Source organism: Streptomyces sp. KL2, assembly GCF_046529545.1.
In the GTDB taxonomy this organism is placed as follows: Bacteria; Actinomycetota; Actinomycetes; order Streptomycetales; family Streptomycetaceae; genus Streptomyces; species Streptomyces radiopugnans.
The window spans coordinates 3277645-3503402 of the sequence record NZ_CP127170.1; the positions used below are offsets into that span (position 1 = coordinate 3277645).

Annotated in this window: 208 protein-coding genes, 1 tRNA gene, 1 pseudogene and 2 riboswitches (2 of these 212 only partly in view); of the genes and pseudogenes, 116 read left to right on the forward strand and 94 right to left on the reverse strand. The window is 73.6% G+C overall.

What is annotated here, in order from left to right:
- The 11 genes from QPK52_RS14880 to QPK52_RS14930 form a co-directional block, all read left to right on the forward strand.
- Positions 1 to 728: the 3' portion of an MFS transporter gene (locus QPK52_RS14880; protein ID WP_410537966.1), read on the forward strand. The gene continues 895 nt to the left of window position 1, outside the view; only the last 728 of its 1623 coding nucleotides appear in the window; the start codon falls outside the window, past its left edge; it ends in the stop codon at positions 726 to 728.
- Between the two features lie 16 nt (positions 729 to 744).
- A complete protein-coding gene (locus QPK52_RS14885) occupies positions 745 to 1677 on the forward strand; it encodes an SCO6745 family protein (protein WP_410537967.1) in 933 nt (310 codons plus the stop codon).
- Complete coding sequence (locus tag QPK52_RS14890; RefSeq protein ID WP_410537968.1) at positions 1674 to 2957, forward strand: activator-dependent family glycosyltransferase; 1284 nt, start codon at positions 1674 to 1676, stop codon at positions 2955 to 2957. Before QPK52_RS14885 ends, QPK52_RS14890 begins: the two co-directional genes overlap by 4 nt.
- A 151-nt stretch (positions 2958 to 3108) precedes the next feature.
- Entirely contained in the window at positions 3109 to 3699 is a 591-nt protein-coding gene (locus QPK52_RS14895) for an NADPH-dependent FMN reductase (RefSeq protein WP_410537969.1), read from the forward strand.
- Between the two features lie 101 nt (positions 3700 to 3800).
- Complete coding sequence (locus QPK52_RS14900; RefSeq protein ID WP_410537970.1) at positions 3801 to 4952, forward strand: DegT/DnrJ/EryC1/StrS family aminotransferase; 1152 nt, start codon at positions 3801 to 3803, stop codon at positions 4950 to 4952.
- 3 nt (positions 4953 to 4955) lie between these two features.
- Positions 4956 to 5558, forward strand: coding sequence for a dTDP-4-dehydrorhamnose 3,5-epimerase family protein (locus QPK52_RS14905; protein WP_410537971.1), 603 nt, complete (start codon positions 4956 to 4958; stop codon positions 5556 to 5558).
- 308 nt (positions 5559 to 5866) lie between these two features.
- Positions 5867 to 6922 carry a glucose-1-phosphate thymidylyltransferase gene (locus tag QPK52_RS14910; RefSeq protein WP_410537972.1) on the forward strand — a complete coding sequence of 352 codons (1056 nt, stop codon included), beginning with the start codon at positions 5867 to 5869 and terminating at the stop codon, positions 6920 to 6922.
- Complete coding sequence (gene rfbB / locus QPK52_RS14915; RefSeq protein ID WP_410537973.1) at positions 6919 to 7917, forward strand: dTDP-glucose 4,6-dehydratase; 999 nt, start codon at positions 6919 to 6921, stop codon at positions 7915 to 7917. The genes QPK52_RS14910 and rfbB overlap by 4 nt, the downstream gene beginning before the upstream one ends.
- The gene (gene rfbH / locus QPK52_RS14920) at positions 7914 to 9218 is read left to right on the forward strand and encodes a lipopolysaccharide biosynthesis protein RfbH (protein WP_410537974.1); all 1305 of its coding nucleotides are present in this window, start codon (positions 7914 to 7916) and stop codon (positions 9216 to 9218) included. The genes rfbB and rfbH overlap by 4 nt, the downstream gene beginning before the upstream one ends.
- A complete protein-coding gene (locus QPK52_RS14925) occupies positions 9215 to 10627 on the forward strand; it encodes an NDP-hexose 2,3-dehydratase family protein (RefSeq protein ID WP_410537975.1) in 1413 nt (470 codons plus the stop codon). Before rfbH ends, QPK52_RS14925 begins: the two co-directional genes overlap by 4 nt.
- Positions 10624 to 11610, forward strand: coding sequence for a Gfo/Idh/MocA family protein (locus QPK52_RS14930; RefSeq protein WP_410537976.1), 987 nt, complete (start codon positions 10624 to 10626; stop codon positions 11608 to 11610). Before QPK52_RS14925 ends, QPK52_RS14930 begins: the two co-directional genes overlap by 4 nt.
- Positions 11611 to 11844: 234 nt before the next feature.
- Here QPK52_RS14930 and soxR read toward each other — a convergent pair whose 3' ends face one another.
- Positions 11845 to 12297: a redox-sensitive transcriptional activator SoxR gene (gene soxR / locus QPK52_RS14935; RefSeq protein ID WP_410537977.1), complete on the reverse strand. Its 453-nt coding sequence runs from the start codon at positions 12295 to 12297 to the stop codon at positions 11845 to 11847.
- Positions 12298 to 12389: 92 nt separating this feature from the next.
- On the opposite strand from soxR, the gene QPK52_RS14940 reads away from it, so the two are divergent.
- Positions 12390 to 12983, forward strand: a complete 594-nt coding sequence (locus QPK52_RS14940; protein ID WP_410537978.1) for an NADPH-dependent FMN reductase — start codon at positions 12390 to 12392, stop codon at positions 12981 to 12983.
- Positions 12984 to 13115: 132 nt separating this feature from the next.
- Here QPK52_RS14940 and QPK52_RS14945 read toward each other — a convergent pair whose 3' ends face one another.
- The gene (locus QPK52_RS14945) at positions 13116 to 14924 is read right to left on the reverse strand and encodes a bifunctional metallophosphatase/5'-nucleotidase (protein WP_410537979.1); all 1809 of its coding nucleotides are present in this window, start codon (positions 14922 to 14924) and stop codon (positions 13116 to 13118) included.
- Between the two features lie 146 nt (positions 14925 to 15070).
- Between QPK52_RS14945 and mshD the strand changes: the two genes are divergently transcribed.
- Positions 15071 to 16009, forward strand: a complete 939-nt coding sequence (gene mshD, locus QPK52_RS14950) for a mycothiol synthase (protein ID WP_410537980.1) — start codon at positions 15071 to 15073, stop codon at positions 16007 to 16009.
- 52 nt (positions 16010 to 16061) lie between these two features.
- Here the strand turns inward: mshD and QPK52_RS14955 are convergent, their stop codons facing one another.
- The 4 genes from QPK52_RS14955 to QPK52_RS14970 are packed head-to-tail and all read right to left on the reverse strand — an operon-like array spanning position 16062 to position 21510.
- On the reverse strand, positions 16062 to 18926 hold the full coding sequence (locus QPK52_RS14955) for a DUF6493 family protein (RefSeq protein WP_410537981.1): 2865 nt from the start codon (positions 18924 to 18926) through the stop codon (positions 16062 to 16064).
- The gene (locus tag QPK52_RS14960; protein WP_410537982.1) at positions 18923 to 20362 is read right to left on the reverse strand and encodes an SWIM zinc finger family protein; all 1440 of its coding nucleotides are present in this window, start codon (positions 20360 to 20362) and stop codon (positions 18923 to 18925) included. The genes QPK52_RS14955 and QPK52_RS14960 overlap by 4 nt, the downstream gene beginning before the upstream one ends.
- A 57-nt stretch (positions 20363 to 20419) precedes the next feature.
- Positions 20420 to 20626 carry a DUF397 domain-containing protein gene (locus QPK52_RS14965; RefSeq protein WP_410537983.1) on the reverse strand — a complete coding sequence of 69 codons (207 nt, stop codon included), beginning with the start codon at positions 20624 to 20626 and terminating at the stop codon, positions 20420 to 20422.
- A complete protein-coding gene (locus QPK52_RS14970) occupies positions 20623 to 21510 on the reverse strand; it encodes a helix-turn-helix domain-containing protein (protein ID WP_410537984.1) in 888 nt (295 codons plus the stop codon). The genes QPK52_RS14965 and QPK52_RS14970 overlap by 4 nt, the downstream gene beginning before the upstream one ends.
- Before the next feature lie 471 nt (positions 21511 to 21981).
- On the opposite strand from QPK52_RS14970, the gene QPK52_RS14975 reads away from it, so the two are divergent.
- The 4 genes from QPK52_RS14975 to QPK52_RS14990 all read left to right on the forward strand — a co-directional run bounded on the left by QPK52_RS14975 (position 21982) and on the right by QPK52_RS14990 (position 26501).
- Positions 21982 to 24195, forward strand: coding sequence for an RNA degradosome polyphosphate kinase (locus tag QPK52_RS14975; RefSeq protein ID WP_410537985.1), 2214 nt, complete (start codon positions 21982 to 21984; stop codon positions 24193 to 24195).
- Positions 24179 to 25420, forward strand: a complete 1242-nt coding sequence (locus tag QPK52_RS14980) for a CHAD domain-containing protein (RefSeq protein ID WP_410537986.1) — start codon at positions 24179 to 24181, stop codon at positions 25418 to 25420. Before QPK52_RS14975 ends, QPK52_RS14980 begins: the two co-directional genes overlap by 17 nt.
- Positions 25420 to 25923 carry an NUDIX hydrolase gene (locus QPK52_RS14985; protein ID WP_410537987.1) on the forward strand — a complete coding sequence of 168 codons (504 nt, stop codon included), beginning with the start codon at positions 25420 to 25422 and terminating at the stop codon, positions 25921 to 25923. Before QPK52_RS14980 ends, QPK52_RS14985 begins: the two co-directional genes overlap by 1 nt.
- Before the next feature lie 155 nt (positions 25924 to 26078).
- Positions 26079 to 26501 (forward strand): Hsp20/alpha crystallin family protein, encoded by a 423-nt coding sequence (locus QPK52_RS14990; protein ID WP_093658797.1) that lies wholly within the window; start codon positions 26079 to 26081, stop codon positions 26499 to 26501.
- An 18-nt stretch (positions 26502 to 26519) separates the two neighbouring features.
- Here the strand turns inward: QPK52_RS14990 and QPK52_RS14995 are convergent, their stop codons facing one another.
- Positions 26520 to 27344, reverse strand: coding sequence for a class I SAM-dependent methyltransferase (locus tag QPK52_RS14995; RefSeq protein ID WP_410537988.1), 825 nt, complete (start codon positions 27342 to 27344; stop codon positions 26520 to 26522).
- Between the two features lie 227 nt (positions 27345 to 27571).
- Here QPK52_RS14995 and mshA point away from each other — a divergent pair, with 227 nt between their 5' ends.
- The 11 genes from mshA (at position 27572) to QPK52_RS15050 (ending at position 39057) form a co-directional block, all read left to right on the forward strand.
- Positions 27572 to 28891, forward strand: coding sequence for a D-inositol-3-phosphate glycosyltransferase (mshA, locus tag QPK52_RS15000; RefSeq protein WP_410537989.1), 1320 nt, complete (start codon positions 27572 to 27574; stop codon positions 28889 to 28891).
- Positions 28884 to 29405: a YbjN domain-containing protein gene (locus QPK52_RS15005; RefSeq protein WP_410537990.1), complete on the forward strand. Its 522-nt coding sequence runs from the start codon at positions 28884 to 28886 to the stop codon at positions 29403 to 29405. The genes mshA and QPK52_RS15005 overlap by 8 nt, the downstream gene beginning before the upstream one ends.
- 289 nt (positions 29406 to 29694) lie before the next feature.
- Entirely contained in the window at positions 29695 to 30909 is a 1215-nt protein-coding gene (locus QPK52_RS15010; RefSeq protein WP_410537991.1) for a substrate-binding domain-containing protein, read from the forward strand.
- A 5-nt stretch (positions 30910 to 30914) separates the two neighbouring features.
- Complete coding sequence (locus QPK52_RS15015) at positions 30915 to 31676, forward strand: ABC transporter ATP-binding protein (protein WP_410537992.1); 762 nt, start codon at positions 30915 to 30917, stop codon at positions 31674 to 31676.
- A gap of 68 nt (positions 31677 to 31744) precedes the next feature.
- On the forward strand, positions 31745 to 32566 hold the full coding sequence (locus QPK52_RS15020; protein WP_410540338.1) for an ABC transporter ATP-binding protein: 822 nt from the start codon (positions 31745 to 31747) through the stop codon (positions 32564 to 32566).
- A complete protein-coding gene (locus QPK52_RS15025; RefSeq protein ID WP_410537993.1) occupies positions 32563 to 33435 on the forward strand; it encodes a branched-chain amino acid ABC transporter permease in 873 nt (290 codons plus the stop codon). The genes QPK52_RS15020 and QPK52_RS15025 overlap by 4 nt, the downstream gene beginning before the upstream one ends.
- Positions 33432 to 34613: a branched-chain amino acid ABC transporter permease gene (locus tag QPK52_RS15030; RefSeq protein ID WP_410537994.1), complete on the forward strand. Its 1182-nt coding sequence runs from the start codon at positions 33432 to 33434 to the stop codon at positions 34611 to 34613. The genes QPK52_RS15025 and QPK52_RS15030 overlap by 4 nt, the downstream gene beginning before the upstream one ends.
- Complete coding sequence (locus QPK52_RS15035) at positions 34610 to 35578, forward strand: alpha/beta hydrolase (RefSeq protein ID WP_410537995.1); 969 nt, start codon at positions 34610 to 34612, stop codon at positions 35576 to 35578. Before QPK52_RS15030 ends, QPK52_RS15035 begins: the two co-directional genes overlap by 4 nt.
- A 338-nt stretch (positions 35579 to 35916) precedes the next feature.
- Positions 35917 to 36675 (forward strand): phosphoglyceromutase, encoded by a 759-nt coding sequence (locus QPK52_RS15040; protein WP_410537996.1) that lies wholly within the window; start codon positions 35917 to 35919, stop codon positions 36673 to 36675.
- A 164-nt stretch (positions 36676 to 36839) separates the two neighbouring features.
- On the forward strand, positions 36840 to 37130 hold the full coding sequence (locus QPK52_RS15045; protein ID WP_410537997.1) for a hypothetical protein: 291 nt from the start codon (positions 36840 to 36842) through the stop codon (positions 37128 to 37130).
- A 101-nt stretch (positions 37131 to 37231) separates the two neighbouring features.
- Positions 37232 to 37404, reverse strand: a riboswitch (TPP riboswitch).
- A gap of 477 nt (positions 37405 to 37881) precedes the next feature.
- A complete protein-coding gene (locus QPK52_RS15050) occupies positions 37882 to 39057 on the forward strand; it encodes an ABC transporter substrate-binding protein (RefSeq protein WP_410537998.1) in 1176 nt (391 codons plus the stop codon).
- A gap of 537 nt (positions 39058 to 39594) precedes the next feature.
- Here QPK52_RS15050 and phoU read toward each other — a convergent pair.
- Positions 39595 to 40305 (reverse strand): phosphate signaling complex protein PhoU, encoded by a 711-nt coding sequence (phoU, locus tag QPK52_RS15055; RefSeq protein ID WP_410537999.1) that lies wholly within the window; start codon positions 40303 to 40305, stop codon positions 39595 to 39597.
- A gap of 225 nt (positions 40306 to 40530) precedes the next feature.
- Between phoU and QPK52_RS15060 the strand changes: the two genes are divergently transcribed.
- Both QPK52_RS15060 and QPK52_RS15065 read left to right on the forward strand, forming a co-directional pair.
- Positions 40531 to 42051, forward strand: a complete 1521-nt coding sequence (locus QPK52_RS15060; protein ID WP_410538000.1) for a sensor histidine kinase — start codon at positions 40531 to 40533, stop codon at positions 42049 to 42051.
- Positions 42048 to 42728, forward strand: coding sequence for a response regulator transcription factor (locus QPK52_RS15065; RefSeq protein WP_093658825.1), 681 nt, complete (start codon positions 42048 to 42050; stop codon positions 42726 to 42728). The genes QPK52_RS15060 and QPK52_RS15065 overlap by 4 nt, the downstream gene beginning before the upstream one ends.
- Before the next feature lie 203 nt (positions 42729 to 42931).
- Here the strand turns inward: QPK52_RS15065 and QPK52_RS15070 are convergent, their stop codons facing one another.
- Positions 42932 to 43624: a DUF461 domain-containing protein gene (locus QPK52_RS15070; RefSeq protein ID WP_410538001.1), complete on the reverse strand. Its 693-nt coding sequence runs from the start codon at positions 43622 to 43624 to the stop codon at positions 42932 to 42934.
- Positions 43625 to 44223: 599 nt separating this feature from the next.
- Between QPK52_RS15070 and QPK52_RS15075 the strand changes: the two genes are divergently transcribed.
- From QPK52_RS15075 to QPK52_RS15100, 6 genes are all read left to right on the forward strand, one after another.
- Complete coding sequence (locus tag QPK52_RS15075; RefSeq protein WP_093658831.1) at positions 44224 to 44706, forward strand: CarD family transcriptional regulator; 483 nt, start codon at positions 44224 to 44226, stop codon at positions 44704 to 44706.
- A gap of 518 nt (positions 44707 to 45224) precedes the next feature.
- Positions 45225 to 46010, forward strand: a complete 786-nt coding sequence (gene ispD / locus QPK52_RS15080; protein ID WP_410538002.1) for a 2-C-methyl-D-erythritol 4-phosphate cytidylyltransferase — start codon at positions 45225 to 45227, stop codon at positions 46008 to 46010.
- Complete coding sequence (gene ispF, locus QPK52_RS15085; RefSeq protein WP_410538003.1) at positions 46000 to 46503, forward strand: 2-C-methyl-D-erythritol 2,4-cyclodiphosphate synthase; 504 nt, start codon at positions 46000 to 46002, stop codon at positions 46501 to 46503. The genes ispD and ispF overlap by 11 nt, the downstream gene beginning before the upstream one ends.
- Before the next feature lie 97 nt (positions 46504 to 46600).
- Positions 46601 to 48013 carry a cysteine--tRNA ligase gene (cysS, locus tag QPK52_RS15090; RefSeq protein WP_410538004.1) on the forward strand — a complete coding sequence of 471 codons (1413 nt, stop codon included), beginning with the start codon at positions 46601 to 46603 and terminating at the stop codon, positions 48011 to 48013.
- Positions 48014 to 48128: 115 nt separating this feature from the next.
- Positions 48129 to 49082 carry a 23S rRNA (guanosine(2251)-2'-O)-methyltransferase RlmB gene (gene rlmB / locus QPK52_RS15095; RefSeq protein WP_410538005.1) on the forward strand — a complete coding sequence of 318 codons (954 nt, stop codon included), beginning with the start codon at positions 48129 to 48131 and terminating at the stop codon, positions 49080 to 49082.
- A 310-nt stretch (positions 49083 to 49392) separates the two neighbouring features.
- On the forward strand, positions 49393 to 50964 hold the full coding sequence (locus QPK52_RS15100; RefSeq protein ID WP_410538006.1) for a DoxX family protein: 1572 nt from the start codon (positions 49393 to 49395) through the stop codon (positions 50962 to 50964).
- 92 nt (positions 50965 to 51056) lie between these two features.
- On the opposite strand, the gene QPK52_RS15105 is transcribed toward QPK52_RS15100, so the two are convergent.
- From QPK52_RS15105 to QPK52_RS15115, 3 genes are all read right to left on the reverse strand, one after another.
- Positions 51057 to 51800: an NDP-sugar synthase gene (locus QPK52_RS15105; RefSeq protein WP_410538007.1), complete on the reverse strand. Its 744-nt coding sequence runs from the start codon at positions 51798 to 51800 to the stop codon at positions 51057 to 51059.
- Positions 51801 to 52019: 219 nt separating this feature from the next.
- On the reverse strand, positions 52020 to 52430 hold the full coding sequence (locus QPK52_RS15110) for a hypothetical protein (protein ID WP_410538008.1): 411 nt from the start codon (positions 52428 to 52430) through the stop codon (positions 52020 to 52022).
- 324 nt (positions 52431 to 52754) lie between these two features.
- Entirely contained in the window at positions 52755 to 53852 is a 1098-nt protein-coding gene (locus QPK52_RS15115) for an ABC transporter ATP-binding protein (RefSeq protein WP_410538009.1), read from the reverse strand.
- A 225-nt stretch (positions 53853 to 54077) separates the two neighbouring features.
- Here QPK52_RS15115 and QPK52_RS15120 point away from each other — a divergent pair.
- The 8 genes from QPK52_RS15120 (at position 54078) to QPK52_RS15155 (ending at position 60459) form a co-directional block, all read left to right on the forward strand.
- Positions 54078 to 54150, forward strand: a tRNA-Thr gene (locus QPK52_RS15120).
- Between the two features lie 280 nt (positions 54151 to 54430).
- Entirely contained in the window at positions 54431 to 54787 is a 357-nt protein-coding gene (locus tag QPK52_RS15125; protein ID WP_410538010.1) for a hypothetical protein, read from the forward strand.
- Positions 54784 to 55005, forward strand: coding sequence for a hypothetical protein (locus QPK52_RS15130; protein ID WP_410538011.1), 222 nt, complete (start codon positions 54784 to 54786; stop codon positions 55003 to 55005). Before QPK52_RS15125 ends, QPK52_RS15130 begins: the two co-directional genes overlap by 4 nt.
- Before the next feature lie 114 nt (positions 55006 to 55119).
- The gene (locus QPK52_RS15135; RefSeq protein ID WP_410538012.1) at positions 55120 to 55869 is read left to right on the forward strand and encodes a transposase; all 750 of its coding nucleotides are present in this window, start codon (positions 55120 to 55122) and stop codon (positions 55867 to 55869) included.
- Positions 55870 to 56316: 447 nt separating this feature from the next.
- A complete protein-coding gene (locus QPK52_RS15140) occupies positions 56317 to 56616 on the forward strand; it encodes a hypothetical protein (RefSeq protein ID WP_410538013.1) in 300 nt (99 codons plus the stop codon).
- Positions 56617 to 56975: 359 nt separating this feature from the next.
- A complete protein-coding gene (locus QPK52_RS15145) occupies positions 56976 to 57410 on the forward strand; it encodes a DUF5959 family protein (protein WP_410538014.1) in 435 nt (144 codons plus the stop codon).
- A 382-nt stretch (positions 57411 to 57792) separates the two neighbouring features.
- On the forward strand, positions 57793 to 58044 hold the full coding sequence (locus QPK52_RS15150; RefSeq protein ID WP_410538015.1) for a hypothetical protein: 252 nt from the start codon (positions 57793 to 57795) through the stop codon (positions 58042 to 58044).
- A gap of 711 nt (positions 58045 to 58755) precedes the next feature.
- A complete protein-coding gene (locus QPK52_RS15155) occupies positions 58756 to 60459 on the forward strand; it encodes a SpoIIE family protein phosphatase (protein ID WP_410538016.1) in 1704 nt (567 codons plus the stop codon).
- 128 nt (positions 60460 to 60587) lie between these two features.
- Here the strand turns inward: QPK52_RS15155 and QPK52_RS15160 are convergent, their stop codons facing one another.
- Positions 60588 to 61631: a fatty acid desaturase family protein gene (locus tag QPK52_RS15160; RefSeq protein WP_410538018.1), complete on the reverse strand. Its 1044-nt coding sequence runs from the start codon at positions 61629 to 61631 to the stop codon at positions 60588 to 60590.
- Positions 61632 to 62210: 579 nt separating this feature from the next.
- Here QPK52_RS15160 and QPK52_RS15165 point away from each other — a divergent pair.
- Entirely contained in the window at positions 62211 to 62774 is a 564-nt protein-coding gene (locus tag QPK52_RS15165; RefSeq protein WP_410538019.1) for a DUF5994 family protein, read from the forward strand.
- A 5-nt stretch (positions 62775 to 62779) separates the two neighbouring features.
- The gene (locus tag QPK52_RS15170; protein WP_410538020.1) at positions 62780 to 63049 is read left to right on the forward strand and encodes a hypothetical protein; all 270 of its coding nucleotides are present in this window, start codon (positions 62780 to 62782) and stop codon (positions 63047 to 63049) included.
- A gap of 25 nt (positions 63050 to 63074) precedes the next feature.
- Here QPK52_RS15170 and QPK52_RS15175 read toward each other — a convergent pair whose 3' ends face one another.
- The gene (locus tag QPK52_RS15175; protein ID WP_410538021.1) at positions 63075 to 63224 is read right to left on the reverse strand and encodes a hypothetical protein; all 150 of its coding nucleotides are present in this window, start codon (positions 63222 to 63224) and stop codon (positions 63075 to 63077) included.
- Positions 63225 to 63812: 588 nt separating this feature from the next.
- On the opposite strand from QPK52_RS15175, the gene QPK52_RS15180 reads away from it, so the two are divergent.
- Positions 63813 to 64073, forward strand: coding sequence for a DUF6332 family protein (locus QPK52_RS15180; RefSeq protein ID WP_410538022.1), 261 nt, complete (start codon positions 63813 to 63815; stop codon positions 64071 to 64073).
- Between the two features lie 91 nt (positions 64074 to 64164).
- A complete protein-coding gene (locus tag QPK52_RS15185; protein ID WP_410538023.1) occupies positions 64165 to 64392 on the forward strand; it encodes a hypothetical protein in 228 nt (75 codons plus the stop codon).
- Positions 64393 to 64624: 232 nt separating this feature from the next.
- Here QPK52_RS15185 and QPK52_RS15190 read toward each other — a convergent pair whose 3' ends face one another.
- From QPK52_RS15190 to QPK52_RS15200, 3 genes are all read right to left on the reverse strand, one after another.
- Positions 64625 to 65041: a CBS domain-containing protein gene (locus QPK52_RS15190; RefSeq protein WP_410538024.1), complete on the reverse strand. Its 417-nt coding sequence runs from the start codon at positions 65039 to 65041 to the stop codon at positions 64625 to 64627.
- Between the two features lie 108 nt (positions 65042 to 65149).
- Positions 65150 to 65518 (reverse strand): hypothetical protein, encoded by a 369-nt coding sequence (locus QPK52_RS15195; protein ID WP_410538025.1) that lies wholly within the window; start codon positions 65516 to 65518, stop codon positions 65150 to 65152.
- A 92-nt stretch (positions 65519 to 65610) separates the two neighbouring features.
- Positions 65611 to 66387, reverse strand: a complete 777-nt coding sequence (locus tag QPK52_RS15200; protein WP_410538026.1) for an ANTAR domain-containing protein — start codon at positions 66385 to 66387, stop codon at positions 65611 to 65613.
- A 280-nt stretch (positions 66388 to 66667) separates the two neighbouring features.
- Between QPK52_RS15200 and QPK52_RS15205 the strand changes: the two genes are divergently transcribed.
- A complete protein-coding gene (locus QPK52_RS15205) occupies positions 66668 to 67360 on the forward strand; it encodes a hypothetical protein (protein WP_410538027.1) in 693 nt (230 codons plus the stop codon).
- Between the two features lie 52 nt (positions 67361 to 67412).
- Here the strand turns inward: QPK52_RS15205 and QPK52_RS15210 are convergent, their stop codons facing one another.
- Positions 67413 to 68276 (reverse strand): pentapeptide repeat-containing protein, encoded by an 864-nt coding sequence (locus QPK52_RS15210; protein ID WP_410538028.1) that lies wholly within the window; start codon positions 68274 to 68276, stop codon positions 67413 to 67415.
- Positions 68277 to 68303: 27 nt separating this feature from the next.
- Positions 68304 to 68552, reverse strand: coding sequence for a hypothetical protein (locus QPK52_RS15215; protein WP_410538029.1), 249 nt, complete (start codon positions 68550 to 68552; stop codon positions 68304 to 68306).
- Positions 68553 to 68696: 144 nt separating this feature from the next.
- Here QPK52_RS15215 and QPK52_RS15220 point away from each other — a divergent pair, with 144 nt between their 5' ends.
- From QPK52_RS15220 to QPK52_RS15230, 3 genes and pseudogenes are all read left to right on the forward strand, one after another.
- Positions 68697 to 70022: a YncE family protein gene (locus tag QPK52_RS15220; protein ID WP_410538030.1), complete on the forward strand. Its 1326-nt coding sequence runs from the start codon at positions 68697 to 68699 to the stop codon at positions 70020 to 70022.
- A gap of 266 nt (positions 70023 to 70288) precedes the next feature.
- A pseudogene (locus QPK52_RS15225) lies at positions 70289 to 70795 on the forward strand (RICIN domain-containing protein); the annotation flags it as partial.
- 39 nt (positions 70796 to 70834) lie between these two features.
- Positions 70835 to 72622, forward strand: coding sequence for a rhamnogalacturonan lyase (locus QPK52_RS15230; protein ID WP_410540340.1), 1788 nt, complete (start codon positions 70835 to 70837; stop codon positions 72620 to 72622).
- A gap of 273 nt (positions 72623 to 72895) precedes the next feature.
- On the opposite strand, the gene QPK52_RS15235 is transcribed toward QPK52_RS15230, so the two are convergent.
- Positions 72896 to 73903: a zinc-binding dehydrogenase gene (locus QPK52_RS15235; RefSeq protein ID WP_410538031.1), complete on the reverse strand. Its 1008-nt coding sequence runs from the start codon at positions 73901 to 73903 to the stop codon at positions 72896 to 72898.
- 247 nt (positions 73904 to 74150) lie between these two features.
- Between QPK52_RS15235 and QPK52_RS15240 the strand changes: the two genes are divergently transcribed.
- Complete coding sequence (locus tag QPK52_RS15240) at positions 74151 to 75488, forward strand: hypothetical protein (RefSeq protein ID WP_410538032.1); 1338 nt, start codon at positions 74151 to 74153, stop codon at positions 75486 to 75488.
- Between the two features lie 174 nt (positions 75489 to 75662).
- Here the strand turns inward: QPK52_RS15240 and QPK52_RS15245 are convergent, their stop codons facing one another.
- Together QPK52_RS15245 and QPK52_RS15250 are read right to left on the reverse strand one after the other, a co-directional pair.
- On the reverse strand, positions 75663 to 76160 hold the full coding sequence (locus QPK52_RS15245) for a hypothetical protein (RefSeq protein WP_410538033.1): 498 nt from the start codon (positions 76158 to 76160) through the stop codon (positions 75663 to 75665).
- A 414-nt stretch (positions 76161 to 76574) separates the two neighbouring features.
- On the reverse strand, positions 76575 to 77150 hold the full coding sequence (locus tag QPK52_RS15250; RefSeq protein WP_410538034.1) for a TerD family protein: 576 nt from the start codon (positions 77148 to 77150) through the stop codon (positions 76575 to 76577).
- A 189-nt stretch (positions 77151 to 77339) separates the two neighbouring features.
- On the opposite strand from QPK52_RS15250, the gene arfB reads away from it, so the two are divergent.
- Complete coding sequence (arfB, locus tag QPK52_RS15255; protein WP_410538035.1) at positions 77340 to 77777, forward strand: alternative ribosome rescue aminoacyl-tRNA hydrolase ArfB; 438 nt, start codon at positions 77340 to 77342, stop codon at positions 77775 to 77777.
- Positions 77778 to 77806: 29 nt separating this feature from the next.
- Here arfB and QPK52_RS15260 read toward each other — a convergent pair whose 3' ends face one another.
- From QPK52_RS15260 to QPK52_RS15275, 4 genes are all read right to left on the reverse strand, one after another.
- On the reverse strand, positions 77807 to 78991 hold the full coding sequence (locus QPK52_RS15260) for a S8 family serine peptidase (RefSeq protein WP_410538036.1): 1185 nt from the start codon (positions 78989 to 78991) through the stop codon (positions 77807 to 77809).
- Positions 78992 to 79055: 64 nt separating this feature from the next.
- The gene (locus QPK52_RS15265) at positions 79056 to 80372 is read right to left on the reverse strand and encodes a hypothetical protein (RefSeq protein ID WP_410538037.1); all 1317 of its coding nucleotides are present in this window, start codon (positions 80370 to 80372) and stop codon (positions 79056 to 79058) included.
- 14 nt (positions 80373 to 80386) lie between these two features.
- Complete coding sequence (locus QPK52_RS15270; protein WP_410538038.1) at positions 80387 to 80833, reverse strand: hypothetical protein; 447 nt, start codon at positions 80831 to 80833, stop codon at positions 80387 to 80389.
- A 126-nt stretch (positions 80834 to 80959) separates the two neighbouring features.
- The gene (locus QPK52_RS15275) at positions 80960 to 81523 is read right to left on the reverse strand and encodes a flavin reductase family protein (RefSeq protein ID WP_410540341.1); all 564 of its coding nucleotides are present in this window, start codon (positions 81521 to 81523) and stop codon (positions 80960 to 80962) included.
- A gap of 338 nt (positions 81524 to 81861) precedes the next feature.
- Between QPK52_RS15275 and cdgB the strand changes: the two genes are divergently transcribed.
- Positions 81862 to 83574 carry a diguanylate cyclase CdgB gene (gene cdgB / locus QPK52_RS15280; RefSeq protein ID WP_410538039.1) on the forward strand — a complete coding sequence of 571 codons (1713 nt, stop codon included), beginning with the start codon at positions 81862 to 81864 and terminating at the stop codon, positions 83572 to 83574.
- Between the two features lie 127 nt (positions 83575 to 83701).
- Complete coding sequence (locus tag QPK52_RS15285) at positions 83702 to 84679, forward strand: hypothetical protein (RefSeq protein WP_410538040.1); 978 nt, start codon at positions 83702 to 83704, stop codon at positions 84677 to 84679.
- A 39-nt stretch (positions 84680 to 84718) separates the two neighbouring features.
- Here the strand turns inward: QPK52_RS15285 and QPK52_RS15290 are convergent, their stop codons facing one another.
- The 4 genes from QPK52_RS15290 to QPK52_RS15305 form a co-directional block, all read right to left on the reverse strand.
- The gene (locus QPK52_RS15290) at positions 84719 to 85591 is read right to left on the reverse strand and encodes a class II fructose-bisphosphate aldolase (RefSeq protein WP_410538041.1); all 873 of its coding nucleotides are present in this window, start codon (positions 85589 to 85591) and stop codon (positions 84719 to 84721) included.
- A gap of 110 nt (positions 85592 to 85701) precedes the next feature.
- Positions 85702 to 86640 (reverse strand): 1-phosphofructokinase family hexose kinase, encoded by a 939-nt coding sequence (locus QPK52_RS15295; RefSeq protein WP_410538042.1) that lies wholly within the window; start codon positions 86638 to 86640, stop codon positions 85702 to 85704.
- Positions 86641 to 86799: 159 nt separating this feature from the next.
- Positions 86800 to 88080, reverse strand: coding sequence for an N-acetylglucosamine-6-phosphate deacetylase (gene nagA, locus QPK52_RS15300; RefSeq protein ID WP_410538043.1), 1281 nt, complete (start codon positions 88078 to 88080; stop codon positions 86800 to 86802).
- Positions 88077 to 89033, reverse strand: a complete 957-nt coding sequence (locus QPK52_RS15305) for an ROK family protein (RefSeq protein ID WP_410538044.1) — start codon at positions 89031 to 89033, stop codon at positions 88077 to 88079. Before QPK52_RS15305 ends, nagA begins: the two co-directional genes overlap by 4 nt.
- Before the next feature lie 177 nt (positions 89034 to 89210).
- On the opposite strand from QPK52_RS15305, the gene QPK52_RS15310 reads away from it, so the two are divergent.
- The 5 genes from QPK52_RS15310 (at position 89211) to QPK52_RS15330 (ending at position 95770) form a co-directional block, all read left to right on the forward strand.
- Positions 89211 to 90584, forward strand: a complete 1374-nt coding sequence (locus QPK52_RS15310; protein ID WP_410538045.1) for a hypothetical protein — start codon at positions 89211 to 89213, stop codon at positions 90582 to 90584.
- The gene (locus QPK52_RS15315; RefSeq protein ID WP_410538046.1) at positions 90560 to 91702 is read left to right on the forward strand and encodes a hypothetical protein; all 1143 of its coding nucleotides are present in this window, start codon (positions 90560 to 90562) and stop codon (positions 91700 to 91702) included. The genes QPK52_RS15310 and QPK52_RS15315 overlap by 25 nt, the downstream gene beginning before the upstream one ends.
- A gap of 217 nt (positions 91703 to 91919) precedes the next feature.
- A complete protein-coding gene (locus QPK52_RS15320) occupies positions 91920 to 92435 on the forward strand; it encodes a hypothetical protein (RefSeq protein WP_410538047.1) in 516 nt (171 codons plus the stop codon).
- 28 nt (positions 92436 to 92463) lie between these two features.
- Entirely contained in the window at positions 92464 to 94785 is a 2322-nt protein-coding gene (locus QPK52_RS15325; protein WP_410538048.1) for a DUF6571 family protein, read from the forward strand.
- A 52-nt stretch (positions 94786 to 94837) separates the two neighbouring features.
- A complete protein-coding gene (locus QPK52_RS15330) occupies positions 94838 to 95770 on the forward strand; it encodes a hypothetical protein (RefSeq protein WP_410538049.1) in 933 nt (310 codons plus the stop codon).
- Between the two features lie 368 nt (positions 95771 to 96138).
- Here QPK52_RS15330 and QPK52_RS15335 read toward each other — a convergent pair whose 3' ends face one another.
- On the reverse strand, positions 96139 to 97089 hold the full coding sequence (locus tag QPK52_RS15335; protein ID WP_410538050.1) for an SIS domain-containing protein: 951 nt from the start codon (positions 97087 to 97089) through the stop codon (positions 96139 to 96141).
- A gap of 220 nt (positions 97090 to 97309) precedes the next feature.
- Here QPK52_RS15335 and QPK52_RS15340 point away from each other — a divergent pair, with 220 nt between their 5' ends.
- Together QPK52_RS15340 and otsB are read left to right on the forward strand one after the other, a co-directional pair.
- Positions 97310 to 97576 carry a DUF3263 domain-containing protein gene (locus QPK52_RS15340; protein ID WP_093658895.1) on the forward strand — a complete coding sequence of 89 codons (267 nt, stop codon included), beginning with the start codon at positions 97310 to 97312 and terminating at the stop codon, positions 97574 to 97576.
- Positions 97577 to 97697: 121 nt separating this feature from the next.
- Entirely contained in the window at positions 97698 to 98561 is an 864-nt protein-coding gene (gene otsB, locus QPK52_RS15345) for a trehalose-phosphatase (protein ID WP_410538051.1), read from the forward strand.
- A 117-nt stretch (positions 98562 to 98678) separates the two neighbouring features.
- Here the strand turns inward: otsB and QPK52_RS15350 are convergent, their stop codons facing one another.
- Positions 98679 to 100151: a trehalose-6-phosphate synthase gene (locus QPK52_RS15350; RefSeq protein WP_410538052.1), complete on the reverse strand. Its 1473-nt coding sequence runs from the start codon at positions 100149 to 100151 to the stop codon at positions 98679 to 98681.
- 248 nt (positions 100152 to 100399) lie between these two features.
- Positions 100400 to 101359: a glucosyl-3-phosphoglycerate synthase gene (locus tag QPK52_RS15355; RefSeq protein ID WP_410538053.1), complete on the reverse strand. Its 960-nt coding sequence runs from the start codon at positions 101357 to 101359 to the stop codon at positions 100400 to 100402.
- A gap of 465 nt (positions 101360 to 101824) precedes the next feature.
- A riboswitch (SAM riboswitch) is annotated at positions 101825 to 101967 on the forward strand.
- Between the two features lie 18 nt (positions 101968 to 101985).
- Between QPK52_RS15355 and thrC the strand changes: the two genes are divergently transcribed.
- The 5 genes from thrC (at position 101986) to QPK52_RS15380 (ending at position 108057) form a co-directional block, all read left to right on the forward strand.
- Positions 101986 to 103266 carry a threonine synthase gene (thrC, locus tag QPK52_RS15360; RefSeq protein WP_410538054.1) on the forward strand — a complete coding sequence of 427 codons (1281 nt, stop codon included), beginning with the start codon at positions 101986 to 101988 and terminating at the stop codon, positions 103264 to 103266.
- On the forward strand, positions 103263 to 103541 hold the full coding sequence (locus QPK52_RS15365; protein WP_410538055.1) for a MoaD/ThiS family protein: 279 nt from the start codon (positions 103263 to 103265) through the stop codon (positions 103539 to 103541). Before thrC ends, QPK52_RS15365 begins: the two co-directional genes overlap by 4 nt.
- A gap of 539 nt (positions 103542 to 104080) precedes the next feature.
- Positions 104081 to 104284 carry a cold-shock protein gene (locus tag QPK52_RS15370; RefSeq protein WP_004986573.1) on the forward strand — a complete coding sequence of 68 codons (204 nt, stop codon included), beginning with the start codon at positions 104081 to 104083 and terminating at the stop codon, positions 104282 to 104284.
- 398 nt (positions 104285 to 104682) lie between these two features.
- On the forward strand, positions 104683 to 106311 hold the full coding sequence (gene groL / locus QPK52_RS15375) for a chaperonin GroEL (RefSeq protein WP_093658907.1): 1629 nt from the start codon (positions 104683 to 104685) through the stop codon (positions 106309 to 106311).
- Between the two features lie 252 nt (positions 106312 to 106563).
- Positions 106564 to 108057, forward strand: coding sequence for an alanine/glycine:cation symporter family protein (locus QPK52_RS15380; protein ID WP_410538056.1), 1494 nt, complete (start codon positions 106564 to 106566; stop codon positions 108055 to 108057).
- Between the two features lie 245 nt (positions 108058 to 108302).
- Here QPK52_RS15380 and murQ read toward each other — a convergent pair whose 3' ends face one another.
- Entirely contained in the window at positions 108303 to 109349 is a 1047-nt protein-coding gene (gene murQ, locus QPK52_RS15385) for an N-acetylmuramic acid 6-phosphate etherase (protein WP_410538057.1), read from the reverse strand.
- A gap of 141 nt (positions 109350 to 109490) precedes the next feature.
- The gene (locus tag QPK52_RS15390) at positions 109491 to 110426 is read right to left on the reverse strand and encodes a MurR/RpiR family transcriptional regulator (protein ID WP_410540342.1); all 936 of its coding nucleotides are present in this window, start codon (positions 110424 to 110426) and stop codon (positions 109491 to 109493) included.
- 119 nt (positions 110427 to 110545) lie between these two features.
- On the opposite strand from QPK52_RS15390, the gene QPK52_RS15395 reads away from it, so the two are divergent.
- Positions 110546 to 110953, forward strand: coding sequence for a hypothetical protein (locus QPK52_RS15395; protein WP_410538058.1), 408 nt, complete (start codon positions 110546 to 110548; stop codon positions 110951 to 110953).
- Positions 110950 to 111231 carry a DUF4031 domain-containing protein gene (locus QPK52_RS15400; RefSeq protein ID WP_410538059.1) on the forward strand — a complete coding sequence of 94 codons (282 nt, stop codon included), beginning with the start codon at positions 110950 to 110952 and terminating at the stop codon, positions 111229 to 111231. The genes QPK52_RS15395 and QPK52_RS15400 overlap by 4 nt, the downstream gene beginning before the upstream one ends.
- Here QPK52_RS15400 and QPK52_RS15405 read toward each other — a convergent pair.
- The 4 genes from QPK52_RS15405 to QPK52_RS15420 form a co-directional block, all read right to left on the reverse strand.
- On the reverse strand, positions 111218 to 112540 hold the full coding sequence (locus QPK52_RS15405) for a SpoIIE family protein phosphatase (RefSeq protein ID WP_410538060.1): 1323 nt from the start codon (positions 112538 to 112540) through the stop codon (positions 111218 to 111220). The two genes, QPK52_RS15400 and QPK52_RS15405, sit on opposite strands and share 14 nt — an antisense overlap.
- The gene (locus tag QPK52_RS15410) at positions 112537 to 113337 is read right to left on the reverse strand and encodes an alpha/beta fold hydrolase (RefSeq protein WP_410538061.1); all 801 of its coding nucleotides are present in this window, start codon (positions 113335 to 113337) and stop codon (positions 112537 to 112539) included. Before QPK52_RS15410 ends, QPK52_RS15405 begins: the two co-directional genes overlap by 4 nt.
- Before the next feature lie 173 nt (positions 113338 to 113510).
- The gene (locus tag QPK52_RS15415; protein WP_410540343.1) at positions 113511 to 114743 is read right to left on the reverse strand and encodes a Cmx/CmrA family chloramphenicol efflux MFS transporter; all 1233 of its coding nucleotides are present in this window, start codon (positions 114741 to 114743) and stop codon (positions 113511 to 113513) included.
- Between the two features lie 186 nt (positions 114744 to 114929).
- Positions 114930 to 115703 carry a hypothetical protein gene (locus tag QPK52_RS15420; RefSeq protein WP_410538062.1) on the reverse strand — a complete coding sequence of 258 codons (774 nt, stop codon included), beginning with the start codon at positions 115701 to 115703 and terminating at the stop codon, positions 114930 to 114932.
- Positions 115704 to 115761: 58 nt separating this feature from the next.
- On the opposite strand from QPK52_RS15420, the gene QPK52_RS15425 reads away from it, so the two are divergent.
- Entirely contained in the window at positions 115762 to 116463 is a 702-nt protein-coding gene (locus tag QPK52_RS15425; RefSeq protein WP_410538063.1) for a copper homeostasis protein CutC, read from the forward strand.
- 992 nt (positions 116464 to 117455) lie between these two features.
- Here the strand turns inward: QPK52_RS15425 and QPK52_RS15430 are convergent.
- From QPK52_RS15430 to QPK52_RS15460, 7 genes are all read right to left on the reverse strand, one after another.
- A complete protein-coding gene (locus QPK52_RS15430) occupies positions 117456 to 120542 on the reverse strand; it encodes a non-ribosomal peptide synthetase (protein WP_410538065.1) in 3087 nt (1028 codons plus the stop codon).
- A gap of 167 nt (positions 120543 to 120709) precedes the next feature.
- On the reverse strand, positions 120710 to 121456 hold the full coding sequence (locus QPK52_RS15435; RefSeq protein WP_410538066.1) for a sulfotransferase family protein: 747 nt from the start codon (positions 121454 to 121456) through the stop codon (positions 120710 to 120712).
- Positions 121444 to 122427 (reverse strand): aldo/keto reductase, encoded by a 984-nt coding sequence (locus QPK52_RS15440; protein WP_410538067.1) that lies wholly within the window; start codon positions 122425 to 122427, stop codon positions 121444 to 121446. Before QPK52_RS15440 ends, QPK52_RS15435 begins: the two co-directional genes overlap by 13 nt.
- 70 nt (positions 122428 to 122497) lie before the next feature.
- Positions 122498 to 123694 (reverse strand): argininosuccinate synthase domain-containing protein, encoded by a 1197-nt coding sequence (locus QPK52_RS15445; protein ID WP_410538068.1) that lies wholly within the window; start codon positions 123692 to 123694, stop codon positions 122498 to 122500.
- A gap of 213 nt (positions 123695 to 123907) precedes the next feature.
- A complete protein-coding gene (locus QPK52_RS15450) occupies positions 123908 to 124948 on the reverse strand; it encodes a helix-turn-helix transcriptional regulator (protein ID WP_410538069.1) in 1041 nt (346 codons plus the stop codon).
- Positions 124949 to 125073: 125 nt separating this feature from the next.
- Positions 125074 to 125700 (reverse strand): LysE family translocator, encoded by a 627-nt coding sequence (locus QPK52_RS15455; RefSeq protein WP_410538070.1) that lies wholly within the window; start codon positions 125698 to 125700, stop codon positions 125074 to 125076.
- A gap of 184 nt (positions 125701 to 125884) precedes the next feature.
- A complete protein-coding gene (locus QPK52_RS15460) occupies positions 125885 to 126670 on the reverse strand; it encodes an SGNH/GDSL hydrolase family protein (protein WP_410538071.1) in 786 nt (261 codons plus the stop codon).
- Positions 126671 to 126913: 243 nt separating this feature from the next.
- Here QPK52_RS15460 and QPK52_RS15465 point away from each other — a divergent pair, with 243 nt between their 5' ends.
- Positions 126914 to 127744, forward strand: a complete 831-nt coding sequence (locus tag QPK52_RS15465; RefSeq protein ID WP_410538072.1) for a helix-turn-helix domain-containing protein — start codon at positions 126914 to 126916, stop codon at positions 127742 to 127744.
- On the forward strand, positions 127741 to 127959 hold the full coding sequence (locus QPK52_RS15470; RefSeq protein ID WP_410538073.1) for a DUF397 domain-containing protein: 219 nt from the start codon (positions 127741 to 127743) through the stop codon (positions 127957 to 127959). The genes QPK52_RS15465 and QPK52_RS15470 overlap by 4 nt, the downstream gene beginning before the upstream one ends.
- Before the next feature lie 148 nt (positions 127960 to 128107).
- On the opposite strand, the gene QPK52_RS15475 is transcribed toward QPK52_RS15470, so the two are convergent.
- Positions 128108 to 129028: an aldo/keto reductase gene (locus tag QPK52_RS15475; protein WP_410538074.1), complete on the reverse strand. Its 921-nt coding sequence runs from the start codon at positions 129026 to 129028 to the stop codon at positions 128108 to 128110.
- On the reverse strand, positions 129028 to 131181 hold the full coding sequence (locus tag QPK52_RS15480; protein ID WP_410538075.1) for a HelD family protein: 2154 nt from the start codon (positions 131179 to 131181) through the stop codon (positions 129028 to 129030). Before QPK52_RS15480 ends, QPK52_RS15475 begins: the two co-directional genes overlap by 1 nt.
- A gap of 429 nt (positions 131182 to 131610) precedes the next feature.
- Here QPK52_RS15480 and QPK52_RS15485 point away from each other — a divergent pair, with 429 nt between their 5' ends.
- Together QPK52_RS15485 and QPK52_RS15490 are read left to right on the forward strand one after the other, a co-directional pair.
- Complete coding sequence (locus QPK52_RS15485; RefSeq protein WP_410538076.1) at positions 131611 to 131898, forward strand: hypothetical protein; 288 nt, start codon at positions 131611 to 131613, stop codon at positions 131896 to 131898.
- Positions 131899 to 132178: 280 nt separating this feature from the next.
- Complete coding sequence (locus QPK52_RS15490; RefSeq protein WP_410540344.1) at positions 132179 to 133300, forward strand: glycosyltransferase 87 family protein; 1122 nt, start codon at positions 132179 to 132181, stop codon at positions 133298 to 133300.
- A 24-nt stretch (positions 133301 to 133324) separates the two neighbouring features.
- On the opposite strand, the gene pip is transcribed toward QPK52_RS15490, so the two are convergent.
- Both pip and QPK52_RS15500 read right to left on the reverse strand, forming a co-directional pair.
- On the reverse strand, positions 133325 to 134305 hold the full coding sequence (gene pip, locus QPK52_RS15495) for a prolyl aminopeptidase (RefSeq protein ID WP_410538077.1): 981 nt from the start codon (positions 134303 to 134305) through the stop codon (positions 133325 to 133327).
- A 35-nt stretch (positions 134306 to 134340) separates the two neighbouring features.
- Positions 134341 to 136002: a DNA repair helicase XPB gene (locus QPK52_RS15500; RefSeq protein WP_410538078.1), complete on the reverse strand. Its 1662-nt coding sequence runs from the start codon at positions 136000 to 136002 to the stop codon at positions 134341 to 134343.
- A gap of 183 nt (positions 136003 to 136185) precedes the next feature.
- Between QPK52_RS15500 and QPK52_RS15505 the strand changes: the two genes are divergently transcribed.
- Positions 136186 to 136377, forward strand: coding sequence for a hypothetical protein (locus QPK52_RS15505; RefSeq protein ID WP_410538079.1), 192 nt, complete (start codon positions 136186 to 136188; stop codon positions 136375 to 136377).
- Between the two features lie 96 nt (positions 136378 to 136473).
- On the opposite strand, the gene QPK52_RS15510 is transcribed toward QPK52_RS15505, so the two are convergent.
- From QPK52_RS15510 to QPK52_RS15520, 3 genes are read right to left on the reverse strand one after another with little or no spacing between them, the layout of a single operon-like run.
- Positions 136474 to 139095: a hypothetical protein gene (locus tag QPK52_RS15510; protein ID WP_410538080.1), complete on the reverse strand. Its 2622-nt coding sequence runs from the start codon at positions 139093 to 139095 to the stop codon at positions 136474 to 136476.
- Positions 139092 to 139784: an ABC transporter ATP-binding protein gene (locus tag QPK52_RS15515; protein WP_410538081.1), complete on the reverse strand. Its 693-nt coding sequence runs from the start codon at positions 139782 to 139784 to the stop codon at positions 139092 to 139094. Before QPK52_RS15515 ends, QPK52_RS15510 begins: the two co-directional genes overlap by 4 nt.
- Before the next feature lies 1 nt (position 139785).
- On the reverse strand, positions 139786 to 140154 hold the full coding sequence (locus QPK52_RS15520; protein ID WP_410538082.1) for a peptidase inhibitor family I36 protein: 369 nt from the start codon (positions 140152 to 140154) through the stop codon (positions 139786 to 139788).
- A 622-nt stretch (positions 140155 to 140776) separates the two neighbouring features.
- On the opposite strand from QPK52_RS15520, the gene QPK52_RS15525 reads away from it, so the two are divergent.
- Positions 140777 to 141208, forward strand: coding sequence for a response regulator transcription factor (locus tag QPK52_RS15525; protein ID WP_410538083.1), 432 nt, complete (start codon positions 140777 to 140779; stop codon positions 141206 to 141208).
- A gap of 53 nt (positions 141209 to 141261) precedes the next feature.
- On the opposite strand, the gene QPK52_RS15530 is transcribed toward QPK52_RS15525, so the two are convergent.
- On the reverse strand, positions 141262 to 143751 hold the full coding sequence (locus QPK52_RS15530) for a helicase-associated domain-containing protein (protein ID WP_410538084.1): 2490 nt from the start codon (positions 143749 to 143751) through the stop codon (positions 141262 to 141264).
- Between the two features lie 107 nt (positions 143752 to 143858).
- On the opposite strand from QPK52_RS15530, the gene QPK52_RS15535 reads away from it, so the two are divergent.
- Positions 143859 to 144926, forward strand: a complete 1068-nt coding sequence (locus QPK52_RS15535; protein WP_410538086.1) for a hypothetical protein — start codon at positions 143859 to 143861, stop codon at positions 144924 to 144926.
- A 118-nt stretch (positions 144927 to 145044) separates the two neighbouring features.
- On the opposite strand, the gene QPK52_RS15540 is transcribed toward QPK52_RS15535, so the two are convergent.
- The 4 genes from QPK52_RS15540 to QPK52_RS15555 are packed head-to-tail and all read right to left on the reverse strand — an operon-like array spanning position 145045 to position 148971.
- On the reverse strand, positions 145045 to 146025 hold the full coding sequence (locus tag QPK52_RS15540) for an ABC transporter substrate-binding protein (protein ID WP_410538087.1): 981 nt from the start codon (positions 146023 to 146025) through the stop codon (positions 145045 to 145047).
- Complete coding sequence (locus QPK52_RS15545; protein ID WP_410538088.1) at positions 146022 to 146912, reverse strand: ABC transporter ATP-binding protein; 891 nt, start codon at positions 146910 to 146912, stop codon at positions 146022 to 146024. The genes QPK52_RS15540 and QPK52_RS15545 overlap by 4 nt, the downstream gene beginning before the upstream one ends.
- On the reverse strand, positions 146909 to 147997 hold the full coding sequence (locus QPK52_RS15550) for a FecCD family ABC transporter permease (protein WP_410538089.1): 1089 nt from the start codon (positions 147995 to 147997) through the stop codon (positions 146909 to 146911). The genes QPK52_RS15545 and QPK52_RS15550 overlap by 4 nt, the downstream gene beginning before the upstream one ends.
- Positions 147994 to 148971 carry a FecCD family ABC transporter permease gene (locus QPK52_RS15555; RefSeq protein ID WP_410538090.1) on the reverse strand — a complete coding sequence of 326 codons (978 nt, stop codon included), beginning with the start codon at positions 148969 to 148971 and terminating at the stop codon, positions 147994 to 147996. The genes QPK52_RS15550 and QPK52_RS15555 overlap by 4 nt, the downstream gene beginning before the upstream one ends.
- A 230-nt stretch (positions 148972 to 149201) precedes the next feature.
- Between QPK52_RS15555 and QPK52_RS15560 the strand changes: the two genes are divergently transcribed.
- Positions 149202 to 149819, forward strand: coding sequence for an HAD family hydrolase (locus tag QPK52_RS15560; protein WP_410538091.1), 618 nt, complete (start codon positions 149202 to 149204; stop codon positions 149817 to 149819).
- Between the two features lie 59 nt (positions 149820 to 149878).
- Here the strand turns inward: QPK52_RS15560 and QPK52_RS15565 are convergent, their stop codons facing one another.
- Positions 149879 to 150121 carry a hypothetical protein gene (locus QPK52_RS15565; protein WP_093846952.1) on the reverse strand — a complete coding sequence of 81 codons (243 nt, stop codon included), beginning with the start codon at positions 150119 to 150121 and terminating at the stop codon, positions 149879 to 149881.
- Between the two features lie 228 nt (positions 150122 to 150349).
- Between QPK52_RS15565 and QPK52_RS15570 the strand changes: the two genes are divergently transcribed.
- Positions 150350 to 150733, forward strand: coding sequence for a cold-shock protein (locus QPK52_RS15570; protein WP_410538092.1), 384 nt, complete (start codon positions 150350 to 150352; stop codon positions 150731 to 150733).
- 59 nt (positions 150734 to 150792) lie between these two features.
- Here QPK52_RS15570 and QPK52_RS15575 read toward each other — a convergent pair whose 3' ends face one another.
- Genes QPK52_RS15575 through QPK52_RS15590 form a run of 4 tightly spaced genes read right to left on the reverse strand, consistent with a single transcriptional unit; the run spans position 150793 to position 154406 of the window.
- Positions 150793 to 151662 carry a 1,4-dihydroxy-6-naphthoate synthase gene (locus tag QPK52_RS15575; protein ID WP_410538093.1) on the reverse strand — a complete coding sequence of 290 codons (870 nt, stop codon included), beginning with the start codon at positions 151660 to 151662 and terminating at the stop codon, positions 150793 to 150795.
- A complete protein-coding gene (locus tag QPK52_RS15580; RefSeq protein WP_410538094.1) occupies positions 151643 to 152323 on the reverse strand; it encodes a futalosine hydrolase in 681 nt (226 codons plus the stop codon). The genes QPK52_RS15575 and QPK52_RS15580 overlap by 20 nt, the downstream gene beginning before the upstream one ends.
- A gap of 44 nt (positions 152324 to 152367) precedes the next feature.
- Positions 152368 to 152871: a DUF2771 domain-containing protein gene (locus tag QPK52_RS15585; protein ID WP_410538095.1), complete on the reverse strand. Its 504-nt coding sequence runs from the start codon at positions 152869 to 152871 to the stop codon at positions 152368 to 152370.
- Between the two features lie 26 nt (positions 152872 to 152897).
- On the reverse strand, positions 152898 to 154406 hold the full coding sequence (locus QPK52_RS15590; protein WP_410540345.1) for an MFS transporter: 1509 nt from the start codon (positions 154404 to 154406) through the stop codon (positions 152898 to 152900).
- A 265-nt stretch (positions 154407 to 154671) separates the two neighbouring features.
- On the opposite strand from QPK52_RS15590, the gene QPK52_RS15595 reads away from it, so the two are divergent.
- On the forward strand, positions 154672 to 155604 hold the full coding sequence (locus QPK52_RS15595) for a DUF3027 domain-containing protein (protein WP_410540346.1): 933 nt from the start codon (positions 154672 to 154674) through the stop codon (positions 155602 to 155604).
- A 60-nt stretch (positions 155605 to 155664) separates the two neighbouring features.
- Here the strand turns inward: QPK52_RS15595 and pspAB are convergent, their stop codons facing one another.
- Together pspAB and htpX are read right to left on the reverse strand one after the other, a co-directional pair.
- Positions 155665 to 156243 (reverse strand): PspA-associated protein PspAB, encoded by a 579-nt coding sequence (gene pspAB / locus QPK52_RS15600; RefSeq protein ID WP_410538097.1) that lies wholly within the window; start codon positions 156241 to 156243, stop codon positions 155665 to 155667.
- Between the two features lie 25 nt (positions 156244 to 156268).
- The gene (htpX, locus tag QPK52_RS15605) at positions 156269 to 157174 is read right to left on the reverse strand and encodes a zinc metalloprotease HtpX (protein ID WP_410538098.1); all 906 of its coding nucleotides are present in this window, start codon (positions 157172 to 157174) and stop codon (positions 156269 to 156271) included.
- A gap of 302 nt (positions 157175 to 157476) precedes the next feature.
- Between htpX and QPK52_RS15610 the strand changes: the two genes are divergently transcribed.
- The gene (locus QPK52_RS15610; protein ID WP_410538099.1) at positions 157477 to 160671 is read left to right on the forward strand and encodes a sacsin N-terminal ATP-binding-like domain-containing protein; all 3195 of its coding nucleotides are present in this window, start codon (positions 157477 to 157479) and stop codon (positions 160669 to 160671) included.
- A gap of 71 nt (positions 160672 to 160742) precedes the next feature.
- On the opposite strand, the gene QPK52_RS15615 is transcribed toward QPK52_RS15610, so the two are convergent.
- The 5 genes from QPK52_RS15615 to QPK52_RS15635 form a co-directional block, all read right to left on the reverse strand.
- Positions 160743 to 161483: a class I SAM-dependent methyltransferase gene (locus QPK52_RS15615; RefSeq protein ID WP_410540347.1), complete on the reverse strand. Its 741-nt coding sequence runs from the start codon at positions 161481 to 161483 to the stop codon at positions 160743 to 160745.
- Positions 161484 to 161530: 47 nt separating this feature from the next.
- Entirely contained in the window at positions 161531 to 162070 is a 540-nt protein-coding gene (locus QPK52_RS15620; RefSeq protein ID WP_410538100.1) for an NUDIX domain-containing protein, read from the reverse strand.
- 102 nt (positions 162071 to 162172) lie between these two features.
- Positions 162173 to 162985: an alpha/beta fold hydrolase gene (locus QPK52_RS15625; RefSeq protein WP_410538101.1), complete on the reverse strand. Its 813-nt coding sequence runs from the start codon at positions 162983 to 162985 to the stop codon at positions 162173 to 162175.
- A 65-nt stretch (positions 162986 to 163050) separates the two neighbouring features.
- A complete protein-coding gene (locus QPK52_RS15630) occupies positions 163051 to 165534 on the reverse strand; it encodes an HAD-IC family P-type ATPase (protein ID WP_410538102.1) in 2484 nt (827 codons plus the stop codon).
- 108 nt (positions 165535 to 165642) lie between these two features.
- Positions 165643 to 165984, reverse strand: a complete 342-nt coding sequence (locus tag QPK52_RS15635; protein WP_410538103.1) for a DUF2530 domain-containing protein — start codon at positions 165982 to 165984, stop codon at positions 165643 to 165645.
- A gap of 332 nt (positions 165985 to 166316) precedes the next feature.
- Here QPK52_RS15635 and QPK52_RS15640 point away from each other — a divergent pair, with 332 nt between their 5' ends.
- The 4 genes from QPK52_RS15640 (at position 166317) to thpR (ending at position 170768) form a co-directional block, all read left to right on the forward strand.
- Entirely contained in the window at positions 166317 to 167807 is a 1491-nt protein-coding gene (locus QPK52_RS15640; protein ID WP_410538104.1) for an NCS2 family permease, read from the forward strand.
- Positions 167808 to 168122: 315 nt separating this feature from the next.
- Positions 168123 to 168560 carry a MarR family winged helix-turn-helix transcriptional regulator gene (locus QPK52_RS15645; RefSeq protein ID WP_410538105.1) on the forward strand — a complete coding sequence of 146 codons (438 nt, stop codon included), beginning with the start codon at positions 168123 to 168125 and terminating at the stop codon, positions 168558 to 168560.
- Between the two features lie 33 nt (positions 168561 to 168593).
- Complete coding sequence (locus QPK52_RS15650; RefSeq protein ID WP_410538106.1) at positions 168594 to 170171, forward strand: MFS transporter; 1578 nt, start codon at positions 168594 to 168596, stop codon at positions 170169 to 170171.
- A 27-nt stretch (positions 170172 to 170198) separates the two neighbouring features.
- The gene (thpR, locus tag QPK52_RS15655) at positions 170199 to 170768 is read left to right on the forward strand and encodes an RNA 2',3'-cyclic phosphodiesterase (protein WP_410538107.1); all 570 of its coding nucleotides are present in this window, start codon (positions 170199 to 170201) and stop codon (positions 170766 to 170768) included.
- A gap of 204 nt (positions 170769 to 170972) precedes the next feature.
- On the opposite strand, the gene QPK52_RS15660 is transcribed toward thpR, so the two are convergent.
- The 6 genes from QPK52_RS15660 to QPK52_RS15685 all read right to left on the reverse strand — a co-directional run bounded on the left by QPK52_RS15660 (position 170973) and on the right by QPK52_RS15685 (position 176613).
- Positions 170973 to 171959: an aldo/keto reductase gene (locus QPK52_RS15660; RefSeq protein WP_093658978.1), complete on the reverse strand. Its 987-nt coding sequence runs from the start codon at positions 171957 to 171959 to the stop codon at positions 170973 to 170975.
- Between the two features lie 134 nt (positions 171960 to 172093).
- Positions 172094 to 172762: a hypothetical protein gene (locus QPK52_RS15665; RefSeq protein ID WP_410538108.1), complete on the reverse strand. Its 669-nt coding sequence runs from the start codon at positions 172760 to 172762 to the stop codon at positions 172094 to 172096.
- Positions 172763 to 172906: 144 nt separating this feature from the next.
- Positions 172907 to 174247, reverse strand: coding sequence for an APC family permease (locus QPK52_RS15670; RefSeq protein WP_410538109.1), 1341 nt, complete (start codon positions 174245 to 174247; stop codon positions 172907 to 172909).
- Complete coding sequence (locus tag QPK52_RS15675; RefSeq protein WP_410538110.1) at positions 174244 to 174630, reverse strand: hypothetical protein; 387 nt, start codon at positions 174628 to 174630, stop codon at positions 174244 to 174246. Before QPK52_RS15675 ends, QPK52_RS15670 begins: the two co-directional genes overlap by 4 nt.
- Positions 174631 to 174641: 11 nt before the next feature.
- Positions 174642 to 175379, reverse strand: coding sequence for a YqcI/YcgG family protein (locus QPK52_RS15680; protein ID WP_410538111.1), 738 nt, complete (start codon positions 175377 to 175379; stop codon positions 174642 to 174644).
- A 478-nt stretch (positions 175380 to 175857) separates the two neighbouring features.
- Positions 175858 to 176613 (reverse strand): GDSL-type esterase/lipase family protein, encoded by a 756-nt coding sequence (locus tag QPK52_RS15685; protein WP_410538112.1) that lies wholly within the window; start codon positions 176611 to 176613, stop codon positions 175858 to 175860.
- Positions 176614 to 176720: 107 nt separating this feature from the next.
- On the opposite strand from QPK52_RS15685, the gene QPK52_RS15690 reads away from it, so the two are divergent.
- The 4 genes from QPK52_RS15690 to QPK52_RS15705 all read left to right on the forward strand — a co-directional run bounded on the left by QPK52_RS15690 (position 176721) and on the right by QPK52_RS15705 (position 178964).
- On the forward strand, positions 176721 to 176912 hold the full coding sequence (locus QPK52_RS15690; RefSeq protein WP_410538113.1) for a hypothetical protein: 192 nt from the start codon (positions 176721 to 176723) through the stop codon (positions 176910 to 176912).
- Complete coding sequence (locus QPK52_RS15695; RefSeq protein ID WP_410538114.1) at positions 176903 to 177040, forward strand: hypothetical protein; 138 nt, start codon at positions 176903 to 176905, stop codon at positions 177038 to 177040. Before QPK52_RS15690 ends, QPK52_RS15695 begins: the two co-directional genes overlap by 10 nt.
- A gap of 65 nt (positions 177041 to 177105) precedes the next feature.
- Positions 177106 to 178188 (forward strand): hypothetical protein, encoded by a 1083-nt coding sequence (locus QPK52_RS15700; RefSeq protein ID WP_410538115.1) that lies wholly within the window; start codon positions 177106 to 177108, stop codon positions 178186 to 178188.
- A gap of 275 nt (positions 178189 to 178463) precedes the next feature.
- Positions 178464 to 178964: a DUF1772 domain-containing protein gene (locus QPK52_RS15705; RefSeq protein WP_410538116.1), complete on the forward strand. Its 501-nt coding sequence runs from the start codon at positions 178464 to 178466 to the stop codon at positions 178962 to 178964.
- 51 nt (positions 178965 to 179015) lie between these two features.
- On the opposite strand, the gene QPK52_RS15710 is transcribed toward QPK52_RS15705, so the two are convergent.
- On the reverse strand, positions 179016 to 179798 hold the full coding sequence (locus QPK52_RS15710) for a TetR/AcrR family transcriptional regulator (RefSeq protein WP_410538117.1): 783 nt from the start codon (positions 179796 to 179798) through the stop codon (positions 179016 to 179018).
- A gap of 88 nt (positions 179799 to 179886) precedes the next feature.
- Between QPK52_RS15710 and QPK52_RS15715 the strand changes: the two genes are divergently transcribed.
- Both QPK52_RS15715 and QPK52_RS15720 read left to right on the forward strand, forming a co-directional pair.
- Entirely contained in the window at positions 179887 to 180903 is a 1017-nt protein-coding gene (locus QPK52_RS15715; protein WP_410538118.1) for an ATP-binding cassette domain-containing protein, read from the forward strand.
- On the forward strand, positions 180900 to 181775 hold the full coding sequence (locus tag QPK52_RS15720; RefSeq protein ID WP_410538119.1) for an ABC transporter permease: 876 nt from the start codon (positions 180900 to 180902) through the stop codon (positions 181773 to 181775). The genes QPK52_RS15715 and QPK52_RS15720 overlap by 4 nt, the downstream gene beginning before the upstream one ends.
- Before the next feature lie 41 nt (positions 181776 to 181816).
- Here the strand turns inward: QPK52_RS15720 and QPK52_RS15725 are convergent, their stop codons facing one another.
- The 4 genes from QPK52_RS15725 to QPK52_RS15740 form a co-directional block, all read right to left on the reverse strand.
- Positions 181817 to 182209 carry a pyridoxamine 5'-phosphate oxidase family protein gene (locus QPK52_RS15725; protein ID WP_410538120.1) on the reverse strand — a complete coding sequence of 131 codons (393 nt, stop codon included), beginning with the start codon at positions 182207 to 182209 and terminating at the stop codon, positions 181817 to 181819.
- A 252-nt stretch (positions 182210 to 182461) separates the two neighbouring features.
- Positions 182462 to 182959, reverse strand: coding sequence for a 2'-5' RNA ligase family protein (locus QPK52_RS15730; RefSeq protein ID WP_410538121.1), 498 nt, complete (start codon positions 182957 to 182959; stop codon positions 182462 to 182464).
- Complete coding sequence (locus QPK52_RS15735) at positions 182956 to 183534, reverse strand: N-acetyltransferase (protein WP_410538122.1); 579 nt, start codon at positions 183532 to 183534, stop codon at positions 182956 to 182958. The genes QPK52_RS15730 and QPK52_RS15735 overlap by 4 nt, the downstream gene beginning before the upstream one ends.
- On the reverse strand, positions 183531 to 184508 hold the full coding sequence (locus QPK52_RS15740; protein ID WP_410538123.1) for a Tat pathway signal protein: 978 nt from the start codon (positions 184506 to 184508) through the stop codon (positions 183531 to 183533). Before QPK52_RS15740 ends, QPK52_RS15735 begins: the two co-directional genes overlap by 4 nt.
- Before the next feature lie 536 nt (positions 184509 to 185044).
- Here QPK52_RS15740 and QPK52_RS15745 point away from each other — a divergent pair.
- From QPK52_RS15745 to QPK52_RS15775, 7 genes are all read left to right on the forward strand, one after another.
- On the forward strand, positions 185045 to 185392 hold the full coding sequence (locus tag QPK52_RS15745) for a hypothetical protein (RefSeq protein WP_410538124.1): 348 nt from the start codon (positions 185045 to 185047) through the stop codon (positions 185390 to 185392).
- 239 nt (positions 185393 to 185631) lie between these two features.
- The gene (locus QPK52_RS15750) at positions 185632 to 186117 is read left to right on the forward strand and encodes a hypothetical protein (RefSeq protein ID WP_410538125.1); all 486 of its coding nucleotides are present in this window, start codon (positions 185632 to 185634) and stop codon (positions 186115 to 186117) included.
- A gap of 119 nt (positions 186118 to 186236) precedes the next feature.
- The gene (locus QPK52_RS15755; protein ID WP_410538126.1) at positions 186237 to 186686 is read left to right on the forward strand and encodes a roadblock/LC7 domain-containing protein; all 450 of its coding nucleotides are present in this window, start codon (positions 186237 to 186239) and stop codon (positions 186684 to 186686) included.
- A gap of 126 nt (positions 186687 to 186812) precedes the next feature.
- Positions 186813 to 187058, forward strand: coding sequence for a putative ATP-grasp-modified RiPP (tgmA, locus tag QPK52_RS15760; protein ID WP_410538127.1), 246 nt, complete (start codon positions 186813 to 186815; stop codon positions 187056 to 187058).
- Positions 187058 to 188035, forward strand: coding sequence for an ATP-grasp ribosomal peptide maturase (gene tgmB, locus QPK52_RS15765; protein ID WP_410538128.1), 978 nt, complete (start codon positions 187058 to 187060; stop codon positions 188033 to 188035). The genes tgmA and tgmB overlap by 1 nt, the downstream gene beginning before the upstream one ends.
- Positions 188032 to 189135, forward strand: a complete 1104-nt coding sequence (locus tag QPK52_RS15770) for a methyltransferase domain-containing protein (RefSeq protein ID WP_410538129.1) — start codon at positions 188032 to 188034, stop codon at positions 189133 to 189135. The genes tgmB and QPK52_RS15770 overlap by 4 nt, the downstream gene beginning before the upstream one ends.
- A gap of 10 nt (positions 189136 to 189145) precedes the next feature.
- Entirely contained in the window at positions 189146 to 189463 is a 318-nt protein-coding gene (locus QPK52_RS15775) for a MazG-like family protein (protein ID WP_410538130.1), read from the forward strand.
- A gap of 117 nt (positions 189464 to 189580) precedes the next feature.
- On the opposite strand, the gene serC is transcribed toward QPK52_RS15775, so the two are convergent.
- Positions 189581 to 190699, reverse strand: a complete 1119-nt coding sequence (gene serC, locus QPK52_RS15780; protein ID WP_410538131.1) for a phosphoserine transaminase — start codon at positions 190697 to 190699, stop codon at positions 189581 to 189583.
- 169 nt (positions 190700 to 190868) lie between these two features.
- Here serC and QPK52_RS15785 point away from each other — a divergent pair, with 169 nt between their 5' ends.
- On the forward strand, positions 190869 to 193817 hold the full coding sequence (locus QPK52_RS15785) for an FAD-binding and (Fe-S)-binding domain-containing protein (protein WP_410538132.1): 2949 nt from the start codon (positions 190869 to 190871) through the stop codon (positions 193815 to 193817).
- 108 nt (positions 193818 to 193925) lie between these two features.
- Positions 193926 to 195497, forward strand: a complete 1572-nt coding sequence (locus QPK52_RS15790; protein ID WP_410538133.1) for an alpha/beta fold hydrolase — start codon at positions 193926 to 193928, stop codon at positions 195495 to 195497.
- A gap of 216 nt (positions 195498 to 195713) precedes the next feature.
- Here the strand turns inward: QPK52_RS15790 and QPK52_RS15795 are convergent, their stop codons facing one another.
- Positions 195714 to 196814, reverse strand: coding sequence for a citrate synthase 2 (locus QPK52_RS15795; protein ID WP_410538134.1), 1101 nt, complete (start codon positions 196812 to 196814; stop codon positions 195714 to 195716).
- Between the two features lie 438 nt (positions 196815 to 197252).
- Between QPK52_RS15795 and pdxH the strand changes: the two genes are divergently transcribed.
- Positions 197253 to 197906 carry a pyridoxamine 5'-phosphate oxidase gene (pdxH, locus tag QPK52_RS15800; protein ID WP_410540349.1) on the forward strand — a complete coding sequence of 218 codons (654 nt, stop codon included), beginning with the start codon at positions 197253 to 197255 and terminating at the stop codon, positions 197904 to 197906.
- Between the two features lie 434 nt (positions 197907 to 198340).
- Complete coding sequence (locus QPK52_RS15805; protein ID WP_410538135.1) at positions 198341 to 199759, forward strand: PAS domain-containing protein; 1419 nt, start codon at positions 198341 to 198343, stop codon at positions 199757 to 199759.
- 61 nt (positions 199760 to 199820) lie between these two features.
- On the opposite strand, the gene QPK52_RS15810 is transcribed toward QPK52_RS15805, so the two are convergent.
- The gene (locus tag QPK52_RS15810; protein ID WP_410538136.1) at positions 199821 to 200693 is read right to left on the reverse strand and encodes an SIS domain-containing protein; all 873 of its coding nucleotides are present in this window, start codon (positions 200691 to 200693) and stop codon (positions 199821 to 199823) included.
- Between the two features lie 224 nt (positions 200694 to 200917).
- On the opposite strand from QPK52_RS15810, the gene QPK52_RS15815 reads away from it, so the two are divergent.
- Together QPK52_RS15815 and QPK52_RS15820 are read left to right on the forward strand one after the other, a co-directional pair.
- Positions 200918 to 201613 carry a metal-dependent transcriptional regulator gene (locus QPK52_RS15815; protein WP_093659044.1) on the forward strand — a complete coding sequence of 232 codons (696 nt, stop codon included), beginning with the start codon at positions 200918 to 200920 and terminating at the stop codon, positions 201611 to 201613.
- A 471-nt stretch (positions 201614 to 202084) separates the two neighbouring features.
- On the forward strand, positions 202085 to 202954 hold the full coding sequence (locus tag QPK52_RS15820; RefSeq protein ID WP_410538137.1) for an alpha/beta fold hydrolase: 870 nt from the start codon (positions 202085 to 202087) through the stop codon (positions 202952 to 202954).
- Positions 202955 to 203118: 164 nt separating this feature from the next.
- On the opposite strand, the gene QPK52_RS15825 is transcribed toward QPK52_RS15820, so the two are convergent.
- Complete coding sequence (locus tag QPK52_RS15825; RefSeq protein WP_410538138.1) at positions 203119 to 203826, reverse strand: bifunctional DNA primase/polymerase; 708 nt, start codon at positions 203824 to 203826, stop codon at positions 203119 to 203121.
- Positions 203827 to 204181: 355 nt separating this feature from the next.
- On the opposite strand from QPK52_RS15825, the gene QPK52_RS15830 reads away from it, so the two are divergent.
- Both QPK52_RS15830 and QPK52_RS15835 read left to right on the forward strand, forming a co-directional pair.
- Positions 204182 to 205567, forward strand: coding sequence for a transcriptional regulator (locus tag QPK52_RS15830; RefSeq protein WP_410538139.1), 1386 nt, complete (start codon positions 204182 to 204184; stop codon positions 205565 to 205567).
- A gap of 201 nt (positions 205568 to 205768) precedes the next feature.
- Positions 205769 to 207235: a hypothetical protein gene (locus QPK52_RS15835; RefSeq protein ID WP_410538140.1), complete on the forward strand. Its 1467-nt coding sequence runs from the start codon at positions 205769 to 205771 to the stop codon at positions 207233 to 207235.
- Between the two features lie 38 nt (positions 207236 to 207273).
- Here the strand turns inward: QPK52_RS15835 and QPK52_RS15840 are convergent, their stop codons facing one another.
- The gene (locus tag QPK52_RS15840) at positions 207274 to 208620 is read right to left on the reverse strand and encodes an ABC transporter substrate-binding protein (RefSeq protein ID WP_410538141.1); all 1347 of its coding nucleotides are present in this window, start codon (positions 208618 to 208620) and stop codon (positions 207274 to 207276) included.
- A gap of 232 nt (positions 208621 to 208852) precedes the next feature.
- Between QPK52_RS15840 and QPK52_RS15845 the strand changes: the two genes are divergently transcribed.
- Both QPK52_RS15845 and purU read left to right on the forward strand, forming a co-directional pair.
- Positions 208853 to 209290, forward strand: coding sequence for an SCO4402 family protein (locus tag QPK52_RS15845; protein ID WP_410538142.1), 438 nt, complete (start codon positions 208853 to 208855; stop codon positions 209288 to 209290).
- Positions 209291 to 209423: 133 nt separating this feature from the next.
- The gene (gene purU, locus QPK52_RS15850) at positions 209424 to 210308 is read left to right on the forward strand and encodes a formyltetrahydrofolate deformylase (protein WP_410538143.1); all 885 of its coding nucleotides are present in this window, start codon (positions 209424 to 209426) and stop codon (positions 210306 to 210308) included.
- 64 nt (positions 210309 to 210372) lie between these two features.
- Here the strand turns inward: purU and QPK52_RS15855 are convergent, their stop codons facing one another.
- Positions 210373 to 211563 (reverse strand): MDMPI N domain containing protein, encoded by a 1191-nt coding sequence (locus QPK52_RS15855; protein ID WP_410538144.1) that lies wholly within the window; start codon positions 211561 to 211563, stop codon positions 210373 to 210375.
- Positions 211560 to 212156 (reverse strand): RNA polymerase sigma factor, encoded by a 597-nt coding sequence (locus tag QPK52_RS15860; protein ID WP_410538145.1) that lies wholly within the window; start codon positions 212154 to 212156, stop codon positions 211560 to 211562. Before QPK52_RS15860 ends, QPK52_RS15855 begins: the two co-directional genes overlap by 4 nt.
- A 335-nt stretch (positions 212157 to 212491) precedes the next feature.
- Here QPK52_RS15860 and QPK52_RS15865 point away from each other — a divergent pair, with 335 nt between their 5' ends.
- Positions 212492 to 212866 (forward strand): STAS domain-containing protein, encoded by a 375-nt coding sequence (locus QPK52_RS15865; RefSeq protein WP_410538146.1) that lies wholly within the window; start codon positions 212492 to 212494, stop codon positions 212864 to 212866.
- Between the two features lie 546 nt (positions 212867 to 213412).
- Positions 213413 to 213934, forward strand: a complete 522-nt coding sequence (locus QPK52_RS15870; protein WP_410538147.1) for an ATP-binding protein — start codon at positions 213413 to 213415, stop codon at positions 213932 to 213934.
- 67 nt (positions 213935 to 214001) lie between these two features.
- Here QPK52_RS15870 and QPK52_RS15875 read toward each other — a convergent pair whose 3' ends face one another.
- The 3 genes from QPK52_RS15875 to QPK52_RS15885 form a co-directional block, all read right to left on the reverse strand.
- On the reverse strand, positions 214002 to 214187 hold the full coding sequence (locus QPK52_RS15875) for an NUDIX domain-containing protein (RefSeq protein WP_410538149.1): 186 nt from the start codon (positions 214185 to 214187) through the stop codon (positions 214002 to 214004).
- A 32-nt stretch (positions 214188 to 214219) separates the two neighbouring features.
- Positions 214220 to 215362, reverse strand: a complete 1143-nt coding sequence (locus QPK52_RS15880; RefSeq protein WP_410540350.1) for a flavin-containing monooxygenase — start codon at positions 215360 to 215362, stop codon at positions 214220 to 214222.
- 105 nt (positions 215363 to 215467) lie between these two features.
- Positions 215468 to 216010 (reverse strand): GNAT family N-acetyltransferase, encoded by a 543-nt coding sequence (locus tag QPK52_RS15885; RefSeq protein WP_410538150.1) that lies wholly within the window; start codon positions 216008 to 216010, stop codon positions 215468 to 215470.
- A gap of 429 nt (positions 216011 to 216439) precedes the next feature.
- Here QPK52_RS15885 and QPK52_RS15890 point away from each other — a divergent pair, with 429 nt between their 5' ends.
- Both QPK52_RS15890 and QPK52_RS15895 read left to right on the forward strand, forming a co-directional pair.
- Positions 216440 to 217507 (forward strand): LuxR family transcriptional regulator, encoded by a 1068-nt coding sequence (locus QPK52_RS15890; protein WP_410538151.1) that lies wholly within the window; start codon positions 216440 to 216442, stop codon positions 217505 to 217507.
- A gap of 186 nt (positions 217508 to 217693) precedes the next feature.
- Positions 217694 to 218983 carry a S8 family peptidase gene (locus tag QPK52_RS15895; RefSeq protein ID WP_410538152.1) on the forward strand — a complete coding sequence of 430 codons (1290 nt, stop codon included), beginning with the start codon at positions 217694 to 217696 and terminating at the stop codon, positions 218981 to 218983.
- Positions 218984 to 219132: 149 nt separating this feature from the next.
- Here QPK52_RS15895 and QPK52_RS15900 read toward each other — a convergent pair whose 3' ends face one another.
- Positions 219133 to 219780: a TetR family transcriptional regulator gene (locus QPK52_RS15900; protein WP_410538153.1), complete on the reverse strand. Its 648-nt coding sequence runs from the start codon at positions 219778 to 219780 to the stop codon at positions 219133 to 219135.
- A 129-nt stretch (positions 219781 to 219909) separates the two neighbouring features.
- On the opposite strand from QPK52_RS15900, the gene QPK52_RS15905 reads away from it, so the two are divergent.
- The 3 genes from QPK52_RS15905 (at position 219910) to QPK52_RS15915 (ending at position 224179) form a co-directional block, all read left to right on the forward strand.
- Entirely contained in the window at positions 219910 to 220719 is an 810-nt protein-coding gene (locus tag QPK52_RS15905; RefSeq protein ID WP_410538154.1) for a VOC family protein, read from the forward strand.
- A gap of 295 nt (positions 220720 to 221014) precedes the next feature.
- On the forward strand, positions 221015 to 223510 hold the full coding sequence (locus tag QPK52_RS15910) for a PQQ-binding-like beta-propeller repeat protein (protein WP_410538155.1): 2496 nt from the start codon (positions 221015 to 221017) through the stop codon (positions 223508 to 223510).
- A 171-nt stretch (positions 223511 to 223681) separates the two neighbouring features.
- Positions 223682 to 224179 carry a hypothetical protein gene (locus tag QPK52_RS15915; RefSeq protein WP_410538156.1) on the forward strand — a complete coding sequence of 166 codons (498 nt, stop codon included), beginning with the start codon at positions 223682 to 223684 and terminating at the stop codon, positions 224177 to 224179.
- 588 nt (positions 224180 to 224767) lie between these two features.
- Here the strand turns inward: QPK52_RS15915 and QPK52_RS15920 are convergent.
- On the reverse strand, positions 224768 to 224926 hold the full coding sequence (locus tag QPK52_RS15920) for a hypothetical protein (protein WP_206346948.1): 159 nt from the start codon (positions 224924 to 224926) through the stop codon (positions 224768 to 224770).
- Positions 224927 to 225150: 224 nt separating this feature from the next.
- A protein-coding gene (locus QPK52_RS15925) for a BTAD domain-containing putative transcriptional regulator (RefSeq protein WP_410538157.1) crosses the window boundary here: on the reverse strand, positions 225151 to 225758 show its 3' end. The gene runs 2344 nt beyond the window's last position; only the last 608 of its 2952 coding nucleotides appear in the window; its start codon lies beyond the right edge, outside the window; its stop codon occupies positions 225151 to 225153.

Here is a 225758-nt window from a genome sequence, read left to right on the forward strand (position 1 = left end):
GACTCTCCCCGCTGCAGGCCGGGCTGTGGACGCTTCCGTCGACCGCCGCCGGCATCGTCGGGGCGATGCTGGCGCCCGCGGTCGTACGGAAGGTGCGCCCCGCGTACGCCATGGGCGCGGGCCTGCTCCTGGCCGCCCTGGGCTTCGTCGCGATGACCCGGGTGGCCGGGGACTCCGGACTCGCGGTGCTGGTGGCCGGCTTCGTCGTCACGTCCTTCGGGCTCGGCCCGACGATGACCCTGACCACCGACATGATCATCGGCTCCGCGCCGCCGGAGCGGGCCGGCGCGGCCTCGGCGATCTCCGAGACCGGCAGCGAGTTCGGCCTGGCGATGGGGCTGGCCGTCATCGGCAGCGCGGGCACCGCCGTGTACCGGGCCGAGGCGGCCGACGCCGTTCCCGACGGAGTTCCCGCCGGCGCGGCCGAGGTCGCGCGGGACACGCTCGGCGGCGCGGTCGACGTCGCCGGCGAGCTGCCCGCGGGCCTCGCCGCCCGGCTGCTGGACGGGGCGCGGGAGGCGTTCACCAGCGCCCTGCACACGACGGCCGCCCTGAGCTGCGCCGTCACGCTCGCCCTGGTGGTGCTCGTGATGACCCTGCTGCGCCGGACCCCGGCCGGAGGCGGGCCGCAGGAGCACGGCGAGGCTCTGGAGAAGACCCACGACGACAGCGACGACGTCCCCGGGCGGCGCGAGGAGAACGTGCCGGAGAAGCGGGACACGATCTGACGGAGGCACCGCACGGATGACCGCACCGCCCCTGGACGCAGTGCGCCGCTGCCACGGCGTCCTCAACGCACTGCACTCCACCGTCTACTTCACCCCGTACCTGGACAAGGAGCTCGCCGCGTACGGGATCGACGACCCCATGGCCGCCTATCTGGCCGGCCGGGCCGCGCCCCTGGGGCCGGTCGGCGCCGGACCGGTCACCGCGACCTTCTACAGCTTCCACCACGGCCTCGTCGCCCGGCACGTGCCGCGGGTGTGGGACCTCGCCGCGCCGGAGACCGTGTGGGCCGCCCGGCTGCGCGCCGCCGACGCCACGCTGCGCCGGGCGCTCGGGGACCGGCTCGTCGAAGGCCCGGAGGTGGCCGAGGCGGCGGAGCTCGCCCTGCGGGCCGCCGAGGGGTGCCGCAGGCCCGGGCGCCCGCTCTACGCCGCCCACGCGGACCGGCCCGTCCCCGACGAGCCCCACCTCGTCCTCTGGTACGCCGCGACCCTGCTGCGGGAGCACCGCGGCGACGGGCACGTGGCGGCACTGGACGGTGCCGGACTCGACGGGCTGGAGGCCCTGGTCTCCCACAGCGCGAGCGGGGAGGGCATGCCCAAGGAGATCGTGATGACCAAGCGGGGCTGGACCGAGGAGGACTGGGCCGCCGCCGAGGAACGCCTGCGCGGCCGGGGGCTGATGGCCGCCGACGGGACGCTGACCCCCCAGGGGCGCCGGCTGCGCCGGGACCTGGAGGAGACGACGGACCGGATGGACCTGGCCCCGTACGAGCGGCTCGGCGCGCGGGCCACCGGCCGTCTCACGGAGCTGGCCGACGGCCTGGTCGGCGAGGCCGCGAGGTCGGGGGTCTTCCCTCCCGTCCTGCTGGGCTTCTTCACCGGCCGGAACCACACGGGCGACCACTCGGGCGGCGGCACGGGGAACGGCACGGAGGGGACGCCCCGGTGAAGGTGCTGTTCACGATCATGCCGGCCCCGGCGCACCTGTACCCGATCGTGCCGATCGCCTGGGCCCTGCAGTGCGCGGGGCACGAGGTGCGCGTCGCCTCGCACCCCGGCATCGCGGACGCCGTCGTCGCCACCGGTCTCACGGCGGTGCCCCTCGGCCCGGAGGTGGACCTGGCGGCGTCGGTGCGGGCCGCCGCCGACAACCCCGAACTGGAGCGCATCACCCGGGCGCTGGCGCTCGACCCGGCCGACCACAACCTCCGCACCGCGCTGCGGTACTACCTGATGGCCCCGTTCGCGAACTACTACCGCTCCGGGGCGCCCGGGCCGGAGGGGCGTCCGATGGTGGACGCCCTGGTGGACTTCACCCGCGACTGGCGGCCGGACCTGGTGCTGTGGGACCCGCTGTTCTTCCCCGCGCCCGTCGCCGCCCGCGCCTGCGGCGCCGCGCACGCCCGGCTCCTGTGGGGACTGGACCACTTCGGCTGGGCCAGGAGGCGGTTCGTGGAACGGCTGGGCCTGCCGGACACCGAGCCGCACGAGGACCTGATGGCCGCCATGATGCGGCCCACGCTGGAGCGGTTCGGCCAGGACTTCGCGGAGGAGCTGCTGGTCGGCCAGTGGACGGTGGACCCGACACCGCAGCGTCTGCGGCTGCCGGCCGACCTGCGCTACGTACCGGTGCGCTGGGTGCCCTACAACGGGGCCGCGGCCGTTCCGCCGTGGCTGCGCGAGCGGCCGGAGCGGCCCCGGGTGTGCCTGACGCTGGGGGTGAGCGGCAGGAAGTTCTTCGCCGACGACGACGTCCCGGTGGCCGGGCTGCTGGACGCGGTGGCCGGCCTGGACGTCGAACTGGTGGCGACCCTGGACCGGGACCAGCTCGCCGCCTCCCGGGTCGAGGTCCCGGCCAACGTGCGCACGGTCGACTACCTGCCGCTCAACCTGCTGCTGCCCACCTGCTCGGCGATCGTCCACCACGGCGGTGCCGGTACCTTCGTGGCCGCGGCGGCCCACCGGGTTCCGCAGCTCATCGTCCCCAAGGAGGGCGGCGACTTCGTGGACCACGCCCGCTACGCGGAGGAGCTCGGCGCGGGGATCGCCGTGGAGCGCGAGGGGCTGACGGGAGCCGGGCTGGCCAAGCAGATGATGCGGCTGGTCGAGGAGCCCGCCTTCCGGCGGGGCGCCGAGGCACTGTACGCCGACATGCTGGCCGCGCCGGGCCCGGACGGCCTCGTCCCGGTCCTGGAGAAGCTCACCGAGGAGCACCGCAGCCGCGGCTGACCCCGCCCCCGGAGCCGCGGCGCCCGGAAGGCGCGCGGAACCCGGGTCCGCCGGTGCGGCGGCGCGCCGCCGCACCGGCGGACCGTCGTGTCCGGACCCGACACGCCCGAACCGACACCCCACTCCCACACAGCCCACAGGAGGAACAGCCGTGCCGGAGAACCCCATCAAGCTCGCCGTGATCATCGGCAGCGTGCGCGGTGGACGTTTCGGCCCCACGGTGGCGCGCTGGTTCGCCGGCCAGGCGGAGCGGCACGGGGACGTGAGCGTCGACGTCGTCGACCTGCTCGACCACCCGCTGCCCCTGCGGATGCCGCCCTTCGGCGAGGAGCCCGACCCGGAGACCCGGCAGGTGCGGGCGCGGCTGTCGGCCAGGCTCGCCGCCGCCGACGCCTTCGTCGTGGTCACCCCCGAGTACAACCACACCGCCCCGCCCGCCCTGACCAACACCATCGACTGGTTCATGGAGGAGTGGACGGCCAAACCGGTCGGCCTGGTCTCCTACGGGGGCATGGGCGGTGGCCTGCGGGCCGCCGAGCACCTGCGCCAGGTGTTCGCCGAGGTGCACGCCATGACCGTCAGGGAGATGCTCAGCTTCCACAACGCCTGGGACGCCTTCGGAGAGGACGGGACGACGGCCCCGGAGGGCAGCGAAGGCGCCGCCAAGACACTGCTCGACCAGCTCGTTTGGTGGGCGGACGCCCTCCGCGAGGCCCGCGAGAAGGTTCCCTACCGGCGCTGACGCCGGGCCGAGACCGGGCGGTACGGGGTTCGCCCCCGTGCCGCCCGCTGTGTTTCCCGGGTTTCCCGGGCCCCCGGCGGATTTCTTCGTGAGAGGTCAGGATGATCAACGTTTTCCAGCCCAGTCTGGGCGACGAGGAGGCCGCGGCCGTCGCGGAGGTCTTCGCCTCCGGCTGGCTGGGCCACGGGCCGCGCACCAAGGCCTTCGAGGCCGGCTTCGCCGAGCACATCGGGGCCGGGCCGGAGCAGGTCGTGTTCATCAACTCCTGCACCGCCGGGCTGTTCCTGGCCACCGAGCTGCTGGGGCTCGGCCCCGGCGACGACGTGGTCATGCCCTCGGTGAGCTTCGTGGCCGCGGCCAACGCCGTCGCGGCCACCGGGGCCCGGCCGGTGTTCTGCGACGTCGACCCCCGCACCCTCAACCCGACGGCCGCCCACGTCGAGAGCGCGCTGACGCCGCGCACGAAGGCGGTGCTGGTGCTCCACTACGGCGGCCACCCGGGCGACATCGCCGCCATCGCCGCACTGTGCCGCCGCCGCGGCGTCGCCCTGGTCGAGGACGCCGCCTGCGCCGTGGCGTCCACCGCGCACGGCACCGCCTGCGGAACCTTCGGGGACATCGGGGTGTGGAGCTTCGACGCGATGAAGGTGATGGTCACCGGAGACGGCGGGGCCCTCTACGTCCGCGATCCCGAACTCGCCCGCAGGGCCCGCCGCATGGCCTACCACGGGCTGGAGCAGTCCAGCGGCTTCTCCGCCGCCCGGGTCTCCCACCGCTGGTGGGAGCTGGACGTGCGGGAGTTCGGCCGCCGGATCATCGGCAACGACGTCACCGCGGCCATCGGCAGCGTCCAGCTGCGGCGCCTGCCCGGCTTCGTCGCCCGGCGCCGCGAGATCGCCGGGACCTACGACCGGCTGCTCGCCGACGCCGAGGGCGTGCGGCTGCCGCCGCCGCTCCCGGAGGGCCACACCGGCTCGTACTACTTCTACTGGGTGCAGCTCGACCCGGCCGTCCGCGACGGGGTCGCGGCCGACCTGCTGAAGCGCGACATCTACACGACCTTCCGCTACCCGCCGCTGCACAGGGTCCCCGCCTACGGGACCGGTCACGGCGAACTGCCCGGCACCGACGAGGCGTCGGAGGCCACCTTGCTGCTGCCCCTGCACCAGGGGCTCGACGACACGGAGGTGCGGACCGTGGCCGACGAGCTGCGCAAGGCCGTGGAGAGCCGCTCCTCCGGCGGCGGGAGGTGAGCGGTGAGGATCACCGAGACGGCCGTGCCCGGTGTTCACACCGTCATCCCCGACCGGATCCGCGACCGGCGCGGCGACTTCTACGAGGCGATGCGCGCCGGGGAGTTCGAGAAGGCGCTGGGGCACCCGTTCGTGCCCCGGCAGATCAACTACTCGGTGTCGAGGCGCAACACGCTCCGCGGTATCCACGGCGTGACCGTCCCGCCGGGCCAGGCCAAGTACGTCACCTGCGTCCGGGGAGCCCTGCGGGACGTCGCCGTGGACCTGCGCGTGGGCTCGCCCACCTTCGGGCAGCACGTGGTCAACGAGCTGGACGCCGACTCGGGCCGCGCGGTGTACGTGCCCGAGGGCGTGGGCCACGGCTTCCTGGCCCTCACCGACGACACCTGCATCTGCTACGTGCTCTCCTCCGAGCACGTGCCGGGCACCCAGGTGGACATCGACCCCCTCGACCCCGAACTCGCCATACCCTGGGGCTTCACCGAGCGCCCGCTGATGTCCGACAAGGACGCCCGGGCCCCGACCCTGGCCGAGGCCATGGCGGCGGGCCTGCTCGCCACCTGGCGGGAGTCCGCGCACGCGCGCCGGCTCGCCCCGGCCCGCTGACCCGCCCCGGCCCCTCCGGAAAGGCCCCTCCGGAAAGGTCCCTCCGGAACAGCCCTTCCCGAACGGCCCTTCCGGAACGGCCGGGCACCGCGCCGCCCTTCGCCGGGCGGCCACCGGGTCACCGACGTGCTCCGAGTCAGCTCCGTTCGACGGCCGCCGCGCCGCACGGCGCGCGGCGGCCCGTGTCCGGCGACGAGACGCCGGGAATCCGGGTCCGCCGGGCCCACGGCCCCACCGTCCCCCGTCCCACCGGGCCCCCGGTACGACCCGGCGCTCCCACTCCGTACCGCTGTGAGGAGAAGACCGTCATGAAGGCTCTGGTGCTGTCCGGCGGTTCGGGCACCCGCCTGCGCCCGTTCAGCTACTCCATGCCCAAACAACTCATCCCGATCGCCAACAAGCCCGTCCTGGAACACGTCCTGGAGAACGTCCGCGACCTGGGCGTCACCGAGGCCGGTGTGATCGTCGGCGGCTGGGCCCCGCAGATCACCGAGGTGATCGGCGACGGCTCCCGGCTGGGGCTGCGCGTCACCTACATCACGCAGGAGGAGCCGCTGGGCCTGGCGCACTGCGTGCGGCTGGCCCGCCCGTTCCTCGGCGACGACGACTTCGTGATGTACCTGGGCGACAACATGCTGCCCGACGGGGTCGTCCCGGTCGCCGAGGAGTTCGCCGAGCACCGCCCGGACGCCCAGGTGGTGGTGCACAAGGTGCCCGACCCGCGCGCCTTCGGCGTCGTGGAGATGGACGCCGAGGGCCGTGTGACGCGGCTCGTGGAGAAACCGCGGGAGCCGCGCAGCGACCTGGCCCTGGTCGGCGTGTACTTCTTCACCGCGGCCATCCACCGGGCGGTCGAATCCATCGAGCCCAGTGCGCGCGGCGAACTGGAGATCACCGACGCCCTCCAGTGGCTGGTGGCCCGGGGCGCGGAGGTCAGGGCCAGCGAGTACGGCGGTTACTGGAAGGACACCGGCCGGGCCGAGGACGTCCTGGAGTGCAACCGCCGGCTGCTGGAGGAGCTCCGCCCCGGCCTCGCCGGCGAGGTAGACGGCCGCAGCGAGGTCGACGGCCGGGTCGTCGTCGAGGAGGGGGCGCGCGTCGTGCGGTCCCGCATCGAGGGGCCGGCGATCATCGGCACGGGCTCGGTCGTCGAGGACAGCCACGTGGGCCCCGGCACCTCCGTCGGCCGCGGCTGCGTGCTGCGGGACACCCGGATCGCCGACTCCATCGTGCTGGACGGGGCGTCGATCTCCGACGTGCCCGGCCTGTACGGCTCGCTGATCGGCCGCAACGCCACCGTGGGCGCCTCGGCCCGGCACCGGCTGGTGGTCGGCGACCACACCCGGATCGAGGTGGCGGCATGAGGTTCCTGGTGACCGGCGGCGCCGGCTTCATCGGCTCGCACTACGTCCGCACCATGCTGGAGGGCGGCTACCCGGGGTACGAGCGGGTCGGGGTGACCGTCCTGGACAGCCTCGGCTACGCGGGCAACCGGGAGAACCTGCCGGCCTCCCACCCCCGGCTGGAGTTCGTCCGGGGCGACGTCTGCGACCTGCCGCTGCTGCTGGACCTGCTGCCCGGCCACGACGCGGTGGTGCACTTCGCCGCGGAGTCGCACGTGGACCGGTCGCTGGAGTCCGCCGCGGAGTTCGTCCGGACGAACGTCATGGGCACCCAGACCCTGCTGGAGGCCTGTCTGCGCACCGGTGTGGAGCGGGTGGTGCACGTGTCCACCGACGAGGTGTACGGGTCGATCGAGAAGGGCTCGTGGACCGAGGAGTGGCCGCTGGCGCCCAACTCCCCGTACGCGGCGTCCAAGGCGGGCTCGGACCTGGTGGCCCGCGCGTACTGGCGCACCCACGGGCTGGACCTGTCGATCACCCGGTGCTCCAACAACTACGGGCCCCGCCAGCACCCGGAGAAGCTGATCCCGCTGTTCGTCACCAACCTGCTGGAGGGCGAGCCGGTCCCGCTGTACGGGGACGGGCTCAACGTCCGGGAGTGGCTGCACGTGGACGACCACTGCCGGGCCGTCCAGCTGGTGCTGACCCGCGGGCAGGCGGGCGAGGTCTACAACGTCGGCGGGGGCGACGAGCGGACCAACCGGGAGATCACCGGGCGCCTGCTGGAGCTGTGCGGTGCGGACTGGTCGATGGTCCGCCACGTGCCCGACCGAAAGGGCCACGACCTGCGCTACTCGCTGGACGACACCAAGATCCGCGACGAACTCGGCTACGCGCCGCGGATCCCGTTCGACCGGGGCCTGGCCGAGACCGTCGCCTGGTACCGCGACAACCCCGGCTGGTGGAAGCCCGTCAAGCACGGCCGCGCCGACGACGAGAAGGGAAGCGGAAGATGAGCGACCACAAGGCGCTGGTCCTGGACGAGACCCGCAAGTACCACCTGGACCTCCAGGACGGCGGCGGGTTCGTCCCCGGCGTGACCGAGATCTGGCCCTCGGGCGCGGTCCTGGACGCGGACGACCGGGTGGCGCTGGTGGAGGCGGCGCTCGACCTGCGCATCGCCGCCGGGGACCGGTCGCGCAGGTTCGAGTCCCGTTTCGCCCGGCTGCTGGGGCGGCGCAAGGCGCATCTGACCAACTCCGGCTCGTCGGCCAACCTGCTGGCCCTCACCTCGCTGACCTCCCACGTCCTGGGAGACCGGCGGCTGCGGCCGGGCGACGAGGTGATCACGGTGGCGGCGGGTTTCCCCACCACGGTGAACCCGATCGTGCAGAACGGCCTGGTGCCGGTCTTCGTCGACGTGGAGCTGGGCACCTACAACACCACCGCCGAGCGGGTGGCCGCCGCCATCGGCCCGCGCACCCGCGCCGTCATGATCGCGCACGCCCTCGGCAACCCCTTCGAGGTGGCGGAGATCGCGCGACTGGCCGAGGACCACGGCCTGTTCCTGGTCGAGGACAACTGCGACGCGGTGGGCTCCACCTACGACGGGCGGCTCACCGGAACCTTCGGACACCTGACGACCGTGAGCTTCTACCCGGCGCACCACCTGACGATGGGGGAGGGCGGCTGCGTCCTGACCTCGGACCTGAAGCTGGCCCGCGTCGTGGAGTCGCTGCGGGACTGGGGCCGGGACTGCTGGTGCGAGCCGGGGAAGAACAACACCTGCCTGAAGCGGTTCGACTACCGGATGGGGAAGCTGCCCCACGGCTACGACCACAAGTACATCTTCTCCCACGTCGGCTACAACCTGAAGGCCACCGACCTCCAGGCCGCCCTGGGGCTGACCCAGCTCGACAAGCTCGACGGCTTCTGCGCCGCCCGGCGCCGGAACTGGCGCCGGCTGCGGGAGGGGCTGGACGGGCTGCCGCACCTGCTGCTGCCCGAGGCCACCCCGCGCAGCGACCCGAGCTGGTTCGGGTTCGTCATCACCGTCGACCCGGGGGCGCCGTTCAGCCGGGCGGCGCTGACGGACTTCCTGGAGGGCCGGAAGATCGGCACCCGGCGGCTGTTCGCCGGCAACCTCACCCGGCAGCCCGCCTACGTCGACCGGCCGCACCGGATCGTGGGGGAGCTGACCAACAGCGACATCATCACCGAGCAGACCTTCTGGGTGGGCGTCTACCCGGGACTGACCGACGAGATGATCGACTACGTCGTCGCATCGGTGCGGGAGTTCGTCCGGAGGAACGGATGACCATCGGCATCGTCGAGAACACCGCGGTCGCGGCCCCCGCGCTGCGCCCCCGCCGGGACGACCGTCTGGCGGCGCGGCTCGCCCGCTCCGCCGCGGAACGGGCGGAGGGCGCGGGCATGCGCACGGAGGACTTCGCCGCCTGGCTGGAGGAGCGCGGGCGCAGCCACCGCTTCGCGGTGGAGCGGATACCGTTCGCCGAGCTGGACGGCTGGTCCTTCGCCCCGGACACCGGGGACCTGGCGCACCGCAGCGGCCGGTTCTTCAGGGTCGAGGGGATGCGGGCCCATGTGGACGAGGGCCCGTTCCGCCGGTGGGAGCAGCCGGTCATCAGGCAGCCCGAGGTGGGCATCCTGGGCATCCTGGCCAAGGAGTTCGACGGGGTCCTGCACTTCCTGATGCAGGCCAAGATGGAGCCGGGCAACCGCAACCTCCTCCAGCTCTCCCCGACCGTGCAGGCGACCCGGTCCAACTACACCAGGGTGCACCGGGGTTCGAAGGTGAAGTACGTCGAGTACTTCACCCGGCCGGGCGGGAGCCGGGTGCTGGCCGACGCGCTCCAGTCGGAGCACGGCTCGTGGTTCCTGCGCAAGTCCAACCGGAACATGCTCGTGGAGACCGCCGGCGACGTCCCCCGGGATCCGGACTTCTGCTGGCTGACCCTCGGCCAGATCGGTGAACTGCTGCGCCGGGACAACGTCGTCAACATGGACGCCCGGACCGTCCTGGCGTGCGCACCGGTGGCCCATCCGGAGAACGGCGCCCTGCACTCCGACACCGAACTGCTGTCCTGGTTCACCGGGGAGCGCTCCCGCCACGAGGTGCGTGTCGAGCGGGTCCCGCTCGGCCGGGTGGAGGGCTGGAGGCGGGGCGAGTCGTCCATCGAGCACGTGGACGGCCGGTACTTCAAGGTGGTGGCCGTCTCCGTCGAGGCGGACAACCGGGAGGTGCGGGGCTGGACCCAGCCGCTGTTCGAGCCGGTCGGGCGCGGTGTCACCGCCTTCCTGACCCGGCGGTTCGGCGGTGTGCCGCACCTGCTGGCCCACGCCCGGGTCGAGGGCGGCTTCCTGGACACCGTCGAGCTGGGACCCACCGTCCAGTACACCCCCGCCAACTACGCCCGCCTGTCCGGCGCGTACCGGCCGCCCTTCCTGGACCTGGTCCTGGGCGCCCCGCCGGAGCGCGTCCGCTACGAGGCGGTCCACTCCGAGGAGGGCGGCCGCTTCCTCAACGCCGAGTCCCGCTACCTGTTCGTGGAGGCCGACGAGTCGCAGGCGCCCGCCGACCCGCCGCCCGGCTACCGGTGGGTGACCCCCGGCCAGCTCACCTCCCTCGTACGGCACGGGCACTACGTGAACGTGCAGGCCCGCACCCTGCTGGCCTGCCTGACCACCGGGACGGTGGAGCTGTGACGGCCCCCGCGGCGGCACCGGTGCGGGTCGCGGTGCTCGGCTGCGCGGACATCGCCCGCCGCCGGATGCTCCCGGCCCTGGCCGCCTCCCCCCGGACCGAACTGGTCGCCGTGGCCGGCCGGGACCGGCGGCGGGCCGAGGAGACCGCGCGCCCCTACGGCTGCCGCGCGGTCCACGGCTACGACGCCGTGCTGGAGGACGAGGCGGTCGAGGCCGTGTACGTCCCGCTGCCCGCGGCGCTGCACGCCCGGTGGGCCGAGGCCGCGCTGCGGGCGGGCAAGCACGTCCTGGCGGAGAAGCCGCTGACCACCGACCGGCGCCGTACGCGGGAACTGCTGGAACTGGCCCGGGAGCGCGGGCTGGCGCTGGTGGAGAACACCATGTTCGTCCACCATCCGCAGCACGCGGTGGTCCGCAAACTGCTGGCCGACGGGGCCGTCGGCGAACTCCGCTCCCTGCGGGCCGAGTTCGCCGTCCCCCGGAGGCCCGAGGGCGACATCCGGCTCCGCCGGGAGCTGGGCGGCGGCGCACTGTGGGACACCGGTGTCTACCCGGTCCGGGCCGCCCTGTACTTCCTCGGGCCCGAGGCCGCCGTCGCCGGCGCCGTCCTCACCGACGACCCCCGGCACGGCGTGGACGTCTCCGGCGCCGCGCTGCTGCGCACCCCCGACGGGGTCACCGCCCAGCTCGCCTTCGGCCTCGACCACGGCTACCGGTCCGTCTGCGAGCTCGCCGGAACCCGCGGCCGGATCGTCGTCGACCGGGCCTTCACCCCGCCCGCCGACCACGCCCCGGTGATCCGCGTCGAGGGCGCCACGGGGGTGGAGGAGGTCCGGCTCGCCCCCTTCGACCAGGTCGCGGCCGCGGTCGACGCCTTCGCGGCGGCGGCGCGAGCCGGCGCGGTCCCGGACGCCCGGGCGTGCCTGCGCCAGGCCGAACTGCTGGAGGAGATCGCGCGGGCGGGCCGGCCCGCGCGGGACTGACGCCGGGCCGGCCGTACGGGCGCACGCCTGCCCGCGACCGCGCGGACGCCCCGTCGTCTCCCCCGGGGCGTCCGCGCTTCCGCGCGTTCCCGCGCCTCCGCTCCCGCGCCTCCGCTCCCGCGGCTCCGGGCCGGGCGCCCGATGCCGGCCGGAGACCGGCCCGGGCGCCCGGGGACCGTCCCGGGGCGCGTCCCAGGCCGTACGCGGCCCTCCGCCGGTTCCGCCGGCCTCCCGTCAGCCTCCGGTGAGACGGCTGCCGCTGTGGGCGGCGCCGTACGCGTCGTGGGGGTTGGTCAGGGCGCAGCGGTCGAGGGAGAGGCAGCCGCAGCCGATGCAGTCGGTCAGGTCGTCGCGCAGCTCCTCCAGCTGCCTGATGCGGGTGTCGAGGTCCGCGCGCCAGCACTCGGACACGCGCGCCCAGTCCTCCCGGGTGGGCGTGCGGCTGTCCGGCAGCAGTCCCAGCACCGCGCGGATCCTCTCCAGGGAGATGCCCACACGCTGCGAGGCGCGGACGAACGCGACCCGGCGGAGGGTGTCGCGGCTGTAGCGGCGCTGGTTCCCGCTGGTCCGGCGGCTGTGGATGAGCCCGTTGCGCTCGTAGAAGCGCAGGGCCGAGGTGCTGACACCGCTGCGTTCGGCCAGCTGGCCGATGGTGAGCTCTTGGGCCTTCCAGGAAACGGGCGGCATGGATCCCAGACTACTGGACTTGAACCTATGTTCAAGTTGCACTCTGTGTGCCGGAGGGAATCCGCCCTACGAGAGGAACCGAGGAGACGACGATGAGTGAGACCCTGCCGCGCCTCGCCGTGATCATCGGAAGCGTCCGCGAGGGACGCTTCGGGCCCACCGTGGCGAACTGGTTCGCCGGGCAGGCCGAGGAGTTCGGCCGCTTCGAGGTGGACGTGATCGACCTGGCGGAGTGGCCGCTGCCCGTGGTGATGCCGAGCTGGGACGGCGAGCCGTCCGCGGAGACGATCCGCAGCAAGGAGGAGCTGTCCCGCAGGCTGGCCGCGGCCGACGCCTTCGTCGTGGTGACCCCCGAGTACAACCACAGCTTCCCCGCCTCCCTGAAGAACGTGATCGACTGGTTCCGCGAGGAGTGGTTCGCCAAGCCGGTCGGCCTGGTCTCCTACGGGGGCATGGGCGGCGGCCTGCGGTCGGCGGAGCACCTGCGCCAGGTCTTCCCCGAACTGCACGCGATGACCGTCCGCGACTCCCTGAGCTTCCACAACGCCTGGGACGTCTTCGGCGCGGACGGGCAGCCGAAGGACTCGGAGGCCGCCGCATCGGCGGCCAAGGGGATGCTCGACCAGCTCGACTGGTGGGCCGGCGTGCTGCGCGAGGGCCGCAGGCAGCGCCCGTACGGGGCCTGAGCCCGCGGGCGGCGCGCCTCCCGGCGGAAAGGACGCCGCCGACCGGCGCGGGGCCGGTCGGCGGCGTTGTGGGGGAGTTCCGCGGGCCGGGGGAAGGCGGCCCGCGGAGGGAGGGTCATCCGCCGCGGGGGGTCACCGGACGACCGTGATCCGGTCCGCCGCCGGGGCGCCGATCGGCGCGGAGGCGGAGGAGCTGGCGGTCAGGTAGTCCTGGAGGGCCGCCAGGTCGTCACCGCCGACCAGCGGGTCGGTGCCCTGCGCCAGCGTCGGGAAGCCGTCGCCGCCACCCGCCAGGAAGGAGTTGGCCGCGACGCGGTAGGAGGCCGACGGGTCGATCGGCTCGCCGTTCAGCCGCACCGAGTCCGCGACGATCCGGTCCGCGCCGGACCGGGTGAGGTCGAGGGTGTAGGTGAGGCCGGAGGAGATCTGGAGGATCTTCGGGGAGGCCTCGTTGGCGCCGCTGACCTGCTCGCGCAGCACCTGCAGAAGCTGCTCGCCGGTGAGGGTGGTCAGGTTGACGGTGTTGGAGAAGGGCTGGACGGTGAAGCCCTCGGCGTACGTCACCACGCCGTCGCCCTCGGCGCCGGATGCCGCGTACACCAGGTCGGCGCGGATGCCGCCGGGGTTCATCAGGGCCAGGTCGGCCTCGGGGTCCAGCTTGCGGGCGTGGGCGAGCTGGGCGTCGGCGATCAGGTCGCCCAGCGGGGACTCGGGCCTGGTGCGGTCGGCGGTGATGTCCTCGGAGATCCAGCCGATGGGGCGGCCCGCGACGGGCGCGGCCAGCCCCTTCCAGTAGTCGATCAGGGAGGTGAGGTCGGCGGCCTTCTCCTGGTTGCGGTGGACGACGCGGTTGGCGCCCTGGACCGAGGCGCGCACGATGTCGCGGGTGCGGCGGTCGTACTCCATGTTCAGCTCGGTGAACAGCCGGCCGAAGGAGGCGGCGGAGGTGACCAGGCGGTCCTCGCCGCGCGGGTCGGGGATGGAGCAGACGTACGGCTGGTGGGTGTGGCCGGTGATCAGCGCGTCCACGCCCGCGTTCGTCCGCTTCGCGATGTCGACGATCGGGCCGGACAGCCTGCCGCCGTCCTTGCCGCAGTCGGCGTTGTAGGCGCTGGAGGCCGGGGTGCCGCCCTCGTGGACCAGCGCGATGACGGCGTTGACGCCCTTGCGGCGCAGTTCCTCGGTGTACTTGTCGATCGTCTCGGCCTCGTCGAGGAACTTCAGTCCCTTGACGCCCTCGGCCGAGACGATGTCCGGCGTGCCCTCCAGCGTGACGCCGATGAAGCCGACCTTGACGCCCTTCATCTTCTTGACGGTGTAGGGGGCCATCAGCGGCTTGCCGGTCTTCTCGTCGACGACGTTGGCCGCGAGGATCGGGAAGTCGGCGCCGCCGAAGGTGCGGCCCTCGTCGTAGCAGCCGTCCTCGGGGTGGCAGCCGCCCTTCTGGAGGCGCTTGAGCTCGGCGGCGCCCTCGTCGAACTCGTGGTTGCCGACGCCCACGACGTCCATGCCGAGCGCGTTCATCGCCTCGATGGTGGGCTCGTCGTGGAAGAGGCCCGACAGCAGCGGGCTGGCGCCGACGATGTCGCCGGGGGCGACGGTCACCGAGTACGGGTTGCCCTTGCGGGCCTCGCGCAGGGAGGTGGCGAGGTACTCGGCGCCGCCCGCGTCGATCTGCTCGGTGGTGCCGTCGGGGTGCTGGTGGGTCACACGGCCGGAGGAACCTGTCGGGGGCTCCAGGTTGCCGTGGAAGTCGTTGATGGCGAGCACCTGGAGGTCGACGGTGCGGCCGTTGTGCTCGCCGCGGTCGCCGTGCGCACCGGACGGGGCGTTCTGCGCGGCGGCGGGCATGGCGGCGCCGAGGGCGCCGACGGTCAGCAGACCGGCCGCGGCTGCGGTGAGTCTGCGGGAGAGGGGAGACCGCTTGGGCGGAGTGGACATGTTCTGTCCCCTTCTGTTCCCTTGTCGAGGCCGTGGGTCGGCCCGGAGGTGGCCGTTGGTGGCGGAGGCAGCCTAGGTCAACGCGCGTAGCGTGTCATTGTTGCGTTGGTAACCGCCAGGTTTCGATGCTGCGTAGGCTTCTCCTTATGAGCGACGTGGTGGTTGTGGACGAGCTGACGCCCGAGGCCGTGCGGCAGGCCCAGGCGCTGATCGACGAGGCCGCCCGGGTGGACGGCCAGCCGGCCGTCTCCGAGCAGGGCCGCCTCCAACTGCGCGGCGGGCGCCGCGAGGGCGTACGGCACCTGCTGCTCTGGGAACAGGGGGAGCTGGCCGGTTACGGGCAGCTCGAGGACACCGACCCGGTCGAGGCCCCGACCGGTGAGTTCGTCGTCCACCCCGGCCACCGGAACCAGGGCCACGGACTGGCCCTGGGCCGCGCGCTGCTGGAGGCGTCGGGCCGGCGGCTGCGGGTGTGGGCGCACGGCGGCCACCCGGCCGCACGGCACCTGGCCCGGCTGCTCGGCCTCACCCTCTTCCGCGAACTGCGGCAGATGCGGCGCCCGCTGACGGGCCTGGACCTGCCCGAGCCGTCGCTGCCGCCGGGCGTGCGGCTGCGGACCTTCGTCCCCGGCCGGGACGACGCCGCCTGGCTGGCCGCCAACGCCGCCGCCTTCGCCCACCACCCCGAGCAGGGCGGCATGACCCGGCGCGACCTGGACGACCGCAAGGCCGAGCCGTGGTTCGACCCCAACGGCTTCTTCCTCGCCGTGCGCGACGGCGGGCGTGACGGGGACGGCGGGGGCGGCGCGGGCGGCGGTGGGGAACTGCTCGGCTTCCACTGGACGAAGGTCCACAGCGCCGAGCAGCTCGGCGAGGTGTACGTCGTCGGCGTCACCCCGGACGCCCAGGGCGGTGGCCTGGGCAAGGCGCTGACACTGGTGGGCCTGCGCTACCTCGCCCGCGACCGCGGCCTGCCGACCGCGATGCTGTACGTGGACGCCGACAACACCGCGGCCGTGAAGGTCTACGAGGGCCTGGGCTTCCAGATCCACGAGGTGGACCTGATGTACCGCACGGAGGGCTGACCGTCCGTCGGCCGGAGCGGGGGCGCTGAACGGCGGGCGGCCGGGAACGGGATCAGGCCGCCACAGGCGCCCCCACCACGTCCCGCAGCCGGCGGGCCTCCTTCACCAGGCGGCCGCTGCCGCCCCGGGCGGCGGTCTCCGCCACACCGCCGACCGGCCCGCGCGCCCCGCAGGTCCCGGCGCACTCGGTGGCCAGCGCCAGCAGGTCCGGCAGCCCCCGCACCGGCTCCCGCATCGCCAGCATCCCCGGCAGCGCGGCGGCCAGCACCGCGAACACCGTGGCCGGGGCCCCGGCACGCGCCGCCTCCCGCAGCGACTCCAGCAGCCGGTTCGGCTTCACCGTCCCGGCCGCCACCGTCCCGGCCACGTCCCGGCCCAGCCGCGCCGCGTCCAGGTCGCCGCGCGCCGCCAGCACCAGCAGCGCGTCCACGGCCGCCGTACGGTCCTCCGGGTGCCGCGCGCCCAGGGCGTGGGCCAGCCCCAGATGGACGGCCGGCCCGGCCGCGCCCCCTGCCTCGGCCAGCGCGGGCAGCAGCGCCGCGCCGCCGCGCAGCTCCTCGTCGCCGGTGGCGGCGAAGGTGGGCTGCAGGCGCAGGGCGACCAGTTCGCGGTGGACGGGCAGCACGGACGGCCACAGGCGGGCGCCCTGGTTCCAGGACGTCTCGTCCCGCTTGCCGTCGGCGATGTACACGCCCAGCAGCCGCTGGAAGGCGGTGCCGAGCGGGCAGGGCGGGGCCACCGCCCCACTGGAGAGCCGCACCCTGATGACGGGGCTGCCGTAGCCGTGGACCCGGTGCGTGGGCCGTGCGTCGCGGACCGGTTCGGGCAGGGACGGGCCGCCCGCCTCCAGCCAGGCGCGCACCCGCCGCCCGGCCTCGCCGCCCAGCCGCCCGGCGGCGGCCAGGACTTCCGGACCGGCGGCAAAGACGTCCAGACGCAGCAGTGCCTGGTCCAGGTCACAGGGGCCGGGCACGGCGCCCGCCCGCTCGTACTCGGCCAGGCGTGCGACCAGTTCGGCCGGGTCGATCCGCCCGTCGGCGGTGGTGGGAGCGGCCAGGAGGAACGGCGGCGGGTCGTTCAGCACCCGCCAGGCGGCCTCCAGCAGACGGGCCGCGAGGACCTCCCCGAAGGGCGTGAAGTCGCGTCCGCGCGGATACGGCACGGCATGGGCGCCCGATGCCGACGGCGGGAGAGGGGAGTCCTCGCCGCACAGCACCGCCGCCACGTAGTGGATGTGGCCCGGTCCCGGATCGCCCCACCAGCCGTGCCGCCCGTTCCAGGGGTGGTCGCGTATGACCGGCTCCAGCGCCCGCACCAGGCCGTCGCGGTCCCGGTGGGCGTGGCGGACCAGGCCGTCCAGGGCCCGCTCGAAGGCGGCCGCGTCGACACCGGAGGCGGCGGAGGGCCGGAACTGGGCCGCCCGTACGGCGGCCATGACGGCGCCGACCTCCTCGGCCACCTCGGCGGCGGTGGCGAGCGGCGGTGCCATCGGCACCGGCTCGGGGACGGGCGGAAGGACGTCCTCCCAGGGCCCGGCGGCCCCGTCGTCCGGCAGCTCCACCCCAAGCAGTCCGGCGGCGCGGGAACGCAGGGCGGGGCTCAGCGCCTGGGCCGCCGAGGCCAGTTCGGGGCGCACCGCGTCCCCGGCGTGCTTCAGGTGGCGGGCGATCAGGTTCAGCGCCCGTTCCTGGAGGGCGGTGTCCTCGTGTCCGAGGGCGTCGGCGGCGGCGAGCACCACCGCCCCGGCCCGCTCCCGGTCGCGGCGGGCGGCGGCGTCCAGCCAGCTCAACTGGGCGCGCACCAGCTTCTTCTCCGTCCGGAACAGCACCGCCCGCGACGCCTGGGCCAACTGCTCGTCGTCCAGCCGTCCGTCCGCGTCCAGGGCGGCAAGACGCTCCTGGGCGAGGGCCGCGACGGTGGAGTGGGCGTCGGGCAGCAGCCGCAGCAGGGTGGTGGCGCGGGCCGCGTACTCGTCGCCGGTGGGGGCGAGTCCGCCCAGGACGGAGAGGAAGCCGCGCAGCTCGGCCGGGCGTCCGCCGCGCAGCAGCCGGGAGAGGCAGCCGTCGAGCAGGGCGGACCGCTCCAGCCGTCCCTCGGCGGCGAGCGCCGCCAGGGCCTTCGGCCAGGACGGCTCCTCCGCCCCCCGGGCGGCGCCCCAGCTCTCCAGCACCACACCGGCGCCCTCCACCTCGAACAGACGCGGGATGAGGGTGTCGAGGAACGGGTCGTCGCGCAGCCGCTCCGCAAGGGTGCCGCTGCCGCTCGGCGAGAGCCGTCCGTACGGCTCCGGTGCGCCGCCGGCCACGCCGGGCCAGCGGGCGGACCGCTGCGGCCACATCCGCTCCAGCGCCCAGCCCAGGACGAATCCGTCGCCGGTCGGCACGGGGCAGCCGGACAGGGCGACCAACCGCTCCGCCAGGGCGTAGCGGGGCCAGTCCCAGGCGTCTTCGGTGCGGATGCGGTCGGCGACGCGCCGGGCGACGTCACCCAGCCACTGTGCCGGGCGGCCGGCGAGGACGGTCAGGAGGCAGGCGGCGTCGGACGGCTCGGCCACCAGGCCCAGGTCGTCGTGCGCGAGCCACTGGGCGGCAGCGGCGGCCCCCGTGTGGCAGCCCGCGCCCGCGATGACCAGCGCCCGCCTGCGCGGCCGGAAGTCCGGATTCCACTCGTTGCGCAACCGCGCGCGCCAGGCCTTCAGATGGGGGACGCACGAGTGCCGCTGCCCGTCGGACAGGGCGGCGATCAGTTCGGGCAGCCGCTTCGGCTCACCACCCGCCACGGCGAGCAGTACCGCGTACGCGTCCTGGTCCAGCTCCCGTTCGGCCGCCGCCAGCACCTCGCGCTCCCCGTCGGACAGGTGGTTCGTGCGCGCCCGTCCGCGTACCAGCCGGGCCAGGGCACCTCCCGCGCCGCTCACCGGGCACCCGCCGTGGTGGCCGTGGCGGTGGCGGCGGAGGCGGGGGCGGGGGCGGGGGCGTCCGAGTCGTTCCGGGCGTCCAGGGTGATGCGCACGGCCAGGGCGTGGCGGCACGGGCCGCGCCCGCCCCGGTAGCGGGCCCACCAGCGGCAGGTGCAGCTCAGCGCACCGCCGTCGGATCGGACCCGGTGGTCGTGGTCGCCGGTGGTGACGGTGAAGGTGCCGTCCGCCTCCGCGCGTACCGCACCGGCGGCCACCAGCTCGCGGGCGGCGCGCAGCCGGGGGTTGTGCCGCTCGGCGCGCCCGGCGTCGTAGGGCAGTTCGCGGTGGAAGTACGCCGCCTCGGCGGTGTCGTAGCCGATCCGCCCGGCGGTGCCCAGCACGGTCAGGGCGGCGCGCACCCGCTGCGGCGTCAGACCCGACTGCCGGGCCAGCTCCCCGACGTCCACGCGCGGTTCCCAGGCCAGCAGCACCGAGACCAGATCGGCGTCCTCGGCGGCCTCCTCACCGGACAGCGCCTCCAGCACCGCGCCCTCGCCCGAGAAGCCGCGGGCGGGGTCGGGGGAGAGGGTGAGCGTCAGCCGCATCCCCGGCAGCAGCAGCTCCCAGGCGGAGGCCGCCGCGCCGCTCGCGGTCGTCGCGGGCGGCCCGTACAGGCGCAGCCCGGTGGCGTGGCGCAGCACCCGCAGCAGGGCCGAGAGCCGGTCCGGGCCGGGCAGGCAGACGGCGCCGGGCACGGGGCGGGTGGTCGGCCGCAGGGAGCGCCCGGCCTGCACCGCCCAGAGGGCGGACCCCGCACCCGAGCGGGCGCGCGGCAGGGAGCGCAGGAAGCGGACCGCCTCGGCGGCGGTGACCTCCGCGCGCAGGTCGAAGGCGGAGGCGATCACCTGGGTCTCGGCGAAGCCGCGCAGCCAGCGGTCCGGCAGCGGCACCTTCTTCTCCACCACCGGCCCGTCGAAGGTGGTCACCTCCAACTCCTCAGGTCCCACCCGCAGATGGAGGGGATCCGAGGGGCCCACCCGGACCAGTGCCTCACGCAGCGGATTGTTGACGTCCACGTTGGTGGTGCCGTGGCCGATGTCGTCCCCGTCCAGACCCTCGCCGAGGATGTCGAGGCGGGCGTAGACGCCGCAGCAGCCGGAGAACGACTCGAACCGCAGCCGGTCGCCGCTGCCCGTCACCACCGGGTCGAGGGACGCGGCCGCCAGGCGCTGGTGGTAGCGGGCCGAGGCCACGTCGGCGACGGACAGCAGCGCCGCGGCGGCGGCCTCGGGCGCGGTCACGAACCCGGAGAAGAACCGGGGATGCGCGCTCGCCCCGGCCGGTGTCGCCCCGCCGGAGGTCTCCAGCCCCAGCTCGGGCCCGCCCGCGCCGCCGCGCACTGCCGAAGGCCGGAGATAGGTGTACGTGTGCACCGCTGATGCCGTGGTCGTCATGGCACACGAACGTAGAAGCGACCACTGACATTCAGCCCGAGCGGCTGTGGACCCCGGTCAGCGGCCGGCGGCGTACGCCGTGAAGTCGGCCCACGCCTCCGGCGTGAACGTCAGCCGGGCTCCCCGTATGCGCTTGGAGTCGCGGACGTGGACGGTGCCGGGCGCGGCGGCGACCTCGACGCAGTCGGGGCCGTCGTTGGTGCTGTAGCTGCTCTTGGTCCACTTCAGCTCGGAGCCGTCTCCGGTCGAGGGCTTGAGGGTCATGTCATCTCTCCCAGCAGTTTCTCGATGAAGGCCAAAGACTCACTCGGTGTGAGCGCCTGAGCACGGATCATTCCATAGCGCATCTCAAGGATCTGGACCTCTTTGGGATCGGAGATGAAGCGGTTGGTGAGCTGAACTTCGTTCTGTGCGACCGCTGTTCCGTCCCTGAGCTTGAGAACCCGGAGCGATCCGCCGAGCCCGGCGTGCCCTTCGCTCTCCGTGGGCATCACCTGGATCTTGACGTGGCGCAGCCTGCCGACCTTCAGCAAATGTTCGAGTTGGCGCCGCTGCACCATTCTTCCTCCGAGCGGGCGCCGGAGCGTGCTCTCTTCCTGGACAAAGGTCAGCAGAGGAGCGGGGCGTCGGTCGAAGACCTTCTGGCGGGCCAGCCGCGCGGCCACCAGCTGTTCGAGCTCGTCCTCCCCGAAAGGGGGGAGCCGCAGGCCGAACAACGCGCGTGCGTACTCCTCCGTCTGCAGCAGGCCATGTACGACGGTGTTGACGTACGCACCCAGCTCAACGGCCTCGGACTCAAGCTTGGCCAGATCCCGCACCTTCTTCGGGTAGCGGGCCTCCTCCACGTCCTTCTTCATCGCGGCGAGCTTGCCGTCCGCGCCCAGGATCCGGTCCGCCTTGGCCAGGAAGTCCGGATGCGGCAGCCTTCTGGCGCGCTCGACGGCCGAGACCATGCCCAGGCTGTATCCGATGGCGTCGCCCAGTTCCTGCTGCGTCAGACCCGCCCCCTCTCGCCACAGCTTGATCTGGCGGCAGGTGGCCCGGATCGCCGGGCCGTAGTCGTCCTCCCAGTCCTCCTCCCAGGAAGCGCCGTCCGCGCCGTCCGTGGTGTGGTCCGAGCGGTCCCTGCCGCCGTTGTCCGTGCTCATGTGCACCATCCCCTCCGTCACGCCCGTGTCCAACGGGCCCGCCCCCGGCCCGTCACCCCGTACAGGCCGCACAGATCCGGCCCGCGATTCGACGGCGGCCGGTGTCCGGAACACCGCCGGAACGCCGCCACCGGCCACAGTAGTGACGTATCGGTCACTCTGGGTTGTGAAGGTTCGAAAAACGCTCGAACGGGAAATTCCGCCCCACTCCGCCTCCGCCCCGCGACACCCGCCGTACGCCGCCGGAACGCCGCCGCGACGGTTCGCCGGAGCGAATCGTTCCGTTGCCCGGCACCCGCGCGAAGTGCGGGGATCGCCTGACAGCCATGTCGGCTTAACCGGCGATTCAGACTCGCTTGCGAGCATCGCGGAATGCAGCCCGTCGTGCCGAAGGCGTCGGCCCCGGGGCCACGCCCCGGGCCGCAGTTTCCCGACGCGCCGTTGCCTCTGGCGGCGCGGAACAATGGAGGAATGAGCCAGCCTGTCCAGCCCCCCGTCGGTTCCATCGCCGCCTCGCGCCCGCACGCCATGATCGCGCCGGGGCACGCGCTCGAGCCCGACATCGACACCGACTCCGACGCCTACCGGGAGGGCGAGGGCCCCGACGGGGTGGACGGGGAGCTGCCGCAGGGACGTTTCCTCGACCGGGAGCGCAGCTGGCTCGCCTTCAACGAGCGGGTGCTGGAGCTTGCCGAGGACCCCGCCACACCGCTGCTGGAGCGGGCTAACTTCCTGGCCATCTTCGCCAGCAACCTCGACGAGTTCTTCATGGTGCGCGTCGCCGGCCTCAAGCGCCGCATCGCCACCGGGGTGGCCACCCGCTCCGCCTCCGGCCTCCAGCCGCGCGAGGTGCTGGAGCTGATCTGGAACCGCTCGCGCGAGCTCATGGCCCGGCACGCCGCCTGCTTCCAGCAGGACGTCCTGCCCGCCCTGGCCGACGAGGGCATCCACCTGGTGCGCTGGCCGGATCTGACGGAGGAGGAGCAGGCCCGCCTGTTCACCCTCTTCCGGCAGCAGATCTACCCCGTGCTGACCCCGCTGGCGGTGGACCCGGCGCACCCCTTCCCCTACATCTCCGGGCTGTCGCTGAACCTGGCCGTGGTGGTGCGCAACCCGGTCAGCGGGCACAACCACTTCGCGCGGGTGAAGGTGCCCCCGCTGCTGTCCCGCTTCCTGGAGGCATCCCCGCAGCGCTACGTGCCCATCGAGGACGTGATCGCGGCCCACCTGGAGGAGCTGTTCCCCGGGATGGAGGTCCTCGCCCACCACATGTTCCGGGTCACCCGCAACGAGGACCTGGAGGTGGAGGAGGACGACGCCGAGAACCTGCTGATGGCGCTGGAGAAGGAGCTGATGCGGCGCCGCTTCGGCCCGCCGGTGCGCCTGGAGGTCGAGGAGTCCATCGACCCGTACGTGCTGGACCTGCTGGTGCGCGAGCTGAAGGTCACCGAGGCCGAGGTCTACCCGCTGCCCGGCCCGCTGGACCTCACCGGCCTGTTCGGGATCGCCGCGCTGGACAAGCCGGAGCTGAAGTACCGCAAGTTCGTCGCCGGCACCCACCGCGACCTGGCCGAGGTCGAGTCGGCGTCGGCGCCCGACGTCTTCGGGGCGCTGCGCGAGCGCGACGTGCTGCTGCACCACCCCTACGACTCCTTCTCCACCTCCGTGCAGCGGTTCCTGGAGCAGGCCGCCGCCGACCCGGACGTGCTGGCGATCAAGCAGACGCTGTACCGGACCTCCGGCGACTCCCCGATCGTGGACGCGCTGATAGACGCGGCCGAGTCCGGCAAGCAGGTGCTGGTGCTGGTGGAGATCAAGGCCCGCTTCGACGAGCAGGCCAACATCAAGTGGGCGCGGAAGCTGGAGGAGGCCGGCTGCCACGTCGTCTACGGCCTCGTCGGCCTCAAGACGCACTGCAAGCTGTCGCTGGTGGTGCGGCAGGAGGGCGAGACGCTGCGCCGCTACAGCCACGTCGGCACCGGCAACTACCACCCCAAGACCGCCCGCCTCTACGAGGACCTGGGCCTGCTGACGGCCGACCCGCAGGTCGGCGCCGATCTGTCCGACCTGTTCAACCGGCTGTCGGGCTACTCGCGCCGCACCACCTACCGCCGGCTGCTGGTCGCGCCCAGCTCGCTGCGCGACGGGCTGATACAGCGCGTCAACCGCGAGATAGCCCACCACCGGGCCGGGCGTCCGGCGTATGTGCGGATCAAGGTCAACTCGATCGTCGACGAGGCGCTCGTCGACGCCCTCTACCGCGCCTCCCGGGCCGGGGTGCCCGTCGACGTGTGGGTGCGCGGCATCTGCGCGGTACGGCCGGGGGTGGCGGGGCTGTCGGAGAACATCCGGGTGCGCAGCGTGCTGGGGCGCTTCCTGGAGCACTCCCGGGTCTTCGTCTTCGCGGGCGGGGGCGATCCGGAGGTGTGGATCGGCAGCGCCGACATGATGCACCGCAACCTCGACCGGCGCATCGAGGCGCTGGTGCGGGTCACCGACCCCGGCCACCGGGCCGCCCTCAACCGGCTGCTGGAGACCGGCATGGCGGACACCACCGCCTCCTGGCACCTCGGCCCGGACGGCGAGTGGACGCGCCACGCGACCGACGCCGAGGGACGGCCCCTGAGGAACGTCCAGGAAATGCTCATCGACGCCCGGAGGCGCCGACGTGGTCCAGCCACATGACCTGCCCCTCGGTACGGCGGACGGGGGAGAGGAGCCGTATCCGGAGGAGTCCCCGGAGGCCCGCGAGGGTCCCTGCGGGCTCCATCCGGATCTGGGGGAGGCCACGGCGGGCGAGGTGCTGGCCGAGTACCTCCACCGGCAGGCCACCGGTTTCCTGCGCAGCCTGCGGCTGCACGAGGAGAGCGCGGGCAGTGCCGAGTCGGCGGCCGTCGCGGCCGAGGCCGTGCGGACGATGCGCCGCTGCGCCCGCCGCGTCGGCGCGGCACTGCGGGTCTACCGGCCGCTGACCGACACCGTCCGGGCCGACCAGCTCGGCTCCGAGCTGGCCTGGCTGTCGGGCGTGCTGGGGCGGGAGCGGGCGTACGAGACGCGGCTGGACCGGCTGCTGGGGGCGCTGCACCGGCTGTCGTCGGTGCCCGCGGGGGTCGCGGGCACCGACGGTTCCGCGGACGGTTCGACGGACGGCGGGGCGTCCGGCCGGCCCGGCCCGACCGTTCAGCGGGGCGCCGTCCCGCCCGGCGGCGGCCTGGGGATCGGCGCCGCCCGCGCCGGGGCGCTGCTGGAGCGGCAGCTCACTCTCGCCCGGACCCGCGCCCACTCCGCCGCCCTCCGGACGCTCGGCTCGGCCCGCTTCCACGCCGTGGCCGACGCGGTCGCCGTCCTGGCCTCCGAGGCGCCGCTGGCGGGCGAGACCGCCTCCCGCCCGGCCGTACACGTGCTGCCGCCGCTGGCCGAACTGGCCCACCGGCGGGCGGCGGAGGCGGTGGAGGCGCTGCCGCTGACCAGGGCCCGCCAGTCGTACAACGGCGAGGCGTTCGCCCACACCCTCGTCGTGGACGGGGAGCTGGACGCCGCCTGGAACCAGGTGCGGCTGCTGGTGCGGCTGCGCCGTTACGCCCACGAGGTGCTGGGCGCCGACGATCCGGCGCTGACCGCCGCGAGCCGGGCGCTGGACCGGCACCGGGACGCCGCCGAGGCGGCCTCGGCGGCTGCCGCCGCCGCCCGCACCCCGCGTATCGCCCCCGCCACCGCCTACGCGCTCGGGGTGCTCCACGCCGACCAGCGGCACGAGGTGGAGGCGGCGAGGTTCAGCTTCGGGCGGCTGTGGCGCCCGGCGGCCTCCGCCCAGCAGACCCGGCCGCCCGGACCGGACCGGCCGGCGCAGGAGCAGGCGCAGGGGGCGGAGGCGGCCCCGGTGGCCTTCGGAGCGGAGTGGGGCCGCTGATGGGCGGCTCGGGCTCCGGCCGCGCACCCGGATCCGGACCCGGTCCCCGCTCCGGTCCCGGCTCCCGTACGGTCCGCGCCGCGGGCTGCGTGCTGTGGCGCCGTACGCGCTCCGGCGCGGGGGCGGGCGAAGGGGCGTTCGCCGGGAGCGCGGGCATCGAGATCGCGCTCGTCCACCGCCCCAAGTGGGACGACTGGTCGCACCCCAAGGGCAAGCTCAAGCCGGGCGAGGCGGCCCTGCCCGCGGCGGTGCGCGAGGTGCGCGAGGAGACCGGCATGTCCTGCACCCCGGGCGCGGTGCTGCCCACCATGCGCTACGAGACCGGCGGCCGGACCAAGGAGGTCCGCTACTGGGCCGCCGAGGCGACCGGCGGGGCCTTCACGCCCGGCGACGAGGTGGACCGGCTGCTGTGGCTGGCCCCTCGGGAGGCCCGGCGGCAGCTCACCCGGGAGCAGGACCGGCTGCTCGTCGACGCCCTGCTGGCGGCCCTCCACCTCGGCTGAGGAGCGGTCCGGTCTTCCTGAGCATTCCTGAAGCACCTACCCTGACCTGCCTTTTCAATAAACTTGAGTCGGCACTTGTCAATTTTCCTCCCTGGAGTTATATAGGAAGTGAAGGGCATCGCAGGATGGAGTGCCAGGGAAGGAGATGACCCGTGATGCTGATGCGCACCGACCCGTTCCGCGAGCTCGACCGCCTCACCGAGCAGCTCCTGGGCACCACGGCCCGCCCGGTCGGAATGCCGATGGACGCCTACCGCTCCGGTGACGACGTGGTGGTCCACTTCGACCTCCCCGGCGTCGACCCGGAGAGCATCGACCTCGACGTCGAGCGCAACGTCCTGACCGTCCACGCCGAGCGCCGGTGGCTCGGGCCGGAGGACGCCGAGCGGATCGCCGCCGAGCGGCCCACCGGCAAGTTCAGCCGGCAGCTCTTCCTCGGCGACACCCTCGACACCGACCGGATCGACGCCTCGTACGACGCCGGTGTCCTGACGCTGCGCATCCCGGTGGCCGAGCAGGCCAAGCCGCGCAAGATCCAGATCAGCGGCGGCTCCGGCAAGAAGGAGCTGACGAGCTGACCCGGGGGCTCCGTGCCCTCACGTCCCCTTCCTGCCGCCGCCCGGCGCCAGGGCCTCCCACCGCACGGTGACCTCGCCCTGGCGCCAGCGGCGCGGCCCGTCCACGACCGGCCAGCCGGCGGCGACCTCCTTCACCGAACGCATCCAGCGCTGCCGCGCGCCCAGCGCGGCGTACGGGGAGGCCGCCGCCCAGGCCCGGTCCATGTCGAGCAGGAAGGCGTGCACCGGCTCACCCGGCACATTGCGGTGGATGAGCGCCTTGGGCAGCCGTTCGGCCAGGTCGGAGGGGGCGCCCAGGGAGCCGAGCCGGGCCGCGAACGTCACCGTGCGCGGCCCCTCCGGGCCGATCGCCACCCACACGTGCCGCCGTCCGATCTCGTCGCACGTCCCCTCCACCAGCAGCCCGCCGGGCGCCAGACGGGCGCGCAGCCGGTCCCAGACGGGGACGACCTCCCGCTCGTCGTACTGGCGCAGCACGTTCGCGGCCCGGATCAGCATGGGCCGCCGCCCGCCCGGCAGCGGCACCTCGAAACCGCCGCGGGCGAAGACCAGGCCGGGACGCTCGTAGGGGCGGGCCGCCTCGACCCGCGCCGGATCGATCTCGATGCCGACGACGCTCACGTCCGGGCACGCCGCCCGCAGCCGCTCCAGCAGCTCGACGGCCGTCCACGGCGCGGCGCCGTACCCCAGGTCCACGGCGACGGGGCCGTACGGATCAGCGGTGCGGCGCAGCGCGGACCCGTGGACGGCGGCGATCCAGCGGTCCATGCGCCGCAGCCGGTTCGGATTCGTCGTTCCCCGCGTGACGGTCCCCACGGGCCGCTCCGCCCCACGCCTGCCCATGCCGGCAACCCTACGGTCTCCCGCCGCGGCCCCGTCCGCCCGCTCCCGGCCGTCCCCGCCCCGTCCGTCCGCGCGGGTGACCACCGGTGCCCGCGCCGCGCCTGCGCGTCAAGGTTTGGCAAAGCGGACGGGCGGGGGAAGGGAACGGCCCCGGCCGGTGTTGACGCGTTGACGCCCCCGGAGAGCGGACCGCCGCTCGGCGTCCCGTCCCCGAGGAGGCAGCGCAGGTGAGCCCGCACCACACCAGGCTCGGTCGGCGACTGCACCGGTTCACGCGACGGCCCCGCCGCGTGGCCATGCTCAGCGTCCACACCTCGCCACTGCACCAGCCCGGCACCGGCGACGCCGGCGGCATGAACGTCTACATCGTCGAGCTGGCCAGGCAGCTCGCCGCCCAGGGCACCGAGGTCGAGGTCTTCACCCGCGCCACCACCGGCGGGCTCCCGCCCGCCGTCGAACTCGCCCCCGGCGTACTGGTGCGGCACGTGGACGCCGGCCCCTACGAGGGGCTCGCCAAGGAGGACCTGCCCGCCCAGCTGTGCGCCTTCACCCACGGCGTGATGCGCGCCTGGGCCCGCCACCGGCCCGGCCACTACGACCTGGTCCACTCCCACTACTGGCTCTCCGGCCACGTCGGCTGGCTCGCCGCCGAGCGATGGGGCGTCCCCCTGGTGCACGCCATGCACACCATGGCCAAGGTCAAGAACGCCGCCCTCGCCGAGGGCGACACCCCCGAGCCGGCCGCCCGTGTCATCGGCGAGACGCAGATCGTGCGGGCCGCCGACCGGCTCATCGCCAACACCGCCGAGGAGGCGGGCGAGCTCGTCCACCACTACGGCGCCGACCCCGCCCGCACGGCCGTCGTCCACCCCGGCGTCAACCTCGACCGCTTCCGCCCCGCCGACGGCCGCGCCGCCGCCCGCGCCCGCCTGGGCCTGCCGCAGGACGCCTTCATCCCCCTGTTCGCCGGGCGGATACAGCCGCTCAAGGCCCCCGACGTCCTGCTGCGCGCCACCCGCCTGCTGCTGGACGAGGAGCCCTCGCTGCGCGAACGCATCGTCGTCCCCGTCGTCGGCGGACCCAGCGGCAGCGGGCTGGCCAAGCCCGAGCAGCTCCAGAAGCTCGCCGCCCGCCTCGGCATCACCGACGTGGTGCGCTTCCACCCGCCGGTCGGCCAGGAACTCCTGGCCGACTGGTACCGAGCGGCGAGCGTGCTGGTGATGCCCTCCCACAGCGAGTCCTTCGGCCTGGTCGCCGTCGAGGCGCAGGCCTGCGGCACCCCCGTCGTCGCCGCGTCCGTCGGCGGGCTGCCGGTGGCGGTCCGCGACGGGGTCAGCGGCCTCCTCGTCGACGGCCACGAACCGGCCGGCTACGCGCGGGCGCTGCGGCGGCTGATCGACGACCGGGAGCTGGCGGCCCGCATGGGCGAGGCCGCGGCCCGCCACGCGAGCGGATTCGGCTGGGACACCGCCGCCGCCGCCACCGCCGAGGTGTACGCCGAGGCGATGGCCGGACGCCGCCGTCGCCTACGATCGGCGCATGGGTGACAAGCGCGACGACAACGGCGGTGACGCGACCGCGAAGGCCAGGGCCGCGATCGAGCGGGCGCTGCGGGAAGCCGAGCTGAAGTGGGAGAGCCCGTCCGACGGCAACTACGTCGTCACACTGCCGGGCACCCGCAAGCTCTCCACGACCTGCTCCCTGATCGCCGGCAGGCACTCCCTGTCCGTCAACGCCTTCGTCGTCCGCCGCCCGGACGAGAACCACGCCGAGGTCCACCGCTGGCTGCTGGAGCGCAACACCCGCCTGTACGGCCTGGGTTACGCCATCGACAGCCTCGGCGACGTCTACCTCGTGGGGAAGCTGCCGCTGTCGGCCGTCACCCCCGAGGAGGTGGACCGGCTGCTCGGCGTGGTCGTGGAGAACGCCGACGGGGCGTTCAACACCCTGCTGGAGATGGGCTTCGCCACCTCCATCCGCAAGGAGTACGCCTGGCGGACCTCCCGCGGCGAGTCCACGCGCAACCTGGAGGCGTTCGCGCACCTGCTGCGCGACGAGTGAGCGGACGGGCGGCGGACGGGACGACCGGCGGGCACGGCGCGGGACCGCGCGGCGGAACCGGACCGTAGGACCGCACGGCGGAATCACACCGCGGAATCGCGCCGCGGACCGTACCGCGGGAACGGGACGCCCCGGCGCCCATGTGGCGGAAGCCCATGCGCCGGGGCGTTCCTGTGTACGGCGCGGACATTGCCGGTGCACACGGGTGAGGCGACGCTGCCAGGCATCACCACCGTGAGCCGGCCACCCGCCGGTGGCCCGTACAGACCCGCCGAGGAGCCCTCCCGCCATGCGCAGACCCGCCATCACCTCCCTCGCCGCGGCAGCCGTGGCAGCCGCACTCGCCACCTCCTGCTCCAGCCCCGGCGCCACCGCCTCCGGCGGCGGGGGGGCCGAGGAGGTCGAGGTCGCCCTGATCACCTCCACCAGCGGCCCGCTGGCCTCCTACGGCGAGCAGTACCTGAGGGGCTTCGAGGCCGGACTCGACCACGCCACCGGCGGCACCGGGAAGATCGACGGCGTCGAGATCAAGGTGAGCAGGTACGACGACGGCGGCGACCCCGCCAAGGGCGTCTCGCTGGCCAAGAAGAGCGCCGGCCAGGGCGTGCGGATCATCGCCGGCACGGCCGCCTCCGGTGTGGCCACCCAGATCGCGCCGGTCGCCGCCCAGAACAAGGTCCTCTACATCTCCGGCCCCGCCGCCACCGACGCCCTCACCGGCGCGAACAAGTACACCTTCCGCTCCGGGCGCCAGACCTTCCAGGACGTGGCCACCGCCCAGCGGATCCTGGAGGCCCAGGAGGACGGCAAGGCGGGTGAGGACGGCAAGGGGAGGAAGGTCGTCGTCCTCGCCCAGGACAACGCCTTCGGCCAGGCCAACGTCGCCGCCGTGGAGAGTGTGCTCGGCACCGGCGGCACCACCGTGGACTCCGTCCTCGCCCCGCCCAGCGCCACCGACCTCACCCCGACCGCGACCAAGGTCAAGGCCGCCGAGCCCGACATGGTCTTCGTCGCCTGGGCCGGCGACACCGCCCAGTCGATGTGGACCACCCTCGACCAGCAGGGCGTGCTCGACGCCGCCACCGTCGTCACCGGACTCGACAGCCGCGCCAGCTACCCCGTCTTCGGCAGGGCCCGCGACAAGGTCACCCTCCTGGCCCACTACGTCCCCGAGGCCACCGACAGCCCCGAGGCGAAGGCCGTCGGGGAGTACTTCGGGAAGAAGGGCTGGAAGACCGACCTGTTCACGCCCGACGGCTTCAACGCCGCCCAGATGATCGCCCACGCCGTCCGGGAGGCCGGAGCCGACGGCGACGCGGACGCCATGGTCGAGGCACTGGAAGGCCACACCTTCTCCGGCGTCAAGGGCGAGAACACCGTCCGCGCGGGCGACCACGCGCTGCTCCAGCCCATGTTCCAGGCGGAGTTCGACGGTGACGCGCCGAAGGTCGTCCAGACCCTCGACGCCCGGGAAGTCGCCCCCGCCGAGAAGAAGATCGGCTGACGGCTGTGTCACCTGTCCTCGAACTGAGCGGGCTGAGCTGGTCCGTCGGTGCGGCGACCATCGTCGACGGGATCGAACTTGCCGTGGAGGAAGGCGAGTTCGTCGCCGTCATCGGACCCAACGGCGCCGGCAAGACCTCCCTGTTCAACCTCGTCTCCGGCATCACCCGCCCCACCGGCGGCACCGTCCGCCTGGACGGCGCCGACATCACCGGCCTGCCGCCCCACCGCCGCGCCCGCCGCGGACTGGGCCGCACCTTCCAGTCCTCCTCCGTCTTCCCGACCATGACCGTCGCCGGGCACGTCGCGCTGGCCGCCCGCGCGGCCGGCGCGAAGCGGGTCGCGGAGGACGGGGAGGGCGTGCGGGCCGTACTGGAGCGCGTGCGGCTGGCCCGGCGCGCCGGCGACCTCGCCGGGGGGCTGTCCCACGGCGACAAGCGCAAGCTGGAGCTCGCCGTGCTGCTCGCCCCCACCCTCGCGCAAGGGGGCCCCGGCCCCTCCCCGGGCGGCCCCCGTCTGATGCTCCTGGACGAGCCCATGGCGGGCGTCGCCGCCGAGGAGGTCGGCGAGCTGACCGACGTCATCCGCACCCTCCACCGCACCGAGGGGCGCACCGTGCTGATGGTCGAGCACCACATGGACATCCTGCTCGGCCTCGCCGACCGGGTGGCCGTGATGCACCACGGCACCCTGCTGGCCACCGGCACACCCGACGCGGTGATGGCCGACCCGACCGTCCAGGAGGCGTACGTGGGGGAGGAACTGTGAGCACGAACCCCGAAGCGGATCCCGAAGCGAATCCCGGACCGGATCCCGGACCGTCCCCCGTCCTGTCCGTGCGCGGCCTGAGGGTGCGCATCGGCCAGTCCAGCATCCTCCAGGGCGTCGGCTTCGACGTCGCCCCCACCGGCACCACCGCCCTGCTGGGCCGCAACGGCGTCGGCAAGACCACCACCGTCCGCGCCGTACTGGGCCTGCTGCCCGAGGGGGGCGAGGTCACCGGCGGCACCGTCCGCCTGGACGGCGCGGACGTCACCGGGCACCGCACCCACACCGTGGTGCGGCGCGGCATCGGCTACGTGCCCGAGGACCGCGGGGTGTTCGGCTCCCTCACCGTCGCCGAGAACCTCGCCCTCGCCGAACGCGGCTCCGGCCCCCACCACTACGACCTGGTCCACGACCTCTTCCCCGAGCTGAAGGCCCGGCGCGGGCAGCGCGCCGGCACCCTCTCCGGCGGCCAGCAGCAGATGGTCGCCCTCGCCCGCGCCCTGCTCAACGACAACCGCCTGGTCATCGTCGACGAGCCGACCAAGGGGCTCGCGCCCCGCGTCGTCACCGAGGTCGCCGAGGTGCTCCAGCGCGCCGCCGAACGCGTCCCGGTGCTGCTCGTCGAGCAGAACCTGGCCGTCGTACGCCGGCTGGCGCGCGACGCCGTGGTGCTGGACGCGGGCCGCACCGTCCACACCGGCGACGCGGCCGCACTCCTGGCCGACCGCGAGCTCACCACGAGCCTGCTCGGCGTCGGCCGCCACGAGCGGCCCGGGCAGGCCGGAGGGCAACCCGGGGAACAGTCCGGGGAGCGATCCGAGGAGCAGTCCGGGGAGCAGTCCGGGGAACAGGGACAGCGCGAGCACGCGACCAAGGAGACGACCCCATGAGCACGCTGGTCCTGCTCACCCTCACCGGACTGGGCCTGGGCGCCCTGTACTTCCTCATCGCCTCCGGCCTCGCCCTGATCTTCGGCCTGATGGACGTCCTCAACTTCGCCCACGGCGCCTTCCTCACCGTCTCGGCGTACGCGGCCTGGCGCACCGCCGAGACCGTCGGCGGCACGGGCGGGCTGGCACTGGCCGCGCTGGTCGGCACCGCTACCGGCGCACTGCTGGCGATCGTCGTCGAACTCGTCCTCATCCGCCGCCTCTACGGGCGCCCCCGCGAGCAGATCCTGGTCACCGTCGGCCTCTCGCTGGCCATCCCCGCGCTCGTCCAGGCCGTCTGGGGCGCGGACTCCCGGCCCTTCCCCGTCCCCGACGCGCTGTCGGGCACCGTCTCGGTGCTGGGCGCGCAGGTGCCGGTCAGCCGCTTCGTGCTGATCGCGGTGGCCCTCGCGGTACTGGCGGCCGTCACCCTCTTCCTCTCCCGCACCCGCTACGGGCTGATCGTGCGGGCGGGCGTGGAGGACCGGGCGATGGTCACCGCCCTGGGCATCGACGTCACCCGCGCCTTCACCCTCGTCTTCGCCATCGGCGGCGCCCTCGCCGGGCTGGCGGGCGTCCTCGGCGGGCTCTACTTCGGCTCGCTCTCCCCCCACCAGGGCACCTCGCTGCTGGTGTTCGCCTTCGTCGTGGTGGTCATCGGCGGCATGGGCTCCATCCCCGGCGTGGCGCTCTCCGCGCTCGCCGTCGGCCTGGTGCAGCAGTACGCCAACTACTACGTCGACGGCTACGGCGACTTCGCCGTCGTCGTACTGCTCGCGGCCGTCGTCCTGGCCCGCCCCGCTCCCCGACTCGCAGGAGGAGTCGCATGACGACCTCCCCGGCCTCCCCGGCCGCCGCACCGTCCTCGTCCGGCGAGCGACCCGCGCCCGCCACCGGTGGGCCCACCGGACCCGCCGGACCCACCGGACCCGCCGGCCCCGCCGGATCCGCCGCCCGGCCCGCCCGCCGGTGGCGGGGCCTGCTCGCCCCGGCCGCCGTGCTGGCCGCCCTGGCCCTGCTGCCGTACTCCGCCCTGGAGATCCCGGTACTGCTCGACGGCCCGGTCAACTCGCCCGGATCGCTCCAACTGCTGGCCCTGTGCCTGGTGTTCGGCGGACTCGCCCTCGGCTACGACCTGATGTTCGGCCGTACCGGCCTGCTCTCCTTCGGCCACGCCCTCTACGTCGCCGGCGGCGCGTACGGCACCCAGCTCGCCATGACCGAACTGGGCCTGGGCCTCTTCCCCGCCATCGGGCTGGCCCTGGCCGGCGGCACCGCCGCCGCCGTGCTCCTGGGCGCCGTCTCGCTGCGCGGGCTGGCGCTGGGCGGCATCGGCTTCGCCATGGTCACCCTCGCCTTCGCCCAGGCCGGCTCGATCTGGGTGCAGCGCAACCCGGGCGGCCTGACCGGCGGCGAGGAGGGCCTGCCGCTGCACACCGACGGGGTGCCCGCCGCGCTGGTCGGCGTGGAGAACACCGCCAACGTCTACTGGCTGGCCCTGGCCTACCTCGCCCTGACGGCCGCCGTGGTGTGGACGGCCGTGGCCCGGCCGGTCGGCAGGGTCTGGCAGGGCATCCGCGACAACGAGCAGCGGGTCTCCGTCCTCGGCTACGACCCGTTCCGCCACAAGCTCGGCGTCTTCGTCCTGGCCTCCGCCCTCGGCGTGCTGGGCGGCGCACTGCACCTGCTGGTCACGGCGGGCGCCACCCCGCGCTCCAGCACCCCGGAGTTCACCCTCACCCTGCTGGTGATGGTCGTCCTGGGCGGCAGCGGCACCCGCTGGGGCCCGCTGATCGGCGGGGTGCTGTTCACCTTCCTCGACCAGCGGCTCGCGGTGCTGGCGAGTTCGGACCTGGTGCACGGGCTGCCGGGCGCCCTGCGCGCGCCGCTGTCGGAGCCGATGGTGATCCTCGGCACGCTGTTCGTGATCGCGGTGTACGCGGCGCCGGGCGGCATCGCGTCGATACGGCGCTCGCTGACCTGGCGGAAGGGAGAGGAGACCCGATGACGGACCCGACGACGACCGGACGGACCGGACGCACCGAACGAACCGGACGCACCGCCGAGGAGACGGCCGTCCCGGTGCGCGGAGGGGAACTGGCCGTCTCGCAGTGGCCCGGCGCCGGGGAGCCGGTGATCGCCCTGCACGGCATCACCGCCAACGGCCGCTCCTTCGCCCCCCTGGCCGCCGCCCTGGGCGAGGACATCCCGCTGTACGCCCCCGACCTGCGCGGCCGGGCGCGCAGCGCCGCGCTCCCGGGGCCGTACGGGCTCGCCGCCCACACCGAGGACGTCATCGCCCTCCTGGACCACCTGGGCCGGGAGAGGGCGGTGCTGGTGGGCCACTCCATGGGAGCCTTCGTCGCCGCGCTGACGGCGGCCCGCCACCCGGACCGGATCGCGGGCGTGGTGTTGGTGGACGGCGGCGTGGGCTTCCCCGCCCCCGCGGGAACGGACATCGACGAACTGCTGGAGGCCGTGATCGGCCCGGCGATGCGGCGGCTGTCGATGACCTTCCCCGACCGGGAGGCGTACCGCGCGTTCTTCCGCGAGCACCCCGCCCTGGGCCCGCACTGGAACGACGACGTCCAGGCCTACGTCGACCGCGATCTGGTGGGGCGGGCGCCGCGGCTGCGCAGCAGTTGCGTACTGGAGGCGGTACGGGCCGACGGGGCGGACGTCCTGGCCGACCCGGAGACCCTCGCGGCGGTGCGGACCGCCGCCTCGGCCGGGGTGCCCGTCACCCTGCTGTGGGCCGAGCGCGGCATGCTGGACGAGCCGCGGGGGCTGTACGACGAGGACCGCCTCGCCGCGGCCGGCCTCGGCCCGGGACCCGACTCCGGCGTGACCGCGCGGCGCGTGCCCGGGGCCAACCACTACTCCGTCCTGCTCGCCCCCGACGCGACGGCGGCCGTCCGCACGGCGCTGGAGGAGATCCGGGCGAGGACCGCACCCGGGGAGAACCGCGCCTGACCCGCCGCCAAACCGTTTGACGCGACGCCGTCCACCCGGTCCCCCTGATGCGATGGAGGATGCCGAGTCCACAACACCGTCGTCCCCGCCTCCCCGCTCCCCGCCGGGGAGGTGCGTGAGAGCCTCCGGACGCAACCTCCTGGCCGTCGCCCGCCTCCCGCGGCCCGCCGGCCCGTAACGGCCGTCCCCGGAGCACGCGCGTCACGAACACCCGCTCCCGCCCCTCCACCGAATCGACGCGGACCGTCAACCGGCGGCCCCGTGCGCCCCATCGGGCCCGTGTCTCGCCAGTCGGCCGCCCCCGGTCCGCCCGCCGGACGTCGATTAGGCTCGGGCCCATGGCCGACGCACCGTACAAGCTGATCCTCCTCCGCCACGGCGAGAGCGAGTGGAACGCGAAAAACCTGTTCACCGGCTGGGTGGACGTCAATCTGACCGAGAAGGGCGAGAAGGAGGCGGCCCGCGGCGGTGAGCTGCTCAAGGACGCCGGCCTGCTCCCCGACGTCGTGCACACCTCCGTCCAGAAGCGCGCCATCCGTACCGCGCAGCTCGCCCTGGAGGCCGCCGACCGCCTCTGGGTCCCCGTCCGCCGCTCCTGGCGCCTCAACGAGCGGCACTACGGCGCGCTCCAGGGCAAGAACAAGGCGCAGATCCGCGACGAGTTCGGCGAAGAGCAGTTCATGCGGTGGCGCCGCTCCTACGACGTCCCGCCGCCGGTCCTGGAGGACGGCGCCGAGTGGTCGCAGAGCGACGACCCGCGCTACGCGATGATCCCCAGCGAGCTGCGTCCGCGCACCGAGTGCCTCAAGGACGTGGTGATCCGGATGATGCCGTACTGGTACGACTCGATCGTCCCGGACCTGCTCACCGGCCGCACCGTCCTGGTCGCCGCGCACGGCAACAGCCTCCGCGCGCTGGTCAAGCACCTCGACGGCATCTCCGACGACGACATCGCGGGCCTGAACATCCCCACCGGCATCCCGCTCTCCTACGACCTGGACGCCGACTTCCACCCGGTCAACCCGGGCGGCACCTACCTCGACCCGGACGCGGCCAAGGCCGCCATCGAGGCCGTGAAGAACCAGGGCAAGAAGTAGCGGTCCGACCCCGCGACCGAGCCCCTGCCGGCGACTCCGCCGCCGGCAGGGGCTCGTCGCCGTTCCGCGCAGCGGTTCCCGTCCGAAGCCGCCGCACCGCCCTCACCCCCGCCGTCCTGGCGACATCCGCCCGGAAAGCGCAGGAAAGCCGCGACCATCGCCGTATGGCAGAAGGGCGGCTCCCGGAGGGGTGGACGCTCCAGCGGATCCGGGACGTCTCCGGGGGCCGGGAGGCGGTCGCGCTCCACACCGCTCGGAGCGTGACGTGGCGCGGCTCCGCGGGGGCCGGTGCCGACGAGGAGGTGCGGCCCGGCATCGTGCTGGGATTCCACGGCCTGTGCCTGGTGGGACCCGTCGATGACGAGGACTGGTACACGGGTTGCCTGAACGACGACGGCAGTGTCGACTGCCGGAGCGTCTACGGAGACCTCTTCGAGGCCCTGCGAGGGCCGTAGCCCGTGGTACCGGGGGCCGGGCGGTACCCGGAACCGCACAACGCACCGATGCCACGCGGTGATCCTCCACCGTGCGGCATCGATCGGCCCGTCACATGGGTGAACCTACGGGGCGGGCTCCCTGCGCCGGCATTGTCCGGATCAGGTTGTGGAGGTCGCCTTCCGGTGTCGCCACCTTCCGGCCTCTCAGCCCGACCGTCGACGTCGGCCTCAGCGGAAGCCGGAGCTTTCCGCCCAAGTCGGCTACTCCGGTCGAACTCCCTCGCTCGTCCCGTAGGTCCAATTCCACGGTAACTCTCCCGTGATGAATCGGAAGGGGTGGAACGCGGTTTTTTTCGCCTTCTGTCCGTTCGTCGGGGTCGAGGCCGTGGCGGGGCCCGGGCGCGGGGCGGGCTAGAGCCCTTCGCCGGCGCGCCGTCCCGCCGCCCTCCGGGCGGGGGTCCGGGGGATCGGACTCGTTTGCGTATCGGTCCGCTCAACAGGGTGGTCGAGGTGTGGACCGAGCGTTACTTTTCAGCCACCCTGCGGTGGCTTCCAAGGGAGTGCCGCGCTCCGGCTTCCGAATCGGTTCCCGGCGTGGTTCCCGGCGAACGCCGACGCGGGAGCAGTACCGGTTAAGTAAGGGGTGGCACGGATGCGGAGAAGACGGTTCCTGGGCTTGGCTTCGGGGGTGGCCGGATCTGTCGCATTGACGGCGACCGGGTGCGGCGGCGGAGGCGGGGCGTCCCGCACCGGTGACGTCACCCTGACGATGGTCGCGTCGGATCACGGGGACCTGGAGGGCAACGACCTCACCCAGGACTACTGGGACGGGGTGGTCGCCTCGTTCGAGAAGAAGAACCCCGGCATCAAGGTGAACGTCTCCGTCCACGCCTCGGGGAAGGCCGAGCAGAAGGTCGCGGAGATGATCGGGAACGGGCAGGCCCCCGACCTGGCGCAGATCGACTCCTTCGCCGACCACGCGGCCGCAGGGCGGCTCTACCGGGCCGACGACGTCCTGTCCATCCCCGTCCAGGCCGACTTCGTCCCCGCGCTCAGCACGGCGGGCGAGCTGCGCCGCGTGCGGTACGCGATGCCCTTCACCGCCGACATCCAGCTCCTCTTCTACAACCGCGGCCTCTTCGCCGAGGCCGGCCTGGACCCGGAGAAGCCGCCGAGGAGCTGGGAGGAGCTGAAGCAGGCCGCCGTCGCGCTCAAGGCGATCGGCGTGGACGTGCCCTACGGACTGCCGCTCGGCAGCGAGGAGGCGCCCACCGAGGCCATGACCTGGATGCTGGGCAACGGCGGCGGCTACACCGGCGACGGCGGTATGTACGCCATCAACGACCCCGCCAACATCCAGGCCATGGGGTGGCTCCGCGACGAACTCGTCGACCAGGGCCTGACCACGTCCAACCCCGCCGTCACCAACCGCCAGGGGCTGTTCAACCTGTTCACGGACGGGCACGTCGGGATGCTCAACGGAGACCTGTCGCTGACGCGGCAGGCCGACCGCAAGAAGACCGACTACGGGACGGCCCCGCTGCCCGGCCGCGACGGGCTCTCGGACACCACCACCGGGTCGGCGGGCTGGATGCTCGCCTTCCGCCGGGAGGGCAACCAGGAGGCGGTCGCCGCCTTCCTCGACCACGTCTACGACGTGGAGAACCAGTTCGCCTTCGCCGACCGCTACCACACCCTGCCGGTCACGGTGTCCGCCTCGGAGCAGATGCGCGGCGACAAGCGGCACAAGCGGATGCGGCCCTTCCTGGACCGGCTCGGAGCCGCGGAGTTCTTCCCGTCCAACAAGGTCTCCTGGGCGAAGGTCAGCCGGGAGATCGGCCTGTACGTCGGCCAGTCGGTACTGGCCGACGGCGATCCGGCCGCCGTGCTCGGGACCCTCCAGCGCACGGCGGAGAAGGAGGAGGACGCGGCCAGGGAGCTGTGACGGCCGCTCCGCGCGGTGGGGCGACGGTACGGCCCGCGGGGCCCGTACTGCGACGGAGGTGGGCGGGGAGCACGCCGGTAGGTACGCGACGGGGCCCGGCCGGTGGTCCGGCCGGGCCCCGTTCCGGCGTGTGGCGCCGGTGCGGGTGTGCGCGCCGGCAGGCGTTCCGACGGTCAGCAGTTCCCGCCGCACTGGCAGGAGCCGCCGGACTGGCAGCCGCACGAGCACCCCGATCCGCAGCCGCAGGCCCCCGGTACGGGCAGCGAGGGCCTCTCGCCGGAGCGCTCGGCCGTGGTGGGTGGAGTCGGGAAGTCCGCCATGAGTGCCTCCTCCGCGTCTCGCCGGCTGTCACCGGCTCGTCTCGCCACCCATTGACGACCCGCACCGCCGAGCGCGTCAACGGCGCGCGGGGGCACGTACCGCGTGCTCACGGGCCCGGGGCGCATCGGCCCGGGCGGCAGGCGCTCCGCGCCCTTCGCGCGCCCCGGGCCCTGTGCCGCGCCCCCCGGACCCCGCCCCGGGGCCCGCCGTCCGCGGTCACGCGTCCCCGGCCGGAGCCTCCTCGGTGGTGGCCGCGGCGGTCGCGGCGGCGGCCGGGTCGACCTCGTCCGCGTAGTCGCCGGTGACCAGGTAGACGACGCGGCGCGCGACCGAGACCGCGTGGTCGGCGAAGCGCTCGTAGTAGCGGCCCAGCAGGGTGACGTCCACGGCCGTCTCGATGCCGTGCTTCCAGCGGTCGTCCATCAGGTGCTGGAAGAGGGTGCGGTGCAGGAGGTCCATCGCGTCGTCGTCCTGCTCCAGCTGGAGCGCCAGGTCGACGTCCTTGGTGATCAGGATCTCGCCCGTCTTCGCCATCAGGCGCTGCGCGAGCTGGCCCATCTCCAGGATGGTCGCGTGCAGGTCGCGCGGCACCGCCGACTCGGGGTAGCGCAGCCGGGCCACCTTGGCGACGTGCTGGGCCAGGTCGCCGGAGCGCTCCAGGTCGGCGCTCATCCGCAGCGAGGTGACGACGATCCGCAGGTCGGTGGCGACCGGCTGCTGCCGGGCCAGCAGGTTTATGGCCTTGGTCTCCAGGTCCCGCTGGAGGGTGTCCACCTTCTCGTCCGCTGCGATCACGCTCTCGGCGAGATTGAGGTCCGCGTCCAGCATCGCCGTGGTGGCGCGGCCGATCGCGGAGCCGACGAGCCGGGCCATCTCGACCAGGCTGTCGCCGATCGAGTCCAGCTCCTCGTGGTACGCGTCCCGCATGACTTTCCTTCCCCTCGCATGACGTGACCGTGGGGCCCGGGCCTTCCGCGAAGAGCGCGCGGGTCCCCGTTCTCCCCTACGCTCCCACGTTCTGTCCGAAACACGTCCGGTTCCGCCCGACCAAGTGAACCGGCACCGACACCGACGTGAACTCTCGGAGACGTCTGTTCGAGCAGGTGCCCGAACGGCTGGGGCGGTCTTCCGGAGCCCGCATAACCTGGACGCATGGACGTGAACGCGGCGGTCGCCGCAGCGGCAGCGATCGCCGGGGTGTGCACCGGCGTGTTCGCGATGCTCGCGTTCCGCTGGAGCGAACGCGAGCAGACCCGTCCCACGCGCAGCTCGCTGCACACCGAGGCGGTGCTGCCGCCCGGAGTGGACACCGTGCTGTCCGTGCTGCGCTCCTCCGCCGTGGTGCTCGACGAGGCCGACGCCGTCGTCAAGGCCAGCTCGGCCGCGTACGCCCTCGGGCTGGTGCGCGGCGGGAGGCTCACGGTGGAGCCGATGCTCAAGATGGCCCGCGACACCCGACGCGACGGTGAGATCCGCCAGGTCGAGCTGGACCTGCCGCGCCGCGGGACGGGCCGGGGCGAGGCACTGGCGGTCTCCGCGAGAGTGGCGCCCCTGGGCTCCCGGCTGGTGCTGCTGCTGGTCGAGGACCTGACCGAGGCCCGCCGCATAGAGGCGGTGCGGCGCGACTTCGTGGCGAACGTCAGCCACGAGCTGAAGACCCCGGTCGGCGCGCTGTCGCTGCTGTCGGAGGCCGTGATGGACGCCTCCGACGACCCGGAGGCGGTGGAGCGCTTCGCCGGGCGCATGCAGACCGAGGCGACCCGTCTGACCAACCTCGTCCAGGAGCTGATCGACCTCTCCCGGGTGCAGAACGACAACCCGCTGGAGGACTCCGAACCGGTCCGGGTGGACGAGCTGGTGGCCGAGGCCATCGACCGCTGCCGCCAGGCGGCGGGCGCCAAGCAGATCACCATGGCCACCGGCGGCACCGCCGACCTGCACGTGTGGGGCAACCGCGGCCAGCTCGCGGCGGCGCTGGGCAACCTGGTGGAGAACGCCGTGAACTACTCCCCGGCCCGCACCCGGGTGGGCATCGCCGGACGCCGGGTCGCCGCCCCGGGCGGGGACATGATCGAGATCGCGGTGACCGACCAGGGCATCGGCATCTCGGACAAGGACAAGGACCGGATCTTCGAGCGGTTCTACCGCGTCGACCCGGCCCGCTCCCGGGCCACCGGAGGCACCGGCCTGGGGCTGGCCATCGTCAAGCACGTGGCCGCCTCGCACGGCGGGGAGGTCACGGTGTGGAGCGCGGAGGGCCAGGGCTCCACCTTCACCCTGCGCCTGCCGGAGGCCGCCAGCGCGCGCGAGCGCGCCGAAGCCCGGAGGCTGGAGAGGGAGCGGGCCGGCGGCGCGCTGCGCGAGCCGGCGGAATTCGACGACGGCGACCCCGACGACGGCGACGACGTGCACGGAGTCGGTCCCGGCCCGGACCACCCCGCCGCCGTCGGCGACCTGACCGGTTCCGCCGCCGACGCCGGCCCGACCGGCGCCGGCACCCCCGACGACCCCCCGTACGGCGGCCCGTACGGCGTGGGCGACGGCCCCGTGCCCCCGTACGGAGCCTCCCACCGGAACCCCACCACGCCCCGCGGTCTTCCCCGCGGGACCCACCGACCCCCCCACGACTCCACCGATCACCACCCTGATCCCGCCCCGGAGGTCCTCCCGTGACCCGAGTGCTCGTCGTCGAGGACGAGGAATCGTTCAGCGACGCACTGTCGTACATGCTGCGCAAAGAAGGTTTCGAGGTGGCCATCGCGGCCACCGGCCCGGACGGGCTGGAGGAATTCGAGCGCAACGGCGCCGATCTGGTGCTGCTCGACCTGATGCTGCCGGGACTGCCCGGCACCGAGGTGTGCCGCCAGCTCCGCGGCCGCTCGAACGTGCCGGTCATCATGGTGACCGCCAAGGACAGTGAGATCGACAAGGTCGTCGGCCTGGAGATAGGGGCCGACGACTACGTGACCAAGCCCTTCTCCTCCCGCGAGCTGGTGGCCCGGATCCGGGCCGTGCTGCGGCGGCGCGGCGAGCCGGAGGAGGCCGCCCCGCAGGCGCTGGAGGCCGGGCCGGTGCGGATGGACGTGGACCGGCACGTGGTGACGGTCTCCGGCGCCAAGGTCGACCTGCCGCTGAAGGAGTTCGACCTGCTGGAGATGCTGCTGCGCAACGCCGGGCGCGTGCTGACCCGCATGCAGCTCATCGACCGGGTCTGGGGCGCGGACTACGTCGGCGACACCAAGACGCTGGACGTGCACGTCAAGCGGCTGCGCGCCAAGATCGAACCGGACCCGAGCGCGCCCCGCTACCTGGTGACGGTGCGGGGGCTGGGCTACAAGTTCGAGCCGTGACGGGTCCGTCACGGGCCGGTGAAGGGGCCCGTGACCGGCTCACCAGGGGACCCCGCGGGTCCCGCCGCGCCCGGGATCCGGCGCGGCGGCGGCCGACGCGGTGCGACGCGGGTGGGGGCCGCTCCCCGATCAGGAGCGGCCCCCACCCGCGTCCGTGCCCCGGGCGGCCTTCGCGCGCCGGCCGGGGCGGGGCCGGACGGGGGTCACCGTCCCCCGTTGTCCTCGGTGCCGCCGTCCTCCTGGGAGTTGCCGATCTCGCCCTGGGTGTCGTCGTCGCCGCTGTCGTTGGCGCCCTCGTCCTGGCCGTCCGGGTCGTCCTCCTCGGGGGCGCCCGGGGTCTGGGTCGGGGAGGCGTCCGGGTCGGGCAGGCCGGACTCGGTCGGCGCCGGGGCGCCGCTGGGGCCGAAGTCCTTCCAGGTGCCCGCGGCCGGGACCACGGTGGCGCGCAGCTCCACCCGGCCGGTCGAGCTGAGCTCGAAGACCAGCGGCTGGGCGTTGCCGGTCTTGATGCCGGCCTGCTCGGGATCGTTGATGATCGCGGAGGCGTTGCCCTCGCCGCCGAGCGCCAGGGAGCCGCCCGCGGGAACGGTCAGCTCCTGCTCGCCCTCGGCCGGGCTCAGCTCCACGCGCTGCCCGTCCACCGTGATGGACTCCAGCGTCTGGTCCTCGGTGCCGCCGTTGAAGATGCGCGCCGAGACGGAGGCGGGGCCGGAGCCCTCCTCGGAGGTGACGACGTTGACGTTCTGGACCTTGATGTCCTCGACTTCGGCCGAGGCGTTGTCGGGGTTGATGTTCAGGCTCTGCGCGTCCGGCCCGGCCCCGCAGGCGGTCAGGGACGCGATCGAGAGCGCGAGAGAGCTGGCGGCGAGGGCGCCGCGTCGAAGGCTGCTGCTCACGGCGGCGGCAACTCCTTGCGGGATGGATGGGTCTGTCGGCGGGCTCAGAGTACCGACCCCGCGAAACGCCCCCGCACCCGACCCGCCCCACAGCCCTCCGGGTTCCGCATCCGGCGCGGGCGCGAGGGGATCCCGGGCGGAGCGCGGGGAGGCGGGGGAGGTTTCCGCGCGAGGCCGGGGAGACGGGCGGGAGCCGGCGGGGCGCGTTCCGCGGAATATCGACTGCACGTCCGTACGAACGATTACGAGCATTCCGGGGAAGTGGCGGTGAAGGAGGCGGGGAAGTTCGCCGGAAAACACCGCCCGGGGCCGTTCGCCCGTGCGCTGATCAATTCGCTTCCGGCCGTTCGACCGGATCAACGATACCGACAAAACGGACGTACAGGTGTTTCGGTCAAGCTCTGCGGAGCGCTTCCGCGTGCGATTCCCGCCCCGCGCAGACCCCCTCCGACCTGCGGATTCCTGCCCTCCGGGGGGCCGCGCAGCACGATCCGGGCGTTGTTGTCAAGCCCCGAGATATGCCCTGACCTGCGAAAACGCCATTCAGAAGAGGGCGTTCCCGTGTTACCCTGGATAGCCACGGAAGGGGTACCTGTCACATGACGTTCAAGGTTGGCGACACCGTGGTCTATCCCCATCACGGGGCCGCGCTGATCGAGGCTATCGAAACTCGCCAGATCAAAGGCGTGGACAAGACCTACTTGGTTCTGAAGGTCGCCCAGGGCGACCTGGAGGTGCGCGTCCCGGCGGAAAACGCGGAGCTCGTCGGCGTGCGTGACGTGGTCGGCCAGGACGGCCTCGACCGGGTCTTCGAGGTGCTCCGCGCGCCCTACGCCGAGGAGCCGACCAACTGGTCCCGCCGGTACAAGGCGAACCTGGAGAAGCTCGCCTCCGGCGATGTCATCAAGGTCGCCGAGGTCGTGCGCGACCTGTGGCGCCGGGAACGCGAGCGCGGACTCTCCGCCGGTGAGAAGCGGATGCTCGCCAAGGCGCGCCAGATCCTGGTGAGCGAGCTGGCTCTCGCGGAGAACACCAACGAGGACAAGGCCGAGACGCTGCTGGACGAGGTCCTGGCGTCCTGAACCGGACGTCCTGGCGTCCTGAACCGGACGGCACCCGCCCGGCCCGGCGGCTCCGGCGAGCCGGCGGTGACCGGTGCGGCGTACCGGACAAGGACCGCCGCCCGTGTCCGGCCCCTGTGTGTGACGGACGCCCGCCGTCCGCCACCATCCGTCAGCAAGACATGCGGGACGTGAAGGCGACACATGTCGCGGCTCCGGCGGCCACCGGCCGGCGGACGCGAGGAGTGCCGCGGCGCCCCGGTGGCGACATCAGTCGTCGCCGGGCGCTGCGGCATGCCGGGGGAGCGCACACGGGTGTCCGTCGGGTTCTCCGATGCGCGGGGCTGCCGGAATGCGGTTGTACGGGGGCCGTACGGGCCGCCCGCGATACCCGGTGCCGGGCTGCCCGGTGCCGGAAGCGCCGGGCCCGGGCGGCTGCTCGACCGGTCGTCACGGAAGGGTCCGGTCGGGGCCTCGCACCCGGCACGCTGATTGCCATACCCACCTCCGCCGAGGAAACAAACCTGAACGGGCGACCAATGCCAGACGAAACCAGGCACGCAGAAGCGATCGACGGCGCGCCGTCCCCCCGCACCGCGGCGGTCATCCCCGCCGCGGGCCGCGGCGTACGGCTCGGCAGAGGCGCCCCCAAGGCGCTGCGCCCGCTCGGCGGCACCCCGATGCTCGTCCACGCCGTCCGCGCGGTCGCCCGCGCCCGTACGGTCTCGCTCGTGGTCGTCGTGGCACCGCCCGACGGTGCCGCGGCCGTCCGCACGCTCCTGGACGAGCACCCCCTGCCCCAGTCCGCCGGCGACACCGGCGTGATGGTCGTCACCGGCGGAGGCACGCGCCAGGAGTCGGTCGCACGAGGGCTGGCGGCGCTGCCCGGCGACATCGACACCGTCCTCGTCCACGACGCCGCCCGCCCGCTGGTCCCGGTGGAGACGGTGGAGGCCGTGGCCGCCGCCGTACGGGCCGGAGCACCCGCCGTCGTCCCCGCGCTGCCCGTGGCCGACACCGTCAAGCAGATCGCGCCCGGCACGCCGGCCGGGGAGCCCGAGCCGGTCGTGGCCACCCCCGAACGGTCCCTGCTGCGCGCCGTGCAGACCCCCCAGGGCTTCGACCGGACCGTCCTGGCCAAGGCCCACGCGGACGCACCGCGCGAGGGCGAGGGCGCCACCGACGACGCCGGGCTGGTCGAGCGGCTGGGCGTGCCCGTGGTGCTGGTGCCGGGCCACGAGGAGGCCTTCAAGGTCACCCGCCCCCTGGACCTCGTGCTCGCCGAGGCCGTGCTCGCCCGCCGGAGGGTCACCGATGGCTTCTGAGCGCACCTCTTCCCCCGCCCTGCCGCTGGTCGGCATCGGCACGGACGTGCACGCCTTCGAGGAGGGCCGCGAACTGTGGTGCGCCGGCCTGCTGTGGGAGGGGGAGGCGTACGGCCTGGCCGGGCACTCCGACGGCGACGTCGCCGCGCACGCCGCCTGCGACGCCCTCTTCTCGGCGGCCGGACTCGGCGACCTGGGCGCCCACTTCGGCACCGGCCGCCCCGAGTGGTCCGGCGCCGCGGGCACCGTGCTGCTGGCCGAGGCCGCCCGGATCGTCCGTGCCGAGGGCTTCGAGATCGGCAATGTGGCGATCCAGGTGATCGGTGTGCGGCCCAAGATCGGCAAGCGCCGCGCGGAGGCGCAGAAGGCGCTCTCGGAGGCGGCCGGCGCGCCCGTGTCCGTCTCCGGCACCACCACCGACGGCCTGGGCCTGACCGGCCGCGCCGAGGGGCTGGCGGCCGTCGCCACGGCGCTGGTCGTGCGCCGCGCCTGACCCGGGCCCGCCCCGGAGCCCGCCCCGGAGCCCGGTCCGCGACCGGTCCGTGTCCGGCCCGCACCGCCCCCCTTGCGTTTCCGACTACCCTTGACCCGTGACTCTTCGCCTGTACGACACCAGCGCCCGGCAGATCCGTGACTTCACCCCGCTCGCACCGGGCCGCGTCTCGATCTACCTGTGCGGCGCGACCGTGCAGGCCGCCCCGCACATCGGTCACATCCGGTCGGGGCTGAACTTCGACATCATGCGCCGCTGGTTCACCCACCGCGGCTACGACGTGACGTTCGTCCGCAACGTCACGGACATCGACGACAAGATCATCGCCAAGTCCGCGGAGCAGGGCCGCCCCTGGTGGGCGATCGGTTACGCCAACGAGCGCGCCTTCGACGACGCCTACACCGCGCTGGGCTGCCTGCCGCCCACCTACGAGCCGCGCGCCACCGGCCACATCCCCGAGATGGTCCAGATGATGCGCGAACTCATCGACCGCGGCCACGCCTACGCCGCCGACGGCAACGTCTACTTCGACGTGCGCTCCTTCCCCGGCTACCTCTCCCTGTCCAACCAGGACCTGGACGACCTGCGCCAGCCCTCCGGCGAGGGCGAGACCGGCAAGCGCGACCCCCGCGACTTCGCGATGTGGAAGGCCGCCCGGCCCGGCGAACCGAGCTGGGAGACGCCCTGGGGCCCCGGCCGCCCGGGCTGGCACCTGGAGTGCTCGGCGATGGCCCACAAGTACCTGGGCCGCGCCTTCGACATCCACGGCGGCGGCGTCGACCTCGTCTTCCCGCACCACGAGAACGAGATCGCCCAGTCCAGGGCGTACGGCGACGACTTCGCCGCCTACTGGCTGCACAACGCCTGGGTGACGATGAGCGGCGAGAAGATGAGCAAGTCGCTGGGCAACTCGGTGCTGGTCTCGGAGATGGTCCGGCAGTGGCGGCCCATCGTGCTCCGCTACTACCTGGGCACCCCGCACTACCGCTCGACGATCGAGTACAGCGAGGACGCCCTGCGCGACGCCGAGGCGGCCTTCGGCCGCATCGAGGGCTTCGTCCAGCGGGCCGTGGAGCGGGCCGGTTCCGTGGAGCCGGCCGCCGAGGTGCCCGACGAGTTCGCGGCGGCCATGGACGACGACTTCGGCGTCCCGCAGGCGCTCGCCGTCGTCCACACGACCGTCCGGCAGGGCAACGCGGCCCTGGCGGAGGACGACAAGGACGCGGTGTCCGGCGCGCTGGCCGGCGTACGGGCGATGCTGGGCGTGCTCGGCCTCGACCCGCTCGACGCGCACTGGGCGGGCGGCGACTCCGCCGGGCGCGGCGAGGAACTGGCCTCGGTCGTGGACGCCCTGGTCGGGCTCGTGCTGGAGCAGCGTCAGGCGGCGCGCGCCCGCAAGGACTACGCGACCGCCGACGCCATCCGCGACCAGCTCCAGCGCTCCGGCCTGGTCATCGAGGACACCCCGTCCGGGCCGCGCTGGGAACTGGGCTCGCGCGACGCCCGCTGAGCCCGCGCGACCCGGAGCGCGGTCTCGAACCACCCCCGCCCGCCCACCCGTTCCACCGAACTCCACCGGACTCCACCGAGTTCCACCGAGCAGCAAGAAGAGATGAGTGATCCCGATGGCCGGGAACAGCCAGCGCCCGAACCGCCGTACGTCCAACAAGAAGGGCGCGCAGGTCGGCAGTGGCGGCAAGCGGCGCCGCGGCCTCGAGGGCAAGGGCCCCACGCCGCCCGCCGAGATGCGCAAGGGCCACGTCAAGAACCGCATCGCCAGCGCCAAGGCCCGCCAGTCCGCCCGCCGCCCCGCGGCCCGGCGCGGCGGCAAGGGCACCTCCGAACTGGTCGTCGGCCGCAACCCGGTGGTCGAGGCGCTGCGCGAGGGCGTGCCCGCGAGCACGCTGTACGTGCAGCAGTTCATCGACAACGACGAGCGCGTGCGCGAGGCCCTCAAGCTCGCCGCCGACCGCGGCGGCATCCATCTGATGGAGGCCCCGCGCCCCGAACTGGACCGGATGACGAACGGCCTCAACCACCAGGGCCTGGTCCTCCAGATCCCGCCCTACGAGTACGCCCACCCCGAGGACCTGTCCGCGGCCGCCTACGACGACGGCGAGGACCCGCTGATCGTCGCGCTCGACGGCGTCACCGACCCGCGCAACCTGGGCGCGGTGGTCCGCTCCGTCGCCGCCTTCGGCGGCCACGGCGTGGTCGTCCCCGAGCGCCGCGCGGCCGGCATGACCGCGGGCGCCTGGAAGACGTCGGCCGGCACCGCCGCACGCACCCCGGTCGCCCGGGCCACCAACCTCACCCGCGCCCTGGAGGCGTACCAGAAGGAGGGCCTGTTCGTGGTCGGCCTGGCCGCCGACGGCGAGGCCGAGATCCAGGACGTGGCCGCGCTCGACGGCCCGCTGGTGATCGTGGTCGGCAGCGAGGGCAAGGGCCTGTCGAGGCTGGTCGGCGAGACCTGCGACATGCGGGTGCGCATCCCGATGCCGGGCGGCGCCGAGTCCCTCAACGCCGGTGTCGCCGCGGGCGTGGCCCTCTACGAGGTCGCCCGCCGCCGCCGCGCGTGACCCCGCGCCCGCCCGGGCCTTGACGGGCCCCCGACAGATCGGGACCGTCAAGGCAGTGTCCTATGCGTCCGTCACTCGGTTAGATGAGTGTGGACACCAGAACACCCCGCGGTTTCTTCGACGACGAGCCGGTGCTGAGCACGGTCAAGGTGCCCAGCGACCCGGCCGAGGTCGTCGTCAACCACGCCAGCTTCCGGGTGCGGCTCGCCTCGCCGCCGCCCCGCGGCCGCGTGCTGACCGGGGCCGAAGTGCCGCCGGCGGTGCGCGGCGCCGTCCCGGTCCGCCGCCCGGCGGCCGGCGGCGCGCGCCCGTGGTGTGGAGCGGCCGGACGGAGCCCGGCGACGTACGGGCCACCCGGCTGCTCCAGGCGGTACGCCGCGCGAGCGCGGGCGCGGACGGCGTGGGCGGGGACGAGGCGGGCAACGCCACCACACAGGTGCTGCCGCGCGTGGTGCCGCGTCCCGCGCCGGGCCCGGACGGCGGCCCGCGCACCACGGTGCTCCCCGCCCTCGGCGACACCCCCGGCAGCGGCGGTCCCACGATCATCGCCCCCCGCGCACCCCGGCCGCCCGAGCGCCCGCTGCCGGCGGGTGTGCGCCCGGCCGGGGGCGCGTACGGCGCGTCGGACGCACCGGGCGCCCCGCTCCGCCCCTTCGAGCGGTACGAGCCCGGTGAGCCGTACGAGCCCGCCGCCGGTGACCGCGACGGCGGGTACGGCGACGCGTACGACGACGGGCAGGACGGCTACGACGACGGATACGGCGACGGATACGACGGGCCGGACGGATACGAGGAGGAGGAGGACCCGCGCGAGGAGGCCCGCCGTCACGCCCGGCACGGCTTCTACCCCGACCGCCGCATCAACCTCGGCGTCGTACTGCTGCCCCTGCGGATCCTCCTCGGCTTCGTCTCCGTCTACGCCGGGATGGGCAAGCTCTGCGACCCGGTCTACTTCGACGGCGACGAGCGCGGCTCCCTGGTGGCCTGGCTGGGCTCGCTCCAGCCGTGGGCCGTCGCCGCTCCGCTGCGCGACTTCGCGGTCGACCACCCCGTCGGCGCCGGGCTCACCGTGGCCTTCCTCCAGATCGTCATCGGCGTGCTGACCTTCATGGGACTGTGGCAGCGGGCCGCCGCGGGCCTCGGCGCGCTGCTGTCGGCGGCCCTGATCCTGACGGTGAGCTGGCGCACGGTCCCGGTGTACGACGCCCCGGACTTCATCTACCTGGCCGCCTGGAGCCCGCTGGTCATCGCGGGGGCGCCGTACTACTCGCTGGACGCGCGCCTGGCGGGCGAGGCCTGGCGGCGGCTGGGCCCGCGCGTGGAGGTGTGGGAGCTGCGCCGGCGCGTGCTGCGGCGCGGCGCGGCCGTCGCCGCGGTGGTGCTCGGCCTGACGCTGCTGGTCGGCTCGGTGCTGGGCAGCGCGGTGCGCTCGGCGCAACTGGCCACCGTGCCCCGGCCGGGCGAGCCGCTGATCAACAACCAGCCGGGCTCGCCGCTGCCGCAGCAGTCCACCGGCGGTCCGAGCCCGTCCACATCGGGCACGGGAGCGGGGGTGCCGGGGGCGGGCGACGGCTCGTCGCCGAGCCCGTCCACCTCCGGTACCGGGGACGCCACCCCGCGCGCGGGCAGCACCGGCACCGGGGAGCGGCCGGGCACGCCGAGCCAGGGGCAGACGGTGGAGGCGCCGCGGCAGCCCGCCGCCCCGCCCGTGCCCGAGCCGGACGTCCCGACCGGACCCGGCGGCCCGGGCGGCACCGGGGACACCGGCGCCGCGGGCGGCACGGGCGGCGGTGAGGACGACGGCGACGGGGGCGACGGCGGAGCGGGCTCCGGCGACGGCGGTGGCAGCGGCGGCGGCGCGCTGGGCGGCCTGCTGGGCTGAGCGGGACCCTCGCGCGGGCCACGGCCGCGGCCCCGGTGCCGCCCACCGGGGCACACCCGGGCCGGACCGACGGGCCGGACTAACGGGCCGGACTAACGGGAACGGCCGTGGCCCACGAGTTCCCTGGCGGCCTCGCTGAGGTCCTTGGCGGTGTCGATGGCCCGCCAGTACGCGCCCTGCGGGATCGGGAAGCCCGCCAGGGCGCGTTCGCGCGCCAGCCGGGGGAAGGTGGTCCGCTCGTGGTCGCCGCGATCGGGCAGCAGCGCCGTGAAGGGCGCGGAGAAGACGTAGACGCCCGCGTTGATCAGGTACGGCGAGGGCGGGGCCTCGATGAAGTCCAGGACGTGACCGAACTCGTCGGTCTCCACGGCGCCCCAGGGGATGCGCGGACGGGCCAGCGCGAGAGTCGCGGTCGCGTCGCGCTCGGCGTGGAACTCCGCCATCTCCCGCAGCGAGAAACGCGTCCAGATGTCCCCGTTGGTGGCGTACCACGGCTCGTCGGGGCGGGGGAGGGAGGCGGCGGCGTACTTCAGGCCGCCGCCGCGGCCGAGGGGCTCCTTCTCGACGACGGTCGTCACCCGCAGCGGCAGGCCGGCGCCGTCCAGCCACTCCTGGAGCACCTCGGCGAGATGGCCGCAGGAGACCACGGCGTCGGTGACGCCCTCGGCGGCCAGCCAGGCGAGCTGGTGGCCGATGATCGGGGTGCCCGTGCCGGGGATCTCGACCATCGGCTTGGGGCGGTCGTCCGTGTACGGACGCAGCCGCGACCCCTGGCCTCCGGCCAGGATCACGGCCTGGGTGGGATACGTGTGCGCGAGCTGGTCGTCGAGTGTCATGCGGTGACGATATGCGCACCCGGTCCCGGGCTCCTCCGGCATCCGCCCCGTGCGGCCGCGGCCGCGCCCGGGCACGCGGAAGACGCGGGAGGGGCGGGACGGGGGAGAGGGGCGGAGGACTGCGAGGCGCGATGGACGCGGCAGGCGACGCGGCAGGCACCGTGGACGCGGTACGTACGGCGGAGCAGCCCCCTCGCATCCGGGGGCCGCGCCGGTCGGTCAGCGGGCGTCGGCGACGCCCGCTGCGAAGGAGGTGTCGCACACGGGACGGGAGTAGGCGTGGGCGCGCGCGGGTCCGTACTTCTCGACCGCGGCCCGGCCCAGTGCGCGGGCGATGGAGGTGCAGTGCCGCGCCAGCGACGGCCGGCGGGCGATCTCCTTCTGCAGGCCCGTCAGGGCGGTGCCCGGGTCCTTCTGCTGGAGCTCGGCGACGAGCCGGTCGCGCACCACCTCGTGCGGGGCACGGGGGCTGTCGCGGGGGGCCGTCCGCTCCGCGGAGGCGGTCAGCACCTGCGTCCCCGACTGCGGCGCCCAGGGAACGGCAGTGACGGCGAGGGTCCCGGACAGGACCAGGACGACCGGGAGGACGAGGGCGAGAGTTCGGCCGATGCGGCGCGCTGCCTGATTCACTGTGGAGTCTTCCTCGCGAAGGACGGTATCGGGTGTCGGGGAGCCCGTTCCGGGGCGTTTGCGATGGTAGCGAGGAGTGGTGATTTGGCGACATTCCGTCACTCTCGCGAGTGACGGGGAACCCCGTAGTCCCAGGTGCGGCGATGTCCTCGTGTTGACGCGGACCGCGGACCGCGGACCGCGGACCGGGGGCGGCGGGTGACACGGCCCCGCCCCGGGAGCCGCAGGACGACCGGGGGCCCGTACGCCCGCGGTTCGCGGAGGTACGGGCCCCTTGCCGGCCGTTCGTAGGACGGCCGCTCAGCCGTCGACGTGCTCGGCCGTTCAGTCGGTCAGGCGCTCGCCGGTGGAGGTGGAGAACACGTGGGTCTCGCCGGCGCGCGGCACCACGTGGATGACCGCGCCCTTCTCCGGCACCTCGCGGCCTCCGACGCGGACCACCAGGTCCTTCGCCTCGCCGCCGACCTGGGCGGTGCCGTAGACGTAACCGTCGGCGCCCAGCTCCTCGACGACGTTGACGGTGACGGCCAGACCGGCGTCGCTGCCCTCGCCCGCGATGTCCAGGTGCTCGGGGCGGATGCCGACCGTGACGGTCTTGTCGCCCTTGTTGGCGGCCTCGGCGACGGCGTCGCGCTCGACCGGCACGATGCTGTTGCCGAACTTCACGCCGCCGTCGGCGATCGGCACCTCGACCAGGTTCATCGCCGGGGAGCCGATGAAGCCCGCGACGAAGAGGTTGGCCGGCTTGTCGTACATGTGGCGCGGCGAGTCGATCTGCTGCAGCAGACCGTCCTTGAGCACCGCCACCCGGTCGCCCATGGTCATGGCCTCGGTCTGGTCGTGGGTGACGTAGACCGTGGTGATGCCCAGGCGGCGCTGGAGGCCGGCGATCTGGGTGCGGGTCTGGACGCGGAGCTTGGCGTCGAGGTTCGACAGCGGCTCGTCCATGAGGAACACCTGCGGCTCGCGGACGATCGCGCGGCCCATCGCCACACGCTGCCGCTGACCGCCGGAGAGCGCCTTGGGCTTGCGGTCCAGGTACGGCTCCAGGTCCAGGATCTTCGCGGCGTCCTCGACCTTGGCGCGGATCTGGTCCTTCGGCACGCCCGCGATCTTCAGCGCGAAGCCCATGTTCTGGGCGACGGTCATGTGCGGGTAGAGCGCGTAGTTCTGGAACACCATGGCGATGTCCCGGTCCTTCGGCGGAAGGTGGGTGACATCGCGGTCACCGATGCGGATGGCGCCGCCGTTGACGTCCTCCAGGCCCGCGAGCATGCGCAGGGAGGTGGACTTGCCGCAGCCGGAGGGGCCGACGAGGACGAGGAACTCGCCGTCCTCGATCTCGATGTTCAGCTTGTCGACGGCGGGCTTGTCGCTGCCCGGGTAGATCCGGGTGGCGTTGTCATACGTGACCGAGGCCATGGTCGGTTGTCTCCTTCACCGGCAGGAACGTGCCGGACGATCCGAGTAAAGGTCGCGTTCCACATGTGTGAACCTGTGTGAACGTGCGCCGACGGTAACCCGCCGGGGGTTGTCTTGTCAGTACCCTCACGGTCACGAAAGGCTCCGGGCCGGCGCCGGGAAGTAGGTACACTGCACACTGCGTACGCGCCGAGGCCCCGCCGGTCCCGCGGCGCCGCCGCACACGCCGCCTTAGCTCAGCTGGTAGAGCGCCGCTCTTGTAAAGCGAAGGTCGTCGGTTCGAACCCGACAGGCGGCTCACAGCCCGAACAGGGACGAAGCCCCGAGCCAAGACCGGCCCGGGGCTTCTGACATCCACGGGTGACATCAACGAGGGTGGCCGGCTGGCCCGGAGCGTCTTCGCCCGCCATACGGTCCCTCGCTCGTCTCAGAGCGGCGGAAGCCTGTACCGGGCCACCCTGCCTCGGCGCGGTAGGGCACCCCAGCGATAGGCCAGAGCGACGCCGCCGCCGACGGCGATCAGGACAGGACCCAGAACCAGCAGCGGCGGATGACGCCACCACATCAGTCCGACACCCATGACCACCACCCCGAGCGGTTCGCACCACACCCAGGCGGAAGGCGCGGTCAGGGCGTCCCGGAGCCCGAGCCCCAGGAGCAGCAGGACCACGAAGGTGCCCTCCGCCTGGCTCGGCGCCCACGCAGCCGACTCACCGCGACTCGCCCTGCGGTGGTTACGACAACGAGCCGACCACATCAGCGACCAGCTCGACCCACCAGCCGCCCGCACCGTCCTGGCCTGGCTCCACGACCACCAGGCCCACGAACACGCGTTAGCCGTCCTCGCCTCCGGCACGCCCTACACCCACACGGTTTGCGACGACACCGTCCGCTACCTGCTCACCGCCCAACCGACCACAAGGCCGTATCTGTGACCCACGACCGAGCCGCCGACAACGAGCAGCTGTACCGCTACGAGATCACCGCAGCCCTGAACGCCGTCGTCCACGCCTGCCACGTCATCGTCACCGAACACAGCCACCGCGGCTTCTGGACCCCCAAGACCAGCACCGAACCGACCCCCACGCATCAGGACCTCATCGAGGCCGCCCGCCGCGACGTCCTCAACCGTCTCCAGATGGTCATCCACTGAGCTCTTTCAGAGTGGCCACTGATCGGGTGACCGGCCGGCGTTCCGCAACGCACAAGGCTCCTGTGCCGTTGAGAGAGGTGTTCGACGTCTCAACTCATCAGCTCAGGAGCCTCGTTGGTTCCCTATCCTGCCTCACTCGACCTGCCGCACGCCCTGGTCGAGTGGGTCACCATGCTCATCGTCACCCGTGAGGGTGACCGCCGCTGCAAGCTCCGGCCGCATCAGCGTGCTCTCGTCGCCCTGATCTACCTCCGCCGACATGACCCGCTCACACACATCGCTGCCGGCTTCGGCATATCCGTCGGCACCGCCCACGCCTACGTCACCGCCGTCGTCGGCCACCTCGCCCGCCGGGCGCCCGGCCTACTGCGGGTCCTGCGGGAAGCCGATCCCGATCACGTCCTGCTCGACGGAACGCTCGCCGAGTGCGACCGGGTCGGCGACAGCCGGGCCGACTACTCCTCCAAGCACAAGCGGCACGGGGTGAACGTGCAGGTCGTCACGGACCCGGCCGGGGAGATCCTGTGGCTGTCGCCCGCGCTGTCGGGCCGGACCCACGACCTGACCGCGGCCCGCACGCACAGGATCATCCGGATCTGCGAGCGGCAGGGCGTTTTGGTCCTCGCCGATATGGCCTACCTCGGTGCCGGTGACTGGGTCACCACCGCGAAACGCCGCCCGCCGAACGGCGAGCTCACGCCCACCGAGCGGACGGTCAACCGGGCTCTGTCCGCCGCCCGGGCATCCGTCGAACGCGGAGTCGCCCGTCTGAAATCCTGGCGAATCTTCCGACACGCACGCTGCAGCCCCACCCGCCTCATCGCAGTCGCAGCCGCCGTCCTCACCCTGGAGAGGCAACGCTGAAAATGCTCACTGTGCCGAGACGGTCGCCTACACCATCGAGCAGGGCCGCCAGCGCCAGCCCAACCGGCCGACTGAGTAACAACCTTCTCTACTAGTTCAAGTCGGCTCGCTCCGCTCGCCGCGCGCTCCCCGGCTCACCGCCGGGGGCGCCGCTCCTGTCTCCGCCCCGCTCCGCCCCCGGCTCCGCCGGTCGCGCGGCTGACCGAGCACGCCAGGGAGAGAACCACGGTCGTGGCTGGGGGCCGGCGCTCCGAGGCTTTAGGCAGCCACCTTGAGGCGAGCCTCGAAGATCGGGGCCCACATCGGGCTATTGCGGGCAGGCCAGGAGCCAGCCCGATTCGCGGCCAGCGTACGGGCCCCGATCTCTCGCCCCAAGGCAGCTCCCGCCCAAGCCTCTCCACACCGACCACGCGATACGGTGCGCCTCTCTGGTCGAGAGGAGCGGAGATGAGCGACCACGTGTGGCGACTGCGCCGTGGTGAGGAAGAGGTCGGCAAGCTCTCCCTCGAAGGCGTCGACATGTTCTGGCATGACTGTCGATTCGAGGCTTCGAGCGGTTGGCCCGCCCTCAGGCCTCTCTTCGAGGCTTCACACGCTGCTTGGGAGCGGCAGGACACCGATGCCGCCATGGAGGCCGACGAGGCCATCTACGCGTTGGAACTCGAGCTGGTTCCAGAGGACGGAAGCGAGCCCATCACAGACTTTCTGTTGCGCGTCAACGGAGACTCTGCGCGTTTCCGCTACTGATGGCCGGGCCGTTGCTGGGCCGTCCGAGGGCAGCCAACGGCGACCAACGTTGACAACCATCGGCGGGTAAGCCGCAGGTCATAGCGTTGGTCGCTGGAAGGCCTCCAGGTCAGCGAGAGCCCGCGTCACTTCTTCGGCTTCTGATTGCGGGTCGGTCGGAGACCGTGCCCCCTACGTGCCCGATCGCAGGGGGCCACAGGGAGCAATGGGCCATCCCGAACGCATGCCAGGGTTCGCGCAGTTCAGCAAAGTGCCAGGTCAGGGCGGAAGCGCGTACGCGATCTTCCGTCCTAGGTGAGTCAGTGGTGCCACTTAGAGTGCGTAGTGTCCGCACAAGATCGAGCACCCGAGGGTGGGGCATGGAGGAGCACGAGCGGTTCACACTGCTGCGGATCATCGGTAAACACGACGGCAGTGTCGTAGTCCAGTTGAACGACTCGTACGCCCCGGGCATCCCGGATGTGCAGGGACAGCTTCTGGTTCACAACGACTTCGTGTCCGGCATTCACGACACCTTCGTGGAGCCAAGAGACCTGCCCAGTTGGGCGCACGTATTGGACGAGGATGCCGCAGGGCGCAACGCCGTCTGGCGCGAGGCTGCGCGAGTCGCCGAAATAGGCATCCGTTTGGACTGGCGAGAGAACGACCACGATCGAATCACGGTCACCATCGACGACCAGCAAACCACCCGGCTGGCCATCTCCCTTGATGTGGACCGCGGCTGGATCGACGAGCAGCGTGTCTTGCTCGAAAGACTTCGTGCCGTATGGGCGCACCTACTTCCAGCAGACTGAGAAGCTTCGGACAGTACTACCGTCGTCGTCATACGTAGGCGAGTGCCCGGTACAGCAGCGAAGTACTGCAACCCCAGCAACCGATCACGTCCGGTAGTGCCCCTGTAAGGCCCGACGATGACCGGCCTGACCCGCGCTAACCAATCCACATAGAGCTACAGACCAGAAGAACACCGTGGACGAGCGGCCGGCGCAGCCCGGCGTCAGCCGTCTCGGTTTCCGTCTCATTCGCCAGCGTTCGCGCTCGTTCAGCGCGGTGCAGCGGTAGCGGCCGAGGGGCGCCGGCGGACGGGCATAGACGCAGGTGAACGACGGTGGACAACGTCAGTGGGCCACCCACAGGCTTGGAAAGCGTGCGCATGCCCCAGGTAGCGTGTCGGCCGTGCCAGCTCAACTGCTCTGTCCGCGCTGCCAGCAGGACTGGGTGCGCCCGTACCGCTTCAAGTCCGACGGCACTCCTTTCCTCCTCTGTACCGAGTGCGACTCCCTGTGGTGGCCCGACGAAGCAATCGACGAGGCTCAGGCCCACTTCCTCGACGATGTCGTCGCGGCACGCCTCGGAGTCGGCGGGAACCCGTGGAGCAGCCAGGTGTGGGGCGATGTCATCGAACCAGTGCCTGACATCCATCGCTGACATCAACGACAGCGGATGAGAGCGGACCTCCACAATCACCAACAGAAGTCACGGTGGAGCTGAGCACCGAATACATGGCTACGTGATCGAACTTGTAAAGCGAAGGTCGTCGGTTCGAACCCGACAGGCGGCTCTGGGGAGAAACCGCAGGATCACCTCGCGAAAACCGGGTGACATGCGGTTTTGCTGTACCGGAGGCACCTCCGCGAAGCCGGGCTCCTCCTTCGGCGTCTCTTCCGGCCCGGCTTGTGTGAGTGCTGCGTGAGCGGATGGGAGATCACTGGCCGTTCCGCCGCCGGACGGGGCGGCGCCGTTCGGACCGGTGACGACTGTCTCACCGCCGCCCGGCTCGCCGCTCTCCTCTGCCTGACCGGTGCTTGACCGCCCCGGCGCCGGCGGTGCCAGGGACGGGCCGCACTCAGCATCCTCGGCGCCCACGGTCACGTGGACGATGTGGAGAGCGCTGGCCGGCCGGCCCCTCCCGGAGAAGATTGATGAGCCCGCCCCGGCTTCCGCCGTCCGCACCCCGCGCGGAGAAGCCCTGTGCCGCTGCTGCCCTTCGCCGGCGCGGGTCGGCGTAATCCGGCTCCGAGGAATCGCCGCTTCACCCGGTACGGCTTCCCCGCCCCCGGGAACCGTCAACGGTGACGGCCGCCGATCGCCGTCGTCCGGCAGCCGCCGGCGGATCTTCCACCAACCCGAGGAGTCGACGTGTTCCAGGACGCTGCCGGTGGCGAGGGCCGGCGATGGGCGGCGGAGCCGGCGTTCTGGTGGGAGGCGCTCGATCATCTGGGCGCCGGCCTGGCCGTGGTGGCCCCCTCCGGTCTGGTCGTCGAGGTGAACCCCGCCGCCGAGGAGCTGCTGGGCCGCACCGCAGCGGCGATGACGGGGGAGGACCTCCACGGCCTGCTGCACCGCCACCCCGGCGGCACGGCGGGCGCGCACGAGGATTGCCCCCTGTACGCGGCCCTCACCGGCCGCGCCCCGGCCCACGGCGGGGAGGACGGCTTCCTGCGCGGCGACGGGCGTTCGGTCCAGGTCGCCTGGTCCGGCGCTCCCGTCACCAGGGACGGCCGTGCAGCGGGCGCGGCCTTGCTGTTCGCCCGTGCCGCCGCCCGCCCGGAGGCGCCCGAGGACAGGACGTCGCATGTGACAGCGCTGGAGGACCTCACCGACCGGATGGCCCTGGTGGCGGAGATCACCGCGGTCCTGACCCAGACCCTCGACACGGAGGAGGCCCTCAGCCGGCTCGGCCGCTTCTTGGTGTCCCGGCTGGCGGACTGGGCCGCCATCGACCTGTGCGCCGAGGACGAGGTCCGCAGGGTGGCGGTGACCGGCCCCGAAGGCCGTGACGCCGGGCGGGAGGCGTGGCGGGGCGCCCTTCCGGCGGCCGGGCCCTCCCGTTCCCCTCTGGTGCGGGTCCTGCACGGCGGTGAACCCGTGCTGCTGGGCCCCGGGGAGATCGCCGCGCCGCCCGACTCCCCCCTGGCCGCCGCACAGGCCGGCTTCCTCCACGCGCTGGACGCGACCTCCGCCGTCATCGTGCCCCTGGGAGCCGCCCGGCAGGTCATCGGTGCCCTCACCCTCGTCCGTACCGGCGCCGCCCGGCCGTTCGGCGCCGCCGACCTGGCGCTGGCCGCCGACATAGGCCGACGCGTCGGCCTGGCCATCGACAACACCCGCCTCTTCGGCCGTCAGCGCGAGATCGCCGAGGCCATGCAGCGCAACCTGCTCGCCTCCCTGCCCCAGCCCGGCCCGCTGCGCCTGGCCGCCCGCTACCAGCCCGCCCCCGCCGGTTCCCAGGTGGGCGGTGACTGGTACGACGCCTTCCCCCTGCGTGACGGCGCCACTGCGTTGGTCATCGGTGACGTCATCGGCCACGACCTGGCCGCCGCGGCGGGCATGGCCCAACTCCACGGCATGCTGCGCGTCCTGGCCTGGGACCGCACCGGACCGCCCAGCGCCGTCGTCGACCGCCTCGACGACGCCCTGCCCGCCATCACCGACGTCCCCATGGCCACCCTCGTCCTGGCCCGTGTCGAGGGGCCCGAGGAGGGTCCCTGGCGACTGCGGTGGACCAGCGCCGGCCACCCACCGCCCCTGCTGGCCACACCGGACGGGCGCGCCGAGTACCTCGAACAGGGGCAGAGCCTCCTCCTGGGCGCCCGCCTCGGCGACGGCAGGCGCCTCGACGCCACAGCGCCCCTTCCCTCCGGTTCCACCCTCCTGCTCTACACCGACGGCCTGGTCGAGGTCCCCGGCACCGATCTGGACACCGGCCTGGGCCGCCTCCGCCGCCACGCCGCCGCTCTCGCCCGGCGTCCCCTGGACGAGTTCTGCGACCGGATCCTGGCCCGCATGCCCCCCGGCAGCACCGACGACATCGCACTCCTCGCCCTGCGCGTCCCCGGCTGAGCCCCGGTGAGAACGAGACGGCGGACCACTGGCCGACCCGCCAGGACTCCTTCCGGTGAGGGTCCCGTGGGAATTCCCGGACCGAGGCGTGATGGCCTCCGTCGTTCCACCGGTGCCGGTGGCGGTGGCTAGGCGGGGAGGCGGGAGTTCCGGATCGGGGTTCCGGACCGGTGGAGGCCGGCGAGGGCCTGCCGATAGGAGGTGAGCAGGCCGGTCTCCAGGTAGTCCACCCCCAGTTCCTCGCAGTGGCGGCGGACGATGGGCTGTGCCCTGCGCAGGTTGGGGCTGGGCATGCTGGGGAACAGGTGGTGCTCGATCTGGTGGTTCAGCCCGCCCAGCAGGATGTCGACGAACCGGCCGCCGCGCACGTTGCGCGAGGTGAGCACTTGGCGGCGCAGGAAGTCCGGGCGGTCCTCGCCGGTCAGGATCGGCATGCCTTTGTGGTTGGGGGCGAAGACGGAACCGAGGTAGACGCCGAACAGGCCCTGGTGGACGGCGAGGAAGGCGATCGCCATACCGGGCGGCAGTACCAGGAACAGCGCGGTCAGGTAGACCGCGAAGTGCGCGAGCAGCAGCGTTCCTTCCAGTGCGCGGTGCCTCAGGGAGCGGTTCGCCAGTGCCCGCGCGCTCGCCACGTGCAGGTTCAGGCCCTCCAGCGTGAGCAGCGGGAAGAACAGGAAAGCCTGCCAGCGGCCGATCAGACGGGGCAACCCCTTGGCGGCGCGGGCCTGGTCCTGGGACCAGACCAGCAGGTCGGGGGCGATGTCGGGGTCGAGTCCCTCGTGGTTCGGGTTGGCGTGGTGGCGGGTGTGCTTGTCCTGCCACCATCCGTAGCCCATTCCGATGTACGCCCCGGCGATCCGCCCGGCCGTCTCGCTGGGCCCGCGTAGACGGAACACCTGGCGGTGGGCCACGTCGTGGGCGAGCAGGGCGACCTGGCCGAAGGCCAGGGCGAGGAAGGCGGCGACGGCCAGGGTCCACCAGCTGCGGCCGACGAGGACGAAGGCGACCCAGCCGACGGCGTAGAGCGCGGTCACCGATGTGATCCGGACGGCGTAGTAGCCGGGGCGGCGCTCCATGAGGCCGGCGGCGGTGATCTTCTTGGACAGCCGGGCGAATTCGCTGCCGGACGCGTGCGGGGGCGGAGGGTGGGAGGTGGAGTGCGTGGTCATGGAGGTGCGTCCTTCTCATCGGAGTACGGTGACGTGGTCCGGGCCATGGCCGGGCACAGGCGAATACGTGGAGCAGTTCGGTGTCGTGCGTGGTCGTCCTCGCTCCGCTCGGTCGTGGTGCCCGGGTCGGCGGGGCGGAAACCCGGCCGGCCCCGCCAGCCCGCTCCTGGGTGGTGTGGACCACCACCGCGTGCTCCTCGCGGGGCCTTTCCTGGCAGGCTTCGCGATGTGCGGTCGATCACGGAGACCGCACCTGTCCGTCCTTCACCGCACGGGCAGGGGACCCTCGTCCTTTCGTCCTTCACCCCCGTGTCGTTGTCGGAAAGCGGAGAACCGTTCGGGGCGCTTCCACCGAGGGCCGTTCCGCACCACGGCATGTGGGACGGCCCGTTCCCGCAGGCGGCCGGGGCCGGACTCCCCGGGGTGTGTGGGGTCGCGGGCCCGCGGCACGTCATGGGGCGGAGTAGGCTTGAAGAACCGGGAGTACTTCGTGCACATGCCTCCACGCAGGTGTCGTTCCCGGCGAGTGACTACACCGGGCAGTCGGAGAGAAACCGAGCCCGGAGGCGGGTTCGCGCCATGACCATTACCATCGACCCCACGCCGACCGGCGTGCGCGTTCCCTCGCCACCGGCCCGCCTGGCCTTGACCGCGATCCGTGTGCTTCCGGGGCTCCCCGGGGTGGACGGTGTCTGGTGGCCCCGGTCCCGTGATCTCTCCCGTGAGCTCCCCGCCTTGACGGACATGCTGGACGACGGCTGGGGACGTGTCACCCGCGCCACCGTTGACCCGACCGGCTGGCCCGTCGTTCCGCGTGAGGTGCGCGTCACCGGGCGCACGGTGCGCGTCGGGTGGTTCCTGGACGAGCACCACCCGTACGAACTGATCCTGCTCTCCCACGCCGCCGGCCGCTGTGAGCTGCTGGTGGTCCCGCCGGAGACGACAGGCGAGACGGCCGCCTGGCCGATGTCCGTAGCGACCGTGGTGGGAAGTCTCCTCACGGCCGGCGGGCTCATGGCGCGCGAGGAGGGGATCCGCACCGTCGCGGAGCCCCGGATCGGGAGCGGAGGGCGGCCGGTGGGGGCTTTCCTCTCGCCGCGTCCGCGTCTGACCGAGGTCGAACACCGAACGCAGAGGCTGTGAGGATCGTGGAGATCGGCATCACCGTGGCAGTGATCATCGGGGTGATCGTGCTGGGAGCCCTCGTGATCCACCGGCTCAACGCCCAGCGCGATGAACGGATCACAACGTTCCGCTACAGCGACGCCCAGTCCGGGCCCGGTGGCCCTGGCCCGAAGCCGAAGCGGTGGCGTCCGACCGGCGGACCGCCCGGTACTCACATCCGCCGCGAGCACCGTGACGGGCATTCCGGACGACGTCGGCTCGCCCCGGCCAGGCGAACAAAGGGCCGCGACTGAACGCACCACTCGTCAACACGCCGTTTCACCCGGGAAACGGGTTCACCATGGAGCCGGAAGAACCGATGCCCTCGGCCGGGTACGCCGAGGTCCTTATCGTCGCGGCGTCCCCGAGGTCGCCCGCCGCGTCGCGGAGGTCCTGCGCGGTTGCTTCGCCGCCGGACAGCGCAGCCATCCCGCCCACAGTGAAGGCGGCACCGGACTCCACCTCACCGTGGACACCGCTCACCCGGCAGGACCCGTGTCTTCCTGGCCGGTAACCGGCCAGACCTCCGGGAACGACCACGACCAGACCCGCGAGTCCTTAGGCGGAGCCCGCGAATGCCTCCGCTCGGTTCGTCCGCTTCACGGCCCGCACGCCGGTCCTCATGCGGTTAACAGGCAGACCACACGGAGCGGAGTCACCGCCGGCCGGGCTGCCTTCCGGGAGCGGGCGGAGCGAAACGGGCGAGACGGATGCTCGCGGTGAACGGCCGCCCGCAGGGGAGAGGGCACTCCCGGTGGTCCGCACACGGCCGGAGCCCGGAGCGCCACCCATGGCCGAACCCTCCCCGGAGCAGACGGCGACCCCACCGCACCGGTGGACCTCGTCGTTCGGGATCCGCGCCTACGTCGGTGTGGCCCCGCCGCGCCCGCCGCGCACCCGCAGGGAGCGTCCGGGAGACATGGGCGGCCGGGCGCCGTGCCGCGGTCCCGGTTGGTAGGTTCCAGCGCGTCCGGATGCGGGAAGTTCCACATCACGGCCGGAGGGAAGGACGGGACGATGGCACGCGATCAGGCGGAGCGGGACGCGATCACGGTGGAGATCGGCTACGCCGTCGTCTCCGCGGCCCTCCTCGCGGGGGCGGTGTGGCTGGTCCTGGCGAGTCCGGTCCTCCTGTTCGGTGTGGAGGGTTCCGCCGCGAGGGCCGTCACGGGCACCGCCACCGTCCTGGCGGCGGCCGTGCTGCTGTGGCGGATCGTCGGCGTCCTGTGGGGTTTCGACACGCGGCGGCGGAAGAGGCGGACGGACGGGGCCGGGTGAGGGCCTTCGCGTACCGGATGGCCGCGGGCCTCGGCCCGGAACATGACTTCCCGCCCGCCGAAGGGGCAGACGGACACGGGGAGGTGATGCCGTGTCGTCTGAGAAGAGCTGGATGTTCCAGGCCCTCGGCTCCCTGTGCTGGGTCGTGGTGGGCACGATCAACGTCGCGCTGGCCCTCCGCCCGGGCGGCGGTACGGGCCACTGGGCCCTGGCGGCCATCGCCTGCGTCGGTGCGCTGAGCCTGGGGAGCGCGGCCTGGTCGGGGCGGCGGAGGGCCCGCGGTTCCGTGGTGGAGGAGCGGGAGAGGGAGCCCTGCTGAGGTCGTGTGCGAGCGCGGCCGCGGTGCCCGTGGCCGCAGTCCGGTGGTACGGGCCTCCGGGGGCCCGGGCGGGGGCGCTTGCCGCGGTCCGGCCGCCGCAAGCGCGGAGCGGGCCGTCGGGGCCGCCCGTTCCGGAACGCCGACAGGGCGGCGGGGGCGCCGGTCGGGCGTCCCGCCGCCCTCTGCGTATACGTTCCGCACCGCTCTCGCGGTACGCGTCCCGCCGCGGAGGTCAGGCGGCGGAGATGGCCTCCAGGACGTCGCCGACCGCGCGGTCGGGCAGGGCGCGGGCCACATCGGCCAGCGCCACCATCCCCACCAGGTCGTGTCCGTCGATCACCGGAAGCCGGCGGACCTGATGGGTGCTCATGGTGCGCAGGATCTCGTCCGCGTCGTCGTCGGCGCCGATGGTCACGGCCTCGCCCTGGGCCAGGTCGCCCGCCGCCACCTGCGACGGGTCCTTCCCGGCGCCCAGGACCTTGACGACGATGTCCCGGTCGGTCACAACCCCCTTCAGGCGGTTGTCGGTTCCGCAGATCGGGAGCGCGCCGACACCGAACTCGGTCATCTTCCGCGCCGCTTCGAGCACGTTGGCGTCGGCGCTCACGCACTCCGCGCCCTCGGTCATGATCTCGCGTGCCTTCGGCATGGTGGTCCTCCTGTGTGCCGCGATGGCAGTGGCGTCCGGTCCGGGCGAACCGGGGAAGTCGGCGGAGCCGTCATCCCGTGGGCCCTTCTTCAACCAGATAACCCGGAGCTATCGGGTCAAACCGGGATTCAGTGAAGGCGCGGTCCGCGGAGACGGCGGACCGGCGGACGGGGAAGCCGACGGCGACCGCGGCGCGGCCAGGACCAGGACGCCGCCGTCCTCGGGGGTCAGCGCGACGGTGCAGCCGGCCTCGACGAGCAGGCCGACGAGCGCGGCGCGGGCCGGGAGGCCGCCGCGGTGGTCGGCCTCCCGCTGTGCGCGGTCCTCCGAGGGGGCGCAGCACACGACCACCCCGGCCGGTGCCGTGCGTATGGGCGGGCAGCCGTCGGCGGTACGGAACCCCGCCGCGGTGAGCAGGCGCCGGACCCTGTCGGCGAGATCGGCATGACGGGCGTGATGGGTGTGATGGGTGTGCACGCCGACCGGTTACCCCGCCGCGTGTACGGCAAGCGGTCGTCCTCGCCGGAGGCGGGCGCCGGGCGGTGGCCGCCACGGCCGCCGGCGATCCGTCAGGGGGTGTCCGGCAGCAGGGGCCCCGGCGCGTCGGTCTCGGCCAGGCTCACCAGGCCGGCGGCGATGTCGCGGAGTTTGGTGTTGGTGCGCTGGGAGATGGTCACCAGGATCTGGAAGGCGTCCTCGGGGCCGCAGCGCCGCTCGGCCTGGACGATGCCGATGGCCTGGTCGATCGTCGCGCGGCTGCGCATGGCGCGTCTGAGCTGGGACGCCTCCTGCTCCAGCTCCCGGTAGCGCCTGAGGTCGTGCGCGGCCTGTGCCAGATGGCGCTCGTAACCGCGCTGGGCGACGGCGGTGTGGGTACGGGCCGTCGGGGTGTCGGTGCGCCGGTAGGCGCGTTCGATGCGGGCCAGCTCCTCGTGGAAGCCGGTGACGTCCTCGACGTGGTGCAGAAGTCCGGCGACCTCCCCGTCGGGGTCGAGAACGGGGCTGCTGACCGGGCTCCAGTACTTCTCGCGGAAGCCGGTGGGGCTGCCGGAGTGGGGCACGTCGTACTTCAGGACGGGCAGGGACTGGGCCGCCCCGGTCGCCAGGACGCGCCGGAACAGGGCGTCCACGTCGCGCACGCCGCCCCCGTCCGGATCGTTGGGGTTGGCGGGATAGGCGTCGAAGACGTGCCGTCCGACCACCTCGTCCCGCTCGCGGAACGTCGCCTCCTCGCAGGCGCGGTTGACCTCCACGATCACCAGATCGGTGCCGAGCACCAGCAGGGGCGAGGTCGTGGCGCGGAATATGGCCTCGAAGTCGGCGGGGGACGGGGGAGACGGAGCCATATCTCTACTCATGCTCCAAGTCCGGCGTTCGATGCATACGGCCTCCGCGCGCGGAGCCGCCGCCGCGGCCCGCCGGGGCAGGGGCTTCACGGCGGACCGCCGGACGGTCCATGGTGCCGGTGCGGGGAAGGCCGGAACGGTGCGATCCGGAGGGAATGGGGCGGGAACGACACCTTTGGCTGGATCGTGCGGGTTGGGTGGTTGGCATCCGGCCCACTCGGCAACAGACCAGTATCGGGCGGGCTCCCGGAGCCCGGAAGCCTATGTTCAGGAGCGCGCAGTGACACGTCGTACGACCATGACCGCGATCGCCCTCGCGTCGGCCCTCCTCGTGGCGGCCTGCGGCGGGGCGGAGGGGGAGGAGGGAGCGGGAGGCGGCGCGAGTACGGCCGCGACGGCCGACCGGTCCGAGGACGCCGGACGGAGTGCCCCGCCCTCCGGGCCCGCCGGCGCGTCCCCCTCCGCCTCCCCGCCGCCGTCCCCGTCTTTGTCCTCGTCTCCGTCCGGGGGCGGACCGGAGGGCGTGGTGCTGCGCGACACCTCCCGCAAGACGGGGGCCGCCCGGGACGCGGGCGTGAACGACTTCCCGGAACTGCGCGGGGTGCGGGTGGGGATCCACGAAACATACGACCGGGTCGTCTTCGACTTCGACAAGGGCACCCCGCGGTTCGTCGCCGAGTACGTGGACACCCTGCACCAGGACGGCTCCGGCGAGGTCATCCCCCTCAAGGGCGACCAGGATCTGAAGATCTCCTTCCTCCGGGCCGTGCCCGACCCCGGCTTCGACGACGGCGGCAAGAACACCCCCGTCATCCGCGAATTGCGGTTGGTGAGCTACTTCGAGGGCGAGACGCTCTTCGGCGTCGGCGTCGATCCCGAGGGCGAGGGCCGGGCGGGCTTCCGGGTGACCACGGGCAAGAACAAGATCATCCTCGATGTGGCGCACAGGGCGGCGGTGGACTCGGGGAGTTGAGGCGGTCGGGAATCCGGGAGTGGGAGCACGACCCGCGGCGGCCGGCCGGGCGTCACGGGTACGAGCGCAGCGGTGGGAGGTCGGTGCGCAGCGTGAGGCCGGGCAGAGGATTGGCGGGCGACTCCGGGCCGTGGGAGGCGAGGACACCGTGATCCGGTGCGTCGAAGCCTTCGGGCCATCGCGTACGGCCGTTCGCCCGGGCTCCCTCCAGCCGGGCTTCCCGCAGGTCGGCGCCGCTCAGGTCGGCGCCGCGCAGATCGGCCATGCGCAGGTCCGCCCGGCGGAACGAGGCGCGGGACGCGCGGGCCCGGCACAGGTCGGCCTCCCGCAGATCCGCGTCGGTGAGGTCGGCGTCCTCCGGTTCCGTCTCGATCAGCAGTGCTCCGCGCAGGTCCGCGCCGGTGAGGCGGGCGGAACGGAGTACCGAGGCCGTCAGCTCGGCGTACCGCAGTACGGCCCCGGCGAGTGAGGTGCGCGTCAGGTTCACGGAGAACAGGCTCGCCGCCTCCAGGCATGCCCGGTCGAAGATGATCCCCTGGAAGTTCTGCCCGTCGCGGTCGGCGCGCCGCAGGTCGGTGGCGATGAGGTTCAGCCACTCGGGCTCGCGCCCCTCACAGAGCACACCCATGCAGGTCAGCGCGGTCTGGGCGTCCGGGGCGCGGGTCTCCGGCGGCGGCACGGAGTTGATCGGAGCGTCCGGTGCGGGCACTCCGGGTCCGGTGGGCGGCCAGCGCAGACGGGTTCGGAGGAAGGCGGCCATGATGGCGATGACGGCCTCACGCTCCCGGTCGGAGTGGTCCGCGACCCGCAGCAGGGCGTGGAGGCCGCCGATCCGCACGGCGGGCCTGTCGCTGCCGATCTGCTCCACCGCCAGCCCGAACCGGTCGGTGACCTGTCCTTCGCGAGTGGCCTTCAAACCCTCCTGGCCGATGCGCACCTGACGTCAGGTGACATACGCCCCGGCGAAGATGGCCAGTCCGGCGACGGCCTGGAGCAGGGTGGCGCGGACGTCGTTCACGGCGCTCAGCCGGTCCTTCGGCCCGATGCGCCCGCCCGCCAGATCGTGGTCGACCAGGGCTCCCGGCAGGTAGAGCACCGCCAGTGCCACCAGCGCTACCGCCGACAAGGCCGTGCCCGCCGCGGCCGCGGTCCTCCGGCCCTTCCGTTCCCGGTGGCTCCGAAGCTCCCGCATGGCTCCCCCGTGTCCTCGGCAGGCCGATCCTGGTCCGGGCACCGTCCTGCCGGACCACCGTTACCGGACCTCTGGCCAGCGGTCCTCCGGGCCGCTACGTTACCCCCGGTAACTAAACCCGTCCGTCCGAACCGGGAGCGCGCCATGACGCCCACACCGTCACCCCACAGCCCCTCCCCGCGACACCGCCCCTCCCGCCCATCCCGCCGAGCCCGCGGGATCGGCGGATGCGCCGCGGCACTCGTCCTGGCCGCCGCGGCCGCCGTACCCGCCTCCGCCGCGCCCGCCTCCGCCGCGCCCGGCGACGCGGGGGCGGGCGGCGGCCTGAACGAGGTGCTGTTCGTCGGCAACAACTGGGACGGGACCGCCGACGTCATCGAGTCCACCGGCGACTACGCGAAGGTCGGCCGCATCGACGTCATCCCCGACAGGAAGGAGCGGATGAGGGAGATCTACCTCAACCCGATCAGGCTCGCCTTCTTCCTCGGCATCCGCCAGACCGTCGGCGAGGGCCACGACCAGTACGTCGACGACATGTACTCCACCCCGGACGGCTCGGCCGTCGTCGTCTCCCGGCCCAGTTTCGCCGACGTGGTGTCGATCGACGTGGCCACGGGGAAGGTCAACTGGCGCTTCCCGGTGTCGGGTTTCCGCTCCGACCACATGGCGGTCTCGCCCGACGGCCGCCGCGTCGCGGTGTCGGCCTCCACGTCCAACACCGTCCACGTCCTGGACATCGTGACGGGGAAGGAGGTGGGGTCGTTCAGGACGGGCGACAAGCCGCACGAGAACGTCTTCACCGACGGCGGCCGGAACATCTGGAACATGTCCATCGGAGAGGTCAACAACGACCTCGACGCCCCCTGGCTGGACTGGACGAAGGGCGACCGGCGGATCACGGTCGTCGACGCGGCCACCTTCGAGCAGGTGAGGGTCGTCGACATGCGCGAGCGGCTGGACGCCTTCGGCCGCAAGGACCTCTCCGACTCGGTGCGGCCCGTGGCCTTCACCCCCGACGAGTCGAAGCTCTACTTCCAGGTGTCGTTCTTCAACGGCTTCCTGGAGTACGACGTGGCCGCCGACGAGATCACCCGGATCAAGGAGCTGCCCAAGAACCCGGCCACCGACGAGGACCGCACCACCTGGGTCAACGACTCGCGCCACCACGGCATGTCGATGAACCCGCAGGGCACGAAGCTGTGCGTCGCCGGGACGATGGACGACTACGCCACCGTCGTGGACCGCAGGACGCTGGAGGAGGGGCCGCTGGTGACGGTCTCCAAGCCGTACTGGGCGACGGTGAGCGGCGACGGCAGGCACTGCGTGGTCTCCGAGAGCGGATCCGACCAGGTCACCGCGATCGACTTCGCGACCGGCCGGAAGGTGGCCTCCGTGCCCGTCGGCGACCATCCGCAGCGGGTGCGCGTGGGGCACGTCCCGGCCGGGTGGAACGGCCCCTCCGCGGGCTGACACGCGGACCCCGCCCCCCGGCCCGCGCTCGTCCCGCCCGGCGTCCGTCGCCCCGCCCGGTCCGCCCGGGCGGGGCGAACGGGGACGACGGGGCGTTCCGTGCACGACTCTTGCCGTCCCGTCGCGGCCGCCTCTATCGTCTCGGGAGCGCTCCCACACCTTCCGTCGGCGCCCTGGCGCGCACGTCTCCGCCCGGCGCGTCGATGAATCGATTCACCAAGGCTCTTCCCCCACCCGTGGGCGCGCCACCCCTACTAGGAGCCGCCATGCCTGCCCACAGCACATCCGCAAGACCCCGCTCCCGCCTGAGAGGGCTGTACGCCGCCGCGTCGGCCGCGCTGCTGGCCGCCGTCTCGCTCGTCGCCCTGCCCGCGCAGGACGCCGACGCCGCCGAGATCGACACCTCCGCCTACTACCAGCTCGTCTCCCGCCACAGCGGCAAGGCGATCGACGTCTTCGAGCGCTCCACCGACAACGGCGCGTCCGTGGTGCAGTGGACGCCGGGGACGGGTGCCAACCAGCAGTTCCGCTTCGTCCCCTCCGGCGACGGCTGGTACCGGATCGCGGCCCGCCACAGCGGCAAGGTGCTGGACGTGGAGGCCCGCTCCACCGCCGACGGCGCGAACGTCGTCCAGTGGACCGACAACAACTCCGCCAACCAGCAGTTCCGCCTCGCCGACTCCGACGGCGGCCACGTCCGGCTGATCAACCGCCACAGCGGCAAGGCGCTGGACGTGTGGGAGCGGTCCACCGCCGACGGCGCGCGGATCTCCCAGTACACCGACACCGGCGGCCACAACCAGCAGTGGCGCCTGGTGGAGGTGGGCGGCGGGGACGGGGGGAGCGGTGAGCCCCCGGCCGGGAACGCCAAGCAGATGGAGAACCTGAACCGGGGCCTGGTGTCGGTCCGTTCGGGCACGGGCAACCTGGTCTCCTGGCGCCTGCTGGGCACCGAGAGCCGCGACACGGCCTTCAACCTCTACCGGGGCGGGACGAAGGTCAACTCCTCGCCCATCACCGGCTCCACCAACCACCTGGACGCCGGCGCCCCCGCCGACGCCTCCTACACCGTGCGCGCGGTGGTCAACGGCACCGAACAGGCCGCATCCGCGCCCTCGTTGCGCTTCACCGGCGGCGACCACCTGGACGTACCGCTCTCCCGCCCCAGCTCCACCCACACCCCTGTCGAGGCCTCCCCCGGCGACCTGGACGGTGACGGGCAGTACGAACTGGTCGTCAAGTGGGACCCGGACAACGCCAAGGACAACTCCCAGTCCGGCACCACCGGCAACGTCTACATCGACGCCTACCGCCTCAGCGGCCAGCGGCTGTGGCGCATCGACCTGGGCCGCAACATCCGCGCCGGGGCGCACTACACCCAGTTCCAGGTCTACGACTACGACGGCGACGGCCGGGCCGAGGTCGCCATGAAGACCGCCGACGCCACCCGCGACGGACGCGGAACCGTCATCGGGAACGCGAGCGCCGACCACCGCAACTCCAGCGGCTACGTCCTGACCGGCCCCGAGTACCTGACGATGTTCGACGGCCTCACCGGCGCCGCGCTGGACACCGTGAACTACGAGCCCGGCCGCGGCAACGTCTCCTCCTGGGGCGACTCCTACGGCAACCGCGTCGACCGCTTCCTGGCCGGCACCGCCTACCTCGACGGCACCCGGCCCTCCCTGATCATGGCCCGCGGCTACTACACCCGCGCCACCATCGCCGCCTGGGACTTCCGCGGCGGAAAGCTCACCCGGCGCTGGCTGTTCGACTCCAACGCCCCCGGCAACGGCGCGGCCTACGGCCAGGGCAACCACCAGCTCTCCGTCGCCGACGTGGACGCCGACGGCCGCCAGGAGATCGTCTACGGCTCGGCCACGGTCGACGACAACGGCACCCTGATGTACGCCACCGGTTTCGGCCACGGCGACGCCCTGCACGTGGGCGACTTCGTGCCCTCCCGCCCGGGCCTGGAGGTCTTCACCATCCACGAGCCCGGCAACCAGCCCGGCTCCGACCTGCACGACGCCCGCACCGGCCAGGTCATCCACCGCACGCCCACCAGCGGCAGCGAGGGTCCGGGACGCGGCGCGGCCGGCGACATATACGCGGGCAACGCCGGAGCCGAGTTCTGGGGTTCGGGCCCGAACATGGACCGGCTGCGCAACGCCTCCGGCGGCGAGGTGGGCCGCAACCCGTCCTCGGCCAACTTCCTCGCCTGGTGGGACGGCGACCCGGTGCGCGAACTGCTCGACGGCACCCGGATCGACAAGTACGGCACCGGCGGCGAGACCCGCCTGCTGACCGGCAGCGGAGTGGCCTCCAGCAACGGCACGAAGTCCACGCCCGTCCTCTCCGGCGACCTGTTCGGCGACTGGCGCGAGGAGGTGATCTGGCGGCACAGCGACAACTCCGCGCTGCGCATCTACGCCACCACCGCCACGACCGGCCTGAAGCTGCACACGCTGGTCCACGACGCGCAGTACCGGGTGGCGCTGGCCTGGCAGAACACCGCCTACAACCAGCCGCCGCACCCGAGCTTCTTCCTGGGCCAGGGCATGAGCACCCCGCCCCAGCCCAACGTCTACCTCCGCTGACCCCCCACGGGAACGGGCCCGCCCGCGCCGCGTCACGCGGCGCGGGCGGGCCTCGGGGTTTCCGCGGTCCTGCGGCCGGGCGGGCCGCCGCCCGAGCGGTCTCGGCGCGCGGGGTGAGGTCCACGCGCAGGTCCGGGCCCAGCGCCTCGGCGAGCCGGCCGGCACGGGCAGCGTGGGGACCGCGCCCCCCGCCTCGAACCGGGCGGCCGCCGACTGCGTCATCCGGGCCCTGCGTCCCACCTCGCCCCGAGGCAGCCCGAACCGGGCGGCCGGTCAGGGGACGAGGACGACCTTGCCCAGCGTGGCGCGGGTCTCCAGCGCGCGGTGGGCGCGGGCGGCGTGGGCCAGCGGGAAGTGGTGGACGGGCGGGACGAGGACGCCCGCGGCGGCCAGCGCCATGGCCTCCTCCTCCAGCACCCGGATGTTCCCCATGCCGCCGACGCGGTCGAACATCGGCCTGCCCAGCACCGAGAGCGAGGTGACCCCCAGCTCCCGCTGCTCCTCCTCGCTCAGCACGGCCTGTCCCTCGGGCGAGAAGCCGGTCGAGGCGTAGCCGTACGAGAGGTGGGAGCCGCCGGGGGCGAGGAGAGCGGTGGCGCTGCGGCCGAGACCGCCGCCGACGCCTTCGAAGAGGTACGTGACGGGCCGGTCCCCGAACTTCTCCCGGATCCGCTCGGCCCAGTCGCCCCGGGTGTAGTCCACCGCCAGGTCCGCGCCCAGCTCCTCCACCGTCCGTACCTTCTCCGGTCCGCCCGCCGCGCCGACGACGGTGGCGCCCCTGTGCCGGGCGTACTGGACGAGGAGCGAGCCGATGCCCCCGGCGGCGGCCAGGACCAGCACCGTGTCGGCGGGGGAGAGCTCGGCGAAGCGGAGGATGCCCATGGCGGTACGGCCGGTGCCGACCAGGGCGACGGCGTGGTCCTCGCTCAGGCTGCCGGGCAGCGGGTGCAGCCGCTCGGTACCGGCGACGGCCAGCTCGGCGTACCCGCCGGGCGCCATGCCCAGGTGGGCGGCGACGCGGCGGCCCAGCCACGCCGGATCGACGCCCTCGCCCAGCGCGTCCACGGTGCCTGCGACCTCCCGTCCGGGGATGGCCGGCAGTTCGGCGGGTGCGGGCACCGGGCCGAGCCGCAACCCCTCGCGCAGGGCGGTGTCGACCAGGTGCACCCCGGCCGCCGCGACGGCGATCCGCACCTGGCCGGGGCCGGGCCGGGGGTCCGGGACCCGCTCGTAGCGGAGGTTCTCGGCGGGGCCGAAGGCGTGCAGACGTACGGCATGCATGGTCTCTCCCCGTGGTTGTGGCGGGTGGTCACCGCCGATCCGGCGGTGACCACTCTCCGACCTCAAGTGCACTTGAGGTCAAGGCCGTTGGGGAGGGCGCCGCGGCACGCCGGAACAACGCCGGAGCCCGCAACGGGCAACCCCGTACGACGCCCCGGCACAACCTTCGGCGCTCCCCGGCCGTCCAACCGGTGCGCGGGGAACCTCGGCGCACTGCAATGACCGACCACACCCCTGGGGGAAAGCAATGAGACGTGTCTCCGTCGGGCGCCCGGTGCGCCTCGGAGCCTGCGCCGTCGCGGCGGCGGGTCTGCTCGCGGCCGGCCTCGCCTCACCCGCGTCCGCGGACGATCAGCAGAGCGACCAGCTGTGGATCATCGTGCCCTACGAGCAGAAGCTGCCGCCCGGCACGGGCGGCGAGGAACCGGAGCCCCGCTCGTTCGGCGTCTCCCTCCACCACGACAACAGCAACTTCACGGTGACCGACGGCGAGGTCACCGTGGACGTCTCCGAGCTCGCCGGCGTCGCCGAGGTGACCTGGCCGGAGAACTGCGCACCGAGCGGGGCGGGCGCGGTGTGCCACGTGCCCGAGGTGCCCGTGACCGGCAACGACGAGCAGATCCGCCTCACGGTCCGTGCGGCCGACGGCGCGGTGGCCGGTGCACAGGGCAGGATCACCTACGAGGCGACGGCCACCGGCGGTCCCCAGGGCACGCTCACCGCGCCCCGCGAGAGCTTCGAGACCACGGTCACGGTCGCCTCCGGACCCGACCTGGCGATCGCAGGCATCGACCCGATCGAGCGCGCCGAGCCCGGCGACGACAGGACGATCCCCTTCGAGCTGACCAACAACGGCAACGAGAGCGCGCACGGCTTCACGGTGCGGCTGATGGCCTCCTACGGCCTGAAGGAGATGACCGAGTACGACGCGTGCACGTACACGCGGTCGAGCGACGACGAGTACGCGCCGATGACGCACGCGACCTGCTCCTTCGACCGAGTGCTGGCCCCGGGCGAGTCCTTCCGGCTGCCCAGGCCGCTGAAGGTGGAGTTCGCCCGGCACGCGCTGGCGGAGCGGCTCGACATCGACGTCGAGCCGGGCGGCGGCGCCGAGGACCTCGACCACCACGACAACTACGTGGCGCTGGAGCTCGGCGCCGACAACACCGCGGACTTCTCGGTGACCGGCGACGCGGTCTCCGGCGCGGCGGGCGAGACGGTCACGGCCCGGCTGACGTTCGGGAACAGCGGCCCGGCCTGGTTCGGCAACCTCGGTTCCGGTGACCCGGTCGCCGTCGTCCAGCTGAACGTCCCCGAGGGCACCACGGTCACAGGCGTTCCGTCCGGCTGTATCCCGCGCACCCTCTCCGGCGGCTACCACCCGCGGCGTACGGGCGCCCCCCGCTACGACTGCGAGCTGCCGTACTGGGTGCCGGAGAAGGTCGAGCGCTCGTACGTCTTCTCGCTGCGGATCGACACCGTGACGAGCGGCACGACCGGCGCCGTGAGCGTCCGCCCCGGGTTCGGCACGTTCACGTTCGACCCGAACCCCGCGAACAATACGGCGGTCCTGGCCGTCAACTGACCCGGCTCCCGGCTGACGGCGGTGCCCCCGTGCGCGCGGCGCGCGGGGGCACCGCTTCGCGTGCGCGGGAGCACGGGCACCGCCGGGGCGCCGGGTGCCCGCACGGGGCCGGGACCGCCCCACGGCCCCGCCCCGGACGGGCCCGGAACCCGGGCCGCCGGCGGAGGTGAGGGATCAGATCCTGGGGAAGCGTGCCTGGAGGTCCCAGACCACCGGGTTGTCGCCCAGCCCCTCGTGGATGTCGGTGAGGTCGGCGATCAGGTCGTGCAGGAAGTCGCGGGCCTCGCGGCGCAGCTCACCGTGGTTGACGGTCAGCGGCGGTTCGTCGGCGGGCAGCCAGTCCGCGGTGACGTCCACCCAGCCGAAGCGGCGCGCGAAGTGGAGGCTGTCGGCCGACTCCACGAAGTCCAGCTCGGCGTACTGAGGCTTCGCGGCGCGGCTGCCGAGCGGATCGCGGTCGAGGCGCTCGGCGATGTCGCACAGCGCCCAGGCGAAGTCGAGCACCGGCACGGTGCCGCGAGCGGTGGACAGCTCCCGGTCCGTCTCGGTGTCCGCGAGGTAGACGTCGCCGCAGAACAGGTCGTGCCGCAGCGTCCGTACGTCCGCCGAGCGGTAGTCGGTCTGCGGCGGGTCGGGGAAACGGCGGGAGAGGGAGTAGCCGATGTCGAGCACGGAAGCGATGGTGGCACGACGGGACGCGCGTACGCCCGCCGGGCGGGGCTGCTCCTCGTCGCCACCGGGCCGGCATCCCCGGGCTCCCACTCGACGACGAACGATCCCTTGCCGACGACTACGACCGTCCGCACGATGCCCTGCTCGGCCGGCAGCACCGACGTCCTCCCGGTGGCGCCTCGGGCGGTGCCGGACTCCCGCACCGGCCGGTCCGCACCCGGCACCGCCCGGCACCGCCCGGCGCGGTGGGTGGTCGCCGCTCCGCCCCCGCCGGGACGGAGCGGAGGCCGAGCCGCTCTGCGAGGGCGTGACCGCGCTGCACCGCTCCCGCCCCTGCCGCGCGCGGGAGCCGTAGAACGCGGAGGGCGCCCGGCACCGCGTGGGTGCCGGGCGTCCTCGCGAGGCGCCGGACGGTCAGACGTTGACGCCGAAGTCCTTGGCGATGCCGACCAGGCCCGAGGCGTAGCCCTGGCCGACCGCGCGGAACTTCCACTCCGCGCCGTGGCGGTACAGCTCGCCGAAGACCATGGCGGTCTCGGTGGCGGCGTCCTCGCTCAGGTCGTAGCGGGCGATCTCGGAGCCGCCGGCCTGGTTGAGGATGCGGATGTAGGCGTTGCGCACCTGGCCGAAGTTCTGGCTGCGGCTCTCGGCGTCGTAGATGGAGACCGGGAAGACGATCTTGTCGATGTCGGCGGGCAGCGCCGCGAGGTTGACGTTGATCTGCTCGTCGTCGCCCTCGCCCTCACCGGTGCGGTTGTCACCGGTGTGGACGATCGCCTGGTCCGGGGTGGCCTTGTTGTTGAAGAAGACGAAGTGCTGGTCCGAGTAGACCTGGCCGCTCGCGTTGACCGCGATGGCGCTGGCGTCGAGGTCGAAGTCGGTGCCGGTGGTCGTACGGACGTCCCAGCCGAGGCCGACCGTCACGGCGGTCAGGCCGGGGGCCTCCTTGGTGAGCGAGACGTTGCCGCCCTTGGACAGGCTTACAGCCATGGGGATGCCCTTCTGTGGTGTTTCCGTGCTGGCCCTTACTGGTCCATTTCCTACCCCCTCCAACGCCGACGGTGGGGGACCGGGTTCCATGTTTCTTTGCTTTCTTTACCCTCCCCGCCGAGGCGGCGGGGAGGAGGGGAGCCGGAGGGCGGGGAAAACGCCGTGACGGCGGGCCCGGAGGGCGGGATCATGGGAGCCATGTCCGGGCCCTACATCATCCGCGGCTCGGTCTCCCTGCCGGAGGCCGAGCTGACCTGGCGTTTCTCTCGCTCGTCCGGGCCCGGCGGCCAGCACGTCAACACCAGCGACAGCCGGGTCGAGCTCCGCTTCGACCTCGCTCGCACCGAGGCACTGCCCGAGGTGTGGAAGGAACGGGCGCTGGAGCGGCTGGCCGGACGGCTGGTGGACGGAGTCCTGGTCGTACGGGCCGCCGAGCACCGCTCCCAGTGGCGCAACCGCGAGACCGCGGCCGTACGCATGACCGCGCTGCTGGCGGAGGCGACCGCGCCGCCGCCGCGCCCGCGCAAGAAGGGCAAGGTCCCGCGCGGGATCAACGAGCGGCGGCTGCGGAACAAGAAGCACCGCTCCGACGTCAAGCGCGGCCGCTCCGGCCGCGACTGGGGGTAGGCCGAACGGATCGGCCCACCCCTTGCTCCTCAGTACCGGGGCTGTGCCTGTGCCCGTGCCCGGCGCCGGAAGGCGACGGCGGTGACGACCGCGGCGACGGCGACGAGTGCCGCGGCTCCGATGCCGATGGCCGTCCACGGCGGTCCGCCGCCGTCGGTTTCCTCCTGCGCGACCGCCTGCTCGCCGTCCTTGCCGGGCTTGGCGGTGGGCGGTCCCTCGTTCGTGTTCTCGCCCTTGCCGTCCTCGGGGGAGGGGGACCTGGAGGCTTCGAGGGACGCGTAGTACTTGGAGAAGATCGGGCTCACATCCGCCGGCCCGGGGTCGCCGTCACCGTCGACCAGGACCTGCGCGGGTCTGACGATGCCGTGCCCGAGGTACATGCTGGGCTCCTCGCCCCGCTGCGACCGTCCCGTCGTCTCGATCATCACGCGCAGGACCTGGTGGTGCGTCCAGTCGGGGTGCTCGGCCCAGATGAGCGCGGCCGAGGCGGAGGCGATCGCGGACGCCACACTTGTACCGCCGGGATCGCCGGGAGCGGAGAGCACAAGGTGGGGGCCGTAGTTGGAGAAGTCGGCTACCGTCCCTTCCTTGTCCACCGCTCCTACTGGCACGACGCCTGGAAGTACAGCGGGGTAGTCCCGCGTTTCCACCCGACGGCCGTCATTCCCTGAGGCAACGAAGATCAGCTTGCCGCGCTCGTTGGCTTCGTCAATCGCGTCTTGCATCTCGGCAAGGGTCTCATCGTCCAGGTTGGAGACACCCTGCGAGATGTTGATGACCTTGGCATCACTCCGAGCCGCGTATCGGATCGCGTCGATGAGTGTCTTGTCCCAACTGGTGACGAAGTCCGCTTTGGTGTGTGTCCGCACGGGAAGGATTTTCGCTTCGGGAGCGAGACCGCGGAGACTGTTTCCTGCCCCGGAGCCGGCGATCAACGCGGCCATGTTCGTCCCATGGCCGCTTATGTCTTCGTGAGGCTCGGGAGCTTTCGAAGCGAAGCTTTTCCCCGGCAGCAACCTGCCCTCCAAACCACGGATCGGCTTCACCCCGGAGTCGACCACGGCGACCGTCACGCCTTCGCCCTTGCTGACCTTCCACAGCCCTGAGGCGTTCATGGCGTCGAGGTACCACTGCTGGTCCGGCCTGATACTCGCGAAGGCAGGAGGTGCGAGCAGCCCCAGAGGCATGAGCATGGCAGTGAGCAGACCGAACACGGTCAGTACTCGTCTTTGTGGGCGGAGGGCATGGGATCGCATGGGACAGTGCACTTCCTCGGAGTTAGTCGATGACCGGCGGCACCACGTCCCGCCGTCCTGCCCAGGTCTCCTCGTCCTCGGCAAGGTAGTCGGGACGGTCTTGCCCACGCCGTCGGTTCTCCGACGGTGAATTCGTGCCGACCGGCCGCCCCGCCATGCCCGGGGTGGTGTTTCCCCTGACAAGCCCGGTGCCGCCTGGCGTGAAGCTCGCGCCTCTGAAGCCACTTCCCGTACGGGACGCTCCCGCCGGACTACCCGGTGATGGAGTAAAGGGACGCCCGGGAGGCACGCCCCTGCCCGTTGGGGCCCCGCCTCCTGCGGCACCCGGGTAACCGCCCATGGGACGGCCCGCGGGAGCACGGTCACCGGCGACAGTTCCGCGTGGAGTTCCGGCCCCGGGTGCGGGGTTGCCCACGTGTCGTGGTGTACCACCCGTGATGCCGTCCTTTACCGGGCCACGTGGCGAAAGGCCGCCCGCGCCGCCGCCAACCGACGGTCGGCCATTGCCGGGGGCGCGACCCGCCTGCCGAACCGGTCCGGTGGCCGGCATCGGAGCCACCGGCGGAGGAGAGGACGGGCCGGCGGACTGCTGAGGGGGCACAGGCATTGTGGTCTGCGGCCGCTGCTCGGCAACGGGGAGAGGGGCTACGGAGTCGAGTTTCGTGTTCGTAGAACGTTCGAATACGGGAACAGAAGGGTCAGTGACAGGGAAAGAGCGTACTTCCGACCCTTCTCTGGCAGAGATACTCCTGTCGAAAGCGGCACCCGATTCGCGGTAAGTCGCCGACTCCATAGCCCCTCCGCTTGGTGCTGCGGCCGACGTACCCAGGCCGGATTGCCTTTCCTCCCTGGCATCAGGCAGCGGCTTGAAGTCCGGTTCCTCCGCCGCGCGGAGGCTCTCCCCGGTCGTCCTGTAGTACGACGACAGCCGGTTGAGCTGGTTGATCGCCTCCTGGCGCTTGCTCTCCTCGCGCTCCTGGCGGGCCTTGTCCTTCTCCGGGTCGGCGTAGCACATCGTCTCGGGCTCGGGGATGGCGGCCTTGGCCTCGGTCAGGGCCTGGCCCGCGTTCACCATGTGCTGCCCGAGCGTGCGGACGTAGGCGGCGAACCGCATGGACTCCAGGGCGAACTGACGCCCCCACTCACGGAAGGCGTCACCGCCCTCGCCGTCCCACTCCACACGGTCGATGTAGGTGCGCAGTTCGCTGCCGATGCCGTCCATGTCGGAACCGGCCTTGCCGAGGGCCTGTCCGCGCGAGGTGAGCAGACCGGGGTCGGCCTTCGCGACCATCGCGTTGAGCGCGGCGAGTGACTTGCCCTCGAACTCTCCTGTGGCCATTCCTGACCTCCCCCTCAGCTGAAGTCCTTGCCGTCGGACTCGTCGGAGTCCTTGGCGCGGGTGTCCTGCCCCTCACGCTCCCGCCGGCTTGCCGCCCAGTGCTCGTCCACCTGCGTCTGGATGGCCTGGAATCGCTGCCGCTGGTCCGCCTCGACGTTGCCGTAGCCCTTGTCCACGATCTCGGTGGCGATGCCCAGCGCCTCCAACTGCTCGCCGAACAGCCGGGAGAGGGTTTCCAGGCGCGTGTGCACCTTGTCATAGAGGGCTGACAGATCCTCCGCCGCGCTGAAGCCCGTGCCGTACGCGTCCGGGGTGACGGTCTGTTCGCCGATCTGCTTGTGGGACGCCGGGGACTTCCCCAACTCGGCCAGGAGTTCGTCGATACGGCCCTTGAAGGCGGTCAGCGTCTCGGCCCGGTAGTCCAGGCCCTTGCCGCCGCCGAAGTCACGCTCGCCCGTCACGCCGTGCCCCCGTCCCCCGATTAGTCGCCACGCTGTGCCAAGGTCGTGCCGCGTCAGTGTAGTCAGCGCACGGCCCGGCCCGTCGGGGCCTGTGGACGGCGGGCGCGCTTTCCGGCCGGGTGGCAGCTATGCCAGGTGGCGGTAGCGTCCGCGGAAGTACGTCAGGGGCCCGCCCTCCGAGGACGGCAGCGCGGTGGCCAGCACCCGGCCGATCACCAGTGTGTGGTCGCCCGCGCCCACCCGCTGCTCGGTACGGCACTCCACCGTCGCCAGCGCGCCGTCGACCAGGGGTGCGCCGGAGGCCTCGCCGCGGGTGCAGGGCATGTCCTGGAAGAGCAGGCGGTCGCTGACGCGGCCGCGCATGGAGAAGCGGCCCGCGATGTGGCGCTGGCCCTCCGCGAGGAGCGAGGCGGCCCACAGCGGCTGCCGTTCCAGCAGCTCGTCCATCCGGGAGCCCTCGCGCACGCTGACCAGTACCAGCGGCGGTTCCAGGGAGACGGAGAGGAAGGAGGTCGCGGTCATGCCCGCGTCCTCGCCGCGCGGCCCGTCCTCCGGGTCGTGCGCCGTCACCAGTACCACGCCTGCGGCCAGCCGTGCCAGGGCTGCGCGGAATTCCTCCTCGCCCACCCCCTCAGGATGCGGGACACCGGAGGTGCGGCGCGAGGTCGAAGTAGGGGCGTTCCGGGACATCTGCTGCTGCGGTGTCGGGTGCACACCTCGCACGCTAGACGCTGCTCCGGGGGTCCGCATCGGGCCCGGGGACCAGGTCGGACCTAGGTACATGGGCTGAACGATCCGCAGGTCAGAGCCGGAATTTGCGTTCGGTACGGTTGTGGTCCGGGCAGGAGCGCTCCCACGCGGCGCAGTCGCGCGCCCGCACTCGGCTGTGACATGAGTCACACAGGGGGTCAATTGTTGACCCTGTGTACCGGCTGGACAGCTCGCTGTGATTCAGTGGCTTGAAGACAGGAGAAAGTCCAAAACCGGATCATCTGGAGTCACTCACTCGAGTCTCAGGGGGAGGGCGGATGGAAGCCGAGTCGGAGCCGTACGTGCGCCTCACCACCCTGCGCAGGCTCCACCAGTCCATGGCGGACCTCAACACCGCGCGCAGCCTGGCGGACACCCTGCAGACCGTCGCCGACGGCATCGTGAACGGCCTCGACTTCGAGCTGGCCGCGGTCAACCTCGTCAAGCCCGACGGGGACCTCGTGGTGGCGGCCGTCGCAGGCAGCGAGGGTGCGGAGGCGATGATGGCGGGCCGTACGGGCTCGCGGGCGGCCTGGGAGCGGCGGCTGGCGCTGGGGGAGTGCTGGGGCGAGCTGCGCTTCATCCCGTACACCGAGGCGTGGGTCCTGACGGACGACGACGTGCCGCAGTGGCACACCGCCGGGCCGGCGCCGCGGTACCCCGACGAGTGGCACCCCATGGACCTCCTGATGGCGCCGATGTACTCCTCCGACGGAGAACTCCTCGGCGTCATCTCCGTCGACAAGCCGCGCAACGGGCGGCGCCCGGGCGCATGGGGGCGCGAAGCGTTGCAGATGTACGCCTTCCAGGCGGGGATTGCGATAAGCAACGCCCGGCTGCGCGCAAACATGCAGCGCGCGCTGGTCCGCCTGGAGCGCGAGCAGCAGGCGCTGCGGGCGAGCGAGGAGAGCTTCCGGCAGGCGTTCGAGTACGCGCCCAGCGGCATGGCGATCACCGAGCTGGGCGGCGACCAGCACGGACGGCTGGTGCGCACCAACGACGCGCTGTGCCGGCTGCTGGGCCGCCCGGCGGCGGCGCTGCGGCGCTACAGCTTCTCCGACCTCGTCCACCCCGAGGACCTGGCCACCCTGAAGCGCACCTCCGCCGAGGGGGGCCGGGCCGAGCTGCGGCTGGCGCGGCGCGACGGCTCCTACCTGTGGGTCTCCCTGCGCAACTCGGTGGTGGCCGACGCCACCGAGGGCCCGCGCCTCCTGCTCACCCACGTCGAGGACATCGAGGAGCGCAAGCGCCACGAGCTCCAGCTCGCCCACCGCGCCAGCCACGACTCGCTCACCGGCCTGCCCAACAGCGCCGAGCTGCGGGCGCGGCTCAGCGCCCGGCTGTGCGACAAGCCCGTGCCGGTGCCCGACGCCGCGCACATGGGCCCGGGGGGCGCCGGTGGCGCCGTCGGCGGCGGCTTCGGGCCCGAGGGCCTCGTCGGCGGTCCCGGCGGCGGGCTCGGTGGGGGGTTCGGCTTCGACGGCTTCGGTCCGGACGGTTACCGGGACTGCTTCGGGGGAGCCCTCCCGGAACCGGCCGGCGGATACGACCACCACGTCCACACCGTCCCGCCCGTGAGCGACGACCCCTCCGAGAAGGGGCTGGCGGTCCTCTTCTGCGACCTCGACGGCTTCAAGTCGATCAACGACCGCTTCGGCCACCACTGCGGCGACGCCGTGCTGATCGAGGTGGCGAGACGTCTTTCGAGTGGCGTTCGCGACAATGACACCGTCGCCCGGCTGGGTGGTGACGAATTCGTCGTCCTGGCGGACGGGCTGTGCCGCGGTGATGCCGCTGACCTGGCCGTACGGCTGCGCAACGCGATCATTCCGCCCATCCGCGTGGAGGGGCGCGCGGTGCGGGTGGGGGCGAGCTTCGGCATCAGCTGGGCGGGGTGCGGCATGTCCGCCGAGGAGGTCCTGCACTCCGCCGACCAGCGGATGTACGTCGAGAAGCGGTCGCGGTCCAAGGCCCACCGCAGGGCCGGATGAGGCCCGGGCCGGCCCGGTGCCGGGGGTGTGGCGGGGTGGGGGTGCGAGAGGTCACAGGCGCCGCCTTCTTTAACCCGAAAGAGGTAGGCTGCGCCGGGCAGGCACCCGTCATGGAGGAGCGCACGGAATGACCGCCGGTAACAACGGCTCGGGCACGCCGGAGAACGACGACCCGTTCGCCTACCTCTACCGCTCCGAGGGCGGTACGGGCGGCGGCGGGGGCGCCGCGGCGTCGCAGCCCGGAGTGCCTCGCACCTCGTACAACCAGGTCCGCGCCGTGGGCGAGCGCCGCTACGGCGGGCAGCAGGGCCAGCAGCAGGCGCCACCGCGCCAGCACCAGCAGCAGGCGCACCAGTCCAGCGCGCACTACGCGGCCCCCGAGACCGTGCCCGGCGGCCGTGCCGCCGCGCGGCGCGAGGCCGCCGCGGCGGGCCCGGCCGGCCGGGGGCGCGGCCGCAACCACAACGGCCTGCTGGTCGGCGCACTGGCGGTCGTCGCCGCGGTGGTCCTCGGCGTGGGCGCCGCGATCTTCTTCAGCGACGGCGACGATGCGAACGCGGACCAGACCGGCGGTGTCCAGGCCGCCACGGCCGGAGCCGGCGACGGTGGCGGAGACGACGGGGACGGCCAGGACAAGGACGCCGACAAGAACAAGAACAAGGAGAAGGAGCCGGGCGCCCTCCCCTCGGAGGACGCGGCCAGCCTCCAGCTCGGCGGCGGAGCGACCACGGACAAGGCCGTCCAGGGAGCCCAGTCCAGGAGCGGCGCGTACGTCACCGGTCTCGACAAGCCCGGCTCCTCGGCGACCTGGACCTTCGAGGTCCCCGAGGACGGCAAGTACACGCTGTTCGTCGGCTACGGGGTGCCGGGCAAGGACGCGAACTCCACGCTCGCCGTCAACGGCACGCCCCGCAAGGATCCGCTGAACATGAAGAACTTCGCGGGCGCGGGCGAGGGCGAGTGGGAGAAGGGCTGGACGCGCACCTTCGCCTGGGTCGACCTGAACAAGGGCTCCAACACCGTCAGGATCTCCTGCGAGGAGGGCAACCAGTGCGGGTTCGTCCTCGACCGGGTCTGGCTCAAGGAGGGCCACGTCCGCGGCTGACGCCGCCGCGACGAGGGTCGGCGGCGCGGCGCGGGAGCGTCAGCCGCCGACCACCTTCAGGAAGGCCGCCACCGTCTGAGCCATCGCATCCCGCGCTGGGAGCAGGTACCTGCGCGGATCGACGGTCCGCGCGTCCCGCGCGAGGAAGGCGCGGACGGCCCCGGTGAAGGCGGTGTTCAGCGCCGTCCCCACGTTGATCTTCGCCATTCCGGCCGCGACCGCCCGCCGCAGTTCCCCGTCCGGCACCCCGGAGGAGCCGTGCAGCACCAGCGGCACGGGCACGGCCTCGCGCAGCTCGCCGATCAGGGCGTGGTCGAGGACGGCGGTGCGCTCGGTCATGGCGTGGGAGCTGCCGACCGCGACGGCCAGGGCGTCCACCCCGGTGGCGGCCACGTACGCCGCGGCCTCGGCGGGATCGGTCCGCACGCCGGGGGCGTGCGCGTCGAGCGTTCCGCGCCCCTTCCCCGGCTCCCCGTCGCCGGGCTTGCCGCCGACCCGGCCCAGCTCGGCCTCCACCCACATCCCGTGCGCGTGGCCGAAGCGCACGGCCTCCGCCGTGGCCGCCACATTGCGGTCGTAGGGCAGCTTCGAGGCGTCGAACATCACCGAGCCGAACCCGGCCTCCGGCGCGGCGCGCAGCAGCTCGGGGCTCTCCACGTGATCCAGGTGCAGCGCCAGCGGCGCGCCGGAGGCCCGCGCCACGGCCGCCGCGGCGGCGGCGACGGGAGCGAGCCGGCCGCCGTGGAAACGCACGGCGTTCTCGGAGATCTGGAGGATGGCGGGCAAGCCGGCGGCCTCCGCGCCGGCGGCGATCGCCTCGGCGTGCTCCAGGGTGATGACGTTGAACGCGGCGACGCCGCGGCCGGACGCGTGCGCGTCCGCCACGAGTTCCCCGCTGCCGACCAGTGGCATGCCCGCCCTCCTCCGTACCTGTCTTCCGTACCCGTCTTCTCCGTCCGCCGCCGTCCCGCCGCCCGTCCCGCGGTCTCCCGTCGTCGTCCACCGGGCCGCAGGACGGGCCGTCAGACGGCCGCCATCTGCCGGTCGATCCGCACCCCGGGCAGCAGCTCCTCGTACAGCACCCGGTCGAACTCGCCCGCCACCTCGGCCCGTACGGTCGCCGCCGACAGGGCGGCGGCGCGGGCCAGCCGGTCCGGCCAGGGCAGGCCCTCCACGAGTCCGGACAGCAGCGCGGCCACCACCGAGTCCCCCGCCCCCGTCGGGTTGCCCGCCAGCCGCCGGGGCGGCTCGACGCGCCAGACGCCCTCCGGGGTGAGGGCCAGCAGGCCGTCCTCGCCCAGCGAGGCGACCACGGAGTGAGCCCCGCGCCGCTGTGCCAGCCGCGCGGCCCGCAGCGGCTCGGTGGTGCCCGTTATCCCGGCCAGCTCACGGGAGTTGGGCTTGACGACGTCCGGCCGGGCGGCCAGTCCGCGCAGCAGGGGCTCCCCGTCGGTGTCCAGCAGCACGGGCACGCCCGCGGTTCGCGCGGCGCGCACCAGCGTCCCGTACGCCCCCACGGGCACCCCGGGCGGCAGGCTGCCGCACAGGGCCACGGCGGTGGCGTCGTGCAGCAGTCCGCCGTAGACGTCCAGGAATCGCTCCCACTCGGCGGGGGTCACCTGCGGGCCGGGCTCGTTGAGCACGGTGGCGTCGCCGGAAGCCTCGTCCACGACCGTGACGGTGCGGCGGGTGTCCCCGCCGACGGCGACGAACGCGTCCCCGACCGGGCCCTCCTCCGTCACCTCCGACAGCAGCGCCCGCAGCCGGTCGCCGTTCGGGCCGCCGGTGAAGCCGGTCACCAGCGTCTCGTGACCCAGCGCGCCCAGGACCCTCGCCACGTTCAGACCCTTGCCGCCCGGGCGCTCGGCGACCTCCCGGACCCGGTGGGAGGCGCGGGGCTCCAGACGGGGGACGCGGTAGGTGATGTCCAAAGCCGCGTTGAGCGTGACGGTCAGGATCATCCGGTACTCCGCCTCCCACCGGCGAGTGTGAATGTTCGGCATACCCACGGTGGCGCGGGGCCGCCGACCGTGCGAGTGATCATGCCAAAGCGGAGGCGGTCGGCCCAGAGGGCGGAGACACCCGCCTCCGCTCGATGTGGGAACGAGACCGGAACGCAATCAGCCCGTCGCGCCGCCGCGTACAACCCCGGCGGCCCCGGCGGTGTCCGGGAGGGGCGGGGGCACCAGCCACTCGCCCCGGCGCATGACGCCCGCGACCCGGTAGCCGTCGTCCAGCACCACCAGATCGGCGTCCTTGCCGGGCTCGATCGACCCCACCCGGTCGGCGACCCCCAGCAACCGCGCCGGGTTGAGCGCCAGGGCCCGCACCGCGTCCTCGACGCGCAGGCCGTCCACCGTCACCGAGCGCCGCAGCGCCTCGTCCAGGGTGAGCGTGGATCCCGCGATCGAGCCGCCCTCCACCAGCCGGGCGACGCCGTCGGTGACGCGCACCTTCAGCGGGCCGAGCGGGTAGAGGCCGTCGCCCATCCCGGCCGCGCCCATGGCGTCGGTTACGAGGGCGACCCGGCCGGCGCCGGCACGGGCGAAGGCCAGCTCCAGGACGGCGGGGTGCAGATGGACGCCGTCGTTGATCAGCTCGACGGTGACCCGCTCGTCCTCCAGCAGCGCCGCCACCGGGCCGGGGGCGCGGTGCAGCAGCGCGGGCATCGCGTTGAACAGGTGCGTGGCGACCGTCGCGCCCGCCCCGATGGCCTCCAGCACGGCCTCGTACGAGGCGTCGGTGTGGCCGACGGCCGCGATCACCCCGCTGTCGGCCAGCAGCCGCACCGACTCCAGACCGCCGGGCAGCTCCGGTGCGAGCGTCACCATCCGCGCCGCGCCGCGCGCCGCCTTCACCAGTGCGCGCACATCGGCCGGGTCGGGATCGCGCAGCAGGCCGGGGTCGTGGGCGCCGCAGCGGCTGCGGGCGATGAACGGCCCCTCGAAGTGGATGCCCGCCAGGTCGCCCTGCTCCACCAGCTCCGACAGTACGGCCGCCTGCCGGGCGAGTTCGTCCAGACCGCCGGTGACGGTGGAGGCGACCATCGTCGTGGTGCCGTGCGCGCGGTGGGTGGCGATCGCCCGCAGCGCCTCCTCGGCCGAACCCGCGGAGAAGGACGCCCCGCCGCCGCCGTGGACGTGCATGTCGACGAAGCCGGGCACCACCCAGTGGCCGGCCAGGTCGAGCGTGCCCGCCTCCCCGGGGACGTCGGCGGCGATGCGCGAGCCCTCCACCGTCACCCTGCCCTCCTCGGCCACGCCGTCCGGCAGCACCACCCTGGCGCCCGTCAGCACGGTGCGCCGCGCCCCGGCCGGCCGCGTCCTCGCCGGGCGGGCGCTCACCGCCGGTGCTTCCGCCGTCCGCGCCCCCGTAGTCTGCGCCGTCTTCGGACCGGTCATAGGCTCGCAACCTCCGCGGAGAGTAGGTCCCAGGCGAGGAGTCCCGCGCCCAGGCACCCGGCGGCGTCCCCCAGGGCCGCCGGAACGATCGTGGGGACGTGCTGGAAGGTGACCTTGGCGCGTACGGCGTCGCGCAGCGGCGCGAGAAGCGTCTCGCCCGCCTCCGCCAGCCCGCCGCCGACGATCAGCACCCGCGGATCCAGCAGGGTGATCGCGGTGACCAGGCCCTCGGCGAGGGCGTCGACCGCGTCGTGCCAGACGGCCGCGGCCCGCGGGTCGCCGGCCTCCACCGCCCGGGCGGCGCCGGCCGCCGTCGCCTCCGGATCACCGCACGCCTCGGCCCAGGCCCGGCCCACGGCGGCGGCGGAGGCGAACAGCTCCAGGCAGCCGCGCCGCCCGCAGCCGCACTCGGGCCCGCCGGGCCGTACGGTGATGTGGCCGATCTCGCCCGCGCCGCCGTGCGCTCCCGGCTCCACCCGGCCGTCGATCCCGACGGCCCCCGCGATGCCGGTGCCCAGCGCCGTGAACAGGAAGCGGTCCACGCCCGCCCCCGCCCCGATCCGCCCCTCGGCCAGCCCGCCGGTGCGCACGTCGTGCCCGAGGGCGACGGGCACCCCGCCCAGCCGTTCGGTCAGCAGATCACGCAGGGGGAGGTCCCGCCAGCCGAGGTTGGCGGAGTAGACGGCCGTCCCCGTCGCACCGTCGACGATCCCGGGCACGGCGACCCCCGCGGCCACCGGCTCGGCGCCGTACCGCGCGACCCCGGCCTCCCGCAGCTCGGCGGCGAAGGCGAGCACGTTCTCCACCACGGCGTCCGGCCCGCCCTCCCGCCCGGTGGGCCGCCGCGCCTGGTGCAGCAGCGTGCGGCCGGCCCCGACGAGGGCGGCCTTCAGCCCGGTGCCGCCCACGTCGAGGGCGACGACATACGCGGTTTCGTCATGCCGAGGAGTCACGGGGACAGTCTCACCTGTCACCCGCGAAAGGTCTAGTCCACTCCTCGGTCTGTGCCGCACCCGGGGGGCCGGACCCCGAAGCAGATCCGCCGGGCCGGGCACTGCTCGGCAAGCTGTGGAAAACCCGGCCCCCTCCGTCCCCTCTGTTAGCGTCGGGCGAGAACCGGCAGGGGGATCATGGGGAGCCTGTGGAAACGCAGTCGGCTGCGCACCGCCGTTCTGGGGGTGGCAGCCCTCGCCGCCGTGACGGCGGTGGCCGTGTACCCGACGCGGGACGGCGAACATCCGAAGACCAACCGCGCGCAGGTGCGGAAGGCGTGCGCCGGCCTGCTGCCCGCCGCCCACCTCGACCCGTTCCTGCCCCGCGACTCGGCCATGAAGCACGGGCAGTACGGCACGCTCCTCGAACCCGGCCACGAGAGCCGCGCGTTCATCGACTGCCGGCTCGACTGGACCGGGGACGACGGGAAGGGCGACCTCGGCGTCCACATGCGGGCGGAACCGTGGGGACCCGACGACGTACTGCCCTCCGCCGACGATGGCGACGCGCTCCCCTTCCCCTACCGGCTGCCGGACGGCTCCCGGGGCGCCATCACGGCGCATGACATGTACGGCGACATGACACAGGTGGGAGTCATCCTGCAAGTCGGCTGTCCCAAAGGCGACTTCGAACGCTTCCGGCTGGGCACGGACATGAAGGTGTCCGTCGAGCTGCCCGTGCGTCTCCACGACGAGGACGACGACGGGTACACGGATGAACCCGTCGAGGAGGAACTGCGCCTGGCGGCCCGATCGGCTCCGCGCGCCGCCGACCGGGTGCGCGAGCACCAGGCGTGCGGCACCGCCCCGCTCGGCAAGCTGAGCCCGGCCCCGGTTTCCGAACGCGACGACGACGGCGACGACGGCGGGGCCGGGGCGGAGGACGAGCGCGGAGGCAGCCCCTGCGGCAAGGGGACCTGCGCCTGGCTGGACCCCGCCGCCATGGGCTACCCGAAGGGGGAGTGGAGAGTGTCGGGCGGTTCCTCCTTCGGCCCCGCCCGGGGGGAGTGCCGCGCTGCCCTCGACGGGCACCCGGAGGAGAACGAGATCAAGGGCGTGGACGCCGTCAGCGTTTCCGGGGTCGGAGCGCGCGGTTTCTACCAGGGCGATGAGACCGGCCCGAACGAGCACGAAGCCGGTGGACACCACGAGCCCGGGCCGGGTTGGACGGCTGTCCCGGATGGAACGGCCGAACTGCTGCCGGGTGACGCCCGCACCCTGCCCTCCCTGGCGCTGTGGGCCGAGTCGGTGTGCGACGGTGGTCAGACCTTCCACCGAATCTCGATCACGCCCGAACTCGGTTACCACCTGGACTCGGACGGAAAAGTGACGCGGCACGAGGAGGGCGGCCCCGCACTGGGCAGGGCGGCACGCGGGGAGCTGTCGCGGACGGCGCGGGCCGCGCTCGACCGCTACCTCGCCGCCCCCGGCGGCTGGCCACAGCGGGCGCACTGCCGCGGCACCACGGTTCTGGGGGAGGTGGAGGAATGGCGATCCATCGACGACGAGTGATCGCGGCCGGGGTGTTCCTCGGCATGGTGTTCATGCTCCCGACGGGGCACTCCTGGTACGAGGAGAGCCGCGAACAGCGGGCCGGCCGGGAACTGCTGCGCGACGCGTGCGGAGGAGTACTTCCCGAACGAGAGGCGCGGGCGATTCTCGGCGGCGGCCCACTGAAGGGAAGCTCGGATTCCGTACGCGGGGAGGAGGGCCTCGGCCGAAAGGACGAACCGCTGGAGGCCGGCTGCCTCATCGTCCGGAAGAAGCCTGAGAAGGCCTACGGCTTCGAGGATGCCTCGATCGGGGTGTCACTCCACGGCACCCGCGCTCCAGGTGGTGGAGAGGACGGGGAGCGCGAGCGGCCGGACGATCCCTATCCGGCCTTCTACCCGGACGCACCGGTGCCCCTGCCGGGCGGCTGGACCGGCTTCCTCTCAGCACGTGATGCCCCCTACGAGGACCGGGGGACCGCCGCCGTGTTTCTGGACTGTGCCGGAGACCGCCGGGACCTGCTGGTCACCGTCAGTGTGAGAGTGGGAGACACCGGCCTCGGCGACCCCGCCCACCGGATCCGTATAGGACGCCTGGCGACGGCCACGGCGCGCAATGCCGCCCAACAGTGGGGCTGCGAGGCGCGCTTCGGCGAGCGGCCGCGTACGGTGCCGCTGCCCGTCGCCGAGGACGTACCTCTCGGCGAGGCGGACGGGACGTGCGAAGGCGTCCCGGCGCGGGGCCGAACCTTCGCGCGGGCCTGGGAGAGCGACCGGGGCGGCGCCCCGCAGGAGGTGTGCTCCGTCGGCAACAGCGGCGGCACCCCGCTCTACTCGTTGCGGGCCTTCTACGGTCCGTACGCGACGAGTGCCCGCGTGGCCTTGGGGAAGCGGTACAGCTTCGAGAAGACGATTCCAGGACGCACTCCCAGCGGGACGCTGCCCGACGGCGGTCTGTGGGCCACCGCCGCCTGCCCGGCTCCGTTCGCGGGCGAGACGGCCCTCTTCACCATCGAACCCCTGGGCAGGGAACGGGAGAAGTCGACGCGGGGGGAGCAGGCGTACGAGCGGGCGGCGCTGAAGGCCTTCGCCGAGGCCTCGGCCGAGCACCACGGCTGCTCCGCACCGCGGCTCCCCTGACCGCCCCGACCGGAAGTCCCGATCCGAACGCTTCGTTCCGATCGGAGCAGAGCGCATTTGCCGCCATCCAGGCCGAAGTCGGCGGTCGCTATGCTCCGATGCGAAACCCATTGTGATCACATGGATCCGATCCGCGCCCCCGCACGCGCGCGGGGAACGGCACGGTGGACGGGGCGCGGACTCCGACGGCGGACGACGACGAGGGAGCGGGGAGCACGTGTCCACCGAGGACCAGCGGCCCACGAGTACACGGCTGAACGAACTGGCACATCCGGGAGGAGGGGGCGGCCAGGGGCCCGGCGGCGACCTGGCGCACTCGGAGACGCAGAAGAAGAAGGCCGCCGGCTACATCGAGCAGCATCTGGGCCCGGACACCAGGAAGGCGAGCATCCTCGCCGAGGACGAGAGCGAGGCTGCTGCGGGCGGCTCGAACGCCACCGTCTGCACCACCGGGAAGCTGAACGGCTGGGAGGTGGCCAAGGGGCTGTCCCACCGGCTGAACAAGTGGAAGCGGAACTCCAAGCGGCTCCAGGGCCGCCTGGACGCCGAGCTCACCGGACTCCGGCAGACCAACACCCTCTTCGGCAACAACGAAACCGGCACCAAGGCGTCCTTCGACGGTATCTCCCCTCTCCACCGCAGCGCCTTGAGCGACTACGCGCCCGGCGCCGGCACCTCCCCGAACCCGGGCTCGGGCCGCCCGGCGGCGAAGAGCCCGATAGCGGACTTCTGAGAGCAAGAGGGCAAGAGGGGGAAGCGACATGGCAGTCGACTACGAGACGATCATCAGCACCAGCCTGTCGGGCCTCTCCCGGGCGGCGACCGCCTGGGAGGACATGGGCAAGCGGTTCGGGGACCTGCACGACGACTACCGCGACCACGTCAAGGCCGCGGTCGAGGCCGACGGCTGGCGCGGCGAGTCGGCCACGACGTTCAAGAGCCAGGCCCAGGTCACGCTGGAGGAGTACGCGGGTGCGCGCGACGAGGCCAAGGCCGTCGGCGCGCTGCTGAAGGAGGCGTACGGAACGCTCAACTCCCGGCGCGCCAAGGTCATCGAAGCACGCGACCAGGCCGTCGAGGCGGGCATGACCGTCAACCCGTACTCCGGCCGCTGTACCGCGGACCTCGCCAGGATGGACGAGGACAAGGCGGAGATCTACCGCAGAAACCAGCTCGCCCGTCAGGAGCTGGAGGATTCCTGGACGAAGAAGATCGCCGATGCGGTCAAGGACGTCCAGGACGCCGACGAGAACTTCCGCATGGCGCTCATGTCGGACCCGTCCGACGGCGACAAGGGTCTGCTGGACGGCTTCAACGGGGCGCTCAAGAGCGATGCGGGCGAGGCGAACGCCGCGCGCGCCGAGGAGCTGTACGACAAGATCAGGCGGGGCGAGAAGCTCTCCGGCGCGGAGCGGGGAGAACTGGACCTCCTGATGCGGGAGAACAAGTCCGACCAGGAGTTCAGCCGCACCCTCATCACCTCCCTGGGCGGGCCCGACGGCGTCATCCGCACGCACAACGAGCTGACCGACCGCGCGTACTACGAGGAGACGGGCCGGAAGAAGCACTACCTGAGCATGGACCGGCACCTGGCCGACGTCATCGCCACCGCCACCAGGGTCGAGGGCAAGGGCAGGGAGAGGGAGGAGGACCAGAGGTTCTACGACAAGTGGATGCAGGACCTCAGGGAAGCCGGTCTCAAGGAGTACGACGCCGAGATCGTCGACCAGGTCGGCAGCGACCAGAAGATGCGGGGTTACCAGTCGATCGTCACCCTGATGCAGAACGGCAGCGGCTACAGCGAGCGGTTCCTGCACGACCTCGCCGACGACGTCCGCGCCGCCGAGGACCCGAAGCAGAAGGGCGACCCCGATATCTGGGATCTCGACAGGGGGTTCGCAGGCACTGAGAAAGAGGACGGCACCTTCGCACGGGACGGGGTCAGTTGGTTCGCCAACGACCCCTACGACGGTGTCCTCGGCATCATGAGCAAGACCCCCGTCATCGCCACCGCCTACTTCGACCCTGACACCGCCGCCGGAAAGGACCGCCTGCTCTACCTCCAGAAGGAACGCGACTGGGATCTCGTCAACACCTCCGAGTACCGCAAGGTCGAGGTGCCCAGCCCGGACAAGGCCGACGCCGACAGCCACGTCGGCTTCGGCGCGGCCCTGGAGGCCGCCATGACCGGCCAGGTCCCCGGTGAGGACCCCCAGGGGGACCCCATGCGCCACAGTGAGGAACAGGCGCGCCTCCTGGAGCACGTAATCAAGTCGTATGCGGCGGTGGAGGATCCGGACGGGAGCGCCGGAGAGAAATTCGAGAGAGCGGTGATGCATGACAACATCCGCCGCAACATGGCGAATGCACTCGCCTACTACCCGGAGGATGTTCACGAAATATTGGGCATGAGGGTCGACCATGGGGACAGGGACGACGGTTCCGCGCGGGATATTTCGACAGATCCCAATGGTATTGACCTCGATAGAGGGACGGTTAGTCGCTTTATCCGTGATGTTTCAGAGGACGGGAGAGCCTTCCGAACGGTTCATGACTCCCAGATGCAGGTAATCGCTGGAGACATGGAGAAGCTGGACAGGCAAGACTTCGAGAAGGGGACCAATAGGATCCAGCTGGTTTCTCAGGTGAGTGGGCAGGTAATGGGGTCGCTGGATGGAATCCGAGCCGACGTAATCTCCTCTCAGCGAGACGATGAGCTTTCCAGGAATGGCTGGGATAAAGTATACAGCTACCATGTGATAGGGGCTCCGGTTACGGGTGTACCTGTGGTTGGCGACGTATTCCAGCGTCTTGTTGACATTGGCACGGGAAGGGAGCTCGATGAGGTCAATGCGGAGACCGAGGAGAGGTACAGGGAGGAGTTGATAAAGCACTATCAGCAGAATGGTTATCCGAGGCTGGAGAGGGCTCTCGCGGAAAAAGCCTTTGATTTGGGGCTTCCGAAGAGTTACTTGACGGACGAAGAGGAGGGGGTTTTCACGGTGAAGATTACGCCATGGGCTGCGGGTGGATACAATCATGGTATTGGCCAGGTAAAGGGTTCTATGGGGGGAGTTCCGTGATTCGGGACAGGGTGTTCGCGGGTGCAGTGAACCGGGGGTTGGGGTACTCCGCGTGACCGAGGGGCTTGGGAGGAGTGACTGGCGTACGGCTTTGGGGTCGGTCGGGATGGCCGTGGCCCTGGTGGCGGCAGCGATTGTCGGCTGGTGGTTCTGGGGCGGTGCCGACGGATCTGCGGAGCGGGAGGAGCAGAACGCCTTCTGCTGGAGCCTTGTGCCCGGAGGCGATTCGGAGGAGAGGGGATCGACGGCCGAGTGCGGGAACGCGCTGGAGACGGCCATGACGGGCCGGCCTGCGGGAACTCGTCCACCGGAAAAGACGCCTGAGCATGACGTCGAGCGTGTCCGTGTCTTCGAAAAGGTTGTAAAGGCTTACGGAGATCGCCTCCAGGGCGGACCTGGGGCCGTTCCTCAGGAAATTCGCCGGAACATGGCGAACGCCTTCAACTTTTACTCCTCGGATATTCGCTACGTCATCGGCCTGTACGGGGATCTTTCGAGTGACATGCTGGTGACCGAGCCGAACGACGTGGATATCGACAGGCCGGCGGTCGAGGGTTTTGTTCGAGGGGTGGCCGAGGACGGTGAGTCCTTCGGGGAAATCCACAGATTCTACTTGGATCTTGCCAGGGGCGATGTCGTCGAACTTGGTGAAGAGGACTTCCGGAAAGGAACGGTAGGAGCCGAGTTGGCGGCCCTGAGGGTAGGGGAATCAATGGGGTTCTTGGACGCCATAGGGGCTCAGGCGCTTGAGGGGCGAAGTGATGAGGGGGCCCGGAAGGGCTGGCTGGAGGGTTACGGAAGGACGGGTGGAGGAAAGGCTGAGGAAATTTTTTCCGAAAACCGGGACGGCGGGTACTTGGTGAATATTTTCCGGGAGCGCTCAAGTGGTCTGGGTGTCAGGTTCCCCGCATCGGAGAGCAAGGGGACGGGACTGCATCCGAAGATCCTTGAAAAGATCGCAGAAGGGTATGAACGGTGGGCCTGAGCTGCTGCGCGCGGGAGTACATTCTGATTCAAGGTATTTCTTAAGAGGCCGACATCCGGCTTGCTTCCTCTTGTTGTCTTCTTCGACGGTCCGTGCTCCGCGTACCGCCCCGCCCGGCCGGGGCCGGGCGGGGGTTGTCCTGGGCCTGTAGGCGGATGGTCAGGCGGCCGGATGACTTCTCACGGTGTTCGTCCACGTACCCGATGCGTTCGCGGCGCCCCGCCGCGTCAGCCGGTTCCGGGGATTTCCGCACCTACGGTTCCCGGTTTTCCCGGTTGTACGAGGGCTGTACGGGCCGTGCCGTACGGGAGGTACGGACGGGCGGCCGTCCCGGACGGACGGGGGGGAAGGGGGCGCCGGCGGGCGCGTCAGCCCAGGACCACGCTGCGCGTGAGGTTGCGCGGCCGGTCCGGGTCCGCGCCGGAGGACTCCGCCAGGGTGACCGCCAGGCGCTGGGCCCGGATCAGGTCGGCCATCGGGTCCAGCGCCCGCTCGCCCGTTCCCGGGCAGTCCGAGTCCGCCAGCAGCGCTCCGCCCACCCGCGCGATGTCGCCGGAGAGCCCCTCCGGCAGGGAGCCCAGCAGCCAGACGGCGCGGCCCGGGCGGGCGATCGCGATGGGGCCGTGGCGGTACTCCATCGCCGGGTACGCCTCCGTCCAGGCACCGGCCGCCTCGCGCATCTTCAGGGCCGCCTCCAGCGCCAGTCCGTACGTCCAGCCGCGCCCCAGGAAGGTCCACTGCTCGGCGTCCAGCGCGGCCGGGGGCAGCGGCTGGACGACGGCCAGCTCCGCGTCGACCGCCGCCTGCTCGACCGTCTTCACCCCGGCCGGCAGCGCGCCGTGCCGCTCCAGGCCCGCGCGCAGCAGGGCCAGCGCCGTCGTGGCGAAGCGGGTCTGGACGACCGACTCCTCGTCGGCCCAGTCCAGGACGGCGGTGTGGTCGGCGGCCTCCATCACGGGCGTGGCGGGGTCGGCGGTCAGGGCGGTGGTCGGCACGCGGCCCCGCAGGTGGGCCAGGAGGCCGAGCACCTCGGAGGTGGTGCCGGAGCGGGTGATCGCCACCACGCGGTCGTACGCGCGCCCGGCCGGGAACTCCGAGGCCGCGAAGGCGTCCGTCTCGCCCTGCCCGGCGGCCTCGCGCAGCGCCGCGTAGGACTGGGCCATGAACCACGAGGTGCCGCAGCCGGTCACCGCCACCCGCTCGCCCGGGCGCGGCAGCGCCCCGGCGGACCCGGACTCCACCGCCTTCTCCGCCCGTCGCCAGCAGCCGGGCTGGGTGGCGATCTCGGCGGCGGTGCGGGACTGCTCTGCGGCGGACATGCGGGTGCTCCTCGTGACGGGGGCGTGGGTCTGGGTCTGGGTCTGGGTGTGGGTGTGGGTGTGGTGCGGCCGGCGGTGGAATCCGATGGGCGGGTACACGCACGTGGATAGCAGCCCCGGCCTGGGAGAGTGAAGCACCGTTGTCGAAGCGATACGCGATGGGGCGCGGACCGTCCGGCCGCCGGGATGCGGTGTCCGAGCACGGCAGTAGGTTGGAGGGGTGAGCACCGGCAGCGAGCAGCCGAGCGGCGGCAACGGCACCGGCGGCCTGTCCGAGGAGGACGAGGCCGTGCTCGCCGTCGAGCGCCGCGGCTGGCCGAACCCCGGTGCCAAGGAGCGTGCGATACGCGAACGCCTCGGCATGTCCCCCACGCGCTACTACCAGGTGCTCAACGCCCTGCTCGACGACCCGCGCGCCCTGGCCCGCGACCCGGTCACGGTCAACCGGCTCCGCCGCCGGCGCGACGAGCGGCGCGGGCTGCGGTAGGAGCGCGGCACACGTCGGCGGCGGGGCCCGCGTCGGCGGTACGGACCGCGGCAGGTGATACGGCCTCGGCGGGCCGTCGCCGGAGGCGGTGAGGAGACGGCCGGCGGGTATGGTCCCAGGCATGGGCAGCCACTCCTCACACACCTTCCCGGAGCAACTCCCCGTACCGACCACCCCCGCCGGACGCGACGGGCTGGCCGCGCTGCTGGCCGACCCCGGGCGGGCCGTGGTCGCCCTCGACTTCGACGGGACGATCGCCCCGATCGTCCCCGACCCCGACAGCGCCCGCGCCCACCCGGAGGCGGTGCCCGTCCTCAGCCGGCTGGCGCCGCTGCTGCGGGCCGTCGTCATCGTCACCGGGCGCCCGGCCGGGACGGCCGCGCGCTACGGCGGCTTCGCCGGGGCGCCGGGCCTGGAGCGTCTGGTGGTGCTCGGCGCGTACGGCGCGGAGCGCTGGGACGCCGCCACGGGCGAGACCCGCACCCCGCCGCCCCACCCCGGTGTGGAGGCCGTACGCGCCGAACTGCCCGGTCTGCTGGAGAAGGCCGGGGCGCCGCAGGGCGTCCGGACCGAGGACAAGGGCCGCGCGCTGGCCGTCCACACCCGCCGGGCCGCCGATCCGCAGGGCGCCTTCGAGCTGCTGCGCGAACCCCTGGCGGAGCTGGCCGGACGGCACGGACTGGCCGTGGAGCCCGGCCGGCTGGTGCTGGAACTGCGGCCCCCGGGCATGGACAAGGGCATGGCCCTGTCGGAGTTCCTCCGTGAGACGGGTGCCGCCTCGGTCCTCTACGGCGGCGACGACCTGGGCGATCTGGCCGCCTACGACGCGGTGGACCGGCTGCGCGGCGAGGGCGTGCCCGGGGTGCTGCTGTGCAGCGGCAGCGACGAGGTCACCGCACTGGCCGAACGGGCGGACCTGGTCGTGGACGGCCCCGCCGGGGTGGTGGGCCTGCTGGGCGCGCTGGCGGACGCGCTGGGGGCCTGACGGCCCGGTGGCCGGCGGCCTCCGCACGGGGCGGCCGCGCGGAGCGCCGCGTGGGGTGGGTGCGGGCGCGGGCCCGCACCCACCCCACGCGTACGAGGTCCGGTGGGCGGCCGGCGGTCAGTCGCGCAGTGCGTTCAGCTGGTCCAGGAACCACTTCGTGGGCGGCAGGGCCGTGGCCGCCGCGGCCAGGCGCTTGGTGCGCTCGGCGCGCTCGCCCGCGTCCATCGTCAGCGCCCGGTGCAGGGCGTCCGCCGTCGCGCCGATGTCGTAGGGGTTGACGGTGATGGCGTCCTCGGCCAGTTCGGCGAAGGCGCCCGCCTCGCGGGAGAGGACCAGCGCGCAGCCGCCGTCGGAGAGCACCGGGATCTCCTTGGCCACCAGGTTCATGCCGTCCCGGATCGGGTTGACCAGGGCGACGTCGGCCAGCCGGTAGGCCGCCAGGGAGCGGGCGAAGTCGTCCTTGAGGTGCAGCTCGACCGGCGTCCAGTCGCCCTCGCCGTACTCCGCGTTGATCTCGGCGGCGACACGGGCGACCTCGTCGGTGTACTCGCGGTAGACCGCCAGGTCCTGCCGGGAGGGGTAGGCGAAGGCGACGTGCACGACCCGGCCGCGCCACTCGGGGCGGTCCTCCAGCAGTCGCCGGTAGGCGAGCAGGCCGCGGACGATGTTCTTGGACAGCTCGGTGCGGTCCACGCGCACGATCGCCCTGCGCGGCTCTCCGTCGGGCCCGCGGCCGATCTGCCCGCGCAGCAGCGCGATGCGGTCCTCCACGTCCGGCCGCCGGGAGCGTTCGCGCAGGAAGTCGGCGTCGGCGCCCAGGCCGTGGACGCCTATGCGCGTCCGGCGGCCCTCGTGGGTGACGATCATCTCGTCGCCGCCGTCGGTCACGGCGACCTCCGCGCCCAGCAGCTTCACGCAGCAGTCGGTGAAGGCGTTGGCCCAGCGCTGGGTGAGGAAGGCGGCCCGGTCGGCGCCCAGGATGCCGCGCAGCACCTCGGCGGCCACCCCGCCGTCCGGGTCGTCCGGCAGCATCCGGAAGTAGTCCGGCGGCGCCCAGGGGGTGTGCGAGAAGTGGCCGATGCGCAGGTCGGGCCGCCGCTCGCGCAGCATGGCCGGGACGAGGGTGAGGTGGTAGTCCTGCACGAGGACGGCCGCGCCCTCGGCGGCCTCCTGGGCCAGCGCGTCGGCGAACGCCGCGTTGTACGCCTCGTAGGAGCGCCACTGCCGTTCGAAGTCCGCGTCGAAGACGGGCTCCGTCGGGGTCTGGTAGAGCATGTGGTGGACGAACCACAGCACGGAGTTGGCGATGCCGTTGTAGGCGTCCGCGAAGACGTCGGGCGCGATGTCGAGCATCCGCACCTGCTGGCCGCCGGTGTCCGCCGGGTCCAGCTCGCCGCCGGTGCGGCGCACCGCCTCGCGGTCGCCCTCGCCCAGCGCCGCGCAGACCCACACCGCGTCGCCCTTGACGGCCGACAGGCCGGAGACCAGCCCGCCGCCGCCGCGTTTGACGGTCAGCTCGCCCCCTTCGCCGAGCGTGTGGGAGACGGGACCGCGGTTGGAGGCGACGAGTACCTGGTGCCGAGTGACCATGAGCGGAACCTAGCCGCTGTCCGTACCGCTCAAACGTGCGGTTCTCGTCACACGGTGGCCGGACGGGCCGGGACGGGCCCGCCGGAGTGCGCGGGGCGGCACGGGGCGGCACGGGGAGGGCGGGGCGGGAGGGGCGGCGGCGCACGCGGGGGAGCTCCCGCACCGGCCGGTGCGGGAGCGGTTGGAACGGCGCGCGCCGGGCCGGGTACGCACTTCACCGGCACGCGCCGGGCCGGGGTTCCCCCCTCTCAGGCCGCGGTGCGGCGGGCGGTGTACTCGGGGACGGTGCACATCGGCGGGCGCTCCTCGGTGTCCACCGGGTGGGTGTGCGGGACGAACCCGCCCCCGGGCACCCGCTCGAACTGCGTGAGCACCGGGCGTATCAGCGGGCCGCGCGCCTGCCGTACGTGGGCGGTGCGGTGTATCGCCGCGGCCATCCGCCCCAGCGCCAGCCCGTCCTGGTTGCGGTGCCTGCGCACACCGACGTCGACCTGCGCGAGCGCGTCGAGCCCGACGGTGTGCAGCGCGTCCACCAGCAGGCCCAGCTCGACGCCGTAGCCGACGGGGAAGCTGAGCCGCTCCAGCAGGGAGCGGCGTGCCGCGTACTCGCCGCCCAGCGGCTGGACGAAGCCCGCGAGCTGCGGCCAGTACAGGTTGAGCAGGGGGCGGGCGACCAGCTCGGTGACCCGGCCGCCGCCGGCCGGGCTGTCGCCGATGGCGCGGTCGTACATCGCCTTGACCATCGCCAGGTCCGGGTCGGTCAGCAGCGGTCCGACGATGCCCGACACGAACGTGGTGTCGAAGTCCCGCAGGTCCGCGTCGACGAAGCAGACGATCTCGCCGCTGGTGGCCAGCAGCGACCGCCACAGCACCTCGCCCTTTCCCGGCACCGCGGGCAGCCGGGGCAGCACCTCGTCGCGGTGCACCACCTTCGCGCCCGCGGCGGCCGCCACCTCGGAGGTGCGGTCGGTGGAGCCGGAGTCCACCACCACCAGTTCGTCGACCAGCGGTACCTCCTCGGTCATCAGCCCGCGGCGGATCGCGGCGACGATGTCGCCGACCGTCGCCTCCTCGTTCAGCGCCGGAAGCACCACGCTCACGCTGCCCGCCGGTCCGGCCGCCCGCTTGGCGGCCAGCAGCCTGGGCAGCGGGCGCTCGGCAGCGCTCCATGAGCGTCGCTCCAGCCAGTGGTCGACCTCATTCAGCACGTGTGCCTCCCTGTCCTCGGCGGTCCTCGGCGGTCCTCGGCGGTCTGGACACCCCCGGCGGCCCCGGTGTTCCCGGCTGCCCCGCCGTCCCGGCGGCCCCAGGCATTCTGCGGGACCGGGATCGCCCGGGTGTCCGTGCGGGGTGCCGGTGCGTGGTGTCGGTCTCTGCGTCGGTCTCCGCGCCGGTCGCCGTGCCGGTCGGAGTCTGTCGGTCGCGGTCGGACCGTGGTTGCCCGCCACCGGCCGTCCATGCCCGGTGGCGGGCATGTTTCCGGGGCATTCGCCAGGGCCTCGCGTTCCCGGGGCGGCCCGTGCCGCCCCGTGTGCCTCTCGTCTCGCGGTTCGGACGGCCGGCCTTGCGGCCGAGGGCTTCGGTTACAGTCTTGGACGACACGCGGGAGTTCCGCATCTTGGGGCCTCCGGCGTGCACAAACGCACCGGTCAGGCTATTGGCCGGCGCCATAGAGCTCATCCAGAGGGGCAGAGGGAACGGCCCGTTGAAGCCCCGGCAACCCTCCCGCCGGCACTCGTTCACAACAGTCCGAGGCCACGGTGGGGAAGGTGCCAATTCCGGCCTGCGGCGAAAGGCGTCGCGGGGAAGATGAGGAGAAAGGGCCTCGCCGACCATGGCTGTGCAGACTGTTGCAACCCACACCGACCTTTCGCTCGGTCCCGCCGCGGCGCTCTCCTGCCGCGAATGCGGTGAGCGTTTCCCGCTCGGGCCGGTCTTCGCCTGTGAGGCGTGTTTCGGTCCCCTGGAGATCGCGTACGACCTGCCCGAGGGCGACCCGGAGGAGCTGCGCCGGCGGATCGCCGCCGGTCCGGACAGCATCTGGCGCTACGCCCCGCTGCTGCCGGTCCCGGCCGACGTGGCCGGCAAGCCCAATCTGAACCCGGGCTTCACCAGGCTGGTCAAGGCCGACAACCTCGCCCGCGAGCTGGGCGTCACCGGCGGCCTGTACGTCAAGGACGACTCCGGCAACCCCACGCACTCCTTCAAGGACCGGGTGGTGGCCATCGCCGTCGAGGCCGCCCGGGCCTTCGGCTTCACCACCCTGTCGTGCTCCTCCACCGGCAACCTCGCCGGCGCCGTCGGCGCCGCGGCGGCCCGCGCGGGCCTGCGCTCGTGCGTGTTCATCCCCCACGACCTGGAGCAGGGCAAGGTCGTCATGGCCGCGGTCTACGGCGGCGACCTGGTGGGCATCGAGGGCACCTACGACGACGTGAACCGCTTCTGCTCGGAGCTGATCGGGGACCCGATCGGCGAGGGCTGGGGCTTCGTCAACGTCAACCTCCGCCCGTACTACGCGGAGGGCTCCAAGACCCTGGCGTACGAGATCTGCGAGCAGCTCGGGTGGCGGCTGCCGGACCAGCTCGTCATCCCGATCGCCTCCGGCTCGCAGCTCACCAAGATCGACAAGGGGCTGCGCGAGCTGATCGCCCTGGGGCTGGTCGAGGACAGGCCCTACAAGATCTTCGGCGCCCAGGCCGAGGGCTGCTCGCCGGTGGCGCGGGCCTTCAAGGACGGCCACGACGTGGTGCGGCCGGTGAAGCCGGACACCATCGCCAAGTCGCTGGCCATCGGCAACCCGGCCGACGGCCCGTACGTGCTGGACATCGCCCGCCGCACCGGCGGGGCGGTGGAGGACGTGAACGACGGGCAGATCGTCGACGCGATCAAGCTGCTGGCCCGGACCGAGGGCGTCTTCGCGGAGACCGCGGGCGGCGTGACCGTCGGCGTGACGAGGAAGCTGATCGAGGCCGGCGTGCTCGACCCGACCCTGACCACCGTCGTCCTCAACACCGGCGACGGCCTCAAGACCCTGGACGCGGTGGCGCCGACCACCGGACCGTCCGCGATCATCCGTCCCAACCTGGACTCCTTCCGAGAGGCTGGCCTGGCATGAGCGTCACCGTCCGAATCCCGACCATCCTGCGCACCTACACCGGCGGGCAGGCCGAGGTGCCCGCCGAGGGCGCCACGCTCGCCGAGGTCATCGCCGACCTGGAGAAGAACCACCAGGGCATCTCCGCCAGGGTGCTGGACGACTCGGGCAAGCTGCGCCGCTTCGTGAACGTCTACGTCGACGACGACGACGTCCGCTTCGCCGACGGCCTGCAGACGCCGACGCCGGACGGTTCGGGCGTCTCCATCATCCCGGCCGTCGCGGGCGGCTGCTGACCCGGCCGTCCCGACCTGGCCCGCCCCGGCCTGAACCGCTGCGATGCCGGGAGCGGCCCACGGCTCCCGGCGCCGCACGCGGGCGGCCCCGCCCCCCGGTCCGTACGACTCCGTACGAGGGGGGCGGGGCCGCCCGCGCGTCTGCTCCCGGGAGGGGGGCGCATACCGCGGACGGTGAACGGAATTGGTAATTCCGCCCCTCGGAGAGCGGTAGAGTGAGCGTGCCTCCCCCCGAATGCGCACTCAGCGCCCATGAGAACGCGACAACTTGCGTCTGGATTTGCCGGGCGAATTGTCGCGTTGGTCCGCTACGCCCGGCCCAAGTTGCCCTACTTTCCCGCCGTTCATGTGCTTATCGGCAATCCGGCGTGACCGGAATTCTCGTCTGACAGACCTGTTGCGGAGGGCGTCTGCCCAGATACATTCAGCCGCGGTCGACGCGTTCCGGCGCACGCCGCCCCCTCTCGCCGGGGGGTGGCAACTGACCCGGGTCCGCGGAGCGCGGGCCCGCGCAAGGGCCGGCAATAGGGGAGTTAGGAATGGCTCAAGGCACCGTCAAGTGGTTCAACGCGGAGAAGGGATACGGCTTCATCGCGGTCGACGGTGGGGCGGACGTGTTCGTCCACTACAGCGCGATCCAGATGGACGGATACCGCACCCTTGAGGAAGGGCAGCGGGTCGAGTTCGAGATCTCGCAGGGCCAGAAGGGCCCGCAGGCGGACATGGTCCGCGTGACGGCCTGAAGCGCCGGACACACGCACCACGACACACATCGGCAGTCAGACGGCACAGGAGGGCCCGCGTCCCCGCAGGGGGCGCGGGCCCTCCCGTCGTGCGCCCGCGCACCGGCGCGCGCCCGAGGCCCGCCCGTGCCCCCCGCGTCCGTCCCGTACCCGGGAGTACGGGCGCGCGGAACCCCTGACGCGCTTGCACTCGGAGGGGTCGAGTGCTAATCATTGGCGTTAGCACTCTGAAGGTGAGAGTGACAAAGCAAGGACCGGTTCGGTGAGGTCCGCAAGCCCGGTGGAGCAAGGAACCGCCGGGCCGGTGGGCCGTCCGTCGCGGGCGCCAGAGCGGTCCGGAGACATCCCAACCCGCCCCTGGCCTTCGGCATGGGGAACCCCAGGGAGGACCACTTCACATGGCCAAGATCATCGCGTTCGACGAGGAGGCGCGGCGCGGCCTCGAGCGCGGGATGAACCAGCTCGCCGACGCCGTCAAGGTCACGCTCGGCCCCAAGGGCCGCAACGTCGTCCTTGAGAAGAAGTGGGGCGCCCCCACGATCACCAACGATGGTGTCTCCATCGCCAAGGAGATCGAGCTCGAGGACCCGTACGAGAAGATCGGCGCCGAGCTGGTCAAGGAGGTCGCGAAGAAGACCGACGACGTCGCCGGTGACGGTACGACCACCGCGACCGTCCTGGCCCAGGCGCTGGTCCGCGAGGGTCTGCGCAACGTCGCCGCCGGCGCCAACCCGATGGCCCTCAAGCGCGGCATCGAGAAGGCCACCGAGGCCGTCTCCGCCGCCCTGCTGGAGCAGGCCAAGGAGGTGGAGACCAAGGAGCAGATCGCCTCGACCGCCTCCATCTCCGCCGCCGACACCCAGATCGGCGAGCTGATCGCCGAGGCCATGGACAAGGTCGGCAAGGAAGGCGTCATCACCGTCGAGGAGTCGCAGACCTTCGGCCTGGAGCTCGAGCTCACCGAGGGCATGCGCTTCGACAAGGGCTACATCTCCGCCTACTTCGCCACCGACATGGAGCGGATGGAGGCGGTCCTGGAGGACCCCTACATCCTGATCGCCAACTCCAAGATCAGCGCCGTCAAGGACCTGCTCCCGCTGCTGGAGAAGGTCATGCAGGCCGGCAAGCCGCTGCTGATCATCGCCGAGGACGTCGAGGGCGAGGCCCTGTCGACCCTGGTCGTCAACAAGATCCGCGGCACCTTCAAGTCCGTCGCCGTCAAGGCCCCGGGCTTCGGCGACCGCCGCAAGGCCATGCTCGGCGACATCGCCATCCTCACCGGCGGCCAGGTCATCTCCGAGGAGGTCGGCCTCAAGCTGGAGAACGCCGGTCTGGAGCTGCTCGGCCGCGCCCGCAAGGTCGTCATCACCAAGGACGAGACCACCATCGTCGACGGTGCCGGTGACAGCGAGCAGGTCAACGGCCGCGTGAACCAGATCCGCGCCGAGATCGAGAACTCCGACTCCGACTACGACCGCGAGAAGCTCCAGGAGCGTCTGGCGAAGCTGGCCGGCGGCGTGGCCGTCATCAAGGCCGGCGCCGCCACCGAGGTGGAGCTGAAGGAGCGCAAGCACCGCATCGAGGACGCGGTGCGCAACGCCAAGGCGGCCGTCGAGGAGGGCATCGTCGCCGGCGGTGGCGTGGCCCTGCTGCAGGCCTCCGCGGTCTTCGAGAAGCTGGAGCTCGACGGCGACGAGGCCACCGGTGCCGCCGCGGTCAAGGCCGCTCTGGAGGCCCCGCTGAAGCAGATCGCGGTCAACGCCGGCCTCGAGGGCGGCGTCATCGTGGAGAAGGTGCGCAACCTGACCCCGGGCCACGGTCTGAACGCCGCGACCGGTGAGTACGTGGACATGATCGCCGAGGGCATCATCGACCCGGCCAAGGTCACCCGCTCCGCGCTGCAGAACGCCGCCTCCATCGCGGCGCTCTTCCTCACCACCGAGGCCGTCATCGCCGACAAGCCGGAGAAGGCCGCGGCCGGCGCCGACGCCGCCGCAGCCGGCATGGGCGGTGGCATGGACTTCTGATCCGCCCGGCGGATCGGCGGTTCCCCACCGGGCGCGCACCGCGCGCACGGTGACGAGGGCGGCACCCCGAGGGGTGCCGCCCTCTCGCTATGTCCAGGATGTGAGATTTGGCACCGTGTCGTGGCCTGACCAGGAGGCGGCGCACCGGATAGCCTCCCGGGGGCCGCGTATGGGCGACCCCCTCCCGCGGTGCTTCCACTCTGTTTCCAGAGCCGAAACCACCCCACACGACTCCTGGACGGCAACGACGCGATGAGCACGCTCGAAACAGTGATCGTCGAGATAAACGATCACTTCTGGACCTACCTGCTGATCCCCCTGGTGGCTGTGGCGGGTCTGTACTTCACCATCCGCTCCCGGGCCCTGCAGATCCGGCTCCTGCCGGAGATCCTCAGAACGGTCGCGGAGCAGCCCCGCGCCGGGGCCGACGGCAGGAAGCCGGTCTCCCCGTTCGGCGCCTTCACCATCTCCGCCGCCGCCCGGATCGGCACCGGCAACATCGCCGGCGTCGCGGCGGCCATCACCGTCGGAGGGCCCGGCGCGGTCTTCTGGATGTGGGTGATGGCGCTGGTCGGCGGCGCCTCCGCGTTCGTTGAGTCCACCCTCGCCCAGCTCTACAAGGTGCGCGACCGCAGCAGGGGCGGCGAGGGCGCCTACCGCGGCGGTCCCGCGTACTACATGCAGCGCGGCCTGGGCAGGCGCTGGCTCGGCGTGCTGTTCGCCGTGATCATCACCCTGACCTTCGGGCTCGTGTTCACGGCCGTGCAGTCCAACACGATCGCCTCGGTGACCGCCGGATCGCTGGGTGCGGACGGTGACGGAGGCTCCGGCTGGATCGCCCCGGCCGTCGGCGCCGCCCTCGCCGTGCTGCTCGGCCTGGCCGTCTTCGGCGGAGTGCGCAGGATCGCCTCGGTCACCAAGGTGCTCGTCCCCGTGATGGCCGTGGTGTACCTGCTGGTGGGGCTGGCCGTCGTGGTGCTCAACTTCTCCGAGGTGCCGCGCGTCCTCGCCGACATCGTCGGCGGCGCCTTCGGGCTGCGCGAGGTCGCCGGAGGCGGCATCGGCGCGGCGATCCAGCAGGGCGTGCGCCGCGGCATGTTCTCCAACGAGGCCGGCCTGGGCTCCGCCCCGAACGCCGCCGCCGCGGCCGAGACCTCCCACCCGGTCAAGCAGGGCCTGGTGCAGACCCTGGGCGTCTTCTTCGACACCCTGGTGGTCTGCACGATGACCGCCTTCGTCATCCTCTCCGCCAACCCGGAGCTCTCCGGGCGCCAGGGCGCCGACCTCACGCAGTCCGCGCTGCAGGAGACCCTGGGCGGCTGGGCCGGCCATCTGCTGACGCTGGTGGTCTTCCTGCTCGCCTTCAGCTCGATGATCGGCAACTACTACTACGGCGAGTCCAACATCGAGTTCATCACCCGCCGCCGCTCGGTCATGCTCGGCTACCGGGGGCTCGTCCTGGCCGCCGCCTTCCTGGGCGCGCTGGGCTCGCTGAGCGTGGTGTGGAGCCTCGCCGACGTCACCATGGGCGCCATGGCCCTGGTCAACCTGCTGGCGATCCTGCCGCTGTCGGTGATCGCCTTCCGGCTGATGGAGGACTACCTCGCCCAGCGCCGCGCGGGTCTGGACCCCGTCTTCACCCGCGACCGCCTGCCCGGCCTGACCGGGGTGGAGTGCTGGGACCCGGCGCCCGCCGCGCGCGGCGGGGAGAGCGATTCCGTGCGGACGGGGGCGCGGAACGGCTGAGCCGGCCCGCCGTCCGGCGCGGGCGTACGGCGGGACACCCGTACGCCCGCGACGTCGGCCCCCGGCGCGCACCGCCCCTTCGGTGTGCGCCGGGGGCCCTTGCGTGCCCGTGCGCACCTCCCGTCGTACGCGTCCCGTCGTACGCGTCCCGCCGTACGGACGCGGAAGGACGGGCCGGGTGAGGGTGGGCTTCCGCCGGCGGCCGGCCTCCGGCGCCCCGCATGCGCGGGATCGCCGGGCGGCCGTCAGCCGCGTGCCGCCTCCAGGGCCGTGCGCAGCCGGCCGCCGGATTCCCTCAGCAGGCGCTCGGCGGTGGGGCCGTCCACCCCGCCCAGGATGGTGAGGATCGCGTTCTTCACCTCACCGCCGGTGGCCGCGAGGGCCGATTCGATCCGCTCGTCGCTCGCCCCCGTGGCCAGCGAGACGATACGCCGGGAGCGGGCCCGCAGTTTCTCGTTCGAGGCGCGCACGTCGACCATCAGGTTCCCGTACGTCTTGCCCAGCCGGATCATGGTGATGGTCGAGATCATGTTGAGGACCAGCTTCTGGGCCGTGCCCGCCTTGAGCCGGGAGGAGCCGGTGATCAGCTCCGGTCCCACGACGACCTCGATGCCGTGGTCGGCGGCCGCCGCCAGCGGTGAGCCGGAGTTGCAGGACAGCCCGACCGTCAGCGCCCCCAGCCGTCGCGCGTGCTCGACCGCGCCGACGGTGTACGGGGTGCGTCCGGATGCCGACACGCCGACCACCACGTCGCCGGGGCCCACGCCCAGCCCGTCGAGGTCCGCCGCGGCGAGGTCGGCGCGGTCCTCGGCGCCCTCGGCCGCGCTGACCAGCGCTTCGGGGCCGCCCGCGATCACCCCGACGACCTGGGAGGGATCGGTGTCGAAGGTGGGCGGGCACTCGCTGGCGTCCAGTACGCCCAGCCGCCCGGCCGTTCCGGCCCCCGCGTAGACCAGCCGCCCGCCGCGCGCCATCCGCTCGGCGGTGGCGTCGATGGCGGCGGCGATGCGCGGGAGCTGGGAGGCGACGGCGGTGGGGACGGTGGCGTCCTCCCCGTTCATGACCCTGGCGATCTCCAGGGTGGGGAGCCGGTCGATCTCGGACAGGTCGCTGCGGAACGCCTCGGTGGTGAGCGTGTCCAGTTCAGCGCGCAGCCGTCCGTACGCGCCGTCCGGGGCGAGGGGGCCGAGGGGGTCGCGGGAGTCGTCGGATGTGCCGGGATCGCTGGGATCGCTGGGATCGCGGCCGGGGTCACCGGGTCCGTGGCCGGCGGCGGTCGGGAAGGAGGTCATGACGGTGCGGCTCTTTCCGTTCTTCCGGATACCGGGGCCGGCCACCGGTGCCGGCGCCCGGGGATGGGTGTGGGGGGTTGGGCGGTTCTGCTCGGGCGGCCGGGGGCTCGTGCGGTCGCGGTCGCGGGGGTGGGGGGACGGTCAGCGCTGCCGGGGCGAGTGGCGGTGGGCCAGCGCCTCGTAGGAGGCCGACAGCGCGGGGGCGGCGGTCTCGTAGGTGCGCTGTGCCACGCCGATGAACAGGCAGTCCACGACCAGCAGTTGGCTGGTCCGGCTGGACATGGCCGCCGGGCGCAGTTCGCTCTCGCGCGCCGTGGAGGTGGTCAGCACGTGGTCGGCGTACTGCGCGATCTCCCCGTCCGGCCGGCCGGTGACGGCCACGGTGGTGGCGCCGTGGTCGAAGGCGACGCGCAGCGGTTCGATCACGTCCACCGTACGGCCGGAGTGGGTTATCGCCACGGCGACGTCGCCGTGGCGCAGTTGCACGGCGCCGGTGACGGCCAGGTGCGGGTCGGCGTGGGCGTGGGCGACCAGGCCGATGCGCAGCAGCTTCTGCGCCAGGTCCTGGGCGACCAGCGCGGAGGCGCCGGCACCGTAGACGTCGATCCGGCGGGCGGAGGCCATGGCGTGCACGGCCGCCTCGACCTGGCCGGGATCCAGCCCGGCGGCGGTGTCGGCGAGGGTCTGCCGTTCGTCGTGGGCGAGTTTGGCGATGACGTCCTCGATGGGGTCGTCCACGGCGATGTCGGCGGTCACCGACGGGGAGGCGCCGGACGCCTGCTGCGCGGCGAGTCCGGCCAGCGCCAGCCGCAGATCGCGGTAGCCGGGATAACCCAGCAGGCGCGAGGTCCGCACGACGGTGGCCTCGCTGGTGCCGGTGCGCTCGGCGAGGCCGGTGACGGTGAGCTGCGCGCATCCGGCGGGGTCGCCGGCGACGGCCTCGGCGACGCGCTGCATGGAGCGGGTCATCGAGGGGGCCATGGTGCGCACCTTGGCGGCGAGGGCGGCGGGTTCGGGGGGACCGGGGCGGCGGCCCGGCGCGGTGTCGCGGACCGCGCCGGAGAAACTTTCCTTCACGATGTCGTTCACACGGCGGAAGATATTTTCGCCGCGCGGGGCCGTCAAGACGTCCGCCGCCTTCCGCGTTCGCGGTCGGCGGGGCGGTCCTCCCGGTCGTCTGCTCCAATGGAGGGGCTATGACAGAGGAGCACCCCCCTTCCCCCGGTCCCGACCCCCACGACTCCGGTCCCCACGGACTCGAACGCGCCCTCCACACCGGCCGGGCGCTCGTCCTCGCCGACCTCACCGCCTGCGGCATCGCCGAGGCCGAGGTCGTCTCGCTGGTCGAGGAGGCGGTCTCCCACCGCCGCTGGTGGGTCGAGCAGTGGCCCGAGGGCGCCTCCTTCGTCGCGGGCCTGATCGCCCAGGACGTCCAGGACGCCCTGCTGGACCGCCGGGGACGCTGGCCGGGCTGCCCGCTGTGCGGCGGTCCGGAGGAGCACGCCCTCGACGTCGAGCCCGAGCTGGGCCCGGACCCGCACTGGGTGTGCGGCCGGACGGCGACGGCGGTGGCGCCCGTCGGGGGGCTGGGAAGCGCCAGGTGACCGTCTACATCGACCCGCCCGAGTGGCCGGGCCACGGGATGCTGTGGTCGCACCTGGTCAGCGACGTCTCCTACGAGGAGCTGCACGCGTTCGCCGCCGCCGCCGGCTGCCCGCGCCGCGCCTTCGACCGCGACCACTACGACGTGCCCGCCCACCGCTACGAGCGGGCGGTGCGGCTGGGCGCGGTCGAGGTGGGCAGCAAGGAGCTGCTGCGGCGGCTGACGGAGGCGGGCCTGCGGCGGCGCAGGCCACCGCGCCGGGTGGTCACGGCGCCCTGATCGGCTCAGGCCCGCCAGGCCCGTCCGGGTCCCTCCGGGAGGCGGGGACGCCGAGGGCCAGTACGGCGGTGTCGTCGTCCACGCCCTCGCCCAGGTCCTCCAGCAGGGTGCCGACGGCGGCGACGGCGCCCGCGGCGCTCGTCGGGGCCAGTCCGGCGGCGAAGTCGAGCAGGGCCTCCTCCCCGTACCGCTCCTCGTAGCGCTCCCCGTACCGCTTCCCGCGGCGGCCGGTGCGGGCCTCGGTCAGCCCGTCGGTGTACAGCAGCAGGGTGTCGCCGGGGGCCAGGCGCACGGCGGTGGCGGCGAAGTGGGCGTTCGGCAGCACCCCGACCAGCTGGCCTCCGGGGGTGTGCAGGTACTCGGCGGTGCCGTCGGCGCGCAGCAGCAGGGCCGGCGGGTGGCCGCCGCTGGCGAGGACGAGGCCGCAGCCGTGCTCGCCGGGGGTGAGCAGGCCGTGGACGACGGTGCAGAAGCGCGGGTCGGCGCCGTGGTTCTCGTGCTCCAGGACGGTGTTGAGGTTGGCCAGCACCCTGACCGGGTCGGGGTCGGAGGCGCTCGCGGCGCGCAGCGAGTAGCGGGCGAGGGAGGTGACGGCCGCCGCCTCGGCGCCCTTGCCGGACACATCGCCGAGGAACAGCCCCCAGCGTCCGCCGGAGACGGGGAACAGGTCGTAGAAGTCGCCGCCGACCTCGTCGGCCGAGGCGGTGTGGTAGTGCGCGGCCAGCTCCGCACCGGGGATGCCGGGCAGGGCGGGCGGCAGCAGGCTGCGCTGGAGGGTGGTGGCGAGCTGCTGGACGCGTTCGCGTTCGCGCTCGGCCTCCCGGCGGGCGCGCAGCAGCTCGGTCTCGTAGGCGCGGCGGTCGCGGGCCTCGAAGACGGAGGTGCGCACCAGCGGCGGCCGTCCCTCCGAGCCGTCCCGCACCGTGGAGGCGACCATCACCGGGAGGCGGCTGCCGTCGGCCGCCTTCATCTCCAGGGCTATCCCGCCGACGCGGCCCTGCATCCGCAGCAGCGGGGCGAGGTGGGTCTCGTGGTAGATCCTGCCGCCGACGGTGAGCAGGTCGGAGAAGGTGCGGCGGCCGACCAGCTCCTCGCGGCGGTAGCCGAGCCAGCCCAGCAGGGTGGCGTTGACCTTGACGATCCTGCCGTCGGGGAGGGTGGAGAGCTGGCCGCACGGCGTGTTCTCGTACAGGTCCTCCGGGTCGTCCTCCAGCTCCCTGCCGTCCCCCGGCCCCGGTGCGGCTTCCGGCCGGTCCGGCCGGTCCGGCCGGTCCGGTTGATCCGGTCCGGGGTCCGCGCGGGAGGTCACCGCGCCCTCGCGAAGGAGGCGATGGCCTCGGCCGTCGGCCCCGGGTCGCTCAGCTGCGGGCAGTGCCCGTGGGCGTCCAGGGTGACCAGGGTGCTGCCGGCGATCCTGTCCCGGACGAACGCCCCCACCTCGCGCGGGGCCAGGGTGTCGTGCGCGCACTCGACCACCAGCGTCGGCACGTTCACCCCGGCCAGGTCCTCGCGGTTGTCGGACAGGAAGGTGGTGCGGGCGAAGACGCGGGCCATGCGCGGGTCGGTGCGGCAGAAGCTGTTGGTCAGCTCCTCGCCCAGCTCGGGCCGGTCCGGGTTGCCCATGATCACCGGAGCCATCACCGACGACCAGCCCAGGTAGTTGCTCTCCAGCGACTCCAGCAGCTCCTCGATGTCGGCTTCGCTGAAGCCGCCCCGGTACTCGCCGTCGTCGATGTAGGACGGGGAGGGGGTCAGCAGGACCAGCCCGGCGAAGCGCTCCGGCTCGCGCAGCGCCGCCAGCACCCCGATCATGGCGCTGACCGAGTGCCCCACGAACGTCACGTCCCGCAGGTCCAGCCCGCGGCAGATCTCCAGCACGTCCTGCGCGTACCCCTCCAGCGAGGAGTACCGCTCCTCGTTCCAGGCGGAGGGGTCGGAGTCGCCGGAGCCCACGTGGTCGAAGAGCACCACCCGGAACTCCTCGGCCAGGACGGGCGACACCAGGCGCCACATGTTCTGGTCGCAGCCGAACCCGTGCGCCAGCACCACCACCGGCCCGTCCTCCCGGCCGGTGACGGTGACGTTGTTCCTCCGGACGATGTCCATCTCGCATGTCCTCTCACCCGTATCCGTGTCCCCGGACGCCCGGGTGCGCTCGGGTGCGCTCGGAACGCCGGCCGTGGATGGCCTGCGGGTTCACCGGCCACCGAGGTTAATGCCGTATCCCGGGCAGGGCGTACCGGGGCGTTCCGGTGAGAGGGCGCTCACGCCCGGACGGGTCAGCCCGCCGCCTCGGTGACCCGCGCGGACCCGTCGGCGGCCGCGTCCGCGGGCGAGCCGGCCACCACGCGGGAGGCGGCGGTGCGCCGGTGCCACCGCGCGGCGGCCACCGTCGCGCCGACGGCCGCGGCGGCCAGCAGTGCGCTGACCCAGGCGACGCCGGTGTAGCCCCAGCCGGCGGTGATCACCAGCCCGCCGACCCAGGGGCCGACGGTGTTGCCGATGTTGAACGCCGAGGTGGTCGTCGCGCCTGCCAGGGTGGGGGCGGCGCCCGCCACTTCGAACATCCGGGCGTTGATGGCGGGCGCGGTGAAGAACGAGGTCACCCCCAGCCCCAGCGCCAGCCCGACGGCCGCCACCGGGAGGTGCGCGGTGAGCGCCAGCAGCGCCAGCACGGCGGTGGTGGCGGCCAGACCGGCGTACATGGCGCCGAACAGGTGGGCGTCGCCGACCCGGCCGCCGAGCGCGGCGCCGATCAGCGCACCGACCCCGTACAGCGCCAGCACGGTCGGCACCCAGCCCTCGTCCAGGCCGGCGGTGTCGGTGAGCAGCGGGGAGAGGTAGGAGAAGAGGCAGAAGGTGGCGGCGGCGTTGAGCGCGGTGATCACCAGGGCCAGCCACACCTGGCCGCTGCGGTAGATCCGCAGCTCGCGGCGGAGTACGGGCCGGTCCGCGCCGGTGGGCGGCTGGGTGGGCGGCACCAGCGCCAGCACTCCGGCCACCCCGACCGCCGCCAGCAGGGCCACCGCCCAGAACGCGGCCCGCCAGCCGGCGTGCTGCCCCAGGAGCGCCCCGGCCGGTACGCCCAGGACGTTGGCGACGCTCAGCCCGCCGATCATCACCGCCATCGCCTTCGCCTTCGCGCCCGCCGGGGCCAGCGACACGGCCACCGCCGCGCCCACCGCCCAGAACCCGGCGCACGCCAGCGCGCCCACCACCCGCGAGGCGAACAGCACCTCGTACGTCGGTGCGAGGGCGCCGGCCACCTGTCCGGCCCCGAAGACGGCCAGCAGCGCCACCAGCGTGGTGCGGCGGGGCAGCCGCAGCGTCGCACCGGCCAGCACCGGGGCGCCGACCACCATGCCGATGGCGAAGGCGGACACCAGCAGCCCGGCCTGCGGAATGGACACCGACATGTCGCGGGCGATCGGCTGGAGCAGCCCGGCGATCATGAACTCCGAGGTGCCGAGCGCGAACACGGACAGCCCCAGGACGTAGACGGCCAGGGGCATGCGGGGGCGCTCGGTGCGGCGCGGAACGGCCGCGGGCTCGGTGCCGGGAGAGGGCTCGGACGGGGTGCCGGGGGTTTCGCCGGAGGCGGTGCCGGGATCGGGATGGGGCATGTACGGGCCCAACATCACCGGCGGTCCCCCCATTCCTCGCCGCCTCCGTTCACACCTTTGGCGACGGGAAGTCCCTTATGTCCCCGCGCCGCGGGCGTCTTCGCTCCCCGTCTCGCCGCCCGTCGCACCGCCCGCCCCGTCGCCTGCCCCGCCGTTCCCGCCGGCCGACAGCAGCTCCAGTTCCGTGACCAGGTTGCGGCGGGCGGTGTGCTCCCAGTGCTCCCGGCCGTAGCGGGTGCGGAACAGGGCGGGCAGGCCCAGCAGATGGCGCAGGACCTCGGTGCGTCCGGCGCGGAAGGCGTCGTCGGGGACGAAGCCGTACTCCTCGCGGACGGCGGCGGCGTAGGCCGCGTACTCCTGCGGTGATCCGGCCAGCACCGCGAGGTCGGCGTCGCAGAGCACCTCGCCGCCGGTGTCGCCGGGGGCCGGGTCGTGGCCGGCGGTGATGCGGACCAGCCGGGCCACCTCGGCGGCCAGGGCGGGGGAGGCGCCGGCCTCGGCCAGGGCGCGCTCGGCCAGGCGGGCGCTGCGCTCCTCGTTGGTGGAGCGGTCCGGGAGGTGGACGGCGTCGTGGAACCAGGCCGCCAGCGAGACGGCGGCGACCTCCTCGGGGCCGGAGCAGTGGGCGGAGAGCAGGCCGACGCGGTCCAGGACGGCGATCAGGTGGTCGGTGGTGTGGTAGCGGCGGTGGGGCTCGGCCCAGCGCGCGAGGAGGTCGTCGGCGTAGTCGTACGGGGAGGGGGTGCCCGCGGGCAGGTCCGCCTCCGGGCGGCGGACGGCGAGGAGGGTCCGGACCCAGCGCTCGCGCAGTCCGTCGTGGGCCGGATGGCGGTTGTTCGGCGTGACCATGGCGCAATTGTGTGCCCCGTCTTCCCGGCGTGTCCCGCGATATGGCAGGCTCCGCTATATGTCTAGACCAATCCTCGAAGTGATCGCCCTCGACGCCCAGGACGCGATCGCCGCGCAGACCGGCGGGGCCGACCGCCTCGAACTGGTCGGCGACATGGCCTCCGACGGCCTCACCCCCGCCCGCGAGACCTTCGCCGCCGTCCGCGGGGCCACCGATCTGCCGGTGCGCGTGATGCTGCGCGCGGCGGACGGGTTCGCGGCGGGCGGCGAGGCGGCACTGGAGGCGTTGCGCGAGCGGGCGCGCGGCCTGCGCGCGGAGGGTGCGGAGGAATTCGTGCTCGGCTTCCTCGACGACACCGGGCAGCCCGACCTCGCCGCGATCGGCGCCGTCCTCGACGCGGTCCCCGGCTGCCGCTGGACCTTCCACCGCGCCATCGACCGCTGCGCCGACCGCGCCGGGCTGCGCAAACGGCTCGACGGGTACCCGGGCCTGGACGCCTACCTCACCGCCGGCTCGGCGGACGGCGTGGCGGCGGGCCTGGCCGTCCTGTGCGCCGAGGCGGCCCGTACGGCCGCCGGGGAGCCCGGCTACCTCCCGCTCCTGATGGCCGGCGGCGGCCTGGGCCTCGACCACGTCCCCGCCCTGCGCGCGGCGGGCGTGACCGCCTTCCACATCGGCGGCGCGGCCCGCTTCGGCGGCTGGGACACCCCGGTCTCCCCGGACGCGGTGCGCCGGTGGCGCGAGGCGCTGGACGGCTGAACGGGCCGGTTTCCCGCACACGTCCCCGCACACGTCCCCGCACACGCTCCCGGCCGCCCCCGGAGCGGGCGCGCAGGTGTGGCGGTGACCGGGAGCGGTCCACCGCACCGGGGTCACCGCCGCACCGGGATCACCACCGAGGAACGGGGCGCCGGACCGCCGCGGCGGTCCGGCGCACCGCGTCCGGGCCGCGGCCTCCGGGAGCCGCTCGGCCGGGCCGCGGTCGTCGACGGCCGCCCACAGCGCGACGGCGATGAAGAGCGCCTGCAGGGGGACCCTGAACCACAGGGGTGTGGCCGCGCCGCCGTCGAACACGACGCCCTCGACCGCGGCGTAGACGTTGGCCGGGAGCATCAACGAGAAGAGCACTGCCAGACCGAACCCGGTCGCCCGGCGGGTCGCCGCCAGGACGAGACCCGCGGCGCCGAGGAACTCCAGCACACCGGTCAGGTAGACCATGGCGTGGGGCCACGGCACGAACGGCGGGACCATGCTCGCCATGTCCCCGTGACCGGGCATCGGGGCGGTGCCCGAGCGGATGAAATGCGTGGTCGCGGTGACCGTCAGCATGACCGCCAGGCCGTGCGCGGCTGCGACGCGCCATGTCGAGAACCGGGTGACCCCCAGCGCGCCGAGCAGCCGGAAACCCAGCGCCGGGCCGATGAGGAGCATGAGCGTTCCGAGCATGGTCGACCTCCGGGGGGCGAGGAGAGGGTGCGGACGAGCGGGGTGGCGGACAGGACGTCCGCCGTGCCGTGCTTTGCCGCGCCTTGCCGTGCCGTCGTCAGGCCGTTTCGGCGCCTACCCGCACTCTTCCACCGGGCCGCCGCCGGGCGGCCCGGCGAAGGTCCCCGCCGCCGAGGCCGTGGTGCACGGCTTTCAGCGGCTGACCGCCCCCGCCGGCCGGGACGTTCGGCCCTGGCGGGCCCGCACCGTCCGGTCGCGGCGCTCCGTCCGGAGGCCCGTCGCCGGGCCGTTCCCGCCCGGCCGCCTCACTCAGCGGCCGGACCGCTCCCGCCCGGCTGCCCGGCCGCCGCCCGCCCGGTGTCCAGCCACTCGACGTCCAGCGACCGGACCCACCTGTGGCAGTTGCGGCTGAAGTCGGGAGAGGGGACGTCCCGGAAGAGTCCGCCCAGGTCCCCCGGCCCGTCGTCCGGATCGGGAAGCACCATGGCCAGCCGCTGGAGCGAGGGGGAGCTCTGCGCCGCGACCAGTTCGCGGAACTCCCGGTACGTCACGTGCCGCAGGTCGCGCGCCGGGCCGAAGCGCCCCATGAGGTCGTCCAGCCGGGTCGGCTCCCGCTGCACCACGTGGAAGGTCTCGCCCAGGCGGCCCTCGCGCACCGCCGCCGAGATGAACCGGCTGACGTTGTCCACCGGGGTGAAGTCGCCCCGCGCGCCCGTCTCGAAGCGGACGCCGAGTTCCGCGCACGCCGTCAGCACGAACTCGGCCAGACTGCCGCCGTGGCTGAGGACGCCGGTGCGCGAGTGCGGCATCACCTCGCCCATGCGGTACAGGCTCACCGGGAGGCCGTACCGCTGCCGGGCCTCGCGCAGCAGCGCCTCGGCGACCCACTTGCTCCGGCTGTAGCCGTCGCCCGGCACCTCCTCGGCCGCGGGGAAGGCGTTCTCGTCCAGCGCCGAGCCGTCGTGGGGCGCACGGGGCAGGATGCCGAGCGTCGACAGGTGGTGCACGGGGCTGGCCGGCCCGGGGCCGGTGCGGGCGAGCCGGACCACCTCGCGGGTGCCGAGCACGTTCACCGCGCGTAGACGCCGGTAGGGGTAGACGAGGTTCACCTCCGCGCCCGCGTGCACGATCGTGTCCGTCCACTCGGCCAGCTCCCGGAAGCCGGACCCGGACAGCCCGAACCCCTCGGCGCCGAGGTCGCCGCGCACGACCCGGACCCGGTCGTCGCCGCTGCCGACGGGCAGGCCGTAGTGGCGGGCGCGGGCGTCGAGCCGGGCGCGGGCGGCCGCGTCGTCCTCGGCGTTGACCAGGCAGGCGACGGTGGCCGGCGTGGACCGCAGCAGCTCGTCCAGCAGGTGGATGCCGATGAAGCCGGTGCCGCCGGTGAGGAGTATGTGCCGGGGCGGGGCGACGGCCGCGGGCCGCGGGGACGGTACGGCCGCCGGACAGGCCGGTTCCAGAGCGGCGGCGTCGGCCAGCATCTCCCGGTGCACGGCCGCCTCCCCGGCCTCCGGGCCGCCCCGGGCGATCAGACGGACCTGGGCGGCGACAGTCGGCGCCTCGGCGATGTCCCGCACCGACAGGCGCAGGCCGAACAGGTCGCGCAGGCGCAGTACGAGCCGCTGGGCGCTGAGGGAGGTGCCGCCGATCTCGAAGAAGCCGTCCCGCGGACCGGGGGTGACACCCAGGAGTTCGGCCCACAGGGAGCGGACCGTCCGCTCCGGGTCGCCCCCGGGGGCCGGCCCGCCCCCGGCGCCGCCGCTCCCGGGCGCCGCGGCCTGCTCCGCCGTGCTCCGCCCCGCCGCGTCCGGCCCGTCCAGCAGCCGCGCCAGGGCCCGGCGGTCGGCCTTGCCGTTGGGGGACAGGGGCATGCTCTCGATCCGCACGAACCGGTCGGGCACCAGCTCGGCCGGGAGCAGCTTCCCGGCCCGCGCCCTGGTGTCCGCGAGGTCGAGGTCCTCGCGGGCGACGACGGCCGCGACCAGGGTCTGGCCGTCGGCCTCGCCCCGCAGCACGACCCGCACGTCCTGGACCCCCGGCAGCGTCAGCAGTGCCCGCTCGACCTCCGCCGGTTCGATCCGCACCCCGCGCACCTTGAGCTGGTCGTCGCGCCGCCCCACGAAGTACAGGCAGCCGTCGGCCCGGTAGTGGCCGAGGTCGCCGGTGCGGTAGAGGCGGTCGCCGGGGATGTCGGGGAAGGGGTTGGGCACGAACGCCGCCCCGGTCCGCTCCGGGTCGCCGAGGTAGCCCAGTCCCAGGCAGTCGCCGCCGATGAGGATCTCGCCGGTCCCGCCCGTGCCCAGGCGCCGCATCGAGGAGTCCACGACCACCGCCGAGGTGTTGTCGATGGGGCGTCCGACGGGTATCTCGTCGCCGGTGCCGCCACCGCCGGCGCCCGCGGTGACGGTGTGGAAGACACTGCCGATCGACGCCTCGGTGGGACCGTAGGTGTTGGTGATCGCCGTGCCGGGCAGCAGCCCGTGGAACCTGCGGACCGCCTCCACGTTGATCGCCTCGCCTCCCAGCAGGACGTGCCGCAGGGAGCCGGCCGCCCGCACCAGTGCCGGGTCCGAGGCGAGCAGGTCGACGAGCACGGTGAAGATCGACGGCACGAAGTCGGTGATCGTCACCCCGTGGCGGCCGATCTGGTCGACGGTGCGCTCCAGGTCGAGCAGCCCGTCGCGGCGCGGCATGACGACGCTGCCGCCCATGGTCAGCGGCCACAGCAACTGCCACAGCGACGAGTCGAAGACCGACCGGCTGTTCTGGAGCGCCACGTGCCCGGCGCCGAACCTGCGGGTCATGTAGAGGAACCGGTTGAGCAGGCCGCGGTGCACGTTGAGCGTGCACTTGGGCAGGCCCGTGGTGCCCGAGGTGAAGAAGCCGTAGGCGAGGTCGGTGCGGCCGGGGCGCCCGCCGGCGGGGGCGGCGTCGGTGCCTTCCAGCTTCCGGTGGTCGGCCACGAGGGCGCGGGCGCAGCCGGCCGCAGGGGCCGGGGTGCGCGGGGAGACGACGGCGATGTCGGTGCCCAGGCCCCGCAGCAGCGCGCCGATCCGCTCCCGGGGCCAGCCCGGGTCGAAGGGGATGAAGGGGACTCCGGCCTTCATCGCCGCGACCATCGCGAGCGGGAGTTCCATCCCGTCGCTCACCAGCAGGGGGAGCAGCGTCTCCCGGCGCGCGCCGTGGTCCACGAGCATCGCGGCCAGGGAGTTGGCCCTGCGGTCCAGCTCCCGGTAGCTCAGCGTCGTGCCGTCGTAGTACAGCGCGTCGGCGTCGGGGGTGGCACGGGCCTGCTCCTCGATCAGGTGCAGGGTCGTCGCGGTGCCCTGCGGGTACGGCACACGGCGTCCGTTGGGATCGGGCAGCGCGGGCGAGGGCGTGCTGGCTGGCATCGTGGACCCCAATCGAGTGTGGTTCCAGGCGTTTCCAGGCGTTTCCGGGAGGGACTGCTCTGCTGTGCGGGTGTGGGGGGTTTGTGCGGGCCGCCGCGCGACGGGGCGCGCGGCGGCCGCGTGCTGCGTGTCGAGTGCGGCGGGGGCTCGCGGTGGCGCGCGGGCCTTCAGACGGCGGGCAGGACGAGGGAGTGGGAGCGCAGCTCCTCGTAGAAGGGCAGGTGGTGCCGGAGGTAGCCGGCCAGCACCGGGCTGTCGTCGACCGTGACGGCGTGGCGCCGGTCGCTCTGCCGGAAGCCGGAGCTGCGGGCGACGTCCTGGTGCCACCGGCTGGTGCGGCTCCACTCGGAGCGCTCCCCCGACTGCCAGGACAGGGCCCGCTCGTCGTAGGGGATGCCGACGGCCTCGCAGTAGGCGCGGACGGTGTCGCCGGGGCGCTCGACGAGGACGTCGGCGTCGACCACGACGGGATCGCGCCCCGTCTCCCGGCGGACCCGGTCGAATATCTCGTGCTGGTGCTCGAACCCGATCTCCGGGAGCTTCACATCGGGGTTCACCGCGTAGTGCGACTCGATGGCGCGCCGCGGGTCGCGGACGATGAAGGTGTGCGTGACGGCCTCGGCCAGCGGCAGCGCGTCGAAGAGGCGGGCGTGCGGGTACTCGGTGGTGTCCTTGAAGAACACCGGCGTCTTCGCCGACTCCGCCGTGAACCCCCGCAGCACCTCCTCCGGCGTGGTGAGGCGCCGTCCGCCGACCTCGACGTGGTGCCCGGCGGCCAGTTCGGAGAACGGCTCGTGGTACGCGCGGAAGTCGCCGCGCTGCACCATCATCCGGAAGAAGGCCGTCGACATGGCCCGCGGCGGGGACCACAGGGCCAGCACGGCCGGCCGTACGGGGGCGCTCACTGCGACCACTCCGTCGGCTCCCGGTCCCAGCGGTGGGCGCGCAGCTCGCGCATCAGCTCCTCGGGCAGCCGGCGGCCGTCGCTGACCGCGATGTTGGCGGAGACGTGCCCGGGGCGGCGCATGCCGGGGATCACGGTGTGCACGTCGTCGTTCTGCAGGATGAAGCGCAGGGCCAGTTCGGGCAGCGTCATGCCGTCGGGGACGATCTTCTTCAGCGCCTCCGCGCGGTCCACGCTGGCGTGCAGGTTCTCGGGCACGAAGTAGGAGGCCCGCCAGTCGCCCTCGGGCCAGGTGGTGTCCTTCGTCAGCGTCCCGGTCAGGGTGCCCTCGTCGAACGGGACGCGGGCGATGACGCCGATGCCCAGCTCCCGGCAGAGCGGGAAGAGTTCGTCCTCGGGCGCCTGGTCGAAGATGTTGTAGATGACCTGGACGGCGTCGATCAGGCCGGTCCGCAGGACCTCCGTCGCGTTCCAGGGCTCCCAGCGGTTGATGCTGATGCCGATTCCGCCGACCATGCCCGAGGACCGCAGCGCCTCGACGGTGGCCAGCCAGCGCTCGTCCCGCGCCCAGTGGTCCTCCCACACGTGGAACTGCATCAGGTCCACGCGGGGGACGCCGAGGTTGCGCAGGCTCTTCTCGGTGTACTCCATGACGTGGTCGTACGGGAACACGTCGTCGACGTCGGAATCCCGGGTGGAGGGGAACCTCCGGTCCTTGGGAGGGATCTTGGTGAAGGCCTTCAGCCCCTTCTCCGGATTGGCCGCGAGGAGCTTCCCCAGCAGGACCTCGCTGTGTCCGCGGCCGTAGATCCACGCGGTGTCGAACGCGTTGCAGCCGAGGTCCACGGCGAGCTGGAGGGCGGCGAGACTCGTCTCGTCGTCCGCGCCCTGCCAGCCGCCCGGCCCGGCGCCGACCCCCCACATCCCGTAGCCGATCTCCCCGACCCGCCAGCCCAGCCGGCCGAATGTGCGCTGAAGCATGTCTGTTCCCCTGTGAGCGAGTGGAAAGGTGTGAGCGAGTGCGCGGGAAGGCGCGGAAGCCGCCCGCGGGTCATCCGGAGGCGGGCCCGGCGAGGGGCGCCGAGTCCCAGTTGTGGCCGCCTCCGCCGGTGAACCGGCGCTGCCGCAGGACATCGGCGCCCCCGCCGATCTCCTGCAGCGCCCGCCCGACGACGCCGCCCTTGTAGAGGTCGAGCCGGACGGTGGCGTCGGCCGGGCCGGCGATCTCGGCCAGACCGGCCCGCGCCGCCCGGGCGGTACGGCCGTGCGCCGTCCCCTCGTAGACGCATACCGCCAGCTGCCGGGCGAGGAACCGCGCGGTGTCCGCGGCGCCCCGGTCGGTGACCGTCTCGTAGGCGGCGCGCACCGCGTGCGACAGCAGCTCCATGCCCGGCGCCTCGTACACGCCGCGGCACTTGGTGCCGTTGATGCGGTGCTCCACCACGTCGGTCAGGCCCAGCCCGTTCCGCCCGCCGACGGTGTTGGCCAGCTCCAGCAGCTCCTCCGGCGGCAGGCGGCGGCCGTCGAGGGCCACCGGGCGGCCGTGCTCGACGGTGACGGAGACCGTCTCCACCCGGTCCGGCGCCTGCCGGGGCGACACGCCCATCAGCCGTTCCAGACCCGCAGCCGTGGTGCCCAGGTCCTCCAGGCCGGCGTCCTCGTGGGAGGTGCCCGCGAGGTTGCCGTCGACGGAGTGCTCCGCGGTGTTCCCCGGCATGCACACCAGGCCCGCCGAGGCGATGTGGCGGGCCATCGCCTCCCGGTCGGGCAGGGCGGCCAGCACCTCCGGGTCGCGCCAGGGGGCGAAGACCGCGAGGTCCGGCGCGAAGTGCGCGCCGTAGCGCTCGAAGCGGCGCTGGTCGTTGCCGCCGCCGACGCAGCCGTGCGCCAGTACGCCGGCGCCGGCCCGGCGCAGCTCGGGCACCACGCGCTCGACGATGACGGCCCGGGACAGGCCCGTGGTGTTCCAGTAGCCCCCGTCGTAGTGGGCCTGGAAGGCGACGACGTCGAGCGCCGCGTCGGCCATGGTGCGCCGGGCGTCCACCTCGTGCACCGGTATGCCGGCCGCGCGCACCGCGCCGGTGAACTCGCGGAAGTCCTTCTCCGGACACTGGCCGATGTCGAGGACGAACGCCTCCACGTCGTATCCGCCGCCGTGCAGCCAGGAAGCCAGTGCGAGGGAGGAAAGCCCCCCGGAGAGGCAGATTCCGATCTTCCGCCGCTTCAGTTCGGACAGCGAGAGGTCCACCCATCCTCCAGGGGAGATGCGCCTGCGCTCCGGTATTCGCACCGGGCTGTGCGATACGGGGGACATGCTGTCCAACCCGCGCGGGCGGGGGGAAGTGAGCACCGCGGGGCATGATGCTGCAATGCGTAAACCTGAAGGCGTTGTACATGGGCGGAAACCGGGCCAACCCGGAACCGCCCGGCATCCCGCGCCGCGGTTCCGGGGGCACGCCGTTCAGCCGAACCGGGTGCGCCCGTCCGGCCGCTGGGAGTCCAGGAGCCCGGACCGGGCGAGCAGATAGCCCAGTTGGGCCCGGCTGCCGGCCCTGAAGTGGTCGGCGGCCCACTTGATGTGGTTGGCCACGGTGCGGGGGCTCACGCCCAGCCGGCTCCCGATCGCCTTGTCGGTGTGCCCCTCCACCATCAGGCGCAGTATGGCCTGCCGGGTCTGGGAGGTGAACGTGTGCGGCTGCCACCGGTCCGTGCCGCGGAAGACGGGCTCGGCCCGGTCCCACGCGCAGTCGAAGGCGTTCACCAGATAGCGCACGATCGCGGGGTGGCGCACGGACAGGGCCGCCGGCTGGTGCTCCTGCGCGGCGGGTATGAAGGCGACGGCGCCGTCGAAGACGGTGACCTGGTTGAACGCCTCGGCCAGGGTGCGCACCTCGGCGCCGGCCGCGGTGATCTTCTCCGCGTAGGCGAGCGTCGGGCCGTGGGAGCGCACGGTGTGCTGGTACAGCACCCGCTGCCGTACTCCCCTGGAGCACAGGTCCAGCGCCTCCGGCAGGGTGCGGGCCAGCGTCTCCCCACTCAGGCCGCCGCCCGGCTGGGCGGTCATCACATCGCTTCCGCAGGACCGGGCGGCCCGGCGCAGGGCCTGGTCGACGGCCTCCTCGCCGAGCAGCAGGTCCGCGGTGCGGTTGACCTCCCGGCCGATCTGCCGGTACGCCGCCTCCGCGCGGGCCAGCACCGACCGGACCGACCGCAGGGCCTGCTCCTGCTCCAGGATGGCCCGCTCGATCGGGTGCGCGAGCCTGGCGGCGGCGATGTCCGGCGGCACCGGGACCAGCGTCCCGGGGCTCTCCGGCGACCGGCGCAGCAGCCCCAGTTCCAGCAGGCATCCGGGCGCCTGCGCGGCGGGCGCGCTGCCCCGGGCCAGCGCCTGACGGTAGAAGGCGTCGCCCTCGTCGCAGATGTCGGACCCCGGGCGGCCGGCCGCGGTTCCGGGCTCGGTTCCGGTCGTGCTGTCTGCCGTACCGGTCGTGACGGTGCACATGTGGCGCTCTTCCAGCTTCCAGTTCTTCGTCCCCTCTCCGCCCCGTACCGGGCCCGGCGCGTCCGCGGGGCCCGGTACGGGGCGGCGGGGAGCGGCGGGGGGACGGCGGGTCGGAGGGCGGTCGGTCAGGCGATGGCGACCTTGGCCGCGAGGCCGAGGAAGACGACGCCTGCCAGGCGGTTCAGCCAGGTGCCCGAGCCGGGCCGCTTGCGCAGCCGCTCCCCGATCCGGCCGGAGAGCAGCGCGATCACGCAGTCGACCAGCAGCCCGATCACCGTGAATGTCACGCCCAGCACCAGGAGCTGGAGGGCGGGACTTTCGGCGGAGGGCGTGACGAACTGCGGCAGGAAGGCGAGGTAGAAGATAATGATCTTGGGGTTGAGCAGGTTGACGATGGTCGCCCTGCGGAAGACCGTCATCGGCGGCGCGGCCGTGTGCTCCCCGTCGAAGGTGGTCCCGGACGAGTCCCGCAGCGTGTGCCAGGCCAGGTAGAGCAGGTACACGGCCCCGGCGTAGCGGAGCACCTGGTACGCCGTCTCCGACGACTGGACGAGGGTGGCGACCCCCAGCGCGACCGCGAGGGTGTGGCAGGCCATGCCGGCCGACATGCCGAGCGACGCCAGCAGACCCGCCCTGGTGCCCTGGCTGATGCCGTGGGTGAGGATGTAGACCATGTCGGGGCCGGGAGTGACGCAGATGACCAGCACCGCCATGACGAAGACCGTGTACGACGCCAGTCCCAACCCGAACATGTTCCCCCTCCGATCCGGCCGACCGTTCGGAACCTAGACAGCCGGGCCGCTCCGCGCAACAGCTACCGGCCCGTCGGCGCGATCCCGTCCGCCGCCGGCGGGCGGGGGAAAGCGGGAGGAGGGGCCGCCGCGTCCGGCTCCCCGCACCCCGGGCGCGGGGAGCCGGACGCGGGTGCGGACGCGCCTACGAGACGGCCGCCGAGAAGGCCGGCAGGTACCCCTTCTCGTGGCCCTCGGCCGTGGGGTGGATGTTGGTGGAGCTGATCCACGGGTCGCTCGTGCAGATCTCGTGCCCGGCGAAGGCGGGACGGGCGTCCGCGAAGGCGAACCCGGCCGCGGCGGCGCGGCCGGCGATCACCTGGTTGAGCACGTCGGCGCCGTCGTTGATCGCCGTGCGCTTGCCCGAGCCCATGCTCAGGCAGAAGCCGCCCTCCTTGTAGAGGTAGGGGTAGCCCACGACGACGACCTCGGCGTTCGGCGCGCGGTCGCGGATGGTGGCGTACAGGGCGTCCAGTTCGCGGGGAAGCTCGTTGCGGGCGTAGTCGGCGGCCTCGTCCAGTCTCTGCTCGCAGGTCGCCTGCGAGGAGAGCATGCAGGTCAGCATGATGGAGGCGAAGCCGGAGTCGTTGCCGCCGATGCTGATGCTCACCAGCGTCGTGCTCCCGTCCAGATACCGCACCTGGTTGTTCAGCACGTCCGGGATCTTCGCCCCGCCGCAGGCGGCGAAGGTGAAGGACGCGGGTGCGGAGAGCCGCGCCCACCGGGCCGGGTAGGCGTTGCCGCTGCGGGTGCACAGCACGTCGGAGTAGTCTCCGGCGCCGGTGCCGGAGGAGTAGGAGTCGCCGAGGGCCACGTAGTTCTCCGCCGCGTTCTGCGTGGCGTTCCCGGCGGCTGAGGCGGGGGCGGCCGGTACGGCGAACGCCGTCGCCAGGGCCAGCAGGGCCGTGGTGAGGGCACGGGGGATGCGCATGGTTTCCTCCAGGGGCATGCACAGAGGTGGGGGGCGTCACACCATTACCGCCCCGGCCCGCCCCTGGAATCGGTGAAATCGCCGGTCCTGGCACTCGCACGGGTGACGCGGCGAGAGTTCATGTGATCGTGTGACGATTACGGAAAGCCCTCGGCTGTCACTCTGCGTCCCTAAGCTGGCGGGAGTTCGGCCACCGTGACCGACACGGCCGACGCGACCGTTCCGTGACAGGGGGAGCCCGCCATGACCGAGCCCAGGCAACTCGACCCGTACGCCTCGCCCAAGACCTTCTACGGCGCGGAGCTGCGCCGCCTGCGCGAGGCGGCCGGGCTCACCCAGTCCCAGCTCGGCGAGCGCGCCTTCTGCTCGGGCACCTACGTCGGCCAGTTCGAGACGGCGGTGCGCCGCCCGCAGCCGGACACCTCCAGGCTGTTCGACGAGATCCTCGGCAGCGGTGAGCACCTGCAACGCCTGTGCCGGCTGGCCCGGGAGAACAAGTACCCGGACTACTTCGCCGACGCGGCGGAACTGGAGCAGATGGCGACGGAGATCAGCGAGTACGCACCGTTGCTGGTGCCGGGGCTGCTCCAGACCGAGGGCTATGCGCGGGCCATCACACGAGCCGGTCTCCCCCTTGTATCGGACGCGGAGGTGGAGGAGATCGTCCGAGCCCGTATGGGCCGCCAGCACGTTCTGGAGTCAGCCGTTCGGCCTCGGATGTGGGTGGTTGTCCATGAGGCGGTACTCCGGGTTCCCATGGGGGGTTCCACCGTCATGCGGGAACAGTTGTGCCACATCGCTGACCTGATGCGCTCCCACACGGTCTTCGCCCAGGTGCTTCCCTTCGGTTCAGCGGCCGATGCCCCCGTGAACGGAATGCTGTCCGTGATGACCTTCGACGACGCGCCACTGACCGTGTACGTGGAGAACGCCCACACGGGCCAACTCATCGATGAACCGGCGCTGGTGGCGCGCTATCAGAAGTCATACGATCTGGTCAGGGCCGCCGCTTTGCCTCCGAAGGCGTCCCTGGCTCTGATCGAATCGGTGGCCGAGGAGTACACGACGCCATGAGCACCGCACACGACCTGGGCACGGCCGCCTGGCGCAAGTCCTCCTACAGCAATGCCGAAGGCGGAAGCTGCGTCGAGGTGGCCGACGGCTTCCCCGGCGTCGTGCCGGTCCGGGACAGCAAGGTTCCGGACGGGCCCGTGCTGGTCTTCCCGGCCGCCGGGTGGGCGGCGTTCGTGGGCGGGGTCAGGAGCGGTGGCGTCCCCAGCTCGTCCTGAACGGTCGCCGCGTCATCGTCCGCGGGGTTCGAGCAGGTCGACGGTGGAGAGCCCCGTCTCTCCGCTGACGAGCTTCAGCGCGACGTCGGATCGTGCCGTGAGATCCAGGGGCTCAAGTCCCTCTACGCAGGCTGCGTGGACGATGCGGTCAAGCCGACAGGCGTGCCGTCTCGTCGTCCGTCAGCCGCAGCGCGCCCGCCGCGACGTTCTCCGCGAGGTGGTCCGGGTCGCCCGTGCCGGGGATGGCCAGGACGTGCGGGCCCTGCTGAAGCGTCCAGGCCAGCCGCACCTGCGCGGGCGTCGCGCCGTGCGCCCGGGCCACGGCGCGTACGGCCTCGTCCTCGGTCCCGCCTCCGCCCGCGCCCGCCTCGCGCCGCTTCCCGGCGATCGCGAAGAACGGCACGAACGCGATGCCCGACTCCCCGCAGATCCGCAGCAGTTCGCGGTCTCCGGGCTCCGCGGCACCCAGACCGTAGGCGTTCTGCACGCACACCACCGGCGCGATGGCCCGTGCCTCCGCCAGCTGTGCGGCCGTGGCGTTGGAGATGCCCAGGTGGCGCACGAGTCCGGCCTCGCGCAGCCGCGCCAGCGCGCCGAAGTGCTCGGCGATCGAGCCGTCCCTCCGGCTGGGCGGGACGCGCAGGTTGACCACGTCCAGGTGCTCCAGGCCGAGTTGGCGGATGTTCTCCTCGACCTGGCCGCGCAACTGCTCGGGCCGGGCCCACCACCACTCACCCGACGGGTCGCGCCCCGGCCAGACCTTGGTGGCGATGACCAGGTCGTCGGGGTAGGGGGCCAGTGCCCGGTTGATCAGCTCGTTGGCCGAACGGAGGGAGGAGAAGTAGAAGGCCGCGGTGTCGATGTGGTTCACGCCGAACTCGTGGACGGCGCGGCGCAGTACGGCGACCGCCCGGTGGCGGTCGCTGGGCGTGCCGTCGTGGAAGGCGCCGCTTCCCGTCAGCCGCATGGCCCCCAGGCCCATCCGGTTGACCGTAAGGCCGCCCAGCGTCCAGGTGCCCGCGGCGTCCGCGCGGGGGCGCGCCGCCCGGTGTTCCGTCAGGTGTCCCATCAGGCGTCACCCCCGTTGCTCCCGTCGCGCAGCGGCTCGGGCAGGGGAGCCGCGTGGACGACGGTGAGGCCGGAGACCGCTCGGGTGAGGGAGACGTACAGGCGGCGCAGGCCGGTGCGCTCGTCCGGCTCGCCGTCGACGACGGCGGCCGGTTCGTCCAGGACCACGTGGTCGTACTCCAGGCCCTTGGCCAGTATCGCCGGGACGAGGGTGAGGCGGGTGTCGGCGTCCGTCTCCGCCCCCGGGGCGAGGTGGGGGACGCCGGCGGCGTCCAGGGCCGCGGCCAGGGCGGGGACGCGGGCGTCGGCGGCGATCAGGCCGATCGAGCCCTCGCGCTCCAGCGCCTCGCGGCAGGCGTCCACCACCGCGCCGTCCAGCTCCTCCACCGCCGCCGCCCGCACCCGCAGGGAACCTGCCGCGTCGCGGATCGAGGTCGCCTCGGACAGCCCCGGCGCGATGTGCGGCAGCAGCCGGGAGGCGTACGCGATGACCTCGCGCGGCACGCGGAAGCCCCGGGTCAGCTCCTCCACCGCCGCGTCCGGCTTGCCCAGGTGGGACAGGGCCTCGGCCCAGCTCGCGGTCGCCCACGGCGTGGTGCCCTGCGCCAGGTCGCCCAGCACCGTCGCCGAGCCGGTGGTGCAGCGGCGGCCCACCGCCCGGTACTGCATGGGGGAGAGGTCCTGCGCCTCGTCCAGGACGACATGGCCGAGCGAGGGGGTGCGCCGCACCAGGTCGGCGGCCTCGTCGATCAGCACGGCGTCGGCGGCCGACCACTTCGCCGACCGCACCCCGCGCGGCGGCTTCGTCCACAGGATCGCCTTGCGCTCCTCCTCGGTGAGGATCCCCTCGGAGCACTCGGCCAGGAAGCCGTCGTCCGACAGCAGCCGCAGCACCAGCCTCACCGGATCGACCTCCGGCCACACGGCCTTGACCAGGGCCTTCACCGCCGCGTTGCGCGCCACCGCGTCCTGTACCCGGTCGTCGGGGGCCTCGCCGGAGCGCTCCATGCGCGTCAGCACGGCGTGCGCGACGCGCTGCGGCAGGGCCTCGCGGGCGGCGCCGTAGCGGATGCCGCGCTCCAGCAGCTCGCGGACGATCTCCTCCAGCTCGTACGCCGGGACGCGCCAGCGGCGCGAGCCGCGGACGACGACGCACGGCTCGGCCGGCATCGTCACGCCCGAGCGGACCGCGCGGCGCAGCACCTCGGCCATGCGGGCGTCGCCCTTGATCCGGGCGGCCTCCGGGTCGTCCGTGCCGCGCACCTCCACGCCCGTCGCCTCGGTGACCAGGTCCTCCACGGTCGCCTGCCGCACCGCCAGCTCGCCGAGCGCCGGCAGGACCTGCTCGATGTAGCGCAGGAAGGACCGGTTGGGGCCGATGACCAGCGTCCCGGTGCGGGCCAGACGCTCGCGGTGGGCGTAGAGCAGGTACGCCACGCGGTGCAGGCCGACGGCCGTCTTGCCGGTGCCCGGCGCGCCCTGGACGCACACGGTGCCGTCGACGCCGGTACGGACGATCTCGTCCTGCTCGGGCTGGATGGTGGCCACGATGTCGCGCATCGGGCCGACGCGCGGACGCTCGATCTCGCGCTTGAGCAGTGCGCTGGCCTTCTCGGCCTCGTCCGGGTCGGACAGCCGCTCGTCCTCGTACGCGGTCAGCTCGCCGCCGGTGTAGCCGAAGCGGCGGCGCAGGCCGACGCCCTGCGGGTCCTTCTTCGAGGCGCGGTAGAAGGGCTGGGAGACGGGGGCGCGCCAGTCGACGACCATCGGGTCGCCGTCGGCGTCGTGGACGTGGCGGCGGCCGATGTAGTAGCGGGCCGCCTCCGGGGCGCCGCCCTCCGCAGTGCCCTCCTCCGGGGCGGGGGAGGAGCCCGGGGGGCTCGGGAAGTCCGTGTAGTCCAGGCGGCCGAAGAACAGCGGGGTGTCGGCGAGGTCGGCGAGGGCCTCGATCCGGGCGTCGATCTGGCGCTGGAGCACCTCGGCGTTCACCCAGTTGGCGGTGACGTTCCGGATGTCGAGCGACTCGACGTCGTGGCGCATGGCGCGCAGGGCGGTGCGCGAGGCGGCCAGGTGGGCGCGTTCGCGTTCGAGGGGGTCGAGCGTGTCGTGGTCGGGCACGCCGGGGGTGTGCGGGTCGGGAGTGTGCGCGGGCACGTTGCTGGCCTCCTGCGGAAAGCGCGCACGACGGCGGCACGGCGAGCCGCTCGGGCGTGCGGCCGCGCCGCACGCCGGGTGCGGTGGACGACAGGGTCGGAGGGGACCGCGTACGCCGACGGGGCCGGCGGGCCGACGGAAGCCGGCCGGAGCACGGCCGCCGGGGGCGCGGTCCGCCGGCCGGTACCGACCGGCCGGCTCCTCCCCGGCGGCACGGCGGCACGCGGGCATGCGGAACGCATGCCGTGCGGTGCCGTGGCGCGGGAGGCGGGAGACGCGTGATTCTAGCCCCGCTCGTCCCGGCGGGCGAACGGTTTCCCCCGTACGCGGAGAAGGAGGACGGGCCGGGTTGCGGGCGGAGGAAAGCCGTGGTGAGACCTAGGATGGATATGGACCAATAGGGCGAAACGACTGCAAAACCGTGGAGTCATGAACAGCACCCCCATCCCTCCTCAGACATCCGGTGGCCGGGCCTCGGGCGCCACCGCGCTGGCCGCGCTCGACGCACGGAGCGGCGACGGCGGCCACCGCCACCGCCGGCACCTGCTGGGCGACGCCGTCCGGGCGATCTCCGTCTTCGCCGCCGCGGCGTTCGACGTCGCGGTCCTCGGCGACTACGCGGAGGCGCGGGAGGAGGACCGGGAGCAGGGCCCGGAGCACAGACGGGGCCACGGGAGGCGCGAGGACAGAGCGCACGAGCCCGCGACCCGCGCCTGACACCGGCCGGGCACCGGGCCGTCGGTTAGGGTCGCTCAGCGGCGGCGACCGCGGAGGACCGCAGGACGACCGTCGACCGACGGACCGGAACCCAGGAGGTGGCCGAGTGCCGACCGCGCCCACACCCGACACCGGCACCGGCGGCGACCCCGGTACCGGGCGCCCGGCCCGCACCGCGCGTGACGGCCGTACCGGGCGTACCGGCCGTACCGCTGCCCGCGCCCGGATACGCGGCGCGCTCGGTGCGCCCGGCGACCGCCGCACCCGCGCGGCCGCCGCCCTGCTCGCGCTCTCCCTCGCCGCGCTCGCGGCGGTCTGCGCGGCGCAGCCCAGCTTCCTGGTGGACGTGCTCGTCTACCGCGCCGAGGGGCAGGCCGTCGTCGAGGGGCGCGACCTGTACGGCTTCACCGTCACCGAGTGGGACCTGCCCGCCACCTACCCGCCCTTCGCCGCGCTGCTGTTCGTCCCCACCGCCCTGCTGCCCCTGCCCGCCGTCCAGGCCCTCTTCGCGGCCGGCAACGTCGTGCTGCTCGCCCTGCTGGTCCACCTCTCCCTGCGCCTGGCCGGACGGCGGACCTCCCCGGCGCTCCTGATCGCCGCCACGGCGGTCGGCCTGTGGCTGGAGCCGGTCTTCCAGACCATGGTCTTCGGGCAGATCAACCTCGTCCTGGCCTGCCTGGTCCTGTGGGACCTCGGCCGCCCGGACGGCGCCCGCGGCAAGGGCCTGGCCATCGGCGTCGCGGCCGGGATCAAGCTCACTCCCGCGATCTTCGCCGTCCATCTGCTGCTGACCGGCCGCGTCCGGGCCGGACTGACGGCGCTGGCGGGCTTCGCGGGGACGGCGGCGCTCGGCGCGGCCGTCCTGCCGGGCGCGAGCGTGGACTTCTGGACGCGGCGGATGTTCGAGACCGGCCGCGTCGGCAAGGCGTGGATCGTCGACAACCAGTCCCTCCAGGGGGTGATCGCCCGCCTCCTGCACACCACCGAGCCCGGCCTGTGGTGGGCGGCCCCCGCGGCCGTCACCGGCCTGCTGGGGCTGTGGCTGGCCCGCCGCGCCCATCTGCGCGGGCGGGAGAGCTGGGGGGTGCTGGCCGTCGCGGGCACGGCGGTGCTGGTCTCGCCGATCAGCTGGTCCCACCACTGGGTGTGGTGCGTGCCGCTGCTCGCCGTCATGGCGGCCGCCGCGTCGCCGTCCCGCCGGTGGCCGCTGTACGCCGCGGGCGCCGTCGCCGTGCTCTTCACGGCCCGCACGCACTGGCTCGTACCCCACTCCGGCGACCTCGACCTCCACCTGCCCTGGTGGCAGCAGCCCCTCGCCTCCCCGTACGCGCCCCTGGCCCTGGCCCTGGCGGCGTACGCGGCGTGGCGCCTGCGACGGGAGAGCCCCCGGCCCACCGGATGACCCCCGGCGCCGCCGGCAACGCCGTCACCGCGCCGCGAAGCGGTCCAGCGAGTCCAGGACGCGGGTGCGGGTGATCGCGCCGCCGAGGTGGCCCTCGGCGGCGACGACGGTCAGCTCCGCGTCCGGCCAGGCGCGGGACAGCTCCCACGCGGTGTCGAGCGGGCTGCTCAGATCGGCCCGGCCGTGGATCAGCACGCCCGGGATGCCCGCCAGCCGTCCCGCGCCGCGCAGCAGCGCGCCCTCCTCCAGCCACGCACCGTGGGAGAAGTAGTGCGCGCACAGGCGCACCAGGGCCGCCCGGGCGGCCGAGGGCCGGCCGCCGTACGGGCCCGCGGCACCGCTGCCGCCGCCCGTCTCGCCGGACAGGACGGCGTCCTCCCAGGCGCACCAGTCGGCCGCGGCCCGCTCGCGCACCGCCGCGTCGGGGTGCTCCATCAGGCGCGCGTACGCCCCCAGCAGTTCGGGCGTGGCCGCGTCGCGCGGTACGCCGGGCCCGGCTCCGGCGCGGAAGCGTTCCCACTCCTCGGGGAAGAAGCGGGCCACGCCCCGGTAGAGCCAGTCGGTCTCCGAGCGCCGGGTGGTGGTGACGCCCGCGATCACGATGTGCGAGACCCGCTCCGGGTGCCGCTGGGCGTAGGCGAGGATCAGTGTGGAGCCCCACGAGCCGCCGTACAGCAGCCAGCGGTCGATGCCCAGGTGCTCGCGCAGCCGCTCCATGTCGGCGACCAGATGCCAGGTGGTGTTGTGCCGCATGTCGGCGGCCGGGTCGCTCGCGTGCGGGGTGCTGCGGCCGCAGCCGCGCTGGTCGAACAGCACCACCCGGTACCGCCCGGGGTCGAAGAGGCGGCGCGCTCCCTCCCCGCACCCCGAACCCGGCCCGCCGTGGACGACGGCGGCGGGCCTGCCGTCCGGATTGCCGCACACCTCCCAGTACACGCGGTGGCCGTCGCCGACGTCGAGCATGCCGCTCTCGTACGGCTCGGCCGGCGGGTACGGCTCGCGCATCTCCCAGCCCCCTCGTTCCGCGGTGGAACGCGAGGCTAGCCCACCTCGTCCGGCTCCTCGTCGCCCGCCAGCAGCTCGGAGGCGTCCACGATGCGGTAGGCGTAGCCCTGCTCGGCCAGGAAGCGCTGGCGGTGGGCCGCGAAGTCCTGGTCGACGGTGTCGCGGGCGACGACCGAGTAGAAGCGGGCCTCGTGGCCGTCCGCCTTCGGGCGCAGCACGCGGCCCAGGCGCTGGGCCTCCTCCTGGCGGGAGCCGAAGGTGCCCGAGACCTGGATGGCGACGGTGGCCTCGGGCAGGTCGATGGAGAAGTTGGCCACCTTGGAGACCACCAGCACCGACAGCTCGCCCGCCCGGAAGGCGTCGAACAGCTTCTCGCGCTGCGCGTTGCCGGTGTCGCCCTTGATCACGGGCGCGCCCAGGTGCTCGCCCAGTTCGTCGAGCTGGTCGATGTACTGGCCGATGACGAGCGTCTGCTGCCCGGCGTGGCGGCGCACCAGCGCCTCGGTGACGCGCTGCTTGGAGGCGGTGGTGGAGCAGAAGCGGTACTTCTCGTCCGACTCGGCCGTCGCGTACGCCAGCCGCTCGGACTCGGTCAGGTCCACGCGGACCTCCACGCAGTCGGCCGGGGCGATGTAGCCCTGCGCCTCGATCTCCTTCCAGGGCGCGTCGAAGCGCTTGGGGCCGATGAGGGAGAAGACGTCGGACTCGCGGCCGTCCTCGCGCACCAGCGTGGCCGTCAGGCCGATGCGGCGGCGGGCCTGGAGGTCGGCGGTGAACTTGAACACCGGGGCCGGCAGCAGGTGCACCTCGTCGTAGACGATCAGGCCCCAGTCGCGGGAGTCGAACAGCTCCAGGTGCGGGTACACGCCCTTCCGCTTCGTCGTGAGCACCTGGTACGTGGCGATGGTGACGGGGCGGATCTCCTTCTTCGCGCCGCTGTACTCGCCGACCTCGTTCTCCGTCAGCGAGGTGCGCCGCACCAGCTCGCTCTTCCACTGGCGGGCCGAGACGGTGTTGGTCACCAGGATCAGCGTGGTGGCCTTCGCCGTGGCCATCGCGCCCGCGCCCACCAGCGTCTTGCCCGCGCCGCAGGGCAGCACGACGACGCCGGAGCCGCCGTGCCAGAAGTTCTCCACGGCCTGCCTCTGGTAGGGGCGCAGCGCCCAGCCGTCCTCGGTCAGCTCGATCGGGTGCGCCTCGCCGTCCACGTAGCCGGCCAGGTCCTCGGCGGGCCAGCCGAGCTTGAGCAGCGCCTGCTTGATCTGGCCGCGCTCGGAGGGGTGGACGGCGACGGTGTCGGGGTCGATGCGGGCGCCGACCAGCGGCTGGATCCGCTTGGAGCGCAGGATCTCCTCCAGCACCGGCCGGTCGGAGGACTCCAGGACCAGCCCGTGCACGGGGTGCTTGAGCAGCCGCAGCCGGCCGTAGCGGTCCATCGTCTCGGCCACGTCCACCAGCAGCGCGTGCGGCACCGGGTAGCGGGAGTAGGTGACCAGGGCGTCGACGACCTGCTCGGCGTCGTGACCGGCGGCGCGGGCGTTCCACAGACCCAGCGGGGTGAGCCGGTAGGTGTGGATGTGCTCGGGGGCCCGCTCCAGCTCGGCGAAGGGCGCGATGGCGCGGCGGCAGTCGCCGGCCTGCTCGTGGTCGACCTCCAGCAGCAGGGTCTTGTCGCTCTGGACGATCAGGCAGGACACGCGCACCTCCAGCGATCGGATCGTCGTGTGACGGGCGCACACGCCGAATGGAAGAGTCTACTTTTTCCGGGCGCGCAGCGGCGTGCCCGGAGTGCCCGGCGGCCCCGGTGGGGGCCCATCGGCCCTCCTCCGGGGGCCGCCCCGTCCGTGTGGGGGACGGCCCGCGGCGCCTACGCTGCGGTCATGGATGCGATCCGGACCAGGCGGACACGGCGTGCGGAGGGCTGCGGTATGGACGGCTATGTGAAGTGGGCGGGCAGGGTGGCGGCGACCGCCGGGGCGGTCGCCGCGCTCGCCGGGGCCTGGGCGGCGATCGCCGGGGCGGTGGCGGCCACCAACGGCGCGAAGGCGGCGCGGAGGGCCGCGCGGCGGTGAACGCGGTGGCGGGTCACGCCCGGCCCGCCGTTTCCGCCGGGCCGTCCGGGGCCCCGCGTCCGCCGCGCACGGCGGCGGTGTCACCGAACGTCCGGTTCAGCCGGGCCTCGCCTCGGTGACGCGGAGTCTGTGGGCGGAGTGGAGGGCGGCGAGGAGGGCGGCGAGGTAGAGCGCCGCGGCGAGTACGCCCAGCTGCCACCAGGGGACGCTGAGGGCGAAGCCGGAGACCTGCGCGGCGAGGACCACGCTCGGCACCACGGCGATCACCAGACCGAGCAGGGTGCTCACGGCGATGAGGACGCCGTGCTGGCAGAGCAGGACGTGCCGTGCCCACCGCGGAGGGATGCCGATGGCGACCAGCCGGGCCATGTAGCGGCGCAGGACGCGGGTCTGGCTGCGGGTGGCGGCCAGGACGGCGGCCAGCGCCAGGACGACCAGCCCCGCCGCGGTGGCCAGGAGCGCGGCCGGAGGGACGGGATCGTCCGGTTTCACATGGATCAGGACGGCGCCCGCGTCCATCCCGGCGTCGATGACGCCCTGCTGCAGGGCGTGGGCTCTGTCGGCGGAGACGCCGGTGACCATGACCGGTCCATGCGGCTGGAGCGGGAGGCTCAGAGCCTGTGCGGTCGAGCGCAGCATGATGCCGTCGGAGCCGTCCCGCCACCCGGCCGGAGCGGGGGCGACCACGGTCGTGGGCAGCTCGGCGGTGCGGTGCAGGACCGTGTCCCCCTCGCGGACGACCAGGCGGGTGCGTCCGCTCGTGCTGTCGGAGGCGTCGGACCACACCAGCAGGCCGCCGTGGCGCAGCACGGTGGTCTGGGCAGGGTCGAGCCGCCTGCCGAGCAGCCGCTCGACCTGCCGGGGTGTGTCGGCCGCGAGCAGGGTGCCGTGACTGCCCTCCCTGCCGGCTGTCCGGAGGTCGTCGACGTCGCCGGCCATGAGGTAGCGCACTTCCGTGCGGGGCAGGCCCTCGACCGCACCGGACCCGTCGACCGTGCGCAGCAGTGCCCCGCTCGGCGGGAAGGTGTCGCTCTCGTGGCCGGCGAGCAGGACCTGACCGGAGAGCACGGGCGGGTACGCCTGCTTCTCCGCGGTGCGGACGAGGGTGTCCAGGAGGGTGAGGTAACCCAGTGAGGCGCCGAACAGCACCGTGAGCACCATCAGGGCGGCACAGGCCCTGCGCGGATCGGCGGCCAGCTGGCGGCGCGTCAGACGGCGACGGGGTCCGTCCTCCGGCAGCGTCCTCAGCACCCCGCCGAACACCTCGGGAACGACCAGCAGCACCGCGGCGATCAGGATGCCGGTCAGGACCATGGCCTGGGGAGGCGAATCGACCCAGGTGCCGTACACCACCACGGCGCACCACGCGGCGACGGCCAGCAGGTGGCGGGCGTCGCGGGCCAGGCGGGAGGGGCGGGAGGAGGCGGACGCGGTGGCGGAGGGGTCCTGGTCCCCGGTGTGCGGACGGGCGGATGCGTCGCGCCGTGTGCGGGCGAGCACCGCACCTGCGGCCAAGCCGGTCAGCACGACCACCGCGAGCAGGCGCAGCGAGGGCGTGGCGAGATCATCGAGGGGCCCTGCGGGCCGCCGGCTCAGGTGGGAGATGAGCATGCGCGCCCCGGCCCCTGCGGCCACGCCGGCCAGAGCCCCGCAGAAAGCCGCGGCCAGCGACCACGCCAGGGTGGCCAGGACCGGGCCCGCCACCGCCGTCCCGCGGGGTACGCCCACGGACACCAGGGAGGTGGTGGTACGCCGGAAGCGCCGGTCGTTCAGCCCGAACACCAGCAGGACCGCGGCCGCGGGGACCAGGAGCGAGGGGACGGTGTAGCCGGCCGGGGTCTTCTCGATCCATGTCTTCTGCGGGTTCGCCGACAGCTCGTCCCTGGTGTCGAAGGTGGCGGCCACGGAGTCCCGGTCGATGCCCTCGGCGGCGGTGCCGCCTCGGCCCTGCGCCCAGGTGCGGGCCGCGGTGGTGAAGGCGTCGAGAACCGCCTGCGGCCTCTCCCCGGACCACATCAGGTCCGGCTGGGCGATCAGCACCGGAAAGCCCTCGCTCAGACCGGGATCGAGTCCGGCCCACGTCCCCGGCCCGAACAGCAGGTTCGTCGTGGTCGCGTGCCGGTCGTCGGCTGTGCCGACCACTTCCAGCCGTACGTCACCGAGCACGGTGAGGGTCTCGCCCGCCCGTGCCGCCACATCCTGCGGTTCGGTCACGACCACCTCACCGGGACGGCTCGGCCACCGGCCCGACAGCAGTTCGTACCGCTCGGGGTACGGCCGGGCGGCCCAGTCGGCCTCCAGGGCCGTCACGTTACGGGCCGGAGTGGTGTTCAGCTGCACGTCGGTCGCGCTGAGCAGGATCTCGGCACCGGTGACACCGGCGTCCCTCACCCGCGCCGCGAGGTCGGCGGCGAACGTGTCGTCACCCGGCGGTAAGGCCACGCCACTGCCGTAACCGACCTTCGCGCCGAAGCGTCCCAGATCACGGTCGGCGACCTGCTCACCCGAGAGCGACAGTGTCCGCAGGGTGACGAACATGCCCATCACCAGCAACGCGGCCACGAACACGATCCCCACCGACCGGGCCAGGGCCCGCGAGCGTGCCAGCCGCCGGGCCAGCCGGAAGGCCAGGCGCACCCGGCCCGCGGGCGTCAGCCGGCCCGGCGACCGGACGGGACCGGGGCCGGCCGTGGCTCCCGCGCGGGGCGGAGGGGTCACGAGCGGGACTCCAGCCGGCCGTCGACGACCTCGTAGACGGTGTCGGCGAACTCCCGGCAGTGCGGGTCATGGGAGCAGACCACGGCCAGCACCCCGTCGTCGCACAGCTTCCTGATCAGTTCGAACAGCTCCCGTGTCGCCGTCGAATCCAGCGCGCCGGTCGGCTCGTCCGCCAACAGGACCGCCCGCTGCCCGGTCAGCGCCCGCGCCACGCCCACGCGCTGCCGCTGGCCGCCGGACAGCTGCCACGGCATCCGGTCCTCCAGCCCGGCCAGGCCGACGCGGGCGAGCTGCGCCAGCGCCTCCTCGCGGGCTTCGCCGACCGGGACGCCGCGCGCCTCCAGGGGGAGTGCGACGTTCTCGGCGGCTGTGAACTCCTCGATCAGATTGTGCTCCTGGAACACCACACCGACGGTGCCCAGCCGCAGTTCCGCGCGCTGCGCCTCGTCGGCCGCGCTCACGTCGACGCCGTCGACCCGGATCTCGCCGGAATCGGCGAGATCCAGGCCGGCCAGCAGGTTCAGCAGGGTCGACTTGCCCGAGCCGCTGGCGCCGTAGATGCACACGAACTCCCCCGCGTGCGCGGTGAAGTCCACGTCCCGCGCGGCCCACACGGTCTCGGCCGCGGAGTGGTACGCCTTGCGTACCCCGCTTGCCCGGATCAGCGATGCACCAGCGGCCTCGGTCAACTCAGCACCCGCTCGCCGTCCGCCACGAGGAGACCTCGTCGCTGTTCCACGGGGCGACGTTGTTGTCGTTGCTGTTCCTGGCCATGGTCTGCTTGTCGCCCGACCCGTTGGAGTGTTCGGCCATGCAACCGGTGTAGGTGGCGGAGCGGTTGGCCCACGAGTCCATCTCGTCGTTCCTGTCACCGCTCAGGTTGGCCCACGAGGTGGAGCCGTGGCCTCGTTCCCCGATCATCCACCTGAAGTCGTTGTTGCCCCACATGCACATGTTGTTCGAATTGCAGTCGCTCAGGGCCGCGTTCGCCACCCCCTGGGTGGTGAGAATGCCTGCAGCAACGATCATGGTCGCCGCGACAGCGGTCTTGATCCTCATCGTGCCCCCTAGTGTGCCGTACGCGCTGTTCCAGCGCTCTTCGGTATCCGGCCACACGGATCGGCGATAGATCGAATCGGAGCCTGTTGGCTCCGGCGCCCCCGTGTACACGACGACCCTGTCGCATTACATGCCGCTGCTGTACCCCCTCCACGGGGGTTCAGCAGCGACTTCCAGCCGAACAGGGGGTTGACACAGGCCGATTCGCCCCACCTGGAAGCAGTGAGCGCTTGACTCGTGTGGCCCCGAGTACGAGGCTGCGTGCGGTGGTTCCGAAACAACGACCACTGCTGAGCCGCGGCGTGTTCTTTGTGGCTGATGGTTTTGTTTCCGGGGGGAACAGTTGATACGCGTTGCGTTGGTGAGCCCTGCGCTCTCTGCGTGCACTGCGGGGCGCAGAAGGTTGGAAAACGCAGGGAACTTCAGTGTCGTCGCCGAAGGCGGACCTGGAGCTCTGGCCGGTATGTTGCGCCACTCGCGACCTGACGTCCTGGTGGTCGGTCACGCCAGGGAGAGCGACGCCCTGCATACGCTGTTGCGGCTCCACGAGTCCGAGGAACGCGGAACCGGTGGGCGTAATCACGGCCGGAAGGCGTCGGGTGAGAAAAGAAGTCCCGCCTGTTTGGTCCTGGTCGAAGAACTCACCGCGCATGGCAGCCGCCAGTTGCTTCGTCAGGGCGCTGCGGGCATCCTGCGCCGCAGGACCGCCGATGAACACCTGCCATGGGCAGTCGCGACTGTCGCAATGGGAAGCCTGGCACTGGATCCCGGCCTGACTGAACCCGTAAGAAATTCCTACACCCGGTCGGGTCCTGTAAACAGGGAACAGGATGAAGCCGAGGCGCGTCTGTCCGTCCTCTCCCCACGTGAGCAGGACGTTCTGGCGCTCGTCGGAAACGGTCTGTCCAACCGGGATATAGCAGGTGCCCTCAACCTGAGCCCTGACACCGTCAAGGAGCACCTTCACCGCATTCGTGCAAAGCTCGGCGTCGAGACCCGCCTTCACGCTGCCCGTATCGCCTGGCACGCTGGTGTCGGCATGTCCCACATCTGAAGCGCCGAGCCCCCGAGGGAATTCCCCGGGCCCGGTCGTCGGCGCCGGCGACCTCAGCCGTCGGTGCCCGCCACGTCCGCCACGTCCGCCGCGCCCGTGATGCGGTGCAGCGGGTAGGTGCGGACCTCCTCGGCGGTGTGGTCGTACGCCGTGACGAGGCCGCCCTCGACGCGGACGGGCTCGACGACGCGCTGACCGGCGGTGCCGTCGGCGTCCACGTGGCCGATCCACACCGGCGTCCCGCGGCGGGCGGCGGCACGCAGGACGGTCAGGGTGTCGGCCGCGGGGGTGCGCGGCGGTGGGCCGCCGGGAGCTGCCGGGACGGGTCGGCGGGGCCGGGGCGGGGCGCCTCCGGCCGCCACGTCGCCCGAGCGGATGGCGCGTACGGCCGCGGCCAGCAGTGGGGCGCCGGGGTCGGGAGGGCCGTCCGGCACCGGCTCGGGCGCGGTGCGCGGCGGGGTGCGCAGGGCGTCGGCGCGGTGGACCACCACATCGCCCCCGGCGGACTCGGCGGCCGGCGCGTACCCCATCGCGCGCAGCCGCTCCAGCAGGGTGGCCGGGTCCGCCTGGGCGGCCAGCACCGTCGGCGCCAGCAGCCGCAGGCCCAGGGAGGCGGCGCGGCGGTCGGCGGCGATCTCGGCGAGCAGCGTGTCGTCGTCGCTGCGGACGTAGGAGCCGGCCGCGCCCACCCGCAGCCGCCCGTGCCGCCGCGCCACGTCGTCGATCAGGTACGCCAGCGGCTGCGGGACGGGCGTACGGGAGTGGGCGGCCAGGAAGGAGTGCAGGTCGCCGGCGCTGTGGCCCGCGTCGAGGGCGCGGCGCACCGACTCGGGGGTGAAGCGGTAGACCGTCGCGCCTCCCTTGGACTCCACGTCGGCCAGGGTGTTCAACGTCTCGGCCAGGTGGCGGCGGAGCGGCCCCGGCGCCACGGCCGTCAGGTCGGCCTGGAGCAGGACGTGGTCCAGCGGCTCCGGCAGGAGGGGGGCCAGGAGGGAGGCGGCGGTGTCCGCCGGACCCGCGGTGTCCGGACCGGCCGCCTCGGGTTCCGGACCGGCCGTGTCCGGGTCGGCGGCGCTCTCGTCCAGCAGGGGCCGTGCGTACGAGGTGAGTGCGCCGCGGCCCGTCACGCCCAGCAGCTCCGCCTCCGTCAGCGTCCACCGCACGATCCGGCCGCGCAGCTCCGCGCCGCCGCGCAGCGGGCACTCCCAGTCCAGCCGGGCGGTCACCGCGTCGGCCTCCGGGGCCGTCCCCGCGGGCTCGGCGGCCAGCAGGCCCAGGGTGCGGCGGCGCAGCTCGGGCGCGGGACCGCGGTCCAGGCCGGGGCCGAGCGCGCCGAGCGTCCGGCTGCGCGCGTCGCGCCCGCCGACCAGCCCGGACAGCCGGGTGGCCGCCAGCCAGGCGCGGGCCAGGCGCGTCCAGCGCCGCTCGGGCGGCTCCTCCAGCCACGCGTCGTAGGCGGGGGTGGGCGCGTACCGCTCGCCCTCCTCGCCGTCGGAGGCCAGCAGTCCGGCGGCGTAGACCAGTTCGATCCAGAAGGCGGCGACCGGCTCGGACACGTCGAGGGCGACGGCGGTGCGCTTGAGGTCCCGTACGCCCAGGCCGCCCGCGCGCAGCACCGGCGGCGCGCCGGCGTCCGTGCTCCACAGCTCCAGCAGCTCCTCGACGGCCGCCAGCGCCGCCAGCGCCTGCCCCGCCCCGGCGGAGTCCGCCACCGCCGGTGTGCGGGCGCGGCCGGGCCCGACGGGCGGCGGCAGCGGCTCCGGACGGCGGTGGGCGCGGCCGCCGCGCAGATGCAGGGCCACCTCCCGGGGCAGTACGACCGTGCGGGGCGCGGCCGGCAGCAGCAGGGCGCGGTCCAGCAGCCAGCGGACCGGTGGGGAGGGGACCTCGGAGACCTCGCCGTAGGGCGGACCCCACATCAGCTTGGCGAGCATGGCCCGCGCCTCCTCGGGCGCCTGTCCCAGCAGGGCGTCCATCCGCTCCCGGTCGCCGAAGAGGGAGGCCAGGGACTCCAGCGCGCTCACCGGGTCGTGGGTGGTGGGCAGCCCGGCGGCGGTCAGGATCCCCTGGAGGCGGCCGGGCGACATCCCCGCGGTGGCCTCGGCCAGGGACGGACCCAGGCCGGTGGGGGAAGGGCGCGACGCGGACGGGGCGAGCAGCTCGCGGGCGGTGCGCACCAGCCGCAGCCGGTCGTCGCCGCCCCAGACGAGGGCCCGCTCGCGCAGCAGACCCAGCGCGCGCGGCAGTTCGTCCTCGCCGCCCGGCAGCAGGGCGGCCAGCTCCCCGTACGGGCAGGGGTCGGGGGCCACGGCCAGCGCCTCGGCGACCTGGAGGGCGAAGCGGTCCAGCCGCTCCAGCGCCCGCAGCACCGAGGGACGGGCGCCCGCGCGGGTGGCGAGCTGGGACAGGTCGCCGGGGACGGGCGAGAGCAGGTCCGGACGCGCCCGCAGCAGAGCGGCGAGCGCGTCGTCGGTGCGGGAGCGCAGCTCGTCGGCGAGCGTGCGGGGGGCCGCTCGGCGCTCTGCTGCGGGCTCTGTCGTCATCCGTACCACGGTACCGGCAGCCTGTGGACGAGCGGTTCCGCGCGCGGGCGGTGCGGGTACGGTCGTTGCGTACGGATGCCAGGGACCAGTAGCCGCTGAGGTGTCGGGTGGGGATCGAGAGCGAACAGCTGGTCTTCGACTATCTGAGCCGGATCGGCGATCTGGCGCACGGCACGGCCATGACGGCCGCCGAGCGGGCGCGTCTGGTGGCCGGGGTGCGCGCCGACATCGAACGGCGCCGCGCCGAGGCGGGCGGCGCGCACACCGCGGCCGGGGTGCGCCGGATCCTGGACGGCATCGGGCGGCCGGAGGACGTGGTCGCGGGCGCGGGCGTCTCCGTGCCGCAGCCCAGGGAGCACCGGCCCGTGGAGCACCGGCCCGTGGAGCACCGGCCCGTGGAGCACCGGCCCGCGCGGGGGACCCCGGAGGGCGGGCGGGCCCCGGGAGGCGGCGGCCCGCCATCGAAACCGCCGAAACCGTCGACCGCCGCCTCGCCGCCCCATCTCGCGCCCGCCCACGAACTGGGCCCCGGGGAGAGCGACCCCGACTGGTGGCGCAGGGGACCGGGCGCCCCCCGGTACGCGCCGGGCGGCCGGCGGCCGGTCGGCGGCTTCGACGGCGGGATCGAGCTGCCGGAGGTGCTCGAACAGCCGCCGGACCCGGAGAAGGAGGAGGAGGCGCGGCGGAAGGCGGAGACGGCGGAGGCCGCCGACGCCGGTGCGGCCGGCGGGGCCCCGGCCGCACCCGGGCGGAACCGGTGGGCGCGCCTGCCGCGCCCGCTGCGCCCGCGTACGGCCGGGGCGGCAGGCGGCGCTCCGCGTACGGCCCGCGTGCCGCGCGCCGGCGGCGCCGTGGAGCTGGCGGCCGCCGCCCTGCTGGTGGCGGGCGCGGTCATGGGCTCGCTGGTCCCGCTGGGCCTGGGCTGGCTGGCCGCCTGGTGGTCGCCCCGGCTGAGCCGCCGGGAGGCCAAGTGGGCGGTGGCGGTCGTGCCCGGTACGGTCGCGGCCGCCGCGCTGGTGTGGCTGTGGGGCCGCACCGAGGGCCGCTGGGGAGAGCCGGTGGCGAAGGGCGCGCTGGGCGAGGCGATCACCGCCTCCTGGCCCTGGGCGCTGCGCGCCGCGGCCGTCGCCAGCGCCCTCTACCTGCTGTGGCGGGCGCGCAGGCCGAAGGGGTAGCCGCCGCGCGCCGCCCGGCGGCGTCCTCGGAGGCACGGCGTCCTTCCCGGGCCGCGGTGGGCCCGCCCCGGCCGCGGAGGGACCGGGGGACCTGGGGCCGGAGCCCTGAGGCCGGAGATCAGCCCTCGGAGCCGCCGGAACCCCTGGTGAGCAGCTCCTTCATCTCGTCCAGGATCGTGTCTGCGGCCGTGTAACCGATGCCCTGGATCCAGGTCTCGTCGTCCACGCGGTGGGCGCGGCCGTTCTCCACCGCCTCCATGCCCTTCCACAGCGCGCCGCCGACGGCCTTGTCCTCGCCGGACTTCGCCGGGTCGCCGTAGGAGGTGTAGAAGACGACGTCCGCGTCGCCCTGGTCGACCTTCTCCGGGCTGACGTCGACCGAGAAGCCGTCGGGGGCCTTGTCGGCGATGGCCGGGCGGCTCACGCCGATGTCGGCGAGGATCGAGCCGATGTAGTTCTGCCTGCCGTAGACGCGGGTGTCGGCTCCCTCGACGAAGCGGACGACGCTCACCGTCAGCTTCCGGGCCTCCTTCCGGCCGCCGAGCGCCTCGGTGACCTCGGCCGTCTTCGCCTCGTACGCGTCGATGACCTTCTCCGCCTCCTCCTGCCGGTTGAGGGCGTCGGCGTGGACCAGGAAGTTCTCCTTCCAGGGGGCGCCGGTGGACTCGGTGAAGACGGTCGGGGCGATCTTCGACAGCTCGTCGTAGCGGTCCTTGTCGCGGATGTCGCTGCCCAGGATCAGGTCCGGCTTGAGCGCCGCGATCCTCTCCAGGTTGGGCGCGGCGATGTTGCCGACGTTCTCGATGCCCTCGACCTTCTCCTCCGGCAGGTACTTCAGGAAGCCGGAGGCCACGTCGGAGCGGGTGGAGCCGACGGGCTTGACGCCCAGGGTTATGGCCGAGTCCAGCTCCGCGGTGTCGAGGACCACCACGCGCTCGGGGTCGGCGGGGACCTGGACCTCCCCGTGGGCGGTCATGACCGTCCGGGTCTCTCCGGCGGTGTCGTTCCCGGAGCCGCCGCAGGCGGACAGGGCGAGGGTGAGGACGGAGGCCAGCGCGGCGGCGCCGGCGGCGGTCGTACGGCGGCGGGTGAGGGTCACGGGGAAGCCTTTCGCGTGCTGACGGGAACGGTTGCGGGAGCGGGGGTGGAGGCGGAGGCGGGCGCGCCGGGGACGACGAGGGGGCCGCCCGTCACCGGGTCGGGCACCACCACGGCCTCCAGGCCGAAGACCTCGCGGACCAGCGCGGCGGTGACGGTCTTCGCGGGCGGGCCCTGCGCGACGATCCGCCCTCCGCGCATCGCGACGAGGTGGTCGGCGTAGCGGGCGGCCTGGTTGAGGTCGTGCAGGACCATCACGACCGTGCGGCCCCGCTCCCGGTTGAGCCGCCGCACCAGGTCGAGGACCTCCACCTGGTGGGCGATGTCGAGGTACGTCGTCGGCTCGTCGAGCAGCAGCAGCTCGGTCTCCTGGGCGAGCGCCATGGCGATCCACACGCGCTGCCGCTGTCCGCCCGACAGCTCGTCCACGGCGCGGTCGGCCAGCTCGGTGACGCCGGTGCCTTCCATGGCGTCGGTGACGGCCCGCTCGTCGGCCTCCGACCACTGCTGCCACCAGCGCTGGTGGGGCTGGCGGCCCCGGGCGACGAGGTCGGCGACGGTGATCGCCTCGGGCGCGACCGGCGCCTGGGGGAGCAGCCCGAGGGAGCGGGCGACCGCGCGGGTGGGCACGCGGTCCAGCTCCCGGCCGTCCAGCAGCACCGCGCCGCGCCGGGGCCGCAGCAGCCGGCCCAGCGCCCGCAGCAGGGTGGACTTGCCGCAGGCGTTGGGGCCGACGACGACGGTGACGCGGCCGTCCGGCACGTCGAGGTCGAGGCCGTCGACGACCGTGCGGCTCTCGTAGGCGAGGGTCAGGTCCCGGGCCGACAGCCGGCTCGCGGGCGCGTCCGGCCCGTCGGCCGCCGCGGGTGCGGTGGTGGTGTCCGTCATGGTCTTCCTCCGGTGCGGCCGCGGGCGATCAGCCAGACGAGGTAGGGAGCCCCGATCGCCGCCGTCAGCACCCCGACCGGCAGTTCCACCGGCGCCAGGACCCTGCGGGCCAGCAGATCGCCGAGGGTGACGACGAGGGCGCCCAGCAGGGCCGTGGCGAGCAGCGGGATCTGCGCGGTACGCGTCAGGCGGCGGGCGATCTGCGGGGAGAGCAGCGCCACGAAGTCCACCGGTCCGGCCGCCCCGGTGGCCACCGAGGCCAGGACGACGCCGGTGGCCGTCAGTCCCAGCCGCACGCGGCCCAGCCGTACGCCCAGGGCGGTGGCGGTGTCGTCGTCCAGCGCCGCCCGGCGCAGGGCGCGGGCGCACCACAGCACGGCGGGCAGCGCGGCCAGCAGCGCCCAGCCCAGGGGCGCGGCCTGCTCCCAGCCCCGCCCGTTGAGCGAGCCGGTCATCCACACCTGGGCCTGCTGGGCGGCGAGGAAGTCGCCCTTGGTCATGAACAGCTGGGTGACCGAGCGCAGCGCGACGGAGAAGCCCAGGCCGATCAGGACGAAGCGGGCCGCGCCGAGGCCGCGCCGCCAGGCGAAGACGTAGACCAGCGCGGCGGCGAGCATCCCGCCCGCCACGGAGAGGTAGGGCAGCAGGGCGTACGAGGTCAGGCCGAAGGTCATCGCGCCGACGGTCACGGCGGCGGCGCCGTGAGTGACGCCGATGATCTCCGGGCTGGCCAGGGGGTTGCGGGCGACGGTCTGGATCAGTCCGCCCGCCACCCCGAGCGCGGCGCCCACCATCAGCCCGAGGACCACGCGCGGCAGCCGCAGCGTGCCCACGACCAGTTCCTCCGGCGACGGCAGCCCCAGCAGCACCCGTACCACCTCGGCGGGCGCGGTGGCGGTCTCGCCGAGGCAGAGCGACGCGACGACGGCCGCGGCCAGCGCGGCGGCGAGGGCGGCCGTCACCGCCGCCGACCGGCGGTGGACGAGGAACGAGGCGCGCCCGCGGCGCACCAGGCCGTACCCCGGGGGTACGGCCGGCGTCCCGCGGCGGGCGGGCGTCCCGCGTACGGTGCCGGGCGCGGTCACGGTCCCACCGCCTTCCCGGCCCGGCCGCGTACCAGCGCCACCAGGAACGGCACGCCGATCAGCGCCGTCATCACGCCCGCCGGCACCTCGCCCGGCGGCACCACGATCCGCCCGGCCACGTCCGACACCAGCAGCACCACCGGGCCCAGCAGCGCGGCCGTGGGCAGCAGCCAGCGGTGGTCGGAGCCGACGAGGGCGCGGGCCAGATGGGGGACGGCCAGGCCGACGAAGGCGATGGGACCGGCGGCGGCGACCCCGGCGCCGGTCAGGACGGTGGCTCCGAGGCCGCCGGTGATCCGTACGGCCGCGGTGTTCTGCCCCAGGCCCCTGGCCATGTCCTCGCCCAGCGCCAGGGCGTCCAGGCCGCGCGCGACGGCCAGCACCAGCAGCGCGCCCGTCGCCAGGAACGGCAGGACCTGCCCGATCACCTCCGTGTCGCGCCCGGCGACCGAGCCGACCTGCCAGAAGCGGAACTCGTCCAGGGCCGCGGCCCGCGTCGTCAGCACCCCCGCCACCACCGAGTACAGCAGCGCGTTCACGGCGGCCCCGGCCAGGGCCAGGCGTACCGGCGTGGCCCCCTCGCGGCCCCGCGCGGCGATCGCGTAGACGGCCGCCCCCGCCGCGCCCGCGCCCGCGAAGGCGAACCAGACGTACCCGGAGAGCGTGTGCACCCCGGCGAAGGCGATGGCCAGTACGACGCCCAGCGCCGCGCCCTGGCTGACACCGAGGATGCCGGGCTCGGCGATGGGATTGCGGGTCAGGCCCTGCATCACGCAGCCGGCCAGCCCGAGCGCGGCGCCGACCAGTACCGCCAGCAGGGTGCGCGGGGCGCGCATGGTCCGCACCACCTGGGCGGCGGGGCCGTCGCCGCCGTGCACCAGCGCCTCGTAGACCGCGCCCGGCGCGATGGCGCGGCTGCCGACGGCCAGGCTCAGCAGCACGGCCAGGGCGAGGGCGGCCGAGACCGCGGCCACCGCGCCCAGCCGGCGGGCCGCCCGCGCACGGTGCGGGCGGCCGCCGGCCGGCCGGGCGCGGCGGGGGCTGGGGCAGCGGGCATCTGGGACCTCGGACGGTGTGCGGGCAGGCGGACGGGACGGCGGACAGGACAGGACACAGCCGGTCCCGCGTCACGGAAGCCGCGGAACCGGCCGGATCAGGTTAGGTTAACCTAACCACCTGTGTCACGGAGTGCACAATGTGGGACATGGCTTCTCGTGCGGTGACGGTCGGCTTCGACCTGGACATGACGTTGATCGACTCACGCCCCGGCATCCGGGCGACCTACCTGGCCCTGGCCGCCGAGACCGGCACGTACATCGACGCCGACCTCGCCGTCACCCGCCTCGGGCCGCCGCTGGAGGTCGAGCTGGCGCACTGGTTCCCCGAGGAGGCGATCGACGAGGCCGGCGCGCGCTACCGCGAGCTGTACGTGAGCCACGCCATCGAGCCGACCATGCCCATGCCCGGTGCCCGGGAGGCGGTGGAGGCGGTCCGGCGGACGGGCGGTAAGGCGATCGTGGTCACCGCCAAGCACGAGCCCAACGCCAAGCTCCACCTCGACCACCTGGGCATCGCGCCGGACGCGGTGATCGGCTGGCTGTGGGCCGAGGCCAAGGCGGAGGCGCTGGTCGAGCACGGCGCGGGCGTCTACGTCGGGGACCACCTGGGCGACGTGCGCGGGGCGCGCGCGGCCGGGGCCCTGTCGGTGGCGGTGCCGACGGGCCCGTGCGGCGCGGCGGAGCTGCGGGAGGCGGGGGCCGATGTGGTGCTGGAGGACCTGACGGCCTTCCCCGCCTGGCTGGAGGCGTACGCGTCGGCCTGAACCGCGTCGGCCCGGGCCGCGGCCTCCTCGGCCGCGGCCGTGTGCGTTGCCGCCCTCCGCTACCGGCGGGCCGCCTCGCGCGCCTCGCGGCGCTGCACTGCGATCGACCGCAGCACCCCGGCGCCGGCGACGGCGAAGCCGACGCCCATCAGCATGCTGACGAGGTACGCGGCCGTGGGCAGCGGGTCGGATCCGAGGAACAGGGGCGTGATGGTCGCGAGAGTGGCCACCGCGCCGACGACGAAGACGACGGCGCCGATGCGGACGAGCAGATCTCCCGCGCGGGACGTTTCACTGGTCACCGGGACAGGGTAGTTCCGTGTGAAGACATGCGCGGGACACGGGGGAGGCGGTTCCGGAGCGCCTTGTCACCGGGGAGCGGATCATTAGTCTTGGTGACGGCGGGTCACACGGCCCGCCGCGTTCCTGTGCGGAACCGCTGCCTTTCAAGAAGTCGTTGTTTTCCCGAGAGTTTTCCCGACAGGACGTAGCCCGGTTCATCCGGACGAATGACGAGGACGAGGACAGACGTGCCTACCGGCAAGGTCAAGTGGTTCAACAGTGAGAAGGGTTTCGGCTTCCTCTCACGCGACGACGGCGGTGACGTCTTCGTGCATTCGTCGGTGCTCCCGTCCGGGGTGGAGACGCTGCGGCCCGGCCAGCGCGTCGAGTTCGGGGTCGTCGCGGGCCAGCGCGGCGACCAGGCCCTCTCGGTCACCCTGCTGGACCCGGCCCCCTCCGTGGCCGCCGCCCAGCGCCGCAAGCCGGACGAGCTGGCGTCGATCGTGCAGGACCTCACCACCTTGCTGGACGGGGTCGCGCAGCAGCTGGAGCGGGGCCGCTACCCCGACCGCCAGCACGGCCACAAGATCGCGGGCATGCTCCGCATCGTGGCCGACCAGCTCGACGTCTGACCGGGCGCCCGGCCGTACGTCCGGGGGCGCGGGCCCGGGCCCGCGCCCCCGCACACGCCCTACCGCACGAAGTCCAGCGCGCCGGGGCCCAGGGGCGGCACCAGCTCCTCGGCCGCGGCGCGCGTGAGCAGTCCGCGCACCGCCGCGTAGCCGCTCTCGCCGAGGTCGGCGGTGAACTCGTTGACGTACAGCCCGATGTGCCGGTCCGCGACCGAGGGGTCCATCTCCTGGGCGTGCTCCAGCACATAGGGCCGTGACGCCTGGGGATCCTCCCAGGCCATCCGCACCGAGGCGCGGGCCGCCCCGGCGAGCGCCCGCAGCGTCGGCGCGCCCAGTGAGCGCCTGGCGATGATCGCGCCCAGCGGGATCGGCAGCCCGGTGGTGCCCTCCCAGTACTCGCCCATGTCGGCCAGCCGGTGCAGGCCGTAGTCCTGGTAGGTGAAGCGGGCCTCGTGGATGACCAGCCCGGCGTCCACCCGGCCGTCGCGCACGGCGGGCATGATCTCGTGGAAGGGCAGCACCACGACCTTCCCGACCCCGCCCGGCACCCGCTCGGCCGCCCACAGCCGGAACAGCAGGTACGCCGTCGAGCGCTCGCTCGGCACCGCGACCGTCGCACCGCCCAGACCGGCCTCGGCGCCCGGCTCGCGGGTGAGCACCAGCGGGCCGCAGCCGCGTCCCAGGGCGCCGCCGCACGGCAGCAGCGCGTACTCGTCCAGCACCCACGGCAGAACGGCGTAGGAGACCTTCAGCACGTCCAGCTCGCCGCGCTCGGCCATGCCGTTGGTGACGTCGATGTCCGCGAACGTCACGTCCAGCTCCGGCGCGTCCGGCACCAGGCCGTGCGCCCAGGCGTGGAAGACGAAGGTGTCGTTGGGGCAGGGGGAGTAGGCGATCCGCAGCGGCCGCTCAGTCCTGGCGCCGGTCAAGGTCCCTCCAACCGTCGAGTACGGGAACGATCCTGCCGAAGGCCGCGGTCAGCGCGTCCAGTGCCTCCGCGAAGCGCCAGGCGGCGCGGTCGCGGAGGCCCACCGCGTTGGAGACGGCGCGGACCTCCAGTACGGGTACCCCGCCGCAGGCCGCCGCGGCCTCCGCGACCCCGAAGCCCTCCATCGCCTCGGCCAGCGCGCCCGGGTGCCGGTGCGCCAGCAGCGCGGCCCGCTCGGCGGTGCCGGTGGCCGTGGAGACCGTCAGCACCGGGCCCAGCGCCGCGCCGGCCGCCTCGGCGACGGCCCGCGACAGCCCCTCGGGCGGCAGGCGGACGGTGGTGCCGAAGCCCAGCTCGGACACCGAGGCGAAGGGCTCGGGCCCGGCCGGGGTCTCGGCGCCCAGGTCCGCGGCGACGATCTCGGAGGCGACGGCCACCGAGCCGACCGGGGCCAGCGGGGCGAAACCGCCGCCGATTCCGGCCGACACCACCAGGCCGTACGGGCGGCCCTCCGCCGAGCGCCGCTCCAGGGCCACCGCGGTACGGGCCGCCGCGGCCGCGGGCCCGGCGCCCGCGGCCAGCACGTCGATGCCTGCAGGGGCGCAGGCGACCGCCACCGCGTCGCGTTCGGCGGGCACGGCCGTGACGACCAGGACCGGCACGGCCTCCGAGGCGGGCGCGGCGGGACGGCGGGACGGTGCGGGGCTCAGCCTTCGCTCTCGCGCTCGAGCTTGAAGTTCCACACGCCCCGGTAGTTGCTGCCGTCGTACTCGACGATGCTCAGCTGCACCGACTGGGGCCTGCCGCCCTGCTGGTCGCCGCCGTTCTGGAAGAAGGCGTCGCCGGAGAAGCTGCGGTACGTCTTGGTGATCCGGTCCGTCACCGCGGGCTGGCCGTTGAGGAACAGCACCCAGCCGTCCTCGGCGATCTCGGGGTCCACGCCGATGCGCAGCAGGTCGCCCTGGCCGACGGTGACGGAGGTGTCGGTCTTCTCCTTGGCGCAGGACAGCACCTTGTCCTGCGAGATCTTGCCGTTGTCCTCGTAGCAGGCGGCTTCCGTGGACGCGCTGTCGGAGCCGACGGTCACGGTCGCTCGGGGAGTCGGCTTCTCGCAGGCGGAGAGGGCGACGAGCCCGAGGGTGGCCGCACCGATGGCTACGGCAGTGCGGATGGTGCGGCTGCCCTTGCCCCGGGAGATCGTGTGGGTCATAGCGGCAGGCTACCCGGCGGTTCCACTCAGGCGACGCGCGGGTGGGGCGTGCCGTGCCGTGCGGCCGACAGCAGGGGCCGGACGGTGGCGAGCGCGCCCACCGCCACGATCACCCCGGCCACGCCCATGCCGACCGGTCCGATCAGCGGCAGCGCGATCCCGACGGCGCCGCCGACCACCCACGACATCTGCATCAGCGTCTCGGAGCGGGCGAAGGCGGAGGTGCGCACCACCTCCGGCACGTCCCGCTGGATCAGCGCGTCCAGCGACAGCTTGCCCAGGGCCTGCGCCAGTCCGGCGACGGCCGCGACCACGGGCACGGTGACCGTGCCGTACAGCACCGCCGCCACCACGGTGGCGGCCAGGGCCAGCGCCAGCACCGACGCGATGATCATTTCCGGGACGCGGTCGCGCAGCCAGGCGCCCAGCGCCGTGCCCAGGGCGTTGCCGCCGCCCGCCGCCACGGCCACGACGCCCAGCGAGACCACGGGGTCCAGGCCGGCCAGGGGGTGCTCGCGCAGCATGAAGGCGAGGAAGAAGGTGAGGAAGCCGGAGAGGGCGCGCAGGGAGGAGTTGGCGATCAGGGCGTTGAACACGGAGGCGCCCACGGTGCGCAGGCCGGGCCTGCGGGGCCTGCCGTTCCCGCCCCCGTTTCCGTTGCCGCCCTTCCTCGCCGTGTCCCCGTCCCCGCTCCCGCCGCCGGTCTTGTCGCCGGTCTCCGCGGGGGAGCTCCCGTCGGCGGAGGCGCCGGGGGCGTCGGCGGGGGCGTCGGTGTCGCCGCCGTCCGTGCTGTGCGCGGCCTCGTAGGCGGTCAGCAGGGCCCGCCGCTCGCCCTTGGCGGAGTCCACCTTGTGGGGCAGCGAGAAGGACAGGAACGTGCCGATGACGAAGACGGTGAAGGCCCCGTACAGCGGCCAGGACGGCCCCAGGCTGTGCAGCGCGGCCCCGATCGGCGCCGCCGCGCCGGTGGCCAGCAGCCCGGCGAGCGTCACCCGCGAGTTCGCCTTCACCAGCGAGATCCGGTGCGGCAGCAGCCGGGGCACGACCGCCGATCTCACCACCCCGTACGCCTTGGAGGCCACCAGCACCCCCAGCGCCGCCGGATACAGTTCGAGGCTGCCGGTGGCCACCGCCCCGGCCATGCTCAGCGCCAGCAGCGCCCGGCCCAGCATCGACCCGGCCATCGCGGCGCGGCGGCCGTGCGGGATGCGGTCCAGCAGCGGCCCGATGATCGGCGCGAGCAGCGCGAAGGGGGCCAGGGTGACGGCCAGGTAGAGCGCGACGCGCCCGCGCGCCTCGCCGGTGGGGACGGAGAAGAAGATCGTGGACGCCAGGGCGACGGTGATCATCATGTCGCCCGCGGAGTTCACCGCGTGCAGTTCGATGAGCTTGCCCAGCCCGGACTCGCCCGCGCCCTGGGCGTGGGTGGCCTTCCGGATGCGCCTGCCCAGCGCGCGGGGAGGCGTGTGTACGGCGCGGACGATCGCCCGCGCCGTGCGTCGGAATCGCCCCTCGCCGTGCTGGGGCGTCCTCAAGGCAGCCACGTCGTCAGTGTGCCCTACCGCCCGCCGCCTAGCCCGGCTCCTCCGGCTGAACGTTTTGGTTGAAGGTGCGACGGTCGGCGGCGTACGCGCGTGGGGTAGCGTGGGGGAGATGGTGCGCTCCGCCCGATGGGAACGCTTGGGTCCGGACGTCGCAGCGGTCCCCCGGTCCGCTCCGTCCTCACCCGTCTGACCTGGGCGTACGGTAGGCGCACTCGCGAAACGGCGTAGGAGAGAATCGATTCTTGTGAGTGCTGCGATGCGAGGCCGTACCCCTGATCGCCTGTGCGCCGAGGCGGTTGAACTGGCTCGGGAGGCGGCACGGGAGGCGGCGTTCCCCGGCCGGATCGGCGACCATCTGGGTGCCGTCGCCGACGGGGACCGCGTCGTCACGCACTTCTTCGAGTGCCTGGAACCGGGCTACCGCGGCTGGCGCTGGGCCGCCACCGTCGCGCGGGCCTCGCGGGCGCGGGTGGTGACCGTCGACGAGACGGTGCTGCTGCCCGGCCCCGACGCGCTGCTCGCCCCCGAATGGGTGCCCTGGAGCGAACGCCTGCGCCCCGGTGACCTGGGCCCCGGCGACCTGCTGCCCACCGAGGCGGACGACCCGCGCCTGGAGCCCGGCTACACCGGCGGCGGCGACCCCTCCCCGCACGCGGCGGTCGTGGAGTCCGCCTGGGAGGAGGCCGGCGCCGAGGGCCCGGCCGAGGCCGAGGACGCCGACGTCGTCACCAGCGAGCCCGGCGAACTCCCCGGCGCCCCGGCGCGCGGCAGCATCGCGGCGGTCGCCGAGGAGATCGGCATGGGCCGTCCCCGGGTCCTCTCCCGCCAGGGCCTGCACGACGCCGCCGACCGCTGGGAGGAGGAGTTCGGCCCCCGGACGCCCATGGCGCAGGCGGCCCCCGCCTCCTGCATGAGCTGCGGATTCCTGGTGCCGATGGCGGGCTCGCTGCGCCAGGCCTTCGGGGTGTGCGCCAACGAGTTCTCCCCGGCGGACGGCCGTGTGGTCTCCCTCGCCTTCGGCTGCGGCGGCCACTCGGAGGCGGCCGTCATGCCCAGGACGCCGCGCCCGCCGGCGCCGGTGATCGACGAGACGCGGGTGGACGAGCTGCCGCTGGGCACCGGGGCGGACGCCTCGGACGGCGGTGGGGCGGACACCTCGGACGACGGCGCGGACGGCCCGGAGTCCTAGGTCTCCGTTCCCGCCCCCGGGCACCGGGCACCGCCTCCGTCACGGCCCCCGCCGTCTCCGTCACAGTCCCGGGGCGCCCCAGAGCGGGAACCAGCGGCTCAGGTCCGGCTCGATGTTCAGGTCGTCCTGGAGGGCCGCCCTGACCTGGAGCTCCAGCGGGTTGTCGCGCTTGCCGCCGGGCAGCGGGGCGAAGGGGTAGAACGTGCCGCGCTTGTAGAGGTAGACCAGCGCGAGGGGCTGCCGCCCGGGGGCGCGGAAGGCGACCAGCGAGCACAGCAGCTGCGGGCCGAAGCCGCTGTCCCGCAGCGTGGCGTTCACCGCGTGCAGGTCGTTGACCAGGGAGGGCAGCTCGTCGGGGGCGCGGCGGGAGAGCAGCCAGGAGTACCCGTAGTCGTCCTGGCTGAACTCCACCGTCCCGCCGCCGCGTCCGGAGTCCGCGCCCAGCAGGGCCCCCACCTCCTGCCGGATCCGTGTGAAGGCGCCGCCCTCGATGCTCGCGAAGCACACCGAACCCGCCCCGGTGGGGGCCAGGCCCGCGGCGGCCTGGAGGGTGATCGCCGCCGAGGGCAGGGCGAAGAGGCGGTCGAGGTCGGGCCGGGCCGGCTTGCTCCGGCCGAACAGGACGTCCAGCAGGCCCACGGCGACTCCTTCCCGGATCCGGTTCTCAGGGCGTCTCGCCGCCCAGCCGCTCGGAGATCTCCGCCAGCGCCTCCAGACGGCGGTCCAGGCTGGGGTGGGTGGAGAACAGGCCGGCCACCGTGCTGCCGGGCCCGAGGGCGGGGGTGAAGAAGAACGCGTTGAACGCCTGGGCCGTGCGCAGGTCCCGGGTGGGGATCCGGGCGATGTCGCCGCTGACCTTGGTCAGGGCCGAGGCCAGGGCGGAGGGCTTCCCGGTGAGCATGGCCGCGGCGCGGTCGGCGGCCAGCTCGCGGTAGCGGGACAGCGCCCGGATGAGCAGGAAGCTGAGGGCGTACACGACCGCGGAGACCAGCATGACCATCGCGAACACGGCGGCGGTGTTCTGGTCGCGGCGGCCCCCGCCGAACAGCTGGGAGTAGAAGGCGAAGCGGACGACCAGCCCGGCCAGCACGCCCAGGAACGAGGCGATGGTGATCACCGCCACGTCGCGGTGGGCGACGTGGGAGAGCTCGTGGGCGAGGACGCCCTCCAGCTCCTCGGTCTCCAGGCGCCGCGTCAGCCCGGTGGTCACGCAGACCACGGCGTGGTCCGCGTTGCGGCCGGTGGCGAACGCGTTGGGCAGGTCCATGCCCGACACGGCGACCCGCGGCTTCGGCATGTCAGCGGTGGCGCACAGCCGGTCGATCACCCCGTGCAGCCGCGGCTCCTCCTCTGGGGTCACCAGGCGGCCGCGCATGGCGTACAGGGCGACCCGGTCGGAGAACCAGTACTGCGCGCCCAGCAGGACGGCGGCGATGACGACGACCAGGACGAGGGAGTCGAGCAGCACGATCAGCGCGCCGACGAATCCCACGTACAACAGCCCGAGCAGGAACATCGTGAGCACCATGCGCCCGGTGAGCCGCCGGTCGGGCTCGAAGCGGCTGCGCATCACGCACCCGCCCCGCAAGCCCGGCTCCCGCCGGAAGCCCGTACAGCGGTCGTGACCCTCATGCCCATGGGGTCCTCCTGTCCGTCACGCTCCCGCCGGACGGGACCGTGGACCGAGACGCGATTGCCTTTCCTCCCTGTATACCCCAATGTTCCGACTCGCCCCTTCTCCGGTCGTGTGCGAGGGCCGGCCCGCGCCACCGGCAGCCCGGCGCGCACGAGGCGCACCGGACGCAGTACCGTCGCCCGCAGACAGGCAATCGGGCTCGTCCCGTGACTGGACGTGGCGGAGGAGACGGACACGTGAGCGGCACGGTGCTGGTGCAGGGCGCGGACGACGGAGCGGATCCCTTCGACACCGCACGGCTGCGCCGCGGCGTACTCGACGCCTGGACGGCGTCCCCCGCGCGCTTCCGCGAGGACGCCAACGCCGAGGAGGACCTGGCCCTCGGCGGCTACCGCGACCGGCTGGTGGTCGAGCTGGCCCAGAACGCCGCCGACGCCGCCGCCCGCGCCGGCGTGCCCGGACGGCTGCGGCTCACCCTGCGCGGCAGGGTGCTGGTGGCCGCCAACACCGGGGCGCCCCTGGACGCGGCCGGCGTGGAGTCCCTGTCCACCCTGCGCGCCTCCGCCAAGCGCGACGAGGAGGCGCCGGGAACACCGGAGGGGCCGGTCGGACCGGGCGGGCCCCAGGCGGGCCCGGTCGGCCGCTTCGGCGTCGGCTTCGCCGCCGTCCTGGCCGTCAGCGACGAGCCCGCGATCGTCTGCCGCACCGGCGGCGCCCGCTGGTCGCTGGCCGAGGCCCGCGAGATGGCCGCCCGCGCCGCCGGGGACAACCCCGGCCTCGCCGACGAGCTGCGCCGCCGCGAGGGCCACGTACCGCTGCTGCGCCTGCCGATGCCCGCCCAGGGCACCGCCCCCCAGGGGTACGACACGGCCGTCGTGCTGCCGCTGCGCGACGGCGCCGCCGAGGAGCTGGCCGCCCGGCTGCTCACCGCGGTCGACGACGCCCTGCTGCTCACCCTCCCCGGTCTGACCGAGGTCGTGATCGAGACCGACGGCGGGGTGCGCACGCTGACCCGCCGCCAGGACGGCGCGTACGTCGTGGTCGAGGACAGCGGCGCCACCGGGGCGGAGGGCGCCACCCGCTGGCGCGTGGCCGCCGACGCCGGGCGCACCGACCCCGCCCTGCTCGCCGACCGCCCCGTCGAGGAGCGGCGGCGGCCGTACTGGTCGGTCACCTGGGCCGTACCCGTCGACGCCGACGGCGCCCCCGCCCCCGCCCGCACCGTGCCCGTCGTCCACGCGCCCACCCCCACCGACGAGCCCCTGGGCCTGCCCGCGCTGCTCATCGCCTCCTTCCCGCTGGACCCCTCCCGCCGCCACATCGCGCCCGGGCCGCTGGCGGACTTCCTGCTGGAGCGCGCCGCCGACGTCTACGCGACCCTGCTGCGCGACTGGCGGCCGGTCGCCACCGGCACCGTCGACCTGGTGCCCGGACCCCTGGGCAGGGCCGAACTCGACGGAGAACTGCGCCGCCTGGTGCTGGAGCGGCTGCGGCGCACCCCCTTCCTGGCCAGCGCCGCCGCCGACGAAGACGGCGAACCCCACGCGCTGCGCCCCACCGACGCCGAGATCGCCGAGGGCGCCGGGGCCGGGACGGTCGCCGTCCTGGCCGAGCTGTTCCCCGCCCTGCTGCCCGCCGGGCTGGAGCGCCGCACCGAGCTGCGCACCCTCGGCGTCCCCCGGGTGCCGCTGGGCGAACTGATCGACCGGCTGGCCGGCGTGGAGCGGGACCCGTCCTGGTGGCGGCGGCTGTACGACTCCCTCGCCGGCACCGACCCCGACCGGCTGACCGGCCTGCCCGTCCCCCTCGCCGACGGCCGCACCACCATCGGACCGCGCCGGGTGCTGCTGCCCCTGCCCGACACCACGGGCGCCGGCTCCCTCACCCGCCTCGGACTGAAGGTCGCCCACCCCGACGCCGCCCACCCGCTGCTGGAGAAACTGGGCGCCACCCCCGCCACGCCCCGCGCGGTGCTCACCACCCCGCAGGTGCGGGCGGCCGTCGCCGCCTCGCTGGAGGCCGAGGAGGCGTGGTACGGCGACGAGGAGGAGGACGGCGGCCCCCTGGACGCCGAGGAACTGGCCGACACCGTCCTCGCCCTCGTCCGCGACGCGCGGCTCTCGCCCGGCGACGAGCCCTGGCTGGGCGCGCTCGCCCTCCCCGACGAGGACGGCGAACTCGCCCCGGCCGCCGAACTGGTCTTCCCCGGCAGTGCCTTCGAGCGCGTGATCCGCGAGGGCGAACTGCCCGCCTGCGACGCCGAACTGGCCGAGCGGTGGGGCGAGGAGACCCTCGCCGCGGTCGGCGTGCTCGCCGACTTCGCCCTGGTGCGCGCCACCGACGTCGTCCTGGACCCGGACGAACTGGAGCCCCGCGACACCGACTTCCCCGAGCCCGACGACGCGGGCCTGCTGGACGCCGTCGACGTGTGGTGCGAGGACGTCCTCGACACCCTGCCCGAGACCTCCGTCCCGCCGGTGGTCTCCGAACTGCTCGCCGTACGCGACCTGGACCTCGTCGACGACGACCGCTGGCCGCAGGCCCTGCGGATGCTCTCCCGGCCCCCGCTGCGCGACGCGCTCACCACCCCGGTGCGCGTCCTGCTGCCGGACGGCACGGTGGAGACCGTCCGCCCCTACACCGCCTGGTGGCTGCGCGGCCACCCCGTCCTGGACGGCCGCCGCCCCGCCGGACTGCGCGCGGCGGGCGGCGACCCGCTGCTGGCGGGCCTGTACGAGGAGGCGCCGCCCGCCACGGCCGACCTGGACGAGCAGGTGCTGCGCGCCCTGGGCATCCGCACCTCCGCCGCCGCCCTGCTGGACGAGCCCGGCGGCGCCTCCGAGCTCCTCGGACGCCTCGCCGACCCCGAGCCGTCCGTCGGCGCCGCCCAGCTCCACGGCCTGTACACACTGCTGGCGGAGCTGGACCCGGACGAGGTCACACTGCCGGACGAGCTGCGCGCCGTGGTCGACGGCGAGGTACGCCTGGTGGACGCCGCCGACGCGCTGGTCGCCGACGCCCCCGACCTGCTCCCCCTGGTCTCCGGCCGCCCGCTGCTGCCGGTGCGCCCGGCCCTGGCCGCCTCGCTGGCCGCCGTCCTCGACGTACGCCGCCTGAGCGAGGCGGTCGGCGCGGACCTGCCCGCACCGGAGGCCGCGGCGGGCGAGGTGCGCGAGGTGCCCGACGCGGTGCGCGTCCTGCTGCCCGGCGCCCCGGCCACCTACGTCGAGCACGACGAACTGGTCCTCGGCGGCGTGGAGCTGGACTGGCGGCTCACCCCCGACGGCACCCTCCACGCCGCCACCGTGGAGGGCGTCGCGGCCGGCCTGGCCTGGGCGGCCGGCCAGTGGCCGCGCCGCTTCGAGGCCGCCGCCCTGCTGGAGGACCCCTCCCGGGTCGCCGAACTGGCCCGGGACCGCTGGTTCGACTGACGCCCGGCGGTCACCGCCGCCCCAGCGCCCTGCCGGGGCACCCCGGCAGGGCGCCCGCCCCGCAGGCTCCGTCAGCGCCGCGCGACGGTGACGATCTCCGGGCCGGCGTCCGTCAGCGGGCCCCGCGCCCAGTCCCCGTACCGCTCCACGACCGTCAGCCCGGCCCCGGCCAGGAGGCCGTCGAGCGCCTCCGCGTCCCAGAACCGCAGCTCGCTGCGGCCGGTCCGCTCCCAGCCCGGGCCGGTGAAGGTCGTGGTGAAGCGGACGGTGCCGCCCGTCACCGGCTCCTCGACCTCGTGCGCGACCCGTACCGCCGCGCCCGTGCCGTCCACCACCTCGACCGCGTGCTCCGGCGTCCAGCGTTCCCACGGCCGGGCCGCCGGGTTGCGGGTCTCGAACGCGAAGCGCCCGCCATCGGCCAGTGCCGCCCGCACGGCGGCCAGGGCGGTGCGCACCTCGCCGTCCCCGAGCAGCACCTGGAAGGCGTGCCCGGTCATCACCACCAGCTCGAACTCCCCCTCCCAGCGGGCCGATCCCAGGTCCCCGAGCACCCACTCCACCCCGGCCCCCGACCGCGCCGCCTCCCGCCGCGCCCGGTCGAGCATCGCGGCGGCCGGATCGAGCCCGCACAGCCGCCCGCCGTGCCCGGCCTCCCGCGCGCGGCGCAGCAGCGCGCCCGTACCGCACCCGACGTCCAGCACCGAGGCGGCGGACATCACCAGCTCCAGGTAGAAGTCGTCACCCGGGCCCCACGGATTGAGCGCGTCGTACAGGGCGGCGAGGACGGGATCGGAGTAGGCGCGGTCGACCACCGTCCCGGCGCGCCCGGTCCCGCGCGTCGCGGGCGTCGGCCCGCCCGTCACGCCGGCCCCCTGAGGATCGGCTCGCTCAGCAGCAGGGCCGCGCGGCCGGTGCGGCGGGCCTCGGCGAGGGCGGCCAGCCGCCGGTAGCCCTCGGGCGTCATCAGCCGCTCCCAGACGGGCCAGTCCTCCACCGCCCAGCGGTCGTGCTCCTCCGGGTCCAGCCGGATGGAGGCGATCTCCTCGTCGCTCAGCGTGCCGCCGTCGAAGCAGAAGCCGACCTTCGCCAGCGGCGCCTCGGCCGGGTCGGAGCGGATGTAGTGCACAAGCAGCAGCGGGCACGGGCCCTCGACCCGCAGCCCGGTCTCCTCGTACGTCTCCCGCACGGCCGTCCGGAACGGGTCCTCGCCCGGGTCCATGTTGCCGCCCGGGATCTGCCACAACCGTCTGCCGTACACCGAGCGGAGCTGCACCGGCCGCCCGCGCGCGTCGGTGAAGTACACGCACGCGTAGACGGTGGCCTTGGGCAGGGTGGCCAGGTACTCGGCCTGCGGCATCGGGAACGGCAGCCCGGCGGGCTCGTCACTGGTGGAGGTCATGCCCCCACTCCTACCGGATCCCGGGATCCGGGGCGCGGGATCCGGACGCTCCCTCAGCGGAACGGGTGGGTCGCGGACCCGCCCGCCCCCGGCGCGGTACGTCTACCGAGCCGCGCTCTCCCGGAGGAAGTCCGTCAGCAGCGCCGTCGTCTCCTGCGGGCGCTCCAGGCTGGGGAGGTGGCCCGCCCAGGGGAGTTCGAGGTGGCGGGCGCGGGGGAGCAGGCGGGCCAGGCGGGCGGCGATCGTGCGGAAGTCCGCCAGGTCGTGGGCGCCGGAGACGGCGAGGACGGGGGCCGTGATCGCGGAGAGGTCGAGGGCGGGCTCGGGGAGTTCGCCGATCTCCCCCCGCTCCTCCTCCGCTGCCGTCTGCACCTCGAAGGCGTGCCGCTGCATCCGCCGCACCTTCTCGCGCACCGCCTCGCCGGCGTCCGGGCCGAGCCAGGTGGCCACGTTGAGTTCGACGGCGGCCGCCAGGTCGCCGGCCTCGAACAGCGCCTCCTCGCGCGCGTCGAAGGCGGCCAGTTCCGGGCCGGGCTCGTGGCCGGGCATCCCGGGGCAGAGCAGTGCCATGGCGGTCACCCGGTCCGGCCACCGCGCGGCGAACTCCAGGGCGACGCGCCCGCCGTAGGAGGAGGCGACCAGGGCGGCCCGCCCGATGCCGAGGGTGTCCAGCAGGGCGAGTACGTCGTCGGCGTCGCGGTGGGGGGCCGTCGCGGCCGGGGTGCCGCCGTGGCCGCGGAAGTCGCAGCGCACCGTCCGGTGGCCCGCCCCGGCCAGGGGCGCCCACTGCGGGTCCCACATGCGCCGGTCGCAGACCGAGGAGTGCAGCAGCACCAGGGCCGTGCCGTCGTCGGAGGGCCCGTCGTCGAGGGGGCCGCCGGAGGTGTCGTGGGAGAGCGTCGCCGGGGTCGTCACTCGGGACAGGGTAGGGACGCGGGGGCGGGGCCGCCCGCGGATATCCGCGGGCGGCCGGGGCGGGATCAGCCCGGGAAGCGGCGGCCGATCCAGCGCCAGGTGACCTCCAGGAGGGCGGCCGAGGCGGCGGCGACGCCGACGGCCGTCCACGGCATCACCGTGCCGACCAGGCGCACGGCGAAGAAGTCCTGGAGGAACGGAGTGACCAGGACGACCACGAAGGCCGACGCCATGGTGAGCACCAGCCCGATCCGCCACCACGTGTAGGGGCGGGCGATGATCGCCAGCACCCACAGCGCCACCAGGAACAGCGTCAGCGTCGCCGCGCTGGTCTCGGCCTCCAGCGCGTCCGCGCCGGTGTAGTGGTGGCGGGCCAGCAGGTAGACGGTGAAGGTGGCGGTCGCGGCGATGAGGCCGGAGGGGATCGCGTACCGCATCACGCGCCGTACGAAGTGCGGGCGGGCGCGCTCCCTGTTGGGGGCCAGGGCCAGGAAGAAGGCGGGGATGCCGATGGTCAGGCCGCCCAGCAGGGTCAGGTGGCGCGGCAGGAACGGGTAGGGCACCTGGGAGACGATGACCAGCAGGGCCAGCAGCACCGAGTAGACGGTCTTGGTGAGGAAGAGGTTGGCGACGCGCTCGATGTTGCCGATGACCCGCCGCCCCTCGGCGACGACCGACGGCAGGGTGGCGAAGGAGTTGTTGAGCAGCACGATCTGGGCGACGGCCTTGGTGGCCTCCGAGCCCGAGCCCATCGAGACGCCGATGTCGGCGTCCTTCAGGGCCAGTACGTCGTTGACGCCGTCGCCGGTCATGGCGACGGTGTGGCCGCGCGACTGGAGGGCGCCGACCATGTCGCGCTTCTGCTGCGGGGTGACGCGGCCGAAGACCGTGCCGTCCTCCAGGGCCGCCGCCAGCTCCTCGCGGTCCTCCGGCAGGGTGCGGGCGTCGACGGTGGAGTGCGCGCCGGGCAGGCCGAGCTTGGCGGCGACGGCGCCGACGGAGACGGCGTTGTCGCCGGAGATGACCTTCGCCGACACGTCCTGTTCGGCGAAGTAGCGCAGGGTGTCGGCGGCTTCGGGGCGCAGCCGCTGCTCCAGGACGACCAGGGCGGTGGGCTCGGTGGCGGTGGGGTCGGCGAGGAGGGCGGGGTCGTCCAGGGCGTGGGAGGAGCGGGCCAGCAGCAGTACGCGCAGGCCCTGTTCGTTGAGGCGGTCGGTCTCGGCGAGGGCCGGGGAGCCGGGGGCGAGCAGGACGTCGGGGGCGCCCAGCAGCCAGGTGCTCGCGGTGCCGCCCCCGGTGCCGCCGGGCCCGGTGAGGGTCGCGCCGCTGTACTTGCGGGCGGAGGAGAAGGGGAGGGCGCCGGTGCACGTCCAGCCGGCCGCTTCGGCGGCGGGGTGGGCGTCGGCGATGGCCTTCAGGCTGGCGTTGGGGCGGGGGTCGCTGCCGCCGAGCGCGGCGAGGACCTGCCGTACGAGGGCGGGGTCGGCGCCGTCCAGCGGGCGGACCTCGGCCACGTCCATGCCGCCCTCGGTGAGGGTGCCGGTCTTGTCCAGGCAGACGGTGTCGACGCGGGCCAGGCCCTCGATGGCGGGCAGTTCCTGGACCAGGCACTGCTGCCGCCCCAGCCGGATGACGCCGATGGCGAAGGCGATGGAGGTCAGCAGCACCAGGCCCTCGGGCACCATCGGCACGATGCCGCCGACCATGCGGCGGATCGCCTCGTCGACGCTGTGGTCCTCCACCAGGAGCTGGCTGAGGACCAGGCCGATCGCGGCCGGGACGATCATCCAGGTGATGTACTTGAGGATCTGGCTGATGCCGCTGCGCAGTTCGGAGTGGACGAGGGTGAAGCGGGAGGCCTCCTCGGCCAGTTGGGCGGCGTACGCCTCGCGTCCGACCCTGGTGGTGGTGAAGGCGCCGCCGCCGGCGACGACGAAGCTGCCGGACATCACCGTGTCGCCGGGCCGCTTGTGGACGGGGTCGGCCTCGCCGGTCAGCAGGGACTCGTCCACCTCCAGGCCGTCGGACTCGGTGACGGTGCCGTCCACGACCACCTTGTCGCCGGGGCCCAGCTCGACCAGGTCGCCCAGGACGATCTCGTTCGTGCGGACCTCGACGGCGGCGCCGTCGCGGCGGACGGTCGGCCTGGACTCGCCGATGACGGCCAGGTTGTCCAGCGTCCGCTTGGCGCGCAGCTCCTGGACGATGCCGATGAGGGTGTTGGCGAGGATGACGAAGCCGAACAGGCCGTCCTGGATGGGGCCGACGACCAGGATGATCGCGAAGAGGACGCCGATGATGGCGTTGAAGCGGGTGAAGACGTTGGCGCGGACGATGTCGGCCGTGGAGCGGGAGGACCGCACGGGGACGTCGTTGACCTGGCCGAGGGCCGTGCGTTCGGCGACCTCTGCGGCGGTGAGGCCCGGGGACCGGGTGGCGGGGGTGTCCGCCGCCGTGTCCGTGCGGGGGGAGGGTACGGCGAGCACCGTGCCCTCGTGCGGCTCCGCGGCGCCCCGCTCGCCTCGTACTGTCTCAGCCCGTTCGGTCATGCCCCAGACAGTACGAGGCGAACGCGCCTTCGCGCGCGGTCTGTCGCCGGGGTGCGGGTGTGACATGGGACAAATCGGGGGAGAGTGCCGGATTTTCCGGGCCGCGGATCACTCGGCGGGTGCGGGGCCCTCCGGGGCGGGGCCTGAGCCGGGAGCCGTGCCCGTGCCGGGGCCGGAGCCCGCCCCGGTCTCCCGTGCGAGGCGTTCGCGGCGCAGCGCCGCCTCGCGGCGGCGGACGAACCAGATGCCGTAGAGGCCCAGGACGCCGCCCGCCAGGCAGGTCCACAGCCACCAGGTGCGGCCGTGCTCGTCGAACCAGCGGTAGAAGGGGAGCTGGACCAGGAAGAGTGTGAACCAGATGACCGTGCCGCCCACGACGGTGGCGACGACGTTGCCCTCCAGGGGCTCGGGTGCCTCACGCTCGCCGCTGGTCCATCTGCTCAAGCCCATCGCCTGGCCCTCTCGTTTCCCGTCACCCCGTCGCCCGTCCGTGCCGCGGCGTTCCGCACCAGCGTAACGAGGGGGGAGGCCGGGGCCGACCCGGGAGCGGCGTCCGGGTGGGGGAGGGGCCTGCGAGGGGTCCGGGGGAGCCGCGCGGGCGGGGGCGGGAATGAGGCGGTGGCGGGGGTGTGGGAAGCGTCACGGCCGCGCCCGGGGAATGCGCCCGTCCGCGGATGGCCTTTTCAACAGTGGTGCGTTCATACTGAAAGCACTCTGGATTGGCTGGTTCCCATTGGAGGAACCTCCGAAACCGTCCCCGAACCGCCCAGCGAAGGTCACGCATGTCCGCTCCGGCCACCGACACCCCGGCCACGCCAGACACCCCCGGCACCCCTGGTAACGACCCCGGAGCCCAGTCGCCCGGGACCGGCATCGACCGCTTCTTCAAAATCTCCGAGCGAGGCTCGACCGTGGGCCGCGAGCTGCGCGGCGGACTCGCCACCTTCTTCGCGATGGCCTACATCGTCGTGCTGAACCCGATCATCCTGGGCGCGGGCACGGACAAGTTCGGCCAGCAGCTCGACAACGCCCAGCTCGTCACCGCCACCGCGCTGATGGCCGGTCTCACCACCATCCTGATGGGCGTCATCGGCAACGTGCCCATCGCGCTGGCCGCCGGGCTCGGGATCAACGCCGTGGTCTCCCTCCAGCTCGCGCCGCAGATGAGCTGGCCCGACGCCATGGGCATGGTGGTCCTGGCCGGTCTGGTGCTGATGCTGCTGGTCGCCTCCGGACTGCGCGAGCGCGTCATGGACGCCATCCCCGGCGGGCTGCGCCGGGCCATCGCGATCGGCATCGGTCTGTTCATCACCCTCATCGGCCTGGTGGACTCCGGCTTCGTCACCCGCAACCCGGACGCCGCGCACACCACCGTGCCGCTCGGCCTCGGGCAGGGCGGCCACCTGGCCGGCTGGCCGGTGCTCGTCTTCGTCCTCGGTCTGGCCCTGACCTTCGTCCTGGTCATCAGGAAGACCAAGGGCGCGATCCTGATCAGCATCGTCGTGATGACCGTGGTCGCCGTGGTGATCAACGCGGTCGCCCAGGTCCCCGACGCGGCGTGGGGCCTGGCCGTGCCCAACCTGCCCGAGAGCATCGTCAGCACCCCGGACTTCGGCCTGATCGGCGAGGTCAGCCTCTTCGGCGGCTTCGCCGAGGTCGGCGTGCTGACCGGCTCGCTGTTCGTCTTCACCGTGCTGCTGTCCGGTTTCTTCGACGCGATGGGCACCATCATCGGCGTCGGCCACGAGGCGAAGCTGACCGACGAGCAGGGCCGGCTGCCCGGTATGGGCCGCATCCTGATGACGGACGGCGTCGCGGTGGCGGGCGGCGGCTTCGGCTCCTGCTCGGCCAACACCTGCTTCGTGGAGTCCACCGCCGGTGTCGGCGAGGGCGCCCGCACGGGCCTGGCGAACATCATGACCGGCGCGCTGTTCCTGCTGGCCCTGGTCTTCACGCCGCTGGCCACCGTGGTGCCCTCGCACGCCGCGACCCCGGCGCTGGTCGTGGTCGGCTTCCTGATCATGGCCTCGAACGTGCGGGAGATCGACTGGAGCGACCAGACCGTCGCCGTCCCGGCGTTCCTGACGCTGATCTCCATGCCGTTCACCTACAGCATCACCAACGGCATCGGCATCGGCGTGCTCTCCTACATCCTGCTGCGCACCGCCACCGGGCGCTTCCGCGAGATCCCGTGGCTGCTGAACGCCGTCGGCGCCTGCTTCCTGGTCTACTTCCTGCTGGACCCGATCCAGCAGGTGCTCGGGATCGGGTGACCGCAGCCGGGCGAGCCGCCCGGCGGATCAGGCGGAGCGCCGCCCGCACGGAACGAGCGTCCGGACCACACGGTCCGGGCGCTCGTTCCGCGTTCCGGGGCGTGGCGGCGGATCCGTTCGAACGGCGCGCCGTTCGTCCGTAGGCTTGGCGCTTTCGTTTCCGTGGACTCCGTGGGGGCGTGGTCGCGGGGTAGGCGGGGGAGTGCGCCGGCTTTTCCCGCCGGCTCGCTCGCGAGGCGAGGGTGGCGAAGAGCACTCCTCCCGCCACCTCCCCGGACTGGTCCTTAGGAGAAGTAATGAGTTAGGCTAATGAATATGCCGGATCTGTCCCGGGGCGAGGACGCCGAAGCCGTCAACGCCCTCCGCTCCGCCACGATGCGCCTGGCGCGCCGTCTCAAGCACCAGCGCATCGACGAGTCGCTGAGCCCGGCCGAGATGTCGGTCCTCGGCACCCTCGCGCGCTGCGGCTCCGCCACGCCCGGCGAGCTGGCGCGCAAGGAGCACGTGCAGCCGCCGTCGATGACCCGCATCGTGGCGATGCTGGAGGCCAAGGGGCTCGTCCGGCTGGAACCGCACAGGGACGACCGCCGCCAGAAGGTGGTCACCCAGACCGAGCAGGCCGAGGCGATGCTCCTCGCGAGCCGTACCAAGCGCAACGCCTGGCTCGCCGAGCTCGCCGGGCAGCTCGACGAGGACGAGTGGGCGCGTCTGCGCGCCGCGGCCCCCGTCCTGGAGAAGCTCGCGCAACTGTAAGTAAGGAGCAGTGCCACGAGGAGGCGAAACCGATTGAGTCCGGGACCCGGAGCACATTCCGCACCCGCACCTGACGAGAACACGAACGACCCCGCCGCGGCCGGGGGGACCGGGAAGGCCGCGAAGGGCACGGAGCCCGGGAAGACCGGGAAGACGGCGAAGCCCTCGACGTTCAGTTCGCTGCGCATCCGCAACTACCGGCTGTTCGCCGCCGGGCAGCTCGTCTCCAACACCGGCACCTGGATGCAGCGCATCGCCCAGGACTGGCTGGTCCTCAGCCTCACCGGATCCGCGACGGCCGTCGGCATCACCACGGCGCTGCAGTTCCTGCCCATGATGCTGCTGGGGCTGTACGGCGGCGTCATCGCCGACCGCTACCCCAAGCGCAGGCTGCTGCTGATCACCCAGACGGCGATGGGCCTGACCGGACTCGCGCTCGCCGCGCTGACCCTCAGCGGCCAAGTCCACGTCTGGCACGTCTACGCGCTCGCCTTCGTCCTGGGGCTGGCGACGGTCGTGGACAACCCCGCCCGGCAGACCTTCGTCTCGGAGATGGTCGGCCCCGAACAGCTCGCCAACGCCGTCTCCCTCAACGGCGCCAACTTCCAGTCCGCCCGCCTGGTCGGCCCGGCCGTCGCCGGTGTGCTGATCACGGCCGTGGGCAGCGGCTGGGCGTTCCTGCTCAACGGGCTGTCGTTCATCGCGCCGATCACCGGCCTGCTGATGATGCGCACCGCCGAGCTGCACACCGTCGAGCGCGCCCCGCGCGCCAAGGGACAGCTCCGCGAGGGCCTGCGGTACGTCGCGAGCAGGCCGGAGCTGATCTGGCCGATCACGCTCGTCGGCTTCGTCGGCACCTTCGCCTACAACTTCCCCATCTGGCTCACCGCCTTCACCGACAGGGTCTTCGACGAGGGCGCGGGCACCTACGGCCTGCTCAACAGCCTGATGGCCGTCGGCTCGGTCGCCGGCGCGCTGCTGGCCGCCCGGCGCGGTGTGAGCCGGATGCGGGTGATGGTCGGCGCCGCGCTGCTCTTCGGAGTGCTGGAGATGGCCGCGGCCCTCTCCCCGTCGTTCTGGGTCTTCGCCCTGCTGATGGCGCCCATCGGCGCGGTGGGCCTGACCTTCAACGTCACCGCCAACTCCACCGTCCAGCTCGCCTCCGACCCGGCGATGCGCGGCCGGGTGATGAGCCTGTACATGATGGTGTTCATGGGCGGCACCCCGCTCGGCGGTCCGCTGATGGGCTGGATCACCGACACCTACGGCCCCCGCGCCGGCTTCCTGGCCGGCGGTCTGATCTCGGCCGTGGCCGCCGTCGCCACCGCCCTGGTGCTGGCCCGGATCGGCGGTCTGCGGCCGAGGGTGGGCCTGCGCCGCGGTCGCCGGGGCCTGACGTTCGTCCCGGTGGCGCGGGGTGTGCGGGCGGCCGGGGCCGCGGGCGCCGAAGGGCCGGAGAGCATAGCGGGCGACGGCCCGGCCCCGCAGGACCGCACCCCGGTCTCCTCGCGCCGGACGGCCCCCGCCGCAGTCCCGGCCACCGCGCCGCCCAGCGCCCCGGCCTCCGCGCCGGGCGAGGACCGGGACCACCGCAGGGACGTGCTCGCGTGAGCGGCCCGCTCGCGTGAGACTCCTCCCATGAGGCTTTTCACCGCCGTGCTGCCGCCGCCCCCCGCCGTCGCGGAGCTGGCCGGGGAGGTGGAGCGGCTGAGGGGACTGCCCGGCGCGGACCGGCTGCGCTGGGCTCTCCCCGAAGGCTGGCACTTCACACTCGCCTTCCTGGGCGAGGTGGACGACGACCTGCTGCCCGCGTTGTGCGAGCGCCTGGAGCGCGCCGCCCACCGCCACCACCCCTTCGAGGTGCGGCTGGCCGGGGGCGGCCGGTTCGGCGACCGGGTGCTGTGGGCCGGTGTGGACGACGGCCGCGAGCCGCTGCGGCGGCTGGCCGACTCCGTCACCGCGGGCGTCAACCGGGCCGGGGTGCCGACCGACGACCGCCCCTACAAGCCGCACCTGACCCTGGCCCGCGCCGGCCGCCGCGGGCCGGGCCCGGATCTGCGCCCCCTGGCGGCGGCCCTGGAGGATTTCGCGGGAAGCCCCTGGCGGGCGGAGGAGCTGACCCTCGTACGCAGCAGGCTGCCCCGCTCCGGGGTCCCCGGGGAGCATCCCCGCTACGAGACGCTGGCGGCCTGGCCGCTGGGCCGCTGACGGGCCGCCGGCCGGGCCGGCGACGGGCCGCTGAAGGGCTCCCGGCCGGGCGGGCTACCGTTGGGGCGTGGACCCGAAGACCCGTACCCGCATCGTCAGCGGGGCCCTGGTGCTCATGCTCGCCGTGGTGATGCTGGCGGCCCTCATCGGTTGAGGGGCCGCCCGTCCGCCCCGCCGGAGAGCGGGGCGGACGGGCGGCGGGCGTCACCAGGCGAACGCCTCCGGGGACGGCCCGGGGCCGGGGAAGATCTCGTCCAGCGAGGCCAGCAGCTCCTCGCTCAGCTCCAGCTCCACCGCGCGCAGCGCCGAGTCGAGCTGCTCGCGCGTGCGCGGGCCGATGATCGGGCCGGTGATGCCGGGCTGGGCCAGGTGCCAGGCCAGGGCCACCTCGCCGGGCTCCAGACCGTGCTTGTCCAGCAGGTCCTCGTACGCCTGGACCTGGTCGCGCAGTCCGGGGTTGTTCGCCAGCGCCTGCGACGAACGGCGCTCGGGGTTCTCCCGCTCCTTGCGGAGCACGCCGCCCAGCAGGCCCCCGCCCAGCGGGGACCACGGGATGACGCCGAGGCCGTAGCCGCGCGCCGCCGGGATGACCTCCATCTCGGCGCGGCGCTCGACGAGGCTGTACTTGCACTGCTCGCTGACCAGGCCGAGGCGGCCGGTGCGGGCGGCGGCCTCGTTGGCCCGGGCGATGTGCCAGCCGGCGAAGTTGGACGACCCGACGTAGAGGATCTTGCCCTGCTGGACCAGGACGTCCATCGCCTGCCAGATCTCCTCCCACGGCGTGTTCCGGTCGACGTGGTGGAACTGGTAGAGGTCGATGTGGTCGGTGCGCAGCCGCTTCAGGCTGGCGTCCACGGCGCGGCGGATGTTCACCGCGGACAGCTTGTCGTGGTTGGGCCAGACGTCGCCGTCCGTGGCCGCCATGTTGCCGTACACCTTGGTGGCGAGGACGACCTTGTCGCGGCGGTCGCCGCCCTTGGCGAACCAGTTGCCGATGATCTCCTCGGTGCGGCCCTTGTTCTCGCCCCAGCCGTAGACGTTGGCGGTGTCGAAGAAGTTGACGCCCGCGTCGAGCGCGGCGTCCATGATGGCGTGGCTGTCGGCCTCCTCGGTCTGCGGACCGAAGTTCATCGTGCCGAGGACCAGGCGGCTGACCTTGAGACCGGTGCGTCCGAGCTGCGTGTACTTCATGGGTACCAGCCAACGTGCTGGAGTGGGCTCGAAGCAAGAGCGGCACGGCGGAGGGCCGGACCTCCGGAAACCGCCGCGAGGGGTCCGGAGGTCCGGCGCGGTGCGGGCGGGGGCCGCGCGGCGGACCCGCGCCGTCAGGGCGCGTCGGTGACGACGAGTTCGGTGGCGGTGATGTCGGGCCGCAGACGGGCGAGCAGCTCCAGGACGGTGCCGCCCGCCTCCGCGGTGTGGCCGGCGCCGGTGCCGGGGCAGCCCAGGACGACCATCACCGCCTCGGTGGTGTCGTCGAGGAGCTGGAAGTCGGCGCTGTCGCAGTCGCGGCGCCCCAGCCAGGCCATGGGGCGCAGTTCCTCGCCGTCCCGGCCGCCGTGGAGCCCGTATACCAGGTCCCCCTCGGGAACGGGCCTGGAGCGGTCCGAGAAGGCGGGGACCATGCGCAGTCCGGCGGGGGCGCGGGTGATGAGCATCTGCGCGCCCCCGGTGTCGTCCGCCCGGTGCAGGCCGATGCCGCCGCCGTGCTCCATGGTGGCGGCGTTGACGGCGTCGACGACGGGCCCGTGGGAGCGCCAGCCGCGCTCGGCCACGGTGCGCCGCAGCCTCTCCCCGGCCGGAACCGTGCCGGGGTGGCCCAGTGCCGCCAGCAGGTCCCGGTACCCGGGCGGGTGCTCGCCGCCGCCGAACGCCGCGGCCTCCCCGGCGCCGATACCGGTCCCGGACAGCAGGGGCCGGCCGGACTTCAGGGACCAGACCCGGGGGTGGCGCAGCCCCAGGTCGCGGGCCGATGCGGAAAGCAGGACGTTCAAGGCTGCCTCTCTCGTGGCGTCTCGGTGCGGACGGACCGGTGCCGGCGGGGTCCGTGCCCGTGCCGGGTACGGACCCCGCTCTGCCCCGGGCATACTGCCGTGCCGCCCGGACACCGCCAAACCGGCGCCCGGGCGGCACGGCCGTCAGCTCCCCGGTGCGGCCTCCCGCCGTCCCCCGCCCCGCCGCGACAGGACCCGGCCGAGCACCAGCAGAGCCAGCGCGTACCCGAGCTGGAGGGGGCCGAAGGTCAGCGCCAGCAGCCCCAGCAGCACGGCGATGGCGATCCCGAACGCCCTGGGGGCGCCGGCCTTGAGCCGTGCGTAGACGACCGCGGAGAACAGGTAGAGCAGGAAGAAGTTCTGCCCCGCGACGGTCAGCAGGTCCGACAGCGACAGCAGGTCGGACGCCGTCGCCAGTGCCATCAGGCTGAAGACCGCGACGCACACCGCCACCGCGTTGCGCGGGGGCGTGCCGGCCGACCGGCTCAGCCTGGCCAGGGGGCGCGGCAGCAGCCCCTCGCGGGCGCTGGACATCACCAGTCGGGAGGCCGCCCACACGGCGCCCACCAGATTGGCGGCGATGATCACCACGCCCAGCACCGACACCACCCAGGCCAGGCCCGGGGCGGCGGCCGACACCACGGCGTGGATCGGCGAGGAGGCCGCCTTCGGGTCGTCCTCAGCCAGCCGCGTCTGGACCGCCCACGCCAGCAGGACGTAGAGGGTCGTGACGACGAGGAAGCTGATGACCACCACCCGGGGGAAGTCCCTGCGCGGATTGGCGTACTCCTCGGTGGTGAAGGAGAGCATCTCCCAGCCGGTGAACGCGAAGAACACCGCTCCCAGCGCCGCCACACCCAGCGCGAGCTCCTCCGGCCGGGCCGGCGGCAGGTGCTGTACGGGATCGCCGCCGGACAGGCCGAGCACCGCCGCCGCGAGCAGTCCGGCCGTCATGAGCAGCGCCAGGACGATCTGGATGCGCGACGACACCGACCCGCCGATCGCCACCGACACGCCGGCCAGGACCAGCAGCCCGATCGCCGCCGCCCAGGCCGGGACCCCGTGCAGACCGGGGATCTGCTGGAAGTAGAAGCCGCCGGTCAGGGCGATGGCCGGGATGCCGAGGCCGAAGGTGCCCAGGAGCATGACCTCCACGCCGGCCGCCCAGGAGCGGCCGAACCCGGCCTGGACGAAGCCGGCGACGCCCCCGGCGCCGGGCAGGTCGGCGCCCAGCCGGGCGAAGACGATCAGCAGCGGGACGGTGACGGCGGCGGCCACGAGCCAGGCGTAGAGGGCGGCCTGGCCGGTCTGGTGGTAGGCGATGCCGGGTGAGACGAGGGCGCCGCTGCCCACCACGATGGTGATGGCCAGCGCCACGGCCCCGGGCAGGCGCAGATGGCCCGCCATCCGCGTGGGAGGCCCGGCGGCCGCGCCTTCGGCGCCGGCCGTCCCGCCCGCGGCCTTCGTGCCGTGCGGACCGGTCACGCCGCGGATTCCCGTGCGACCGGGGTGGGGTGCGGGTGCTCGCCGTCGGCCAGGAACGTGGTCTCGGCCGTACGGCCGTCACGCGGGCGGATCATGTAGACCGCTCCCTCCGGGCCGGCCAGCGAGCCGTGCACGGTACCGGCGGGCAGCGTGATCCAGGTGCCCGCCGGGCAGTCGCGCTCCTGGTAGGCGCCCGCCGCGTCCCAGAAGAGCAGGGCGCTGCCCCGCAGTATGAACAACTCCTCGTCCAGACTGTGGTGATGCCAGTTGTGGATCTTGCCCGGCTGGTCGTTCTGCAGCTCGAAGCTGCCCTGGTGCGGAAGGAGTTCGGTGAGGTCGGCCGGGACGGCGGGGGCCGTGCGGCTGTCGAAGCGGGGGTTCATGCGGCGGTCTCCTAGGCGTTGTCGGCGTGCTGTGCTTCGTTCCTGACGCGCAGGGGGCAGCGCGTCCCCCGGTCGTGAGGCGTGTTGTCGTCGTCCAGGAAGTACTGGGCCCACTCCAGGTTGCCCGGCTTGCCGTAACTGCCCAGGAGCGGACTGGCGGGGACGTCGTCGTAGGCGGCCAGGCGGCCGCGGATGATGGTACGGGCGTTGCGTCCCTGCTTGGAGTCCTCGGAGATGTCGTCGAAGACGAAGCGGGGCTGGAAGGTGATCGCGAGGTCCTCGAAGTAGCGGCTGTTGCGCCTGCGGTGGGCCGGGGTGTTGGCGACGACGAACATCGGCATTCCGGCGAAGACGAACTCCCACTCGGGGTCCTCGGTGTCCAGCGGGATGTCCGCCGGCCAGGGCGCGGTGTCCAGGTCGTGCACCCCCTGGAGCAGATCCCACACCAGGGCGCGGAAGCCCTCCACGTCGCGGGCGCGGTCCTCGTCGGTGGTCTCGAAGAACGCCACCAGGGAGGTTCTGCGGCCCAGTTCGGGCGCGAGGGCGACGAAGTCGCCGAGTGCCGCCGCGAGCCGCCGGGCGAGGTCGTCCCCCCGTTCCAGGAACGAGAAGCGCAGGGTGGCCTTGCGCAGCGCGTCCACACCGAAGACGCACGGGAAGAGGGCGCTCTCGTCGAGCATGCGCTTGCGGAACCGCTCGACCGCGTCCGCCTCCCACGCCTTCTCGCGGGGCTGCCGCGGGTCGCACACCAGAGGTGTGGTCAGCGGAGGGGCAGATGGCTCGGAAAAGGAGATTGAAGCGGAATCGGTCATCTGGATACCCCCCGTTGCGTATTGACAGGACGGTGCCGCCGGAATCCCGCCGGGGATTCTCCGCCGGAGTGCCGGTGGCGCCGAGATGGTTTCAGCACAGTCGCGGGATGGAGGACTGCTTATTGAGCCAAACACCGTCTTTTTTCAGCCACTCCGGCGGATGTGCACGGCCGGCTGAGAGCGCGTCCAGCGTGCTGAACACCGTTGCCGTAAGCTCGTGTTGGCAAGGGGATGTCCGGATCCGATGCCCTTTTCGAACGCGGTTAAATCAGGCATTCCGGAACTCCGGCGGATGTCCGTCATCAATCCGGAGTCGCGCTTGCCTGTATTTCGCCGCCCGTTGCGGCGGCCTTCCGGGAACCTCCGGAAAACCCTTCGCCGCTGCCGGGGATTCCGGGGCGAATGAGAGCGGAATTTATTGTTCCACGGTGACCGGCTCGGTCCGCCGGGCGCTGGGCGCACCCGGCTGGGCCCTCACCGCGCCCGCGCCGTACGGGCCGCCCACGCCCCACGCCCGGTGCAGCGTGCCGGCGAAGGCCGCGGCGATGCGGTGCTCGCCGGAAGCGGTGGGGTGGGTGCCGTCGTAGGTGTCGCGGGCCAGGTCCCAGTCGTGCGGCGGTACGGCCGTCAGCAGCGGCGAGGAGGGGGTGGACAGCTCGGCCGCGGCCCGTGCCAGCAGCCCGTTGAAGCGCTCGCACTCGGCGGCGAAGAAGGCGTCATGCCGCGCCCGTGTGTTGGGGATCACCGGCAGCAGCACCATCCGTACCCGCGGCTCGGCGGAACGGGCCTCGGCGACGAAGCGGCGGACGTTGGCGGCGGTGGCGCCGGATCCGGTGTAGAAGCCGAGGTCGATCAGACCGAGGAAGACCAGCAGGGTGTCGGCGCGGTGCTCGCGCACCGCGCCGCCTATCACCGGCGCCATGTGCAGCCAGCCCTCGCCCCAGCCGGCGAGATGGCGGCGGGCGCCGGCGGGGAAGGCGGGATCGGCGTAGTCGTGGGAGACCGGGGCGTCGGCGGCCTTGTCGTACAGCGCGTCGCGCGGGCCGACGATCTCGTACGCGGTGCCGTGCGGTCCGCAGGTGCGCTCCAGATGCCGCCACATGCGGTGGCGCCAGGTGTGCTCACCGGCGCTGCCGATGGTCATGGAGTCGCCGACGAAGAGCACGCGCATCCGCTCATCTTCCCGGAAGGCGGCTGTGACCTGCGACGTGACACCTATCACCCGGCGGCGTCATCAGCTTCGTCCAGCGGGCCCCGTCCACGCCCGGGCGCTCGGCGGTGGTCTCCAGACTGCGCCAGGCCGCCGCCACGGCCGCGCTGTGCCGCTCCGTGGAGTCGGTGATGGTCGCCACCCTTCCGGCGGTCTTCGTCCTGCCGCTGGCCTCGGGCGTCTACATCCCCCGCGAGGTGCTGCCGGACGCACTCGGCGACGTGCTGGTGTACGCCCCCTCCCCCCGACCGTGGACCTGATCCGCTCCGGGTGGACCGGGCAGCTCTCGGCGGCCGAGGTGCCGGTGCGGATCGTGCTGGACGCGGTGTGGGCGGCGCTGTTCGCATGGGTGGCGTTCCGCAGGTTCCGCTGGGGGCCCCGCACCTGACGTGCCGCCGCCCGCCCGGGGCGCGCACGCGCGGACGGCGGCCCCGTGGATGGCAGGCTTGGGCCATGCGGAGGCTTGTGCGCGCCCTGGGCGCGGCGACGGTGATCGTGCTGGCCGGGACGACCGGAGCGACCGGAACAGCGGGGGCGGCCCGGGCGGCCGGCCCCGCCTCCGACGGCTTCACGATCGAGGACGAGCGGATCACCGAGTCCAGCGGCCTGGCGGCCAGCCGCGCCCACCCCGGCGTGTACTGGACGCACAACGACAGCGACGACGGGCCGTACGTCTACGCGATCGACGGCCGCACCGGCGAGACGGTCGCCACCGTCACCCTGACCGGCGTCTCGCCGCGCGACGTCGAGGCCGTCTCCGTCGGCCCGGACGGCGACGTGTACGTCGGCGACATCGGCGACAACTTCGGCGGCCGGTGGCCCGAGGTGTGGATCTACCGCTTCGCCGAGCCCGAGAGGCTGGCCGACCAGGCCGTCGAGGTCACCCGCCACACCGTGCGCTACGCCGACGGCCCGCGCGACGCCGAGTCGCTGGCCGTCCACCCCGTCACCGGGCGGGTGTACATCGTCAGCAAGCACGAGGACGGCGGCGCCCTGTACGCCGGGCCCGAGAAGCTCCCGGCGTCCGGCGCCGCCACCTTCACACGCGTCGCGGACATCGGCCTGTGGGCCACCGACGCCGCCTTCTCCCCGGACGGCACCCGGCTTGCGGTGCGCGGCTACTTCGGCGGGACCATGTACGCCTGGGAGGACGGCAGGCCGCGGGAGCTGGGGCGGCTGACGGTGCCGGTGCAGCGCCAGGGCGAGTCGGTGACCTTCACTCCGGACGGCCGGACCCTGCTGTACGGCACCGAGGGCGAGCGCAGCCCCGTACGGCCCATGCCCCTGACCGAGGAGCAACTCCCCGAGAGCGCGCGGGGGGAGAAGCCGGACCGGACCGGTGACGGCGGCGACGGCAGCGGTGACGGAACCGGGGGCGCCGACCGGAAACCGGACGCCGACGGCGGCGGGGACGGCGGCGGGGAAGACGGCGCAGGAGAGGGGAACACCGCCGGACTCGTCCTCGCCCTCGCCGCGGGCGCCGTCCTCCTCCTGGCCCTGCGCCGCTCGAAGCGGCGCGGAGGCGGAACCTCCTGACGCCGTATCGGCAGCCCCGTCCGGGAGCGGACGCCCGGCCGCCGCACCGGCCGGATGCGCTGCCGAGCGGGGCGGCCGGTCGCGGTAGCGTCCTCCGGGGCCCCGCCCGCCGGTGCCCCCCCGTGTCCGTGCCTGTCCGTGCCTGCCTGTGCCTGTCCGTGCCTGCCTGTGAAGGAGAACCGCGTGCGCGAGCCCGTCCGCCGCACCACCCGCCGCACCACCCGCCGTACCGTCTGCCGCACCACAGCCGCGTCCCGCGCCCGGGGGGCGGCGGCATGAGGGCGCTCACGACTCTCGCCCTGCTCGCGGGCACACTGACCGCGGGCCTGATGGCCGGGCTGTTCGCGGGCTTCGCCTACGCCGTCATGCCCGGTCTGCGCCGCGGCGACGACCGCACCTTCGTCACGGCGATGCGGCGGATCAACGAGGCGATCCTCAACGGCTGGTTCCTGGGCTGCTTCATGGGCGCGCCCGTCGTCATCGCCCTCGCCGTCGCCCTTCAGTGGGCCGGTGACGGGGGCGCGGCCCTGCCGTTCACCGTCGCCGGGCTGGTGCTCTACCTGGTGATGTTCGCCGTCACCGCGGCGGTCAACGTCCCGCTCAACGAGCGTCTCGCCGCCGCCGGCGAGCCGGACGGCGAGGCCGGTCTCGCCGCCGTCCGCGAGCGATTCGAGTCCTCGTGGGTCGCCTGGAACACCGTCCGCGCGGTGGCGGCCACCGCCGCGTTCGGCTGCCTGGCCTGGGCCCTGGTCCTGTACGGGCGCGCCACGGCCTGACGGGGTACGGGCGGTACGGCCCTCAGTCCCCGCCGCCCGGCCGCCGTCCGCTCAGCCCCCGCCGCCCAGCCGCTCGGCGGTCCCGCCGTCCGCGGCGGCGAGGAACGCCGCCAGACCGTCGAGCAGCCGCTCCAGGCCGAACTCGAAGAGCCGCTCCCCGGGGACGGCGAAGGTGTCCTCGGAGAGCGCGGCCGCGTGCGGGTACGCGCCGCTGAGCATCGCCTTCTCCAGCAGGGGCCCGTGGGTGGTCCAGAACTCCTCGTCGCTGATGCCGGTCTGCCGCGCGGCGAGGGCCGCGTGCACGTGGGCGCGGGCGCAGCCGGCGACATAGCCGTCCACGGCGGCGATGAACCCCAGCCGTTCCTGGTCGGTGAGGGGGAGGGAGACCAGGCCGGACAGCGCGTAGTCGAATCCGGCCATGGCGCCGGGGCCGAGCACGGGCCGGGCCAGGCTGGTCTGGAGCAGCCAGGGATGGGCCAGGTACATGCGCCAGTTGCCGTGGGCGACGTACCGCAGGACCGTGCGCCAGTCGGCGTCCCGCGGCGCGTCGTCGCCGGGCATCGTCCGGTAGGCCCGGTCGATCATCAGCTCCAGCAGCTCGGCCTTGCCCGGCACGTAGCGGTAGAGCGACATCGTGCCGACGCCCAGTTCGGCGGCGACGCGGCGCATGGAGAGCGCGTCGATCCCCTCGGCGTCGGCGATCGCGACGCCCGCGGCGGCGATGCGCTCCAGGGTCAGGCCCGGTTTGGGGCCGCGGGAGGGGCGCTCCCCCTGACCCCACAGGAGGTCCAGGCTGCGCTTGAGGTAGCCGCGGTCGCTGTTCTCGCTCGTCATCGCGGTCCATCCTACGGGTGCGCCGGAAAACCGGGTACGGTGTACGCGTAATCGGGTACGCTGTACTCGGTTTCGAAGGGAGGCCACCATGACCACAACCGCGACCCCGTACGCCGTACTGGCGGAAGGGCTGGTGAAGCGGTACGGCGACAGGAACGCGCTGGACGGCTTCGATCTGGAGGTGCGGCGCGGCACCGTGCACGGCCTGCTCGGCCCCAACGGGGCGGGCAAGACCACCGCCGTACGCGTCCTGGCCACGCTCGTCCGGCCCGACGGCGGACGGGCCGGGGTGGCGGGGCACGACGTGGCCCGCGAGCCCGCCCGCGTGCGCCGCCGGATCGGGCTGACCGGGCAGTACGCGGCGGTCGACGAGATCCTCACCGGCCGCCAGAACCTGGAGATGTTCGGCCGCCTGTTCCACCTCGGCACCCGGCGCGCACGGCAGCGGGCCGGGGAGCTGCTGGAGCGCTTCGCGCTCACCGAGGCGGCCGACAAGCCGCTCAAGGCGTACAGCGGCGGCATGCGGCGCCGCCTGGACCTGGCCGCCGGGATGATCCTCGCCCCCGAGGTGCTCTTCCTGGACGAGCCCACCACCGGACTCGACCCGCGCAGCCGCAACGAGGTGTGGGAGGCGGTGCGCTCACTGGTGGCCGGCGGCACGACGGTGCTGCTCACCACGCAGTACCTGGAGGAGGCCGACCGGCTGGCCGACCGCGTCACCGTCATCGACCGCGGCGTGCGCATCGCCGACGACACCCCGGCCGCCCTCAAGAGCGCCGTCGGCGGCGACCGCGTGGAGGTGGTGCTGTACGACGCGGCCGACCTGCCCGCCGCCGCCAAGGTCCTCGCCCGCGTCGCGGACGAGGGCGCCGAGCCGTACACCGACCCCGTGGAGCGCCGGGCGCACGCGCCGGTCACCGACCGGGTGGCCGCGCTCACCGAGGTGGCCCGGACCCTCCAGGACGAGGGCGTCGGGGTGGAGGACATCGGCCTGCGCCGCCCCACCCTGGACGAGGTCTTCCTGAGCCTGACCGGCCACCGTGCCGACACCGCCGACCCCACGACCGCCGGCGCCGGCACCGAGCAGAAGGAGAACGCGGCATGAGCACCCCGACCGGTGCCCCGACCGGAGGCCCGACCGGCAGCCCGACCGGCACCGCCCCGCACCCCGCGGCACCGTCCGGCCCGGAGAACCGCCTGTACTGGGCCCTCGCCGACTGCTGGACGATCGTCCGCCGCGATCTGACCCACCTCGTCCGCCAGCCGTCCATCATCGCCTGGCAGCTCGGCTTCCCGATCGTCTCGGTGCTGCTGTTCGTATACGTCTTCGGCAGCGCCATGGACGTGGGCGCGGCCGACTACGAGTCGTACGCGCTGCCCGGCATGTTCACCATGACGATGGCCTTCGGCTTCATGAACACCGCGATGGCCGTCGCGGTGGACAAGGAGCGCGGGATCACCGACCGCTTCCGCTCCATGCCCATGTCACCGTCGGCGGTGGTCACCGGACGCGGCGTCTCCGACGTGCTGCACGCCGGGCTGGACCTGCTGGTCCTGGCCGCGATCGCCCTGGTGGTCGGCTGGCGCTCGGACGGCGGCCCGCTCGCCACCCTCTACGCCTTCGGGCTGCTGCTCCTGCTGCGCTTCGCGCTGATCTGGGTCGGGGTGTTCATCGGGCTGCTCGTGCCCAACCAGGAGGCGGCGGGGAATCTGTTCGCGCTCGCCTTCCCCTTCGGCATGGTCTCCAGCGTCTTCACCCCGCCCTCGATGATGCCGGACTGGCTGGGCGCGATCGCGATGTGGAACCCGGTCTCCTCCACGGCGAACGCCGTGCGCGACCTCTTCGGCAACCCCGTGCCGGGCGGCGGGAGCTGGATCGAGCAGCACGCGTCGCTGATGGCGGTGGTCTGGCCGCTGGTGATCACGGCGGTCTTCCTGCCCCTGGCGGTACGGCGCTACCAGCGGCTCTCGATCTGAGGGCCGGCGGTGAGGGCCCGCGCCGCTCGGCCGCCGGGCCCTCACCGCTCGCCCACCGGGCGCAGCTCGTACAGCGGCGACCGGTCGAGCATCAGCCGGTGGCCCAGCGGCACCAGCACGCCCCGTACGGGGTGCTTGCGGGTCAGGCGCCGGGCCGCGTGCCGGGCCTCGCGGCCCGACAGCCGCCGTACGTCCACCTTCATCGGGGCGCCCGCCGGGGTGCCGCCCAGAGTGGCGGGGGAGATCTCCGCCTCGGGGCGGCGGCGCAGCCGCTCGGCCGTGCCCGACCGGCCGTGGGCGCGTACGTAGGCGCGGTCGCCCTCCACGGCGATCGCGGTGGCCGTGCCCACCGGCACGCCCTCGCGGTCGTACGTGGCCAGCCAGACGCGCGGCTCGTCGGCGAACAGACTCAGCCCGGTGCCGGGAGTGCTCATGCGCCGCCGGGTACCTCGCCGGGGCCGTACGGAAACGGGCGGGGCCCCACGGGCGGAGATCCCATAGGCGGGCCCGTTTTCGGCCGGTCCCCACCCGGGCCGGGGCTTCCGTCCAGTGCGGCGGGGCGTCGCAGTGTCAGCCGAGGCGTACCGCCGCAAAGTCCTCCCACTGGTACATCCGGTTGTCCCGGCCCAGGGCGATGAGGTCAACCTGCTCGATCCGCGCTGTGGCGGGCTCGGCGTCGACCGCGTTCAGGGCGGCGCGACCGGATCGGCCGGGCCGTCGCTGTTGCTGTAGGCGATCGTCACGTGCGGCGCGAAGCCGTCCGCGGGCTCAGGAACGTCGTCCCATACGTCCGCTATGGCGGCACGGACCGCTGCCCGTACGGCTGCGGGCGGCTCGCTGGGCTCGGCCTCCCACCGGATCGCTTCCGGGGTGATCTCCGGCTGGTGGAGGCGCAGCCCGAAAGGTGCCACGCCCGCCAGGCGCCGACGGGCCGCGTCGGCGATGGCTCGCGCGTCCTGTTCCGGGACCTCGTCCATGAAGCCCAGGCCCTGCATGGTCAGGCGAAGCCATCGGTCGGGGACGAGGTCCAAGCCCGCCACCTCGGCCAGCCCTCGACGGTAAGCGTCGGCCAAACGGTGTACTTCGGTGGCGGTCCGAAAAGTGAAGTGCCAGGTGTAGAAACGGCGGCCGGGCTTCCAGCCCGGCCGCCACCACCAGTGGTCGGCCATGGTTTCGGCGGTCATGCGGGCGCCTTGAGGGGGTCGCGGACCATGGTGGCGAAGCGGGGGGAGTCGGGGAACGGCTGTTGGTCACCGATGTTCCGGTACCCCCACGACTCGTAGACCGCCTTCAGCCGCCCGTCGGAGCGGCTGGGATCGACCAGGAGCGTGGCGCGCCGCTCAGCACGCTCGGCGAGAAGCGTCTCGTGGAGGAGGCGGGAGGTTCCGGCGCCCGCGCTGCCCCGCCATGGGCCGCGGACCATGACTTCCTGGACGGCGAACGTGCGGGTACCGTCCTCGCGGGTGAAGTCCTCCGGCATCGGCTGGAGCATGCTCGACCACCATCTGGTGCCCGGGACGAGGGGGCCGCCGAAGGCGCAGCCGACCGGTTCGTCACCCTGGTAACCGATGACGGTTTCCCAGCCCGGCCGGGAGGCGTAGGAGTCCAAACGCTCGCCGAACCGTTCACGGGAGTTGAAGGGTTCGCCCAACAGGCCGAAGTCGCCGCGGACCTCTTCGTTGAGATCCAGGAGGAGGTCTCGGACACCGTTCGCGAGGCTGCCGGTGCGGCGGAGGGTGAGAGAACCGGTGTCGGTCATGCGGCCACCGCCTTGTAGTAGGTCTTCCAGTCGTGGGTCTCCCGGCTGCGGGGGGCGATTTCGGTGATTCGCGTGGTGAAGTCGCCGAGAATCTTGCGGACGCGGCCATGACCGGCCAGTTCCGAGGGGATACTCCGCGCGGTGGAGACGGCCGGCTCGAGGTCCCCCTGACCGAGTTGGGCGACGGCGAGGTTCGCGTTGACCAGGGCGCGGTTGCGCTCGAAGTCGGGCCGCAGGCCGGAGAGGCTGCGGTGCGCGTGACTTTCGGCCTCGGGATGATTCCCCATGCGCAGGTGGGCGATCATCGCGAGATGATCCAGCTCGGCCTGATCGTAGAAGTCGATCCAGGTGGGTCGCCGGGCATTCTTGTCGGCTCGGTCGAATGCCTTCTGCGCGTTGTCGAGGTAGAGCCGGGCTTTCCTGGCATCCCCCCTTTCGGCGTGGCTGATGCCGATGCGGGCCAGTGCCAGGGAGACGTAGAACGGGTCACGGCGGGCGACGACGGCCCGGGAGCGTTCGGTGGCGGCCAGGGCGTCTGCGCGGCGTCCCCGCTGCTTGTAGAGAATGCTGGCGTGACCCCATACGCGGAACTCGGTGGCGGGGTCGCCCGACAGTCCCGCCAGGGTGACGGTTCGGTTCAGGTGCTGCTCGGCCTCCCGCGGCCTGCGCCCGTCGATCGCGGCCCACATGGCGCTGTTGGAGAAGGCCGCGGCGACCGTGTACAGCTCCGAGCGGATGCGGGACGAGGCGCTGCCGTTCTCCAGAAGGTTCAGGGTCTCCTGGGTGAGCGCCGCGGCGTGCTTCTCCAGTTGGAGGGTGCCGCCGTACCGGTCCTCCATCTTGGTCCAACCGGTGAGTTTGGCCTGCATGCGGTCTACGTCGGCGAAACCGAGGCGGCGCTGCTGCGCGGCGGCTGGTGTGGCCAGTGACGCGCCGGCGGCGGTGGCCGCGGCGAGGAAAGCTCTGCGGTACACAGGGTCCTCCTCTGGGGACGAAGGGGCGAGGGAGGTTTTACCCCTTGGCCGGAACCCTAGGTGTTCAGGTGTTCGGCCTGTGGCTCGTTGAAGGGCGAGGCGTTGCAGTTCGGTCGGCCATGTGGTCTGACCTGAGCGCCAGCGGTAGACGTGGCGTTCGCTGATCGTCCCGTAGGTGCCTGTTAAGTCGGCGACAGCGGCGTTGACCAGGTCGGAAAGGCTTCTGACGGTGACGCCGTGCTCTGCCATCCATTCCACGAGAACCCTGTTCGGTGTTCGCGTCATGACGGAACGTTAGGCCGGTTCCTCGGAGGCGCGCGCAAAGGCGGCGTAAAGATGTCAGGGCCTCGGGGTGCGGCCGGTGTCGCGAATGTCATTCCCGGCGGGTTCTCAATCGCAGTTACCTGGTTACGTCACCACGAGTCACCGAGGAGTCCGGGACTGTGACCAGATTTGCCGTAGACACCACCACGCCACCCACCGCCCCGCTCGTCCGGCCGGGGGTGTGGTGCGAGGCGGTCAGCACCCTTGCGGGCATGCCGGGAACGGCTTCGCGCCGGGACGGGTACGCGGCCCTGAGCCCCGAGGCGGCGATCCGGTGGATACGGGCCGGGGCGCGCACCGTGGCCTGCGTACTCGGCCCGAACCAGGCCGAGTACGTGCTGGACCACTGGGTGGACGGACCCGGTTCGGCGCGGGCGTGCGCCCGGCTGCGCCGGGGCGAGCCCTGCTCGCTGACCCTCTACCCGGGCATCCAGCACCTCACCTGGGAGGCCCGCCCGGTGCGGTTCCTACGTCTGGCGGAGGTCAACGGCGGCTCCCCGTGCGGCCGTCGGTACCGGCCGCGACTGCTGCTGACCGGGAGGGGCGGCCGTGCCCGGTGACGCGTCCCGGACGCCCGGCAGCGCGACGAAGACCAAACAGCCCGGCCCGCTGGACCGCGCGTGCCTGACGGCCAAGGCCAATCCCGGCGCTCTCGCCGTGGTCATCGGCCTTCTCGCTTTCGCTGCCTGGCAGTTGTGGCCGCTGGTTGCTCTCGCTCTCGGTCGATAGCGCCCACCAGCCCTCTCCCAGGCCGGACCGACCGACCCCGGCACCACCTGATTGAAAGGCACCACGACCCGTGAACCCGACCCTGACGCACACCGATGCGGACCTGTCGGACCTGATCCTCGGCCCCCTGGAGCTGGGATGGCTGCGGCCGACCGGCCGCGTCCCGGACGTGCTGCTCGCCTGGGAGAACGGGGCGCTGGGTGAGGCGCCGGCCGGGCTCGCCTGGGACGTGGTGCGCCTCCCCACCGGGGTCGCGTACGAGACGGTGCGGCGGCTCCGCACGGCCCGCGCACCGCTGGGGCCTGTCCTGGCCACCCCGCTGGGTGTGGACTTCCTCGTCGCCCCGGGCTCGGCGGACGGCTGGGACGCCCCCGGCAGCGCCCGCCTGCCCGACCGCACGCTGGTGCTGCTGCCGCACCCGGACTACTGCGAGCCCCGCCACCTGGGCAACCGGTCCTGGATCGTGCGCCCGGCCACGGGGGCGCTCACCGAGGGCCCCGCCCTGCGGGACGCCTACGCCCTGGCCCGCGCGACGGCGCAGGAGGCCGCCCGGTGAGCGCCGTGCCACAGACCCCTGCCCCCGGCGACGGACGTTCCGACTCCCCTGCGGCCCGCCGCCGGGGGCAGGCACCAGACCGCTTCCCCATCCCGTCCCGCACCCGAGGAAGGCATCCCATGGCCGGCGAGCAGAGCCCTGACAGCACAGACCCGAAGACGTGGCTGCTCCAGGGCCTGGTCGAGCGCAACACCCGCATCCGCAGCGCGGCACTGGTCACCTCCGACGGGTTGGTCCGGGCCGTCCACGGCCTGGACGACACCGACACCGCCGATGTCCTGGCGGCCACCGTCTCCGGCCTGTACTCCCTGGCCAGGGGCGCCGCCGCCCGCATCGACACCGGACCCGATCCACACCAGGACGGCGGAGTGCGACAGATGATCCTGGAGCTGAACCACACCCTGCTGTTCGTCTGCGCCGCCGGCGACCGCGCCCACCTGGCCGTCGTCGCCGACCGTGACGCCGACCCGGCCGTGGTCGGCTACGAGATGACGCAACTGGTCAGGCGGGTCCGCACTCACCTGGCCGCGCCCGCCCGCACCACGGCAGCCCTGGGGACGGCCGGATGATGCCGCTCCCGGCGGTACAGGGCCCGGGCCCGCAAAGGACTCCGTGAGGCGTCGCGCCGATGGTGCCGCACGGTGAGCTCGCCGCCCGGCGGGCCGTACGAGGAACGACCAGAAGGAGAAACACAGATGCCCACCACGGCAACGGTGCCGTTCGGCGCTCGCAACCCCCAGCCCCCGTACACCATCACCATCGACCCGAGGGAGTTCACCTACGACCCCGACCGGCAGGTGAACGTGATGGGTGACGGCCGTCTGTGGGCCCACACCCCGGTGGCCGCGTCCAGCACCGCGACCAACAACGACTCCAACGGACCGGCGGACGAGACGTCCGATCCGTACGCCTTCCCCGCCGACTACGTCGAAGCCGCCTGATGGCCGTGCCGCGCGGGCACGTCCTGGTCGTCGCCGAGAACCTGGACGCGAGCGCCGATCTCGTCGTCCAGGCCCTCAACGACCGGAAGGTGCCGGTGACCAGATTCGACATTGCCGACTTCCCCCGGCGCATCACGCTCACGGCCGGGCACGACGGCCATGCGCCCGGCTGGCGCGGGGAGTTGAGCACCGGTGCCCGCGCGGCGCGGCTGGAGGAGGTCCGGGCCGTCTACTACCGGCGGCCTGGCCTCCCCCGCGTCTCGCCACAGGTGGCCGAGGAGTACCGGGAGTGGGCGCGCGCGCAGGCACTGGTGGGCATGGTGCAGGTCCTCTCCTCGCTGCCGGTGGTGTGGATGCACCACCCGGACACCTACCGGGCCGCGGCCCACAAGCCCGCCCAACTCGTCGCCGCCACCGACGCCGGGCTCACGGTGCCCCGCACCCTGATCACCAACAGTCTCGACCGGGCCCGCCGTTGGGCCGCCCGGATCGACGGTCCGCTGGTGTGCAAGCCCATCGCCGCCGCCCCACTGCACCGGCCTGGTGAGAAGCCGCTGACGCTGCCCACCCGTCGCGTGGAGCGAAACGAGCTGGACGAGTCGCTGGAGACGACCGCGCACCTGCTCCAGGAGTGGGTGCCCAAGCAGTACGAGGTGCGGCTGACCGTCGTCGGCGACCGGATGTTCCCCGCCGCGATCCATGCCGGCAGTGAGGCCGCCCGCGTGGACTGGCGCGCCGACTACGACGCGCTGAGCTACGAACCCGTGCCCATCCCCGAGCCGGTGGCCGAGTCCGTACGCCGGTTCATGGACCACTACCACCTGAACTACGGGGCGTTCGACTTCGCCGTCACCCCGGTCGGCCGCTGGGTGTTCTTCGAGTGCAACCCCGCCGGGCAGTGGCAGTTCATCGCCGCCGCCACCAAGTTACCGATCGCCGAGGCCCACGCCGACCTTCTGCAAGGAGCCGCCGCATGACCGCCCCCGCCGACCCCGCGCGAGATCTCCGCACCACCCTGGCACACCGGCTCACCGCCCCCGGCGACCCGTGGCGGGCCGCGTTCGAGACGGTGCCCCGGCACGTGTTCGTACCCTCCTTCCACGAGCAGGCGGAGGACGGCCGGTGGGTGACCATCACCCCCGAGAACCCGCGTTACTGGGAGGCCGTCTACTCCGACCGCGCACTGACCACCCAAATCGCCGACGGCACACCTACATCGTCGTCCAGCCAGCCGAGCCTGATGCTGGAGATGCTTCACGCCCTGGACGTGGCCGACGGGCACAGGGTGCTGGAAGTCGGCACCGGCACCGGCTACAACGCCGCCCTCCTCTCCCACCGGCTCGGCGACAGCCGGGTGACCACCATGGACGTGGACCCCGACCTGACCGGGGCCGCCGCCCGGCGCCTCGGCGAGGCCGGACACCACCCGGCCGTGCGCGTCGGCGACGGCGCGCACGGCGTCCCCGACCGGGCCCCGTACGACCGGATCATCGCCACCTGCGGCCTGCCTTCCGTGCCGTGGCCGTGGATCGAACAGGCCGGAGAGGGCACGGTGATCGTGGTTCCCATCGGCTGGGGCGTCGCCCGCCTGACCGTCCACGACGACGCCGCCGAGGGCTCCTTCCTTCCTGGTGGGGCCTACTTCATGCCCCGCCGCACGGGTGCCGTCGCCCCGGACTTCGCCGGCCTGGAGCACACCGAGCCCCGCCCCTCCCGTACCACCACTCCGGTCGACGCACTCCACCACCTGGAGTTCCCGCTGTCCCTGACCATGCCCGGTTACCGGTCGTGCACCTGGAACCGCGAGGACGACGGCACGGCGGAGAGCCTGGGCCTGTGGACGCCCGATGGGTCGATCGCCCGTGTCGGCGCCGACGGCACTGTCCGCCAGGCCGGGCCTCGTCGCCTGTGGGAGACCGTGGAGGAGTTGCACCGACAGTTCCCGAACACGGCTCCCGCCCGTGACTCTTTCGGCATCACCGTCACCTCCGGCCGCCAGTGGGTGTGGCTGGGCGACCCGCGAGGGCCTGGCTGGGATCTACCGCCCGTCTCCGGCGCCGGAGGCCGCTTCCTGTAGAACGGCGCACATGGACGACGAGACCTGGGAGACGATCGGCCGACTCGTGAAGCGGCTGGACGAACACGGCACCGCCTCACCGGAGACGGCCCGGCTGCTGCGCATCCTCAAGATCGGCGAGGAAGCCGGGGAGGTCGCCGAGGCCGTCCACGGCGCGATGGGCTCCAATCCCCGCAAGGGGCACAGCCACACCTGGGACGACGTGCAGAAGGAGCTGTGCGACGTGGCCCTCACCGCGATGGTCGCGCTGCGCACCATCACCCCGGACGCGCAGCGGGTGTTCCGCGAGAACCTGGAGCGCGTCGCCGCGCGGGACGCGCCCCGCTGACCCGCCTCCCGCGAGGGGCGGGGACGGCGGGGAGGACGGCGCCGCCGGCCGCCGGGACCGCGACGGGCCCCGGCGGCCGGCGGCCGGCGGCCGGGTGTGTACGGGCCGCCGTACGGCTCAGAGGCGCTCGGCGACGTAGTCCACGCAGGCCGTCAGCGCCTCGACGTCCGCCGGCTCGACGGCCGGGAACATCGCCACGCGAAGCTGGTTGCGGCCCAGCTTGCGGTACGGCTCGGTGTCCACGATGCCGTTGGCGCGCAGCGCCTTGGCGATCGCGGAGGCGTCCACGCCCTCGGCGAAGTCGATCGTGCCGACGACCTGGGAGCGCTGGGCCGGGTCGGCCACGAAGGGCGTGGCGAACTCCGACTTCTCCGCCCAGCCGTACAGCCGCGAGGAGGAGTCGGCGGTGCGGGAGACGGCCCAGTCCAGACCGCCCTGGCCGTTGATCCACTCCAGCTGGTCGGCCAGCAGGAAGAGGGTGGCGATGGCCGGGGTGTTGTACGTCTGGTTCTTGCGGGAGTTGTCGATCGCGGTCGGCAGGTCGAAGAACGCCGGGATGTGCCGGTCGGTCGCGGCGATCCGCTCGGCCCGCTCCAGCGCGGCCGGGGAGAACACGCCCAGCCACAGGCCGCCGTCCGCGGCGAACGACTTCTGCGGGGCGAAGTAGTAGACGTCCGTCTCGGAGACGTCCACCGGGAGGCCGCCCGCGCCGGAGGTGGCGTCCACCAGGACCAGCGCGCCCTCGTCCGCGCCCTCGACCCGCTTGATCGGCATGGCGACGCCGGTGGAGGTCTCGTTGTGGGTGAAGGCGTACACGTCCACGCCCGCCTCGGCGCTCGGCAGCGGGTGGGTGCCGGGCTCGGAGGAGATCACGGACGGCTCGGCCAGCCAGGGGGCGAGCTTGGCGGCCTTGGCGAACTTCGAGGAGAACTCGCCGAAGGACAGGTGCTGGGACCTGGACTCGATCAGGCCGTGGGTCGCGATGTCCCAGAAGGCGGTGGAGCCGCCGTTGCCCAGGACGACCTCGTAACCCTCCGGAAGACCGAAGAGCTCCTTCACTCCCTCGCGCACCCTGCCGACCAGGTTCTTGACCGGAGCCTGGCGGTGTGAGGTGCCCAGCAGGGACGTACCGGTGGCGGCCAGGGCGCTCAGCGCCTCCGTCCGCACCTTGGACGGGCCCGAACCGAATCGTCCGTCGGCGGGCTTGATGTCTGCGGGAATCTGGAGATCGGCCACGCTGTGAAGCGTAGTCCGTGTCCGTCGTGTGTTCCGTGAGGCGTCCACCCCGCGAGACGCGCCGTGGACGGGCCGTGGACGCACGGCGAGGCGTGCCGCGGAGCACGTGGCGGAACACACCGAGGGGCGCCTGGTGCGGACGGGGCCGGTCGGGATGCACGCTGTTGCCATGGGTGACGACGCGGCGAGGGCGGCACGGGAGCAGGCGCGCACGGCGCTGGAGCGCACGGCGCAGGCGGAGGAGTACGAGCGGGCGCGGGAGGCGGTGCGGGCGCTGCGGGCGGCCGTACGGGGGGAGGTCGCCGACGACGCGGGCGCCCGCGCGCTGGTGACGATGGACGCGTCCAACTACCGGCGGGTGCCGCTGGCCGTGGTCGCGCCGCGCGACGCCGGCGACGTGGCGGCGGCGCTGGCGGTGTGCCGGGAGCTGGGGGTGCCGGTGGTGCCGCGCGGCGGGGGCACGTCCATCGCCGGGCAGGCGACGGGCACGGGGGTGGTGCTGGACTTCACCCGCCACATGGACGCGGTCCTGTCGGTCGATCCGCGGGCGCGTACCGCCGTCGTCCAGCCGGGCGTGGTCCTGGACGACCTGTGCCGCGCGGCCGGCGCCCACGGGCTGACCTTCGGCCCCGACCCCTCGACCCACAGCCGCTGCACGATCGGCGGGATGATCGGCAACAACTCCTGCGGCTCCCACTCGGTGGCCTGGGGCACGACCGCCGACAACGTCCGCGCCCTGGACGTGCTCACCTACGGCGGTGAACGCGCCCGGCTCGCGCCCGGCGGGGAGGGCGTGCCCGAGCGGCTGCGCGCCGGGGCGCGGGAACTGGTGGGCGGGGAGCTCGCCCGGCTGCGCACCGGCTTCCCCGATCTGCCGCGCCGTATCTCCGGTTACGCCCTGGACGCGCTGCTGCCCGAGCGGGGCGAGGACTGGGCACGGGCGTTCACCGGCAGCGAGGGCACCCTCGGGGTGGTCACGGCCGCCACGGTGAGGCTGGTGGAGCGGCCCGGCGCACGGGTGCTGGCGGTGCTCGGCTACGCGGACGAGAGCGCGGCGGCCGAGGCGGCCGTCACCCTCCTCCCGCACCGCCCGCTGACGGTGGAGGGCATGGCGGGCGATCTGGTGCCCGAGGCCGAGCGGACGCTGCTGCCCCGGGGCGGGGCGTGGCTGTTCGTCGAGGTCGGCGGCGCGGACGCGGCCGAGGCGCGGGCGAGTGCCGAGCGGCTGTGCCGGGCGGCGGCCGGGGACGCCGCTGACCACGCGCTGGTCGCCGACCCGGCCGGGCAGCGCGCCCTGTGGCGGGTGCGCGAGGACGCCTCCGGCACCGCCACCCGCATGCCCGACGGCAGCGAGGCGTGGCCCGGCTGGGAGGACTGCGCGGTTCCGCCCGCCCGGCTGGGCGCGTATCTGCGGGACTTCCGCGCGCTGCTGGCCGACCACGGGCTGCGCGGGCTGCCGTACGGCCACTTCGGCGACGGCTGCATCCACGTGCGCATCGACTTCGACCTGATCGGCGAGGCGGGCATCGCCCGCTTCCGCCGCTTCTCCACCGACCTGGCCGGTCTGGTGGTCGCGCACGGCGGCTCGCTGTCGGGCGAGCACGGCGACGGGCAGGCGCGCGCCGAACTGCTGCCGCGCATGTACGGGCGGGAGACGGTGGAGCTGTTCGGCCGCTTCAAGGACCTGTGGGATCCCGACGGCGGTCTCAACCCCGGCATGCTGGTGCGCCCCCACCGCCTGGACGAGAACCTCCGCTTCGCGCCGCTGCCGCGCGAGCCCCTTCCCGTCGTCTACGGCTACCCGGGCGACGGCGGCGACTTCTCCGCGGCGGTACGGCGCTGCGTGGGGGTGGCCAAGTGCCGCAACCCCGCCGGGAGTCCGGGCGTGATGTGCCCCTCCTACCGGGCGACGGGGGAGGAGAAGCACTCCACGCGCGGCCGGGCGCGGCTGCTGCACGAGATGCTCGCGGGCGAGGTGGTCACCGACGGCTGGCGCTCGGAGGAGGTCCGCGAGGCGCTGGACCTGTGCCTGTCGTGCAAGGGCTGCCGCAGGGACTGCCCGGTGGGGGTGGACATGGCCACCTACAAGGCGGAGTTCCTGCACCACCACTACGCGGGCCGCCGCCGTCCGACGGCCCACTACACGATGGGCCGGCTGCCGCTGTGGCTGCGGGCGGTGGCGGCCACCCGTACCGCGCCGCTGCTCAACGCCCTGGCCCGCACCCCGCTGGCGGCCCTGGCCAAGCGGCTGGGCGGCATCGCCCCGGAGCGGGACATCCCGCCGCTGCCGCGCGCCCCGTTCCTGCGCCGGTGGCGCGCGCACCGCCGCACGAGCCCCGTGCGTCCGGCGCGCGGCGGGCGGCGCGTCGTGCTGTGGCCGGACACCTTCACCAACCACCTCTCCCCCGAGGCGGGCACCGCGGCCGTCCGGGTGCTGGAGGCGGCCGGGCTGGAGGTGGTCCCGCCGCCGGGGGCGGACCGGGTCTGCTGCGGCCTGACCTGGATCTCCACCGGCCAGCTCGACGGCGCGCGCCGCGTGCTGCGCCGCACCCTGGACCGGCTGGAGCCCGTACTGGAGGCGGGGGCCCCGGTGGTCGTGCTGGAACCGCCGTGCGCGGCGGCGCTGCGCACCGACGCCCCCGAACTGCTCCCGGACGATCCGCGCGCGAAGCGGCTGGCCGCCGCCGTGCGTACCTTCGCGCAGGCCCTGGAGGAGTACGCCCCCGACTGGACCCCGCCGCGGATCGGCCGCCCGGTGGCCGGCCAGACCCACTGCCACCAGCACGCCGTGCTGGGCGACGCGGCGGAGCGGCGGCTGCGGGAGAAGGCCGGGCTGACCGGCGGGCTGAGCGACGGCTGCTGCGGGCTGGCGGGCAACTTCGGCTTCGAGAAAGGGCACTTCGAGGTCTCGGCCGCCTGCGCGGAGGAGAAGCTGCTGCCGGCGGTGCGCGGCGCCGAGCCGGGTACGGAGCTGCTGGCCGACGGCTACTCCTGCCGCACCCAGCTCGCCCAGCTCGGCGGGTACCGCGCCCGCCACCTGGCGGAGGTGCTGGCCGAGGCGCTGGACGGGCCGCCCGGTGGCGCGACGGGGGGCACGGCGAAAGTTACGGATGCGTAACTTACTGTCGGGTTACCAGCGGTAAGTTCTGCGTCTACTCTCGGGTCGCTTCCCCCGCACGCCCGCCGGCCGCCCCCACGCCGGCGGCACGACACAGGAAGGGGACCCATGGGACACCCCCGCAGGCGCCTGCGCACGTCCACCGCCGTGGCCGCCGTCTCGGCCGCGATGCTGGCCGGGACCGCCGCCGGCCCGGCCTCCGCCGCCCACGGCGCGACCGCCCCGTCCACCGTCCGCTTCGTCGAGATCCCCGGCGACGGCGGCACGCCGCTGGCCGCCAACGTCGTCGTCCCCGGCGACGCGGACGGCGAGCGCCGCTACCCGCTCGTCGTGCTCCCCACCAGCTGGTCCATGCCGCAGGTCGAGTACCTCGCCCAGGCGAAGAAGCTCGCCGACTCCGGCTACGTGGTGCTCAGCTACAACTCGCGCGGCTTCTGGCAGTCCGGCGGCGAGATCGAGGTCGCCGGCCCGCCCGACGTCGCCGACGCCTCGAAGGCCATCGACTGGGCGCTGGCCAACACCCCCGCCGACCCCGGGCGGATCGGCATGGCCGGCATCTCCTACGGCGCCGGCATCAGCCTGCTGGCCTCGGCCCACGACGACCGGATCAGAGCCGTGGTCGCCATGAGCGGCTGGGCCGACCTGGTCGGCTCCATCTACAGCGGCCGCACCCAGCACACCCAGGCGGCCGCTTTCCTCACCGGCGCCGGCTACCTCACCGGCCGCCCCGGCGACGAGTTCCAGGAGATCATCACCGGCTTCCTCTCCTCCGACCTGGAGAAGGAGGGAGACATGATCGCCTGGGGCGAGAAGCGCTCCGCCGCCACCCACATCGACCGCATCAACGCCAACGGGCCCGCGATCATGCTGGGCAACGCCTGGGGCGACTCGATCTTCCCGCCCAACCAGTACGCCGACTTCTACGAGAAGCTGACCGGTCCCAAGCGCCTGGAGTTCCGGCACGGAGACCACGCCACCCCCGAGATGCCCGGCCTGCTGGGCCTGCCCAACGAGGTGTGGAACAACGCCGAGCGCTGGCTCGACCACCACCTCAAGGGCGAGGACAACGGAATCGACCGCGAGCGGCCCGTCCAGCTCACCGACCGCCAGGGCGACCAGGAGGGCTACCCCGACTGGAAGTCCGTCCCCTCGGGCACCGAGCGGATCGCGCTGAAGGACACCGATCGCGTCCTGGCGAACGTCGACTCCGGCGCGAACGGCGGCACGGTCCTCCTCTCCAGCATCTTCGACCGGCTCACCGGCATCCCGCCGACGGTCTCCGTCCCGCTGCTGCCCGACCGGTACTCCGCGGTCTGGAAGTCCGAGCGGTACACCACCGCCCGGCAGATCCGGGGCACCGCGAAGCTGCACACCACGGTGACCGCCGACAGGTCCAGCGGCACCTTCGTCGCCCACCTCTACGACGTCAACGCCCTCGGGGTGGGCAGGCTGGTCACCCACGCGCCGTTCAGCTTCCACGGCAAGACGCCGGGCGAGGCGTTCGGCGTGGACCTGGAGCTGTTCTCGACCGCCTACGACGTCCCGGCCGGGCACCGGCTCGCCCTGGTGATCGACACCGTCGACCCGCTCTACGCCGAGCACAACCCGTTCGGCGCGAGGCTCACCTTCTCCTCGCCCGCGGACGACCCCTCGTACGCCGAGATCCCCGTGCGCGAATGAACGCCCCGCCGGCCCGCGCCGGCGTCCACCGGCCGTACCCCGCCGCCTCCGGCGGGGTACGGCCGTCCGCTTTCCGCGGTCGGTTCCGCCGGCGGGCCCGGGCGCGGGAGGGAGCGAGCCCGGACGCGGGCCGGCCCCGGCGCGACGGGGCCGCCGTCACGCCGGGGCCGGAGGGCCGTACGTCCCGCCGCCCGGACGCGGGCGCCGGGACGCGGGTCAGCGGGCGATCTCGTCGTAGCCCTCGATCTCCCGCAGGCTGCGCGAGCCCGGACCCACATAGCGCGCGGAGGGGCGCACCAGGCGGCCGGTGCGCTTCTGCTCCAGGATGTGCGCCGACCAGCCGGCGGTGCGGGCGCAGCTGAACATCGAGGTGAACATGTGCGCCGGGACCTCGGCGAAGTCCAGCACGATCGCCGCCCAGAACTCCACGTTGGTGGCCAGCACCCGGTCCGGGCGCCGGTTGTGCAGCTCCTCCAGCGCCGCCTTCTCCAGGGCCTCGGCGACCTCGAAGCGCGGTGCGCCCAGCTCCCTGGCGGTACGGCGCAGCACACGGGCGCGCGGGTCCTCGGCGCGGTAGACGCGGTGGCCGAAGCCCATCAGGCGCTCACCGCGGTCCAGGGCGCCCTTCACATACGCCTCGGCGTCCCCGGTCCGCTCGATCTCCTCGATCATGCCCAGCACGCGCGAGGGCGCACCGCCGTGCAGCGGGCCGGACATCGCGCCGACCGCCCCCGACAGCGCCGCCGCCACGTCCGCGCCGGTGGAGGCGATGACGCGGGCGGTGAAGGTGGAGGCGTTCATGCCGTGCTCGGCGGCCGACGTCCAGTAGGCGTCCACGGCCGCGACGTGCTTGGGGTCGGGCTCGCCGCGCCAGCGGCGCATGAAGCGCTCCACGACGGTCTCGGCCTTGTCGATCTCGCGCTGCGGCACCATCGGCAGACCCTGGCCGCGCGCCGACTGGGCGACGTACGACAGCGCCATCACCGCGGCCCGCGCCAGGTCGTCGCGGGCCTGCTCCTCGTCGATGTCCAGCAGCGGGCGCAGGCCCCACACGGGCGCGAGCATCGCCAGCGCGGACTGCACGTCCACCCGGATGTCACCCGAGTGGACCGGGATGGGGAAGGGCTCGGCCGGGGGCAGACCGGGGTTGAAGCTGCCGTCCACCAGCAGGCCCCACACGTTCCCGAACGAGACGTGACCCACCAGTTCCTCGATGTCCACACCCCGGTAGCGGAGGGCGCCGCCCTCCTTGTCGGGCTCGGCGATCTCCGTCTCGAACGCGACGACTCCCTCGAGTCCGGGTACGAAGTCGGACATCTGGCGGCTCCTCGTATGTGGTTCGGTAGGAGGACGGCGGGCACCCCAGGGGGCCGGTCGGCTCTCTGCGGGCGTGCCTGCGCGGTTCCGCCGCCGCGGGGGCTGGCGGTCCGGGCCGGCACCCGGTCCTGCCCTGCTGCTGTTGGGCTGCCGGTGGTGACCGGGCAGCGACTGGTCGGACACGATAGCCCGCGCTGTGCGGAGGCCACAGTGGTCCAGCCAGCGATTCTGTCCGGTTCGGCAGATGCGGGGAAGAGTGAGATGCGGCACACTCGCCGTTTCCCCGTATCCAGGTGTACACGCTCCGGAGGACGGGCAAACTCGCCCGCCACCGCCCGATGCCGCGCGCCGGGCGTGTTGCAAGATGAACGCGTGCCCCAAGCCGACGACGCAGCCCGCGAAGCCCTCGCCCACCGCCCGCACCTGGACCCCGCCGCGATGCGGGCCCACTACCGGGCGGAAGGACTCCGGGAGGAGGATCTCGCCCCCGACCCCTACGGGCAGTTCCTGCGCTGGTTCGAGGAGGCGGTGGCCGCCGGGCTCCACGAACCGAACGCGATGGTCGTCTCGACGGCCGACGAGCAGGGGCGGCCCAGCTCGCGCACGGTGCTGCTCAAGCAGTTCGACGAGCGCGGCTTCGTCTTCTACACCAACTACAACTCGCGCAAGGGCCGCGAGATCGACGCCAACCCGTACGTCTCGCTGCTCTTCCCCTGGCACGCCGTCGCCCGCCAGGTGATCGTCGGCGGCCGGGCGGAGCGCACCGGCCGCGACGAGACGGCCGCCTACTTCCGCACCCGCCCGCACGGCTCGCAGCTCGGGGCGTGGGCCAGCGAGCAGTCCTCGAAGGTTGCCTCCCGGGAGGAGCTGGACCGCTCCTACGAACAGCTCGCGGCCCGCTATCCGGAGACGGAGCGGGTCCCCGTCCCGCCGCACTGGGGCGGCTACCGGGTGGTGGCGCGGACAGTGGAGTTCTGGCAGGGCCGCGAGAACCGCCTCCACGACCGCCTGCGCTACGTCCGCCGGGACTCCGGCGGCTCGGGCGGCTCCGGCGGCGAGGCTGCCTGGACGGTCGAGCGCCTCAGTCCCTGACGGATCCGCGGTCCCCGACGGGCCCGCCGGCCTCCGGCGGGCCCCTCCCGTCCGGCGGCTCCGAGGAACCCGGAGGCCCCGAAGACGCAGACGACCCGCGGGCCTTGGCCCCGGTCGCGCCGTGCGGCGCGAGGGGGGTCGGTCGGACGTACCGACGGCCCGCGGGTCGGGTGACTGCTTGGGATTGGCCGGCGGCGCCGGCATCACGCTGTGACGTCGGCCTCCTAGGCCGCAGCCACCTCACGCGTCCGGTTGCAACTCATCTGCCGAACCACCTCCCTTCTCGTGTACCTCAAACGTTAGGCGGCGGTACGGGCACGGACAAGCGAATTTCGAGGGCACAACGATTTGCGTGAATCACATGTGTGCTGCGTCACGTTCGAGTTCAATGATCGGGAGTGCAGTTGCGCGCAGCGTCCAGCTGGGGGTGCCAGGTGACGGCTCAGTCCGAGACCCACTTCGAACACGGTGCCGGTGACGGAGGCGACACCCGCGGCGGTTCCGCGGGAGGAGCCGCCCCGCCGCGGTTCGCCGACTCCGAGGACGAGCTGCTGCTCGCCGCCCTCCTGGACGGCATGGACGCCGCCCTGTGCGCCTTCGACGCCGACGGCGTCGTCACCCACTGGAACCGCGAGGCCGAGCGCATCCTGGGCTGGACCAGACAGGAGGCCGTCGGCCGCCGGGGGCTGGCGGGGTGGGCGGTACGCGCCGCCGACGCGGAGGACGTCCAGGGGCGGCTGACGGCCGCGATGGCCGCGCCGGGACGCCGGGTCCACGAGTTCGCGCTGGTGCGCAAGGACGGCGGACGGGTGCTGGTGCGGGTGCAGTGCTCGGGGGTGCGCGGCGCGGACGGCCGGCCGACCGGCGTGTACTGCGCGTTCGGCGAGGTGCGCACGCAGATCGACCTGGAGCGGTCCATCGCCCTGAGCGAGGCCCTGTTCGAGGGCGCCTCGTGGGGGGTGGTCCTGGTGGACGCCGACCTGCGCCCGGCCGTCGCCAACCTCCACGCCGCCCGCGCGCTGCGCGTCGGCCGTACGGCCATGCTCGGGCGGCCGCTGGGCGAGCTGGTGGGGGAGGGCGTGGAGGAACTGGAGAGCGCCCTCCAGCACGTGCTGGCGGAGGGCCCGCCGCCCGCTCCGGCGGAGCTGTGGGTGACGCTGCGCCCGCCGGCCGGCGGGCGGGAGGACGGCCGGGAGGACGGGCCGGCCGGGGACGCGCGGCGCTGCTGGCGCAGCGGTTTCCTGCGGCTGGTCTCGCCGATGGCGGAGGAGACGCCGGTGCCGCTGGGCGTGGCGTGGTTCTTCACGGACGTCACGGACGCCAGGCGGGCCGAGCAGGAGGCGGCGCGGTTCCGCTTCCGGGGCAACCAGATCCACCGGGCGGCGCGGGCCGCGGCCGAGTGCGAGGACCCGATGGAGGCGGCGGCCGTCCACCTGGACTTCGCGCTGGCGGGCTTCGCCGACCACGCGCTGCTGGACCTGGCGGCGGCCGGCTCGCCGGTCCGGCTGGTGCGCACCGCCGAGGCCCCGGCCCCGGGCACGACGACGGGCGTCCCGGTCCCCTACGCGCGCGACCACCCGGCGCTCCAGGCGTACGAGCGCTGCGGCCCGGTCCGCACCAGCGTGGGCGGCGCGGCGGTGCAGGGGTGGGCGCGGGCCCGCAGATGGCCGGAGGGCACGGTGCACGGCCTGTGCGTGGTCCTGCGCAGCCGCGGCCGCACCCTGGGCGTGCTCACCTTCCTGCGGGGGGCGAGCCGGCGCGCCTTCGACCGCTCGGACGCGGTCTACGCGGAGGGCGTCGCCGACCGCGTCGCCGCCGCGGTCGACCTCGCCCGCGCCCTGTCCCGGGACTGAGCCCGCGCCCGGGAGCCGGGGCGCGGGACCGTGACGCGAGGCCGGGACGCGGGCCGGGCCGTCAGCGCAGGTAGAAGATCCGGTCCGCGTGTTCGGCCATCACCCGGGCGTTCCACTCGTGGCCCCCGTCCACGTTCCCCGAGCGCAGCAGGGGCGGGGTGACGCCGCGGGCGGCCAGCGCGCCCACGGCCGAGGCGACGACGGCCTGCATGATCGCGCCGGTCACCACCGTCGAGGCGGGGGCGAAGGGGGCGCCGGCGCCGTCCGCCGTCAGCTCCGCGTCGCCCACCGCGATCTTGCTGTCGACGACGACGTCGCAGTGGTCCTTCAGGAAGGTGCCCGACGGGTTGCGCGGCGAGGTGGCCGACGCGTACACCACCGAGGTCACGCCGATCACCTTCAGGCCGAGCTCCCGGGCGCGGGAGGCCATCTCCACCGGCAGCGCGTTGCGGCCCGACAGGGAGATCACCACCAGTACGTCGCCGGCCCGCGCGGGAGAGGTCTCCAGCACGGCCGCGGCCAGCCCCTCCACCCGTTCCAGCGCGCTGCCCAGCGTCGCGGGCACCACGTCGACGCCGACCGCGCCGGGCACGGGCAGGAGGTTGAGCACGGCGAGGCCCCCCGCCCGGTAGACCACGTCCTGGGCCGGCAGGGAGGAGTGGCCCGCGCCGAAGGCGAAGACGCGGCCGCCGCCGGTGAAGGCGTCGGCGATCAGCGTCCCGGCGGCCGAGATGCTGCCGGCCTCCTCCTTCCGGACCCGCTCCAGCAGGCCGATGGCCGCGTCGATGAACCGCTCGGCCGGGCTGCTCCCGTCCGCCGTCCCGTCCGTCGTCCCGCCTGCCGCCTCGTCCGCCGTCCCGCCCGCCGTCCCGCCCATCGCCCCGGCCTCCCGTCGTGTGCCGCCGTCGTACGGCCCCGGCGCGTCCGGCCGCATGCTCCGGTGAACGCTCCGGCGCGCGCCCCGGGACATCCCGTGACGCCGCGATCACGGTGAGGTCTGGACCAGTGCGCTGTCAATACGCCGCGCTTCGGTACGGCGTACGGAGGGCCGCGCTTCGGTACGGCGTACGGACGGCTCCCGGCGGACCGGGAACGGTTGTCGGCTCCATGCGTCAGAATTGGTTTCCAGGGCCACCGCACGAGCTGACGAGGGGCACGATGTCCGGACTCATCGACACCACGGAGATGTATCTCCGTACCATCCTGGAGCTGGAGGAGGAGGGCGTGGTCCCCATGCGTGCCCGTATCGCCGAGCGGCTCGACCAGAGCGGCCCGACGGTGAGCCAGACGGTGGCCCGCATGGAGCGTGACGGCCTGGTCCGGGTCGCCGGCGACCGGCACCTGGAGCTGACCGAGGAGGGGCGGCGGCTGGCCACGCGCGTGATGCGCAAGCACCGGCTGGCCGAGTGCCTCCTGGTCGACGTGATCGGCCTGGAGTGGGAGCAGGTGCACGCCGAGGCGTGCCGCTGGGAGCACGTGATGAGCGAGGCGGTGGAACGCCGCGTGCTGGAGCTGCTGCGGCACCCCACCGAGTCCCCCTACGGCAACCCGATCCCGGGCCTGGAGGAGCTGGGCGAGCCGTCGGAGGCCGGGCCGTTCCTGAGCGACGACATGGTGAGCCTGTCGGAGCTGGACGCGGGCTCGGACGGCAAGACGGTCGTGGTGCGCCGGATCGGCGAGCCGATCCAGACGGACGCCCAGCTGATGTACACGTTGCGACGGGCCGGCGTCCAGCCGGGCGCCGTGGTCAGCGTGACGCCGGGTGCGGGCGGCGGCGTGCAGGTCGGCAGCGGCGGCGAGGCGGCGGAGCTGACCGCCGACGTCGCCACGCACGTGTTCGTCGCCAGGCGCTGAGGGCGGGCCGGAGGGCCGGGCCGTGGGGAGGGCGCCCGGCGACCGGCCCTCCGGCGGTCCGGGGTTGCGCGGAGCGCGGATGGCGGGGACCGTGTCGTGGCACGCTTTCGGTGAGGCGTACGGGAAGACGGAAGGGGAGCCGTCATGGGGCTGTCGTACCACCGGGGCCCCGGCGCCGTCGTCGGCCGCCGGGGCCCCGCCTCCCCGTGTCCCCCCGTTCCGCCGCCCCCCTGTGCGACCCTGAGCCCCGAACTCCCAGGGTCGCTCCCCGCGGGCCCCTGTCCCCGAGCGGCCCGCCTCCCGGTAGCTGTCTCCCCTCGGCCCGGCCGAACGACACTCGCTGAGTGTCACTCAAAAGAGGGGTGTTGCACGTCAGATGGGCTTGTTCGAATAAAAGTTCGATAGCGTGAGGCCGGCAGACGACGAGGCAGGCGCATGACGCGGACGGGAGGGATGGGGGTGCCGGGACGCATGGTTCGACGCATCAACGTCAGGGGAGCGGGCGGTCTGCGGCTCGCGGCCTGGGAGTTCGCCGACCCGCCCAAGGGCACGCTGCCGGGGGGCGACGGGCAGGCTCCGGGCGTGCTGCTGCTGCACGGCCTGATGGGCCGCGGCTCGCACTGGGCGTCCACCGCCCGCTGGCTCTCCGGGCGTTACCGCGCCGTCTGCCTGGACCAGCGCGGACACGGTCGCAGCGACAAGCCGACCGACGGCCCGTTCGGCCGCGAGGCGTACGTCGCCGACGCCGAGGCGGTCATCGAGCAGCTCGGCCTGGCGCCCGTGGCGCTCGTCGGGCACGGGATGGGCGCGCTGACGGCCTGGCAGCTCGCGGCCAAGCGCCCCGACCTGGTGCGCGCCGTGGTGATCTGCGACATGCGCGCCTCGGCGCTGGGCAAGCGCTCCCAGCGCGACTGGGAGCAGTGGCTCGCGACCTGGCCGGTGCCCTTCGCCACGCTCGCGGACGTCCGGAGGTGGTTCGGCGAAGAGGATCCGCGCCTGGAGCGCCCGAGCCCCTCGCGCGGCGAGTTCTTCACCGAGGTGATGGCCGAGCGGATGGACGGCTGGCGTCCGGTGTTCTCGCGCCGCCAGATGCTGATGATCCGCCAGGAATGGGTGCACGAGGCGCACTGGGAGGAGCTGGCCCTGGTGCGCTGCCCGGCCCTGGTGGTCCGCGGCATCGACGGGGAACTCGGACGCGCAGAGGCCCAGGAGATGGTCCGGGTGCTGCCCCAGGGCGTCTACGCCGAGGTCGCCGACGCGGGCCACCTCGTCCACTACGACCAGCCGGAGCAGTGGCGGCAGGCCGTCGAACCCTTCCTCCAGGGCGCGCTCCCGGCCTGAGCGGCGCCGGCCGGGCGGACCGGCGCCGGGGCCGAGGCGCGCCGGGTGCCGGGTGCCGGGCGGGCGGCCGTGAACCGGCCGCCGGATGCGTTCCTCCCGCCGCTCCCGGGCCCCGTTCCCGTGCCCGCCGCGGACCGCCGGGCACGGGAACGGGGCGAAACCGGTCAGCGCGCGCGTGCGGCGGCGGCGTCGCGGCCGCAGGCGTAGGCCAGCGGCCGGACGATCTCCTCGATGTCGGGGAGCCGGTGCCCGGCGCCCTCCGGCTGCCGTACCCACAGCACCGCGCCGCGGGCGCCCACCCGGGTCGGCGGGGCCGCCACCCAGTCGCCGTCGCCCCGTGCGGTCATGTCGACACCGCTCGGCGACCAGCCCAGTCCCCGCACCAGGTCCGGCAGTCCGGCCGCGCCGCCGGGCAGGACGAAGAAGAGCATCCGCCCGTCCGGAGTGACGGTGACCGGGCCGGCCGCCAGGCCCATGCGCTCCATCCGGGCCAGGGCCAGGCAGCCCGTGGTCTCCGACACCTCGATCGCGTCGAAGGCCCGCCCGGTCGGCAGCAGCACCGACGCGTGGGGCCGGTCGGCCCACATGCGGCGCACGGCCGTGGCGCCGCCGGTGGCCTGCGCCGCCCAGTCGGGGCGCATGGGGTGCGCGCCGGGCGCCCCGCAGTCCGCCGCGCCGCACGAGCAGCGCGGTATGCCCCCCGCGGTCTCGAGCCATGCGCCGGGGAACACGTCCCACAGCTGTTCCCTCGTGTAGCGCACCGCGTGTTCGACCATCGGACTCTGCGGGCCCGGGCCGGGCGGCGCGCCGCCGTGCCGTCCGGTGACGTCGGGACCGGTCGCGACCGCGGTTGTCGCTGTTGTGATGCTCATGAGCTCCTCCACGATGATCACAACTTCCTCTGTGACGAAGGGTTACGGCTTGGGGATCGATTCATCTGAGGCATCGTTCCGGCACACGGGGCGCACAGGTGCACGGGCGGGGGCGCGTGCATGAACGGACGGCCTTGGGTGGGTAGTTCCCTGTGCGGCGCGACGCCGGAAATCTTGGCATATGCGCCCGGCGGTGCGGTCGAAGCGCCCGGAGCACCCGGGGCGCCCGGACCGGGCAGAGCAGGCAGAGCAGGCAGAGCAGTCACAGGAGCACTCGCAAGAGCAGCCACAGCAGACGGCGCGGTCGGGAAGGGCGGCGCGGTCAGGACAGGCAGCACGCAGAGGGAGGGACCGTATGGCCGCGAGGCCGCTGGTCGCACGGCAGCCGAACGAACGGCTGCAGGCGCTCATCCAGGAGGCAGGCTGTTCCAACGCCGGGCTGGCCCGCCGCGTCAACATGTGCGGGGCGGAGCAGGGGCTCGACCTGCGCTACGACAAGACCTCCGTCGCCCGCTGGCTGCGCGGCCAGCAGCCGCGCGGCCGGGCGCCGTCGGTCATCGCCGAGGCGCTGGGGCGCAAGCTCGGCCGGACGGTGACGGTCGAGGAGATCGGCATGGCGGGCGGCCGGAACATGGCAGCCGGGGTCGGCCTCCGGTTCGCGCCCACCGTCTCCGGCGCCGTCGAGCAGGCGAGCGAGCTGTGGCGCAGCGACGTGGGGCGCCGCGATCTGCTCGCCGCGCGGTCGGGGGCGTTCTCCGCACTGGTCGAGCCCAGCCGCGACTGGCTCATCTCCGCCCCGGACCCCGAGGTGGAGCGCCGTACCGGCCCGAGGGTGGGGGCATCGGACGTCGCGGCCGTGCGGGACACCACCGCGGCCCTGTCGGAGCTGGACCACCGCTACGGCAGCGGCCATGTGCGGCCGGTGGTCGTCCACTACCTCAACAGCGTGGTCTCCGGGCTGCTGACGGGCTCCTACACGGAGGCGGTGGGACGCGAGCTGTTCGCCGCGGTCGCCCGGCTGACCGAACTCGCCGGCTACATGGCCGTGGACACCGGGCAGCCCGGCCTGGCCCAGCGGTACTACATCCAGGCGCTGCGGCTGGCCCAGGCCGCGGACGACCGCGCGTACGGCGGCTATGTGCTCGCCGCGGGCATGAGCCACCTCGCGGCCTCGCTGGGCACCCCCCGGGAGATAGCCCAGCTCGCGAGAGCCGCCCAGGAGGGCACGAGAGGCCGGGTGACCCCGCGGGCACAGGCGATGTTCCACGCGGCGGAGGCGCGAGGGCACGCGCTGATGGGCGACGCCCGCACCTGCCAGCTCGCCGCGGGGCGGGCGCTGGCGGCGTTCGACCGGGCGGAGTCGGCGACGGACGCGGGCGACGACCCGGAGTGGATCGGCCACTTCGACGCCGCCTACCTGGCCGACGAACTCGCCCACTGCCACCGGGACCTGAACCAGCCCACCCCCGCCCAGCGCCGCGCCGAGGAGGCCCTGGCGGGCCATCCGGAACGGCGTGCGCGGCGTCGGGCGATCGACCTGCTGCTGCTCGCCACCGCGCGGCTCCAGCAGCGTGAGCTGGAACACGCCTGCCATGCGGGAGCGCAGGCGGTGGAGCTGCTGAACGGCCTGCGTTCGCAGAGGGGTTCGGAGTACCTGGAGGACTTCCGGGCACGGCTGGAGCCCCACCGGGAGGAGCCCGTGGTCAGGGAGTTCGCGCAGCGGCTGGAGCCGGCGGCGTGAGGGGAGCGGGGAAGAGGGCGGCACAGGGCGGCGGGGAAGGCGGGGGAAGCGAGGAAGGCGAACGGTGAGGTTTCGCCCCGGCCGGTGGTGGGGAGAATGTGCAGCCCTTCCGGGGGCGTGGTCGACCGTGTGAATGACCGGGTAGCGTGAGCCGACGAATTCGCAGTCGTGTTTTGGTAGTCAGGCGAACGAGGAGTCCCGGTGACGACGCACAGCCGACAGGGCGACGAGGCGCGTGAGGGTGTTGTCCTGCCGTCGAACGGTGACCGGTGGACTCCCGGTCACGGCGACTCCCAGGTGAGCCCGCCGGCGGGGCAGCCCTGGGGGCAGCCGTGGGGACCTGCCGCCCCGTCCGGGCAGCAGGGGCAGCCGGCCCCGCCCCCGGGCGGGCCGGCTCCCCGGCCGCAGCCGCCGCAGTACCGGCCGCCGAGCCCTCCGCCGCAGCCCCCGGCGGCCGGTGCCGTGCCCGGGGCCGCCGACGAGACGCAGCTCCTGCCCCCGATGACCCCGTCCGGCCCGGCGCCCCACGCCCCCCAGGCCCCCCACGCCCCCCACACCCCTCAGACGGCGCCGGGGGCCCCGGGCTCGCCGGGTGCCCAGGGCGGCCGGGGCGGCCAGGAGAGCCTGGACGACGCCACCCGGGTCCTGCGGCCGGTCACCGGCCGCACGCCCCCGGAGCGCGACACCGAGAGCACCACGATGCTGCGCAGGCCGCTGCCGCCCGAAGGCGTGCCCGCCGCCTCGCGCCCGGTGCCTCCGCCGCCCGCCGGAGCCCCGTACGGGATACGCCCCGGCGCTCCCGGCGACCGCACCACCCCGCCCTCGGACTTCGACGGCCTGTTCCGGGGCGGCGCACAGCCGGGCGCACAGCCTGGTGTCCAGCCGGGCGCCCAGCCCGCGGACGCCACCCAGCAGCTTCCGCCCATCGACCCGGGAGCCGCACAGCCCTCCTACGGTGGCGGCCACGGCGGTTACGGCGGCGGCCACGGCGGCTACGGCGGCCCCGGTGGCCACGGGGACGGCGGCCGGGCCGCCGGCGGGCGGCGCGGTCTGCCGCGTGCCGCCGTAGCCGGGCTCGTCGTCGCCGGGCTCGTCACCGCCGGGCTGGCCGCGGGCGCGGCGCTGAGCGGCGGGGACAAGCCGGTGGAGCAGCCGCGGGCGGAGGTGCCGGCCCCCGCCGAGCCCGAGCAGTCGCCGTCCCCCTCGGCCGATCCGGCGGAGGCCCAGGCCAAGGAACTGGACAAGCTGCTCGCGGACAGCAACGACAGCCGCAACGCGGTCATCCGGTCGGTGGAGAACATCAAGAAGTGCGAGAACCTGGGCAAGGCCGCCGCCGATCTGCGCGACGCCGCCCGGCAGCGCAACGACCTGGTCACCAGGCTGGACGAGATCGAGATCGACGAACTGCCCAGGCATCAGGAGCTGGCCGACGCGCTCACCGATGCGTGGAAGGCGTCGGCCGCCGCGGACAACCACTACGCCGCGTGGGCCGACCAGGTCGCGGGGAAGAAGGGCTGCCGGAAGGGCGAGGCCCGGATCACCGACCGGACCGCCCAGGGCAACAAGGCCAGCGGCGACGCCACGGCGGCCAAGAAGAGGGCGGCCGGACTGTGGAATCCGACCGCCCGCCGGTACGGCCTGCCCGAGAGGCAGTTCAGCCAGCTCTGACCGCGTGCCCGGTCCGGAGCCGTGCCGCGCGCGTGGCCTCAGCCGCCGCCCGGCACGGTCTCCAGGGTGTCGCGCACGTCGACGAAGCCCTTGCGGGCCGGGGCCAGCGTGCCCTTCCTGATCTGCTGGAAGGTCACCATCGCGTTGACCAGCCGCGGATGGTCGCGCACGGCCAGCATGTCGTCGTAGCGCCAGCTCAGCTGCGGCGTCAGGTCTCCGGTGTCCACCGGGGGCATGGTCTCCAGGGCGCGCCGGACGGTCCTGGCGGTGACGGGCCCCTCGGTGTGCTCCAGCGCCGCCCGCAGTACGGTGTACGCGATCCAGGTGGTCTGGACGCCGGGGTCGGCGGCGTCGATCCGGTTGTCGCCGAAGGCGTGCTCGCGGATGACGCTCTTCATCTGTGCCCAGCGCGGGTCGGAGGAGACCGGGTACCAGCCGGTGGCGTACGCGCCCTCCCACTGGCTGTCCGGGCCGCCCGTCCGGTCCACGAGCGACTGCTGCACGCTGCCGAGCACCGAGGCGATCCGCACTCCGGGGCCGTCCTCGCGCAGCCGCCGGAAGGAGTCGAAGAAGGTGTCGGTACGGCCGCCGAGCACGGCGGTGACGCAGGCCCCCTCCGCCCCGCCCCCCGCAGCACCGTCCGCACCGCCACCCGTCCCGCCGGCGGCCCGGGCCCCGCCGCCGTCCTCCCCCAGGCCCACTCCGGCCAGGGCGCGCCTGGCGTGCTCGGTGTAGGCGGAGGCGTCCTCCGGGGCGCGGATGTCGGCCGCCGGGCCCCGGTCGCCGGCGGTGGCCAGGCCGGCGTTGAGCAGCCGGGGGAGCTGGTCGCCCGAGACGGTGTCGGGGCGTACGAGCGATACCCGCTCGCAGTGGTCGGCGAGCTGGTGGCCGTTCCCGGCGAGCAGGGTGGCCTGGCCCCCGTTGACCGGGTACGACAGCGGGCTGGTGAACTCCTCGTCCGTCACGCCGTAACCGCCGAGGTAGGGGATGCCGGCCGACTCCAGGGCCGTCATGAACGTACGGCCGTGCTGGCTGTACGAGCCGACGACCGCGGCGACCTCCTCGGTGCGGGCGCGGTCGGCGCACCGCGCGGCGCCCACCGAGTCGTTGTGATCGTTGCAGGTGAGAACACGGAGTGTCCGCCCGTTGATGCCCCCGGTGGCGTTCACCCAGCGTGCATATGCCTGTGCCATAGCCGGCATACCGGGCATGTTGGTGGCCTCGGTCCCCTCCGGGGCCCAAGTCATCACGGTCACAGTGCCCTCGTCGGCCCTCGCGTCACCGGGCAGCATGCCGCAGCCGGTGAGCAGTGAAGTGCAGATCCCCGTGGTGGCGGCGAGGGTGGCCATGGTCCTAGCGGAACGTTTGCTACGCCATGCGGTCATGACCCCGAACGATTCCGCCGCGGCTGTAACGGACGAGTGATGAACAGCCAACGCGGAGCAACGACGGGGTGAACAGGCGGGGGGTGCGCGGATCCGTCCGGTGCGGAACGTACGATCGACGACCGTGCAGGCACAACAGGGTGAGCCACAGCAGGGTGAGCAGAGCGGGCAGGGCCGGCAGGGTCAGGAGAGGTCTTCCCGCCGCGGCGGTCGTTCGAGCACCATGGACGGCATGCCGCCCAAAGACATGCCCTGGTGGCGCTGGCGCAGCAATGTGCGCTCGGCGCTGCACATGCTCTCCGACCCCGTCTTCCAGCGGGAGTGCTGGCTGACGGGCCTGCCCGGGTACGGCGACGTCACGGACGCCGTCTACCGCCTGGTCGAGGACACCTGGCTGGACAACTGGTCCGCGGACAAGTACATCGGCACGATCTTCCGCGACGCACAGGAGGCCGCGCTCGTCGACGTCGCGGTGCTGCGCGTTCTGCGGATCATGCACCAGGTCGGGGCGGACGCCCCGGTGGCCGCCTATCTGGAGCACCCGGGCTGGCCGGAGGCCGTCCACGCGGCGCGCGACGCCCACGTCCTGCTCTCCGCCAACGACGGCGAGGACCCGGACCGTCCGCCCCACTCGCTGGACGTGCTGGCGGCCATGCTGCGGACCGCCTGACCCCCGGCCCCCGCCCCGGCGCCGTCCCGTCGCCCTGCCGCGCCGCCGCCCCGTCCGCCCGTCCGTCCCGGCCCCGTTCCCGCAGGCGGGGACCGGTCACGGCGCCCGGCCCGGATGTGCCACGCTTGTGCACATGAGCCAGCCGCAGCCCACCGCAGTGCCCGAGAAGCCCGAGCAGTACGTCCTGACGTTGTCGTGCCCGGACAAACAGGGCATCGTGCACGCCGTCTCCAGCTACCTCTTCATGACCGGCTGCAACATCGAGGACAGCCGGCAGTTCGGGGACCACGACACCGGGCTGTTCTTCATGCGGGTGCACTTCAGCGCGGAGGCCCCGGTGACCGTGGAGAAGCTGCGGGCGAGCTTCGCTGCGGTGGGCGACTCCTTCCAGATGGACTGGCAGATCCACCGCGCCGACGAGCGGATGCGCGTCGTCCTCATGGTCAGCAGGTTCGGGCACTGCCTGAACGACCTGCTGTTCCGCACGCGCATCGGCGCGCTGCCGATCGAGATCGTGGCCGTGGTCTCCAACCACACCGACTTCGAGGAGCTGGTCTCCTCCTACGGCATCCCCTTCCACCACATCCCGGTCACCAGGGAGACCAAGCCGCAGGCGGAGGCGCGGCTGCTGGAGATCGTCCGCGAGGAGGGCGTGGAGCTGGTGGTGCTGGCCCGCTACATGCAGGTGATCTCGGACGAGCTGTGCAAGGAGCTGTCGGGACGGATCATCAACATCCACCACTCCTTCCTGCCGAGCTTCAAGGGCGCCAAGCCCTACCACCAGGCCCACGCGCGCGGTGTGAAGCTGATCGGCGCCACGGCGCACTACGTCACCGCCGAGCTGGACGAGGGCCCGATCATCGAGCAGGAGGTGGAGCGCGTCGGCCACGAGCTCACCCCCGAGCAGCTCGTGGCGGTCGGCCGGGACGTGGAGTGCCAGGCGCTGGCCCGCGCGGTGAAGTGGCACAGCGAGCACCGCGTACTGCTCAACGGCCACCGCACGGTCGTCTTCGACTGACGGTCCCGCCCGCGGCCCCGCCGCGCCCGCGCCGGGGCGGGCCGGCGGACGGGGCAGGGCGGGGTCACATCCGGGAGAGCGAGGCCACGGCCCGCAGGGTGTCGCCGACCGCCTCGTCGTCCCCCTCCCGGCCCGCGGCCGCCTCCCGCGGCGGTACGTGGCCCGCGGCCAGCCGGCAGAACTCCGTGTCCTCCAGCGCGAGACGGGCCACCGTGTGCTCCGGGGAGGCGAGGGCGGCCGGGGAGTCCAGGGGGATGTACCAGTCGCCGCCGCCCCGGCCCCCGATCTCCAGGTGGAGGGTGCGGCCCGGAGCGCCCGCCGCCGTCAGCCGGCGCGGCGGGGCGGCCAGCCCGGCGCGGCGCCGCGCCGCGATGGCCTCCGGAAGCCGCCGGGCGATGAAGTCGACCATACGGGCCAGGTGTTCGGGCGCGGGCGGCTCGTACGGGTAGTCGACCGCCGTGGCGATGTCCTCCGCGTGGATCCAGCACGCGAACGCCCGCCCGGCCAGCGCGTCGCGCAACGGCCGCCGGAACTCGGCGAAGTCCACCGGCAGATCGGCCTCATGGGCGTGCAGGGCCGCGGTGCGCACGATGTTCCGGGTCTGGGTGCGCCACTTGTTCCGCACGAACGGCGGCCCGTGCGCGCGGCACCGCTCGATCGCCGCCTCCGTGCGGTCGCCCACGGTGCGCGGGGCGCCGGGGCCGAGGGGGTCGTCCAGCCCGAGCGCGGTGGCCACCAGGCCGTCCACCGAACCGAGGTGGGCGAGCACCCCGCACAGCGTCAGCGTGCGCTCGCCGGTCGCCCAGTGCAGCCGGACCGGGGTGTTCCACTCCGCCTCGCCCATGTCGCGCAGCAGCGCGTCGAGCCGCGCGGTCTCGGCGTCGTACGGCGCCGCCCACTCCGGCAGGGGCGTGTGGGCCGGGCGTCGGCGCAGACACTCGTCCAGCACCCGCGAGCGCAGCAGCGGGCCCGGGTCCAGGCTCTCCTCGCGGTGCATCAGCCCCACGGCGTCCCGCAGCCGCCGCGCCTCCTCGGCGCAGGACGGGCACCGGGGCAGATGCGCCTCGACGGCGGCGGTCTCCTCGGGCGAGCAGACCGCCAGGGCCCACACGCCCAGCAGGGACTTCAGGGCGAGATGCTCGTCCGGGGAGGTGCGGCCGTCCTCCGCGGCGCCCTCTTCACCGCCCTCCGCGGACGCCGGCCCGGCCGTCCGCCCGGTCACCGGACCGGTGCCCCGGCCCCCGGCGGGACTCACGAGGCCTTCTCCGTTCCGTCCCCCGCGGGCGGACGCGGCGGATGGGGGGCCGGGCGGGCGGCCGTGGAGAGCAACTGCAGCCCCAGCCTCATCCGCCGCCGCGCCTCACCCTCGCTGACGCCCAGTTCGGCGGCGGCCTCGCGGTAGTCCCGGCGCCCCACGTACGCCAGCTCCAGGGCCGTCCGCAGCGAGCCGGGCATGGCGGTGACCATGCGGTCGGCGCGGGCGGCGGCGGACGCGGCGCGGATCCGCTCCTCCAGCCGGGCCCGCGACTCCGGGGCGAGGGAGATCGCGTCCAGGTGCCGCAGCGCCCGCCGCTGGGTGAGCTCGGTCAGCCACAGGCGCAGCGAGCCGCGCTCCGGCTCGTACGCCCCGGGGTCCGCCCAGACCTCGGCGAAGACCTCCGCCACGACGCGGTCCGCGGCCTCCTCGTCGTCCAGGAAGCGGTGGGCGAGGCCGCGCACCACGGAGGCGTGACCGTCGTACAGCTCTGCCAGCGCGGCCTCCTCACCGCGTACCAGCCGCCGCCGCATCTCGTGGTCCCGGTGAGGACTCGTCGTGCCGGGTGTCCCGTCGGGCGTCTCGTTCGGCATCCTCCACCCCCCAGCCTGCTGCTCATCTCGAATGTAATGGCAGAAGCTGACAGGATGCCTCCCTTTACGGCAGTGTGCTCCTCCACACGGTTGCGCATGGTCGCGGACCGGTCACTTCGTGCGCCTTCGTGTTGATCGGGACCGTTCGGTCCTGTCCGGGTCCGGTGGTGTGTTACGCGGGTGTGACCGGAAGTGGGGAGAGGCGGTGACCCGGTTCGGCATAGGGTCGAGGTCTGCAGGTGTCGTGACGATGCCCGGCAGGGGCGGTCGGCGAGGGGGCAAGGCGGGAAGGGAACGTTCCGGTCGGTGTCGGCGGATGAAGGGACTACGGGCACGTGTCGTTGAAGGTGATCGGGGAGGACCGGGGGGAGTGGGCCGTGCTGCGGGTGTCGGGTGAGCTGGATCTCGTCACCTCTCCCTTGGTCCGCCAGCATGTGCACGACGCCGTGGCCGACGGTCGCCGCAGCCTCGTACTGGACCTGTCGCAGGTGCTGTTCTGCGACTCCAGCGGCGTCGGCGTCCTCATAGCGTCGCGCCGGCTGATGCGCTCGTGCGCCGGCCGCCTCCGGCTGATCCTCCCCGCCCAGGGCGCGGTGGACGGATCCCACGTCAACCGGGTCCTCGCCGCGCTCGGCGTCCGCAGGCTCTTCGACTGCTACCCGGACCTCGACGAGGCGACGGACGACGCCGCCAGCCCGCTCAGCGCCTGACCCCTCCCCGCCGCGCCGGTGCGGCGCCCGTCTCCGGGGCCCGCCCGCACGGGGCGCCGCCGGGACGAAGCCCTCGATGGCCTGTTCCGGGGAGACCCGGAGGGCGTCCGGGCCCGGTGGTCCGGCTCCTCGCCGCACGCGGTCGTCCGGCGCCGGGCGCGCAGGTGATGCCCGGGCCCGGCAGGGCGCCGAGGACGGCGATAGCGCCGCCACCGCTTCCACGACCCGAGTCGATCACGAAAAGCGGTCGAGGGAAGGGGAGTTGGCGATTGCGGGCGCATCCGGTCGCATATCGGCGCGTCCGGTGGCGCGCCGCGGCCGACCGCCGCGTGCCGGAGCGCGTTCCGCCCGCCGGGCTCGGATGTTCGACTCCCCGGCCCGGGCGTCGCACAGTATGCGGTGTCACTACTCCTTTGCGCCGGAATATGCCCGAAGCGCTTGTTGCCGCGGCGCCGGTTCCAGCACTCTGTGCGACACCGGGGGAACGGACAGTGGCCTCGCGTCGGCGTGAGGCCGTGCGGACCCGGGCCATGGACGGTGTGAAGGGTGCAGATGCTTCAGGTTCAGCTGGAGGTCGGAAGCGATCCCAGGGAGGTGGGCAGAGCCCGCAGATGGGCCCGGTCGAGACTGGCCGGTTTCGGCATGGAGCCGGACGAGTCCATGGTGGAGACGCTGGTGCTGCTGGTATCGGAACTGGTGACCAACGCCGTCGTCCACACCGGGCGCCCCGCGGTGCTGCGCATGCTCCTCTCCGGGTGCCTCGTGGCGGGGGGAGGGACCGTGCGCATCGAGGTCGCCGACACCAGCAGCAGCCCGCCGCTGCGGCGGCGGGCCGAGGGGGACGCCACCGGCGGACGCGGTCTGGAGCTGGTCGTCGGGCTCGCCGACCGCTGGGGCTGGCTCCACGAGGGCGCGGGCAAGCGCATCTGGTGCGAACTGGACCGCGGCAGCGGCGCGGTGGCCGAGAGCGTGGACGCCCGGGACGCCGGGGACACCGGAAGGGCCGCGGCCCGTACCGCCCCGCGCGGGGCCTACGACGAGCCGCGGGCCCAGCCGGTCCGCACCTGACGCCGCGCCACTGCCGTCCGTGCCTCCGACCGCACCCCGGCCCGCCCCCTGTCTCTCCCGGCGGCCGTCACGGGGTGAACCGCTCGCGCCGGGCCGCCTCCAGAAGCGTCTCACCGGGCTCGATCCCGCCGCCGGGCGGCTCCCAGAGCCGTGAACCGTCGTACGGGTCGCGCCACTTCAGCAGGAGGACGCGGTCGGCGGCGTCCAGGCAGACGACCCGCGCGGCGGGCGGACACGCGACCGGGTCCGGCACAGGGCCTGTCGGCCCGTCCGCCGACCGGCCCGTCACTCGGTCGTCGTGCGCGCGACGGCCCGGGCGATCTTCCGCGCGTCGATGGCCAGTTCGCGCAGCATGCCGCTGATGGGGTTGGTGTAGCCGGTGAAGTACAGGCCCGCGGCGGTGGGCACCGTACGGGGGCCGCGGGCGCGGGGCAGCCCGCGCTCGTCCAGCACGCCGAGGTGGCCCACCAGTTCCTCCAGCCCGCGCCGGTAGCCGGTGGCCGCTATGACGGCGTCCGGGGCGATGGTGCTGCCGTCGGCGAGGGTGACCTCGGGTCCGTCGAAGGACTCCACCGCGGCCACCGGCTCTATCCGGCCCTGGCGCACGGCCTTGACGAAACCCGTGTCCTGCACGGGGATCGCGCCCTGCCGCACCCGGGTGTAAAGGCCGGCCTCGGGGCGCGGCAGGCCGTGGCGCGACAGGTCCGGCAGGGAGACCTTCGCCAGCCCCCGGGCCATTCCGTCCACCATGCGCACCGGCAGCCGCCGTACCGCGATGCCGGTGGCCTGCGCGGGCCAGCCCAGGGTGGAGCGGCGGACGATGTGGGGCGGGGTGCGCACCGCGAGCCGCACCCGGGCCGCGCCGCCCTCGGCCAGGTCCAGGGCTATCTCGGTGCCGGTGTTGCCGGTGCCGACGACCAGCACGTCCCGGCCCTCGTACGGCCGTGCGTCGCGGTAGGAGCGGGCGTGCAGCAGCTCGCCCTTGAACGAGTCGCGTCCGGGCCAGTCGGGCACGCGCGGGGTGTGGTTGTGCCCGGTGGCCACCACGACCACCGGCGCGGCCAGCTCCCGGCCGCCGTTGGCCCGCAGCACCCAGCTGCCGTCGTCGGCCCGGTCGATGCGGCTGACCTCCACGCCCGCGGCGATCTCCAGCCGGTGGTGGAGCGCGTAGTCCTCCAGGTAGCGCACCAGGTCGTCCCGGCGCACCCAGCGCCCGTACGAGCGCGGGATCGGCATGCCGGGCAGCGCGGACCGGCGGCGCGTGGTGTGCAGGCGCAGCCGGTCGTAGTGGCCGCGCCAGGAGGCCCCGACGGAGTCGGCCCTCTCCAGCACGACGGACCGTATGCCGCGCTCCTTCAGCGCGGCGGCGGTGGCCAGCCCGCCGGGACCTCCCCCGATGATGTGCACCGGTCTGCTGTCGTCGGACATGTGCATGCCCATGAGTCTATGCCCCGCTTCCTCCCCCGCGTGCCCGGTCTCCGAACGCCGGGACGACATCGCGGGCCCGGCTTCCCGGGGAGGGGGCGCGGAAACCTAGAAGGGCAGCGACAGCAGCCGCACCGGGCCGGGCGGCCAGTCGGCGCCCTCGCGCAGCGGCGTCCACATGGTGCGCATCGGCATGGTCACCGGGCCGTCGGGCTGCTCGACGCGGACGTGCTCCTCCAACTCCCGCCACCCCAGGGATTCGTAGACCGGCATCCACTCCGGCCAGCAGAACAGCAGGCCGACGTCGGGGCCCATGCCGCGCGCGTGGTCCACCGCCGCGGTGACGACCGCCCGCCCCAGGCCCCGTCCGCGCAGTCCGGGCGCGACGATCACACCGCCCAGGCCCACCGCCTCGGTGCGGGAGCCCGCGATGGCCACCGGCACGGTCACCAGGCCCGCGTGCGCGACCAGGCGGCCCTCCCGCCGGATGCCGAAGTGCTCCTGCTTGGGCCGCCACGCCATGACCAGCCCCTCGATCTCGAAGGGGTCGGGGACGCCCCCGCGGACCTCCTCCCGGTCGGCCCCGGTGAACTCCGGCAGCCGTACCACCGTGTGCCGCTCCCCGTAAGTGCTCGCGCTCGTCGTCGTCACATGACGATCCTGCTCCGGCGGGGCGCCCGCCAATCCGCGCGGTGCGCGAAGCGGTGCGCGAAGCGGTGCGTGAAGGAGACGGGAAAGGGCCGGGGGCCGCCGGGACACGCCGTCCCGGCGGCCCCCGGCGCGATGCGGGGAGGCATCGCCGATCGCACTCCTCACCGGTTCGCCCCCGGCCCGGACCCCGGAGCGTGGGACCTGCGCCCCGGAGTCCGGATACCCGGAGATCGCCGCCTGCCTCCGTGCGCTGTGCGGCACCCGGGGGGACCGCCCGGGTGCCGGGCCGTGATCATCGCCACGGAGCGGCGGCACCCCGCCCGGCGGCCGGGGTTGCGACCGGCCGGCGAGCGGCGTACGCGGACTTTGTACACCGGTGCGCGGACGGCCGGTGACACCTGCGGGACAGCGGCACTAAGGTGCCGCAGCGTGAGGCGCGACGGAGGCGGTGCGTCGGCGGAGGAGCCGCGCCCCGACACCCTGGCGGCCCATCTGTCCGCGCTCGGCGTGGACGGCGGGGCCGTCGCCCTGTACGTGGCACTGCTTACGGGACGTCCGGTGCCCCAGGCCTCCCCCGAGGCGCGGCGCGCGCTGCTCGCGCTCGGCCTGGCGGCGGAGGTGCCCGTCGGCGAGGGGGCCGGCGGCGAGGGGGCCGGCGGTGAAGGGGCGGGCGGTGATGAGCGCGGCGCACCGGACTTCGCCGACGGGCTGGTGCCCGTGCCGCCCGCGTCCGCACTGGAGTTGCTCTCCCGGCGCGAGATGCTGCGGCTGGAGGAGGCCCGTTCGGCGGTGGCGCGCGCCTACGAGCGCTACCGCCGCCGTACGCCGTCGGCCGTGGGCGGCTCGGTCGCCGAGGAGGTGACCGGCGGCGACATCGACCGCGTGCTGGGCGAGGCGCTGGGCGGGGCGCGGCGGGAGGTGCTGCGGTTCGACTCGCCGCCGTACTTCTGGGACACCGAGCGCGGCACCAAGGAGGAGGTCGGGCAGTTGCGCCGCGGAGTGCGCTACCGGGTGGTGTACACACGGGAGTCGCTCGCCCACCCCGGCTACCTCACCGAGAACGTCCAGCCGTGCGTGGACGCGGGCGAGGAGGCCCGGGTGGTGTCCGGGCTTCCGGTGAAGCTGATGGTGGTGGACGACCGCGTCGGCTTCGTCTCGATGTCCATCGCGGACGTGGACGTCAGCCGCAGCATGCTCGTGGTGCGGCCGAGCGCGTTGCTCGCCGCGCTGCGGGCACTGTTCGAGGCGTACTGGGACCGGGCGCTGCCCATCCACCCCGAGAGCGGGACCGCCGCGCCGGGCGGCGCCAGGCCCGGCCCGGCCGAGCGCCGCATCCTGGCGATGCTGGTGGCGGGGGCGCCCGACAGCCAGATCATCCGCGAACTGGGCGTCAGCCGCCGCACGTTCTTCCGCCGCATGGAGCTGCTGATGGCGCAGGCCGGTGCGGGCAGCCGCTTCCAGCTCGCCCTCCAGGCGCAGCGGCGGGGCTGGTTGTGAGGCCCGGCCGTGCGATGTCCCGCGACGCCCGGACGCCACCGGCCGCGTGCCACCGGCCTGGCACATAAGTGCACCCGGGCACCGCTGTGCCATGGCACCCCGGTGCCCCGCGGGTGACATGCCATCGGCTAAAACCGTGAGCACTCTCCAATGCACACGCACCCCCCAGCGAAGAGAGAACACACGTTGAAGAAGGCCAGAAGACCCCGAATAGCCGTCGGCGCCGCCCTGGCGGCGCTCGTCCTGGCGGGCACCACCGCCGAGGCGGCGTCGGCCGCCCCCGGCCCGGAGCCCGCTCCCCTGGGAGAGGTCCGGGGCGCGGACGCGCCCGGCGCGCTGGACGGCGAGTACATCGTGGTGCTGAAGGACTCCGGCGACCGGGCCCGCGGGCTGAGGACGGCGGGGGGCGTACGCGACCGTGCCGAGGAGCTGACCGGCGCCTTCGGCGGCGAGGCGGAGCGCACCTACTCCTCGGCCCTCAAGGGCTTCTCGCTGAAGGCCACCGAGAAGCAGGCGCGGCGCCTGGCCGCCGACCCCTCGGTGGCGTACGTCGAGGCCAACCGCGTCGAGCGCGGCGACGCCCTGCCGCAGGCGCCGGAGGCGGCCGCCGTCCGGAGCGCGGCACGGGGCGTGACCCAGGGCGTACAGCCGCACCCGGGCTGGGGCCTGGACCGCATCGACCAGCGCGACCTGCCGCTGGACGCGAGCTACGGCTACGGCACCACGGCGTCGAACGTCACCGCCTACGTCGTGGACTCCGGTGTCAACATCGCCCACGAGGACTTCGGCGGGCGCGCCTCCTACGGCTACAACTTCGTGGACGGCAACCGGACGGCCTCCGACTGCCACGGGCACGGCACGCACGTGGCGGGGATCGTGGGCGGTGCGGCGTACGGCGTCGCCAAGGGCGTGAAGCTGGTCGCCGTGAAGGTGCTCGACTGCCAGAACTCGGGCACCACCGAGGGTGTGCTGGCGGGTTACGACTGGGTCGTGAGGAACGCCGTCGGGCCCGCGGTCGCCAACGTGAGCATCGGCGGCGCCGCGAGCGACGCCAAGGACGCGGCGGTGCGGAGGATGGTCCAGGCGGGGATCACCGTCGTGGTCTCGGCGGGCAACAAGGCCACCGACGCGTGCACCCAGTCGCCCGCCCGCGAGCCGTCCGTGATCACGGTGGCCGCGACGGCGCGGGACGACTCCAGGCCGAGCTGGTCCAACCACGGCGGCTGCGTGGACGTCTTCGCGCCCGGCGCCTCCGTCCCGTCGGCCGGGATCGACTCGAAGACGGCGGTGCGGACGATGAGCGGTACGTCGATGTCCGCGCCGCATGTGACGGGCGCCGCGGCGCTACACCTCTCGGGGAACCCGGGCGCCACGCCCGCGGCGGTGACCCGGGCGCTGCTGGACGCGTCGAGCGCCGGCCGGGTGGCGGATCCGGGGCAGGGCTCGCCGAACCGGCTCCTCTACAGCCGCTTCTGACGCCTCCGGGCGCCTCATGGCGGGCTCCCCGGGCGGCCGGTGACAGGGGCCGGCCGCCCGGGAGGCCGGGCACGGACAGGAACGGGAACGGGACGGAACGGGATCGGGAGCCGGGAGAAGACGGGGAGCCGGGCCGGCGGCCCGGACGCCTACCGGCTGGGCTTGCGGCCCGTGACGCCGAGGTAGAGCAGATAGGCGAGGCTCGGCTTCAGGTCGGACTTCTTGGCGCCCCAGTTCTGCGCGGCCTTCTGCTGGCCGGCCACCGAGGCGAGCATCGACACCAGGGAGCCCGCGACGGCCGCCGGGCTGATGTCGGGGTCCGCCTTGCCCTTGGACTGGAGCTTTCCGATGGAGTCGGCCAGCGGTCCGGTGATCCCGTTGAGGACCTTCGTGCGGATCTTGGAGAAACGTTTGTCCCCCTCCGCCGCGCCCAGGTCCACCACCCGCAGGATCGCGTCGTTCTCCCGCCAGAAGGAGAGGAGGCCGTCCACCAGCTCCTCCGCCGTCTGCCATCCGGCCTTGCCCGTCCACTGGCGGTCGGTGGCCAGCTCGCTCAGCGAGGAGCTCTCCTTCGACATCTCCTCGGCCAGCTCCAGGACGGCGCCCTCCACGTCCGGGAAGTACTGGTAGAAGGTCGCGGGAGAGGTGCCCGCGCGCCGGGCGACGTCGATCACCCGGACGTCGCGGTAGGGCGACGAGCTGAGCATCTCGTCGAGGCAGGTGAGCAGCTTCTGCCGCGTCGCCTGGCCACGGCGCCCGGCCACCCGACCGTCAACAGTTCGTACTTGTCCTGTCATGTCGTCAGCTTACCGAGGGATGATCGGCCCGCGATTCGACCGGCCCCAAATGGGGTGATCCCCTGCACGAGGGGTAATCCGCGGATAGCGTTCGCTTATCGGGACGCAACCGCACGGAAGGAGCCGGAGATGGTCGCTGCCGGAGGCGCCTTCGCCGAGGGCACACCCTGCTGGACCGACGCGATGCTCCCCGACCTGGAGGCGGGCAAGCGCTTCTACGGCGAGCTGTTCGGCTGGACCTTCGGCGACCCGGCCCCGCCCGGACAGGGGTCCCGCACGGTCGCGCTGCTCGGCGGCCGGCGGGCCGTGGCGCTGGTCCGCAAGCCGGACGGGCGGCTGCCGACGGTGTGGACGGTCTACTTCGCCGCCCCCGACGCCGCGGCGACCGCCGGACGCATCAGGGCCGCGGGCGGGCAGCTCGTCACCGAGCCCGAGGCGGTCGGCCGGGACGGGGTGGCGGCCACCGCCGTCGATCCGGGCGGCGCGGTCTTCGGCCTGTGGCAGCCGGGGGAGCTGGCGGGCTTCGAGGCGGTGCGCGAACCCGGCTCGTACGTGTGGACGGAAGTGTGCACCCGGGAGAGGGAGCCGGTGGACGCCTTCTACCGGGAGGTCTTCGGCTACTCCATGTACCCGGCCGGTGACGAGAGCGCGGGGGGGGCGGCCGACGTCATGGTCTGGGCCCCGCGGGGGGAGCCCGCCGACGACGAGCACGCCGTCGGCAGCCGTACGATGATCGACGAGACGTACCCGGTGGAGATGCCCGCCCACTTCCTCGTCCACTTCGCGGTCGCCGACTGCGACGCGGCCGTCCGCACGACCGTGCGCCTGGGCGGCCGTACGGTCGACGGCCCGCAGGACACCCCCTTCGGACGCTACGCCGTCCTCGTCGACAACCAGGGCGCGCGCTTCGGGGTCCTGGACACCTCCACCGCCCTCTGAGGCCGGGAGCGGAGGCGGCGGGTCCGGGGCGTCCGGGGACCGCGTCCGGGAAACCGCTTCCCGCGAACCGCGCCCGGGGCGGCGCCCGGGAGGGCCGCAGGGGCCGCAGGGGCCCGGCGGCCGCTGACCGGTCCCGTCCCGGACCTCACCGGCCGGGAATGGGCGACTCACCGCCCCCGGGTTCGCAACCGAGGGCTTCGCCAGGAAGAATCGCTGTCGGACCGCGGGACCGGTACGGCGGTGGAAGGCTGCACGGGGCGGCGATCGTCGACCCCGACGGGGAGGTGGCAGGCAAGTGGTGGAGCAGCTGACGCAGCACGATCCGCGGCGTATCGGCCCGTTCGAGGTGCTCGGACGGCTGGGCGCCGGGGGCATGGGGCTGGTCTACCTCGCCCGTTCGGCCTCCGGGCGCCGGGTGGCGATCAAGACGGTGCGCACCGAGCTGGCCGAGGACCAGCTCTTCCGCGTCCGCTTCACCCGGGAGGTGGAGGCGGCCCGCGCGGTCAGCGGTTTCTACACCGCCGCCGTCGTGGACGCCGATCCGCGCGCCGCGGTGCCGTGGCTGGCCACCGCGTACGTGCCCGCGCCGTCCCTGGAGGAGATAGTCAACGAGTGCGGGCCGCTCCCGGCACAGGCCGTGCGCTGGCTGGCCGCCGGCGTCGCCGAGGCGCTCCAGTCCATCCACGGCGCGGGCCTGGTCCACCGCGACCTGAAGCCCTCCAACGTGCTGGTGGTCGAGGACGGCCCGCGGGTGATCGACTTCGGCATCGCCTCCGGGGTGTCCAACACCCGGCTGACGATGACGAACGTCGCCGTCGGCACGCCCTCGTACATGTCGCCCGAGCAGGCGCGGGACTCGCGCAGCGTCACGGGCGCCAGCGACGTCTTCTCCCTCGGCTCCACCCTGGTCTTCGCCGCCACCGGCCATCCGCCCTTCCACGGGGCGAACCCCGTCGAGACCGTCTTCATGCTGCTGCGCGAGGGCCCGGACCTGGAGGGCCTGCCCGACGAGCTCAGACCGCTCATCGAGTCCTGCATGCGCACCGAGCCCGACCAGCGGCCCACCCCGGCCGACCTCCAGGCGCAGCTCGCCCCGCACCTGTTCTCCTCCGGCGGCGACGACAGCGGCACGGCCTCCGCCTGGCTGCCGGCCGGCGCGGTGGCGCTGATCGAGCGGCACCGGGGCGGGCGGGTGCGACCCGCGCAGCCGGCGTCCCGGCCCAGGCACCGGGCACCGGAGCACGCGCCCGCCCCGGCCCACGCCCCCGCCCGCGCGGCGGCCGGACCCGGCGCCGAGTGGCGGCCCCCGGCCGCCGATCCGCGGGGCGGGGGAACACCCGCCGCTTCCGTGGCCGCGCCCCCGGTGCCGCCGCCTCCGGTCCCACCGCCCCCGCACGTCCCGCCCCCGCACGCCCCGGCGGAGGGCTCCGTACGGCTGCCGGGCGCCCCGCTGCCCATCGGCCCCGGCCCCCGGCGGCCCCGGGCCCGCGTCACCGAGGTGAGCGCCCCGACGTCCTGGGTGCTGCGCGCGCCGGACGGCGGCGGCGCGGGCGGTACCGGCGCCCTCGGCGCCACCGCGGCCCACCCCCCGTCCCAGGCCCCCTCCCACAGCCCCTCCGGCAGTCCCGCGGGCGGCCCCGGCAGCGGTGAGGCCGCCGCGCCGCCGCGCTGGCGGCCGTGGCGCTTCCGGATGTCGAACGACGTGTGGGGCACCCCGGTCGTCGCCGACGGCCTGCTGTACGTCACCTCCTTCGAGGTCCACGCGCTGGACGTGGCGACGGGGCGGCGGCAGTTCAAGACCCGTGAGGTGGCGTGGTCGATGGCCGTCAGCAACGGCCGGGTCCACGCCTCCGACGGCCCGAGCCTGTACGCCCTGAACGCCCGTGACGGCTCCGACGTCTGGCGGCTGGCGGCGGACGGCTGGGTGTACGCGCTGCGCGCCGACCGCGGCACGGTCGTCACCGGCACCCGCGGCGGCGGCGTACAGGCGTGGGATGCGGCGAGCGGCGAGCGGCTGTGGGAGCTGTCCGGCGCGCAGACCGACTTCGAGACCCCCGAGGCCGGTCCGGTGATCCGGGGCGGTTCGGTCTACGTCTGGGGCGACGGGCGGCTGTACGCGCTGGACGCGCGCACCGGCGCCGAGCAGTGGTCGTACCCGGTCGGCGACTCCTCGGCCACCGGCGGCGTCCCGGTGCGGCTGCTGCCCGCCGACGACGGCGCGGTGTACGTCAGCGCCGGCTCGCGCGTCTTCGCCCTGGACGCGGCCACCGGAGCGGAGCGGTGGCGCTTCGACGCGCCCGCCGCGTTCCTGTGCCCGCCGGCCTTCGCGCCGGGCGCGGCGATCGCGGGCGGCGGCGTCTACCTGGCGGACTACCTGGGCACTGTGTACGCGCTGGACGCCGCCAACGGCCACGACCGCTGGCGGATCGCCACCGAGTCCCGCCAGTCGGCCGAGCCGGTGGTGGTGGCCGACGGGCTGGTCCACCTGGGCAGCGGCAGCGCGCTCTACACGCTGGACGCGGTCAGCGGCACCCCCCGCTGGCGCTTCGCGACGGGCGGCGAGATCACCGGCTCCCCGGTGTCGGCGGACGGCCGGGTCCACTTCGGATCGGCGGACCACTGCCTGTACACGCTGGACGCCGTCGGGGGCCGGCTGCGCTGGAAGCTCGCCACGGAGGGCGAGATCACCGGCTCCCCGGTGGTCGCGGGCGGCGTGGTCTTCGCATGCAGCCGGGACCGCTGCGTGTACGCGCTGGACGCGGCCAAGGGGACGGGCCAGGCCCGCGCCTGACCCGCCCGCCCCGTTCCGCCCGTTCACCGGCTCCGCCCGTTCCGGTTTCCCGGCGAACCGTTGTGCGCGGGAACCCCGTTGGCCGTTCCCCGCGTGAACCCTGGTAGAAAGTCCGGCAGTCAACAGCGGGCGCGTACGCGCGCCGTGCGTCCACCGGGGGAGAAACGCGATATGAAGCGCTCCGCGAAGCGCCATCTCAAGCTGATAGCCGCCGTCACCGTCGTGACGCTGGCCCTGTCCGGTTTCAGCCAGGCCCGGAGCGGCGGCGGAAAGGGCGGCGGCGGCCGGGGGAGCAGCAGCAAGAGCGGAGGCGGCGGCTGCGGCAAGGACGGCTCCAGCAGCCGGTCGAGCTACAGCGGCTACCGGAGCACGACGGTCGGCAGCAGCTCCTCCGGATCCTCCGGCTCCTCGTCGTACAGGGACGAGCCGGACGCCGAGATCATCTCGTGCGCCAGGGGCAAGAAGGGGACAGTGATCGAACTCTCCGACGGAGACGCAGGCACCTACACCGTCTACGTGGACCTGGTCGACGACTTCGGGGACACCGTCGACAGCACCTCCAAGCGCGTCAGCGTGGAGGAGGACGAGACGATGCGCATCGAGGTGAAGCCGCTACGCCCGAGCATGGTGGGGACCGCGGACGACTGCAGTGTCCACGTGCTCGGCTGAACCGGTCCGGGGACGGCGAAGGTTCTGGCGGGGCCGGGCGTGTGACCAGCGGCGCCGGACCCTTTCTTCTCTGGGAAGGAAGAGCGAAACTTTGTCAATGAGTCGGGGGAACCGCAACAGCGGTTCCCCCGACTCATTGACTTGGTCTGCAAGCCCCGGCCTGCCTACAAGCCATGTTTTCTCAAGTCAGCCGACGTGGTTGTCGCTCTGCGACTCGGCTGCGGAGCCACCGCATCCCGGCGCGGGCGCGTGGTTCTCACACGGCCCCAGAGTGGAGACGCCCTGCGGTCCAACAGGAGCGTGGTTTTCGGCCATGGCCGGGGTAGCCGCACCACCCATCAGGGCTGCTGCGAGGGCGAAGGCTGCGAGAACCTTCTTCGAGTGAGTCATAAGGGCTCCTCTGTGGATAACGGTGTTCCCGTTCGCGAAACAAACTAGTGCCGAGAGAGCGACTGTTCGATCTTCATGGCTGGAAATCCATCTGACAGCGGCTTGATCCATGCGCCGCACACATTCAGGGACCAGCTTCGGCGATCCCCCCTCTGCATCGCCGCCGCTGGTCCCTGGTGTCCCCCGACTGGTGTGGTCTTACTTCACCCCGTCACCAGACACGTGGTTGTCCTCCGTGCCGGCCGCACCGCCCGAGACGTGGTTGTCCTGAGTGGTCGGGCCGTCGCTGCCGGGGCTCGACACGTGGTTGTCCTGGTTGGGACCGCCAGTGATGGGCTTCTTGGTGGTCTCGCTCATACGGCCGACTCCTAGGTCTGGTGACGAACTGCATCCCGGGGGCCCGTCCGGCGGCTCCCCCGTGGGCCGCCGGACGGACTTCGGGCCGCTCATCCCGGTGGTACAGGGTGTTGGGCCCATCGACCTGCCTGCCCCCCGACGCGACGGGTCGATGGGCATAAGCATGGCGTGCGGCGATAAACGATCGATGAACGTCCGCCTCCGGCGGCAGGCCCTTCGAGTCGCTACGCGGCGACGGCAGGAGCCAGTAACTTCCTGGCCTCGTCGGCTTCGGGGGAACCCAGGGAGTCGAAGATGGCCAGTGCGTCCTGCCAGCAGGCACGTGCGCGGTCCGTCTGGCCCAGGGAGTCCAGCGCACGCCCCAGGGTCATCAGTACCGTCCCACGTCGCCACTCACCGCCGATACCGCGCAGCGCGAGGGCCTGTTCGGCGTGAGCGGCGGCCTGCGCGGGACGGCGTGCCGCCAGGTGCGCCTCGGCCAGCCGCAGATGGGTCACGCCCTCCCACAGCGGTTGGCGGCTTTCGTGGAAGAGCGCGAGAGCCCTGTTGAGCTGGTCTAGGGCCTCGCTGACGCGCCCGGCACTCGTCAACGCCACTCCCAGGGCGTAACGACCGTTGGCCAGACGCATGTTGAGCTTCATGTCGATGTAGATGTCCACGCCCTGCTCGGCGAGCCGGATCGCGCTGTCGATACGGCCGAGGGCCAGATGGATGCGGGAGAGGTTGCACAGGGCGCTGGCCTCGCCGGTGCGGTTGCCGTCGGTCCGGAAAGCCTCGATGGCCTGGTTCAGGTGTGCTTCGCCGTGCTCGTAGCGGCCCTGATAGATGGCGA

Excerpts from the sequence above, each read along its gene's own strand:
- QPK52_RS14885 (WP_410537967.1), top strand. The coding sequence starts at position 745 with ATGACCGCACCGCCCCTGGACGCAGTGCGCCGCTGCCACGGCGTCCTC.
- QPK52_RS14900 (WP_410537970.1), top strand. The coding sequence starts at position 3,801 with ATGATCAACGTTTTCCAGCCCAGTCTGGGCGACGAGGAGGCCGCGGCC.
- QPK52_RS14910 (WP_410537972.1), top strand. The coding sequence starts at position 5,867 with ATGAAGGCTCTGGTGCTGTCCGGCGGTTCGGGCACCCGCCTGCGCCCG.
- rfbB (WP_410537973.1), top strand. The coding sequence starts at position 6,919 with ATGAGGTTCCTGGTGACCGGCGGCGCCGGCTTCATCGGCTCGCACTAC.
- rfbH (WP_410537974.1), top strand. The coding sequence starts at position 7,914 with ATGAGCGACCACAAGGCGCTGGTCCTGGACGAGACCCGCAAGTACCAC.
- QPK52_RS14925 (WP_410537975.1), top strand. The coding sequence starts at position 9,215 with ATGACCATCGGCATCGTCGAGAACACCGCGGTCGCGGCCCCCGCGCTG.
- soxR (WP_410537977.1), bottom strand. The coding sequence starts at position 12,297 with ATGCCGCCCGTTTCCTGGAAGGCCCAAGAGCTCACCATCGGCCAGCTG.
- QPK52_RS14940 (WP_410537978.1), top strand. The coding sequence starts at position 12,390 with ATGAGTGAGACCCTGCCGCGCCTCGCCGTGATCATCGGAAGCGTCCGC.
- QPK52_RS14945 (WP_410537979.1), bottom strand. The coding sequence starts at position 14,924 with ATGTCCACTCCGCCCAAGCGGTCTCCCCTCTCCCGCAGACTCACCGCA.
- mshD (WP_410537980.1), top strand. The coding sequence starts at position 15,071 with ATGAGCGACGTGGTGGTTGTGGACGAGCTGACGCCCGAGGCCGTGCGG.
- QPK52_RS14960 (WP_410537982.1), bottom strand. The coding sequence starts at position 20,362 with ATGACGACCACGGCATCAGCGGTGCACACGTACACCTATCTCCGGCCT.
- QPK52_RS14965 (WP_410537983.1), bottom strand. The coding sequence starts at position 20,626 with ATGACCCTCAAGCCCTCGACCGGAGACGGCTCCGAGCTGAAGTGGACC.
- QPK52_RS14970 (WP_410537984.1), bottom strand. The coding sequence starts at position 21,510 with ATGAGCACGGACAACGGCGGCAGGGACCGCTCGGACCACACCACGGAC.
- QPK52_RS14975 (WP_410537985.1), top strand. The coding sequence starts at position 21,982 with ATGAGCCAGCCTGTCCAGCCCCCCGTCGGTTCCATCGCCGCCTCGCGC.
- QPK52_RS14985 (WP_410537987.1), top strand. The coding sequence starts at position 25,420 with ATGGGCGGCTCGGGCTCCGGCCGCGCACCCGGATCCGGACCCGGTCCC.
- QPK52_RS14990 (WP_093658797.1), top strand. The coding sequence starts at position 26,079 with ATGCTGATGCGCACCGACCCGTTCCGCGAGCTCGACCGCCTCACCGAG.
- QPK52_RS14995 (WP_410537988.1), bottom strand. The coding sequence starts at position 27,344 with ATGGGCAGGCGTGGGGCGGAGCGGCCCGTGGGGACCGTCACGCGGGGA.
- QPK52_RS15005 (WP_410537990.1), top strand. The coding sequence starts at position 28,884 with ATGGGTGACAAGCGCGACGACAACGGCGGTGACGCGACCGCGAAGGCC.
- QPK52_RS15010 (WP_410537991.1), top strand. The coding sequence starts at position 29,695 with ATGCGCAGACCCGCCATCACCTCCCTCGCCGCGGCAGCCGTGGCAGCC.
- QPK52_RS15025 (WP_410537993.1), top strand. The coding sequence starts at position 32,563 with ATGAGCACGCTGGTCCTGCTCACCCTCACCGGACTGGGCCTGGGCGCC.
- QPK52_RS15030 (WP_410537994.1), top strand. The coding sequence starts at position 33,432 with ATGACGACCTCCCCGGCCTCCCCGGCCGCCGCACCGTCCTCGTCCGGC.
- QPK52_RS15035 (WP_410537995.1), top strand. The coding sequence starts at position 34,610 with ATGACGGACCCGACGACGACCGGACGGACCGGACGCACCGAACGAACC.
- QPK52_RS15040 (WP_410537996.1), top strand. The coding sequence starts at position 35,917 with ATGGCCGACGCACCGTACAAGCTGATCCTCCTCCGCCACGGCGAGAGC.
- QPK52_RS15045 (WP_410537997.1), top strand. The coding sequence starts at position 36,840 with ATGGCAGAAGGGCGGCTCCCGGAGGGGTGGACGCTCCAGCGGATCCGG.
- QPK52_RS15050 (WP_410537998.1), top strand. The coding sequence starts at position 37,882 with ATGGTCGCGTCGGATCACGGGGACCTGGAGGGCAACGACCTCACCCAG.
- phoU (WP_410537999.1), bottom strand. The coding sequence starts at position 40,305 with ATGCGGGACGCGTACCACGAGGAGCTGGACTCGATCGGCGACAGCCTG.
- QPK52_RS15060 (WP_410538000.1), top strand. The coding sequence starts at position 40,531 with ATGGACGTGAACGCGGCGGTCGCCGCAGCGGCAGCGATCGCCGGGGTG.
- QPK52_RS15075 (WP_093658831.1), top strand. The coding sequence starts at position 44,224 with ATGACGTTCAAGGTTGGCGACACCGTGGTCTATCCCCATCACGGGGCC.
- ispD (WP_410538002.1), top strand. The coding sequence starts at position 45,225 with ATGCCAGACGAAACCAGGCACGCAGAAGCGATCGACGGCGCGCCGTCC.
- ispF (WP_410538003.1), top strand. The coding sequence starts at position 46,000 with ATGGCTTCTGAGCGCACCTCTTCCCCCGCCCTGCCGCTGGTCGGCATC.
- rlmB (WP_410538005.1), top strand. The coding sequence starts at position 48,129 with ATGGCCGGGAACAGCCAGCGCCCGAACCGCCGTACGTCCAACAAGAAG.
- QPK52_RS15105 (WP_410538007.1), bottom strand. The coding sequence starts at position 51,800 with ATGACACTCGACGACCAGCTCGCGCACACGTATCCCACCCAGGCCGTG.
- QPK52_RS15115 (WP_410538009.1), bottom strand. The coding sequence starts at position 53,852 with ATGGCCTCGGTCACGTATGACAACGCCACCCGGATCTACCCGGGCAGC.
- QPK52_RS15125 (WP_410538010.1), top strand. The coding sequence starts at position 54,431 with ATGACCACCACCCCGAGCGGTTCGCACCACACCCAGGCGGAAGGCGCG.
- QPK52_RS15140 (WP_410538013.1), top strand. The coding sequence starts at position 56,317 with ATGAGCGACCACGTGTGGCGACTGCGCCGTGGTGAGGAAGAGGTCGGC.
- QPK52_RS15145 (WP_410538014.1), top strand. The coding sequence starts at position 56,976 with ATGGAGGAGCACGAGCGGTTCACACTGCTGCGGATCATCGGTAAACAC.
- QPK52_RS15160 (WP_410538018.1), bottom strand. The coding sequence starts at position 61,631 with ATGACCACGCACTCCACCTCCCACCCTCCGCCCCCGCACGCGTCCGGC.
- QPK52_RS15165 (WP_410538019.1), top strand. The coding sequence starts at position 62,211 with ATGACCATTACCATCGACCCCACGCCGACCGGCGTGCGCGTTCCCTCG.
- QPK52_RS15175 (WP_410538021.1), bottom strand. The coding sequence starts at position 63,224 with ATGGCTGCGCTGTCCGGCGGCGAAGCAACCGCGCAGGACCTCCGCGAC.
- QPK52_RS15180 (WP_410538022.1), top strand. The coding sequence starts at position 63,813 with ATGGCACGCGATCAGGCGGAGCGGGACGCGATCACGGTGGAGATCGGC.
- QPK52_RS15190 (WP_410538024.1), bottom strand. The coding sequence starts at position 65,041 with ATGCCGAAGGCACGCGAGATCATGACCGAGGGCGCGGAGTGCGTGAGC.
- QPK52_RS15200 (WP_410538026.1), bottom strand. The coding sequence starts at position 66,387 with ATGGCTCCGTCTCCCCCGTCCCCCGCCGACTTCGAGGCCATATTCCGC.
- QPK52_RS15215 (WP_410538029.1), bottom strand. The coding sequence starts at position 68,552 with ATGCGGGAGCTTCGGAGCCACCGGGAACGGAAGGGCCGGAGGACCGCG.
- QPK52_RS15220 (WP_410538030.1), top strand. The coding sequence starts at position 68,697 with ATGACGCCCACACCGTCACCCCACAGCCCCTCCCCGCGACACCGCCCC.
- QPK52_RS15235 (WP_410538031.1), bottom strand. The coding sequence starts at position 73,903 with ATGCATGCCGTACGTCTGCACGCCTTCGGCCCCGCCGAGAACCTCCGC.
- QPK52_RS15240 (WP_410538032.1), top strand. The coding sequence starts at position 74,151 with ATGAGACGTGTCTCCGTCGGGCGCCCGGTGCGCCTCGGAGCCTGCGCC.
- QPK52_RS15250 (WP_410538034.1), bottom strand. The coding sequence starts at position 77,150 with ATGGCTGTAAGCCTGTCCAAGGGCGGCAACGTCTCGCTCACCAAGGAG.
- arfB (WP_410538035.1), top strand. The coding sequence starts at position 77,340 with ATGGGAGCCATGTCCGGGCCCTACATCATCCGCGGCTCGGTCTCCCTG.
- QPK52_RS15265 (WP_410538037.1), bottom strand. The coding sequence starts at position 80,372 with ATGGCCACAGGAGAGTTCGAGGGCAAGTCACTCGCCGCGCTCAACGCG.
- QPK52_RS15275 (WP_410540341.1), bottom strand. The coding sequence starts at position 81,523 with ATGTCCCGGAACGCCCCTACTTCGACCTCGCGCCGCACCTCCGGTGTC.
- cdgB (WP_410538039.1), top strand. The coding sequence starts at position 81,862 with ATGGAAGCCGAGTCGGAGCCGTACGTGCGCCTCACCACCCTGCGCAGG.
- QPK52_RS15285 (WP_410538040.1), top strand. The coding sequence starts at position 83,702 with ATGACCGCCGGTAACAACGGCTCGGGCACGCCGGAGAACGACGACCCG.
- QPK52_RS15290 (WP_410538041.1), bottom strand. The coding sequence starts at position 85,591 with ATGCCACTGGTCGGCAGCGGGGAACTCGTGGCGGACGCGCACGCGTCC.
- QPK52_RS15295 (WP_410538042.1), bottom strand. The coding sequence starts at position 86,640 with ATGATCCTGACCGTCACGCTCAACGCGGCTTTGGACATCACCTACCGC.
- nagA (WP_410538043.1), bottom strand. The coding sequence starts at position 88,080 with ATGACCGGTCCGAAGACGGCGCAGACTACGGGGGCGCGGACGGCGGAA.
- QPK52_RS15310 (WP_410538045.1), top strand. The coding sequence starts at position 89,211 with ATGGGGAGCCTGTGGAAACGCAGTCGGCTGCGCACCGCCGTTCTGGGG.
- QPK52_RS15315 (WP_410538046.1), top strand. The coding sequence starts at position 90,560 with ATGGCGATCCATCGACGACGAGTGATCGCGGCCGGGGTGTTCCTCGGC.
- QPK52_RS15325 (WP_410538048.1), top strand. The coding sequence starts at position 92,464 with ATGGCAGTCGACTACGAGACGATCATCAGCACCAGCCTGTCGGGCCTC.
- QPK52_RS15335 (WP_410538050.1), bottom strand. The coding sequence starts at position 97,089 with ATGTCCGCCGCAGAGCAGTCCCGCACCGCCGCCGAGATCGCCACCCAG.
- otsB (WP_410538051.1), top strand. The coding sequence starts at position 97,698 with ATGGGCAGCCACTCCTCACACACCTTCCCGGAGCAACTCCCCGTACCG.
- QPK52_RS15350 (WP_410538052.1), bottom strand. The coding sequence starts at position 100,151 with ATGGTCACTCGGCACCAGGTACTCGTCGCCTCCAACCGCGGTCCCGTC.
- thrC (WP_410538054.1), top strand. The coding sequence starts at position 101,986 with ATGGCTGTGCAGACTGTTGCAACCCACACCGACCTTTCGCTCGGTCCC.
- QPK52_RS15365 (WP_410538055.1), top strand. The coding sequence starts at position 103,263 with ATGAGCGTCACCGTCCGAATCCCGACCATCCTGCGCACCTACACCGGC.
- QPK52_RS15370 (WP_004986573.1), top strand. The coding sequence starts at position 104,081 with ATGGCTCAAGGCACCGTCAAGTGGTTCAACGCGGAGAAGGGATACGGC.
- groL (WP_093658907.1), top strand. The coding sequence starts at position 104,683 with ATGGCCAAGATCATCGCGTTCGACGAGGAGGCGCGGCGCGGCCTCGAG.
- QPK52_RS15380 (WP_410538056.1), top strand. The coding sequence starts at position 106,564 with ATGAGCACGCTCGAAACAGTGATCGTCGAGATAAACGATCACTTCTGG.
- murQ (WP_410538057.1), bottom strand. The coding sequence starts at position 109,349 with ATGACCTCCTTCCCGACCGCCGCCGGCCACGGACCCGGTGACCCCGGC.
- QPK52_RS15395 (WP_410538058.1), top strand. The coding sequence starts at position 110,546 with ATGACAGAGGAGCACCCCCCTTCCCCCGGTCCCGACCCCCACGACTCC.
- QPK52_RS15410 (WP_410538061.1), bottom strand. The coding sequence starts at position 113,337 with ATGGACATCGTCCGGAGGAACAACGTCACCGTCACCGGCCGGGAGGAC.
- QPK52_RS15415 (WP_410540343.1), bottom strand. The coding sequence starts at position 114,743 with ATGCCCCTGGCCGTCTACGTCCTGGGGCTGTCCGTGTTCGCGCTCGGC.
- QPK52_RS15420 (WP_410538062.1), bottom strand. The coding sequence starts at position 115,703 with ATGGTCACGCCGAACAACCGCCATCCGGCCCACGACGGACTGCGCGAG.
- QPK52_RS15425 (WP_410538063.1), top strand. The coding sequence starts at position 115,762 with ATGTCTAGACCAATCCTCGAAGTGATCGCCCTCGACGCCCAGGACGCG.
- QPK52_RS15430 (WP_410538065.1), bottom strand. The coding sequence starts at position 120,542 with ATGCCAGCCAGCACGCCCTCGCCCGCGCTGCCCGATCCCAACGGACGC.
- QPK52_RS15440 (WP_410538067.1), bottom strand. The coding sequence starts at position 122,427 with ATGCTTCAGCGCACATTCGGCCGGCTGGGCTGGCGGGTCGGGGAGATC.
- QPK52_RS15450 (WP_410538069.1), bottom strand. The coding sequence starts at position 124,948 with ATGTGCACCGTCACGACCGGTACGGCAGACAGCACGACCGGAACCGAG.
- QPK52_RS15455 (WP_410538070.1), bottom strand. The coding sequence starts at position 125,700 with ATGTTCGGGTTGGGACTGGCGTCGTACACGGTCTTCGTCATGGCGGTG.
- QPK52_RS15460 (WP_410538071.1), bottom strand. The coding sequence starts at position 126,670 with ATGCGCATCCCCCGTGCCCTCACCACGGCCCTGCTGGCCCTGGCGACG.
- QPK52_RS15465 (WP_410538072.1), top strand. The coding sequence starts at position 126,914 with ATGACCGAGCCCAGGCAACTCGACCCGTACGCCTCGCCCAAGACCTTC.
- QPK52_RS15470 (WP_410538073.1), top strand. The coding sequence starts at position 127,741 with ATGAGCACCGCACACGACCTGGGCACGGCCGCCTGGCGCAAGTCCTCC.
- QPK52_RS15475 (WP_410538074.1), bottom strand. The coding sequence starts at position 129,028 with ATGGGACACCTGACGGAACACCGGGCGGCGCGCCCCCGCGCGGACGCC.
- QPK52_RS15485 (WP_410538076.1), top strand. The coding sequence starts at position 131,611 with ATGAACAGCACCCCCATCCCTCCTCAGACATCCGGTGGCCGGGCCTCG.
- pip (WP_410538077.1), bottom strand. The coding sequence starts at position 134,305 with ATGCGCGAGCCGTACCCGCCGGCCGAGCCGTACGAGAGCGGCATGCTC.
- QPK52_RS15505 (WP_410538079.1), top strand. The coding sequence starts at position 136,186 with ATGGATGCGATCCGGACCAGGCGGACACGGCGTGCGGAGGGCTGCGGT.
- QPK52_RS15520 (WP_410538082.1), bottom strand. The coding sequence starts at position 140,154 with ATGAGGATCAAGACCGCTGTCGCGGCGACCATGATCGTTGCTGCAGGC.
- QPK52_RS15530 (WP_410538084.1), bottom strand. The coding sequence starts at position 143,751 with ATGACGACAGAGCCCGCAGCAGAGCGCCGAGCGGCCCCCCGCACGCTC.
- QPK52_RS15545 (WP_410538088.1), bottom strand. The coding sequence starts at position 146,912 with ATGACGGACACCACCACCGCACCCGCGGCGGCCGACGGGCCGGACGCG.
- QPK52_RS15560 (WP_410538091.1), top strand. The coding sequence starts at position 149,202 with ATGGCTTCTCGTGCGGTGACGGTCGGCTTCGACCTGGACATGACGTTG.
- QPK52_RS15585 (WP_410538095.1), bottom strand. The coding sequence starts at position 152,871 with ATGACCCACACGATCTCCCGGGGCAAGGGCAGCCGCACCATCCGCACT.
- QPK52_RS15595 (WP_410540346.1), top strand. The coding sequence starts at position 154,672 with ATGCGAGGCCGTACCCCTGATCGCCTGTGCGCCGAGGCGGTTGAACTG.
- htpX (WP_410538098.1), bottom strand. The coding sequence starts at position 157,174 with ATGCGCAGCCGCTTCGAGCCCGACCGGCGGCTCACCGGGCGCATGGTG.
- QPK52_RS15620 (WP_410538100.1), bottom strand. The coding sequence starts at position 162,070 with ATGACCTCCACCAGTGACGAGCCCGCCGGGCTGCCGTTCCCGATGCCG.
- QPK52_RS15630 (WP_410538102.1), bottom strand. The coding sequence starts at position 165,534 with ATGACCGAACGGGCTGAGACAGTACGAGGCGAGCGGGGCGCCGCGGAG.
- QPK52_RS15635 (WP_410538103.1), bottom strand. The coding sequence starts at position 165,984 with ATGGGCTTGAGCAGATGGACCAGCGGCGAGCGTGAGGCACCCGAGCCC.
- QPK52_RS15640 (WP_410538104.1), top strand. The coding sequence starts at position 166,317 with ATGTCCGCTCCGGCCACCGACACCCCGGCCACGCCAGACACCCCCGGC.
- QPK52_RS15645 (WP_410538105.1), top strand. The coding sequence starts at position 168,123 with ATGCCGGATCTGTCCCGGGGCGAGGACGCCGAAGCCGTCAACGCCCTC.
- thpR (WP_410538107.1), top strand. The coding sequence starts at position 170,199 with ATGAGGCTTTTCACCGCCGTGCTGCCGCCGCCCCCCGCCGTCGCGGAG.
- QPK52_RS15660 (WP_093658978.1), bottom strand. The coding sequence starts at position 171,959 with ATGAAGTACACGCAGCTCGGACGCACCGGTCTCAAGGTCAGCCGCCTG.
- QPK52_RS15675 (WP_410538110.1), bottom strand. The coding sequence starts at position 174,630 with ATGAACCCCCGCTTCGACAGCCGCACGGCCCCCGCCGTCCCGGCCGAC.
- QPK52_RS15685 (WP_410538112.1), bottom strand. The coding sequence starts at position 176,613 with ATGCGCGTGCTCTTCGTCGGCGACTCCATGACCATCGGCAGCGCCGGT.
- QPK52_RS15700 (WP_410538115.1), top strand. The coding sequence starts at position 177,106 with ATGCGGAGGCTTGTGCGCGCCCTGGGCGCGGCGACGGTGATCGTGCTG.
- QPK52_RS15705 (WP_410538116.1), top strand. The coding sequence starts at position 178,464 with ATGAGGGCGCTCACGACTCTCGCCCTGCTCGCGGGCACACTGACCGCG.
- QPK52_RS15710 (WP_410538117.1), bottom strand. The coding sequence starts at position 179,798 with ATGACGAGCGAGAACAGCGACCGCGGCTACCTCAAGCGCAGCCTGGAC.
- QPK52_RS15715 (WP_410538118.1), top strand. The coding sequence starts at position 179,887 with ATGACCACAACCGCGACCCCGTACGCCGTACTGGCGGAAGGGCTGGTG.
- QPK52_RS15720 (WP_410538119.1), top strand. The coding sequence starts at position 180,900 with ATGAGCACCCCGACCGGTGCCCCGACCGGAGGCCCGACCGGCAGCCCG.
- QPK52_RS15725 (WP_410538120.1), bottom strand. The coding sequence starts at position 182,209 with ATGAGCACTCCCGGCACCGGGCTGAGTCTGTTCGCCGACGAGCCGCGC.
- QPK52_RS15730 (WP_410538121.1), bottom strand. The coding sequence starts at position 182,959 with ATGACCGCCGAAACCATGGCCGACCACTGGTGGTGGCGGCCGGGCTGG.
- QPK52_RS15735 (WP_410538122.1), bottom strand. The coding sequence starts at position 183,534 with ATGACCGACACCGGTTCTCTCACCCTCCGCCGCACCGGCAGCCTCGCG.
- QPK52_RS15745 (WP_410538124.1), top strand. The coding sequence starts at position 185,045 with ATGCCGGGAACGGCTTCGCGCCGGGACGGGTACGCGGCCCTGAGCCCC.
- QPK52_RS15755 (WP_410538126.1), top strand. The coding sequence starts at position 186,237 with ATGGCCGGCGAGCAGAGCCCTGACAGCACAGACCCGAAGACGTGGCTG.
- tgmA (WP_410538127.1), top strand. The coding sequence starts at position 186,813 with ATGCCCACCACGGCAACGGTGCCGTTCGGCGCTCGCAACCCCCAGCCC.
- tgmB (WP_410538128.1), top strand. The coding sequence starts at position 187,058 with ATGGCCGTGCCGCGCGGGCACGTCCTGGTCGTCGCCGAGAACCTGGAC.
- QPK52_RS15770 (WP_410538129.1), top strand. The coding sequence starts at position 188,032 with ATGACCGCCCCCGCCGACCCCGCGCGAGATCTCCGCACCACCCTGGCA.
- QPK52_RS15775 (WP_410538130.1), top strand. The coding sequence starts at position 189,146 with ATGGACGACGAGACCTGGGAGACGATCGGCCGACTCGTGAAGCGGCTG.
- QPK52_RS15785 (WP_410538132.1), top strand. The coding sequence starts at position 190,869 with ATGGGTGACGACGCGGCGAGGGCGGCACGGGAGCAGGCGCGCACGGCG.
- QPK52_RS15790 (WP_410538133.1), top strand. The coding sequence starts at position 193,926 with ATGGGACACCCCCGCAGGCGCCTGCGCACGTCCACCGCCGTGGCCGCC.
- QPK52_RS15795 (WP_410538134.1), bottom strand. The coding sequence starts at position 196,814 with ATGTCCGACTTCGTACCCGGACTCGAGGGAGTCGTCGCGTTCGAGACG.
- pdxH (WP_410540349.1), top strand. The coding sequence starts at position 197,253 with ATGCGGGCCCACTACCGGGCGGAAGGACTCCGGGAGGAGGATCTCGCC.
- QPK52_RS15810 (WP_410538136.1), bottom strand. The coding sequence starts at position 200,693 with ATGCGGCCGGACGCGCCGGGGCCGTACGACGGCGGCACACGACGGGAG.
- QPK52_RS15815 (WP_093659044.1), top strand. The coding sequence starts at position 200,918 with ATGTCCGGACTCATCGACACCACGGAGATGTATCTCCGTACCATCCTG.
- QPK52_RS15820 (WP_410538137.1), top strand. The coding sequence starts at position 202,085 with ATGGTTCGACGCATCAACGTCAGGGGAGCGGGCGGTCTGCGGCTCGCG.
- QPK52_RS15825 (WP_410538138.1), bottom strand. The coding sequence starts at position 203,826 with ATGAGCATCACAACAGCGACAACCGCGGTCGCGACCGGTCCCGACGTC.
- QPK52_RS15830 (WP_410538139.1), top strand. The coding sequence starts at position 204,182 with ATGGCCGCGAGGCCGCTGGTCGCACGGCAGCCGAACGAACGGCTGCAG.
- QPK52_RS15840 (WP_410538141.1), bottom strand. The coding sequence starts at position 208,620 with ATGACCGCATGGCGTAGCAAACGTTCCGCTAGGACCATGGCCACCCTC.
- QPK52_RS15845 (WP_410538142.1), top strand. The coding sequence starts at position 208,853 with ATGCCGCCCAAAGACATGCCCTGGTGGCGCTGGCGCAGCAATGTGCGC.
- purU (WP_410538143.1), top strand. The coding sequence starts at position 209,424 with ATGAGCCAGCCGCAGCCCACCGCAGTGCCCGAGAAGCCCGAGCAGTAC.
- QPK52_RS15860 (WP_410538145.1), bottom strand. The coding sequence starts at position 212,156 with ATGCCGAACGAGACGCCCGACGGGACACCCGGCACGACGAGTCCTCAC.
- QPK52_RS15880 (WP_410540350.1), bottom strand. The coding sequence starts at position 215,362 with ATGTCCGACGACAGCAGACCGGTGCACATCATCGGGGGAGGTCCCGGC.
- QPK52_RS15900 (WP_410538153.1), bottom strand. The coding sequence starts at position 219,780 with ATGACAGGACAAGTACGAACTGTTGACGGTCGGGTGGCCGGGCGCCGT.
- QPK52_RS15905 (WP_410538154.1), top strand. The coding sequence starts at position 219,910 with ATGGTCGCTGCCGGAGGCGCCTTCGCCGAGGGCACACCCTGCTGGACC.
- QPK52_RS15915 (WP_410538156.1), top strand. The coding sequence starts at position 223,682 with ATGAAGCGCTCCGCGAAGCGCCATCTCAAGCTGATAGCCGCCGTCACC.
- QPK52_RS15920 (WP_206346948.1), bottom strand. The coding sequence starts at position 224,926 with ATGAGCGAGACCACCAAGAAGCCCATCACTGGCGGTCCCAACCAGGAC.